The organism is Mesorhizobium sp. C089B, assembly GCF_030323125.1.
Classification (GTDB): Bacteria; Pseudomonadota; Alphaproteobacteria; order Rhizobiales; family Rhizobiaceae; genus Mesorhizobium.
The window spans coordinates 5,197,675-5,428,360 of record NZ_CP100469.1 but is presented as its reverse complement, the minus strand read 5'-3'; the positions used below and the strand labels follow the sequence as shown (position 1 = coordinate 5,428,360).

The window sequence follows — 230,686 nt, the reverse complement described above, 5'->3', positions numbered from 1 at the left end:
GCGCGTCGACGAGAACCTCGGAAAACGACTTCCATATATCGGCAAGCGCGGAGGGATTTTGATCCATCAGCTCAATGTTCATTTTGAGCATCAGAACGGAGATGCGCGCTTCAACGCGGTTGTTCGGACGATCCCGATTTGCCGACATTTCTTCAAGCGCTGCGACGAGAGTGCTCGTTCTCTCGTCGAATTTGACCTCTTCCCGCGTCAGGTGGCCGTTAATGACGGCACTCGTGAACGCTTGCATTAGATTGCAGGGGAATTCGAGATTCTTTGCAGAGTCGGATTTCAGCGCAAGGGCCGCAAAGTCGTCATAGGAGTCGTTGGCAAGCGAGAGATCGTCAAACCACCAGATAGCAGTCCAAAGGTATTCATACCGAGCTTCGAGCTGCTGTCTGAAGGTGCCCCCGTCTTTTGCAAACCGGATGGCACGGAGAAACTGTCCGTCTATCTCTGTCCGCGGTTGCTCCAGTCCGCGTGACAGTTTCGCGGCGATCAGTGCCTCCGATGCCCGCTGAATTTCCAGCCCAGCAAAAGCCTCGGGGTCTGAAAGCGCGGCTTCGGAATCCGCGAGCTGTTGAGTTCTCGAGTAGTCCGTCGGACCTAGCCGCAGCCTGTCTGTGTTTTCCTGTCCGACCCCAAGATAATTGTACGCGATGTCTTTTCGGTCACCGTCAATAATCTCCTTGGTGATCCAAGACCTATCGTGGATTGTGACTGGGATTCCATGCGCCGCTAGCAATTCGTCTTCCAGCTGCGCGCGCGCCTTCGACCGAGCTGGTCGGCTGGTAACACAGACGATGCGATCGTACTTTCGGCCAGTGCCGATTATGCCCTGCACATCTTTGCGCACCTTTTCGGCCCACGTCTTCTTGGCACTGAACGCAAACGCCCAGCGCTCGCGCGCGGCCCTTAAATCACCGATGTAGGTCTGACTGATCTGGTCACTGACCGGATAGGTCTCGCTATCGACCTTGCTGTCTCCGCCACCTTCTGGACCTGTCTGTGGCCGCAGGTTTGGACAGATAACACGCTCGCATAGCTTGCGGCAGAAGAGTTCAAAGTCCTGAGTCTGATTGCGATCTGTGATCGTATCGAGTTGGAAGCTAAGCGTCGGGCCATCAAGCACATATGACGAGCGGTCGCTGGTGTCCGAGTAATATTCCGGTCGGAGTTGCCGCATGAATTGCGAGGGAGTTATGCCCAATCGCAGTTCATCAGCGGCATTCTCAGTCGGGTTCAGCTTCCTTCCCATTCCCATTCCCATTCCCATTTAGATATATCGGAAGTGCCTCGATTAACATCTTTCGCGGTCGAAGATCGCCGCTTTCGATGTGGAAAATTCTTACAGTGAGCGGGTCAAGATGATGGCGCGACCGCATTTGTTGCCGAAAGCGCTTGGAGCGACTCCCGCCGGGACTCTGTATGGGACGATGGTTTGCGGGGGAATGCCGATGTAGGCATTGTCGGGATAGCCGTCCCGAAAGCCGACATTCGGCTTCCGGCCCCCAATTGCTAGTCAGCAATGCGCCCACTTTCGGACGTTCAATGGCCAGACGCCATGTCCTAAATGCTGCCATAGCGCTCGGCGCGGTCAATGGCTGAGATGGGGTGGAAGCGGACTGGCAGGTTTCGGGCGGATAAGTCGAGAAAGCTGGCTTTTACGCACTTGGCCAGCTTCGGCTGCAACGAGCGCATTTTTGACGGTCTAGTGTATGCCTACGCACGAGTGCGAAAAGGAGGCGCTACCCTAGCGTGCCCTTCCAAAAATCGCAGAACTAACATTGTGGAACTAAGCTGTTGATATCGTTAGTATAATGGTACTTTTGTTAAATCACATGCCTCTCGGAAGATATCGGTATACGACACCCGACACACACCGAGCGCATAAGCCGAAACACACCCCTGCAGGCCCTTGAACCAAGCCCGCGTTAGCGATCGAAAAACGGATCCAAGATGTATCCCATCCGGCGCCTGATCTCGAGGCAGTCCTCACAGAGGGAGAGCGAGGGTACGCCCGGGTTCACATCGGCCTCGTTGGCGATACGGTAGGCATGGGCGGGCTGGTCGCCGCACGTTGAGCAAACATATGGAGAGTCCTCCTGTTGAACCGCATATTTTGAGAGGGCGTTCAGGTTCGCATCAACCACCTCCACAACCCTGAACCACTCAGGGCTGTGGGGCGCGATCTGCTCCATGTCTTGGGCAAGATCGTCAGGATGGTGCGCCCGAAGCCAGGAATATGCGACCTCCCTCCGCGATTGGTGGTTGCGGGTTAGCGTTTCATACAGCGCGATCTCAAGTTCGAGCGACGGCCGTGGGAAATCTTTGAAGACGCGTTTCAAAGTGGCCAGGTTTTGAGCATATCTGATGCCCCCGGTGTAAGCCTCCCGAACCGTACTGATACAATAGTGCCTGACGCTTTCTCCGCGCTGCTGCGCCATCAACGTATGGTCATAACGCGATGGGTGGAGGTCAATGTCTACCTGCCAGAGGTCAAGGAGCCCACTGTCATGGAGTGCCTCGACGACATACGGGTCGGCGTCGGGATGCCTGGCCCGAAACTTCAGTAGGTCGTCATGATTCTCAACGTCCGGGGCGAATTCCCGAATTCTCTTGAAGAGCGTTTTATAAGCTTCCTTCGACTTTTCAATCGCGTTGTCACTGGTGCTCCACCATTCAAACTCTTCCTTGCTCACGGTTTCCGTCTGCACGGGAAGCTCCTGGAGCAGCGGGCTGTTGCGCAAAACCTCGGGCGAGCAGTAATCCGGGTCGGGCACTAGTTCGAAGCCCGCTTTTCCATAAGCCTGGGCTACCAGTCGGGAACAGAACTGCTGGCGTGATCGTGGCTTACGAACTGCAATGACTGATCGGGCTGCTTCCGGCAACGAATACCGAGTGCCCACTTGAGACCGTGCATATTCGGTAATTGCGGCGAGTTTCTCGGGACTGACACCTTCCCTCAGGCGGAAATGGAAGACGCTTTCGTCGTCTTCGAAAAACAGCCTCTGAATGTTGTGTGCGAGAACCCCCTCCATGGTGGAGTCGATGAAGGAGCTGTGCTGAACGCAGATCATCGCGTGAGAAACCTCACCCCAGGTGACACCGCGCACTATTTTGCCGCTTACGCCACGGCGCGCAGAAAACAGAATGTCTCCCGGCCGGATGCTATCGCCAATCAAACGCTTCATGGCCCGCTGTATACCGCATCGGCGCGAAGAGACGCCAGCGCCAAGCGCCCGATTGTCTGGCAGATGACCGCTTTCTGGACATCGTTTAGCTCAACCCGCTCCGCGGTGCGCTGCGGCCCAAGTATGTCCAAAATGCGTGTCAGGGTTTCAGAGGTCCAGCAAACCCTACGCTTCTTCGCCGTGCATCAGCGGCGTCTGCTATTTGCTGGTCCACTCATAAGCAGACCGGCTTGCGAGCCCAACTCTACCCGTTGGCGCAGCCAAACGAATGGCAAGTTTCGGGCGGCGACAGAAGTAAATCGAACGGCGACCATGGGGTCGTTTGCTGAACGTCGGCTTTTCGCGGACTTCCACAGAAGCCTGCCATTCTGCTGTCGGCCCAAAATGGGACTGTGACGGCTTAGCGATGCGCGTCGGTCTGTGAGCGTCCCAACAAGCATCGATGTGTCAGTCATCTGCCTGTCGCATTCGGCGTCGTTTCTCATTCAGCCGTTTCTCCGGCGGCCATGCGGTGATGACGTGCTTGCCGTCCCACAGGACATAAATCCTTTCGCCGAGACGATCGATCCTCACGGAGTAGATAGCCGTCTTTTTCGATCGCGTTTCGATCAGCTTGGCGTAGCCGCTCTTGATGTCGTGGACCATGCCGGAGAATTCACCAGGCCCAAGCACAATCCTGTAGCGAATGAGTAGCTGTCGATGAAAATGCCAGTCTTTTTCCGGGATGGAAGCGCCGGTCCATCGTGGATTGAAGTAAGGCCTGCTCATCGGCGGTTGATCGATATCAAGAAATGCCGGAGTCGCTGAACTCGATCCAACGTTGGGGCTGGGTCGGTATCGCCACTCGCGAGCCTGATGAATTCAATCCATGCGAATTCATTGGGCGTGATAGCTGCCGCGGTGCGCCGCCGACACGATACCAGCGACACTTCGTCATGAGCGCCCGTCACTTGCCGAAGATCCCGCGCAACGCAGCTCGAGCCCTCAATGTGAGGCTCGGATCCGAGTAGTTGGAAGCCTTTCGGATCTCCTCCAGCCAAGCCGTCTCGTTTCCAGTTACAAGGGTCCCGAAAATCTTCCGGATGGCCAACTCTGTCGTCTCGCCGCCAAGCTGCTCGACGGCCATCATGAACAGGAGAGCTGGATCGACCTCCAGCGCATTTGCTAGCGCCGGGACGCGATCGAGCGGCAGCTTGCTATTACCTTTCTTGATGTTGGTCAGCATGTTGTGTTGCGCAAAACCGGCCTCGCTTGAGATAGCCGCCTGTGTTTTTCGTGGCTTTAGTTCCAGAATTCGTCGCTCTACAAATTTAGCCAGACGGGTCTCGGAGTAAGGCCTGATCGTTGCTCTCTTCACCATCGATTCCTCTATAAATTTCAGTGCCAGCACATGCTGATACTGAATTTATAGCTATCGATCTGCGGGTTAATGCTAATTTGGCTAGGCAAAGGGCTAGACATTTGATTTCGCCTCGCGGACAGCCCGGGTTGCTGCTCGATCTCATTGCCCTGAGGGCAACGCGGCTGTCGAAGCTCTTGGACCTCGCACTAGGAGGACAACGCGCTGTCCTAAATCGTCTCAATTTGGTTTTACACAGTCCTTGAATCTATTGCGTAATTAGCAATCGAAAAGGCCTCAGTTTTACACCTAAGCCATTGAAGCAAGAGAAACACACCCAGCTTCCCAAGCTGAACGCGAGGGTTCGATTCCCTCTACCCGCTCCAGTTCCTATCCCACTTCCCGCAAGATAAAATCGTGCAGCATCTTGGCTGCCGGCGACAGCACGCGGTTCTTCACCGTGATCAGGCTGTAGGGGCGGACCTCGATGTCGAACTCGGTCTGGACGACATCGATGGCGCCGGCGAGACCGTCGGGGTTCTGGATGAATTTTGCCACCTGGATCGACACCGGGGCGATGGCGTCGGACTGCGCCACCATGACCAGTGTGAGCAGCAGCGACGAGGTGTTGAGGATGCGGTCCGGCAGGGCGATGTTGCGGTTCAGGAAATTGCTCTCCATCGCCTGGCGCAGCGGCGACCCGCCCGACTGGAACACCCAGTCAAAGGCGGCGGTGTCCTCCAGCCTCACCGCCTTCCCATTGTTTAGAGGATGGCCGTTGCTCAGCGGGTGGCCTCGGCGCACGATCAGGCAGGCCTTCTCGACGCCGATGACGCGCGATTCGAACAGGCGCGGATTGAGGTCTTCGGGGACACGGGCGATGATGAAATCATGGCGCGTGGCGATCAGTTCGCGCGCCAGCACATTCGACGTCTCGACCTGCATGGTAATCTCGATGCGCGGATAGAGGCGGCGTATCTCGCGGATCGCCGGGACCGCCAGTTCGATCGCCGGCGCCGTCACCGCGCCAAGGAACACCGAGCCGCCCTTGCCGGCCTTGAGCTCCGATATTTCGCGGTCGGCCTCGCGCATTTCGAGCAGGATCGAGCGCGCGCGCCGGGCCAGCGCCTTGCCGTAAGGGGTGAGCGTGATGCCGCGCGGCAGCCTTTCGCAGAGCTTCACCTCGAGCACCGCTTCCATCTCGGAAATCATGCGCGAGGCCGCCGGCTGCGAGATGTTCATCACCTGGGCGGCAGCACTCACCCGACCGTGATCGTCGAGTGCTGCGATCATGCGCATGTGACGCAGGCTCAAGCCGCTACGCAGAAGTGTCTCGCCATCGCCCGGCAATTCATCGTAACCGCTTGAAATTCCCTGAGGACCTCGTAAAGCCGCCATGCCTTTTCCCGCTTCCGCCACTGTTCCAGCCCGGTTTAGTCATATACCGGTTTTGGTATAGCAACCACCGAAGATCGCATTTGACAGTTATGGCAAAGGGTCACACTTTCGCGCGTCCTCAAGACTTGACGGTCGATGACGAGCAAAATCGTATCGATTTAAATCTGAGGGCCGATTGGGAGGATACCGGAGATCGATTATGACGGCGGCGGCGCTTTGGCGCATCCGCCCGACTGCGCGGCCCGCGAAGCCCCGAGGTGTCGCGTCCATCAACCAGGGAGAGTTTTACGTGAAAATCATCAAGACACTGGCCGCCGTCGCGGCCCTTGGCATCGCTGCCATGACCTACTCGGCGCATGCAGCCGACAAGGGTCTTGTCGGCGTGCTGATGCCGACCAAGACCTCGCAGCGCTGGATCAATGACGGCGATGCCGTCAAGTCCCAGCTCGAAGCTCTCGGCTACACGGTCGACCTGCAGTACGCTCAGGACGACATCCCCAACCAGCTCAGCCAGCTGGAAAACGAAATCACCAAGGGCCCGAAGGCGCTGATCATCGCTTCGATCGACGGCACGACCCTGTCGGACGCGCTGCAGAAGGCCGCTGACGCCGGCGTCGTCGTCGTCGCCTATGACCGCCTGATCAAGAAGACCGCCAATGTCGATTACTACACCACCTTCGACAATTTCGGCGTCGGCGTGATCCAGGCGAACTCGCTGGTCAAGGGCCTCAAGGAGCGCTTCCCGAACACCAAGCCGTGGAACGTCGAACTGTTCGGCGGCTCGCCGGACGACAACAACGCCTTCTTCTTCTACAACGGCGCAATCTCGGTGCTGCAGCCGCTGATCGATGACGGCTCGATCAAGATCAAGTCCGGCCAGACCGGCATGGACAAGGTCGGCACGCTGCGCTGGCTCGCCGCCACCGCCCAGGCGCGCATGGACAACCTGCTGTCGGCCAACTACTCGGACGGCAGCCGCGTCGATGGCGTTCTTTCGCCCTATGACGGCCTGTCGCGCGGCATCACCGCTTCGCTGCGCGCCGTGGGTTACGGCACCGACGCCCAGCCGTGGCCGATCGTGACCGGCCAGGACGCCGAGACTGCTTCGGTCAAGCTGATCATCACGGGCGAGCAATACTCGACCGTGTTCAAGGACACCCGCGAACTGGCCAAGGCCACCGTCGAACTCGTCGACAAGGTGCTCTCGGGCGGCAAGCCGGACGGCCTCGATGAAAAGACCTACAACAACGACGTCAAGGTCGTCCCCTCGATCCTTTTGACGCCGCATGAGGTCGACAAGTCGAACTACCAGGCACTGGTCGTCGACTCCGGCTACATCAAGGCCGACGAACTGAAGTAATCCGTTTATAAAGACAGGGGTCCTGCGCGACGCAGGACCCCTGTCCGTTCACAAGCGACCCCGGTATTGTTTCTACCGGACTTAGTTTGCGTGCATGTCGTTGTCTCAAACCGCAAGCACTTTGGAGCGACATGCAACAGGAGGAGCTTGCCCTGATGACGACGATTTTGGAGATGCGCGACATCACCAAGACCTTCCCCGGCGTGAAGGCGCTGTCGAACGTCAACCTCAGCGTCGAAGAAGGCGAGATCCACGCCGTGGTTGGCGAGAACGGCGCCGGCAAGTCGACGCTGATGAAGGTCCTGTCGGGCGTCTATCCCGCCGGCACATATGACGGCCAGATCATTTTTCAGGGTCAGGAATGCCAGTTCAAAGGTATCCATGACAGCGAACACAAGGGCATCGTCATCATCCACCAGGAGCTAGCGCTGGTGCCGATGCTGTCGATCACCGAAATATCTTCCTCGGCAACGAAAACGCCCGATACGGCGTCATCGACTGGGATGCCAACGAGGCGCGCACCGCTGCCCTGTTGAAGAAGGTGGGCCTCAAGGAGGACCCCAAGACACTGATCACCAATATCGGCGTCGGCAAGCAGCAGCTGGTCGAGATCGCCAAGGCGCTGAGCAAGGACGTCAAGCTTTTGATCCTCGACGAGCCGACCGCGTCGCTCAGCGAGAAAGACAGCCAGGCGCTGCTCGATCTTCTGCTCGAATTCAAGCGGCAAGGCATGACCTCGATCCTGATCTCGCACAAGCTCAACGAGATCAACCGGGTCGCCGACAAGGTAACCGTCATCCGTGACGGGCGCACCATCGAGACGCTGGCCAAGAAGGATATCTCCGAAGACCGCATCATCACCTCGATGGTCGGCCGTTCGCTAGACGACCGCTATCCGCCGCGCGAGCCCAAGATCGGCGAAGTCGTGTTCGAGGTGAAGAACTGGTCGGTCTATCACCCGCTCCATGCCGAGCGGCAGGTGATCAAGGGCATCGACATCAATGTGCGCAAGGGCGAGGTGGTCGGCATCGCCGGGCTGATGGGCGCCGGCCGCACCGAATTCGCCATGAGCCTGTTCGGCCGCTCCTATGGCCGCCGCATCACCGGCGAAGTGCTGCTCAAGGGCAAGCCGGTCGATGTCTCGTCGGTAAGCAAGGCGGTCCAACACGGCATCGCCTATGTCACCGAGGACCGTAAGACCTACGGCCTGAATCTCATCGACCATATCAAGCATAACATTACGCTGGCCAATCTCGACGGCGTGTCGCGCCACAGCGTGATCGACGACATGCGCGAACTTGCGGTCGCCAACGACTATCGCAAGAAGACCAATATCCGAGCGTCCAGCGTCTATCAGATGACCGGCAATCTTTCCGGCGGCAACCAGCAGAAGGTGGTGCTGTCGAAATGGTTGTTTGCCGACCCTGACGTGCTGATCCTCGACGAGCCGACACGCGGCATCGATGTCGGCGCCAAGTATGAAATCTACACGATCATCGCGCGCCTTGCCTCGGAGGGTAAGGCGATCGTGGTCATCTCGTCGGAAATGCCGGAATTGCTGGGGATTACCGACCGCATCTACGTCATGAACGAAGGGCGCATGGTGGGCGAAATGCCGGCGGCGGAAGCAAGCCAGGAAAAGATAATGCGCGCCATCGTCCGGGGAGAAGGAAAAGCAGCATGAGCACCGAAAGCGCCCCCGCCCGCAGGGCAACGTCGCCGACGAACAGCGCCCGCGCATCGCCGTCTCGGCGCTGGCGACGAATTTACGCGAATACGGACTGATCATAGCCCTGATCGTCATCATGCTGTTCTTCCAGTTCACCACGTCGGGGACGTTGTTCAAGCCGGTCAACCTCAGCAATCTGGTGCAGCAGAACTCCTTCATCATCGTGATGGCGCTGGGAATGCTGCTGGTGATCGTATCGGGCTATATCGACCTCAGCGTCGGATCGGTCGCCGGTTTCATTGGCGCGCTGGCGGCAAACATGATGGTCATCTGGCAACTCGGACCGCTGAGCAATCCGCTGGTGGTTTCGATCGTCTGCCTGGTCGCGGGTGGCCTGATCGGCGCCGCGCAAGGGTATTGGATCGCCTATCACCGGATACCGAGCTTCATTGTCACGCTGGCCGGCATGCTGATCTTCCGCGGCATTTGCCAGGCGTTGCTTGGCGGCGGCTCGTCGGTGGGTCCGCTTCCCGACGACTTCAAGATGCTCAGCTCCGGCTTCATCCCGGATGTGATCGGCCCACTGACGCTCGTCCCGCCGGTCGTGAACGCAGCCGGCAAGACCATCATGGGCAGCGGCGTGACCCTGCACATGACGACGGTCGTGCTGGGGCTGATCGCCGTGCTCGCCTATGCCTATTTCGGGGTCCGCACCCGGCGCAAACGAGAACGCCATGGTTATGAGGCCGAGCCCTTCACCCTGTTCGTCGTCAAGACGCTGGTCGCCAGCGCGCTGGCGCTGTTCCTGGTCTATGAGTTTGCCAGCTACCGCGGCCTGCCCGTGGTGCTGCTGGTCATGGGCGTGCTGATCACGCTGTTCGTCTTCGTCACCAAGCGCATGACCATCGGGAGGCGCATCTACGCCATGGGCGGCAATCCCAAGGCGGCGCAGCTGTCGGGCATCAACACCGAGCGGCTGACGCTGATGGTGTTCATCAATATGGGCGTGCTGTCGGCGCTTGGCGGCCTGATCATCGCGGCTCGTCTCGGCCAGGCGGTGCCGGCGGCGGGTCTCGGCTCGGAGCTCGATGTCATCGCCGCAGTGTTCATCGGCGGCGCCTCGGCGATGGGCGGCGTCGGCCAGGTTATCGGGGCGGTCGTCGGCGGCTTCATCATGGGCGTGATGAACAACGGCATGTCGATCATGGGCGTCAATGTCGACTGGCAGCAGGTGGTCAAAGGCCTGGTGCTGCTCGGCGCCGTGATCTTCGACGTCTACAACAAGAACAAGGCCTGACAAGCTTCAGCGAGGCAAGCAGGAGGCATACGGTCGCGGCGCAGCCGGCAAGTTGTCGGCATAAGAAGTCCCCCGAGGGATGGAGCTCGCGAGCGCAATCCGGACGAAGAGTTCAACCCGTGGCGCGGCGAGGTCCGAGCCGCGCAGGTCAAGGTTTGCCAAGGGGCAACCCGGCCAAGGCACATGAGAGAGGATTTCATCATGCTAATCTCCCAGATCCTCGACGACGCCGAGACCATCCGCGTCGTCGCCCGCAATGGCGGCGGCAAGACCAGGATCATCAACGGCGCCCGCAGCGTCTATTCGCTGGCCATGGAAGCCGCGCGCACCGGAACGGGCCTCGCCGCGCTGATCGAGCGCAAGGGGTTCGGTGAAGCGATAGACCTCGACGCCGTCTACAAGAAGGGCCGGCTGGTGTCGCCGATCAACCATCCCGATCCTGCGCATCTGCATCTGACCGGCACCGGCCTGACCCATCTCGGCTCGGCGGCGACGCGCGATTCCATGCACAAGAAGCTCAGCGATGGCGGCGAGGAGCAGCTTACCGATTCCATGAAGATGTTCCGCATGGGGCTCGAAGGCGGCAAGCCGGCCAAGGGCCAGACCGGCGTGCAGCCGGAATGGTTCTACAAGGGCAACGGCACCATGGCGGTGGCGCCGGGCGCCGCACTGATGTCGCCGGCCTTTGCGCAGGACGCCGGCGAGGAGCCGGAAATCGCCGGCATCTATGTCATCGGCGACGACGGCGCGCCGTTCCGCGTCGGCTTCACGCTGTCGAACGAGTTTTCCGATCATGTTACCGAGCGGGTGAACTATCTGTTCCTGGCACATTCCAAACTGCGCAACGCCTCGTTCGGGCCGGAAATCCTGATCGGCGACCTGCCGGCCGACGTCAGGGGCTCATCGCGAATCTATCGCGACAGCAATTTGCTGTGGGAAAAGCCGTTCCTGTCGGGCGAAGCGAACATGTCGCACACAATCGCCAATCTCGAACATCATCACTTCAAATATTCGGCCTTCCGCCAGCCGGGCGACGTGCATGTGCACATGTTCGGCACGGCGACGCTGTCCTTTGCCGACGGCATCAAGACTCAGGCTGGCGACGTGTTCGAGATCGAGGCCGGGGATTTCGGCCTGCCGCTGCGCAACCCGCTGGAGATTGAGCAGCCGGTTAAGGTGGCGGTGAAGGCGCTTTGAGAGCGTAATCTCCCTCCTTGAGGGGAGATGTCGCCGAAGGCGACAGAGGGGGTCGTTGCGCGTGGAGCGCTAAAGTCTTCCGCGGCTGAAAGGCGCTGGCATTCTATGCGCAGCGACCCCTCTGGCCTGCCGGCCATCTCCCCCTCAAGGGGGGAGATTTGGCAGTTCCAACCTCAATAGATATCGAAATCGAAATACTTGGCCTGGATCTTCTTGTAAGTGCCGTCGGCGACGATGGCGTCTATCGCCGCGTTGAGCTTGTCGCGAAGTGCCGTGTCCTCCAGGCGGACAGCGATGCCGGCTTGCGTCTCGGTGCCCTTGACGTCACCGACAAGCTTGCAGCAGCCGTCGCTCGCCTTCTTCAGCCAGTCCATCAGCACGAATTTGTCGGAGATGACGGCGTCGAGACGGCCGTTCTGCAAGTCGGTGATCGCCTCTTCCTGGGTGGGGTAGAGTTTCGCCTCGGCGCCGGCCTTGCCATAGGCGTCCTGCGCATAGTCGGCCTGGGTGGTCGAGGCCTGCGCGCCCACCGTCTTGCCGGCAAGGGCTGCCGGTTCGGTGGAAGTGAGGTCGCTGTCCTTGGGCGCCACCAGCGCCAGCGGCGTCGTGTAGTATTTGTTGGTGAAGGCGACCTGTTTCTTGCGCTCCTCGGTGATGCTCATCGAGGCGATGATGGCGTCGAACTTTTTCGCCTGCAGCGCCGGGATGATGCCGTCCCAGTCCTGGGTGACGATCTCGCACTCGACCTTCATCTGCGCACACAGCGCATTGGCAATGTCGATGTCGAAGCCCTCGATCTTGCCGTCCGCGGTGATGGTGTTGAAGGGCGGATAAGCGCCCTCGGTGCCGATCTTCAATTTCTCCTGCGCCTCAGCCAGCGAGCCGGCCGATATCACCAGCATGGCAGCGCCCGCTGCCGATATGATCCATCTTGAAATCTGCATTTTGGTTCCCCTTGCGCGCCGTTCTCTTGCCGGCCACCGAAAGGCAGCCAAGCATGGTGAGGCAGCGCAGGCAAGTATTTTGCCTGATGGTGATCGAAGGTTCAGCCGGCGGGGCGGAAATGCTTGGAGAGCTTGAGGCCTTGCGCCTGGTAATTCGAGCCGAGATCGGTGCCGTAAAGCGCCTGCGGCCGCTTCAGCATGTGTTCGTAGACCAGCCGGCCGACGATCTGGCCGTGGTCGAGGATGAACGGCACTTCGTGGCTGCGCACTTCGAGCACCGCCCGGCTGCCGGTGCCGCCTGAGGCCGAATGGCCGAAGCCCGGATCGAAGAAGCCGGCATAGTGAACACGGAATTCGCCAACCAGCGGATCGAAGGGCGTCATCTCGGCGGCGTAGAGCGGCGGCACGTGCACGGCTTCGCGGCTGACCAGGATGTAGAACTCGTCCGGGTCGAGCACCAGTTCGCCGGCGCCGCTCTTATAGAGCGGCTCCCAGAAATCGACGGCATCCTGGGCGGCGCGCTTGTCGACATCGACCAAGCCGGTGTGATGCTTGCCGCGATAGCCGACCAGGCCGTTCTGGTCGCCGTCAAGATCGATCGACAGCGCAATGCCGCCGCCGGAAATGTTGGGCGGCTCGGTCGCCACCAGCATCTCGGCGCGGTGCAATTCGTTCAGCTCTGCCTCCGATAACAGCGCGTTGCCGGTGCGAAAGCGGATCTGCGACAGTCGCGATCCGGCGCGCACGACGATCGGGAAGGTGCGAGGACTGACTTCAAGATAAAGCGGCCCGTGATAGCCGGCGGCGATCTTGTCGAACTCATGGCCGCGATCGGTCATCACCCGGGTGAAGATGTCGAGCCGGCCTGTCGAGCTCTTCGGGTTGGCCGAGGCCGACACGTTTGCGGGCAGCGCCAGGCTTTCGAGCAGCGGCACGATGTAGACGCAGCCGGTTTCCAGGACCGCGCCCTCGGCGAGACTGAACTCATGCAATTTCAGCCGGTGAAGCTTGTCGGCCACCAGATGATCGGGACCCGGCAGGAAGGAGGCGCGCACGCGAAAAGCCTTGTCGCCGAGCCTGAGATCGAGGCTCGCCGGCTGCACCTGGTCGACATCAAGCGCGCGCGGCGACTTCAGCGCGCCGGACTGAAACAGCGCGGAAATGTCCTGATCGGGAAGAATGCCTGTCTGCCGCAAAAGGCTGGCTCCGCTCCAAGGTCGGTCTCTTTGTGGCAGGTTCTTGCCGCAAAACCGCTGGATATTATTGCGGAACCTGCCTGGTACAAACCTCTTAATGAAGCCGGCAATTGACGCAAGCGCAGGTGAGGTCTAAAGGGTCGTTATCCCGTGGTGATTTGGCCGGTCGGCTTGCAGCCACGTTAAACAAGTCGCTAAAGGACCGTCGGGCCGCAAGGCCATATGGACCGGTTGCGACTTTCGCGGCCGGTTTTTTTGTGTCTGGAACAAAAGCGATGAGCACCAAGAAGCGTAACTGGAAGCCTCAGACCGCACTCGTGCACGGGGGAACACTGCGTTCCCAGTTCGGCGAGACGTCGGAAGCGATGTATCTCACCCAGGGCTATGTCTATGAAACGGCGCAGGCCGCGGAAGCCCGTTTCAAGGGCGAGGAGCCGGGCTTCATCTATTCGCGCTATGCCAACCCTACCGTCGACATGTTCGAAAAGCGCATGTGCGCGCTGGAGGGTGCCGAAGATGCGCGCGCCACGGCGTCCGGCATGGCGGCGGTGACGGCAGCGCTCCTGTGCAGCGCCAAGGCCGGCGACCATATCGTTGCGGCGCGCGCGCTGTTCGGCTCCTGCCGCTGGGTGGTGGAGACGCTGGCGCCGAAATACGGCATCGAGGCAACGCTGGTCGACGGCACCGACATCGCCAACTGGGAAAAGGCGGTGCGGCCGAACACGAAACTGTTCTTCTTGGAAAGCCCGACCAATCCGACGCTGGAAGTGGTCGACATCGCAGCGGTGGCGGCGCTCGCCACCTCGATCGGCGCCAGGCTGATCGTCGACAATGTCTTCGCCACGCCCTTGCAGCAGAAGCCCTTGCAGCTCGGCGCCCATATCGTCGTCTACTCCGCGACCAAGCACATTGACGGCCAGGGACGCTGTCTCGGCGGCATCATCCTGTCGGACAAGAAATGGATCGACGAGAATTTGCACGACTATTTCCGCCACACCGGCCCGAGCCTGTCGCCGTTCAACGCCTGGACGCTGCTCAAGGGCCTGGAGACGCTGCCGGTTCGGGTGCGCCAGCAGACTGAAAGCGCGGCCAAGATCGCGGATTTCCTGGCAGGACGGCCGGAAATCGCCCGCGTCATCTATCCCGGCCGCGCCGACCACCCGCAGGCCGACATCGTCAAGAAGCAGATGACAGGCGGATCGACGCTGATCTGCCTCGACATCAAGGGCGGCAAGCAGGCGGCCTTCGCCTTGCAGAACGCGCTCGACATCGTGCTGATCTCCAACAATCTCGGCGACGCCAAGAGCCTGATCACCCATCCGGCGACCACCACGCACAAGAACCTCAGCGACGAAGCTCGCGCCGAGCTTGGCATCGGGCCGGGAACGCTCAGGCTGTCGGTCGGTCTTGAGGATACGGACGATCTGCTGGAGGACGTTGCGCAGGCGCTGAAGGCAGCCGGATAGGCCGCGAGGCGTCACGCTCCCGACGAAACCTCTTCCAGTTCGGCCGTCTTGGTGCCGATGGTCATGATGTTGCCGCGCCAGTCGACGGCGCCGCTCAGCCAGCCGCGCGCCCAGATGGCGGGAAGCATCATGTCGCGCACCATCATCGCCGGGACCATGCGCAGCGACAGGTGCCAGCCCTTGGCCGCGGCCAGCGCGCATTCGGGAATGTAGGCCGCCGTCAGCACGGCCAACACCGTGGCCGGCAGGCTGATGCCGGCACTTGCGGCCGCCACCAGCGCCAACGCCAGCGGCACGGCGACGCCGGTCAGGATCTCGGGTGCGAAAAACAGCGGGAAAGTGACGCGGCGCAACCGCGCCCAGCGCGCCTGGCGCGACCAGATGTCGGCAAGTCGGCGCTGCCCCAGTGGTTGCTCGAAAGGCGAGGCAACGAGATTGACGTGCAGGCCCAGTCCGTTGACCAGCTTGGTTGCAGCAGCATCCTCGGCGATCTCGGCGGCCAGCGCGCGGATACCGCCACTGGTATCGAGCATCGGCTTGTTCCACAGCATGCTCTTGCCTTGGGCAAAGCCGAGACCGAGCGCCTCGCCGGCATATTGCCAGCGCGCCTGCAGCGTGTTGAGGAACGCGCATTCGACCTCGGCCCAGAAGCCATCCGGCCGCGAGCCGATCGGCGTCGAGCAGATAAGCCCGGTATTGGTCCGCCAGGCCGCCATCAGGTGCTGGACGTAATCCCTAGGCATCAGCACGTTGGAATCCGCCAGAATAACCCAATGATAGCGCGCCGCTTCCCAGCCCTTGACGCAGTTGTTGAGCTTCGGGTTGCTGCTGACGCGGTCGTCGCCGATCAGCAGCCGGGTCGGCACGTTGGGAAACAGGACGATCGCCCTGTTTATCAGTTCGACGACCGGGTCGTCGGCGTGAGCGACGCAGAAGATCAGTTCGTAGATCGGCCAGTCAAGCGAGAAAGCTCGCTGCAGCGTCTCTTGTGTGAACGGCTCCACGCCGCGCGACGGCACGACGATCGAGACCGGCGGCTGCTCGTTGGACGGCGGAGGGATGAGACGGCGCGCTTTCAGCTTCGACGATGCAAGCAGGATGCTGGCGAGATTGGAAAGAAGCAAAGCGGAGGAAGCGAAGGCGGCTGTGAGAGCTGGTTCCATCGAGATCTGGTCACTCCGGAAAGGCCGCTCGCGGCTGCTTTGTCAGTCGACAGATGGGCCTTGAGTCGCCGGCAAGGTTTGCGCACACCAACATTGTCATGTGTCACTTAAATGACATTGTTTGTCGGCACCTGCGCTTTGAGGCTGGCAGGACATGCCGCTCTGCGCGTATCAAACCGCATGGCGCGACAAATGTTCCCTGCCGCGCAACCGGAGCAGCCCATGTACCGCGCCGTCACGCGCAACATCGAAGTGCAGGTCAGACCGTTCTACCTGGAGGACCGCTCGGACCCGGCGGAGAACCGTTATGTCTGGGGCTACCAGGTGACGATCGACAACCAGTCGGACGATTTCGTGCAGCTTATGGCGCGTTACTGGCACATCACCGACGGCAGCGGCCGGGTCGAGGAAGTGCGCGGCGCCGGCGTGGTCGGCGACCAGCCTGAGCTCAATCCCGGCGACAGCTATCAATACACGTCAGGCTGCCCGCTCTCAACGCCCTCCGGCTTCATGGTCGGCCACTACACCATGCGCAACAAAAAGGGCGAGACGTTCGACGTCGCTATTCCCGCGTTTTCGCTGGATCTGCCGGGGACCCGACGGACGGTGAATTAGGGGTTTTCTCCCCGTCACTATACGGGGAGAAATGCCCGGCAGGGCAATGAGGGGCAGCGCCAGAGTCATGAGGTTATCTTCCACGCACATGACCTAGGCTATGCGCGGCCATTCACCAAAGTTCGCGCTGCCCTCATCCGCCCTTCGGGCACCTTCTCCCCGTGAACGGGGAGAAGGAAGAGATGCTACTGAGTTGCAAACTCCGCCGGGTCGAAGTCGTACTGCTTCGAGCAGAACTCGCAGGCGACGTGGATGCCGCCATCTTCGGTGCTGTCCTTGATCTCCTGCGCGGAAAACCCCTCGAGGATGCCGCGTATCTTGTCCCTTGAGCAGGAACATTGGTCGGCGACCGGCACGCCGCCGAAGACGCGCACGCCATGTTCGTGGAACAGCCTGTAGAGCAGCCGCTCGGCGCCGATGGTCGGGTCGATCAGCTCGGTCGGCTCGATGGTGCCGAGCAGCGCCACCAGCTCGCGCCACGAATTGTCGGCCGGCTCCTGCGTCACGTCACGCGGATCGCCGTCGCCGCCCGAAATGTCGGGCACGCGCATGCGCTCGGGTGACTGCGGCAGGAACTGCGCCAGGATGCCGCCGGCGCGCCACTGCTCACGAGCGCCGCCGGGACCTGGCGTCAGAAGCTTGGCCACCGACAGCCTGAGGTCGGTCGGGATCTGCTCCGACTGGCGGAAATAGGTGCGCGCGGCGTCCTCCAGCGTCTCGCCGTCGAGCTGGACGATGCCCTGATAGCGCTGCGTGTGCGCGCCCTGGTCGATGGTCAGCGCCAAAACGCCGCTGCCCAGCAGCGTCTGCTGCGAGGTCTGGCCTGCGGCCACCAGGGCCTCCAGCCGGTCGGCGTCGAAACGCGCATAGGCGCGCAATGCCGAAGGCGTGGAGAAATCCGCGACCAGCATGTCGACCGGGCCGTCGGTGCGGGTCTGCAGGATGAACTTGCCTTCGAATTTGAGCGAGGTGCCGAGCAGCACCGTCAGCACACAGGCTTCCGCGAGCAGGCGGGCGACCGGCTCGGGATAGTCGTGACGGTTGAGGATGGCGTCGAGCATCGGCCCGAGTTGCACGGTGCGGCCGCGCACGTCGAGCGGGCCGACCTCGAAGGGTACGACATGATCGTCGCCGGCATAGCCGAACTCGCCGAGTTTGGGGTGATGTTCAGTCACTTGATGCGTTTCCAACATGACAAAGCTCCAGGGCGCGGCCATGCGGCCCGGAGGGGTGCATGCGTCCAAACGCGCTTGATTTGCGTGATGGGGCGCAAATAGGCATCGCGCCGCCCCGGATCAAGCGCTTGGAGATCAAGCGCCTGGAGATCAAGCGCCCAGACACCAGGCCAAAACCGCCTTCTGGGCGTGGAGCCGGTTCTCGGCTTCGTCGAAGACAACCGAATGCGGACCGTCGATGACCTCGTCGGTGACTTCCTCGCCGCGATGCGCCGGCAGGCAGTGCATGAACAGGGCGTCGGGCTTGGCCCTGGCCATCAGCGCCGCATTGACCTGATAGGGCGAGAAGACATTGTGGCCGCGGGCGCGGTGTTCCTGGCCCATCGACACCCAGCAGTCGGTGACGATGCAGTCGGCTTGGTCGACGGCTTCCTCGGGCGAGCGGGTGAAGTGCAGCTTGCCGCCATTGCTCTTCGACCAGTCGATATGCTTTTGCGCCGGCTCGCTGCCTTCCGGCACTGCGACGTTCAGGTTGAAGCGGAACCGCGCCGAAGCTTCGAGCAGCGAATGCAGCACGTTGTTGCCGTCGCCGGTCCAGGCGATGGTCTTGCCGGCAACCGGACCGCGATGCTCCTCGAAGGTCATGATGTCGGCCATCAGCTGACAGGGATGGGTGTCGTCGGTCAGCCCGTTGATGACCGGAATCGTGGCATTCTCGGTCAGCTCGAGCAGCCGCTCATGCGACGTGGTGCGGATCATGATGGCGTCGACATAGCGCGACAGCACCTTGGCGGTGTCGGCAATGGTCTCGGAACGGCCGAGCTGCATTTCGGTGCCGGTCAGCATGATGGTCTCGCCGCCGAGCTGTCGCATGCCGACGTCGAAGGACACGCGCGTGCGCGTCGACGGCTTGTCGAAGATCATGGCCAGCACCTTGCCTTCGAGCGGTTTGGTCCGTTCGCCGGCCTTGAGGCGCGCCTTGCGCACAACCGCATCGTCCAGCATCAGGCGCAGATCGCCTTCGGAAACGGCGGAAAGATCGGTGAAATGGCGAAGGCTCATCGGGAATGGTTCTCGGGATTACTTCGCGGCGGCCGCGGCGATGGCGTCGGTCAGGCCCTTGGCGCCGGCGCGGATGCGATCGAGCGCTTCGCCGATCTCGGCGTCGGTGACGGTCAGCGGCGGCAGCAGACGAATGACGTTGTCGCCTGCCGGCACCGCCAGCAGATGCTGGTCGCGCAGCGCCATGTTGACCTTGGTGTTGGGCATGGCGCATTTCAGGCCAAGCATCAGGCCGCTGCCCCTGATACCTTCGATGACATCGGGAAATTCGTCGGCGACCGCCGCCAGGCCCTGCTTCATCAGCAATGCCTTGCGCTGGACGTCTTCGAGGAAGCCGTCTTCCAGCACGACGTCGAGCACAGCGTTGCCGACCGCCATGGCCAGCGGATTGCCGCCGAAAGTGGTGCCATGCACGCCTGCCGTCATGCCGACGACAGCGTCGTCGGTGGCGAGGCACGCGCCCATCGGGAAGCCGCCGCCAATGCCCTTGGCAATCGCCATGATGTCGGGCGTCACGCCGGTCCATTCATGCGCGAACAGCTTTCCGGTGCGACCGATACCGCACTGGACCTCATCGAAGATCAGCAGCAGGCCATGCTGGTCGCAGAGCTGCCGCAGCCGCTTCAAGGATTGCGTCGGCACCGGGCGGATGCCGCCCTCGCCCTGTACCGGTTCGATCAGGATCGCGGCGGTCTCTGGTGTGATCGCCTTCTCGGCGGCGTCGATGTCGTCAAAGCCGACCTGGTCGAAGCCTTCGACCTTGGGGCCGAAGCCTTCGAGATATTTGTACTGGCCGCCGGCGGCGATGGTCGCCAGCGTGCGGCCGTGGAAGGCGCCTTCGAAGGTAATGACCCGGAAGCGCTCGGGATGGCCCTTGACGAACTGATAGCGCCGCGCCGTCTTGATCGCGCATTCGAGCGCCTCGGCGCCGGAATTGGTGAAGAACACCTTGTCGGCGAAGGTGGCGTCAGCCAGCCGCTCGCCGAGCCGGGCCTGCCCCGGGATCTCGTAGAGATTGGAGACGTGCCAGAGCTTGGCCGCCTGTTCGGTAAGCGCCGAGACCAGATGCGGATGGCTGTGGCCCAGCGAATTGACCGCGATGCCGCCAGCGAAATCGAGATATCGCTCGCCCTTGTCGGTAACCAGCCAGGTGCCTTCGCCATGATCGAAGGCCAAAGGGGCGCGGGCAAAGGTCTCGTAAAGCGCCGAACCGCTCATTATATGCGTCTCCGGTACCGGAAAAATCAAAAAAGCCGCCAAAGCGGCGGCCTTTGCGGCTTATCGTGTTTTTCGGCCATGAAGTCAACGAAAACGTCGTGCAGAGGCGCGTGGCCAGCTCCCGACGAGACGCCGGCTCATAAGCGACCGGGCAAGTTGGGGAAAACCTAAAAAACCGATTCGTGTTGCACCTGGGACTCTTGTCACCGAGTCAACACATGAGGTAATTGTAGTCGGGAAATAACTAGATTTCGTGCGGCGGACCTAATCACCTAATATATGTGGTGTCTGCCCCGGCAAAGATTGCCGGGTCGGGAACGGATTCCGGCTGCCGCACACATAGCAGGAGCGCGGTCTCATGAACTGGACTGACGAGCGGGTCGAACTTCTCAGGAAACTGTGGTCGGAGGGCTTGAGCGCAAGCCAGATCGCCGCACAACTCGGCGGGGTCAGCCGCAACGCGGTCATCGGCAAGGTGCACCGGCTGAAGCTGTCGGGCCGCGGACGCTCGACCGCGACGCCGGCGCGTCAGAAGAAGACAACGCAGGGATCTTCGATCCAGAAATCGGTGCCGCGCGCCGCAACCGCGCAGCGCCATGTCACGACTTCGATCGGGGCGAACGCGCTGCAGGCGCAGTTCGACGCCGAGCCAGTGGCGCGCCACTACATCCGCCCGGTCGAAAACGTCGTCGTGCCGATCTCGCGGCATCTGCAGCTCACCGATCTCACCGAGCGCACCTGCAAATGGCCGAATGGCGATCCGCTGTCGGAAGACTTCAACTTCTGCGGCAACGAGGCGGCTGAAACCGGACCTTACTGCAAGTACCACGCAAGGGTGGCGTTCCAGCCGGCTTCAGAGCGGCGCAGGAGCCGGTAGTTAGGGATTGGGGACTGGGCAGTAGGGAATGGGGTAGCGCTCGTGAGGCGCTACCTTATTCTGCCTACTGCCTACTGCCTACTGCCTACCATCACAGCCACCCACTCTTCCGAAATCGCCAATACAAAAACGAGCAGATCAGCGCGATCGAGACCAATACGACGGGATAGCCGTATTGCATCTTCAGTTCCGGCATGTCGTCGAAATTCATGCCGTAAATGCCGGCGAGCGCCGTCGGCACCGCCAGGATCGCCGCCCATGAGGCCAGCTTCTTGGTGTTCGCGGTTTCCTGGCTCTGGCCGACCAGCAGGCTGGCTTCGAAAGCGAAGGCCAGAACCTCGCGCAGGCTGTCGATCTTTTCCTGCACGGTGCGGATATGGTCGGTGACATCGCGAAACAGCGGATGCATTGCGGTATGGATCTGCGGCAGTTCGGCGCTGGTCAGCCGGCGGCAGACCTCGACCAGCGGCAGCGCCGCATTGCGCAGGCGCAACAGATCGCGGCGCAGCATATAGAGCCGCTCGATGTCGGGACCGGTCATCGGCTTCAGCAGCACCCTGTCCTCGATCGCCTCGACCTCGTCCTCGATCTGCTCTAGCACCGGCATGTAGTTGTCGACGATGAAGTCGAGGATGGCGTAGAGGACGAAATCCTCGCCCTTGGCCAGTGAGTGCGGACAGCTTTCCCAGTGCTGGCGCACGGCGGCGTATGAGGTCGAGGGACCATGCCTGACGCTGACGATATAGCCTGAGCCGACGAACAGATGCGTCTCGCCGAAGGTGACGCGTCCGTCGATCAGCTGTGCAGTGCGGGCAACGATGAACAGCGCATCGCCATATTGCTCGATCTTCGGCCGCTGGTGCGGATGTTCGGCGTCTTCAATCGCCAGCTCATGCAAATGGAATTGCGCCTTGACGCGCAGCAGAAGCTCGCGGTCGGGTTCGAGCAGCCCGATCCAGACGACATGGCCCGACTTCTTGGCCCATTCGCCGGCTTCTTCGATCGGAATGTCGGCGATGCGCTTGCCGGCGGTGTAGACGCTCGACGCGATGATGCCGGACGATGCCGGCGCCGGCTTGAACTCTCGGACATATTCCATCGCAGCCTCCTGAGCGCCTGGCCTTGGCCAGGAACCGAGACGCTAACATCCAGGTAGTTTAGCGCAATATGATTAAGCGTTCGAGGGGAGCGCGATCACTTCACCGGCAGCGCCGGAAGGGCAACCTTGTCGGTCTTGTCGCCCTTTGGACGCTCGGCCGGCAACTGCTCGCCGGTGACGATGTAGTAGATCGTCTCGGCAATGTTGGTGGCGTGGTCGCCGATGCGCTCGATGTTCTTGGCGCAAAACAGCAGATGCGTGCACGGCGTGATGTTGCGCGGATCTTCCATCATGTAGGTCAAAAGCTCGCGAAACAGCGAGGTGTACATGGCGTCGATCTGGTCGTCGCGGTCGCGAACGAAGCCTATTTTCTCGACCGAGCGCGAGGCATAGACGTCGAGCACTTCCTTGAGCTGGGTCAAAGCGAGTTCGGCAAGCGCCTCGAGGCCGCGAAACAGGCTGGTCGGCTGGCGGCCGTCAATGACGCTGACCACACGCTTGGCGACGTTCTTGGCGAGGTCACCGACCCGTTCGAGGTCGGCCGAAATGCGGATGGCGCCGACGATCTCGCGCAGATCCGTCGCCATGGGCTGGCGCTTGGCGATGATGACGATGGCTTTGTCGTCGATTTCGCGCTGGCCATCGTCAAGCACGATGTCGTCACGAATGACCTTCTGGGCGAGGCCGGGATCGGCATTGACCAGCGCCTGGATCGCCTGCTCGACCATGCGCTCGGCATGGCCGCCCATCGCAGCGATGCGCTTCGCCAGGTATTTCAGCTCTTCGTCATAGGCGCTGACAATGTGTACGGACTGCATGGGCGAAATGCCTTCCTTAAATCTTTGGCCTTTGAGTCGTTTCCTCGACCCCTGTGCTGATACGCTAGCCGGATGACAGAAAGAAGAAACAGGCAGTTAGCAGATAGTACCGCCTCAGCCTGCCGGCAAATGGACCGTGAACGCCGCGCCCTTGCCAACCTCCGACTTGATCGAAAGCCGGGCGTTGTGGCGCGTCAGAATATGCTTGACGATGGACAGGCCAAGACCGGTGCCTTTCTGCGTGCGGCTGCTCTCCACGTCGACGCGATAGAAGCGCTCGGTAATGCGCGGTATGTGCTCTTCCGGGATGCCCGGGCCATAGTCCCTGATGGTGACATCGATGCCCGGTTCCGGGCCGGCCTCGCCCCGCGCGATCGACACTGTGACGCGTCCGCCAGGCTGGCCGTATTTGCAGGCGTTTTCCAAGAGATTCTCGAACACCTGGAACAGCTCGTCGCGGTCTCCGGGCACGTCGAGCGGCCCCTCGGCGTAGTCGCGTTCGATGACGACGCCGTTCTCGCTGGCGAGCGGGCCCAGTGAATCGATGACGCTGTCGATGGACTGGCGCAGATCGACCTCGGTTCCCGGCCTCAGGTAAGGCTTCATTTCAAGCCTCGACAGCGACAGGAGATCGTCGATGAGGCGCGCCATGCGGCCGGTCTGGTTCTGCATGATCTGCAGGAACTGCTCGCGCGCCGCCGGATCGTTGCGGGCCGGGCCGCGCAAAGTCTCGATGAAGCCCGAGATCGAAGCAAGCGGGGTGCGCAACTCGTGGCTGGCATTGGCTATGAAGTCAGCGCGCATGCGGTCGATGCGGCGCGTCTCACTCTGGTCCTTGAATACCAGCACATAGAGGTCGGTGGCGTGGCCGACCGAGGACGCGCTGACCCGGTAGGCCCGTTCCACCGGCAGCTTCTCGGTGTAGTCGACGGCATCCGAGGCGACGGTTCCCGACAGCACGCGGTCCAGCAATGCCTGCATTTCCGGCGCGCGGAATTTTAGCGGCAGCGACAGGCCGGGCGCGATACCGACAAAGGCGGCAAAGGCGGCGGCATTGGCGTGGACGATGGTGGCGGTGCGGTCGAAGATGATCAGCGGATCGGCAACGGCAGCCGCAAGATATTCGCCGGAAAGCCGCTGCAGCCCGCTCGCCTCGACCGTGGTAATGGTCTTCTCAGCAGACCGGCTGGCGCCACCGGTTGGCAGAAGCGCGGCAGCCAGCAGCACCGTCAACGCAGCCAGGACGACATAGGCAGAGATATCGGCAAAAACATAAACGGCCAGGATAGCGATCGCACCGGCGGCCAGCAGCCATCGGCTGTTCCACAGCCGGCCGGCGACGGCCTGCCCCGTGGTTGTCCGCTCTGCCCCGGTGTCAGCCATCGTGCTTTCCGTGCTTCTGCGCCGGTCCCTCCGAAACTTCCGCTGGACCGAGTTTGAGGCCCCCCATAGCATGAGTCCGCAAGCTGGAAAGGTTCGTCTCGATGAAAAAAGCCAAGGAAAGTCCCGCCGCAGAGCCGGCAAAGGGGCCGCTGAAGATCAAGGTGGACGGCAAGGAGCGGGAGTTCGACATCGAAAACCCTGAGCTTCCCAGCTGGATCGAGGACCACAAACTGACCGCAGGCGACTACCCCTACGACAAGAAAATGAAGAGCGAGGAGTATGACGAGACGCTGGAGCGGCTGCAGATCGAACTGGTCAAGGCGCAGGCCTGGCTCCGGGCGACCGGCAGCAGAGTGATGTCGCTGTTCGAGGGGCGCGATGCCGCCGGCAAGGGCGGCACCATCTCGGTGCTGCGCCAGTATCTCAATCCTCGAACCGCGCGCAATGTGGCGCTGACCAAGCCGACCCCAACCGAAGTCGGGCAATGGTACTACCAGCGCTACGTCGCCCATTTCCCGACATCGGGCGATTTCGTCACCTTCGACCGGTCCTGGTACAACCGCGGCGGCGTCGAGCCGGTGATGGGCTTCTGCACACCGGAACAGCATGCAAAATTCCTCGACGAGACGCCGCATTTCGAGCGGATGATCTCCAACGACGGCATCTATTTCTTCAAATTCTGGCTCAACATCGGCCGCGAAACCCAGCTCGAACGGTTTCACGACCGCCGCTGGTCTCCGCTGAAGAACTGGAAGTTCTCGCCGATCGATATTGCCGGCATTACCAAATGGGACGACTACACCAAGGCGCGCGACCAGATGGTCGAGTGCACGCACAAGCAGTTCGCGCCCTGGATCATCGTGCGGGCCAATGACAAGCGGCGCTCGCGGCTGGCCGTCATGCGGCGCATCCTGTTGTCGCTGCCCTATGATGGGCGCGATCTCGACGCCATCGGCAAGGAAGACAAAAAGATCGTCGGCGAAGGGCCGTCGTTTCTCGAGAAGTAGAGACTGGCCTCGATAGGCAGAGGCTGAAATTACAGAGCCCACCCCCACACGGAGGTGGGCTCTGTGGCCATTGTCTAAAGCGCATCGCATTTGAACGGATTCACGCGACGCGCTTTAGGTCTTTGTTTCATGCATGTCGTTCTCTCAAAACCGGGGCCACTTTGAGCGACATGCATTAAAGCGCGTCGGGTGAAGACAGTCTCACGACGCCTGCCGCATGCCGAGCATGTGGGGGGTGCCCCTGGCCAACACCGGGGCGTGATGGTTGCGGCGCGAACGCACGACATCCAGCGTATGCTCGTTGAAGGTCAGCAGTGTGGCGACGACCTGCTGGTTGCCATAGGTGCGCTGGTAACCGAGCGGCGTCGCCAGGAAGTGCAACTGCAGCGTCCGCAGCACCCACACCGGCTCGACCTCGATAATGACCTGATCGACATTGCGAGCAAGGCCCCATTCGACGAAGCCGGCGATCAGTTCGGTGCCGACCGTAGACACGCCGCGCTTGCCATCGCGAAAGCCTGGCGCCACCGCGTAACGGGTTAGCTCCCAGACATTCGGTCCCGAAGGGCGCTTTCCCTCGCAGAGTTCCGGCATCACATCGCTAAGGAGATGCGGCCGTGTGGTCGGCAGCATCCGATGATAGCCTGCAAGCTCGCCATTGCGTATGACAAGGTGGTGTTCGGCCTCATCATGGTCGAATTGATCGATTTCGAGGCCGTCAGGGCGATCGAGATCGGTCCACCGCATCTCATCGACGAAGACCTTGTAACGCAGGCGATGGACGGCCTCCCATAGGTCGGGACGTTCCATCAGTTGTTGAGTGGTAAGGGAAAATAGCATTAGCCGTCTCCTGGGCTTAAGAGGAAGATACGACCGGGCTTTCCCGAAAAAATTGCGCGAAGGTGTTGGCAAGGATTTCCAGGCTGCCACAGCCGACATGGCTAATATAGCTGCGCCTAAACGCCTCCGCGATGGCGTGCACCCTGTTGGCGACGCCGAGTCTGCTTTTGGCGTTAAGAAAGCATTAGCCGTCTCAAGAGGACGACAGGGGCCGGTCTTTTCTGAAGATATGACGCCGACAATGCGGCCATAAATTTCGGGCCGCCAGAACCGGCCTAGCTGATATAGCCGTGCCTGACTGCTTCGGCTACTGCCTGCACACGGTTGGCGGCGCCTAGTTTGCTCTTGGCGTTGAGAAGGTGTTTCTCAGAGGTATGCTCCGAGATGCCGAGGATCTGCGAAATCTCCCACTCGGATTTTCCGACCGCCGCCCATTGCAGGCATTCGCGCTCGCGCGGCGTCAATTCAATGTGATCGATAGATTTGCCGGCCGTCGTTTGAAGCTGCATGGCGCGGCCGATGGCATAGGTGGAGGCCAGCGAGACCATTGCGAATTCGGCTTCGGACAGTTCGACCGCCTCACCGCCCAGCGAGACCAGCGCGATCTGGCCTTCGAGCGTGATCAGCGGGAAGGCGAGGCCGTCACGCAGCTTGAACTGGCGGGCGTCGCGCATTACCTCGGCGCTGCTCTTGTCGGCGGGCATGCTTTGAACGGCATCGCGCCATTGGAATGGCGCCCGAAACTGCTTCAAATGGCTGACGACCGGATCGTGGTCGACGTAGTTGCGCGATAAGTAACGCTCCAGCCATTCGCTAGGCCAATCGCAGAGCAGCACATGGTCCTTCGTCTGGCTGCTTGGTGTACCGGGCTGCGGCACCGTTGCGGCTATCAGGGCCGTCAATCCGAAATTCGAGGTGACACTAAGTAGCTGCTCGCACACCGCAGCCGACGTGTCGGCACGCTGCACCCGGTCAATATATTCAAGTGTCCGGTCAAAATAACCCATCGCAACATCTACCCCATGTTGCCTACCGCTCTTGAGACCGATGCTACGTGCCTGCCCCGCACTTAGCCATCAACCCCGGATTGCAAAGCCACATCCTTAGCTTTTCTAACGCCAGCGACCGCCAACCCCGGGCCGACTCTGTGCGGCTATTTGCAACCTCGCCAAAGCATAACCCGAAATTTGCCCTTTGAAATCAAAAACAATTGTGCCTGCGCCGTTTTCGTATCACAAGCCAACGGCCAAGACGGGCGGAGTTTTTTGTGACATCACGCTGGATAACCATCGCCTTGCTGTCGATGCTGATCGGAGTGCAGCCGTTTGCCGGCGCTGTGCGGGCAGCGGAACCGCAGGTGCCGGTGCTTTGGGATGCCAAGGAGCGGCTGCCGAAGCCGGACCTTGCGGCGCTGCCGAGGCTCAGGTTCCTCACCACAACCGATTTCCCGCCCTTCAATTTTCTCGACGGCACGGGCCGACTGTCCGGCTTCCACATCGACCTGGCGCGGGCGATTTGCGCCGAACTCGACATCGCCGACAAATGCCAGATCCAGGCGCTGCCCTGGGCCGAACTCGACGACGCGTTGCAGAAGGGCGAAGGCGAGGCGATCATCGCCGGCATCGCCGCAACGCCGGAGACGCGGGCGAAGTACAGCTTTTCGCGCTCCTATCTACAGTTTCCGGCGCGCTTCATCATGCCGAAGACCAAGGCCTTCGCCGAGCCGATCCTCGACAAATTGCGCTCGAAGCGGGTCGGCGTGCTGGCCGGCTCGGCGCATGAAAAGATGCTGCGCGATTATTTCGGCACCGTGCAGATCATCCGCTTTCAACGGCCGGAAGACCTCTACAGCGACTTGAAGAGCGCCAAGATCGATGCCGCCTTCGGCGACGGCATGCGCTTTTCCTTCTGGCTGGGCGGCACGGACGCCGCCGGTTGCTGCCGCTTCGCCGGTGGACCCTACCTGGCGCCGGAATATCTGGGGTCCGGCATGACCATTGCCACCCGGGCCAGCGACCCAGCGCTGGCCGCAGCCATGGACTACGCGCTGCAGGAGATATCGGTGAAAGGCACCTTCGCCGAATTCTACCTGCGCTATTTCCCGGTCAGTTTCTTCTGATCCGGTTCCCGGTCAGCTTTTTCTGATCCGGTCCCGGTCAGCTTCCTTTAGGGGCTGGATCAGGTCAGCGTGCGCAGGCGGGCCTTCGCCCCGCGCGCGATGGCTGCGGCGGTCAGCGTGTCGAGATCGAGCTCACGCCGGATCAACTGCAGCACCCGCAATTCCTCCATGCGCATTTCTAGATCGACGGCGGCAACCTCGAAGGCCGCGGCATAGGCGGTGTCGTGCAGCCGTTCGGGCAAAGTCTCGGCGACACGCTCGAGCACGCCTTCCAACCCATCCTTTTCATGCAGCATCTTCTGGCAGTCCTGCGCAATGGCGATCAGCCTGTCCTGCTTGAAATCCTCGAACACCGGCCAGCTGCGGACGACGTCGCCGATGCGCGCCAGTTCGATATCGGTCATGTCGCGATCGGAAGCCGAGGTGATGACCATCAGGTAGATCAGGGCTTCATGGGTGGACGGCAACGGCATTCAAAACTCCTTGATAGTGAGGGTCGAAGGTAGGGACGCCACGGCGCCGTCGCAACGAAAACGCCTGATATCGTTGACGCTCCGCCCTGTCGCGCCTAGAGACCCGGTTGAAAAATCTTACCAGCCGCGAAAGCCGGCCATGACTGGAACTTTGACATGACGGGATCAAACATCGCCGATCTCAACCCCGAAATGCTTGCGGCAGCCGCCGAAAGCAAGGCCTGGCCGTTCGAGGAAGCCAAAAAGATCATCGAGCGCTACAAGGGCGGCGACTTCCCGGAGATCGTCCTGTTCGAGACCGGCTACGGCCCGTCGGGCCTGCCGCATATCGGCACGTTCGGCGAGGTCGCGCGCACCTCGATGGTGCGCCATGCCTTTCACGTGCTGACCGGGAACAAGGTCAAGACCAAGCTGCTCTGCTTCTCCGACGATATGGACGGCATGCGCAAAATCCCCGACAATGTGCCGGATCGCGCAGCGCTCGAGCCCTATCTGCATATGCCCCTGTCGGCGGTGCCCAATCCGTTCGGCGGCGACTATCCGAGCTTTGGCGACCACAACAACGCGATGCTGTGCCGCTTCCTCGACACGTTCGGCTTCGACTACGAATTCGCCAGCGCCACGCAGTACTACAAGGCCGGCCGCTTCGATGCGATGCTGGTGCGCGCCGCCGAGCGCTATGAGCAGATCATGGCGGTGATGCTGCCGACGCTGGGGCCGGAGCGGCAGGCAACCTACAGCCCGTTCCTGCCGATCTCGCCGAAGAGCGGGCGCGTGCTCTACGTGCCGATGAAGCATGTCGACGCCAAGGCCGGCAACATCACCTTCGACGATGAGGGCACCGAGACCACGCTTTCGGTGACCGGCGGGAAGGTCAAGCTGCAGTGGAAGCCGGATTTCGGCATGCGCTGGGCAGCGCTCGGCGTCGATTTCGAAATGTTCGGCAAGGACCACCAGACGAACGCGGTGATCTACGACCGCATCTGCAACATTCTCGGCGGGCGCGCGCCCGAGCATTTCGTCTACGAACTGTTCCTGGACGAGAACGGCCAGAAGATCTCGAAGTCGAAGGGCAACGGGCTGACCATCGACGAATGGCTGCGCTACGCGCCGACCGAAAGCCTCGGCCTCTATATGTATCAGCGGCCAAGGCAGGCGAAAAAGCTCTATTTCGACGTCATCCCACGCGCCGTCGACGAGTACTACACCTTCCTCAACGCCTATCCGCGCCAGGACTGGAAGGAGCGGCTGGGCAATCCGGTCTGGCACATGCATGACGGCAAGCCGCCTTCCATCGACATGCCGGTGCCGTTCTCGCTGCTGCTCAACCTGGTCAGCGCCTCCAACGCGCAAAACAAGGATGTGCTGTGGGGCTTCATCTCGCGCCATGCATCTGGCGTGACGCCAGCGACGCATCCCGAACTCGACCAGCTGGTCGGTTTCGCCATCCGCTACTTCGACGATTTCGTGAAGCCGACGAAGACCTTCCGGCCGGCCGACGATGTCGAACGCGTGGCGCTGGAAGCGCTTGGCAACGCGCTTGCTGGCCTGCCGGCCGGCGCCGACGGCGAAGCGATCCAGAACGCTTCGCTCAACGTGGCGCGCAAGATCGAACGCTATCAGGACCATTCGAAGAAGAGCCCGGACGGCGGCCCTGGTGTCTCGGGCGCTTTCTTCCAGATGATCTACCAGGTGCTGATCGGCCAGGAACGCGGACCGCGCTTCGGTTCGTTCGCAGCCCTCTACGGCATCGCCGAAACCCGCGCGCTCATTGAGCGGGCGCTGGCTGGTCAGCTGGCGGCGTAATTTCCGTCCCGGCCGGCGGCATCTCGGCAACCGGGACATCGAGGATCGGTTGCGACGCTGTCGGGGCGGCAACCGGCATCGGCGCCGGTGGCAGGCCGCCAAGATCGGGAGCTGCGCCGAAGACGCCCTTCTTGGCGGCGCGCGCCTTGTCGCCCGCTTCGACATAGGGGCCGCCTGCCGTGGCGCGCGCCCAGCCGTTTTCGACCAGCCACTGGCCGACATCCAGCTTGCCGATGCGGCATTCGGCGGCGATCAGCGCACGGTCGGCCTCCGGCGGCACCTTGCAGGCAACGGCCCGGCCGCGCAGGAAAGACCGGAACGCGGTGCGCGCCCTGATACCGCAAGCCCAGGACTTGCCGCCCTCGGTGCAGGTCTCGTCTTGCCTGACGATGTCGATGCCGGAGACCGTCACGGAATAACCATTGGCTTCGACCAGGCCGGCGGCGGCCGCGACCGGCTGGAACAGTTTTGTTCCTCCCCAGTCGTCGACCGCTCTGCGCCCACGCGGCTTGGGCGGCCCGGCCAGCGCCAGGTCGCTCAGCGGCGCGCGTGGCTCAACCCGTTCAAGTTCTTCTACCAGCAGCGGCGGCGGAGCGATGGCCTCGGGATCGATCGCCCTCGAATGCACCTGAGACGAGTGCATCGGAGGCTTGACGGGCTGGACCTCGGGGATCGCCGACGTCGCCGGCTCCTCGGGCACGGCCTCGGTGTCCGGGTCGATCTGGTCGACAGTAATGGCGGGGCCGTCGCGATGCAGCGCGCGACCGCCGGCGACGACAATGGCGACCATCACCGGGATCGCCAGGAGGGCTATGAGGATTTGAAGCAGACGCACCGCGAGACCTACTGGCTTGCCCAGACGATCCGCGCCACCCATTCGACATCGCGCATCGCGATGTCGCGGTCCGGATGGTCGGGGTTGAGCGAAATCAGCACGATCGATTTCGTCGTCTGGCGGTCGAGCACCTTGGCCATGACTTCGCCGGCATTGGTCTTGACGACGACGCGGTCGCCCTTGCGGGTAGCGGCGCCCGGCTCGACGATCAGCACATCGCCATTGCGGTACAGCGGCAGCATGGAATCGCCCTGCACCTTCAACGCATAAGAGGTTTCGGTCGCCCGTGCCGGAAGCTCGACAAGGTCCCAGCCCTGGCCTGAGGGATAGCCGGCATCATCGAAGAAGCCGCCGGCGCCGGCCTGGGCAAAGCCGAGCAGCGGCACCGCCGAACGCTGCGCGGCTACCGAGCCCGAAGCGGCCTTGGCACGGCCTTCGACCAGCCCGGTGAATTCGTCGAGCGAGGCGCCGGTCGCCTCGATGATCTTCGCCAGCGATTCGGTCGACGGCCAGCGCGGCCGTCCATCCGAGGACAGCCGCTTCGATTTGTTGAAAGCGGTGGAGTCCAGACCGGCTCGCCGGGCCAGGCCGGAGGCCGACAACGAATAGCGCTCAGCGAGAGCGTCGATGGCTGCCCAAACTCGGTCATGCGAGAGCAATTCGCTCTCCTCAAAACAGGAAAAATACCTTTTCCTTCTAACGCGCGGTCATCCGATTGTCCACCGGCGCGCGGCCCGATCCCCTAAAAAGCTGTGTGCGGCGAAGTCGTCATGGATGCCTCAAACTGCCTTGGCAAGGCTGCGCAATCCCTGGTCGGAGCTCATGAAACCCCGCTCGGCCTAGGTCGGCGGTCGCGGTTGAACGGAGCGGGCAAGCGTACTGTTGGACGCGCCAAGGACGCTGTAGCATTTTGATTTGGCGCATGACCCCGAAAATCGATTCCGATTTTCGGGGTCATGCGCGAGGTCGGCGAGCATCATGTAGCGGGCGTTGTTGAGATGGAGGTTGAAGTCTATCTCGGTCGGCAGGCAGCGAAAAGCCAGTCGGCTTTCGCTACCGACCGCATAAGGCCACGGCGCCTTGCCGTGGCCATCATGCGCGCAAGGCGCCCCCAGACGTACATGGGGCGCTAGCTCAAGCGGCCTTCTGCACCTCGCCTTTCGCATAGGGATCGAAGCGCTGGTAGAAGGTCTCGCCCTTCTCGGCCAGGTCGAGCAGCAGCTTGGGCGCCTTGAACTCGGCGCCGTATTTCTTCTGCAGGCCTTTGGCTATTCTGACGAACTCCCTGGCGCCGATGCCGTCAATATAGGACAGCGCGCCGCCGGTGAATGGCGCGAAACCAAAGGCGAGGATCGACCCGAGATCGGCCTCACGCGGATCGGTGACGATGCCTTCCTCCATCACCCGGGCCGCTTCCAGCGCAATGGTTACCAGCAGGCGCTGCTGCAGTTCCTCATAGTCGACCTTCTCGGCCTCCAGCTGCGGATAGAGATCCTTCAGGCCCGGCCACAGCTTCTTCTTGGCAGGCTTGGCGGGATAGTCGTAAAAACCCTTGCCGTTCTTGCGGCCGAAGCGGCCATGGGTGTCGACCAGCGTGTTGATCAACGCCATCTGCCTGGGGTCGACGGCCTTGTCGCCGAGGTCCCTGATGGTCTGCTTCATGATCTTCTGGGCAAGGTCGATCGCCGTCTCGTCGGTCAGCGCCAGCGGGCCGACCGGCATGCCGGCGGCCTTGGCGGCATTCTCGATCATCGGCGCCGGAACGCCTTCGATCAGCATCTTGTAGGCTTCCGACATGTAGCGCAGCACGCAGCGGTTGACGTAGAAGCCGCGCGTGTCGTTGACGACGATCGGCGTCTTCTTGATAGCGCGCACGAAATCGATCGCGGTGGCCAGCGCCTTGTCGCCGGTCTTCTTGCCCAAAATGATCTCGACCAGCATCATCTTGTCGACCGGCGAGAAGAAGTGGATGCCGACGAAATTCTTCGGCCGCGCCGAATTCTTGGCCAGCGCGGTGATCGGGATGGTCGAAGTGTTGGAGGCGAAGACCGCTGACGATTTCAGCACGGCTTCGGCCTGCTCGGTGGCAGCCTTCTTGACGGCCGAATCCTCGAACACCGCCTCGACCACCAGATCGCAGCCGGCGAGATCGGCATAGTCGGCCGTCGGCGTGATCAGCGACAGAAGTCTGTCCTTCTCCTCGGGCTTGGCGCGGCCCTTCTTCACCTGATCGGAGATCAGGCTGTCGGAATGCGCCTTGCCCTTTTCGGCCGACGCCATGTCGCGGTCGAGCAGGACGACCGGGATGCCGGCCTTGGCGGTGACAAAGGCGATGCCGGCACCCATGAAGCCGGCGCCGAGAATACCGATCTTCTTGAACTTGGTCTCCGGCACGCCGGCCGGACGGCGGGCGCCCTTGTTGAGCTCCTGCAGCGAGACGAACAGCGAGCGGATCATCGCTGCTGCTTCCTTCGACTGCATGATTTCGGTGAAATAGCGCTGTTCGATGCGCAGACCGGTGTCGAACGGCACCAGCAGGCCTTCATAGACGCATTTCAGGATCGCCGCGGCGGCCGGATAATTGCCGTAGGTCTCGCGGCGCAGGATGGCGATGGCCGGCGGCCACAGATTGAAGCCGGCGGGCGAATAGATCAGGCCGCCGGGCAGCTTGAAGCCCTTCTCGTCCCAGGGCTGGACGGCTTTCAGGCCGTTCCTGATCATCGCTTTGGCGGTCTCGATCAGCTTGCCGGGTTCGGCGACCTCGTGGATCAGCCCCATCGCCTTGGCTTTCTGCGGCGACAGCGTCTGGCCGGTGGTCAGCATTTGCAGCGCCTGCTGCTGGTCGGTCAGGCGCGGCACGCGTTGGGTGCCACCGGCGCCGGGGAAGATGCCGACCTTGACTTCCGGCAAGGCCATCTTGACCTTTTCGGAGTCAGCGGCAACGCGGCCATGACAGGCCAGCGACAGCTCGAACGCGCCGCCCATGCAGGTACCGTTGATCGCCGAGACCCAGGGCTTGCCCGACGTTTCGAGCTTGCGCCACAGGCCCCCCATGCGGCCGGCATTGTCGAACAGAAGCTGTGCCGCCTTCTCCGGGTCCTTGGTCTTCTCCTTGGCAAATACGGCCAGCATCTTCTGCAGCATGGTCAGGTCGGCGCCGCCGGAGAAGCTGTCCTTTCCCGAGGTGATCACCGCGCCCTTGATGGCGGCGTCGGCCACCACCTGGTCGATGATCTTGTCGAGCTCGTTCATTACCTCTTCGGTGAAGACGTTCATCGAGCGGTCCGGCATGTTCCAGGTGACCAGCGCGATGCCGTCTGCGTCGGTGTCGACCGTGAAGTTTGTATAAGTCATGTCTCTCTCCTTCCGGCCGAAAATCAGACGCGTTCGATAATCGTTGCGGTGCCCATGCCGGCGCCGATGCAGAGCGTCACCAGAGCGGTGTTCAAATCGCGGCGCTCGAGCTCGTCCAGCACCGTGCCCAGGATCATCGCGCCGGTGGCACCGAGCGGATGGCCCATGGCGATGGCGCCGCCATTGACGTTGATCTTGTCGTGCGGGATTTCGAATGCCTGCATGTAGCGCAGCACCACCGAGGCGAAGGCCTCGTTAAGCTCGAACAGGTCGATATCCGACAGCTTCATCTTGGCGCGCTTCAGAAGCTTCTCGGTGACGTCGACCGGACCGGTAAGCATCAGCACCGGCTCGGAGCCGATGTTGGCAAAGGCGCGGATACGCGCGCGTGGCTTCAAGCCCATCGTTTTGCCGGCCTTCTTGGAGCCGAGCAGCACTGCAGCGGCACCGTCGACGATGCCCGACGAATTGCCGGCATGGTGGACGTGATTGACCTCTTCCACCTCAGGGTGCTTCTGCACGGCGACCGCGTCGAAGCCGCCCATTTCACCAGGCATGACGAAGGACGGGTTGAGCGAGGCCAGCGACTGCATGTCGGTCGACGGCCGCATATGCTCGTCATGATCGAGGATGGTGAGGCCGTTCTGGTCCTTGATCGGTATGACGGAGTTCTTGAAACGGCCATCGGCCCAGGCCTTGCCGGCGCGCTTCTGGCTCTCGACCGCATAGGCATCGACGTCGTCGCGCGAAAAACCATACTTGGTGGCGATCAAATCGGCCGATATGCCTTGCGGCACGAACCAGCCGGGCAGGCCGACGGACGGGTCCATGAACCAGGCGCCGCCCGAGGCGCCCATGCCGACGCGCGACATCGATTCCACGCCGCCTGCAATGACGATCTCGTCGGCGCCTTGAGCGATCTTGGCGGCGCCGAAATTGATGGCGTCGAGGCCTGAGGCGCAGAAGCGCGAGATCTGCATGCCCGGCGCCTTGTTGTCGTAGCCGGCCTCGAAGGCGGCGGCACGCGGAATGACGGAGCCGGCTTCGCCGACCGGATCGACGCAGCCGAAGATGATGTCGTCGACGTTTGCAGTGTCGAGGCCGTTGCGGTCGCGCAACGCTTCAAGCGTCCTGGCCGCAAGCCGCACCGCCGGCACCTCGTGCAGCGAGCCATCCTTCTTGCCCTTGCCGCGCGGTGTGCGCACGGCGTCATAGACATAAGCTTCGGCCATTTGCTTGCTCCTTGCTTTGCCGACGTCGCTCTCAGAGAGAGCGGCCGATCAGCAATTTCATGATCTCGTTGGTGCCGCCGTAGATGCGCTGGACGCGGGCGTCGCGGAACATGCGGGCGATCGGATATTCATTCATGTAGCCATAGCCGCCATGCAATTGAAGGCATTCGTCGACGACTTTTCCCTGCAGGTCCGAGAGCCAGTATTTCGCCATCGACGCCGTCACCGGATCGAGGCCGTCATTGATGTGGCGGGTGACGCAATCATTGTAGAAGACCCGGCCGATGGTCGCCTCGGTCTTCAGTTCGGCGAGCTTGAACTGGGTGTTCTGGAACTCGATGATCGCCTTGCCGAAGGCCTTGCGATCCTTGACGTAGTCGATGGTCAGCGCAAGCGCGCGTTCGATCATGGCGATGGCGCCGGTGCCGATCTGCAGGCGCTCCTGTGGCAATTGCTGCATCAGTTGGATGAAGCCCTGTCCCTCTTCGTGGCCAAGCAGGTTCGAGGTCGGCACGCGCAGATCATTGAAGAACAGCTCCGACGTGTCGTTGGCCTTCAGGCCGATCTTGTCGAGGTTGCGGCCGCGTTCGAAGCCTTCGGCCTCGTCGGTCTCGACGACGATCAGCGAGGTGCCCTTGGCGCCTTTGGCCGGATCGGTCTTGGTGACGACGATGATGAAATTGGCCAGTTGGCCATTGGTGATGAAGGTTTTCGAGCCGTTGATCTTGTACTGGTTGCCGTCCTTCTCGGCGCGCGTCTTGACGCCTTGCAGGTCGGAGCCGGCGCCCGGCTCGGTCATGGCGATGGCGCCGATCAGTTCGCCGGTTGCCAGCTTCGGCAGCCATTTCTTCTTCTGCTCCTCGGAGCCGTAATGAAGGATGTAAGGGGCAACGATCGCATTGTGCAGGCCGATGCCGAAACCGTCGACGCCGACATGGCCGATCGCCTCGATGATGGCGCTCTCATGCGCGAAGGTGCCGCCGGAGCCGCCATATTCCTCCGGCATCGAGGCGCAGAGCAGGCCGGCGGAACCTGCCTTGCGCCAGCTCTCGCGGTCGACCATCTCGTTCTTCTCGAACTCGTCGTAGCGCGGCGCGATCTCTTCCGACATGAAGCGATGCGCCATGTCGTAGAGCATGCCGACTTCGTCCGCCGCCCAGGCGGGCTTCGGCAAGGAGAGCACTTCGGCTGGATTTGTCATGCCGTTTCTCCCGCGCCAACGTCCCCCTCCCCCTCGAGGGGAGGGTGGCCGCGAAGCGGTCGGGTGGGGTCGCCGATGACGTGCTCGACCTTATCTTCGGAATTGACGCGGGTTTGGGGCATTGCGATCATCTCCTACCAAAGCGCCAACCAGCCGGCGCACTGCACGCAAGGACCCCTCCCGGCCCTTCGGGCCACCCTCCCCTCAAGGGGGAGGGGGACGCCAGCCATTTCTAGAACGCTTCCGCAGGCAGCGCCATTAGCGTGTCCGCACCACTGGAAATGCGGGCGAGATGTGCCGATGTCTCGGGCATGATCCGCTCCATGAAGAAGCGCGCCGTCACCACCTTGTTGTCGTAGAAAGCCCCATTTTCGTGGACAGATTGGGAGCCATTGGCGCCGGTCTTGCCGAGCGCGGCCTTGGCCATCTGCGCCCACATGTAGCCGAGCGCCACAAGGCCAAAGAGATGCATGTAGTCGGTGGATGCGGCGCCGGCATTGTCGGGCTTGGCCATGCCGTTCTGCACCAGCCACATCGTCGCCGCCTGCAGATCGTTGAGGCCCTTCTTCAACGCCTTGGTGAACGGCGCCAGCTTCTCGTCGGCACGGTTCTCCTCGCAGAACTCGCCGACGTCCTTGAAGAAAGCCTGCACTGCGCGGCCGCCATTCAGGCCAAGCTTGCGGCCGACGAGGTCGAGCGCCTGGATGCCGTTGGCGCCTTCATAGATCATGGCAATGCGGGCATCGCGCACGAACTGGCTCATGCCGTGTTCTTCGATGTAGCCGTGGCCGCCGAACACCTGCTGCGCCATGACGGCATGGTCGAAGCCCTTGTCGGTGAGCACGCCCTTGATCACCGGCGTCAGCAGGCCCGTATAGTCGTCGGCCGCCTGGCGATCCTTGTCGTCGGCGGAGCGGTGGGCGATGTCGGACTTGATCGCCGTCCACAGCGCCAGCGCGCGGCCGGCCTCGTTGAAGGCCTTCATGGTCATCAGCGAGCGGCGGATGTCGGGATGCACGATGATCGGATCGGCTTGTCTGTCCGGCGCCTTGGCGCCAGACAGCGAGCGGCCCTGCAGCCGGTCCTTGGCGTAGGAGACCGCGTTCTGGTAGGCGATCTCGGACAGCGACAGGCCCTGCAGGCCGACGCCGAGCCGGGCTTCGTTCATCATCGTGAACATCGCCTTCAGGCCGCCATTGGCCTCGCCGAGCAGCGTGCCTTCGGCCTCGTCATAATTCATGACGCAAGTCGAATTGCCGTGGATGCCCATCTTCTCCTCGATCGACCCGCAGGAGAGCGTGTTCTTCTCGCCCGGATTGCCCGAGGCATCGAGCTTCAGCTTTGGCACGATGAACAGCGAGATGCCCTTCACGCCTGCCGGCGCGCCTTCGATGCGGGCCAACACGAGATGAACGATGTTTTCCGACATGTCGTGCTCGCCGGCCGAGATGAAGATCTTCTGGCCGGATACCTTGTAGGTGCCGTTGCCGTTCGGCACCGCCTTGGTGCGCAGCAGGCCGAGATCGGTGCCGCAATGCGGCTCGGTCAGGTTCATGGTACCGGTCCAGGACCCCTCGACCAGCTTCGGCAGCCATGTCGCCTTCTGCTCGTCGGTGCCGTGTGTGATGATCGCCGCGATCGCGCCTTGCGTCAGGCCGGGATACATCATCAGCGCCATGTTGGCCGAAACCATGTATTCGGCAACCGCGGTGTGCACGGCATAGGGCAGCCCCTGGCCGCCGAACTCGATGGGCGCCGCCAGTCCCATCCAGCCGCCTTCGCGATACTGGTCGTAGGCTTCCTTGAAGCCCTTCGGCGTCGTCACCGAGCCGTCCTCATGGCGCACGCAGCCTTCCATGTCACCGACGCGGTTCAGAGGATGCATAACGTTTTCGGCGAGCTTGGCGCCTTCGGCGAGGATCGCCTCGACAACGTCGGGCGTCGCGTCGGCAAATCCGGGAAGGTTGGAGTAGCGCTGATAACCCAGCACCTCGTTGAGCACGAACAGCGTGTCCTGGACCGGCGCCCTGTAGATCGGCATGTGTTTCCTCCACCATGCGGGTCTTGGCCGCGAGATCGGGCCCCGAAACATGAGGTTGGGGGCGGCATGCGGGCCAATCTTGAAAGCGGGATAGCAAAAATTGACGTTTGCGTAAACGTCAATTTTGTCGCCGCGACAAAATTTACCTATGCCAGCCTGTCGGCACGAGCGGTGCATGGCTTTGCGCAAAGCGAGGGGGGTCAAACAAAAAGAGCCGCGTGGGCGGCCGCGCGGCTCTTCCGTTCAAAGCTTTCGCCGGGAGCTGCGGAGCGAAATCAGCTGGCGGCGCTGGCCGGGGCCGAACGCTCGGACAGCATCTGGCGCACGGCCGACATCGAGCCGCTCAACTCGTTGATGGCGTCGTCGATCAGCGCGCGCTGCTTCTGCAGGCGGGCAAGCTGCTTCTCCGACTTGTCGAGAGCCAGCCGCAGCTGCTTGGTGTTGGATCCCGTCGGATCGTAGAGATCCATCATCTGCTTGACGTCGCGTAGCGAGAACCCGACCTTGCGGCCGAGCAGGATCAGCTTCAGCCGCGCCTTGTCGCGACGCGTGTATAGCCGCGTCGCCCCATCGCGCTTTGGATTGAGCAGGCCCTTGTCTTCATAGAAACGCAGCGTGCGCAGCGTCACGCCGTATTTCTTGGCCATCTCGCCGATGCGCACGAGCTCCTCACTGGCTTCGGCAGACATATTGTTGGTGTTGGCCGCGGCTTCGCCGGGCGAAACAAGTTTCATAGTCACTGGCTTTCCCCTGTCGTGGCATCGCGGTCTTGGACCTTGCAACGCCTGAGTGGAAGCGGGGGCATGCTTCCAGTCGTGGTTTCAACTAATTCATCGCAAAAGGCACGAACGGCGCCCCTCTTACGTTTACGTCAATTCTATATCGATAGCCGCCGCATGACGCAAGGGCGTTCTGGGATTGCGAAACCTTATGCCGCACCCCCGGCGCCGGGTCCGAACGGGCACCGCCTGTATTTCAGCAATGCCGTAACTTCTTAAGGTTGGTTAACACCTTGTTTACCACGATGGGTGAAATGTGCGGATGTCGGTCACCCGTGTTTATCCTGTAGCGAATTTTTCACGGTTTTTCGGAGAGCGGGCCTGGCCCGGGAAGCTCGTCTTCCGCCGCAGCAGTGCCGCGCGGCCGCCTTCGTTCCCGACAAGGACTTGGGAAACTGGCAGCAAGCCAGCCATTCTGAAAAACGGACGCATCGATGAACAGCAAGCGGTCCTATCTCGATACACTCAACGCCGGCAGGCCGCGCAGGCCGAACACCACACTTGATGAATTGAACCGCTCGCTGGAAACGCTGGAGCAGCGGCTGGAGCGCAAGCGCGAGGACGCCGCCGAGCGCTTCGATCCGCGCCGGCCCGCTCCAGAGCCGCGCTACGCAAGCGCCCAGCCCTACGCCCCGCCGCGCTGGTACGAGGACCCGCAGCCCACGCCGCGGCCGAAAGGCGCCGGGCCGGCCGGCTTCGACCAGAACTATCAGGCGATCGCGCGCGACATCGACCGCGTGCGCGGCCAGGAAGACAGCGTCGCTGTGGTCGGCAAGATCGCCGGCGAATTGCGTGGCCTGCGCGAGGAACTGCGCCATCAGATGACGGCCGGCCTGCAGCGCGAATTCGCCGCGTTGCGCAAGGACATCGAACGGGCCTTCCAGGCGAGCAACCAATCGGGTGGTCAGGCAGGCGGCTTGCCCGGCAAGGGCAGCGCCGAACTCGGCGTCGAATTCGAGCGGCTGTCCGGCGCCATCCAGACGCTGGCCGAGAAGAGCGACGACCGAAGCGTCAACATGCTGCGGCTCGAGCTCGAGCAGGTAAAGACGGCGCTCGACACATTGGCGCGCGAGGAAAGCGTGCTGAAGGTCGACCGCCGCTGGGACGATTTCGACCGCCGCTGGAGCGCGTTCGAGGACCGTGTCGACGCCGACCAACGCAACCGCGCCGACGGCCCCGGATTTTCGGCCCTGACCGACCGGCTCGAACAGATCAGCAATGCGGTCCACAATCTGCCGGAATCGCTGTCGCTGCGCTCGATGGAAGAAAAGGTCCGCACGCTTGCCGGCGCCGTCGATCATTTCGTCAGCCAGCAGAGCAACCGCGGCGGCGACACGCTTGGCCTGATCGACGAACGGCTCGATGAGATTTCGCGCGCCATCGTCGCCTCGACCGTCGCCGCACAGGCCAATTCCTTCGACCCCGAACCCTTTGAACGCATCGAGAAGCGGATCGCCTCGCTGGCGCAGCAGATCGAGGAAGTCGTGCAGGTTCGTCCGAGCGGCGAGGTTCTCGACCGTCTCAGCACGCTGTCGAACAGGGTCGACGAGCTTGCCGGCCGCGCCAATCTGCCGGAACAGGCGATGGAGCGCCTCGGCAAGCAGATCGCGATGATCGCCGACAAGATCGATCGCGCCCCGGCCATGCCCGACGCCGACTATATCTTCCAGGGTCTGGAACAGCGCTTCGACGTGCTGTCGGGCATGATGGAACGTCGGCAGGGCGACGCCATCGAACAGGGCAACATGCTGTTTCGCGATCTCGAGCGGCGGCTGGACGAGGTTGCCGACCGGCTGGACCAGCGCCAGCCGCAGGCTGACAGCGCCGGCATCATGGACGCCATCGACGCACGCTTCACCGCGCTCGCCCAACGCATGGAGACGCGCGTTCCCGATCCTGCCAACGAGGCGGCGATCCGCGGCCTGGAAAGCCGGCTCGAAGACATTTCAAGCCGGCTGGAATCGTCGGCCGCGCAGGTCGCCGGCATCGATCCGGCACTGATCCGCAGCCTTGAGGCGCAGGTCTCCAGCCTATCGGCGCATCTGTCGAAGCCCGGCACGCCGCTGCCGGAATTCGAGGACATCAGCCCGCGCCTCAACGAAATCGAGAAGTCGCTGGCCGGAACCCGCGAATCCATCATGGGCGCGGCACGCGAAGCAGCCGAGAGCGCCGTGCGCTCGCTGGCAGATTCCAACGCCAACACCGCGGCCGTTACCGGCCTTGCCCAGGATCTGAAGACGCTGGAAGCGCTGACGCGCCGTTCGGACGAGCGCAATTCACGGACATTCGAGGCGATCCACGACACGCTGCTCAAGATCGTCGATCGTCTGGGCTCGCTGGAGACCAGCGAACCGGCCGAGGCGGTGAGCGAGCTTCTGGATGCCCAGGCCGAGCCGGCGCGGCGGGCCCGCGCTGCACGCGCCTCCAAGATTTCGGTGCAGGACGCGCCGTCGATGGATATCGACCAGCCGCTGCCGCTGACCGGAGACATGGCCGACCTGGACGGCCGCGCCGCCGCCATCATGCGCAGCGAGCCGGATATGCGCAGCGACCCGGGTACGCGTAGCGACCTGGGTACGCGTAGCGACCCGGTCATGGGCAGCGAACCAGTGCGGCGCTCGCCAGCCGAGGCTGCCGCGGCCGCTGCCCAGGCAGCGCTCGGTTCCGACAGGATTGCCGAGAAAGGCGAAGGCACGGCCAAGAAGTCGCTGTTCGGTGGATTGGCGCGCGCCTTCAGGGGCAAGAAGCCGGCTGACATGCCGCCGCTTGCCGGCTCGGGGCCTAATGTCGACATGCCGAGCGTCGATCTCGACGAGCCGCTCGATCCGAAGCTCGCCAACCGACCGTTGGAGCCGGGCTCCGGCGCGCCCGACCTCAACGCCATCATGAAGCGCGTGCGCGACGAGCGCGGCCCGCCGGTGCGCCAAAACTCCGGCGATGCGTCGAAATCCGACTTCATTGCCGCGGCCAGGCGCGCGGCGCAGGCCGCGGCCGCCGAGGCCGACGCGTTGAAACGCCAGTCTACCATGAAGGGCCCGGTCAAGGCGCTTCGTATCGGCGACCTGCTCAAGGCGCGGCGCAAGCCGATCCTGATGGGAGCGGTCGCGATCATGCTGGCGCTTGCCGGCCTCCAGTTGGGCAAGGCCTTCTTCGCCGACCCGGTCGAGGTCGCAAGCAACGATACAGCGCCGATCGTCGCCTCGCAGCCGGTCGAGACTGCCTCGGTCAACGCTGCCAGCCAACCCAAGGCAGATGCGCAGGTGACCATGCAGGACGCGCCGGCCCGGATCGTCAGGCAGGCGGAGCCCTCAGAGCCAGCAGGCGGCAACGATGCGCCAATGAATGCGGCCTCGGTCGCCGGGCCCGAAGTGCCGGCGGTGGAGCCCGCGCCAGCGCCGATGGCTCTGGCCGATCCGGCCCCCGCGCCAAATGCAATGCTGCCGACCACCGCCACTGCGGGACCGGCGGCTGCCGACGCGCAGCCTGCGGCCGCCGTCATGGCGCCCTCGGCCTCGGATACGACGGCCTCGGATACTACCGGCGCCGTTCCGCCGGCTGATGCCGCGGTACCAGCTGTCGTGGCCAAGATAGACGTTCCGGCCGATGCAGGCCCGCAAGCCTTGCGCGACGCGGCTGCCGGCGGTGACGCCAAGGCGCTGTTCGAGCTCGGTTCGCGCTATGCTGAATCGCGCGGCGTCAAGGAAGACATGGCGGCAGCGGCCAAATGGTACGAAAAGTCGGCCGAGCTCGGCTTCGCACCGGCGGAATACCGCATCGGCAATTTCTACGAGAAGGGCATCGGCGTCACGCGCGACGTCAAGAAGGCAAAGACCTTCTACCAGCTCGCCGCCGCGCAGGGTAATGCCAGCGCCATGCACAACCTGGCCGTTCTGTTTGCCATGGCCGCCGACGGCGTGACCGACAATGAATCGGCCGCGCACTGGTTTCAGGCGGCGGCCGATGTCGGCGTCAAGGACAGCCAGTTCAATCTCGGCATCCTGGCGGCAAAGGGCGTCGGCATGAAGCAGAGCCTGGAGGAATCCTACAAATGGTTCGCGCTCGTCGCCAAGACCGGCGACAAGGATGCGGCTGCCAAGCGCGACGAAGTCGCCACTGCGCTGCGCCCCGAACAGCTGGAGCGGGCCCGCGCCGCCACGGAACTGTGGAAGCCGAAGCCGCTCGACCCGGCGTCCAACTCGGCCGATATTCCTGAATCCTGGCAGGAAGGCACGCCGCAGACCACCGCCAGCGTCGACATGAAGAAGGCGGTCAAGAACATCCAGCTCATCCTCAACAAGAACGGCTACGATGCCGGCGGCGCCGATGGCGTGATGGGCGGCAAGACCAAGACCGCAATCATGGCTTTCCAGACCGACAACAAGATGCAGGCGACCGGCGAAATCGACGAAAAGCTGGTGAAGGCGCTGCTGGCGCACAAATAACGGCAGATGCGTCGCTAACGCGACGCCCTTGCCATACATTTGCCTGTTAACTGCTTGAGATGTTTTTTGTTTCGGTAGGGCGGCGGGGTTTGATCCCACTGCCCCGGCGGTGCAAGAAAGAATTGGCTTTTCGGTGCGACAATGCCCTGGAATGGCTGCAATCGCCGACAGGCAAACTGATCGAGACTGACGGGTGGGCATCTATCTCCCGATCGCGGAAATTTCCGTCAACGTCTTCGTGCTGCTGGCAATGGGCGCGGCGGTGGGTTTCCTGTCGGGCATGTTCGGGGTCGGTGGCGGCTTTCTGATCACGCCGCTCTTGATCTTCTACAACATCCCGCCGGCAATCGCCGTTGCCACTGGCGCCAACCAGGTTATCGCCTCCTCCTTCTCCGGCGCGCTGTCGCACATGAAGCGCGGCACGCTCGACTTCAAGCTCGGCGGGGTGCTGCTGGCCGGCGGCATCGTCGGCTCGACCGGTGGTATCTTTGTCTTTGCCTTCCTGCGCCGGCTCGGCCAACTCGATTTGTTCATTTCGCTGCTCTACGTCGTGCTGCTCGGCACCGTCGGCGGGCTGATGCTGGTCGAGAGCGTCAATGCGCTGCGCGCCACGCGCAGCGGTGCGGCGCCGGTCTTGAAGAAATCCGGCCAGCACAACTGGATCCACCGGCTGCCGCTGAAGATGCGCTTCAGGGCCTCGAAGCTGTTCGTCAGCGTCATTCCGGTGCTGGGGCTCGGCGCCGGCATCGGCTTCCTGTCGTCGATCATGGGTGTCGGCGGCGGCTTCATCATGGTGCCGGCGCTGATCTATCTCTTGAAGGTGCCGACCAACGTCGTCATCGGCACCTCGCTGTTCCAGATCATTTTCACCTCGGCCTACACCACGCTTGTCCACGCCACCACCAACCAGACGGTCGACGTCATGCTTGCCTTCCTGCTGATGGCGGGCGGCGTTGCCGGCGCGCAATATGGCGCCAAGGCAGGACAGAAGCTGCGCGGCGAACAGCTCAGGGCACTGCTGGCGCTGCTGGTGCTGGCGGTTGCCATCCGGCTTGCCATCGATCTCTTCGTCACGCCGCCAAACCTCTATTCGCTGACCGCCGCGGGCCTGAACTGATGCTGCGGTGGGGGATTTTTTCGGCCGCCGTTTTGCTTTTCGCCCTCGCTCTGCCGGCGGCAGCGCAATCGCCGAACCCCTTGCCGGAAGGCATCCAGATCGGTCTCTCCACCGACGCGGTGTCGATCACCGCCGGCTTTTCCGGCGCCGACCTGACCATTTTCGGTTCGCTGGAAAACCCCGACCCGCTGGTAGCGCGGCAGGGGCGCTATGACGTCATCGTCGTGCTCGAAGGGCCGCCGCGGCCGGTTGTGGTGCGCCGCAAGGACCGGGTGCTCGGCGTCTGGGTCAACCTGGAATCCGAGACCTTCGAGAACGTGCCGGTCTCCTACTCCGTCGCCACGACACGGCCGCTGCAGGACATCACCGAACCCAACAGCTACAAGCAGCTGTCGCTCGGCGCCTCCAACCTTTACATGCAACCGGCCGACGTAACCGACAGTCCGGCGACGATCGAGGAATTCACCGTGGCGCTGCGCGAGCGCAAGGCGGCGACCGGCCTCTATAGCGAGAATGTCGGCGGCGTGCAGTTCCTGTCGCAGAACCTGTTTCGCGCCACGGTGCGGCTGGCGCCCAACGTCCCGGTTGGAACGCATAAAGCCCGCGCGTTCCTGTTCAAGAGCGGTCTGTTCCTCAAGGAAAGCTCGGCCCAGCTCGAAATCCGCAAATCGGGCTTCGAACAGTCGATCTTCCGCGTCGCGCATGATTACTCGTTTCTCTACGGCGTCTTCTCCGTGTCGCTGGCCATGATCACCGGCTGGCTGGGCAGGCTGATTTTCCGCAGGGATTGACGCGCAGGACCCATTTCCGGGGAAAAGGGGTTCCCCTTTTCTCAGTCTTGCGATAGACCGCCGCCTCCCAACCCTCGGGTTACACGCACAATCATTCGGCAGAACGGTCCGGCCTCTGGACGGCGCGCGTCTTGCGACGCCTGCCACAGCGACGACCCAATGACAGGAGGCTGCAATGCATCAGGCATTTGGCGGCATCGATTTCGGTACGTCCAATTCGACGGTGGGCGTGATCCGCAACGGCCAGGCACAGCTGGTGGCGCTGGAGGGGGACCAGCCGACATTGCCGAGTGCCGTGTTCTTCAACTTCGAGGACGGCCACACCTATTTCGGCCGCCGCGCCATTGCCGACTACACCGATTCCATCGAAGGCCGGCTGATGCGATCGCTGAAGAGCGTGCTCGGCAGTTCGCTGGCGCATGAGAAGACGCGGATCAAGGCCCGGCAGATCGGTTTCATCGACATTGTCGGCATGTTCGTCGGCCATTTGAAGAAACGGCTTGAGGAAGATGCCGGCGCTCCGGTGGAGAACGTTGTGCTCGGCCGGCCGGTGCAATTTGTCGACGACGATGTGGAAGCCGATGCCAAGGCGCAAAGCGAGCTTGAAAAAGCGGCGCGCGCGCAAGGCTTCAAGCACATCGCCTTCCAGTTCGAACCGATTGCGGCAGCGCTCGACTATGAGCAGGACGTGAAGCGCGAGGAACTGGCGTTGATCGTCGACATGGGCGGCGGCACGTCCGACTTCTCGATCGTGCGGGTTTCGCCGCAACGCGCCCGCTCACGCGACCGCAAGGACGATATCCTGGCCAACCGCGGCATCCATATCGGCGGCACCGATTTCGACCGGCTGCTCAGCATTGCCCATGTCATGCCCAAGCTCGGCTACCTGACGCCCACAAAAGACGGCAAGCGCAACCTGCCGGCGAGCTATTTCATTGATCTCGCGACGTGGCAGCGCATCAACCTCGTCTATACTGCCAAGGCGATGACGCATCTGAGGCAAATCCGCTTCGAGGCCGTCCGCGCCGACCTTGTCGACCGCTTCATCCATATTGTCGAGCACCGTTACGGCCATGCGCTGGCCGGCCTCGTCGAACGAGCCAAGATCGCGCTGACGGATCAGGCTTCGGCCGATGTAACGGTGGCGCTGCCCGGCGCGCATTTCGCCGCCGAGATCTCGCGGACCGGCCTGGAAGAGACCATCGCCGCCGACATCGAGCGGGTATCCGCTACGGTGCGGCAGACGATTGCCGATGCTGGCATAACGGCGTCTGCGATCACCGCCGTATTCCTCACCGGCGGTTCGACCGCGATCCCGCTGGCACGGCGTGAAATCCTGTCGCTGGTGCCGCAAGCCGCCGTTATCGAGGGCGACATGTTTGGTTCGGTCGGCCTTGGCCTGGCGCTGGATGCGCAGCGGAAGTTCGCCTGATCGCTTACGCCGGATTGCTGACGCCCTCAGCGCCGAGATGCGCCTTGAGCGCCATCTGGGCCAGGCTTGCCTGGCGGTCACGATGGGTGATCATGGCGAAGTCGCGCTTCGGCAGTTCGAGCGGCACCGACCGGAGACTGCCCTCGGCGACGGCGCGTCCGACGACGAGGTCCGAGATGATGGTGGCGCCGGCGCCGGCCTCGACCGCCTGGCGAACCGCCTCGTTGCTCGGCAGCACCAGAAATATCTGCAGGTCGCCAAGCGATATCCCCTCGCGGCGGGCCAGATCCTCCAGCACCTCGCGCGTGCCCGAACCACCCTCACGGATGATCCAGCGCAGCCCTCTGATATCCGGGCGGCCCGGCGCGATCTCGGCGATTTCGGGATGCGAGGCGGCGACGACCAGCATCAACCTGTCGACGTCGACCTTGGTGCGGCGGAGGATGTCTGACTCGGTGCGCCCCTCGACCAGGCCGAGATCGGCGGTGCCGTCGAGCACATTGGCCTCGACCTGCCTGGTGTTGCCGATGCTGACGCTTAAGCGCACCGCCGGGTAGGCTTCATGGAAAGAGGCCAGCCTGCGCGGCAGCCAGTAGCTGGCGATGGTCAGGCTGGCGGCGATCGACAGGCTGCCGGCGACCGTCTGCGAGACATGCTCCAGCACATTTCGGGCGGCGGCGGCGCGTTCCAGCACCGCCTTGGCCTCGGGCAGGAAACGGTGGCCGGTCTGAGCCAGCTCGATGTTGCGGCCGACACGGTTGAACAGATGAACGCCATGCTGCTCTTCGAGCGCGCGGATGGCCGCCGACGCCGCCGACTGGGAGATGCCCAAAAGCTCCGCCGCCTTGGTCATATGGCCGCGTTCGGCAACGGCAACGAAAATGCGCAACTGGTCCAGCGTCATGTGTGCATTAAGAACCAATTCCGATCGAATTTACAAGAACAACTGATTAGACGGATCGATAGCTTTATTCTACTTTTTCAGTCGAAGTTAGAAAAAATTCGCCAACAAGTCGCGGCCAACAAAATGATCGGGCGGTTCAGATCCCTGTTTGCGCATTGGACCCGTGGCCTCAGGCGGCGGCTGGCCGGCGATCGATATCATCCTGAAGAACACTATATGCGTGGCCCCGGACCGAAGACGCGGGCCAAATTCGCAGGTAGCAAAAGCACGCCGGCATCATGAACCCAGCTGCGCCGCGCGGAGCCAATTCCGCACCGTCGCAACGGCCGCTTGGCGATACACGCGCGCCTGATGAAGGCGACGGCGTCGACACCTCGCCCGCTATCTCCGACAGCATCGCCAAGACCACCTGTTATATGTGCGCCTGCCGGTGCGGCATCGACGTCCACATCAAGGACGGCAAGGTGCGCTACATCAACGGCAACAAGGACCATCCGGTTAACCGCGGCGTAATCTGCGGCAAGGGCAGCTCCGGCATCATGCAGCACTACAGCCCGGCGCGGCTGAAGAAGCCGCTGTTGCGCAGCGGCCTGCGCGGCTCGGGCGAGTTCCGCGAGATCGAGTGGGAGGAAGCGTTTTCGATTGCGACCGGGCGGCTATCGAATATCCGCCGGGCCGATCCGAAAAAGCTCGCCTTCTTCACCGGGCGCGACCAGTCGCAGTCGCTGACCGGCTGGTGGGCGAGCCAGTTCGGCACGCCGAACTTCGCCGCCCATGGCGGCTTCTGCTCGGTCAACATGGCGGCCGGCGGGCTCTACACGATCGGCGGCTCGTTCTGGGAGTTCGGCGAGCCGGACTGGGACAATACGAAATACTTCATGCTGTTCGGCGTCGCCGAGGACCATGATTCCAACCCGATCAAGATCGGGTTGGGTAAACTCAAGGCGCGCGGCGCCAAGGTGGTGTCGATCAACCCCTGTCGCACCGGCTACAACGCCATTGCCGACGACTGGATCGGGATCCGGCCCGGCACCGACGGCCTCTTCGTCTTCGCCCTAATCCATGAACTGCTGAAGGCAGGCCGCGTCGATCTCGATTATTTGCTGCGCTACACCAACGCCCATGTGCTGGTCGTCCAGGAGCCGGGTGCGGCGGACGACGGGCTGTTCCTGCGCGACAGCGACAACAATCTTCTCGCCTGGGACAGAGTGGCGAAGACAACCGTCAACGCAGCCGATGCGGATGCGAAACCGGCGCTGACCGGCAGCTTCACGTTCGCCGGCCGCCGTTGCGTGCCGGTGTTCCTGCTTATCGCCGACCGCTACATGGACGACAGCTACGCACCCGATGCGGTCGCGGCACGATGCGGCATTCCGGCCGACACCATCCGCCGGATCGCTGCCGAACTCGCCCACGTCGCCTTCGAACAGACGATCGAACTGCCGGTTGCGTGGACCGACTGGGCCGGACGGCGGCACGAGACGATCAAGGGACGGCCGGTGTCGATGCATGCCATGCGCGGCATCTCGGCCCACTCCAACGGCTTTCACTCCTGCCGTGCCATCCACCTGCTGCAGGTGCTGCTCGGCACGGTGGACGTGCCCGGCGGCTTCCGTTTCAAGCCCCCCTACCCGCGCTCGGCGCCGCCGGGACCGAAGCCGGCCGGCAAGGTGGTCAGGCCGATGACGCCGCTCGACGGCATGCCGCTCGGCTTCGTCTGCGGGCCGGACGATCTCCTGGTCGACGAGGCCGGCACGCCTTTGCGCATCGACAAGGCTTATTCCTGGGATGCGCCGCTCGCCGCGCATGGGCTGATGCATACGGTCATCCGCAATGCGTGGGCCGGTGACCCGTACCCAATCGACACGCTGATGATGTACATGTCGAACATGGCGTGGAATTCCTCGATGAACACCGTCGAGACCATTGCCATGCTCACCGACCATGACGAAGCGGGTAACTACAAGATCCCCTTCATCATCTATTCCGACGCCTATTATTCCGAGACGGTGCCGTTCGCCGACCTGGTGCTGCCCGACACCACCTATCTCGAACGTCACGACTGCATCAGCCTGCTCGACCGGCCGATCAGCCATGCCGACGGGCCGGGCGACGCGATCCGCCATCCGGTGGTCGAACCGGACCGAGATGTCAGGCCGTTCCAATCGGTGCTGATCGAACTTGGCGCTCGGCTTGGCCTGCCCGGCTTCGTCGAGGACGATGGCTCGGCCAGATATGCCGACTATGCCGACTACATCGTCAATCACGAACGCACGCCGGGCATCGGCCCGCTGGCCGGCTGGCGCGGCAAGGACGGCACTTCCGTCGGCAAGGGCGAAGTCAATCCCGACCAGTTGCAGCGCTACATCGGCAATGGCGGCTTCTGGCACCAGGATTTTGCTGAGGACCAGCGCTATTACAAGATGGCCAACCGCTCCTATCTCGACTTCGCAGAGCAGATGGGGTTCATCCCCAAGGCCGAGCCGATCGTGTTCCAGCTCTATTGCGAACCGATGCAGCGCTTTCGCCTCGCCGCGCGCGGTCATGGTCGCGTCCAGCCGCCCGAGAGCGAACGCCGGCGCATCGAGACCTATATGGATCCGCTGCCGTTCTGGTTTACCCCGTTCGAAGAGGCCGCCGTCGATCCGCATAAATACCCGCTGCATGCGCTGACGCAGCGGCCTATGCACATGTATCATTCCTGGGGCTCGCAGAATGCGTGGCTGCGGCAAATCACCAGTCAGAACCGCCTGTTCGTGCACCACAAGACCGCGGCAGATCTCAGTCTTGTCGACGACGACTGGGTGTGGATCGAAAGCATCAACGGTAGGGTTAAGGGGCAGATCAAGCTGGTCGACGGCGTCAATGCGGATACGGTCTGGACCTGGAACGCCATCGGCAAAAGGCGCGGCGCCTGGGGTCTGAAGGACAACGCTGCCGAGACCAACCGCGGCTTCCTGCTCAACCACATTATCGGCGACCAGACATCGGCTGACGCGAAAGGCAAACGCTATTCGAATTCCGATCCGGTGACCGGCCAGGCGGCGTGGTTCGACCTCAGGGTACGCATTGTCAAATGCTCTGATGAGGAAGCCGGCTTCACCGAACCGCAATTCGAGCGTTTCAGCCAGCCGCCAAATGTCGAGCCTTCGCCCGACATCCTTCGCTTCGGCGCCGAGTTCCGCGTCCATAGGGAAGCCGTGGAATGACCTGCCTTCCCGCCCATACAGACAAGAAGCTTGGCCTAGTCATCGACCTCGACACCTGCGTCGGCTGCCAGGCCTGCGTCACCGCCTGCAAGGAGTGGAACACCGGCGGCCACATGGCGCCACTGACCGACATCGACCCCTATGGCGGCCGTGTCGACGGCGTCTGGTTCAACCGCGTGCACAGCTACGAGCACACGACCGAGGCGGGCGGGCGCACGGTCAACTTTCCGCGCTCCTGCCTGCATTGCGAGACGCCTGCCTGCGTCACTGTCTGCCCGACCGGCGCGTCCTACAAGCGGGCGTCGGACGGCATCGTGCTGATCGACGAAAGCAAATGCATCGGCTGCAAACTGTGCAGTTGGGCCTGCCCCTATGGCGCGCGCGAATTCGATACCGACGTCGGCGTGATGAAGAAATGCACGCTGTGCGTCGACCGTATCTACAACGACAATCTGGCCGAGGAAGACCGCGTGCCGGCCTGCGTTGCCGCCTGCCCGACCAGCGCCCGGCATTTCGGCGACCTCGGCGATCCCACCTCGGCGGTATCGCAACTGGTGGCGGAGCGTGGCGGCGTCGACCTGATGCCGGAGATGGGTTACAAGCCGACCAACAAGTACCTGCCGCCGCGCGCCCGGCGTGCCGCATCGGTGCCGGCGGCAAGGCTCGACCCGGTCAGGGCCGAAGGCGGTTTCCTCGGCTGGGTCGACCGCATGCTTTCGAACTGATATCCATGCATCCTGCCGCCTCGGTCGTTTTCTTCACCACTGCTACAGGAGCGGGCTACGGACTGCTGGCGCTGCTTGGCGTGCTGGGCGGGCTGGGCTTCATCCCGGCCGATTTCTGGCTTGGCCTTATCGGAATGGGGCTGGCGCTTGGGCTGATTGCTGCCGGCCTTTTGTCTTCGACCGTCCATCTCGGCCGCCCCGAACGCGCATGGCGCGCCTTCTCGCAATGGCGCAGTTCGTGGCTGTCGCGCGAAGGCGCGGCTTCGGTGGCAACCTTCATTCCGGCCGGGTTGTTCGGCATCGGCTGGGTGTTCTTCGGCCACACCGGAGGCTGGATGGCCATCGCCGGGTTTCTCGCAACTATCGGCGCAATCGTCACCGTCTGCACCACCGGCATGATCTATGCCTCGCTGAAGCCGATCGCGCAGTGGCATAGCCCGTATACGCTGCCGGGCTATCTCATCTTTTCGGCGATGACCGGCAGCGTGCTGTTGAACGCGCTGCTGCAGGCTTTCGCCATCAGCCCGACCGCCGTTGCGGTAGCCGCCCTGCTGCTGACCTTGCTCGGCTGGGGCTGGAAGCTGGCGACGTGGCGATACAATGACGCGCTGGAGATCGCGACCACCGCCAACACGGCGACAGGGCTCACTGGCGGCACAGTGCGCTCGCTGGAATGGCCGCACACCGAGGAGAACTACCTGCTCAAGGAAATGGGTTTTCGGATCGCGCGCAAACATGGCGCAAAGCTGCGGCTGATCACGCAGTTGCTGGCTTTCGCCTTGCCTGCCCTGCTGCTGCTTTCTGTCTTATTCGCTTTGCCCTGGCCATTCGCAGCGGTGCTGTCGGTGCTTGCGGCAATCGTCCAGTTCGCCGGCATGCTGGTCGAGCGCTGGCTGTTCTTCGCCGAGGCCAAGCACACCGTCACCCTCTATTACGGCCGGTAGAGCGTCCCGCCGTCAGGCGGCCCGTGCTCGTGGCGCCGCCGGCAAATCCTTAAGCAGGATTTCGATCGCGGCATCGATTACAGCTGTCCTGCGGTCGTGCGCGTAAAGGCCGTATTGGACCGTGAGCGGCTCGGGCAGGCCGGCTGACGTCTTCAGCACCCGCATCGAAGCGGTACGCACGGATTCGGGCGGAAGCAGTCCAACGCCCAGTCCGTTCTCGATCACGGCCTGAAGGCCGGTGACGCTCTGGCACGACAGGACGATCCGGTGCTCCCGACCGGCGGCGACCAGCGCCTCGATCATCCGCCTGCGCCAAGGGCAGGTTGCGCCGAAGGCGGCGAGATCGAGTGGCCGGTCATGGTCCAGCACATAGTCCTGGGCGCAGACCCACTGCAGTTCGACGTTCCATGTCGTCACGGCATCGGCCGCGACGACGGATGTCGGGGCAATCATGACATCCAGCGCATCCTCGCTCCACAGCCGTCCCAGCGCGACGCTGTGCTCGACCATCGCGTCGAGGCTGATGTCGGGATAGGTGCGATGCAGCCGCCCAAGCGCGGCCGAAAGCGCGGCCGTGGTGACCTCTTCGGCAAGACCAATACGCACGCCGCCGCCAATGCTAGCCTGCTGCAGACGCGCCACCGCTTCATCGCCGAGAGCGAGGATGCGGGTCGCGTATCCCAGAAAGAGCTCGCCTTCCGCAGTCGGCACAACGCCGCGGCCGGTGCGCTGGAACAGATGCCGCTGGAGCAGGCCCTCGAGCCGACGCATCTGCATGCTCATCGCCGATTGGGTCTTGCCGGTCTGCGCGGCGACCCTGCTCAGGCTACCTTGCCGGCAGACCGCGACATAGGTGCGGAGAAGGTCGAGGCCGATCTGTTCAGATATCATTTTGTTTGAACTCTGATGTCATAGGTATCAGTCTACAATGATATCTCGCCACGCGCTATCTCACACTCAAGAGAACAGCGCAGGGGAGAAAACCATGAAAGCGATCCGTGTCCGCCGCCATGGCGGGCCAGATGTGCTCGCCTACGAAGATGTCGACATCGGCCAGCCCGGACCGGGCGAGGTGCGCGTGCGCAACCGGGCGGTCGGTCTCAACTTCGTCGACATCTATTTTCGCACCGGCGAATACGCGCCGCCCGCTCTGCCATTCATTCCCGGCAATGAAGGCGCCGGCGAAATCGTCGCCGTCGGTGAAGGCGTCAGCGGCTTCGCGCCTGGCGACCGAGTCGCCTATGTCGAGACCCTCGGCGCCTATGCCGAAGAACGCATCGTGCCGGCGCATTTCGTCGTGCATCTGCCCGACGCCATCGATTTCGAGACGGGCGCGGCCATGATGCTGAAGGGGCTGACGGCGCAATATCTGCTGCGTCGAACGTTTCGCGTCGAGGCGGGCCATACAATTCTGGTGCATGCCGCAGCGGGCGGCGTTGGCCTCATCCTGACGCAATGGGCAAAGCATCTCGGCGCCATCGTCATCGCCACGGTCGGTTCACCCGAAAAGGCCGAACTTGCGCGCGCCAATGGCTGCGACCATGTCATCGACTACAGCAAAGAGAATTTCGCCGCACGGGTGAAAGAGGTCACCAACGGCGAGGGCTGCCACGCCGTCTATGACGGCGTCGGCAACGCGACCTTCCCGGCCTCGCTCGACTGCCTGCGGCCGTTCGGCACCTTCGTCAGCTACGGCACAGCGTCGGGGTCGATCCCGCCATTCGACATCATGCTTTTGATGCAAAAGGGTTCGCTGTTCGCCACCTGGCAGTTGCTGTTCCATCATCTCGCCAGGCGTGAGGACGTCGTCGCCATGAGCGAGGATCTGTTCAGCGTCGTCCTCAGCGGCGCAGTGAAAATCCCGGTGCACACAAGCATGCCGCTTGCCGAAGTGGCGGAGGCGCACCGCCGGCTCGAAGCACGGCAGACGACAGGCGCAACCGTGCTTATACCGTAGAAACTCAGCCCGGCCGCAGCATCGAACCGGAAATGGCGAAGATGCGCGCGGCGCCCATCATATAAGCTATCAACGTCTCGCGGCGGAACAGGCCGGCATAGGCGCGGTCGAGCACGTTGAGCGAGCCGGTATAAGCGCCGAAGGCCGGCATGATCATGCGGCCGCCATCGCCGGCAAAGCAGCGCCGCCGCACCGAGCGGCCCTGCTGGACGATGCGGGCGCAAGGGTGAAGATGGCCGGCAACTTCGCCCTCGATTCTTATCTTCGACGGCTCGTGGCGGAACAGCAGCGAGCCGATGGCGAGTTCGCGCACCGTCTCGCCGGGCAAATCCGCCGGCGCTTCCGGGTCATGGTTGCCGGCGACCCAGAACCAGTCGCGGCCGGCCATCAATACTTCCAGCCGATCGCGGAAGGTTTGATGCATGCGCTCGGCGCCGCCGCCGTCGTGGAAGGAGTCGCCCAGGCTGATGACGATGGCCGGCTGGTAGTCCGCGATTACCGCCTGCAGCCGGAGCAGAGTGGCGTCGGTATCGTAGGGCGGGATCAGTGCGCCGCGCCTGGCGAAGGACGAGCCCTTTTCCAGATGCAGGTCGGAGACCGCGAGCAGCCTCAGATCGGGGAAATAGAGCACGCCGCGCGAATCACAGACCGCGCGCTCGCCCGCGATGCCGACAAAGTCGGCCTCGGCGATCAGCGATGCCCGCGCCAGCGAAAAATTCATTCCTCAACCATCCTAGGACCCATGGCTTCCTCGACCAAAGTCGCGGCATCCATCAGCAGCGTTTCGTCGGCCTCGCCGTTCACCGGCATCTTGCCGATTTCGAGCATGATCGGCACGGCCAGCGGCGATATCTGTTCGAGTGCCTTATGCACGATTCGACCCTGGATACGCGAGAGCATGTCGGCAAGTCTGCTGACATCGAGCAGACCGGTCGCCGCGTCGGCGCGCGTCGCCTGCAGCAGGATGTGGTCGGGTTCATGGCTGCGCAGCACGTCATAGATCAGATCGGTCGAGACGGTGACCTGACGGCCGCTTTTCTCCTGTCCCGGGTGGCGCTTCTCGATCAGGCCTGAAATCAGCGCGCAGTTGCGGAAGGTGCGCTTGAGCAGCCAGCTGTCGGCCAGCCAAGCCTCGAGGTCGTCGCCCAGCATGTCCTGGTCGAACAGCGCGCCAAGCGAAGGTTTCCGCGATTTGAACATCGCGCCCATATCGCCCAGCGACCATATGGCCAGGGCATAGTCGGTGGCGACGAAGCCGAGCGGCCTGGCGCCGGCCCTGTCGAGCCGGCGGGTGAGCAGCATGCCGAGCGTCTGGTGGGCCAGCCTGCCCTCGAATGGATAGGCGACGAGATAGTGACGGTTGCCGCGCGGAAAGGTCTCGATCAAGAGGTCGTCGCGTTTGGGCAATACCGATTTGTCGGCCTGGTAACGCAGCCAATCCGACACCTGCTCGGGCAGCTTCTTCCAGCGCTGCGGGTCGTCCAGCATGGCGCGCACCTGCTCGGCGAGGTAGGTCGAAAGCGGAAATTTGCCGCCGCCATAATAAGGCACCTTGGCGTCGCTTCCCGGCGCATTCGAGACGAAGCATTCGTTCTCGCGGATGCCTTCGAAGCGCAGGACTTTGCCGGCAAACATGAAGGTGTCGCCATGCGTCAGCGTTTCGAGGAAGGCCTCCTCGATCTTGCCCAGAACCCGGCCGCCGTGCGAAGCCGAGCCTTTGCTGCCGGCCTTGACGTAACGCACATTGAGCGCCGGCACCTCGATGATGGTGCCGACGTTCAGCCGATATTGCTGCGCGACGCGGGGATTGGAGACCCGCCACATGCCGTCCTTGTTGAGGCGGATGCGGGCGTAGCGCTCGTAGTTCTTCAGTGCGTAGCCGCCGGTGGCGACGAAATCAATGACGCGGTCGAATGTCGGCCGGTCGAGGCTGGCATAGGGCGCTGCTGTCAGCACTTCCTCGTAGAGATCGTCGGCGCGAAACGGCGCTCCGCAGGCGCAGCCCAGCACATGCTGGGCCAGCACATCGAGCCCGCCATTGACCAGCGGCGGCGTATCCTGGGCGCCCAGATAGTTGGCGTCCAGCGCTGCCCGGCACTCCAGCACCTCGAAACGATTGGCCGGGATCAGGATCGCCTTCGACGGTTCGTCCATGCGGTGATTGGCGCGGCCGATGCGCTGCGCCAGCCGGCTCGCGCCCTTGGGCGCGCCGACATGGACGACCAGATCGACATCGCCCCAATCGATGCCAAGGTCGAGCGTCGAGGTGGCGACGATGGCACGGAGCGCGTTTTCCCCCATCGCCTTCTCGACGCGTCGGCGCTGGGCGACATCGAGCGAGCCGTGATGCAGCGCGATCGGCAAGGTATCCTCGTTGACCCGCCACAATTCCTGAAACAGCAGCTCGGCCTGGCTGCGGGTGTTGACGAACAGCAGGGTGGTCTTGTGGCGCTTGATCTCGCGGTAGATTTCCGGCGTCGCATAGCGCGCCGAATGGCCGGCCCATGGCACGCGCTCTTCCGAATCGAGGATCGAGATTTCGGGCTTCGCGCCGCCGGTTACGACGATGAGCTCAGACATATCGGGACTTGCCAGGCCTTTGGGCGGATTCTGGCTCACCAGCCAGCGCCGCAACTCGTCGGGCTCGGCCACCGTTGCCGACAGACCGATCGTCTGCAGGCCGGGCACGATGCTGCGCAGCCGCGCCAGCCCGAGCGCCAGCAGATGGCCGCGTTTCGATGTCACCAGCGAATGCAACTCGTCGAGCACGACATAGCGCAGATCCTCGAAGAAGCGCCCGGCATCGCCGGCCGCGATCAGCAGCGCCAATTGCTCGGGCGTGGTCAAAAGGATGTCGGGCGGCGCCAGTTTCTGGCGCTGCCGCTTGTGCGAAGGGGTGTCGCCGGTGCGCGTCTCGATGGTGACGGGCAGGCCGATCTCCTCCACCGGCTTGCCGAGGTTGCGCTCGATGTCGACGGCCAGCGCCTTCAGCGGCGAGATGTAGAGCGTATGGATGCCGCGCCGTGCCATACCGGCTTTGCGTCTGGGGCGGTTGGCCAGTTCGGTCAACGATGGCAAGAAGCCGGCCAGTGTCTTGCCGGCGCCGGTCGGTGCGATCAAGAGCACCGATTGCCCGGCTTGAGCCTTCGCCAGCAGCTCGATCTGGTGAGCGCGCGGCGACCAGCCTTTTTCGCCAAACCATCTGATGAATGGCTCGGGCAGAAGGACGGCGGCATTTTGTTTGGCAAGGCGCGGCTGCTCGGTCACGCGAAAGAGGTAGCGCGACGGCGCGCGATCGCCAAGGAAAATCGGAACAAAAGGTGATCGGGTGAGTTATCCTCACCCCGTACGGGAGAGGATGCCGGCAGGCACGTGAGGCGCAGCGCGAGCTTTCAATCGCTGGCGCCGCCCCTCATCCGCCGTTCGGGCACCTTCTCCCCGTGAACGGGAGCGAAGGAAGAGGCGCTACGGCCGCCGAAAGCCCGTCGGCCCGCCATAGAGATACCCAATCCGGCCGATCGCCTCCTTCAGCCCTTCGCGCGAGACCAGCATGGTGTGGCCGTTGGCGTGGATCATGGTCTCGGCGTCGGTCATGATCGCGACATGGCCCTTCCAGAACACCAGGTCGCCGCGTTTCAGTCCGGCATAATCGAATCCCGGATCGAGCGGCTCGCCGAGGCCTGCCGCCTGCATGTCGGAATCGCGCAGCACATTGCGGCCGGCCATGCGCATCGCCAGTTGCACGAGGCCCGAACAGTCAATGCCGAAGCCGGAGGTGCCGCCCCAGAGATAGGGCGTGCCGAGAAACATCTCGGCCACTGAGACATAGTCGGCGGCGATATCACTGATCGGGCGAACATGGCCGGCAATCAGCGCCTCGCCGGAAGGCAACAGCGCATAATGCGTGCCGCGCGTTTCGGCAGCACCGGTTACCGTCACCGTCGAACCCATCGAAAATTGGCCGCTGATCGGGAAGCGCAGATCCGGGCCGGGATAGAGGAAGGTGCGCGGCGCCGCGATAATATGAGTGGGCGCATGCTCGCGGGGACCCAGCATGGTGGCGCCGACATAGCCGACATAGCCGTCGCGTTCGGCCTGGACCCAGGCCCATCCCTCGGCTTCCTCGAAGACAAGCACATCGTCGCCGAGCAGTACCTGCGTGTTGACGCCGGCATCCGGGCGCGGTGCCTTGCGCACGTCAGCCACGGAGGCTGTGATCCGGGCCGGACGGCCGGTGACGAAGCGATCGGCCGACACCTCCCCTTTCAGCCTGGCATCGGCGAGGTCGGAACGGAAGGCGTGGAGGCGGGCGTCCCTGGCAGTCAAATCGGTACTCGTCTAGTTCATGGATTGATCAGATGGGCAGTTCATGAGCCCTGGCAACGATACCATCCCCGAAGCGCTCGACAAAGAGCGCGCCTTCGACCGTGCGCCGGATCAGCACATTGCGCTTGTCGAGCTCGTCGCGATGGCGCGACACCAGTTTCAGCGCACCCATAGTGTCGAGGGCGCGGGTGATGACCGGCTTGGTGACATTGAGGCGGGCTGCCAGACCGCGCACCGTGTGCGGCGGCGGGTCGAGATAGATGGTGAACAGGATCGCCGTCTGGCGCATGGTGAGATCTGGCGCGCCGGCGCGCACCTGCGACAGCATCACCTGCTGCCACAGCCGCATCGCCTGGCTCGGACGCATCGAAATCGACATCGCCCGAGCATGACGGCAAATTGTTTCGGTTCCGTTTCAGTATTGGTGGCCGTCTCAAGGCGTCAGGCATAGCGCCTCGAAATGACCCGCTCCAGTGCACGGATGCCTTGCGCCTCGCCGCCGGCGGGTCCGTAGGGGCGATCGGACGGGTTCCAGGCGAAGATGTCGAAGTGCGCCCAGCCCGTTGTCCGTTCGACAAAGCGCTTGAGGAAAAGCGCCGCGGTGACCGAACCGGCGAAGCCGTCGGTGGTGACGTTGTTGATGTCGGCGATCTTCGACGCCAGCCTGGCGTCATAGGGCCGCCACAACGGCATGCGCCACAACGGATCCTCGACGGCCATGGAGGCCGCAGCCAGTTCGGACGCCAGCGCTTCGTCGCCAGTGTAGAAAGGCGGCAGATCGGGCCCGAGCGCGACACGCGCTGCCCCGGTCAGCGTCGCCATGTCGATCAGCAGTTCCGGCTCCTCGTCATCGGCCAGCGCCAGCGCGTCGGCCAGCACCAACCGCCCTTCGGCGTCGGTGTTGCCGATCTCGACGGTAATGCCCTTGCGGCTGGTCAGTACATCTCCAGGCCGGAAAGCGTTGCCGGCAATCGAATTCTCGACCGCCGGGATCAGGACGCGCAGCCGCACCTTCAGCCCGGCAGCCATGATCATCGAGGCCAGGCCCAGCACATTGGCGGCGCCGCCCATATCCTTCTTCATCAAGAGCATGCCCGAGGACGGCTTGATGTCGAGGCCGCCAGTGTCGAAACAGACACCCTTGCCGACCAGCGTCACCTTCGGCGCGCCTTCCGGTCCCCAAACCATATCGATCAGGCGCGGCACTCCGACCGAGGCCCGGCCGACCGCATGGATCATCGGGAAATTCTGCTTCAGGAGATCATCCCCCTTGATCACCGATACCTCGGCCTCGTGAGTGGCCGCCAGGGTCCGCACGGCCTTCTCCAACTCGTCCGGTCCCATGTCGCTGGTCGGCGTGTTGACGAGGTCGCGCGCCAGGAAGACGCCGTCGGCGATGCGCCGGACACGTCCTGCATCTACGCCGAGCGGCAGCGCAAAACGCAGCGTCTTGCCTGATTTCTTTCCGTAGCGAGTGAAGACGTAACCGCCGAGCACCAAGCCTATGGCCGCGAGTTCCGGCTCGGCTGGAGCGGCGGCAAAATGCCAGTCGCCTTCCGGCAAGGCTCTCGCCAGCATGCCGACGGCCAGCGCGCCCTCGCCATCACCGACGCCGAACAAGGCGCCGGCAAGGGACCCGTTGTCGCCGGGGACGGCGAGCGTCCTACCGGCTTCGCCGGAAAAGCCGTTGGCGGCCGCCCATGCGGTCATGGAAGGCGAAAGCCCCAAGGCCTCCAGTCCATCGCTCGCGACCAGGTGGACCGGCAGGGCAGTGTCTAGTGTCTCGATGAGTTCGACGGGCATTCGATGGTCTCCGGGAGGCTTGCAGGTCGTCCTCAGTCAAGTGACAGGGACGTCGGATGATTTCAACATCTATGCACAGGGGCCGGCATGGGACTGCCAGGCCAAAGGCTTCCGGCGGGCCGTTCACGGATCCGACGGCTCACTTTTTAACTGTCCGTTAGGGTTAACAGAATATTTCTGCGGGGATGAAGATGGCTACGTGAATGGCCACGCGCAGGAATGGAGAGCCCCGTGCCGATGCCCACCAACCGCAGGATGAACGTCACGGGCAAACGGTTGGTCACCACGGCACTGCTGATGGCGCTGGCGGCCGGTGTTGCCGGGTGCGGAACCAGCAAGCTCACGACCGGCTCGATCGGGCGCACCAGCGGCAAACCGCTGGAAACCATGTCGGCCAGCGAGTTGCACGGGGCGACCGGGCGGCTGGGCGAATCCTACGCAAAGAACCCCAACGACAAGCGGCTGGCGACAAATTTTGCGGCGGCGCTCCAGATGGACGGCGATGCCGACCAGTCGCTTGCCGTGATGCGCAAGCTGGCGATCGCCTACCCCAAGGACCGCGACGTGCTTGCCGCCTACGGCAAGGCGCTGGCCGCCAACGGCCAGTTCGAGCCGGCGCTCGACGCCGTGCGCCGGGCGCAGACACCGGAATATCCGGACTGGCGGCTGATGTCGGCCGAGGCCGCCATTCTCGACCAGCTTGGCCAGAAGGATGAAGCGCGCCAGAACTACCGCAAGGCGCTGGACCTCAAGCCGAACGAACCCTCGATCCTTTCCAATCTCGGCATGTCCTATGTGCTGGAAGGCGATCTGCGCACCGCCGAGACCTATATGCGCTCGGCAGCCCAGCAACCGAATGCCGACAGCCGGGTGCGCCAGAACCTTGCGCTGGTCGTGGGACTGCAGGGCCGCTTCGACGAGGCCGAGAAGATCGCCTCGCAGGAGCTTTCGCCCGAACAGGCGCAAGCCAATGTAGCCTATCTTCGCCAGATGCTTGCCCAGCAGAACGCCTGGAGCCAACTCAAGGATCAGGACAAGGCAAAGCCGGCGACCAACTGAGCGCCGCATGGGCGCCGGCTCCGCACAGCGCAAATCCGTCCACGCATCAACGCTGAAAACCAAGAGCCGCACTGCATTGGCAGTGCGGCTCTTTTGTACGGCTGCAACGAGGCCTACTGGCTTGAGGAATTGTGCTGGTCGCCGAAGATGCCGCGCTGACTGACCTGAATGCCGGCTGGGCCCAGAATGATGGCGAACAAAACCGGCAGGAAGAACAGGATCATCGGCACGGTAAGCTTCGGCGGCAGGGCGGCGGCCTTCTTCTCGGCGGCATTCATGCGCATGTCGCGGCTTTCCGAGGCCAGCACGCGCAATGCGTGCGCCACGGGGGTGCCGTAGCGTTCGGCCTGGACCAGCGCCTGGGACACTGACTTCACCGATTCCAGGCCGGTACGAGCCGAGAGGTTTTCATAAGCCTGCCTGCGCTCCTGCAGATAAGAGAGTTCGGCGTTGGTCAGCACGAATTCCTCCGCCAGCGCCACGGACTGCGAACCGATCTCCTCGGAGACCTTGCGCAAGGCAGCCTCGACCGACATGCCCGATTCGACGCAGATCAGCATCAGGTCCAGCGCATCCGGCCACGCCGCCTGGATCGACTGCTTGCGCTTGGCGGCACGATTGTTGACGTAAAGGATCGGCGCGTAGAAACCCGCGTAGGCGACAAGGATGCAGACGAACAGTTTCACGAAGGCCGGCCGGTCCGGCAGTCCGCCGAGCACGAACAGATAGATCGCTGCCAGCGCGAAACCGACAAAAGGCAGGATCAGGCGGAAGAACAGGAAGCGCGTCAGCGGGTTCTGGCCACGAAAGCCCGCCACCTTGAGCTTCTGCAACGTGCCTTCATCGGCCAACGCACGCCGCAGGTCCAGCCTGTCGACGATGTTGCGCATGCCGATCGACTGCTCTTCGCGCAGCCCCTTGCGGCGACGATCGGCTTCATTGGCAAGCCGCGCGCGCTGCTTGGCGCGCAATTCGTCACGCTCCAGCGCCACCGATCTCATGCGCGTCTTGAGCTGATTGCCACCAAGGGCCGGCAGCACCGTGAAGACGGTCGCGAACACCGCAATGCCAACCAGCAACGCTATCAGGAAGGCAGGATCGGTCAGCGATTTTACGACTTGGTCGGTCATTCGTTTTCAGTCTTTTCGTTTCGAGCTTTCCAAGGTCGGCCTAAACTTCAAAGTTCATCATCTTGCGCATCACCAGAATGCCGATGGACATCCAGACGCCGGAACAGCCGAGGATCAGATTGCCGGTGCTGGTGGTGAACAGCGGCATGATGTAGTTCGGGCTCGACAGATAGACGAGAAGGGCGACGACAAAAGGCAGCGCGCCGATGATGACGGCCGACGCCTTGGCTTCCATGGAAAGCGCCTGGACCTTGGCCTTCATCTTCTTGCGATCGCGAAGCACGCGCGACAGGTTGCCAAGCGCCTCGGAGAGATTACCGCCGGCCTGTGACTGGATCTGGATAACGATGCCGAAGAAGCTTGCCTCGCTGCACGGCATGGTTTCAGCCATGCGCAAGGTGGCATCGGGGATGGACATGCCAATCTGCTGTGAATCGACGATCCGGCGGAACTCGGTCTTGACCGGCTCCGGCGATTCACTGGCGATCAGGCGAATGGCGTCGTTGAGCGGCAGGCCGGATTTGACGGCGCGCACGATGATGTCGAGGGCGTTGGGAAATTCGTTGAGGAACGCCTTGACCCGGCGCGCGCGGCGAAACGAGACGAACCAGCGCGGCAGGCCGAGCGCCCCCGCCAGCAGCGCGCCCGGCAGGACCAGAAGCGGCGCGCCGGCGAGATAGGCAAGCACCGTCAGCGCGATGCCGCAAATGACGGAGTAGATATAGAAACGCTCGATCGAGACCTGCATGCCGGCCTGACGAATCTGGGCCTTTAACGGCGGCTTCTTGACGGCGAGTTCGTTGGTTTTCTGCTTTTCGTCGAGCTGTTTCAGCGTGTCCTGGACAGATTTACGCCGCTTGACCGCCTCCGCGACACGGTCGCGCGAAGCCTTGACGACCGAACGATCGGTCTCGGCGGCCTTGATCGTCTCGAGCCGCTTGCCGGCCTGCTTCTCGTTGCTCATCTTGGTGAACAGGAAGGCATAGGCGACCGCACCGGCGCTGAAGCCGGCGAGCACGATGAACGCCAGTACGGTGGTGTCAATTCCGAACATCGACCTCGGTCCCCAGCGCATATCGCCGTTTCAAGGAAACGGCGATATGCGCTATCGCTTTGTTTTGACGCAATTCCCAAGGGAAAGCGCTACGCGCTTTTCCCGGGAAAGCCGCTTCACACTTTTCCTGGAATTGCTTCCAACCTCGATATGCGTCAGTCAGCGCGTTTCTCCATCGATTCCAGCGCATTGGCGAGGCGCTGTTCCTCGCCATAGTAGCGGGCGCGATCCCAGAAATGCGGACGGCCGATGCCGGTCGACACGTGCTCGCCAAGCAGCCTTCCATTCGAGTCCTCGCCCTTGATGTTGTAGAGCACGATATCCTGCGTGATGATGACGTCGCCTTCCATGCCGATCACCTCGGTGATGTGGGTGATGCGGCGCGAGCCGTCGCGAAGGCGTGCTGCCTGGATGATGACATCGATGGAGCCGACGACGATTTCACGCACGGTCTTCTGCGGCAGCGAATAGCCGCCCATGGCGATCATCGATTCGATACGGTTCAGGCATTCGCGCGGGCTGTTGGAGTGGATCGTTCCCATCGACCCATCATGGCCGGTGTTCATCGCCTGCAGCAGGTCGAAAACCTCCGGTCCGCGCACTTCGCCGACGATGATGCGTTCGGGCCGCATGCGCAGGCAGTTCTTGACCAGGTCGCGCATTGTCACCTCGCCTTCGCCCTCGAGATTGGGCGGGCGGGTTTCGAGACGCACCACGTGCGGCTGCTGCAGTTGCAGTTCGGCCGAGTCTTCGCAGGTGATGACGCGTTCTTCGCGGTCGATATAGTTGGTCAGGCAGTTGAGCAGCGTCGTCTTGCCGGAGCCGGTACCGCCGGAGATGACGATGTTGCAGCGGACGCGGCCGATGATCTTGAGGATCTCGGCGCCCTGCGGCGAGATGGCGCCGAACTTGACCAGCTGATCGAGCGTCAGCTTGTCCTTCTTGAACTTGCGGATGGTGAGCGCGGTGCCGTCGATGGAGAGCGGCGGGGCGATGACGTTGACGCGGGAGCCGTCGGGTAGGCGGGCGTCGCAGATCGGACTCGATTCGTCGACGCGGCGGCCAACCTGGCTGACGATGCGCTGGCAGATGTTGAGCAGCTGCTGATTGTCGCGGAAGCGGATGCCGGTCTGTTCGACCTTGCCATTGACTTCGATGTAGACGTTCTTGGAGCCGTTGACCATGATGTCGGCGATATCGTCGCGGGCGAGCAGCGGCTCCAGCGGGCCGTAGCCCAGCACATCGTTGCAGATGTCCTCGAGCAACTCTTCCTGCTCGGCGATCGACATTGCGAAATTTTTGATGGCGATGATGTCGTTGACGATGTCGCGGATTTCCTCGCGCGCGCTCTCGGGATCGAGCTTGGCGAGTTGCGACAGGTCAATGGTGTCGATGAGCGCGGAGAAGACCTGGCTCTTGGTGTCGTAGTAGGTTTCACTTTTTTCGCGCTGGATCTTTTTTGGCGGCTCCGGCGCCATCGATGGCGCCTCAACGGCACGGCGAGTTGGCGGGGTTCCCGGCGCTCCAGGCGGCGCTGCCGCGGGCCGGGCAAGTACCGCCATGTCCGCAGGCGTTGCAGTGGCCGGCGCCGCTGGCGCCGGTGCTGGCTGACGGAACTCCGGGGTGAACCGGCCGCCGTCGTCGGAGCCTCTTTTACCAAACATGATCGACTACCAATTCCGTCCAGAACATGATGCCGAAGCGGTTTTCGGACGACATCATGCTCTACTTCTTGATTTGGAGGGGAGCGTCATTTCTTGTTACGCGAGAGCTTGCCGAGCAGGCCGCCAAGGCCTGCCTTCTTCCTGGCCTTGATTTCGCTGCGACCGGTCAGGACATGCGCGATTTCGTTGATCATGCCGACGACCGGGCTCCTGGCATCCATCTCGCCCAGCATGCGGCCGTTGTTGGCGGCATTTCCAAACAACAACGGGTCGAAGGCGATGACCGACATCGGCGTGAGGCTGAGCGGTTCGGCGAAGTCGGAAGCGGATATCTCGGGTCGCTTCGGTACGCCGGCCTGGTTGATGATCAGTTTCGGCGGCGGATCGTTCGGGCGAAGCCGCGTCAGCATATCGACCAGATTCTTGGTGTTGCGCAGATTGGCCAGTTCCGGCGTCGCCGTGATGACGATCTCGTCAGCCTTGATCAGTGTGTTCTTGGTCCAGCCAGTCCAGACATGAGGAACGTCGAGCACCAGCAGCGGCACACTGCGCTGCGCGGTGTCGATGAGTTGCGTGAAGGCATCGGGATCGAAATCATAGACACGTTCGAGGGTGGAGGGCGCGGCGAGCAGCGACAGATGTTCGGCGCACTGGGCAAGCAGCCGGTCGAGATAGACCTCGTCAACTCGTTCGGGCGAAAACACGGCTTCGGCGATGCCTTGCGCAGGGTCCTGGTCGAAATTTATGTTGGCCGTCCCGAAAGCCAGGTCGAGATCGGCGACGACCACTTCCGACTTGAACAGCGATGACATCGCCCACGCTACATTGTGGGCGATGGTCGAGGAGCCGACGCCGCCCTTGGCGCCGATGAAGGCGATCGAGCGGCCGATCGGCTCGGCTTCCGGATCGACGAAGATCGATGAAACCACGGAGACGATATCGGCCATCGACACCGGCGCGATGACATATTCGGAAATACCGAAGCGAATGAGTTCGCGGTAGAGACCGACATCGTTGTAGTGGCCGATCACCACGACTTTGGAGGAGGGATCGCAATATTCTGAAAGCTGGGCAAGCTGCTCCAGCAATTGCTTCGGTTCGCTGCGCGATTCCAGCAGGATGAGGTTCGGCGTCGGCGCCGATTGATAGAATTCGATCGCCGTGGCGATGCCGCCCATATGCACTTTCAGATGCGCCTTAGCCATGCGGCGATCCTCGCCTGCCCGCTCCACCGGATGCGCGACACCTTCCGTCTCGCAAAATGCCTGAATAGAAATACGCGGCACCGGCCGCAGCGCCTGCATCGCTGCAACGTCCGATTGCGAGCTGTCGCCGCCGTCTCCGGGCGTGTCGTAGGCAAGATTGCTCATCGTCATGCTCTTTTCCGTGACTTCTCTTTCCGGTCTCTACGCGGGACCGGCGCTCCTAATACGTCACTTCCGAACTGCCGAGGAACTCGTCCGAAATACCTCTGCCGCGATAGACGTCGATCACCGCGCCGCGGTTCTCGGCGTCGATATCGGACGACTTTCTTGGCCCGAGCAGATCGGCCGGATTGGCGAGTTGCGCAGCGAGGTTGTTTTGAGAGGAGCAGCCGTAATCGGCGTAGTGCTTGTTTTCGGAGGTTGCGAGGATGTCTTCGGGCCAGCGCCCGCATTTGTCGGTCTGGGCTCTCACCGAAATATAGGAAACGCGGATAGGCGCCGAGGCTTCCGGGGAAACCGACTGGTAGGAGGTCACCACGATCCGGTTTCGCTTGATGCCGCCGGCAACCGCCAGCCTGGCGAAATCGCGCGCCGCGGCAGTCGCCGCCACCTGATTGGCCGAGCCGATCGGGATTGCGATCGTCAGCGCCGGGGCAGCGCTCCTGTCGTAGCCGTCAAGGAAGCCCAGAAGCGTGTCGCGCTGCGAGCCGGTCATGCCGCGATCGCCGGCGCCGACCGGGAGGTCCAGCTTCTGGTTCTTCTCGGCAATCACGATCGGATGCGTGGTGCGATAATCATCGGGAATCGCCCCAACCGTGATGCTGTCGCGCTTGGCGCAACCGGCGAGCGAGGCGGCGATCGCGATCGCCAGGATCGGCATTGCCGATCGGCTGATCCGGGCACGGCCGGACCGCACTGTCGCGGCGACCGCCACTGCCTTCGATGCTGACTGAGACATGTCCGCTCCCCGCTTACTTGTAGATGAAGCCGACAACGCCGTGGTAGCGGCCGTTGGGCTTGTCTGTCTGCATGGTGCCGTAGACGCGGTTGACGCGGCCAAGGAACATGGCCGGGCCATCGCCGGCGGCGTTGAAATTGTCATCCGGCTTGGCCAGGTCGTTGCGCGCCACCGGCCGCGCCAGATAAGGCGTGATGATGATGACCAACTCGCTTTCGTTGCGGACGAAATCGCGGCTGCGGAACAGCGTGCCGAGCACCGGGATCTTGGTCAGTCCGGGCAAGCCGTTTACCGCCTGCCTGACGTCGTCGCGGACGAGGCCGGCTATCATCATCGATCCACCCGAAGGCAGTTCCACGGTCGTGTCGGCCAAACGTTTGCGCAGCGATATGACGTTGGTGTCTCCGAAAGAGACCGCGCCTTCGGTGGTCGGTTCGGAAACCGACGTCCTGACCTTCAGGCTGATGCGACCGGGCGACAGCACCACAGGCTGAAATTCCAGGCCGATGCCGTATTCGATTTTCTGAGCCGTCCAAACCCTGTCGGCATTCTGATTGGCATCCGACTTGGCATTTGTAACGGCGCTGACCATATTGTACTCGCCGCCGACCTTGAAGGTCGCCTTCTCACCGGAGACGGCCGTCAAAGTAGGCTCGGCCAGCGTTTTCATGACGCCGGACTGCTCCATCGCAGTGATGTAGCCCTGCAGAGCAGAGGTGGCGAAATTGACCCCCGAACTCGACAACGGCTTGCCTAGGCCGGGGAAGGTGTCACTGGTCGCATTGAAGCTGATGCCGTTGGAGCTGCCTTTGCCAACCATGTTGACGCCGAGCTGCTTCATCACCGAGCGGCTGACTTCGGCCACGGTCACCTTCAGCGTCACCTGGTCGTCGCCGATGATCTGCAGCAGGTTGACGATCTTCGAGACCCGGCGTTCGGCATCCGGATTGTTGATGTCGACGCCGCCATTGGCATTGCCGCCTGCCGCGGTCTGCGAATACTGACCGGTCGTCGCTTCACCGCCGGACACGAAGATGGTTGCCAGATCGACGGCGCGCTTGGCATCGAGCGGCGTGTCCACCGTCCCGGTCAGGACGACGTTGTCGTTCAGCAACTCGACCTTGATCTCGGCATTCGGAAGGAAGCGCTTGAGATAATCTTCCAATCCGGCGACGTCGCGTTCGACGGCCAGATCCAGGCTGGCGATCTGCTCGCCATTGGGACCGAAGACGAAGATGTTGGTTTCGCCCACCGACTTGCCGAACAGATAGATCCGCCTTGCGGTGCGGGTCACCGCATCGGCGACCGCGGGGTTGGCGACCAGGATGTCGTAGGCGTCGCTCGGCAGATCGATGACCACCGATTTGTTGAGGCCAAGCTTGACACGTTGCGTGGCCGACGAGGCCGTGACCCCGACGCTCTTTCCGGCGGCCTTGGCGTCGACAAGGCCACTTGCATGGGCTCCGAGAAAAAGCAGGCCGATGGCCGCAGCCGTGGTGACCGGCAGTCTAGCGACTAACCTCATTTCCTTGCCCCTACTTCGGAAACTTCGCCCGATTTGATCAACCGCACCGTTCCGCGCCGCCCATTGCCGGAAACGAGGTAGTCGGCTTCATCGGTACCCTTTTCCTTGTTGTCGGTGATCGAGCGCAGCGCCAGCGTCAGGCGATCGGCCATCTGCTGGGCGACGGTGATGATCTCGGCCTGCTGCGGCGTCAGCTCCAGCGTCGCCGTCTGTCCGACCCTGGTCTTCTTGCCTTCCTCGTCCTCCTGGATGGTCTGATCGATCGCCAGGACGCGGATGTTCTTGAGGATGGTCTCGGTGGTGAATCCGCTACCGGCGTTGCCGGTGTCGGATCTGCGGGTCATGATGACGTCGACAAAATCGTTAGGCAGGATAAAGCCGCCTGCCGACGTGTCGGCCGAGATCGCGGTGGCGACGGCACGCATGCCGGTGGGCAGGATCGAAGACATGAAGCTCTGCCCCTCGCCGATCAGCTTGGAGCGCCGCAGCGGCTCACCGGTGTACATCGCCATGCGGGCGACGGAGCCCTTCAGCTTCTCCCGCGCTTCGGGTTCGGCGGCACGGGTGATGAAATTCGCATTGATGCCATCGGACGGCCAGGACTCCCAGCTGAGATTGTTCTCAAGCGGGCTTCCCATCGGCACGTCGCCGGAAAGCACGAGCACATCCTGCAAGGCGATGGCCGGTGCCTGCGGGGCATCGACGACGACCTGCTGGGGCGGGACCGCCACCATATTCTTGGCAACATAACCTGCACCACCCGCCGCAGCCACCGCCACGCCCAGAATGATCAGTCGGGATGCTGGCATCTGTCCGAACCCTCGCCTTTAGGCAACCACCTAGCCAGGCCGGACTTTGCAGCGGCAATCGTCAAAACAAGGTTAATACAATGCTTACGATCGTGATTAATTCAAGGTTTACATAATTACACGACCATGCTCCGACAAATGAAAAAGGCGGCCAAGCCGCCTCTTTTCAGGATCGATGCCGGAAGGGCAGAGGAGGTTCGCTACATCAGGTCGCCAACCTTGCCAATGCCCATTCCATCAAGGGCGAATCCGGATAGGTCAGCAGCCCGCCAATGCCGAGTGCGATGCCATAGGGAACGCCATTCATCTCGTCGGCGAAATGGCGCAGGACCGGATTGTGACTGGTGTAGGTCGCCAGCGGCGATTTCCGATAGAGGAGAATGGCGAGCGTCAGCAGGCCACCGATGAACGTCGAAGCCACGAGGTAATTGACAAGGTGAATGTTGAGTCCCATCCAGATGGACGTGGCTGCCAAAAGCTTGGCATCGCCGCCGCCCATGCCGCCGAGCGCAAACAGACCGAAAGTCACGGCCAGCACCAGGCCGCCGGCGGCGAAATGCCAGCCATAAGTTGCCCAGTCCATACCCGTCAGTGGCGCAACCACGGCAAAGACGGCCACAAGCAGCACCGGCACCCGATTGGAGATTGTCATCGACAGCGCGTCGGAGATCGCCGCAAAAAGCATGCAAAACGGAAAGACAACGAAGATCAGTGCGTTGAGCATCGGTCTCTCATGGAAAGGCAACGATGGCTGCAGGTTAGGCGGCTTGGGTTAAGGATTGGTGAGTTCTGCTCATCCGGGTCAAATCCGGGAAATGTCAGCGCGCTAAGCGGCGCAGCAAGACCAAAGCCAAACGATCTTCAAAAGACAAAAGGGCCGCCAGCGAGGCGGCCCTTCCAGTCTACCGGTCGAAACAGGATGCTAGATCATTACTTACAAGCAGCGTTCGTCGGATCGTTCACGCAATCCGCGATGGTCGTGAACTTGGCGTTCAGGGCATTGCCGAGCTGACCAGCGCCAACCATGATGGCAAGCGCGATGAGAGCGGCGATCAGACCGTATTCGATAGCGGTCGCGCCGGATTCGTCCTTCGCGAAACGTGCGATGAGATTAGACATTCGAGAGCTCCTACTCCACGTGTTACAGCACTTCCGTCAACTTCTGTGGTGGTTGATCGGATGCTGCCAATCTACGGAGAAGCTCTTTCAATCGGCTTAATAAACAGCCTTACCGATTCCTTTCCCGCTTCGAACAGCTTGCGTGGTTAACCGTAAACTAAACGCTGGACAGTAGCTCGCCTGCCCGTGAAGAGCTGTAATTTCACGGCTATCGGCAGGATGCATTGTTATATTAGCTGGCAGCAGGATTGGTGCGAATACCCCGGCGCAGGTCAAGGGTTTAACCGTTGGTTCACCAATCTCCTTCATGTTTCTTTGAACAAGTTTTGCCGCTGTGGAGCGCCTTGATGACTGCCATGAAATCGTCATTCCTGCTTGTCGCGCTTCTCGCCGTCCCGGCTTTTGTGCTGCCGGCCAAGGCCGGAGCCGGCATCGAAGTGACGATGAATCAGGCCAAGATCGTCAAACTGACACGCCCCGCCGACACCATAGTCGTCGGCAATCCGGCGATTGCCGACGCCTCCGTCCAGGATGCATCGACGATCGTACTGACCGGCAAGGGGTTCGGCGTCACCAATCTGGTTGTCCTCGACCACGATGGCAGCCCGATCGTCGACGAGCAGGTGACCGTGGTGCGCCAGGACGCGTCGTCCGTGCGTATCTACAGGCGCGCCTCGGTACAGACCATGTCCTGCACGCCCTATTGCGAAAGCTCGTACAAGAGCGACTCGGAAAAGTCGTCCGAAGCCGAGATGAGCGCTGGGCAGTAAGCGCCTCAGTTGGCTCGATTGTCTCGAGAAAGCCGCGTCGGTTAGCGGCCGGTTAATGTCGCCTGGTCGAATTTAACGGTCATTCAAACCGGAGCTAAATGGGTTCTTGATAGTGGTGCTGACGGTACCGCATCAGGATCGGCAGGAACGGGATATGGGCGACGTTTTGGACGAGGATTCAGAACGCGAGATCTGCAAGGCCAAGGCAGGGCGCGTGACGTTTGCCCGTCGTTTCCTGCGTGATCGGCGCGGCAGCACGGCGATAGAATTCGCGATGCTTGCGTTACCGTTTGCGGCTCTCGTCTTCGCCATCCTCGAGAGCTGCGTTTCATTTGCCGGACAGGAGGTGATGGCCAACATCACCGATGATATCGCCCGTCAGTTGCGTACTGGCCAGTTGAGGCAAGCCGATGTGACGGAAGAGAAGCTGAAGGGCTTGGTCTGCGCCAGACTCGAGATCATTGTCGCGAAGGGTTGCCCCGGTTTGCTGGTGGATCTGCGCCCGTTCAAGACCTTTGCCGGGGCAGCCAGTGCGGGTTTCACGATTTCCGGCTCGACCATCACGCTGACGGGCAAGGATCCGGATACAGGCAAGGACCCGGCTTTCGGGACCCCTACAATAGGTCCGGCAGAATCAAAGAACATGCTGCGGGTCTTTTACCCCTGGCCGGTCATGACCGATTTCATGGCTCAATACATGTCGAATATGGATGGCGGCAAGACTCTGCATTACGCGACGACAACGTGGCAAAACGAGCCATTCGACAACTGAGTTTGCACGTGTAAGCAAAAGGAAAAGTGCATGTTTCGTGCGGGGGCACATCCGGGGATGTCGGTTGTCTGGAAGAGAGCGGCGCGGTTTTTTTCCGATCGGCGCGGCATAGCGGCCGTCGAGTTTGCCCTCATCGTGCCTGTCTTGCTGATCATGTATTTCATTACCATGGAGGCCTCGCAAGCCATCGAGGCCAGCAAGAAGGTCAGCCGCATCAGCTCCATGGTTGCCGACCTCGTCACGCAGCAAACGTCGGTGGTCAACGCAGATCTCACCGACATCATGAAGATCGGCAACTCCAGCCTTCAGCCTTACAACCGCTCGGTCGCCAATATCTCCATTACGGCAATCGACATCAGAACCGACCCGAACAATCCGATACCGCAAGCAAAGGTGGCGTGGTCCTGGAGCGTGCTGGATGGGAAGACTGGCCGCGACTCCAACCCGACAACTTCCACCACCGTTCCGGCGACGCTCAATGTTGCGGGGACTTTCCTCATTCGTGTCAAAACCACTCTAGCATACCAACCGATCATCTCCTGGTCGGAAGGCTCCGAAAAGCCGCTCGGATTTATCTCGGCCTTCAACAAAGGCAAGATAACGATGAGCGAAACCTACTATCTCAGGCCGCGCCGGGCCACGTCGATCCCCTGCAGCGATTGCTGAAGCAGTTCTACCCATTCAACCCGGGTTCATTGCGCGCTGCTGTCGGTGCTGGCTGACACCAGGCGCACGATGGAAGCGGCCATCGCATAGTCACTCGCAGCGGCGAGCGTGAACCCTCCCGAATGTCTCGATTCCACGAAATCGTAGACTTCCGGCGACTGCGATCTGAGATTGGTGAGGAAGACGGTCAGTCGGCGTTTGGCTTCGGGGTCGAGATCGCTGCGTACGGCGTGAGGGCCGTACCTGAGCACGCCGGAAGTCCAGATGATCTGGAGCGCGGCTTCTGGAATCCCCGCCGCCTCCAGCCGCGCCGCCGTGCCGTCCGGATCAGCCGGCTGATCGCCAGCAATCGCCGTCCGGTTTTCCGCCGTGGCCCGCTCCCAGCCGAATACGGCATCGGCCTGGCCATCGGCCAGCATCGCTTCTGCGGCGGCAGCCGAGCCGGCATGAACGAGGAATGGCGCATCCTGGCTGATCTTGATGCCGTCGGCCGCCAGCCCGGCGAGCGGTAGAAGCGAACCGCCGACATTGCCGGACGGCGCCATGGCGATGCGGTGCGTTTCCAGGGCCGCGAGATCGGAAAGCCTGCCGTCGCGCGTCAAAAGCACGGAGCGGATGCCCGTGGCACCGTCGGCATCGACCGGCGCCACAAGAGGTTCGACGCAGCCGCAGCGCTCCGAGGCGGTGGCGTAGGCGGTCGCCGAATAGACCGCGTATTGAATCCGGCCATTGGCCTGCGCCTCTATCAGCGCCGCATAGTCATGCGCGACGACGAATTCCACCTTCATGCCGAGCGCCCTGCCGTAGGCGTCAGTCAGCATGGCCAGACCCGGAACCGTGTTGCCGGCGCCCGGCTCGGCAACGATGCCGATCCGAAACGCGCCGATCTGGTCGCGCCAGTCGGCGTGCGCGGCGAGCTGCGAGGCCAGCAGTGCTACGGTGGTCGCCAGTGCACTCCAACCGAGGTCAGCCCGTCTCATCGATCCATGCCCCGCACACCGTTCCTTGAAGCGCATTGCATGTCTCAAGGATGCGTACACCACGCCTGCCCGACTTCGCGACCATCGCGTCAGGCCGTTGCCGCCTGGTTTACGATTTGCCAATGCCGCGACGGGACCTTATGTCTGGTCAACCAGACTGGCAATGACGGCACCTATGTCACGCGCTTTCCTCTTCGTTCTCGATTCTTTCGGCATTGGCGGCGCCGCCGATGCCGAACGCTATGGCGACGCCGGCTCGAACACGTTCGGACATATCGCGCTGGCCTGCGCGGAAGCCCGCGCCGATCGCGAGGGCCTGCGCGAGGGACCGCTGAAGGTGCCCACCATGGTTTCGCTCGGTCTCGGCCGCGCAGCAGAAACCGCAACCGGCTTCCAATTCGACAGCAAAGCCGCCGTTTCAGCCTCCGCTTTCCACGGCGCCGCGCAGGAGATTTCGAGCGGCAAGGATACGCCGTCGGGTCACTGGGAAATCGCCGGGCTGCCCGTGCGGTTCGACTGGGGCTATTTCCCCGATAAGGTGCCCGCCTTCCCTGCCGAACTGACCGAAGCGATGATCCGCGAGGGTAAGGTGCCGGGCATTCTCGGCAACTGCCATGCGCCCGGCACGGAGATCATCGAGCGCTTCGGCGAGGAGCATATCCGCACCGGCCAGCCGATCTGCTACACCTCGGTCGATTCCGTCCTGCAGATAGCAGCGCACGAAGTTCATTTCGGCCTTGAGCGGCTCTACGAGTTCTGCAAGACGGTACGCCGGCTGGTCGATCCGCTGAAGATCGGACGGGTGATCGCACGGCCTTTCCTGGGCGAAACATCAGCCACCTTCGAGCGCACCTACAACCGCCATGACTACGCCGTGCCGCCGCCTGAGCCGACGCTGCTCGACCGCTTGACCGGGCGCGGCAGCCGGGTGATCGCGGTCGGCAAGATCGGCGACATCTTCGCCCACCGCGGTATCTCGGAAGTACGCAAGGCGCCCGGCAACATGGCAATGTTCGACAAGGCGCTGGGCGCGATGGACGATGCCGGCGACGGCGACCTGGTGTTCGCCAATTTCGTCGACTTCGACACCGAGTTCGGCCATCGCCGCGACGTCGCCGGCTATGCTGCGGCGCTCGAAGCCTTCGACCGCCGGCTGCCCGAGGCACTGGCAAAGCTGAAGCCGGGCGATCTGCTCATCCTCACCGCCGACCATGGCAACGATCCGACATGGCGTGGCACCGACCACACGCGCGAACGCGTCCCGGTCATCGGCACCGCACCGGGTCTCACGGGCGGCGACATCGGGCTCAGGACCACCTTCGCCGATATCGGCGAGACGGTCGCCGAACACCTCAAGCTGGCGCGCGGCCGCCACGGCGCTTCCTTCCATGCGGCGATAGGCGGCCATGCCTGAACTGCCCGAGGTCGAAACCGTCCGGCGCGGCCTGCAGCCGGTTCTGGAATGCGCGCGGATCGTGCGCGTCGAGGCGCGCCGGCCCGATCTCAGATTTCCGTTTCCGGCGAGATTTGCGCAGCGGCTGACCGGCAAGACCGTCATCGCGCTTGGCCGCCGCGCCAAATATCTCACCATACACCTGGACGATGGCCCGGTGCTGATCTGCCATCTCGGCATGTCGGGCTCGTTCCGCATCGAGGCCGCTGATGACAAAGAGACGCCCGGCACGTTCCATCAAGAGCGCTCGAAGAATGCCAAGCACGACCATGTGGTGTTCCATGTCGTGTCGCCTGTCGGCGTCCAGTCTCGCGTGGTCTTCAACGACCCGCGTCGCTTCGGCTTCATGCTGTTTGCGGAAGGCCTGGCCGACGCGCATCCGATGCTGGCGGGACTGGGCGTCGAGCCGACCGGCAATGCGCTGGAAGGCGCCCTGCTCGCCTCTCTGCTGAAGGGCCGCAGATCGCCGTTGAAGGCGGCGCTGCTCGACCAGAAGCTGATTGCCGGGCTCGGCAATATCTATGTGTCGGAAGCGCTGTGGCGCGCCGGCCTTTCGCCATTGCGCGAGGCAGGCACCATCGCCGGGACCAGCAAGAAGGCCAAGGAACAGAGCGAACGACTGGCCGAGGCAATCCGTTCGGTGATCGCCGATGCGATCGCCGCCGGCGGGTCTTCGCTGCGCGACTATGTGCACACAGACGGGTCGCTGGGCTATTTCCAGCATTCCTTCGCGGTCTACGATCGCGAAGGCGAGCCCTGTCCGACGCCCGGCTGTCCCGGCCACATCGAGCGCATCGTGCAAAGCGGCCGCTCGACCTTTTATTGCCGGACCTGCCAGCGGTAAGCTAGACGGTCCTTCAGTGCCGCAACCAGGAGGCCAGCCCATGAGCTATGAAACCATCATCGTCGAGACGCGCGGCAAGGTCGGCCTGATCACGTTGAACCGGCCTAAGGCGCTCAACGCGCTGAACGCGCAGGTGCTGGCGGATTTGCTGACGGCGGCAAAGGGGTTCGACGCCGATCCCGGCATCGGCGCCATGGTCATCACCGGTTCCGAGAAGGCTTTTGCGGCGGGCGCCGACATCAAGGAAATGCAGGCCGTCACCTACGCGGAGGCCTATGTGCAGGATTTCTTCGTCGGCTGGGAAGAGTTTACCCGTGCGCGCAAGCCGATGATCGCCGCTGTCGCGGGCTATGCGCTGGGCGGCGGCTGCGAACTGGCGATGATGTGCGATTTCATCATTGCCGCCGACACGGCCAAGTTCGGCCAACCCGAAATCACGCTTGGCGTCATTCCCGGCATGGGCGGCTCGCAACGGCTGACCCGCTTTGTCGGCAAGTCGAAGGCCATGGACATGTGCCTGACCGGTCGGATGATGGATGCCGCCGAAGCCGAGCGCAGCGGCCTGGCCTCGCGCGTCGTGCCGGCCGGCGAGTTGATCGAGGAGGCGATGAAGGCCGCGGCCAGGATATCAGAGTTTTCACTGCCATCGGTGATGATGGCCAAGGAGGCAGTCAACCGCGCCTACGAGACGACGCTGGCGGAGGGACTGCGCTTCGAACGCCGGCTGTTCCACTCGCTGTTTGCGCTCGACGACCAGAAGGAAGGGATGGCAGCCTTTGCCGAGAAGCGGAAGCCGAATTTCACCAATCGCTAGAGTGGCGGCGGCGAGGACCAAAAAGAAGCCAAAGCGGCGTTGACGCGCCGGAAAAGCTGAACTATAAGCCGCTCCAACCGAGGCGGCCGTTGGCTGCCCGTTTGTTTTTTGCGCCCTGCGGCATCCCGCATGCGCCCACCAGATCAGAAGAGAGGCATCATGGCCAATACCTCCTCGGCCAAAAAGGCAACGCGCAAGATCGCCCGCCGCGCAGCGATCAACAAGAACCGCCGCTCGCGCGTGCGTACATATGTCCGCCAGGTCGAAGAGGCACTGGCTGCCGGCGACAAGGCAGCCGCGCTGGAAGCCTTCAAGACCGCAGAGCCGGAATTGATGCGCGCCGCGACCAAGGGCGTGATCCATAAGAATACGGCATCGCGCAAGGTGTCGCGTCTGGCTCACCGCCTCAAGGTGCTGTCGGCCTGATTGACCGTTCCTGAACTGTCGTTCTTTCAAACCCGGCCAATCGCGCCGGGTTTTTTCGTTTGCCGGCAAGCACTTAAAAAGAACGGCCGCAAAGCACGCCCGAGCCGCATTCCAGAGTCTGGAATGCTTTGCCGGCACATACACTCCCACTGATATTCCAATCCGCCGAAACGGCCCACGCCAATAAATTTGGCTGTCACAAATTGCTGATATTTTTCAACGACTTGCTGGAAGTGATCCACAGCTTGTTCACATCGCCTGTGGGCGATAGGCAGCAAGTTGGTGTCAAGCGAATTATTTCAGAAAATTTCAAACCGCACAGCCATTTTCATATTCGCGGCAAAAGGGTTTGAATCCCAATGGCTTTGTCAAAATATGCGCTTCCAGCACGGAGCCCGAACCGTTGTTCACTAACCAGATTCCTTAAAAATCCGTTAGAGGTGGCCTTGCCCTATCCACAGCGATTTCGGTAATGTCGATCTATCGAAAGGGACGGGCCATTAGCCCTTAACCCAGCCTGAATCGGCCAGCTAACAGTGGCAGAATTCATGACGTGGATCAATTCCGCGAACGGGTATGGCTTGCCTTTTCGATACGATAGGGGACTGGCGTAATTGTACATGGCAGCTTGATGGCGCACCGGCGTTTTCGCCGGGTAGCACCGCTTTGCCCGAACATGTCAGACGGACTGGCCTTAAGCAGCCGGGACCGATCCCATTCTGACGAGGCAACGTCATCCGCCGGCGGCGGCGGTGGTGTTGTAGCGAAGATACGGTCGCCGGAAACATGGGTGCAGGAGGCGCACTCCCGGCGGAAAAAAGGTACAAAGGAAAAGGGACGCACAATCATGCAGAGCGGCATCGAGCGGGAGCTTACGGGCGACCTGCCATTTCCCGGAACATTGGTCGGAGCGCACGATATGGCGGCTTCCAACGACGCGGAACAGAAGTTCGACCGGGTCAAGGCCCAATTGAAGGCGCGCCTGGGAACCGAGGTCTATTCGAGCTGGTTCGGCCGTATGAAGGTGGCTGAGGCTTCCCGGGGCATTGTACGCATCTCGGTGCCCACGGCCTTCCTGCGCTCGTGGATCAATGGCCATTATCTCGATCTCATCGCCGATCTGTGGAAGCACGAGGATCCCGAAATCCTCAAGATTGAGATGGTCGTGCGCACCGCGACCCGTCCGGCCCGCAATGGCGTCGAACCCGAGGTCGTGCCGGCGCGCAAGATGACCAAGCATACGCAGACCGCATTGGCGGCCGGCACGGTCGGCCCCGGCAGGATGGAGCGGGCGCCCGCCCCTCGTCCCGGCACGCCGATCGAGAGCGAATTCCGGCACAATGTGCTGGGGTCGCCGCTCGACCCGCGCTACACGTTCGGCTCCTTCATCGAAGGCCCGTCGAACCGGGTGGCTTTCGCCGCAGCCAAAGCCGTGGCGGAATCGCAGTCGAGCGCGGTGCGCTTCAACCCGCTGTTCCTTCATGCAACCGTCGGGCTCGGCAAGACGCACCTTTTGCAGGCGATTGCGGCCGAATCCCTGAAACAGAACCCGAAATCGCGCGTCGTCTATCTGACGGCCGAATATTTCATGTGGCGCTTCGCCACCGCGATCCGCGACAACAATGCGCTGACGCTGAAGGAACAGCTGCGCGACATCGACCTCTTGATCATCGACGACATGCAGTTCCTGCAGGGCAAGTCGATCCAGCACGAATTCTGCCATCTCATCAACATGCTGCTCGACAGCGCCAAGCAAGTGGTGGTTGCCGCCGACAGGCCGCCGTCGGAACTGGAATCGCTGGAACCGCGGGTGCGCTCGCGCCTCAATGGCGGTGTCGCGCTGGAAATGTCGGCGCCGGACTTCGCCATGCGCATCGGCATGCTCAAACTTCGGCTTGCCACCGCCAAGGTTGACGATGCATCGCTCAATATTTCGGAGGAGATCCTCAACCATGTCGCCCGCACGGTGACCGGCAGCGGTCGTGAGCTGGAGGGCGCGTTCAACCAACTGCTGTTTCGTCAGTCGTTCGAGCCGGCGATCACCATCGACCGCATCGACGAGATCCTGGGGCACATCTATCGCTCTGGCGAGCCGAAGCGGGTGCGCATCGAGGACATCCAGCGCATCGTGGCGCGCCACTACAATGTGTCGAAGACCGAGTTGCTGTCCAACCGGCGCACGCGCACCATCGTGAAGCCCAGGCAGGTCGCCATGTACCTGTCGAAGGTATTGACGCCGCGCTCGCTGCCGGAGATCGGCCGGCGGTTCGGCGGGCGCGACCACACCACGGTGCTGCATGCGGTGCGCAAGATCGAGGACCTTTCCGGCGTCGACAACACGCTGGCGCAGGAACTGGAACTGTTGCGCAGGCTGATCAACGACCAAGCCTGATCGGCGCGGCAAACGGAGCGCGCCGGGTTAGAGTATTCGGTCGTCGCGCTTTAAATTTTCTTGTTTTGATGCATGTCGTTGTCCCAAAACCGCTGCGCAGTTTTCGGCGACATGCATCGGTTGCCGGCCAACGTCCGCTTTATCCCCAGAAAGCCCGCTTAACCGGCGCGAACCGGTGGCCCGGACTTGCGTTTGCTGGCTTTTTCCTGTCAGTTTGCATAGATTCTGAGCCTGTTCAGACCTTTCGCGGGGCGCCGCCCACTGGTGACCCGTCCATTCATTCAAGCGAGCCTGTTTCGTCATGCGTGTTATCCTGGAACGGTCCAATCTCCTGAAGTCGCTCAACCACGTTCATCGCGTGGTCGAGCGGCGCAATACCATACCGATCCTGTCGAACGTGCTGCTCAGCGCCGAGGGCGCCAGCCTTGAAATGAAAGCCACCGACCTCGACCTCGAAGTGACCGAAGCGACGCCGGCAAAGGTCGAGCGCGGCGGGGCGACGACGGTTCCGGCGCACCTCCTCTACGACATCGTGCGCAAGCTGGCCGACGGCGCCGAAGTGATGCTGAAGACCGATGAGGACGGCAACGCCATGACGGTGACGTCGGGCCGCTCGAGCTTTCGCCTGCAGTGCCTGCCGCAGTCCGATTTCCCGGAGCTTTCGGCGGGGTCCTTCTCACACATCTTCCGGCTCGATTCCGTCGCCCTGAGAGGCCTGATCGAAAAGACCCAGTTCGCCATCTCCACCGAAGAGACGCGCTACTATCTCAACGGCATCTACCTGCACACGCATGAAACTGGCGGCAAGCTGAAGCTGCGTTCGGTGGCGACCGACGGTCACCGCCTGGCGCGCGCCGAGATCGACGCTCCGGCCGGGTCCGAAGGCATGCCGGGCATCATCATTCCGCGCAAGACGGTCAGCGAATTGCAGAAGCTGGTCGACGATCCCGATGTCGCGGTGACCACCGAATTGTCCGACACCAAGATCCGCTTCACCATCGGCAGCGTGGTTCTGACCTCGAAGCTGATCGACGGCACTTTCCCGGACTACCAGCGCGTCATTCCGACCGGCAACGACAAGAAGCTGATCATCGACCGCCAGAGCTTCGCCGCCGCCGTCGATCGCGTCTCGACCATTTCCTCCGAGCGCGGCCGCGCGGTGAAGCTTTCGATCACCGAAGGCCAGGTGACGCTTGCCGTCAACAATCCGGATTCGGGCAGCGCCACCGAGGAACTGGCGGCCGACTATTCGTCCGACCCGATCGAGATTGGCTTCAACGCCAAATATCTGCTCGACGTCGCTGCTCAACTCACCGGCACGGAAGCCAAGTTCATGCTGGCCGATGCCGGCTCGCCGACGCTGATCCACGACATGGCCGATGAGACCGCGCTCTACGTGCTGATGCCGATGCGGGTGTAGCCGCACTGCGGCACACTGCAGCATAGTGATTGCGGCGACTTCTATAGGCGGATAGCGGTTGCCGGAACAAAATCACATAAGTAAGCTCACACTTACGAATTTCCGCAATTATGCGGCGTTGTCGATCGGCTTTTCACCCGGCGCGGTGGTGTTTTCCGGCGACAATGGCGCCGGCAAGACCAATCTCCTGGAAGCCATCTCGCTGCTGACGCCTGGCCGCGGCCTGCGCCGGGCGCCCTATGTCGACGTGGCCCGCGAAGGCGGCGATGGCGGCTTTGCGCTGCACGCAAGGCTCGACGGGCCGGAGGGGCAGGTCGAGATCGGCACCGGCATCACCGGGGGTGAAGCGGCCGGCGAGGGCGGTCGCAAGGTGCGCATCAATGGCGCGCCGGCACGGTCGGCCGACGCCATGCTGGAATGGCTGCGCGTGGTCTGGCTGACGCCGGCCATGGACGGCCTGTTCCCGGGGCCTGCCGCGGACCGGCGGCGCTTTGTCGACAGGCTGGTGCTTGCGATCGATCCCGGCCACGGCCAGCGCGCGCTCGACTATGAGAAGGCGATGCGCGGACGTAACCGATTGCTTACGGAAGGTTCGCGAGACGGCGCATGGTTCGACGCCATCGAGATGCAAATGGTCGAAACCGGCGTGGCGATTGCCGCGGCGCGCGCCGAGCTGGTGCGCCTGCTGGCCGCCATGATCGACAGGTTGCCGTCCAGCGGGCCGTTTCCGCAAGCCGACATCAGCCTCTTCGGCGACCTTGAAAGCCATGTCGCCTCAGCACCCGCTGTGGATGTCGAGCAACGCTATCGCGACGCCCTTGCCGACGGCCGCGAGCGCGACCGCGCCGCCGGACGCACGCTCGACGGCCCGCACCGTTCGGATCTGCTGGTGCGCCACCGCCCCAAGGCGATGCCGGCCGAACTCTGCTCGACCGGAGAGCAGAAGGCGCTGCTGGTCGGCATCGTGTTGTCGCACGCAAGGCTGACCGGCGAGATGTCGGCGATGACGCCGATCCTGTTGCTCGACGAGATTGCCGCGCATCTCGATGCCGGCCGGCGCGCCGCGCTGTTCTCGATCCTGGAGGAGCTGAACTGCCAGGCCTTCATGACCGGAACCGACGCCGCGCTGTTTTCCAGCCTGAGGGGACGCGCGCAGTTCCTCACCGTCGACCACGGCACGGTTGGGCCAACCGAAGAGACCTGACAAGGTTTTTGCTCCGCTATATGGTCGGGCAATGACCCCTGCCGCCCTCACCGACGAAGAACTCGAACGCTATGCCCGCCACATCGTGCTGCCCGAGATCGGCGGCGCCGGCCAGCAGCGGCTGAAGCGCGCACGGGTGCTGGTGATCGGCGCCGGCGGCCTCGGCGCACCGGTGCTGGAATATCTCGCTGCCGCGGGCGTCGGCACACTTGGCATCGTTGATGACGACATTGTCTCGCTGTCCAATCTGCAGCGGCAAGTGATCCACGCCACCGATACTGTCGGCGCGGCGAAGACCGAGAGCGCCAAAGCAGCGATCGCCCGGATCAATCCCCATGTCGCGGTGGAATTGCACGATTTCAGGCTGACGGCCGACAATGCTGCCGTTCTCGTCGCGCGCTACGACGTGGTCGTCGACGGCTCCGACAATTTCGAGACGCGCTATGTGGTGGCGGATGCCTGCGCGGCGGAAAAGCGGCCGCTCGTGCATGCCGCCGTCGGCCGCTTCGACGGCTCGGTGACGGTGTTGATGCCGTTCGGGACCGGCGCCGACGGCAGACCGAACCCTGGATATCGCGACCTCTTTCCTGAAGCGCCGCCGGAAGGACTGGTGCCGTCCTGCGCGGTGGCCGGGGTCGTCGGTGCGCTGACCGGCGTCATCGGCACCTTGCAGGCAATGGAAGCCATCAAGCTGATCACCGGTATCGGCGAACCACTGGTCGGCCGGCTGCTGCTCTACGATGCACTGTCGGCGCGCTTCGACACGATCCGTTACAAGAGAAACTGAGCTTATGGATCAGTCCACCAGCGTCCTTGTTACGCAGCTTGCCTCCGATTTCGAGCGCTGGGACGAACTGCTCAGCCTGATCATGCGCGCCTTTGCACCGATGGACGGCGTCATCGACCCGCCCTCCTCGGCACATCTGCTGAACGCCGGAAACCTCAGGGACAAGGCTGGCCGAGAGACCGTGTTGCTGGCCCTGCAGGATGACAGGATCGCCGGCTGCGTTTTCGCGCTGGAGAGAGCCGATGATTTCTACATCGGCAAGCTCGCCGTCGAACCTGAGCTTCAAGGGCAAGGCATCGGCAGGCGGCTGATGCAGGCTGTCGAATTTCTCGCCCGCAGCCGGAACAAACCGGCCATCGAACTGCAGACGCGAATCGAACTGACCGTAAATCATGCAACCTTTGCCGGTCTCGGCTTTCGCGAGACTGAACGCACCGCGCATGACGGCTATGACCGGCCGACCTCGATCACCTTGCGCAAGGAGTTGGCGTGAGCCTTGCACTCAGCTCACAGGAGCAGACAGTCGCCTCCGGCCATGACGGGGCGGCGATGGCGATGCGCATCGTTGCCGAAAGCGCTGCGCTGCTCGGCGCGCCGCGACTTATCCCGATCGCCTCGACGCATATAGACGGCGCGCTCTATCACGGCGATTCCGGCACGCTGTTTGCCGAAAGGCTGGTCGATAGCGGCGCCAGGGTCGCGGTGCGCTCGACGCTCAATGTCGGCGCGCTCGACCTGATGGGCTGCTCGCGCGTGCGCCTCGAAGAGCCGGCGCGCGGCATGGCGCGACGAATGATGGAGGCCTACCGCAAACTGGGCTGCGAGCAGAGCTGGACCTGCGCGCCCTATCAGGCCGGCCACAGGCCGGCGCTTGGCAGCGATGTCGCCTGGGGTGAATCCAACGCGGTGGTGTTCTGCAATTCGGTTCTGGGGGCACGCACCAACCGCTATGGCGACTTCCTCGACATCGCCTGCGCCATATCGGGCCGCGCGCCGGATTACGGCCTGCATCGCCCCGAGAACCGGCAGGCACGGCTGTTGTTCGATGTGTCCGGCCTATCCGCCTCGTTCCTTGGCTCCGAGATCGCCTGGCCGGTGCTGGGCAACCTCTACGGCCGTGAGGTCGGCAATGCGATCGGCGTCGTCACCGGCATATTCAGCCATCCCGGCGAGGATGCGCTGAAGGCCTTCGGCGCGGCTGCGGCATCGTCGGGCGCCGTCGGCCTGTTCCACATTGCCGGCGTGACGCCCGAGGCGCCCGACGCCGAGACCATCCTGGTGGGCGGCAGGCCGGAAACGATGATCCGCGTAACGCCGGAGATGGCCATGAAGGCCCGCGCCGGCCTGTCCACCGCAGCCACGCAGACCGCCATCGATGCCGTGGCGATCGGCAGTCCGCACCTGTCCTTGGCCGAATTCGATGCACTTGAGCGGCTGATTGGCAGGCGGCGGCTCAGCGTGCCGATTTACGCCTGCACCGGCCGCCACGTGCTCACCAGGCTGGGGCAGAACGGCAAGCGCAAGATGCTCGAAGCCAGCGGCGTCATCATCGTCGCCGACACCTGCGTGGTGGTGACGCCGATCCTGCCGGATCTGGCCGGCGGCGTGCTGATGACCAATTCGGGAAAATTCGCGCACTACGCGCCGGGCAATACCGGTTACGCCGTGCTTTACGGCTCGCTGGCCGACTGCGTGGAAAGCGCGGTTGCCGGTAAGCCCAGGTTTACGGACATCGCCGCATGAATGCTGCAGCCGACATACTGGTGCCGGGCAGCGGAGGCGAAGGGCTGGCCTTGGTGCTGACCGCGCCAATCAGCTTCTGGGGTGGCGTCGATCCGAAGAGCGGCCGCATCGCCGATGTCCGTCACCCGCATCATGGCGAGACCATTTCCGGGCGTGTGCTGTTCCTGCCCGGCACGATCGGCTCGTCCTCAGCGTCAGCCGTGCTGATGGAACTCGTCCACAATGGCCATGCGCCGACGGCACTCGTGCTGCACGAGCCGGACGCGATCCTGCTGCTTGGCTTGATCGTGGCCAGGGAAATGGGCTGGCCGACGCCGGTAGCGCTCAGGCTCGAGCGCGACGCTTTTGAGGCCTATTGCGGCAAGCGTGTGAGTGTCGCGGCGGATGGCGCCCTCACAACCGCATCCTGAACGCGGCCCGCTTCAAGTCCGTAGCGGCAGCACGCGGTCCGGCGGCCGGTGGCCGTCGAAGAAGGCGCGGATGTTGATGATCACCTTCTCGCCCATGTCGATGCGGCCCTCGATCGTCGCCGAGCCCATATGCGGCAAAAGCACGACCTTGTTCTTGGCGGCAAGCTTCAGCAGTTTCGAGTTCAGCGCCGGTTCGTGCTCGTAGACGTCGAGCCCGGCCCCGGCGATCTTGCCGTCCTGGATAAGCTTGACCAGCGCTTCCTCGTCGATAATGTCGCCGCGCGCGGTGTTGACCACATAGGCGGTGGGCTGAAGCAGAGCCAGGCGCCGCGCCGAAAGCAGATGAAAGGTCGCCGGCGTCGACGGGCAATTGACCGAGATGATGTCCATGCGGGCAAGCATCTGGTCGAGGCTTTCCCAATAGGTCGCCTCCAGCCCTTCCTCGACCGCCGGCAGCACGCGATGGCGGTTATGGTAGTGGATCGACAGGCCGAAAGCCTTTGCGCGCCTCGCAACCGCAGTGCCGATGCGGCCCATGCCGACGATACCGAGGCGCTTGCCCCAGATGCGCCGGCCGAGCATCCAGGTCGGCGACCAACCGGCCCATTTCTTGTCGCTGGTCAGCACATTGGCGCCTTCGACCAGCCGCCGCGGGCCGGCCAGCATCAGCGCCATGGTCATGTCGGCCGTATCTTCGGTCAGCACGTTCGGCGTGTTGGTGACGGTGATGCCTGTCCTGGCCGCCGCCGCCACGTCGATCTTGTCGACGCCATTGCCGAAATTGGCGATCAGCTTGAGATTGTCGCCGGCCTGGGCAATCAGCGCCGCATCGATCTGGTCGGTGATGGTCGGCACCAGCACATCGGCTTCCTTGATCGCCGCGACCAGCTCCGGCTGCGTCATCGGGCGGTCCTCGACATTCAGCCTGGCGTCGAAGAGTTCGCGCATGCGGGTCTCGACCGGATCGGGCAGCTTGCGCGTGATGACGACGAGAGGCCGTTTTTTGCCTGCCATTGTTTCCTCGAACCCGATCTCGTTGAGACCTCTTTAACCAAGACAGGCGAAACTGAATACCGGTCGCGGTGCCTGCCACTCCTGTAACAAGCGGTGCCGCCGAAGACAAAGAAAAAGGGGCGCCCGGGCCAAAGGGCACGCGCCGAAAGGAATGAAAGTGTCTGGTTTCGCGTCGCTTCGCCTGATCCTCAGCGCAGCGCTTCTCGGCGCTCTCCTGCATTCCCCGCAAGCCGCGGCGCAAGGTGCCGCCGCACCTGTGCAGACGGTCACGCTCGGGCCGAGCGGCCTGCCGCTGCCGCGTTTCGTCAGCCTGAAATCGGCTCGCGTCAACTCGCGCGTTGGCCCCGGCGCCAACTATTCCGTCGACTGGATGTACACAAAGGCCGGCCTGCCGATGGAAATCATCCAGGAATTCGATACCTGGCGGCGGGTGCGCGATGCCGATGGCTCGGAGGGTTGGATCAACCAGTCGCTGCTGTCGGGCCGCCGGACCGCGATCGTCGCCCCTTGGCAACGCACCAAAGGTGGCCGAATCAATCTGCTCGACGATGCCGATAAGGACGCCAGCGTCATCGCCATCATCGAGCCGGGCGTTACGGGCACGATCAAAACCTGCGATGGCCAGTGGTGCGAAATGACCTTCGACGGCCACACCGGCTGGATCGCCCAGTCGCAGGTGTGGGGCGCCTATCCCGGCGAGCACGTCAAGAATTGAGATTCTGGAGGCCTAACGGCCGATACGGCCGAGATGGGTGTCCTGAAAACCGGTCGACAGTTTGAGACCGTAGCCGAGCGCGCGGTCGACGGCGATGTGGATGATCCAGATCAGACCAATCGCGGTCGCCGTCGAATTGGCCAGAACATATCCGGTGAGGGCCAGCAACAGCGGGACGAACAGGATGTGCAACGCGTTGTAAGCGACAGCGCCGATCCGTGCCCCGGCGAGATAGCCCAGCATCGACAGGTCGGGCGCCAGAATAAGCAGGGCGAACAGCCACCAGGAAACGCCTGACGCGGCATAGGCGACTATAGCCACGAGCGCGACCGCAACCCATTCGAGCCGGATTGCAAAATCGACAGGCTTCATGGGGTGGGGCTTAAACGTTGCGCTTCGGGCGCAGCCTCACCACGATGTCGACATTGGCGATCTCCATGCCTGCGGGTGGCTCCGGCAGGTTGGAGACGGTCACCGGACCGCTTTCTATATCGAAGATCCTGTTTTCGCCTTCGATGTAAAAATGATGGTGATCGGAGGTGTTGGTGTCGAAATAGGTCTTGGACCCCTCGACCGCCAGGATGCGCAGCAGGCCGGCCTGGGTGAACTGGTGAAGCGCGTTGTAGACGGTGGCGAGCGAGACCGGCACGCCGGCGGCGACCGCCTCTTCATGCAGTTCCTCGGCCGAAAGGTGGCGGTCGCCCTTGGCAAACAGCAGATCGGCCAGCGCAATGCGTTGGCGTGTCGGCCTGAGGCCGGCTTCGCGAACCCGCTTGTCCACAGCGACATTTTCCTTCCGGCAGCCCAGATCCATCTATCCGTCCAAGCCCACAGTTCTGCCTCAAGACACGCCCAGAGTGGCGAAAAAACGTCATCAACCGAAACTGGATACCTCCCGACATATATTCTGTTGGCGGAATACGATCAATAGAGCGACGTGCGTCCAGTTGGACGCACTAAGTGCGCTCTATCGCTTTTTTGGCGTCGCATCGTGCTTTCCGGAATCGAAATCGATTTCGGGCCGATGCGAGAGCGCGCATTGACCCGGGCAGACGGGCGGGTTAAGCGCAAACGCCGGTTTCCGGCCCGAAAGGGATTGTGTTAGGAAACCAACGACAAGGGCGCCCCACCGCCCGGGACATTATGGGGACGAGACATATGGCGGGTTCGAAATCCAGCTACGGTTATGAGGAATTGCTTGCCTGCGCCCGCGGCGAGCTGTTCGGGCCCGGCAACGCCCAGCTACCCTACCCGCCCATGCTGATGTTCGACCGCATCACCGAGATCAGCGAGACCGGCGGCGCCCACGACAAGGGCTTCATCCGCGCCGAATTCGACATCAAGCCGGACCTGTGGTTCTTCGCCTGCCATTTCATCGGCAATCCGATCATGCCTGGGTGCCTGGGCCTCGATGCCATGTGGCAATTGACGGGGTTCTACCTCGGCTGGCTCGGCGAGCCGGGCAAGGGCATGGCGCTGTCGACCGGCGAGGTCAAGTTCAAGGGCATGGTGACGCCTTCGGTCAAGAAGGTGGAATACGGCATCGATTTCAAGCGCGTCATGCGTGGACGCCTGGTGCTCGGTATCGCCGATGGCTGGCTTAAGGCCGACGGCGAACCCATATACGCTGCGACAGACCTCAAGGTGGGGCTGTCCAAGCAATCGGCCGCCTGACCGGCGCCACTGCAGCAGGGCGTTCCCGGACGCGCAACGACGCTGCGGCATTTTGATTTTGCGTATGATCGCCGGCGAAAACCTACTAGGGTTTCGGGATCATCCGCTGGAAGGAGTTGCGAATGAGAAGGGTCGTCGTCACAGGCCTCGGCATCGTATCGTCGATCGGCAACAACGCCAACGAGGTGCAATCCTCGCTCCACGATGCCAAATCAGGCATCAGCTTCTCCGATTCCTTCGCCGAACACGGCTTCCGCTGCCAGGTCTGGGGCGCGCCGACGCTCGACCCGACCCCTATGATCGACCGGCGTGCCATGCGCTTCCTCAGCCAGGGCGCGGCCTGGAACCATGTCGCGATGGATCAGGCGATCGCCGACGCCGGGCTTGGCGAAAGCGACATCACCAATGAGCGCACCGGCATCGTCATGGGCTCGGGCGGCCCCTCGACCCGCACCATCGTCGAGGCGGCCGAGACCACGCTCAAGAACAACAGCCCCAAGCGCATCGGTCCGTTCGCGGTGCCGAAGGCGATGTCGTCGACCGCGTCGGCGACGCTCGCCACCTGGTTCAAGATCCACGGCGTCAACTATTCGATCTCGTCGGCCTGCTCGACCTCGGCGCATTGCATCGGCAACGCCTACGAACTGATCCAGTGGGGCAAGCAGGATGTGATGTTTGCCGGCGGCCATGAAGACCTCGACTGGACGATGTCGGACCTGTTCGATGCCATGGGCGCGATGTCGTCGAAGTATAACGATCGTGCGCCGACAGCTTCCCGCGCGTATGACGCCAATCGCGATGGCTTCGTCATCGCGGGCGGCGCGGGCGTCCTCATCCTGGAGGAGCTCGAACACGCCAAGGCGCGCGGCGCCAAGATCTACGCTGAGATCGTCGGCTATGGCGCGACGTCGGACGGTTACGACATGGTGGCGCCGTCGGGCGAAGGCGCGGTGCGCTGCATGCGCCAGGCTCTGGCGACGGTGTCCACGCCGGTCGACTACATCAACACCCACGGCACCTCGACGCCGGTCGGCGATTCCCGGGAAATGGGCGCCATCCGAGAGGTGTTCGGCGAGAAGATGCCGTTCATCACCTCGACCAAGTCGCTGACCGGCCATTCGCTGGGTGCCGCCGGCGTACAGGAATCGATCTACTCGATCCTGATGATGCAAGGCGGCTTCATCGGCGAGAGCGCCCATATCGAAAACCTCGATCCCGAATTCGAGGGCATGCCGATCGTGCGCAAGCGCATCGACGACGCCAGGATCGACACGGTTTTGTCCAACTCGTTCGGCTTCGGTGGCACCAACGCAACGCTGATTTTCCAGCGCTATTCCGCATAAGGCCAGCGTTTTTTTGTAGGGGGATTGCCGGCCATGGACGGACTGATGAAGGGCAAGCGCGGGCTTGTCATGGGCGTTGCCAACGATCATTCGATCGCCTGGGGCATCGCCAGGAAATTGTCCGAACACGGGGCGGAGCTTGCCTTCACCTATCAGGGCGACGCCTTCGGGCGCCGCGTCAAGCCGCTTGCCGAGAAGCTTGGCGCGTCTCTGGTGGTGCCCTGTGACGTCGAGGACAGCGCATCGGTCGCCGCCACCTTCGAGACGCTCGGCAAGGAATGGGGCGGGCTCGACTTCGTCGTCCACGCCATCGGCTTTTCCGACAAGAACGAGCTCAAAGGGCTCTACGCCGACACCAGCCGCGACAATTTCGTCCGCACCATGGTCATCTCCTGCTACTCCTTCACCGAGGTCGCCCGCCATGCCGCCCCGCTGATGAGCGAAGGCGGCGCGATGATCACGCTGACCTATGCCGGCTCTGTCCGCGTCATGCCGAACTACAACGTCATGGGCGTCGCCAAGGCCGGGCTGGAAGCCAGCGTGCGCTATCTCGCCAACGATTATGGCCCGCGCGGCATCCGGGTGAACGGCATATCGGCGGGACCGGTGCGTACTTTGGCCGGCGCCGGAATCTCGGACGCCCGCCACATGTACTCCTACCAGCAGCGCAACTCGCCGCTGCGCCGCACGGTGACCATCGACGAGGTCGGCGGCTCGGCGCTCTATCTTTTGTCCGACCTCTCGTCAGGCGTCACCGGCGAAATCCATTATGTGGATTCCGGCTATCACATCGTGTCGATGCCAACCCTGGATGAGTTGAAGCAGACCGACAGCGTACGCGATTAACTCACCAGTAAAATTAGATGCATCGGCGGAAACTCATTTTAAGGAGATATCCGCTAGAAGTCTTATGGGCTTGGGCTCTGCGCGTTCTTGCTGGGCGCAAAGGATGCTTTAGCCTTTATGAATTTGCGCTTGATATTTCCCGAAAGTCGAGTTGATTTCGGGATCATGCGACAGGGACTGAGCAATGCCTGCTGTCAGCAACCCGAAGCGAACACCTGTGTTCCGGCTGCTCACCGTCGCCAGTTCGGGCCTTGGCAGTTTCATCCTTGGGCTTTGGGGCCTCCGGCATGGTTTCGGGGACGGCTTTGCCGGCATGCAGGCGGAAACCATGATCGGCATCGCGTCGGCGCTATGCGCGCTGGCCGCCGCCGGTGCTGCCTTGTCCTTCTTCGCCGGCGTCGATGAATCGGTGGACTACGTTTTCAACGAAACCCATTTTGACAAGCTGACCGGGCTTTTTGCGCGGCCGGCGATGGTCGGCAGGATTGCCGACGCGGCGTCCGCGACGATCAGGACCGGTGAGCCGGTGTTCCTCATCGACATCGACATCGACCGCTTCAAGCAGATCAACGACGCCATCGGCTACAGCCATGGCGACGAACTGATCCGCGGCTTCACCAAGCGGTTGAAGGCCTGCATGCCCGAAGGCGCGGTGATGGGGCGCATCGGCGCCGGCGAGTTCGCTATCCTTGTCTGGGAACACCAACTCCAAAGGTCCATGGAAAGCACCGTCGAAACCATGATCGAGGAGATGCTGAAGCCGTACCAGCTCGATTCCCACCTGCAGTCGGTCGGCCTGTCGGTCGGCATCGTGGCGATGCCAAAGGATGGCGTCGATCCGGTCCTCATCCTGCGCCGCTCCAACCTGGCGCTGCAGAATGCCCGCGCCGGCGGCGTGGGCAACTGGTCGGTCTTCCATTCCGACATGGGCCAGGTCGCCGACTACCGCCACTGGATCGAATCCGAACTGCACATCGCCTTCGTCCGTGGCGATTTCGACCTTCACTACCAGCCGCAGCTCGACCTGCCGACCGGCCGTATCGTCGGCTACGAGGCGCTGATCCGCTGGAAGCACCCGGAACGCGGCATGATCCCGCCGATGGAATTCATTCCGATCGCCGAAGAGACCGGCATGATCCACCCGATCGGCAATTGGGTGCTGAACAAGGCCTGCAGCGATGCCCGTCATTTGCCCGAGGACTGCTTCGTTGCCGTCAACATCTCGCCGGTCCAGTTCATGACCAAGGATTTCGTCGGCATCGTGCGCGATACGATGGCCAGCACCGGCATCAAGCCGTCGCGGCTGGAGCTCGAAGTGACCGAGACGGCGATGATGCAGGACCGCGACCGCGCCGCCACCATCCTGCAGCAGCTTGCCGACATGGGCATTTCGGTGGCCGTCGACGATTTCGGCACCGGCTATTCCAATCTCAGCTACCTGATCGACTTCGCCTTCGGCAAGCTGAAGATCGACCGCTCCTTCGTCAGCCGCATCGACACCGATTCGAATTCGGGCGCCGTCGTCTCTACCATCGTCGGCCTGTCGCGGGCGCTCGGCGTCGGCATCATCGCCGAAGGCGTCGAGACCGAGAACCAGGCGACGCTTTTGCGAGCAGCTGGTTGCGAGATGGTGCAGGGCTATCTGTTCGGCAGGCCGGCGCCGCTCAAGATCAAGCCTGGCGATATCAGACCGACCATTCCCGTCCACGAGCCGGCGCGCATCGTCAGCATGCATTGAGGCGACCGGCACCGTCCTATCGGCGCGCGGAGAAAACCTTGAACATGCCGTCGCGGGCGAGCTCGGCATGGCTGGAGAAGACGGCCTTCAGAACCGGTTCGTAAGGCAGCTGACGGTTCGCCACCATGAACAGCCGCCCGCCCGGCTTCAGCGCCTTGCCCGCCGCCTGGATCATGCCGGCGCCGATTTCCGGCTCGGCCGCCCGGCTGCGATGGAAGGGCGGGTTCATGACGATGGCATCATAGCGCCGCTCGACCGGCTCGCTCAGCAGATCGGTCCAAAAGAAGCCGGGCTCGAAGCCTGTCTGGCCGATATTGCCCTTGGCCGCCTCAAGCGCGTCGAAATCCGCTTCGTAAAGGTCGAGCCCCGTTATACCGGATGAACGTGCCGCGACCTCGGCGGCGACATAACCCCAGCCGGCGCAGAAATCAGCAATGTTGCCGCGCAGGTCTTTGGGCAGGTTGTCGACCAGAAGTTTCGAGCCGGCGTCGATCCGGTCGAAGGAGAACATGCCCGGCGCAGTGCGGAAGCGGTCCTCTACGACCAAGGCAGGATTGGCGACGCGCAGTTTTTCCGCGGGCGCCAGATCGACCGGACGGCGAAGCCAGAAGGCGATGCCGTGATATTTCGGCAGATGCCCTTCGATGGGGACAAGCTCGTCGATGCGCTTGCGCAGGCTGGCGATGCCTTCGTCCTTACCGCCGGCGACAATGATCAGACCGCCCGGCGTGACGCGTTCGATCGCCTCGGCAATACGCATCTCGTTTAGCCCACGATGGCGGCCGGCAAGCACGAGCGCTGCATCGAATGCATCGCCTTCCGAGCGGGGCGTTACCTTGTGACCGGCACGCTCCAGCGCTCGGAGATGCGGCCGGAAACCCTGTGCAAGATGGAGCTCTGCCTCGAAGCCTTCCGGCAAGCGGAAGCCGGGCTCCGCACCCAGGAACAACACACGCTCGCCCTTTTGCGGCAGAGGGAGCCCCTCGGCCTCGAAGGGATGGAACAGTGTCTTCAGCGGCTCAGCGGCCATTCTTCGATTCTCATGTCGTAGACGGGTATTAAACGAAAACGGGCGCGACATAAGCCGCGCCCGTTCAACTCTATTGTCAGACCACTCAGGCGGCGTTTTCTTCGCCTTCGGCCTTCTTGTCGCGGGCGATTTCCTTGCCGGTGGCCTGGTCGACGACCTTCATCGACAGGCGGACCTTGCCGCGCTCGTCGAAGCCCATCAGCTTGACCCAGACCTTGTCGCCTTCCTTGACGACGTCCGAGGTCTTGGCGACCCGGTCGTTGGCAAGCTGCGAGATGTGGACGAGGCCGTCACGCGGACCGAAGAAGTTGACGAAAGCGCCGAAGTCGGCGGTCTTGACGACCGTGCCTTCGTAGATTTCGCCGACTTCCGGCTCGGCGACGATGGTATGGATCCACTTCTTGGCCGCCTCGATCTCCTTGGCGTTCGACGAAGCGATCTTGACCGTGCCGTCGTCCTCGATGTTGATCTTTGCGCCGGTCTTCTCGACGATCTCACGGATAACCTTGCCGCCGGAGCCGATCACGTCGCGGATCTTGTCGGTCGGGATGTGCATAACCTCGATGCGCGGTGCGAACTCACCGAGTTCGGGGCGGGCGCCGGTCAGAGCATGCGCCATCTCGCTGAGGATATGCTGGCGGCCGTCCTTGGCCTGGTCCAGCGCGATCTTCATGATCTCCTCGGTGATGCCCTCGATCTTGATGTCCATCTGCAGCGAGGTGATGCCGCCTTCGGTACCGGCAACCTTGAAGTCCATGTCGCCGAGGTGATCTTCGTCACCCAGGATGTCGGACAGAACCGCGAAGCGCTCGCCTTCCTTGATCAGGCCCATCGCGATACCAGCAACCGGCTTGGCCAGCGGAACGCCGGCATCCATCAGCGCCAGCGATGTGCCGCAGACGGTGGCCATCGACGACGAACCGTTGGACTCGGTGATCTCCGAGACGACGCGCAGCGTGTAGGGGAACTGGTCCGCGCTCGGCAGCATCGGACGGATGGCGCGCCAGGCGAGCTTGCCGTGGCCGATTTCGCGGCGGCCCGGCGAACCCATGCGGCCGGTCTCGCCGACGGAGTAGGGAGGGAAGTTGTAGTGAAGGAGGAACTTCTCCTTGTACATACCGGTCAGCGAATCGACATACTGCTCGTCCTCGCCGGTGCCCAGCGTGGCAACGACCAGCGCCTGGGTCTCGCCGCGGGTGAACAGCGCCGAACCGTGCGTGCGCGGCAGGACGCCGACTTCCGAGACGATCTTGCGGACAGTCTTGAGGTCACGGCCATCGATGCGCGAACCGGTGTCGAGGATGTTCCAGCGCACGACCTTGGCCTGGAGTTCCTTGAACACCGAACCGATCTGCTCGGAGGTGTACTTGGCGTCTTCGCCTTCAGCCGGGGCAAACGCAGCCTTGACCTTCGCCTTGACGGCGTCGACGGCGGCGTAACGCTTCTGCTTGTCGACGTTCTTGTAGGCATTGCTGAGCTCGTCGCCGACGATCTTCAGCATTTCGGCTTCGAGCGCGGAGTAGTCCGGTGCCGTGAAATCGCGCGGCTCCTTGGCGGCAACTTCGGCCAGCTTGATGATGGCGTCGATCACCGGCTGGAAGCCCCTGTGGCCGAACATGACGGCGCCGAGCATCAGCTCTTCGCCGAGTTCCTTGGCTTCGGACTCGACCATCAGCACGGCGTCGGCGGTGCCGGCGACAATGAGGTCCAGCCTGGATTCCTGCATCTCGTCGACATGCGGGTTCAGCACGTATTCGCCGTTGATGTAGCCGACGCGCGCACCACCGATCGGGCCCATGAAAGGAACGCCCGACAGCGTCAAAGCGGCCGAGGTGGCGACGATCGACAGGATGTCGGGATCGTTCTCGAGGTCATGCTGGACCACGGTGACGACGATCTGGGTGTCGTTCTTGTAGCCGTCGGCGAAGAGCGGGCGGATCGGGCGGTCGATCAGGCGGGAAACCAGCGTTTCCTTTTCGCTCGGACGTCCCTCGCGCTTGAAGTAGCCGCCGGGGATCTTGCCGGCGGCGTAGGTCTTTTCCTGGTAGTTGACGGTCAGCGGGAAGAAATCGAGGCCTGGCTTCGGCTCCTTCATCGAAACGACGGTGGCGAGAACCTTGGTTTCGCCGTAGGTCGCAAGCACCGCGCCGTCAGCCTGACGTGCGATCTTGCCGGTTTCCAGGATGAGCGGACGGCCGCCCCATTCGATTTCCACTTTGTGGTAGTTGAACATATCTTGTCCTTAATAAGCGGAAAGGGCCGCGCCGTTTCACGGTGCGCGGATGCCCTTTCCCTGGCTTCCTTTCTCGGGCAGCCACGGGCAAGACAACGGGAAGCTCGGGTAGATTTCGGCGCTGGTTAGCGCACGAGCGTCCTGCAATCCTGCCCCATGACCGTCCATGGGCGGTTTCGAGTGGCCTCTGCACGCTCGAAACCGGGTCTGGCCAATCGGTGCGACTGGCAGAATGCGCGACCGGCGGGCTCTCCTTCGAAAGCCCGCCGGTCAATTCGTCAACGGCGCAGACCGAGCTTCTCGATCAACGTCTGATAGCGCGCGTCATCCTTGCGCTTGAGATAATCAAGCAGGCTGCGGCGCTGGGAGACGAGAGCGAGCAGACCACGGCGGGAATGGTTATCCTTCTTGTGGTCCTTGAAGTGGTCGGTCAGGTTCTTGATGCGCTCGGAAAGGATGGCCACCTGGACTTCCGGAGACCCGGTATCGCCCTTCGCGGTTGCGAATTCACCCATCAATTCCTGTTTGCGCTCGGCAGTAATCGACATCGTGTTTTTCCTTATCTGTTTGAGGAAACGGGTCGCCCTCAGCCGGGATGTCGTCCAGCAGGGGCCGGTGCAAGCAAAGCGACATGGCGCGATGCTGCGGCGCATATAGGGCAATTCCCCGGAAACACCAGCCCATTCATAAAGCCGGCTTGTCGCAGCCCTTTGCTCGGGTATCCAGGATTCCCTTGACACCGAAACCTTACAGCCACTTCTTGCTTTTGAAGAAGACGATCAGCCCGACAGCAACGGCCAGCATGAACAGCAGCGAAGCCGGGTAGCCATAGTAGGCTTTCAGTTCCGGCATGTTCCACGGCGAGATCTCGGGATCGAAATTCATCCCCCAGATACCGACCAGGAAGGTTAGCGGCATGAAGATCACCGAGACGATGGTGAGATAAGAGATGACGTCGTTGGTACGCGCCTGGCTCAGCGACAAATGCATTTCGATCAAGCCGGTCAGCATATCACGCTGGTTCTCGACCAGCTCGATCAGCCGCAATGCGTGGTCGAGCGTGTCGTTGAAGAAGATTTTCGTCTCCGGCTTCACATAGGGCACGTCGTTGCGGATCAGCGTCGCCAGCGCGTCGCGCATCGGCCACAGCACGCCCTTGAGCACATTGGCGTCGCGCCGCAATTCGTGCAGCTGGCGCATCTGATGCTTGTGAGGCGTGTTGAGCATCTCGTCCTCGATGCCATCGACCTCCTCGCTAGCGGCCTCAATCGGCGGGAAATAGCTGTCGACGATGGAATCGATGAGCGCATAGGCCAGATAGTCGGCGCCGCGCATCCGCAAGCGGTTGGGCAACGCTGCGGCGATGCGCTTGCGCACGGGGTCGAACGGATCGCCTTCGCGCTCCTGGAAGGTGACGACGAATTTCTTGCCGAAGAACACCGCGATCTGCTCATAGCGATGCACCTTGACGTCGTCGATCATGCGCATGACGACGAAGGCGTGGTCCTCGAAGAAGTCGACCTTCGGCCGCTGGCCGGTGTTGACGACATCTTCCAGAGCCAGTGGATGCAGGTTGAAGATCCGGCCGATCTCCTCGATCAGCTGGATGTTGGCGAGACCGGTGCAGTCCAGCCAGACGACCGGCCAATTGTCGCAATGGGTGTTGAGATCGTCGATGCTGGCATCGTTGATGGTCTTGAATTTTTCAGGCGAAATCAGCGTCAGCCGCAGCTCGGACCGTCGCGCCGCCGGATCGGCGATCAGCGTGCCGGGCGAGGCGCCAACCGGCGGCCGCCGCGTTGTCACCGGCGCCCGCTTCTTCACCGCCTCAGCCTTTGCCATGTGCCCCTCGGATGTGACGTCGACGTAAGACTAGACGAGAGTGGTCAGCCGACAAAGACCCGCTTCGGCTTGAACATGCCTTGCTCGATGGCGCCGATGGCGACAAGCTTGCCGCGCGCGGTGGCGCAGGCTTCCTCGGCTTCCACGGGCGCGTCGCGGCCGCGGATGATGACGGGATTGCCAAGGCGGATCTTGGTCGCCGCTTCGTCGCTGATGGCGATCTGGGGCAGGCAGTCGAGCGCGGCGGCCGTGTCGACAAGCAGCGCATCGATGGCGCCAAAGTCGATCGGCGCGTCGGAAACATCGGCGTCGCCCTCTTTGTCAGCTTCGCGCTGTTCGCCGAAACGGGCGGCTTCCAGTTCGGCGACGGTGACGAAATCCTCCTGGGTGAACGGCTCGACCTCGACCCGGCGTAGTTCAGCGATGTGGCCGAAGCAGCCGAGGTCGCGGCCCATGTCGCGGGCCAGCGAGCGCACATAGGTGCCTTTGCCGCATTCGACCTCGAACGAAGTGTGGTCGGCAGCGTGCTCGACGATGTCCAGACGGCCGATCTCGATCTCGCGCGCGGGGATGTCGACTGTCTCGCCCCACGGGCGAGATCGTAGGCGCGTTCGCCTGATATCTTGATGGCCGAGAATTGCGGCGGTGTCTGCATGATGACGCCGGTGTAGTTCGGCAGCAGCGCCCTGACATCGTTTTCCGCCGGACGGCGGTCGGAACTTTGCGTCACCGGGCCTTCGAGATCGTCGGTCGAACGCTCCTCGCCCCAGGCGACGGTGAACCGGTAGATTTTGGCGCCGTCCTGCACATAAGGCACGGTCTTGGTTGCCTCGCCGAGCGCGATCGGCAGCATGCCAGAGGCCAGCGGGTCGAGCGTGCCGGCATGGCCGGCCTTTTCTGCCTGGAAAAGCCATTTGATCTTGGAGACGGCTTCGGTCGAACCCATGCCAACCGGCTTGTCCAGCACCACCCAGCCGGAGATCGGCCGTCCCTTCTTCTTGCCGCGGCGCCCCACTATTTCTCGTCCTTGTCGTTGTCTTCGCCATCGGCACCCAAGTCTCGCGCGACTTCGGGCGATTTCAGCAAATCGTTGATCCTGGCGAAATTGTCGAAGGACGTATCGAGCTTGAAGCGGAACTCCGGCATGAACTTCATCTGGCGGAGCGCGCCGGAGACGCGGCCACGGACGAACTTCGCATGCTTGTTGAGCGCGTCGATGACCGCACCCGTGTCCTTGGCGCCGAGCGGCGAAACGAAGGCAGTGGCGACCCTCAGATCAGTCGACATGCGCACTTCCGAGACCGAAACCACGGTGTTCTCGATCAGCGGGTCGATAATCTCGCCGCGCTGCAAGGTTTCCGACAGCGCATGGCGCACCTGTTCGGCGACGCGAAGCATGCGCTGGGATGGGCTGGAGGCGGTTGGACGGGGCATTTTTCTCAATCCGGAAAGCGTGAGGCGCGGGATGGGACGGTGCCGCCATGTCTCATATTTGTTCTATGCATGTCGTTTATCCCGCACTTTTGGGCGACAGGCATTAAAGTTAGGGCGGCGGTCTTTCGACCACCGCCCGGTCGTATCGACAGTATACGAACTCAGAGCGTCCGGGTCACCATCTCGACGCGGAAGCACTCGATGATGTCGCCAACGCGCATGTCCTCGTAGTTCTGGAAGGCCATGCCGCACTCCTGGCCGCCCGGAACTTCCGCGACTTCGTCCTTGAAGCGCTTGAGGGTCTTCAGCGTGCCTTCATGGATGACGACGTTGTCGCGGATCAGGCGCACGCCCGCTCCACGCTCGACCTTGCCTTCGGTGACACGGCAGCCGGCGATCTTGCCGACCTTGGTGATGTCAAAGATCTCGAGGATCTCGGCATTACCGATGAAGGTCTCGCGGCGTTCCGGCGACAGCAGGCCGGAAAGTGCTGCCTTCACATCGTCGACGAGGTTGTAGATGATCGAGTAGTAGCGGATTTCGATGCCCGCGGCCGCCGCGGCCGCACGTGCCTGCACGTTGGCACGGACGTTGAAGCCGATGATCGCGGCCCCCGAGGTCTCCGCCAGCGACACGTCGCTTTCGGTGATGGCGCCGGCGCCGGCATGAACGATGCGCGCACGCACCTCGTCGGTGCCAAGCTTGTCGAGAGCGGCGTTGATCGCCTCGATCGAACCCTGCACGTCGCCCTTGATGACCAGCGGGAATTCCTTCAACCCGCTCGTCTGCAGCTGCGACATCATCTGTTCGAGCGAGCCGCGCTGGCCGGCATGGCGAGCCACTGCCTTCTCGCGCGCCAGACGCTGGCGATATTCGGTGATCTCACGGGCGCGGGCCTCGTTGTTGACGACAGCGAAGCGGTCGCCGGCTTGCGGCGTGCCCTGCAGGCCAAGCACCTCGACCGGCATTGCCGGCGGAGCCTCCTTGATCTGCTCGCCACGGTCATTGACCAGCGCGCGCACCCGGCCCCATTCGTTGCCGGCGACGAGGATGTCGCCCGGCATCAAAGTGCCGGTCTGCACCAGTACGGTGGCGACGGGGCCACGGCCCTTGTCGAGCTGGGCTTCGATGACCACGCCTTCGGCGGTACGGTCCGGATTGGCCTTGAGGTCGAGGATTTCGGCCTGCAGCAGGATCGCTTCCAACAGCTTGTCGAGGTTGGTGCCCTTGGTCGCCGACACTTCGACGTCCAGCACTTCACCGCCCATCGATTCGACGAACACCTCATGGCGCAGCAGTTCCGACCGAACCTTCTGCGGATCGGCATCATGCTTGTCGATCTTGTTGATCGCCACGATGATCGGAACGCCGGCCGCCTTGGCATGGCTGATCGATTCGATGGTCTGCGGCATGACGCTGTCGTCGGCCGCCACCACCAGGATGGCGATGTCGGTCGCCTGAGCGCCGCGGGCGCGCATCGCCGTGAAGGCGGCGTGACCGGGCGTGTCGATGAAGGTGATCTTCTGACCGTTCTTCTCGACCTGGTAGGCGCCGATATGCTGGGTGATGCCGCCGGCTTCGCCGGAGACGACATTGGCATTGCGGATGGCGTCGAGCAGCGAGGTCTTGCCGTGGTCGACATGGCCCATGATGGTCACGACAGGCGGCCGCGACACCAGGTCCTCGGCATTGTCGGCAATGTTGAACAGGCCTTCCTCGATGTCGGACTCGGCGACGCGGCGGACCGTGTGGCCGAATTCTGTGGCGACCAGCTCGGCCGTGTCGGCGTCGATGATGTCGCCCGGCTTCAGGATCTGGCCCTGCTTCATGAAGTACTTGACCACATCGACAGCGCGCTCGGACATGCGCTGCGCCAGTTCCTGGATGGTGATGGTTTCAGGCAGGATCACTTCGCGCATAACCTTCTCGCGCGGCTCATTATGCATCGCGCGCTTGAATTTTTCCTGGCGGCGACGCATCGACGACAGCGAGCGGGCGCGCGCGTCCTCGTCGGAAAGAGCCGTGTTGAGGGTCAGCTTGCCGCGACGACGGTCTTCCTCGGCCTTGGTCGGCTTGGCCGGGCGCGCCACTTCGGGCGTAACCGGACGGCGTACCGGGGCGCCGGCGGCGGTGCGCTTCGGCTTGACCTCTTCCTCATCGTCCGACGCCACAAGCTCGGCAGCCTGCGGCGCGCGGCGGCGCGCTTCTTCCTCGGCGCGGCGGCGGGACTCGGCCTCGGTCTGCAGGCGGGCTTCTTCCTCGGCCTGACGGCGCGCGGATTCCTCGCGCTCGCGCTTGCGGCGTTCCTCATCCTCGTTGCGGCGCTTGGCCTCTTCGATGGCGCGTTGGCGGTCCTCGACGTCGCGAACCTTGGAGCCTTCGAGCGCCCTGCGGCGCGCTTCCATCTCATTGCGCGACAGTTCGTTCAGCACCATGCCGCCGCGTTCGGCCGGGGGCGGCGGAGGCGGCGCCTTGGGCGCTTCCTGCACGACGGGGGCTGCCACTACCGCGGGCTTGGGCGTAAATACGGGTGCAGCCACCGGCTCCGGCTTGTCGCCGGGCATGGAGAATTTGCGCTTCTTGATCTCGACCTGGACCTGCTTGGTGCGGCCATGCGAGAAATTCTGTCGCACGACGCTCTGCTCGGTACCGGGGCGCTTCAGCGTCAAGGTCTTCTTCGGTGTAACACTCAACGTCTTATCGTCGCCCGATTTCGTATCGCTCATTCCATATCCTCTGCAGCATCATCTTCGTCAGCAACGGCCGCAAGCATTGCCAGATCGTCGGGGGTTCCGCCCCGATATCGGTCGAGCGCAACCATGCGCCTCTCAACCGCCTTGCCCGCGTCTCCCGCGAGAACGGCAGCATGTATCACATTTGTACCCCCCAATGCCAAGCTCAACTCGGCCTCGGAGAAAAGTTTGTAGGCAAGGACTGCAGGCCCGCCGAGGTGGACAGTTGCCCGCCGCGCCTGACTGATCTTGCGCACGCCATCGTCGGATGCCTCGGTCGCGTGGAGCACGAAAAGCGCCAACCCCGAGCGCACCGCGCTCTCGACCTTGGTTGCGCCGAGTGCGATCGAGCCAGCCTTGCGGGCAAGGCCAAGCATACCCAAAGCGGATCGTGCAAGCAGTCCGTCGACCATGCCGCCGAGATCGGGCGGCACGACGACCTGCGCCTTGAAGGCGCGGGCAAACAGGTTCTTCGCCGCCGCCTTGTCGATATGTAGGCGGTCGGCGCTCACCCAACAACCACGGCCGGGCAGATTTCTCTTCAGGTCAGGAACGACGGCCGAATCCGGGCCGACGACGAAACGGATCAGCTCATCCGGCTCGGCTTGCTTGCGCGTGACGATGCAGGTGCGATCGTTCATCTCGTCCTGGGGCGGGTTGTGTGCGATGCGGTTTCACCTCACGCACCAACGGCTTCGTCAGCCGGGACCTGTTCGGCTGCAAGCTCGTCTTCGGTGATCCAGCCGGCCTTGAGGCGGGCTGCCAGAACCATCTGCTCGGCGTCGGCGCGCGACACGCCGTGATTGGCGAGCACACCCGGGAATACCTTGGTCTCGCCGTCCTTGCGTTCCTTCCAGCCGGTCAGGTCGTCGGCGGCATAGCCGGCGAAATCCTCGATCGTCTTCACGCCATCCTCGCCGAGCGTCACCATCATGGCGGTGGTGACGCCAGGGATCTCGCGCAGTTCGTCGGTGACGCCCAGCGCCTTGCGCTTGTCGTCATGCTCGGCTTCGATCTTCTCCAGATATTCGCGGGCGCGGGTCTGGATCTCCGAAGCGGTGTCTTCGTCGAAACCGTCGATCGAGGCGATCTCGCCCGAATCGACGTAGGCAACTTCCTCGACGCTGGTGAAGCCTTCGGAGGCCAACACCTGGCCGACCATCTCGTCGACATCAAGGGCTTCCATGAACAGCGACGAGCGTTCGACGAATTCCTTCTGGCGGCGCTCAGACTCCTCGGCCTCGGTCAGGATGTCGATGTCCCAGCCGGTGAGCTGCGAGGCAAGACGCACGTTCTGGCCGCGACGGCCGATGGCCAGCGACAGCTGGTCGTCGGGAACCACCACTTCGATGCGCTCGGCATCCTCGTCGAGCACCACCTTGGCGACTTCCGCCGGCTGCAGCGCGTTGACGATGAAGGAGGCGGCCGAAGGCGACCACGGAATGATGTCGATCTTTTCGCCCTGCAATTCGCCGACCACGGCCTGGACGCGGCTGCCGCGCATACCGACGCAGGCGCCGACCGGATCGATCGACGAGTCACGCGAAATGACGGCGATCTTAGCGCGCGAGCCTGGGTCGCGGGCGACCGACTTGATCTCGATGATGCCGTCATAGATTTCCGGCACTTCCATGGTGAAGAGCTTGGCCATGAACTGCGGATGGGTGCGCGACAGGAATATCTGCGGGCCGCGCTGTTCGCGGCGCACGTCGTAGACATAGGCGCGGACGCGGTCGCCGTACTTGTAGTTTTCACGCGGGATCAGCTCGTCGCGGCGGATAATCGCCTCGCCACGGCCGAGATCGACGATGACGTTGCCATATTCGACGCGCTTGACGGTGCCGTTGACGATCTCGCCGATGCGGTCCTTGTATTCGTCATACTGGCGGTCGCGCTCGGCCTCGCGCACTTTCTGCACGATGACCTGCTTGGCTGACTGGGCGGCGATGCGGCCGAAATCCATTGGCGGCAGCTGTTCGGCGATGAAGTCGCCAAGCTGGGCGTCCGGATTGCGCTCGCGGGCCGAGGAAATGGCGATCTGGGTGGCGTAGTCGTCGACCTTCTCGACCACTTCCATCAGCCGCTGCAGCTTCATCTCGCCGGTGTTGGCGTTGATGTCGGCGCGGATGTTGGTTTCCTGGCCGTAGCGCGAGCGCGCGGCCTTCTGGATCGCATCAGCCATGGCGGCAATGACGATCGACTTGTCGATCGACTTTTCACGCGCCACCGCGTCGGCGATCTGCAGCAGTTCAAGTCTGTTGGCGCTTACAACCATCTTATTTCTCCCGAGCTTGTTGCCGAGCTTTTAGGCCCGGCCGCTCATCATAGTTCCTGTTCGATTTCGTCTTCCGCGCCGCCTTCAGCACCTTCGGGTGCGTCATCAGGTTCGCCGCGGCGTTTCTTGGCTTCCTTGCGTTCCCGGTTGTCCTTCGAAAGGGCATCGCGAATAAGGTCGTCGGTGAGGATCAGCCGCACATCGGCGATCGCGTCATAAGGAATGCGAACCGTCGGCTCTTCGCCGTAGGCGGCCTTGTCGCGCTCGAGCAGCATGTCGTCTTCGCCGGCTTCGGCGATCTTGCCCTTGAAGCGCTTGCGGTCGGCGACCGGCACCGAGGTTTCCATCTTCACAAGATGGCCGGTCCAGGTGACGAAATCCGACTTGCGTACCAGCGGCCGGTCGATGCCCGGCGACGACACTTCGAGATGATAGGCCTTCTCGATCGGGTCATCGACGTCGAGCGCCGGCGACACAGCGCGGCTGACCTCTTCGCAATCCTCGACGGTCATGGTGCCGTCTTCGCGTTCGGCCATGATCTGCAGCGTCAGGCCGTTCTGGCCCGACAGATGCACCCGCACGAGACGGAAGCCAATGCCTCGCAACACCGGCTGAACGACCAGCGCGATGCGCGCATCGATACCGCTTTCGCGGATGATGCGGTCGTCGGCTTCGCTTGCCGTTGCAGTCATGCGGTTCCTGTCGTTCTCTGGATCAGGATGATCGTCGTCCCGAACCATCTCTTTGCTGATGGCTGACCGGCAGGTAATAAAAAGAGCGGGACCGGGTGGACCCACTCTTCGTCATACCGACCAAGAATTTGAGGCTGATATAAACGACCCCGGCCAGTGTTTCAAGTCTGTTAACGGGCCGGGCAGAGTGCAGCCGGCGACGGCTGGCAGGATTGCGCGGGGCGCATGCCGGCTATGCGGTAACGGCCCTGTGATCTCGGATGTCACATCGCTATCTATGGTGCACTGCACAAATCAAAGATGAGCGCGCGGTGGCGCGCGAAAGGTCAAGACAATGAGCAACCGTACCGTGTTTTCCGCCATAGGCGGGGCCTTTGCCCTGTTCGGCAGCGCCGTTGCCGCCTCGCGGGCCGTCGAAGCCGGCCGCAAGCCGCGCGCCAACGATCTGCGCCGGCTCGGCATGGACCCGACCGCTTTCGGCAAGATCGGCCGTTTCTGAAGCCAGACCGGCTGTTGATGCGGGACACTTTCCCGCATCGAACTATTTTCTGATGAAGGTGAGATAGGCCGGCCGTCGACCCTCGCGAATGGCTTTTGCTTCGTAGCGTGTGCCCGGCCAGCTCTCATAGGGCCGGTGCCAGTCGGCTGCGTCCTCCGCTTGCCATAGGAGCGCACCATGCGCCCGGCAGTGCAACAAGGTCCAGTTCACATAGGTGTCGATGTCGGAGGCGAAGCGGAAGCTTCCGCCCGGCTTCAGCACGCGCGCGAACCGATCGAGGTTGAGCGGGCTGACAAAGCGCCGCTTCCAATGCTTTTTCTTCGGCCAGGGATCGGGGTAGAGCAGATCGATGCCGTCGAGCGACGCCTGCGGCAGCCAGTCGAGCAGGCGCGTGGCGTCGTCGTCATAAACGCGAAGATTGGCAAGCGGCTTTTCCCGCACCGCCATCATCAGCTTGGCCATGCCGTTGACGAACGGCTCGACACCGATGAACCCGGTCGCCGGTGCCTCCGTGGCACGGTGCAGCAGATGCTCACCGCCGCCGAAGCCGATTTCCAGCCGAACCGTTGAAACATCCGCTGAGAATAGCGCGCGCAATTCTGCCGGTGCCTGGACGGAGAGGTCGAGGCCATAGGCCCCAAGACCGCTTTCCAGCGCCGCCGCCTGCTGCGGGCGAATGGTCTTGCCGTGCCGGCGGCCGAAGAACCCTTCGGTCGCGCGGCTCCGCCTGTCCTGTGGATCCATGGCCTGGTCGCGCGCCGCGCTTAGATTGAGATGAGATTTGGGATTGAGATGAGATTTGGCTGAAATCTCATCTCAATCTAATCCTTTGTTGGAGCACGATCTTTTCCAAAAAACCGGTACCCACTTTTTGGAATCATGCCTAAGCAGCGATCGCGTCCTTGAGCGCCTTGGCCAGATCGGTCTTTTCCCAGGAGAAGGACCCGTCTCGGCCGGCCTTGCGGCCGAAATGGCCGTAGGACGAGGTCTTTGCGTAGATCGGCTTGTTGAGGTCGAGATGCCTGCGGATGCCGGATGGCGACAAATCCATCACCGTGCGCAGCGCTTCCTCGAGCTTGGCCTCGTCGACCTTGCCGGTGCCGTGCAGGTCGACATAGACCGACAGCGGCTGGGCAACGCCGATGGCGTAGGACAGCTGGATGGTGCAGCGGTCGGCGAGCTTGGCCGCCACTACATTTTTGGCGAGATAGCGCGCCGCATAGGCGGCGGAGCGGTCGACCTTGGTGGTGTCCTTGCCGGAGAAGGCGCCGCCGCCGTGCGGGGCAGCACCACCGTAGGTGTCGACGATGATCTTGCGGCCGGTCAGGCCGGCGTCGCCGTCCGGTCCACCGATGACGAACTTGCCCGTCGGGTTGATGTACCACATGCAATCGTCGGCGATCTTGAGGTCGCCGAGCGCCTCACGGATGTAAGGCTCAACGACCTTGCGGACCTTCTTGGAATCCCAGGTCGCGTCGAGATGCTGCGTCGACAGCACGATCTGCGTCGCTTCGGCGGCTTTGCCATCGACATAGCGAACGGTGACCTGGCTCTTGGCGTCGGGTCCGAGCTTGCCGGCTTCGCCGTTGTTTTCGTGACGGGCAGCGGCGAGCAGTTCGAGAATCTTGTGGCTGTAATAGATCGGCGCCGGCATCAGGTCCGGGGTCTCGCGGCAGGCATAGCCGAACATGATGCCCTGGTCGCCGGCACCCTCTTCGCCCTGGCGGTCGGCGGCGTTGTCGACTCCCTGGCCGATGTCGGGCGACTGGCCGTGCAGCAGAACCTCGATCTTTGCCGTCTTCCAGTGGAAGCCGGCCTGCTCGTAGCCGATTTCGCGGATCGCCTTGCGGGCGACCGACTTGAACTTGGCCGGGTTGACGACCGAATGCCCGGCGGCGTCCTTGAGGATGTTGCCGGCTTTGTCCCGCTTCAGCAGAGTATCGGGAACCCTTACTTCGCCGGCGATGACGACGCGGTTGGTGGTTGCGAGCGTCTCGCAGGCGACGCGGACTTTCCACGGGTCCATGCCGGTCTTCTTGGCCTCGCGATAGACCAGATCGACGATCTCGTCCGAGATGCGGTCACAGACTTTATCGGGATGACCCTCGGCCACGGATTCCGAGGTGAAGAAGTAGTTCTGCCGCGTCACGGGTGTCCCCTCTTGAAAAAACGATCGGCAGGGCTGCCGATTTTGGCGCGCCACGTGTTAACGGTGCCGGGCGCCGCTCGTCAAGCGGTGCCGCGGTTCTGGCATGAGTGCCGCAGCAATATATCTTGTACCACCGGCGGCTTGGCGCCGCCGGCAGTCGAGCCTCTGGGCTACTCGGGCCCGGGGGATTACTGGGGCCAATGGGTCAATCGACCCACCGAATCACTCGGCATCTTCGGCAGAAAGGGACTTCACAAGGTCGATAATCCGGCGGCGCACCTTCACATCCGCGATCTTGACGAACGCGCGGTTGAGCTGAAGCCCTTCCGGACTGCCGCAGAATTCGACGGCGAAAGCCATCGAAGTGTCCTCGGCAAATCCTCTATTACCCACCGGCTCCTGCCCTGGCGCATCCTCGAAAAAGAAGGCGACAGGCACGCTGAGTATCGAGGCTATTGCCTGCAGACGGCTGGCGCCGACGCGGTTCGTTCCTTTTTCATATTTTTGGATCTGCTGAAACGTAATACCGAGATTTTCACCAAGCTTTTCCTGGCTCATTCCAAGCATATTGCGCCGAAGGCGGACGCGACTTCCGACATGGATGTCGATCGGATTCGGTTTCTTCTTGTTTTCTTCTGTCATTTTTTCCTCGCCGAATTTTTCCGGCCTTTTCTATTTTTCTCGCCCAAACGAAGCCGGAGCCAACTGCCCCAACAGAAACACCAACCGACTTCGAGAAAATTAGGCGGTAACAGTATGAGTTTCTAATGTGTCGACTGTCAATTCACCCGTAGCCGTTGCCTTACGTTCAAGCTGAGGGCGATTGCGGCAAACACCAACATGATCAGCATTCCGTTAATGCGCCGCCCCGCGGCGGAGATGAAGGCTTGGCCGGAGATCGGCACCCGCACGTCGATGGCGCCACGTGCATCGACCGCCAATGCGTCGACGATGCGTCCCCGCGTATCGACAACGGCGGAAATGCCGTTGTTGGCGGCGCGCAACAGCGGCAATCCGTTTTCCACCGCGCGAATCTGAGCCTGCCTGAAATGCTGGTACGGCCCAGGCGTGTCGCCGAACCATGCGTCGTTGGTGACGTTCACAATAAGCTGGGATGACGTTGCGTCAACAGCCACAAGATCAGGAAAGATCACCTCGTAGCAAATAAACGGCAAGGCGCTGATGCCGCCGGGCAAAGCGATCGGATGGCGCTCGTTGCCGGCGGCGAAATTCATCGGCCCGGCGACGAGCTGTCCGATGCCGAAGCGGCTGAGCAGACCGGAAAACGGCAGATACTCGCCGAACGGGACCAGATGGACCTTGTCGACGGCATCAGCGATTTCGCCCTTGTCATCGATCGCCACCACCGAATTGTAGTAGCGGCTGTCGGCATCCGCCCCGGATCCGCGCTCCTCGCGCACGACGCCGGCAATCAGCATCTGACCAGGCTGCAGCATGTCGCCGACCGCGGTCAGCGCGTCCGGACGCTCGGTGAACAGGAAGGGTACCGAGGTCTCCGGCCACAGGATCAACTGCGGTTTGTTATGGCCGGGATCGGGCGCTGCGGCCGACAGGCCCATCATCGTGGCGAAGATGCGGTCGCGCACCGAGGCGTCCCATTTTTCGCTGAGGTCGACATCCGGTTGCACGATACGGACATCGAGAGTGCGGGTTGTCGGCTTGTCGGGGGTCGCGAGCCTGAAATAGCCGAAGCCAGCATGGGCGGCGACGAGAATGGCAAGCAGGACCACACCGAGACGGACATGCCGGCGTGCTGCAAGCAAGGCCGGCATGGCGAAGACAAAGACCGCCAGCGCGTTCATGCCGACCATGCCGGTCACCGACACGCTTTGCATCAACAGCGGCACGGGCATCGCCGCATAGCCGACGGCATTCCAGGGAAAGCCGGTGAACAGGAAGCCGCGCAGCCATTCCGTCAGGCCAAAAGCAAAGGCAAGGGCGGCAACGCGGCCAATATCGTTGGTCCATAACAGCCGCGCGACGACGGCGGCGAAGCCGTAGAAAAATGCCAGCGCCAAAGGAATGCCGACGACCGCGAAGGGTAAGGCCCAGGCGAAACTGTCGGCCTCGACCAGAAGCGCCTCGCCGATCCACCACAGGCCGGCGAGGAAATAGCCGAAACCGAACCACCAGCCGATGGCAAAAGTCGGCCGCAGGCGCCTGAGCCAGCCGTCGGAAGCCTCGCCGGTGGCGCCGTCGAGCAGCCAGACCAGCAGTGGAAACGAGACGAAACAGACGGCGAAGAAATCGTAAGGCGCCTGGGCGAGCACCGCCAGCGCCCCGGCAAGAAACGCCACCAGCGCGCGTCGCCAGCCCCAAAGCAGAATTATCCGGCCGGCAAGGCGCTCCATACAGACTTCCCAAGTCGCGCGAATCAGGAGCCAAGATTTATCAGATTTATTGAAACGCGAACCGGCCGATCGCTGCGCTATCGGTGCCATCCCTCGATGGTGAGCCCGCTCAGGTGCGGCCTCCTCGCGCGGCACGGTGCGCACGGTCTGGGTGAAGGTCCAGACATGGCCTTCGGGGTCGCGCGCCCGATACTGCCGTTCGCCGTAGAAATGGGCGGCAGGCTCCTCGACGATTTGGGCTCCAGCCGCCATTGCCCGCTCACAATGCACGTCCAGGCCGTCTTTCAGATGCACACAGACCGACTGAGTGTTCTTGCCGCCGACGCTTACCGGACTGGCAATATGATCGGCCCATTCGGAATCGACGATGATGTAGCCGTCGCCAAAACGCATTTCGGCATGGACCAGCCGTCCGTCGGCGTCGCTGACCACCATGCTCGGCTCGAAGCCGAAGGCCGTTTCGAGCCATTTCAATGCGGCTCGCGGGTCCTTGTAGAACACACCCGAGCCAAAGGTTGAGTGCTTGAAGGGATCGTCGATCGTCATCGGCCGGGCGACGTTCTGTCCTAGGCCTGCTCGGTGCGGGGGGCGGTCACGCGGCGGCGACGCTCGCCCTTCTGGTTCTGGACGATGCGCACCCGCTTGACGCGGCGCGGATCGGCGTCGAGCACGTGGAATTCGAAGCCGGGGATGGCTTGCACAACCTCACCACGCGCGGGCACGCGGCCCAGCGTGTTGAAGATCATGCCGCCGATCGTGTCGACATATTCACCATGCTCACCGGCGGTAAAGTCCTCGCCGATCATCTTGGCGACCTCGTCGATCTCGGCCTTGCCGTCGACGACGAACACGCCCTCGCCGGTCTGGGTGATCAGCGGCTCGTCCTCGTCATGCTCGTCCTCGATATCGCCGACGACCATCTCGACGATGTCTTCCAGCGAGGCGAGACCATCGGTGCCGCCATATTCGTCGATGACCAGCGCCATCTGGGTTCGCGTCGTCTGCATATGGCCCATCAGGTCGGAGGCAAGCATCGAGGGCGGCACGAAAAGCACCGGGCGGATCAGATTGAGGTCGCCGATGGTGCGGCCGAGATCGACCTGGGCGAGGTCGAGAAGCGTCGTTGCCGGCGTCTTCCTGGATGTTCTGCCCTTCTTGACCCGGGCGACCTTGGTGATGTGGGCCAGCACGTCGCGGATGTGAACCATGCCGCGCGGATCGTCGAGCGTCTCGGAATAGACCGGCATGCGGGAATGGCCGGACTGCTCGAACAGACCGAGCAGATCGCCCAACGTCGTGGTGATCTCGACGGCCTCAATATCGGCGCGCGGCACCATGACGTCCTCGACGCGTACCTCGCGCAGGCGCAATATGTTGTTGAGCATGGCGCGTTCGCCGGGCGAGAAAGACCCGGCATCGCTGGTCGTTTCGGCAAGCGCGCCGGCGATTTCCTCGCGCAGGCTGGTGCCGTTCCGCTGCCTGAAAAGGCCCAAGACGCGGTCGAACAGGGACGGACCGGCAGGCGATGGCTCGCTGGCAATGCCACCAGAAGCGGGGCTGCCGGAACTGGGACTCGGACTCGATCCCTCTTCCGTCGTATCGGAAGGCTTTGTCGCACTGCCAGCCTCGGGGCGGGCGGCAGTTTCTGGTTTGTCGTTCATCGTCGTCCGGTCAATTGGTCTTTTGTCATTACGTGTAGGGATCGGGAATGGCAAGCCTTGCGAGCGCTGAGCGCTCGATGGCTTCCATCTCATCGGCCTCTGCATCGGTCTCGTGATCGTAGCCCAGCAAATGCAGCAGGCCGTGGATGACGAGATGGGTGATATGGTTCTCGAAGGGCTTGTCTTCCAGGGCTGCTTCGCGCGCCACCGTCTCGGCGGCCAGCACGATGTCACCCAGCATGGGCGGCAGCTTGCCACCCCTGGGGAACGGAAAAACAGGGAAAGACAAGACGTTGGTCGCCTTGTCCTTGCCGCGCCAGCCGGCATTGAGGGTACGGATATGGGCATCGTCGGAAAAGACGATGCTGAGTTCGGAAGGACCGGCAGCAGCGGTTTCGGCAAAGGCAGCCGACACGGCGCGATCGACCAGACGCGTCAGCGCCGCCTCATCGGGCCAGTCGCCGGCCTCGACCGACATATCGATCTCGACGGGAACCGAACTATCCCCGCCGCCAGGTCTTATGTCTTCAGGCATGAGCCCGCATCGTCACATCAGCTCTCGGCGCCGAGGCCGCGCGCCAGCTTGGCGTCGCGGTCATAGGCCCTGACGATTTCGGCCACCAGCGGGTGGCGCACAACGTCGACATCGTTGAAGCGCACGGTTACCGCGCCCGCCACGCCGTCAAGGACACGCAAGGCTTCGACGAGGCCCGACTTGGTGCTTGGAGGCAGATCGATCTGCGTCGGATCGCCGGTGACGATCATGCGCGAATTCTCGCCGAGGCGGGTCAAAAACATCTTCATCTGCATCGGCGTGGTGTTCTGCGCCTCGTCGAGGATGACGGCGGCATGCGCCAGCGTGCGGCCGCGCATGAAGGCCAGCGGCGCGATCTCGATGACCTCGGCGGCAATGGCGCGCTCGACCTTGTCGGCCGGCATCATGTCGTAAAGCGCGTCATAGAGCGGCCGCAGATACGGATCGACCTTTTCCTTCATATCGCCGGGCAGAAAACCCAGCCGCTCGCCGGCCTCGACCGCCGGCCGTGACAGGATGATGCGCTCGACCATGCCGCGTTCGAGCAGCATCGCCGCATGCGCCACCGCCAGATAGGTCTTGCCGGTGCCGGCGGGGCCAATGCCGAAGACAAGTTCCGAACGCTCCAGCGCCCGCATATAGGCGTCCTGGTTGAGCGAACGGGCATAGATCGTCTTCTTGCGGGTGGAGATCTGGGCGGCCGAAACCTTGCCCTTGCGTTCCAGCGTCGGCAGCGTCAGCTGGTCGTCGGCGGCAATGGCCATGCGCACGGCGCCATCGACGTCGGACTGGCCAATGTCGGTGCCCTTCTGGAGAATGCCGTAGAGATTGTCGAGTGCGCGGCGCGCCTGTTCGGCCGCCGAGGCCGAGCCCTTGATGGTCAACTGGTTGCCGCGCGAGCGGATGTCGACGCCGAGCTTCTGCTCGAGCCGGGCCAGGTTCTCGTCGAACTGGCCGTACAGGGCGCTGGCAAGCTTGTTGTTGTCGAAAGTCAGAACGATGTGCGCCATGTCAGAGGCCCCGGATGTCTGGTTCTGGGGCAGAGTCTTCACTTCAGCAGCGCTCAACCGTCTCTCCTCATCTGCCGAGGCCATCAAGCCAACTCGGCGAACAGGCTATTGTAGCCCGTCTTCGTGATTCGCACCCGGATAATGTCACCGATTTCGCCGGCCTTTTCATCAACAATAACCGGCTGCAGCCAAGGCGAGCGGCCGACCTTCTGGCCGGCCTGACGGCCGGGCTTCTCGATCAGCGTGTCGATGGTGCTGCCGACCAGGCCCAGGCCGAAATCCTGCTGCTGCTTGAGCAACAATGCCTGCAGCTGTTGCAAGCGTTCATCCTTGACCGCTTCCGGCACGTGATCGGGCATATCGGCGCCCGGCGTGCCGGGACGCGGCGAATATTTGAACGAGAAGGCCGAGGCGTAGTTCACCTGGCGCACCAGACCCATCGTCGCCTCGAAATCGGCCTCGGTTTCGCCGGGGAAGCCGACGATGAAGTCACCGGACAGCGCGATGTCGCCGCGTGCAGCGCGGATGCGCTCGAGCAGCGCCAGATAGTCCTTGGCCGTGTGCCTGCGGTTCATCGCCTTGAGGATGCGGTCTGACCCGGATTGCACCGGCAGGTGCAGATAAGGCATCAAAGCCGGGAGGTCACGATGGGCAGCGATCAATTCGTCGTCCATGTCGCGCGGATGGCTGGTGGTGTAGCGCAGCCGCGCCAAGCCGGGAATCTCGGCTAGCCGGAACAGCAGGCGACCAAGCCCCCATTCCATGCCATCCTCACCCTTGCCGTGCCATGCATTGACGTTCTGCCCCAGCAGCGTCACCTCGCGCACACCGGCATCGGCCAGCCGCTCGGCTTCGGCGACGATCTGCGCCACCGGCCGCGACACTTCCGAGCCCCTGGTATAGGGCACGACGCAGAAGGTGCAGAATTTGTCGCAGCCTTCCTGCACCGTGAGGAAGGCGGTGACGCCGCGCTTGATCATTTCGGCACGCTTCGGCTGCGGCAGATGCTCGAACTTGTCCTCGATGGCGTATTCGGTCTCGACGATCTTCTCGCCGCCACGCACCCGGGCCAGCACATCGGGCAGCCGGTGATAGGTCTGCGGGCCGATGACCAGATCGACAGCAGGCGAACGGCGGATGATTTCCGCGCCTTCGGCCTGCGCGACGCAACCGGCGACGCCGATCAGCATTTCGCGCCCAACTGCTGCGCGTTCAGCCTTCATGTCGCGGATGCGGCCGAGCTCAGAATAGACCTTTTCCGCCGCCTTCTCCCTGATATGGCAGGTGTTGAGCAGCACCAGGTCGGCGTCGGCGATGACATCGGTCGCGGTGTAGCCGTCGGCTGCCAGCGCATCGGTCATGCGCTGTGAGTCATAGACATTCATCTGGCAGCCATAGGTCTTGACGAAGACCTTTTTGGCCGAGGCGGACGCCACAGCAGCGCTTTGCAAGGCGCTGTCGGTTTCGTTCCGCTCTATCGTGTTCAAATCCATCCGGCGGCTTCTAACGCCTTTCCGTGACAAAAAACAGACGATTCTAGGTTGCGCTACCGACTCTGGCGCGGGTCGGCGAGCGCGGCCTGCATCATGGCGCGCACCTGGCTTTCCATCAGCCTCGACGTTTCCTTGCGGTTCGAGCCCTTGGAAAAGGCGATGGGCTCGCCGAAATGCACCTCGACGTCAATGGCGCCTTCGGCCATCAGCACCTTGAGATGCGGCATCAGGTCCTGATCGCCGATCCAGGCAGCGAGCGGCCGGTGGCGACGGCCGAGAGGCACGCCGTGCACCCGCGTGTAGGCAATCGCCAGCGGCTGGATGAAGACCTGCTCGGCCGCGCCTTCCGAAATCGCCATCGAGGCGGCGCCGAACAAGGTGCTCTTGAACGGCAGGATGGTGTTGCCGTCGCCGGTAGAGCCCTCGGCAAACAGCACCATGGCGTCGCCCTTGGCCATGCGGCTGGCGATCTCGCTGGCCTGGTCGCCAGCTGTCCGCTTGCGCTCGCGTTCGATGAAGACCGTACGCTGCAGTTTCGACAGCCAGCCGATCAGCGGCCATCCCTCCATGTCCGCCCGAGCGATGAAGGTCACATCGGCAAAGGAGCCCAGCACCATGATGTCGGTCCAGGAGATATGGTTCGAGGCGACCAGCAGCGGGCGCTGGCTGGACAGCGCACCTTTGACATGGATGCGCAGGCCGAGCGTCCGGACGATGAGGCTGTGCCAGGCCTTCAGAATGACCGTCTCGCGCCAGATTCCGGTCTTCATCGACAGCAGCTGCAAAGGCACAAGGACCAGCGAACCGATGACAACGAGGCTCAGCGCCAGGAAGATCCTGATTTTTCCGATCATGCAGCTTGGCCCTGCCCCAAAACTTTGGCTAGCGAAGATCGCGGCGCATGACAAGCGCGCCGGTAGGACCATGTTCGGTCGAGCGGTAATAATTGGCGCGGTGGCCGACCTGGCGGAAACCCAGCCGCCGGTAGAGGGCGATGGCAGCGACATTGGTCTCGTCGACCTCAAGGAACAGCGCCTCGGCCCGCTGCGCATGCAATTCGCGCAGTACCGCGTCCATCAACTGCCAGCCGAGCCCCTGGCGGCGATGCGAGCGCGCCACCGCCACGGTCAGAATCTCGCCCTCGCCGGCTGCAAGCCTGGCCAGCACGAAGCCGACCGGCGGCTTGGCGCCCTGGCCGATTTCGCGCGCGGCATAGCCGAACACGGTTTCCTGTTCGAGCAACGCGGCGAACTCGCCATCGGTCCAGGGCCGGACGAAATCCTCGCGGTGCAGCACCGACGCTGCCGGGCTGTCGGCGATGGTCAGCGGCTCGAGCGCATAGTCCCTGCGGCGCGGCTGGAGGAAAGGGATGCGCATCACTTTTCCTGCCTCAACAGGATGAACCCGGCCTGCGCCTTGGCATCGGCGCCGCGCAGATAGAGTGGCTTCGGCTTGTCGCCCTCACCTTTTGCAGCGGCGAGCCGGGCGTAGACGGCAATGTCGGCGGTGGCAGCCGTCGGGCCGATATCGAAATCGCGACCGGCCGCGGCTGCGATCTGCACGGCGGCCGTGCCGGCAAGCACCGGACGATTGTCCGCCGCCATTCCCGCGGCTTGGGCAAGTGTGGTCACAGCCGGACCATAGCGCAAAATCGCTTCCGCATCGTAAAACGCCGCATGGATCTCCTCGCGGCCTGCATCGAGAGCCGCCAGGATCGGGCGGCCGGGAAATGCCGCCCTCGCCTCGGCCGCCAGCGCCTCCAGTGTCGTTACCCCGATCGCCGGGATCTTCAGCGCCAGCGCCAGGCCGCGCGCCGCCGAGACGCCCACCCGCAGGCCGGTGAAGGAACCCGGACCGATGGAGACCGCAACGGCGCCAAGGCCGGCATAATCGGTGCCGTCCGCTTTCAACGCTTCGTCAATGACAGCCATCAGGTGTTCGGCGTGGCCTTTGCCGAGATCGAGTACCGAGCGGCCGAGCTCTCTGTCGCCCGATGCGTCATAGACGCAAGCGGCGCAGAGATTGGCGGCACAGTCGATGGCGAGCAGTTTCATGGGCGACCGGTTCGAAAAACAGTCTCCCTCTGCCCGCCACGGCGCGCCGCCGCAAGAGCCAGCGCGTAAATTGTTAAGCGGCTTCGCTTCGGTGCAGGCCGGACGGCTTACGCCGCCGGCGCGATGCGCAGCATGTGGTTGTCCCAGACATAGTCGGGCTCGGAGCGCGTCGCGCCGCTGCCTTCGATGATTTCGCCGGCACCCGTGGTTGCCATGAAGCCCGGGCCGTCGGGCGCCAGGCCGCAGACCTCGACCAGCGCCTTGGTGGCGACGATCTTGCCGCTGGCGGCGTCGATGACGGCCAGCGAATTGCCTTCCGGCGAAGACACCGCGACCGTGCCGGCAATCGGGTTGGCGGCGACCGAGCCGATGTAATTCCGGAAGCCGGATAGCACGTCCTGCGGCATGTCGAGCAGCTGCAGCCCCTTGCCGCGCGTGGCGCGGCCGACCAGCGGTGGCCGCTCGGTGCCCGGCCCGCGGTACTGGCAGCCGAACCAGATGGTGCCTGTGGGGTCGGCATCCATGTGGCGAATCGACAGCTGGTGCAGAGCCGGCGGCAGTTCGTGCTTTTCGATGAGATCGCCGGTTGTGCGATCGACCAGCACATAGGACGGCTTCATGGTGGCGATGTTGAGCTCGGCGCGGCCATAGTCGGGATGGGTCTCGATGCCGCCATTGGCGATGGCGATCGTCCGGCCGTCTCCGAGCAGCAATAGCTCATGCGGCCCCATGCCATAGGTCGGAAACTCGCCGATGCGGCTGAACTTGGCCCGTGCGTCGTAGATCCCGACGACGCCGGCGGCATTGTCGAAATTGTTTTCGGTGACGTAAAGCAGCGCGCCGTCGGTGGAAAACACACCGTGGCCGAAGAAATGCCGACCGGTGATGCTGGCGATGGTCAGCGGCGGCTCGCGGCCGGCATGGTCGAAGACCACGGCGAAGGTGCCGGGTTGCCGGGCGAAGACCACGGAGCGCTTCGAGACCGGATCGAAGGTGACGTCGTGGCCACGGTCGGGCAGGTCGATCGCATGCAATACTTTTCCGGCTTCCGACAACACAGCGGCGCCAAAGCTGCCGTCGCGCTTGACGAAGGCGGTGGCAAAGACGGCATCGGCGGCAAGCGTGTCCGCCCAGGCCCGCGGCGCCATTGACGCGACGAAGCCGGCGCCGGCAGCTCTGAGAAAATCGCGGCGGTCCATCAGCGGCGTGCGTGTCGCAACCATTGGTCAGTCCCCGTCCAGTGACGAAAAGCCGGCGGTCAGGCCGAACTCGGCGGTTAGCCGGGTGCCGATCAAGCCCGACAGGCTGGAGGTGATCAGCGCGAAATGTTCGAGTTTTCCGCGCTCCGCGGGATCGGCGAGCGTCTTGTCGATCCGACCCTGGATGGATTTGGCAGTGGCAACGCCATTGATGAGCTGGATATGGATGGATTCCGCCATCCATCTGCTATCCTCGGGCAGCGCGTCGCCGAGCTTCGAGGCCTGGAACAGCGCATCAATGCCGGAGAGGTTGCCGGCTAATGAAAGGCCGGTGTTTTGCGAGCGCCAGTAGATCGCTTGCCTCGGCTTGTCACCCTGCGGTTTGGCGCCGAGAAAACCTTTGAGGCGCACGTCGCGCACCATTTCGAGTTCATTGATGAACACGCCGACCAATTCGGTCACCGCTTCAGTGCCGTCGCGGTAAAGCGCATTGTCGGGTCCGGGATTGGCCCACAGGCCTGCAAAACCGTCCGGTTTTTTCCAGGCGGCGTCGACATCGGCCGCCATGGTCTCGATATTCTTGGCGATCGCCGCGCCATAGGCGCAGCGATAGGGCTCGTCCTTGCCGACGAGCGTCTCGGCGCCGTCGCCGTAAAGCACGAACTCAAGCGCCCCTAATCCCTGCATCGCGACACTCTTGCCCGCCAGCTGCGCCGGATCGGTGGCGGTCGGATCCTTGCCGGCCAGCGCCGCCTGCACCTGCTTCAGGCCGATGCTCTTTCGGTCCGGCCAGTAGAGCATGCGCTCCAGCCGGTTGTTCTCCTTGATTGGCCCGAAGCCGATGATTTCAGCCGACGACCAGGCTGCGACCGTGGCCGAGAATCCGGCATGCGCGGCATCGAGGTTACCCTGCGACGGCGCCTGGCAGAGCGCGTCCATGGCCTTCGCCAAGGTGCCGGCATGGCCATGCAGGCTGGCATAGGCGGGGCGGACAAAGCCGTCGATCGCTCTTTGGATCACGTCGGAGGCTTTCACCGAGGCCGATGCCGGGGACGCACCGAACAGAGCCAATGGGAGGAGTAGAACAGGCAAAACCCGCTTGAGCATCAGAATGACTCCAGGAATTTGATGAGAGCATCGCGGTCGGCCGTATTGGCGGCGGCGAAGCGATCGCGCGCTTTCTGCCCCTCGCCACCATGCCACAGGATCGCTTCGGCAAGCGTGCGCGCACGCCCGTCATGCAGGAAGAAAGCGTTGCCGTTGACGGTCTTTGTCAGGCCGATGCCCCATAGCGGCGGGGTGCGCCATTCACTGCCCGTGGCATCGCCCACCGCCTGGCCGTCGGCAAGGCCAGGCCCCATGTCGTGCAGCAGAAAGTCGGAATAGGGCCAGATCAGTTGGAACGCCTGCGCCTTGTTCCCGCGCATGGTGACGAATTTCGGCGTATGACAGGCAATGCAGCCCATCTCGTAGAACAGCTTCTTGCCGGCGAGCACGGCGGGTGCGCCGACATCGCGCCGCGCCGGCACCGCAAGGTTCTGCGAATAGAAGGTGACGAGGTCCATCACCGGTGGTGGCGCCTCGACCGGGCCGAGCCGCTTCTGCACGCCATTGGGCATGGCCAAACAGGCCTCTTCGGCTGCGGTGCAATCGCCCCAGTGACTGGGCTCTTCCGGCGTCGAAATGCCGATGTCGCCGGCAAAGGCGTCCGCCGCCTGCTGGCGGATCGACGCGGTCTGGGCCTTCCAACCGAAGCGGCCAAGCGTCAGTTGCCCACTGCTGAGGTCACGCACCATGTTGGGCTTGCCGGAAATGCCGTCGCGGTCGTCGGGATCGGCATGGGCAAGGAGGTCGGCCGGCGCGATCTGCTCGATCAGGCCAAGGCCGATCATTGGCGGCGTCAGGCGCGGCGACAGCGTGGTGCGCGGGTCAAGCGGGCCGTAGCCAAGCCCGTCGACCGAATAGCTCGGCTTGCGCAGCCAAACCAGGCTGCCGTCGCCGAGCGTGACCTTTTCCTCGCGATAGTCGACATACATGCGGCCTTCGCCCTTGAGGCCGGGCACCGCCAGTCCCTGCAACTGCGCGCCGTAGACCGGATCGGGGAAGTTCAGCACCTTGTGCGCGGCGATCTCGGTCTTTTCCTCGGCCGTGCTCGCATCGCGCGCTAGCCGCAGGAACATCGACGTGGTGCGGCTGTCGGCGGCCGGCGGGCGGCCGCGGCCATCCTTCAAATGGCAATTCTGGCAGGCGCGCTCGTTGAACAGGGGTCCGAGACCGTCCGAGGCCTGGGTCGAGGATGGCGACGACACCCAGTTCTTGCGGAAAAGCGCATTGCCGAGCTTGAAATTGCCCTGTTCCTCGAAGGTAATGTTTTCAGAGGGTTGCGAGAAGGCGTCGCGGTCGACCTGCTTGCGCGACGTGCCGGCGCCGCCTTGCATCGTTTCGAAGGATTCGGGCTTGGAGAAATCCTGGGTTGGCCTGGTAACTGCAAGGACGCGGGCCTGGTCCTTCGGCGTCAGGTCGGTGCGGCTCGTGGCGAGGCCGACCGGTTCCGACGATCCGGCCAGGGCCGGGGCCAAAATTGCCGCCAGGGTTACAACCGAAAGCCCGCGAAAGGCCTGATATCGCGGGTTTTTGAGGAGCAGCGGGCCGGCGGCCCGCCGCAAGCGGCGCAGAATATCTATGGGGCGCCGCATTCCTGCATGGTCCTATTCCGCCTCCTCCGCCGATGCGGCGTTGAGCTGGCCGTATTTTTCCTCGCCGATCGAGGCAAGGAGGTCGAGCTGCGTCTCGAGGAAGTCGATGTGACCTTCCTCATCCGCCAGCAATTCCTCGAACAGCTTCATCGTCACGTAGTCGCCGGCTTCGTTGCAGATCTCGCGCGAACGCTTGTAGGCGGTGCGTGCGTCATATTCGCCGGCGAGATCGGATTCGAGCACTTCCTTGACGTTCTGGCCGATGCGCAACGGCGCCACGGACTGCAAATTGGGATGCCCTTCGAGGAAGATGATACGGGCCACCAGCCGGTCGGCATGGTGCATCTCCTCGATCGATTCGGCGCGTTCCTTCTTTGCCAGCTTGGCATATCCCCAATCTTCGAGCAGGCGGAAATGCACCCAGTATTGATTGACGGCGCCAAGCTCCAGGAACAGAGCCTCGTTAAGCCGCTCGATGATCTGCGGTTCGCCTTTCATGGATTCTGCTCCCATATTGGACGCGCAGGCCTCTGACGCGATCCAGGTGTGAAACGATGTCCACGCCGCTCGCCTCCGAACGGGTGTGGTAATTTTCGGTGACCCGAATGATCGTTTCGACCACATTTGGGAAGCAGCCGCAACAGCGACCGCGCTTTTGCATCGTGTGATAGACCTTCGCCGGCACGATCAGTTGCCAGGGGTCCTGATCCAGCAGATCGACGATCGTCTGCTCAATCTCCTTTTCGGTGATGATGTTGCAATGGCAGATCAGCATGGATTGGCTCTGGCTGACGGCGCCCCTCCGCGCCGTTTGGCTGGTAGTTGGTTGGGGTGCTACTTGAACACCTTGTCCGGTGCGTCGAGGCTGTCGGACCCCTCGAAGGCTATGTTGTTCAGGTTCAGCGCGCCGACGGCGCGTTCGATCGACTTGGTCTGGTCGACCAGCGCGTCGATTGCCGCCTGCACGGTAGCATTGCCTTCGGTGTTGCCCTCGGCGATCTGCTGGTCGTAGGCCTCGCCGGCCACTTCCCGCGCCTTGATCGCCTCCATCTTGGCGACCGAGACATCGAGCTTGTCGGACAGTTCCTTGTCGATCGCCGGATCGGCCGCCTTGACCATATCGTGCACCGACGGGCCTGAAACGACGGTGCCGTCGATGCGCGTGTAGCTGGCGAGATAGGCGGCGCGGATGCCGATGGCGTCATAGAGATGCGAGTTGTAGGTATTATCCGAGAAGCAGTCGTGCTCCTCTTCGGGATCGTGCAGCAGCAGGCCGAGTTTCATGCGCTCCCCGGCCAGTTCGCCGTAGGACAGCGAGCCCATGCCGTTGAAGATCACCGAGATAGCGGTGTTCGGCTGGCCATCGACGAGGTTCTTGCGGGCGGCGCCGTCTTCCTTCCAGTTGCCGACCATCTCCTGCAGGTCGGAGACCAGAAGATCGCTGGCCGACTTCAGATACTCGGCCCGGCGATCGCAATTGCCGCCGGTGCAGTTCTTGAGGTCGTAGTCGGTGTACGGACGCTCGCCGGCGCCCGGGCCGGTGCCGTGCAAATCCTGGCCCCAGAGCAGGAATTCGATGGCGTGATAACCGGTGGCGACATTGGCCTCGATGCCGCCGGCCTCCTGCAGCGTGCCGGCGAGGAACTCCGGCGAAAGCTTCGAGGCGTCGACCTTCTTGCCGTCGATCTCGATGTCCTTGTTAGCGATGACATTGGCGGTGTAGAGCGCGTTGGCGTCGGACTCGGTGCCGTAGCTCTTGGCGACGTAGTCGATCAGGCCTTCGTCGAGCGGCCAGGAGTTCACCTTGCCTTCCCAGTCGTCGACGATCTTGTTGCCGAAGCGGTAGACCTCGGTCTGCTGGTAGGGCACGCGCGACGCCTTCCAGGCATCGCGGGCGGCATTCAGCGTGTCCGCCGACGGGTTGGCAAGCAGCGCGTCGACAGCCTTGTCGAGCGCCTGCGCCGTGGTCAGCGAATCCTCGTACTTGGCCAGCGCGATGTCGGAATAGGTCTTGATGACCGCCTTGGCATCGATCTCCGCCGCCTTGGCCGGCAGGATGAAAACCGCCGCCGTCAACATAGCCGTGGCACCGATCGCAGCCAGTCTGCCGCCATATCGCGCTGTCATCATCAGTCTCCAGTTCAAAGGGGATTCGGTAAAAGGCGCGCGTGCCAAACGGTGCCGGGACATAGGCATGCCGTAGGACACCACAGATGCCGCGCCGCTCTGCGGCTCACGGGAGAAAGACACCAAATGCCTCCAATCGAACGGGTTCAAGGCCCAAACATCAAAGGGATGCGCTGACGCGCGAGCCTCCATAAAACGATGGCGAGGCCGGAAGTCAACTGGTGAACCCTAGAAAATTCAATTGAAACAACAGTTTAGAATTATTCTAAACTAGCACTATCAACTTTAAATCGTAGCCAGCAGCCAAGGTGAGAGACGCCGCGATTGACAAGCGACCGTTCCGGGTGCGACCCGGACCGGGGCTCTTGCGACGGCGGCAGACAATCGCCATCTGGCGGAACGGCTCACAATCAAAGCATGATGTCGTCCGAAAACCGCTTCACACTTTTCGGCATCATGCTCCAGATTTGAAACAGGAATTCGGGTTGCGATGAAGAACGGGGTCGTCATTGTCGGTGCGGGTCATGCGGGCGTGCAAGCGGCCGCCAGCCTGCGCGAGGAAGGCTATGACGGGCCTGTCATACTGATCGGCGACGAAACCGATCTGCCCTATCACAAGCCGCCGCTGTCGAAGACCTTCATCAAGGACGCCGATGCCAAGCCGCAACCCTTGCGCGGCGAGGCCTTTTACACCGGCAGCGCCATCGACTTCAGGCCGGGCGTCCGAATCGACAGCATCGATACGGCAGGCCGCAAGCTGGACATAGCGGGCGGCGGCGTGCTGCCGTTCGACCGGCTCATCCTGGCCACCGGTTCGCGGCCGCGGCTTCTGCCGCTGCCGGGCGCCGACCTCTCGGGCGTGCTGTCGCTGCGCTCGATCGCCGATGCGCGGCTGATCCGCGCGCTCAGCGCCCAAAGCGAAGACGTGGTCATCCTCGGCGGCGGCTTCATCGGGCTGGAGATCGCGGCAACGCTGAGGGCCGCCGGCCGCAACGTCACCCTGGTCGAGGCTGTCGACCGGCTGCTTGGCCGCGCCGTGGCGCCGGTGGTGGCGAGCCATGTCCGCCAACGGCTGGAGGCGATCGGCGTGCGTATCCTCACCGGCACCACCATTGCCAGGCTGGAAGGGGAAAACCGCCATGTCTGCGCTGCCATCACCTCCACCGGCGAAAGGCTGCCCGCGCGCATGGTCATCGTCGGCATCGGCGCCGTGCCGAATGTCGAACTTGCGCAGGCTGCCGGACTGACTGTCGCCAATGGCATCCGCGTCGACCAACAGATGCGCACCTCAGTGCCTGATATTCTGGCCATCGGCGACGCCGCTTCCTACCGCCACTGGTCGACCGGCGGCGACGTGCGGCTGGAATCGGTGCAGAACGCCACCGACCAGGCGCGGCTTGCCGCACGCACGATCACCGGCCATACGGACGCCTATGCGGCGGTGCCGTGGTTCTGGTCTGACATCGGCGACATGAAACTGCAGATGGTCGGGCTGACCTCGGGCGGCGACAGCCATGTCGTGCTGGGCGACCTCGCTGAGAACAAGTTCTCGATCTACCACTATGCTGGAAGCCGGCTGCTCGGCATCGAATCCGTCAACAGGCCGGGCGACCATATGCTGGGCCGCAAGATGCTCGGGGCCGGGTTTTCGCCGATGGCGCAGACTGTTGCGGAAGGGCCTGATGGGCTGAAGGCGGCGCTGGCCGCGTTCCAGCAGGATGAGCCGGCACGGGCTGCGGGCTAGACACACTTACCCTCCCCCTTGTGGGGAGGGTCGCTGCGAAGCAGCGGGGTGGGGGTCGGCGCGAGGCCCCCCACCCGGACCTGCGGTCCGACCTCCCCACCAGGGGGAGGTAGGGTTTGCGCTAGACAGCGCAGACTTCGCGGATCGAGCTTTCCAGAATGTCGAGCGCCTCGTTCATGACATTGTCCTGGATGGTGATCGGAGCCAGGAAACGGATGACGTTGCCGTAGACGCCGCAGGTCAGCAGGATCAGCCCCTTGTCGAGCGCCTTCAGCCGGATCGCATTGGCGATCTCGGCCGACGGCAGGCCCTTCTTGACGTCGTTGAACTCGACCGCGTTCATGAAGCCGAGACCCCTGATGTCGACAATCTCGGGCACATCGTCGCGGATCGACTGCAGCCGCTGTTTCAGCCGGGCGCCCAGCGTATTGGCGCGGTCGCACAGCTTTTCGTCCTCGATTACGTCGAGCACGGCGTGTGCTGCGGCGACACCGATCGGGCTGCCGCCATAGGTGCCGCCGAGCCCGCCAGGACCGGGCGCATCCATGATCTCGGCGCGGCCGGTGACCGCCGCCAGCGGGAAGCCGCCGGCCAGGCTTTTCGCCATGGTGGTAATGTCGGCCGCGACCTCATGATGGTCCATGGCGAACATCTTGCCGGTGCGGGCAAAGCCGGTCTGCACCTCATCGGCGATCAGCAGCATGCCGTGCTGGTCGCAGAGCTTGCGCAGCGCCGTCAGGAATTCGCGCGGCGCGTCGTAGAAGCCGCCCTCGCCCTGGACCGGCTCGATGATGATGGCGGCAACGCGAGCCGGGTCGACATCGGCCTTGAACAGTTTGTCGAGTGCGGCCAGCGAATCGGTTGTAGACACGCCGTGCAGCGGCACCGGAAACGGCGCGTGGTAGACGTCGCCCGGCATGGCGCCGAAGCCGACCTTGTAGGGCACGACCTTGCCGGTCAGCGCCATGCCCATGAAGGTGCGGCCGTGGAAGCCGCCGGCAAAGGCGATGACGGCTTGGCGGCCAGTGGCGTTGCGGGCGATCTTGATGGCGTTCTCGACGGCTTCAGCGCCCGTGGTGACGAAGATGGTCTTCTTCTCGAACTTGCCGGGCAGCATGCCGTTCAGCCGTTCGGCCAGCCGCACATAGCTCTCATAGGGCACGACCTGGTGGCAGGTATGGGTGAAGCGGTCGAGCTGTGCCTTGACCGCCTCGATCACCCTGGGATGGCGGTGGCCGGTGTTGACGACGGCGATGCCCGAGGAGAAATCGATGTATCGGCGGCCTTCTACATCCCAGATCTCCGAATTCTCGGCGCGGTCGGCATAGATCTGCGTTGTCATGCCGACGCCGCGCGAGATCGACTGGTTCTTGCGCTCGGAAATGGCTGCGTTCTTCATTTCGTCCCTCATCGGGCCGACGCCCGTTCTCGTTAGATGAATGCCAAGGCCTCTTCTGACCTTATTTCACGTTTTCCTCAAGTTGGCACCGCCGCCGGGCGATTGGGCCTGTCGTCGATGCGGGCCACTTCGACAGACCGGTCTTAACCAGCCGACCGATACACGTACGGGGCAGTCCGTGACGGCTCACCCGTCACCGGGAACGGCGAAGCGATCCCGCTCGCGGCAGTGGCGACTTCCGCTACGACCTCGAACAGCCGACGGTGTGGCGGCGCAACCGCATCCCGACGATCACCGTTCGCGCAGGCCTCGTTGGCGACGTGCTGCCGGCCACCGTCGTCAACGAATTGAAGCCGTCGGTCGACGCCTTCATCGCCAAACTGCCGCCCGCTATTCCGTTGCAACCGCCGCTCGGTCGAAGAAAGCGCAAAAAGCCGCAGCGGTGGTGCCGCTGATGCTGTTCGTGATGGCGACCATCCTGATGATCCAGTTGCAAACTTTTCAGCGCCTGTTCCTGGTGGTGGCGGTGGCGCCGCTCGGCCTGATCGGCGTGGTCGCGGCCCTGGTGCCGAGCGGCGCACCGCTCGGCTTCGTCGCCATTCTGGGCGTCCTGGCGCTGATCGGCATCCTGATCCGCAACTAGATGATCCTGATCGTGCAGATCGAGGATCTGGTGGCCGAGGGCCAAGACCGCTGGGAAGCCGTGATCGAAGCGACCGAGCACCGCATGCGGCCGATCGCGCTGACGGCCGCGGCCGCCAGCCTGGCGCTGATCCCGATCGCGCGCGAAGTGTTCTGGGGCCCGATGGCCTACGCCATGATGGGCGGCATCATCGCCGGCACGGCGATCACGCTGCTGTTCCTGCCGGCGCTTTATGTGACGTGGTTCAGGATCAAGGAGCCTAAGCAGGGGGACGAACCATCTGTTCCGGAGAACGGCGAACTGGCGCAAGACCCCGCTTAAGGCTTTGCCGGATCATTCGTTATCGTTAGAGGGTTCGGGGCGCGATTTCGCTCGCTGCCATGGCGATGATTTTGACGTCCGCCAAGCATGCCAGCCTTTTGGCAAGTCGGCCAATGCCAGGATGCTTTCATCCTGCTGCACCACCTCTTGCAGGCCAACGAGCATTATCTCGCGTTCATCCCAATCTCGAGAGTCGCTGCTATAGAATTGCCAACTGCCCCCTTCATCGTTGTAGTTCTCGTCATCGTCAGCTTCATGCACAACGTATGCGATCCAGTCGCCCCGTTTGAATATGCTCTTGTCCGATAGCACCGCGACATTGGGCGGATCTGCAAACTTCCATTCTTCCATGGAATTCCCCAAGCGATTATTCTGCGGAAGAAACTAGTTCACGCCGTCCGAACAAACCCCTCGCTCGCCCTAAGCAAATTGCGTGTGTAATCCTTCTCCACGCGGTGCCCGATCAGCTGGCCCGCCGTCAGGTTCTCCACCGCTTCGCCGTTCTGCATCACCATTAGGCGCTCGCACATATGGGTGATGATGGCGAGGTCGTGGCTGACCATCAGGAAGGTCAGCTTGCGCCGACGGCGAACCTCTTCCAGCAGGTTGAGCACTTCCGCCTGCACCGAAGCGTCGAGCGCCGAGGTTGGTTCGTCGAGCAGCAGGATCGACGGTTCGAGGATGAGCGCCCGCGCGATCGCCACGCGCTGACGCTGACCGCCGGAGAGCTGGTGCGCGTAGCGGAAACGGAAACCGTTGCCTAATCCGACCTCGTCGAGGGCGCGCTGGATGCGTTGCTCGCCATCGGCAAAGCCGTGAATGGCGAGCGGCTCCTGCAGCAGGCGGTCGACGGTCTGACGCGGGTGCAGCGAACCATAGGGGTCCTGGAAGACCATCTGCACTTCGCGATAAAAAGCCTTGTCGCGGCGCGCTCCCAGCGTCTTGCCATTGACCGTGATAGTACCGGATGCGACAGGCACCAGGCCGGCAATGGCTTTGAGCAGCGTCGACTTGCCGGAACCGCTCTCGCCGACCAGGCCGAAGGATTCGCCGGACTTCACCTCGAGGTTCGCCCCTTTCAGCGCGCGAAAACGGTCGAACACCACCTCCAGCCCTTCAATCGAAATGGCTGGCGTCATGCCGCCCACTCCGGCTTGCGGTCGAGCACCGGCAGCGGGTGGCGTTCGTAACCGATCCTGGGCATGCAGTTGAGCAGGCCGCGCGTGTAGGGATGCTGGGCGTCGCGCAGCTCCGACGCCTTGAGCTGCTCGACCACCTTGCCGGCATACATGACGATGACGCGGTCGCAGAAGGAGGCGACCAGCCGCAGATCGTGCGAGATGAAGATCAGACCCATGCCGCGCTCACTGACCAAGCGGTCGAGGATGCCGAGCACATCGAGCTGAACGGTGACGTCGAGCGCCGAGGTCGGCTCGTCGGCGATCATCAGTTCCGGTCCGGCGATCAGCATCATTGCGATCATGGCGCGCTGGCCCATCCCGCCGGACACCTCGTGCGGATGCAGGTCGAAGACACGCGAGGGATCGCGGATCTGCACAGCTTCCAGCATGGCCAGCGCCCGCTCGCGCGCTTCGGCCTTGGAGACCTTTTCATGCGTGCGCAGCGTCTCGACGATCTGGCGGCCGATGCTCATCACCGGGTCGAGCGAATATTTCGGATCCTGCAGGATCATGGCGATGCGTTTGCCGCGCAGCGCCCGGCGCTGGCGGGCGGGTATGTCCAAAAGATCGATGCCGTCCAAGGCGAGCTTCTTGGCCGAAACCAGAGCCTGCGGCGGCGTCAGCCCCATGATGGCGCGGCCGGTCTGCGACTTGCCGGAGCCGCTTTCGCCGACAATGCCCAGCCGCTCTCGGCCGAGCGAGAAGGTGACGCCGCGCACCGCCTGGATGAGGCCGGTCCGAGTCGGGAAGGTGACGCGCAGGTCGTCGACATCGAGAAGTGCACCGCTCATTGGTCACCACTCATTGGTCGCCACTCCGGGGATCGAGCGCATCGCGCAGGCCGTCGCCCAGCAGGTTGAAGCCGAGACTGACGATCAGGATGGCGAAGCCGGGCGCGCCGGCCACCCACCATTGGTCGAGCACGAAGCGACGGCCGGACGCGATCATGGTGCCCCATTCCGGCAGCGGCGGCTGCGCGCCGAGGCCAAGGAAACCGAGGCCGGCGGCGGTGAGGATGATGCCGGCCATATCGAGCGTCACCCGGATGATCAGCGAAGAGATGCAGAGCGGCATGATGTGGCGCAGCACGATGCGGAACGGCGAGGCGCCCATCAATTGCACCGCCTTGATGTAATCGGAATTGCGCACGGTCATCGTCTCGGCCCGCGCAATTCGCGCGTAAGGCGGCCACGAGGTGATGGCGATGGCCAACACCGCGTTTTCGATCCCGGGGCCAAGGGCGGCGACAAAGGCCAGTGCCAGGATCAGCTTGGGGAAGGCGAGGAAGATGTCGGTAATGCGCATCAGAATGGCATCGGTCCAGCCGCCGGCATAGCCGGCGACGGTGCCGACCAAAAGGCCGATGGGGGCTGCGATGACAGCGACAAGAATGACGACATAGAGGGTCCAGCGTGAGCCAAAAAGAATGCGCGAATAGATATCGCGGCCGAGATCGTCGGTGCCGAACCAATGCGCCGCACTCGGCGCCAAAAGCCGGGCATTCTTGAGATCGCCGATGGTCGGCAAATAGGGCGCCAGCACATCGGCAAAGGCTGCGACCAGCAGCAGCGCGATGATGATGAGCAGGCCGAGAAACGCCAGCCGGTTGGCGGAAAAGCGCCGCCAAGCGACGTAGGCGCGGCCGAGCCGTGCCTGCATGCGCGAGGCCGGCCGATCGCTGAGCAGCCAATCGCGGCGCGTTTGGATTGCTTCGGCGCTCATCCTGTCTTCGTCCTCGGATCGAGCACCTTGTAGAGAACATCGGACAGGAGATTGATGCCGATGAACACCGAACCGATGACGATGGTGCCGCCGAGCACGGCGTTCATGTCGGCGTTCTGCAGCGAATTGGTGATGTAGAGGCCGATGCCGGGCCAGGAGAACACCGTCTCGGTCAGCACCGAACCTTCGAGCAGCCCGGCATAGGACAGCGCGATCACCGTGACCATCGGCACCGCGGCGTTGCGCAGCGCATGGCCCCAGATGATTCGCGTTTCAGACAGGCCCTTGGCGCGCGCGGCGACGATGTATTCCTGCGACAGCTCGTTCAGCATGAAGGAGCGCGTCATCCGGCTGATATAGGCGAGCGAGAAATAGCCCAGCAGCCCTGCCGGCAGGATGATGTGGCGGTAAGCGTCGTAGAAGACATCCCACTGGCCCTGCAGCGCGGCGTCGAGCAGGTAGAAGCCGGTGATCGGTGTGAATGTGTACTCGTAGACGATGTCGAGGCGGCCGGGAAAAGCCACCCATTGGAGCTTGGCGTAGAACAGGACAAGCCCCAAAAGCCCGATCCAGAAGATAGGCACGGAATAGCCGATCAGGCCGACAATGCGAACGATCTGGTCGATGAGACTGCCGCGTTTTACCGCTGCCAGCACGCCGAGCGGCACGCCGATCAACGAGCCTATCAAAGTGCCCAAAGTCGCCAGTTCGATCGTTGCCGGAAAGGCACGGCGGATGTCGGTCATCACAGGATTGGTGGTCAGCACAGAGGTGCCGAAATCACCGTTCAGCGCATGCTTGAGATAGATATAGAATTGCTCGATCAACGGCAGGTCGAGCCCCATCTCGCGGCGGGTGCGCTCGACGACATTGGCCGGTGCGCGGTCGCCGAGCACCGCCAGCACCGGATCGATCGGGATGACGCGGCCGATGAAAAAGGTCACCGCGAGCAGGCCGAGATAGGTGGTGACGGCGATGACCAGGAAGCGGCCGATCGCCAACAAGATAGCGACGGCGCGGGCGCTTCCCTGCCCCGCCGTCGCCTGGTTTTCAATCGCGCTCATCAGGGCGCGTCCGCCGGCGCTATTCCTTGGAGACCGGGCCGACGAAGTTGGTGTCGAAGCTCGGACCGAGCGCAAAGCCTTTCAGGTTTTTGCGCAGGCCTGCCACTTCCAATTGCTGGTGGATGATTACGAAGGGGCTGGTGTCGAGGATCGTCTTTTCAAGGCTCTTGTACATATCGGCGCGCTTGCCGGCATCCTTCTCCAGCAAGGCTGCTTCGGTCTGCTTTGTCAGGTCCGGGATGTCCCAGGCATTGCGCCAGGCCAGCGTCTTGGTCTTGCCTTCATCCGAATTGTCCGGGTTTGAGGCAAAGGTCTGGGCGTTGGAGTTCGGATCGAAATAGTCCTGGCCCCACTGGCCGATATAGATGTCATGATTACGGGCGCGGTATTTGGTCAGCGTCTGCTTGCCGTCGCCCGGGATAATTTCCAGCTTGATGCCGGCCTGGCCAAGCGTCTGCTGGATCGATTCCGCCATGCCCGTTGTCGGCTGTCCCGTGCGTACATCCATGGTTACGCTGAAGCCGTCGGCCAGGCCGGCCTTGGTCAGCAGTTCCTTGGCCTTGGCGACGTCGAACTTGAACGGATTTTCGTCCAGTTCGCCCAGCACGCCCTTGGGCAGGAAGGTCTGGTGAATCTCGCCAATGCCCTTGAGGATGGTCGTGCTCAGCGCATCGTAGTCGACCAGATATTTGAACGCCTGGCGAACCTCGGGCTTGGCGAGGTTCGGATTCTTCTGGTTGAGGCTGATATAATAGACCGTGCCCTTCGGCGCGCTGGTCGTGGTGAGATCGGCATTCTTGGCGATGGCGTCGAGATCGTTCGGCTCGAGGTTGCGGGCAACGTCGATGTCGCCTGCTTCGAGCGCCAGGCGCTGTGCCGAGCTTTCCTTCATGTTGCGGTAGATGACGCGGGCGAGCTTGGCCTTCTCGCCATTGTAATTGTCGTTGCGCTCGAGCACGACGACCTCATTGGCCCGCCATTCGCGCAGCTTGTAGGCGCCGGAGCCGGCATAACCGGTCTTCAGGAAGGCGTTGCCGAAATCGTTGTCCCATTTGTAGTCGGCACTCGGCGTCACCGCGGCGACATGTTCCTTGACCAGCTTTGCGTCGACGACCGAAGCGACCGTTGCCGACAGGCAGTTTAACACGAAGCTCGGCGCATAGGCCTTGTCGACGGTGAACTGGAAGGTGGTGTCGTCGACGGCCTTGGCCTTGTCGGCGACGTTGTCGCCGCTGATGCCGAACTGGTTGATGATGAATGCTGGCGGCTTGTCCAGCTTGATGGCGCGCTCGAAGGAATAGGCGACATCGCCGGCTGTCAGTGGATTGCCCGAAGCGAACTTTAGGCCGGGCTTGAGCTTGAACGTATAGACCAGGCCGTCGTCGGAGACGGTCCAGCTCTCGGCAAGGTCGCCCTTGACCTTGGAGGTGTCGCTGAGGTCGAGGCGGACCAGCAGATCATAGGTGTTGCCGGTGACTTCGGCGGTCGACAGTTCGAACGCCTCGCCCGGATCCATGGAGATGATGTCGTCGATGGCAAAACCTTCGACCAGCGTGTCGGCGGGGGTCACGGCAAAGGCCGGCGCGACGCCAATGAGCAGAGCGGACATGGCAGCACCTGCGAGCCAGACGCGCGAACGTAGAGCAAACTTTTCCATCATCATGATGATTGTTCCCTGTTTTGTTGATTGTTGACCCCGAGTTCCCGGCTCAGGGCTGCAGTAATCTTTTTCGCGGCCGGAGGACGACCGTTAGACCCCATACCGTGTTGATTTTTTTCCAGTTGGTCAACACCCTATCCGGCAGCCCTCCAACCGGCAACGGGCATTTTTGCGAGCCGGCATACTGGACCGGAATATGCTGTGCGCGTCGAAGCATGGGCGAGCCAATTGCAGCCGCCGATGGGGAAAAATCTGCTCTTTTCGGTGTTACTTGATGGCAGCAACCAGATCGGCGTCGGGGAAGCAGGTGGCGGGGCGGCCGTTCTTTTCCTGCCAGGAGCCGATCGAGCGGCGGGTCTTGAAGCCGGGCAGACCATCGGCGCTGCCGACATCGTAGCCCTTGGCCTCCAGCGCCCGTTGCAGCGCGGCGATGTCGGAACGATGCAGGCCGCCGACCGCACCCCAGCTGCGGACAAAATCAGCATCGCCATGGGCGATGCGGTCAGCGCCATGGCCGATGAACAGGGCGTAGAGGTCGCTGGTGTTGTATTGCTTCAGCACGTAAAAATTCGGCGTGGCGATGAAGGCCGGACCGCTGCGTCCGGCCGGCATCAACAGGAACCCTTCCGCCTTCAGTTCGTTGGCCGGAAAGGCTTTGCCGCCGACGCGGCTGATTCCCATCGCCGCCCAGGTTGAGATCTTCTTGCCCTGGTCGGGACCTTCGAGCGAGCAGGAAACGCTTTCCGGAACCGTCACCTCGAAACCCCAGCCACGCCCCTTCACCCAGCCATAGTGGACGAGAAAGTTGGCGATCGAGGCCAGCACGTCCGGCGTCGAATTCCAGATGTCCGGGTGCCCATCACCGTCGTAGTCGACGGCGTGCTTCAGGAACGAGGTCGGCATGAATTGCGGCTGGCCGAGCGCGCCGGCCCAGGACGATTTCATGGCGCCGACCGGCGCCAACCCATGCTCGACGATCTCGAGCGCCGCCAGCACCTCGGTGCGGAAGAAGTCCTTCTTGGTCGACATGAATGCCTTGGTGCCGAGCACCTCGAAGGCGTCGTAGGGCATTTTCGCCGCGCCGAAGCCGGTCTCGCGGCCCCAGATCGCCAACAGTATCTCGCCCGGGACACCGTAGCGCTTTTCGATCGCAGCCAGCGTCTTGGCGTTGGCCGCCTCGCGCGTGCGCGCACCTGACGTGACGGCGCGCACCGTCTTTTCGGCGAAATAGGCGCCGGGCGAACCGAACTCGGCCTGATGCTGTTTTTGCGGGGTTTTGGGTTTCTCGCCGGGCAGGACGAGGTCGGGCAATTTGAGGTTCGGCTTCACGCCGTCGAAAGCGGCGTCGAAAGTGGATTTGGAGATGCCTTTGGTCTGGGCTTGCGGCCAGAGATCGGTTTGCAGCCAGGCGCGGAACTGGTCATCGATTTTGGCAGCGGAGGCGGGGGCTACAAAAAGCAGGGCAACAAGGGATGCGAGGAGCGCAACGAGCGCCAATCCGAAAGATCCGCGTTCTGTCGCGCCCCCCTCTGTCCTGCCGGACATCTCCCCCTCAAGGGGGGAGATTGGCTGTCGCTTCGGTTTTCGCCAACCACCAGCGTTGAAAGAAGAATGCCGCCCGAGAAGCTGCTGATCTCCCCCCTTGAGGGGGAGATGTCCGGCAGGACAGAGGGGGCCCCGAAGGAATGCTGTCATCTCCGGAGCATCCCCGCCAATTGCGTCAAAACGCCGTCCGCGATCGCAACGCGGCTGCCAGCGTACCCTCATCCAGATAATCAAGCTCGCCGCCAACCGGCACGCCATGGGCAAGTCGTGTCACCTTGACCTCGAAGCCCGACAACTGGTCGGTGAGATAATGCGCCGTCGTCTGGCCCTCGACGGTGGCGTTGACGGCGAGGATCACCTCCTTCACCTCGCCGCCGGCGACGCGGTCGACCAGCGAGCGGACATTGAGCTGGTCGGGGCCGATGCCGTCGAGCGGCGACAGCGTGCCGCCGAGCACATGGTAGCGCACATTCATGGCCGCCGCCCGCTCCAGCGCCCAGAGGTCGGAGACATCCTCGACGACGATCAGCGTCGAGGCATCGCGGCGCGGATCGGTGCAGATCATGCAAGGGTCGGAGGTATCGACATTGCCGCAGGTCGTGCAGATGCGCACCTTGTCGGCGGCTTCAGCCATGGCGGCGGCGAGCGGCGACAAAAGCTGCTCCTTCTTCTTGATGAGGTGCAGTGCCGCACGCCTGGCCGAACGCGGCCCTAGCCCCGGGACCTTGGCCAGGAGCTGGATCAGGCGTTCGATCTCGGGACCGGCGATTCGCTTCGACATCGCACTGATCTAGGATTTTTCCGCGCGCTTTGAAACATGCGCATACGCACCGAGCCCGCCATGCTGCCATGGCGGGCTCGGAAACTGTTTTAGGCGTCAGTAGGCTGAGAGCGGCCGGGTTTGATCGACGATCATTGCGCCGATAGCGTCGGTGTTCTCAGGCGTCGACTGGAAGCCCATCGACGCTTCCTGCGTTGCCGATGGAACCGAGGTGATGTAGCGGGCGTTCAGCGTGCCGCCGAAACGCGAGGCATCGGGCTCGGCCATCGGCTCCTGCATCGCCACCTCCGTCTGCTTGGCGGCGACGCGGGCGCTCTTGGCGGGCGCCGCGGAAGCCGTCACATAGGTCTGCTCGGCCGGGGCACGTGTCGCCTTGGCTGCGCGAACCGCCGCGGCCTGCTTGGCCGGATCTGGACGGACAATGGTCTTCACCACCGGCTCGGCGTAGGCAACCTGCAACGGCGCTTCAGGCACAGGCGCGCGCGGCTGCGCCGAGGCAACCATGGTCGTGGATTCATCCGGCAGCGGCTGCCAGTTGCGACCGCGCTTCTCGTAGAAGGCGTTGCCGCCGGCAACCATGGTGTAATGCATGTTCTTGTAGGGGAACCTCAGTCCGGCGGTGTGGAAGTACATCGTGTTCTTCAGCTTGGCCTTGCGCTCGCCCTTGAGCACCGCATCGGCGGCCTCCTCGACATCGGGCATCGCTTTCGAATTCATCGCCCGCGTCATCACGCCGGGCGCGAACTGGCCCGGTTCGCCAACCACTTGGCAAATGGTGCTGCCATGATTGCCGGAGCGCAGCCGGTTCATCACCACCGTGCCGACGGCGATCATGCCGTCACGGCTCGAGCGGTTGGACTCGAAGAACATCGCCCGCTCCAGGCATTCCTTCTCCTTCGGCGTGTTGCGGTAGGCGCGCGTCGAAAGGAAGCTGGGCGTGATGGCGTCGGTCAGGCTGGCGACCGACAGGCCATGCGAAGACGTGGTCTGGCTGCAACCGGCCAGGAACACAGGAGAGAAGATAATGCCGAGCAGAAGCGGCGTCTTCCATCGCGTAGCGATCAACAAAAATGCCTCATTGTCCAGATGCCAGCTCGCCCCGAGATGTGGCAAGAATGAGACTCTTAAAGGCAAAAAGATGGCTAAAGGATTAGCTTTCGTGCAGCATAGGTAAAACTTTATAAATGCCCGGATATGTCCGTGAGCAAAGCCCGAGAAAGTCTTAACAACAGCCTCCGCAGCCGATTTCCCTTCATAATCAATTAACTGGTTGGGCCGGCTCAGAACGGCAATTTCATTCCGGGCGGGATCGGCAAGCCTGCCGTCAGCGCCTTGGTCTTCTCCTGCATAATCTGCTCGACCTTATTTTTGGCGTCATTGTGAGCGGCCAGCAGCAGGTCTTCGAGAATCTCGACCTCGTCCTCCTTGAACAGCGACGGATCGATCTTCAGCGACTTCATTTCGAACTTGCCGGTCAGCGTGACATTGACCAGCCCGCCGCCCGCCTGCCCGCTTGCTTCAATCGTCGCGATCTCGTCCTGCATGGCCTGGAACTTGGCCTGCATTTCCTTCGCCTTGCCCATCAGGCCGAGAAGATCTTTCATGGTCGGGTCCTTTGCGGATTCGTGGCTATGGTCAGGTTTCGTCGTCGTCGGATGGCGGCTCGACCGGCGCTTCGGCCTTGTCGGTGTCGACTTCCGGCGCGTCGGGAATGCGCACGTCGATAATCTTGGCGCCGGGAAAGCGCGCCAGGATGGCGGCCACAGCCGGATCGCTTTTCGCGTCGGAGAAAGCAGTCTCGCGCCTGGTCGATTCCATCTCGGCCAGCGTTTGGCCGCCCTCTTCCTTCGACAGCGACACCAGCCAGTTGCGGCCGGTCCAGGCGCGCAGCTTCGTCGTCAAGTCGTTGAGCAGCATCTTGGGCGCATCGGCGGTCAGGCCGACGTCGATACGGCCGGGCTCGATGCGCACCAGGCGAATACAGCTCTTGACCAGCACCTTGAAGGCGATGTCACGCTGCGCGTCGGCAAGAGCGACAATATCGGCCAGCGATTTCAGCGGCGGCGATTGCGGCTCGACGACCGGCTGCGGAGGCGCGACAAAGGCGACCGGGGGCGCGTCGACCAATCGCATGGTTTGCGCACCGGCTGGCCCGGACGGCATCCGGGTCTGCGCTACCGCGCTGGCGCCGCCGCCATTGCCGGCATTTACCGGCGCACCATTCGGGCGTGACACACCACCGGACGCCGGAGCGCCGCTCTCTAGAGATTTCAGCGCCTCGTCCAGCGTCGGCAGGTCGGCGGCATGCGCCAGGCGGATCAGCACCATCTCGCCGGCGCTGACCGGGCGGTTGGACGACTGCACCTCGGGAATGCCTTTCAAGAGCATCTGCCAGGTCCGCGACAGAACCTTGACCGACAGCGTGCTGGCGAAGTCGGCGCCGCGGCGGCGCTCATCCTCGGACAGGGAAGCGTCGTCGGCAGCCGTCGGCACGAAGCGCAGCCGGGTGACGAGGTGGTTGAATTCGGCCAGATCGGTCAGCACGGCAGCCGGATCGGCGCCGGTGTCGTACTGGTTGCGGAATTCGGCAAGGGCGGCCGCCACATCGCCCTTCATGACATGTTCGAACAGGTCGACGATGCGGGCGCGGTCGGCGAGACCCAGCATGGCGCGCACCGCTTCGGCGCTGACGGCGCCGCCGCCATGGGCGATCGCCTGGTCGAGGATGGAGAGCGAATCGCGGGCCGAGCCTTCGGCGGCGCGCGCGATCATCGCCAGCGCGTCGTCGTCGACCGATATGCCTTCCTTGCCGGCAATCGAGGAGAGGTGCGCGACCAGTGCGCCAGCATCGATGCGTCTCAGGTCGAAACGCTGGCAGCGCGACAGCACGGTGATCGGCACTTTGCGGATTTCGGTGGTGGCAAAGATGAATTTGACGTGCGGCGGCGGCTCTTCCAGCGTCTTCAACAGGCCGTTGAAGGCCTGGGTGGAGAGCATGTGCACTTCGTCGATGATGTAGACTTTGTAGCGCGCCGACACCGGGGCATAGCGCACGCGCTCGATAATGTCCCTGATGTCGTCGATGCCGGTATGCGACGCGGCGTCCATCTCGATGACGTCGACATGGCGGCCTTCCATGATCGCCTGGCAGTGCTCGCCCAGGAGGGCGAGGTCGACCGAGGGATGGTCGACCGTCGGCGTCTTGTAGTTGAGCGCCCGCGCCAGGATGCGCGCCGTCGTGGTCTTACCGACGCCGCGCACGCCGGTCAGCATCCAGGCCTGGGCGATGCGGCCTGTGGAGAAAGCGTTGGTCAAAGTGCGGACCATCGGCTCCTGGCCGATCAGTTCGGAGAAATTCGACGGACGATATTTGCGCGCCAGCACGCGATAGGCGACGGCCTTTTGCTTCTCCAGGTTTTCGGGGTCCGAATTTCCGGCTTCGCTCATTCGCCCGTAAAGCTCCAAAAGGCCGCGTCTCAGCGTAGCCGATTCCTGCTAGATCGTTTCACCGTTTTCTGAAACGGCAAACCGCTCTACCCTTTGCTTTAACGCAATTCCGGACGGGAAACCGCTCACACTTTCCCTGGAATTGCTCCAATAGTCTCGCCCGCGCTGCAATGCGTCGTCAATGTCGCGAGAGGGGCCGATGAGGTGGGAGGCTGGAACAATGACCCGTTCCGGGCTCGTTAGGGCTGCTTCCTTCCGGACCTGACCCGGTTGGCGAGTGGATCGTCCACCACCAACCTCCCGCGTTCCATATCGGCAATTCAGCGATCAAATGCAAGGGTGCATTGAGAATCGGATGCCCGTGAACTCCGCCGCTCAATGAATCGCTTGCAGCCCCCGTGCAGCCGCTCTAGCGTGATGAGTTTGGGAATAATGCGAGAAGCGCAAGGGAAACGCCAATGCTACCGGGCCTCAAGGCCGGATTCACGCTCGACTCCAGGCTGGAGGCGGATAGCGAGCAGCTGATGTGGCTCGGCCTGTGCGAGCTCAGGGTGATGAACGATAGCCGCTGGCCATGGCTGGTCCTGGTGCCGCAGCGGCCGGGGGCCGAAGAAATCCACGACATGACGCCGCTCGACCAGGCGATGTTGACCTTCGAAACCAACATGGTGGCGCAGGCGCTGAAAAGAACCACGAGCTGCACCAAGATCAACACCGGCGCGCTCGGCAACATCGTTCGGCAATTGCATGTCCACGTCATCGCCCGCTCGGAAGGCGATCCGGGCTGGCCGGGGCCGGTGTGGGGGCACGGCATGCGCGAGCCCTATGAGCGTTCAGGCATCCGCCAGTTTGCGCAACAGATCAAGGCGGCGCTATAAGCCGCCTGTGTCCATCCCTAGACGTTCGAGCTTCCATGACCCTTCGCCTTTTTGACGCGCCCTTGCGCGAACCGAGCCAGTTCGTCGGCTTCGCCGGAAACACGATTGATCGGCAATCCGAGAACCGCGCCGACGATTCCGTCGAAAGGGCGTTGGCCGATCCCTCGGCACGTCTTCTGCCGATGCATGGCGGACGGCTGTATCTGAAATTGCACGATGGCAGCTTCGACCCTTGGTTCGATCTGGCTGAGAGCCAGAAGCTGCAGCCATCACTCGCACAAGGCGTGCTGCTTGGCTTTGCCGAGAGCGGCCCGGTACTTGCCGTGCCGGTCGGCCTCGATCCCGAACAGCTGCCGGAGACCATGAAGGCGATCGATTATCGCTCGGTCTATATGCAGGGGCTGATCGACGAGGCGGCAGCGGGCGCGCTGGCGCAAGGCGCCGCCCTGCTTGCCTGGCATGCCACCCATCGCTTCTGCAGCAAATGCGGCCATGAATCGCAAATGCGGGCCGGCGGCTACAAGCGCCATTGCCCAAATTGCGGCACCGAGCACTTTCCACGCACCGATCCGGTGGCGATTATGCTGACGGCGACGCGGGAAAAATGCCTGCTCGGCCGCGGCCGGCATTTCGGGCCCGGCATGTACTCGGCGCTTGCCGGCTTCATCGAGCCGGGCGAGACGATCGAGGCGGCGGTGCGCCGCGAAACGCTGGAGGAAGCCGGCATCCGGCTCGGCCGCGTTGTCTACCATGCCAGCCAACCCTGGCCGTTCCCCTATTCGCTGATGATCGGCTGTTTCGGCGAACCGCTCAGTGACGACATCCAGGCCGATCTCAACGAGTTGGAAGATTGCCGCTGGTTTTTTCGCGACGAGGTGCGTTCCATGCTGGAGAGGACGCACAAGGACAATCTGGTCACGCCGCCGAAAGGCGCGATCGCGCATCATCTGATCCGCGCCTGGGTCGACAGCGAATAAGACTTGTTATTTTACGCAATTCCGGACGGAAAACCGCTTCACACTTTTCCTGGATTGCTTAACGGGAGCAAAAAATGATCCGTCACACCGTGGTTTTCACCCTGAAGCACCCGCAGTACTCGCTGGAGGAAAAGCGGTTCCTCTCCGATGCCAAGCGCATTCTCAGCGCAATCAAGGGCGTCACCCATTTCGAGCCGCTGCGGCAAGTCAGCCCGAAGAACGACTATCACTTCGGCTTCTCGATGGAGTTCGTCGATCAGGCCGCCTACACCAGATATAACGAGCATCCCGACCACGTTGCCTTCGTGCGCGACCGCTGGATCCCGGAAGTCGAAACCTTCATGGAAATCGACTATGTGCCGCTGACCCTGCTGGTTTAGGGGAACCTTAGTCCGCGACCTTCCACTGCTCGCGCGACTCGCTGGCGGGATAGACACCCAGAATGCGCACTTCGCGCGAGAAGAAGCGCAGTTCGTCCAGCGCCAGCTTGACCAGTGGATCGTCGGGATGGCCCTCGATATCGGCGTAGAACAGCGTCGCGGTGAAGGCGCCCAACTGATAGCTCTCCAGCTTCGTCATGTTGACGCCGTTGGTGGCGAAACCGCCCATTGCCTTGTAGAGCGCAGCCGGCACGTTGCGGACACGGAACATGAAGGTCGTCATCATCTTGGTGTCGGCCGAGGGCCGTTCGGCCAATCGCTTGTCCTTGGTCAGCACGACAAAGCGGGTGACATTCGAATCCGTGTCCTCGACGTTCTTCTCGATGATGTCGAGGCCGTAGAGTTCTGCGGCTAGCGCCGGGGCGAGCGAGGCCATGGTGCGGTCCTTGAGCTCCGAGACCAGCTTCGCAGAGCCCGCCGTGTCGCCGGCGATCACCGGCTTCCAACCGTTCTTGCGGATGTATTTGCGGCACTGTCCCAGCGCATGGATATGGCTGTGCACGGTCTTGATCTCTTCGCGTTTGACGCCTGGCAGCACCATCAGCTGGAAGTGGATCGGCAGAAAATACTCGCCGACGATGTGGAGTTTCGATTCCGGCAAGAGATGATGAATGTCGGCGACGCGGCCGGCGATGGTGTTTTCGATCGGGATCATGGCGAGGTCGGCCTTGTTGGTCTCGACCGCGTTGAAGGCATCCTCGAAGGTGGGGCACGGCAACGGCTCCATCGAAGGGAACATGTTGCGGCTGGCGGTGTCGGAATTGGCGCCCGGTTCGCCTTGGAAGGCTATTCTGTTGGTCTTGTCAGGCATGCCGATATCTCAGGTTGAAGGTCTCAGGAAAGAATTTGTCGGGCGCGTTCGAGGTCTTCCGGCGTGTCGACGCCCAGCGGCAGCGATTGCACGATCTCGGCATCGATGCGCATACCGGCCTCCACCGCCCGCAACTGCTCCAGCCGCTCGCGCCGTTCGAGCGGCGAAGGTTTTAGCGCGACGAAGCGTTCGAGGGCTGAGCGCCGATAGGCGTAGAGGCCGACATGGTGATAGAGCGGCCCCTCGCCCCAGGGCGCGGTGGCGCGGGTGAAATAGAGCGCCTTCAGCCGCGTCGCCGACAACGGCGAACCGACGATCTTGACGACGTTGGGGTTGGCCTTTTCCTCGTCGCGGACGATCTCGACGCCGAGCGTGGCGATGTCGACCGCAGCGTCCTCGAACGGTTTCAGCGCCGCACCGATGATCTTGGGATCGATGGTCGGCAGGTCGCCCTGCACATTGACGATGGTTTCGACCTTGCGATCGGGGTCGAGGGCGGTCAGCGCCTCGAAGATACGGTCGGAACCGGATTCGTGGTCGGTGCGCGTCATCACCGCCTCGAAACCGTGCGCGCGCACCGCTTCGGCCACGTTGCGCGTGTCGGTTGCCACCACTACCCGGCCAAGCCCAGCCTCAGCGGCGCGGCGGGCGACATGGACGATCATCGGCGCGCCGGCTATGTCGGCCAGCGGCTTGCCCGGCAGGCGCGTCGAGGCCATGCGGGCCGGGATCAGGATGAGCGTGGACATCGAGGTTGCAAGGCGTTCGAAAGAGGATGGGGAAAGTGGCAAAAGGTCTCACTGGAAGCGCCCTTATAGGTGTTGCAACGCCCAAGCAAAAGACCTAGTTTCCGCCCGATTTGACCGGCTCGACGGGGTGGGTCACGATACCGACGGACGGAGTGGACGGAGAGGTCCGCCGGAAAAGGGAGCCCTGGGGCGTATGGATTCCAACGAAGTCAACAAACTGCTCGCCGGGTTGCTTGGAACCTGTTTCGTCGTCTTCTCGGTCGGTTTGGTGTCCGACGCCCTGTTTGCCTCGCCGGCGCCGGAAAAACCCGGCTTTGCCATCGAGGCGACGGAGCCTGCCGAAGGCGGCGCCGCCGGACCCGCAGCAGAGGCGAAGCCGATCGCCGACCTTTTGGCCACCGCCAATGTCGAGCAAGGTGCGGCCGTCTTTAAGAAATGCCAGGCCTGCCATTCCGGCGAAAAAGGCGGCCCCAACAAGGTCGGCCCGGATCTCTGGGACATCGTCGACCGCCCCGTCGCCGAGCATGAGGGCTTTGCCTATTCGGCCGGCATGAAGGAGTTTTCCAAGGGCGGCGCCGAGAAGTGGACCTATGACAATCTCAACCACTTCATCACCTCGCCGAAGAAATTCGTGAAGGGCACGGCGATGGGCTTTGCCGGCCTGCCGAAGGACGAGGACCGCGCCAACGTCATTGCCTATCTGCGCACGCTGTCGGATAGCCCGAAGCCGCTGCCGACGCCAGGTGCCGCCGCCGATGCAACGGCGCCGGCCAAGCCGGCCGAGGGTGCCGCTCCGGCCAAGCCGGCTGAAGGTGCAGCTCCAGCCCCTGCGACGCCGGCACCGGCGCCCGCCAAATAACCGAATTGTCATCTCCATGACCTCAAAAAAGCCGGGTTCAGCCCGGCTTTTTGTTAGGAAAATCGCATATGCGGCGACAAAGCCGCCGCATGGCGGTTTTCACCGGCGTCAAATCATTTAGGATTGCCGGGCATCGCGACGAGGAGAACGCATGACGGTTGGCCGAACGCTTCTGAGGTCCTTTCTGGTTGTGGGCGCCCTCGCAGGCGGCCTGCAGGCATCCTTCCCCCAGGAATGGCACACCACCTCTTCGCTGATCGGCCCCTCCAAATATGGCGAGAACTTCCAGCGCTACGATTATGTGAATCCGGATGCACCGAAGGGCGGTACCTACAATTCGGTCGTTTCCGGCACGTTCGACAGCTTCAATCCCTATATCGTTCAGGGATCGCCGGCGGCCGGCCTGCAGCCATTTGGCGGCGGCCTGCTCTACGACACGCTGATGGACCAGGCGACTGACGAAGGTAGCGTCAGCCACCCGCTCGTCGCCGATGCCTACAAGTACCCGACCGACTATTCCTCGGCCACCTACCGGCTCGACCCGCGGGCGAAATGGCATGACGGACAGCCGATCACAGTCGACGACGTGATCTGGTCGTTCCAGGTGCTGAAGGCCAACAGCCCGATGTACAGCCGCTATTTCGAAAACGTCACCGACGCCGTCGCTGTCTCGGACCGTGAGGTCGAGTTCCACTTCGACCAGAAGGGCAATCGCGAACTGCCCAAGATCCTCGGCGACCTTGTCGTGCTGCCCAAGCATTGGTGGGAAGGCACCGACGCCAATGGCAAGAAGCGCGACATCACCAAGGGGACGCTGGAGCCGCCGCTGGGCTCGGCTGCATACAAGATCGCCAGCTTCAAGGCGGGGTCGGAAATCGTCTGGCAGCGCGTCCCCGACTATTGGGGCGCCAAGCTGGCTGTGAAGATCGGTCGGGAGAATTTCGACACGCAGCACTTCACCTACATTCTTGACGACAACGCCTCCTGGGAGGCGTTCAAGAAAGGTGGCCTCGACGATATCAAGCCGGAAAACAGCTCGAAGCGCTGGGCGACATTTTATGATTTCGCGGCGATCAAGGCCGGCGATGTGATCAAGCAGGAGTTCAAGACCACCTCGCCCGAGCCGATGCAGGCTTTCATGCTCAACCAGAGACACAAGCTCTTTGCCGATCGTCTGGTCAGGGCCGCGCTCACCTATCCCTTCGATTTTGAATCGATGAACCGCACGCTGTTCTTCGGTTTCAACACCCGCACCCACAGTTATTTCCAGGGCACGGAACTGGCCTCGAGCGGCCTGCCGCAAGGCAAGGAGCTGGAGATCCTGGAGAAGTACCGCGACAAGCTGCCGCCGGAAGTATTCACGCAGGAATTCAAGCTGCCGGTCTACGATTCGCCGCAGGCGGAGCGCAAATATCTGAAGCAGGCGGTCGACCTGTTCGCCCAGGCCGGCTGGGTGATCAAGGGCGGCAAGATGGTCAACGCCAAGACCGGCGAGCCATTCAAGTTTGAAATCCTAGGCTCGAATGAAACCGACCAGGTCATTTCCAGCCCCTGGATCGCCAATCTGCGCAAGATCGGCGTCGATGCGACACTGCGCATCGTCGACCCGAGCCAGTACACCAACCGCGTCAGAAATTTCGATTACGACGTCATCACAGGACAGCTCCAACAGTCGGAATCGCCCGGCAACGAGCAGCGCGATTTTTGGAGCTCCAAGTCCGCCGACACACCGGCATCGCGCAATTATTCCGGCATCAAGAACCCGGTCGTTGACGCCCTTGTCGACCGCATCATTTTTGCCACGGATCGCGATGACCTCGTCGCCACCACCCATGCGCTCGATCGCGTGCTGCTGTGGAATTACTATGTGGTGCCGCAATACTATCGCGCCGTTGTGTGGCTGGCTTACTGGAACAAGTTCGGCATCCCGGAAAAGCAGCCCGGCTACCGTGGCGCCGATATCGATTCCTGGTGGATCGATGCGGACAAGGAAAAGGCCCTGGCCGCCAAGTACAAGGGCAGCAATTGATGGCGGGGCTCCCTCGCCGCGATTTCCTGGCCCTCAGTGGCGCCGCGGCCGTTGCTGCGCTGCTGCCGGGCAAGGCTTTCGCCGCCAGCCCAACCGGCGTGAAACTGCATGGACTGTCGGCTTTCGGCGACCTCAAATACAAGCCGGACTTCACTCATTTCGACTATGTCAATGTCGATGCGCCGCAAGGTGGCGTCTTCAACTTCCTGCCGCGCAACTGGCTTGCCAACCAGACGCCGCTGACCTTCAACACGCTGAATTCGTTCGTCCCCAAAGGAGATTCGCCCCAGCGCACGGAGATGTGCTTCGATTCACTGATGGTGAGAGCGTACGACGAACCTGACGCCGTTTACGGGCTGATCGCTGACGGCGTGACGATTTCCGACGACCGCAACGACTTCACCTTCTCGCTGCGCCCGCAGGCCCGCTTCCATGACAGCACGCCATTGACGGCCGAGGATGGCGCCTTCACCTTCAAGCTGCTCAAGGACAAGGGGCACCCGTACTATTCCCTGCCGCTAACGCATCTGGATGACGCGATTGCCGTGGATGCCCACACGCTGCAGCTTAGGTTTTCCGGCAAGCAGACAAGCCGCACCATCCTCAACGTCGTCGAGTTCCCGGTCCTGTCGAAGGCGTTCTACACGGCCAACCCGTTCGATTCCTCGCAGATGAACCCGCCGTTGGGGTCAGCCGCCTACAAGGTCGGTCGCTGGTCGGCCGGGGCCTGGATCGAATATGAGCGTGTGGCTGATTATTGGGGCAACGACCTGCCGGTCAATCGCGGCCAGAACAATTTTCAGCGGATCCGCGTTGAGTTCTATCAGGACCGTAGCGTTGCCTTCGAAGCGTTCAAGAAGGGAGAAATCCTCTACAGGGAGGAATTCACCTCGCGCGTCTGGGCGACCGGCTACGACTTCCCAGCCTTCACTGCCGGCAAGGTAGTGAAGCACGAATTCCCGGCCGAAACGGTGCCTTCGATGCAGGGCACCGCCGTCAACCAGCGGCGCGAGCAGTTTCGCGACTCGCGCGTGCGGCAGGCGATCGGGCTCTGCTTCGACTTCGAATGGACGCGGCGCAATTTCTTCTACGGTTCCTATGAGCGCTCGCAATCCTGCTTCGAGAAATCCGAATTTCGCGCCGAGGGCAGACCGTCGCCACAAGAATTGGCTCTTCTTGAGCCGCTGCGTGAGCAGATTCCCGCCGAGGCTTTTGGCGAAGCCGTGATCCAGGACGCGTCGAACGGCTCCGGCCGCGACCGGCAGTTGCTTGGCAAGGCGGCCAAGCTTCTGGCCGAGGCCGGCTGGAAACGGTCCGGCAATTTCGTCGTGAACGACAAGGGTGGTCGGTTGTCCGCAGAGTTTCTTGTCGACGACGAAGTCTTCGAACAGGTCTACTCGCCCTGGGTCGAAAACATGAAGGCGGTCGGCATCGATGCCTCGATCCGGCTGGTGGATGCCGCGCAATATCAGCTGCGGCAGAATTCGTTCGACTACGACCTCGTCTCGGTCGCGGCCTCGTTTCCGGCGACGCCAACCCGTGACGACCTCGAAACCATTTTCCATTCGCGAGCAGCTACCGTATCGGGCTCTCGCAATCTGCCGGGAACGTCGAGCCCGGCCATCGACGCCCTGGTTGACGCCGCAGGTGCCGCCGAGGGTCGCGAAAGCCTGACAATTGCCATGCGCGCGCTCGACCGGGTCTTGCGTGCACGGAGGGATTGGATTCCAAGTTGGTTCCTGGCGAATCATCGAAGCGCCTATTGGGACATGTTCGGTTTTCCCGAGCGGAAACCCGATTTCGACTTCCCGGTCGAAGCGCTGTGGTGGGTCGACAAGGGCAAGGCGGCAAAAATTGGCAAAGGGTAGGCTGTTGCGCGGCACTTTACCCTCCCCCTCGTGGGGAGGGTCGGTGAGCACTTCGTGCGCAGCGCGAATGGCGAACCGGGGTGGGTGTGACGGCGTACGCCGGATCGAGACTACCCCCACCCCGCTCCGCTTCGCGGATCGACCCTCCCCACAAGGGGAGGGTGAAAGCTGATGGGCGCCTACATACTGCGCCGTATCCTGCTGATGATACCGACCCTGTTCGGCATCATGGCTGTTGCTTTCGTCGTCACTCAATTCGCACCGGGTGGACCGGTCGAGCAGGTCATCGCCAGCCTGACCAACCAGGGCGGCAGCGACCGCCTCGGCAGCGGCGGCGGCGATGCAGGAGGCGGCGGCAATTTCGATGTGGCCGGCGATGTCGGTTCGAAGTACCGCGGCGCGCAAGGGCTCGATCCTGAATTCATCAAGAAGCTGGAAAAGCAATTCGGCTTCGACAAACCACCGCTCGAACGCTTCGGCATGATGCTATGGAACTATGCCCGCTTCGATTTCGGCGACAGCTATTTCCGTGACATCTCGGTTCTCGATCTGATCCTGGAGAAGATGCCGGTGTCGATCTCGCTTGGGCTGTGGATCACGCTGTTGTCCTATCTGATCTCGATCCCCCTTGGCATCCGCAAAGCGGTCAAGGACGGCTCCGCCTTCGACGTCTGGACCAGCGGCGTGATCATCGTCGGCTATGCCATACCGGCCTTCCTGTTCGGCATATTGCTGATGGTGCTGTTCGCGGGCGGTTCCTTCTGGGACTGGTTCCCACTGCGCGGCATCGTCTCCGACAATTGGGACCAATTGTCGTGGCCCGACAAGATCGTCGATTATTTCTGGCACATGACCTTGCCGCTGACGGCGCTGGTGCTGTCGGCCTTCGCGACGACGACGCTGCTGACCAAGAACTCCTTCCTGGAAGAGATACGCAAACAGTATGTGGTGACGGCCCGTGCCAAGGGCCTGTCGGAGCGGCGGGTGCTTTACGGACATGTGTTCCGCAACGCAATGCTGATCGTCATTGCCGGCTTTCCAGCGGCCTTCATCTCGGCCTTTTTCACCGGCTCGCTTTTGATCGAGAACATCTTTTCCCTCGACGGTCTCGGGCTGCTCGGTTTCAGGTCCGTGTTGGCGCGCGACTATCCGGTCGTGTTCGCCAACCTCTATATATTTTCGCTGCTTGGCCTGTTCGTGACGCTGTTGTCCGACCTGATCTACACATGGGTCGATCCGCGCATCGATTTCGAGCGGAGAGACGTCTGATGACGCAGGCTGCAGCCGAGATCACACCGATAAGGATCGCCCGCCCCTGGCTGTCGCCGCTCAACAAGCGGCGCTGGCAGAACTTCAAGGCCAACAGGCGCGGCTACTGGTCGTTGTGGATATTCCTCGCTCTGTTCGTGCTGTCGCTGTTTGCCGAACTGATCGCCAACGACAGACCGATCGTCGCCTACTACAAAGGCGAGATCCTGTTCCCGGTGGCGGTCGCCTACCCCGAGGAAAAATTCGGCGGCTTCTACGCCGTCACCGACTATCGCGACCCGGTCATCCGCGACGAGATCAACGCCAATGGCTGGATGATCTGGCCGCCAATCCGCTATTCCTACCGCACCGTCAACAATGCGATCCCCGACGCCGCTCCCGCAAAACCGTCATGGGAGTATGACGCGCAGAGGCGATGCAGCCAATATCCGCAAGGCGCTGCCGATCCTGACTGCATTGTCGGCAACTGGAACTGGCTGGGTACCGACGACCAGGCGCGCGACGTGCTGGCGCGCATCATCTACGGGTTTAGGATTTCCGTGCTGTTCGGGTTGATCCTGACTGCGGGTTCGTCGGTTATCGGCGTCGCCGCCGGCGCGCTGCAAGGGTATTTCGGCGGCTGGACCGACCTTCTCTTTCAACGCTTCATAGAAATCTGGTCGGCGATACCGCTGCTGTATCTGCTGCTGATCGTCGCCGCCATCCTGCCGCCGGGCTTCTTCATCTTGCTTGGGCTGATGCTGCTGTTCTCCTGGACGTCGCTTGTCAGCGTGGTGCGCGCCGAATTCCTGCGTGCACGCAACTTCGAATATGTCAACGCGGCCCGCGCGCTTGGTGTGTCCAACCGCACCATCGTGCTGCGCCATCTTCTGCCTAATGCCATGGTGGCGACGCTGACCTTCATGCCTTTCCTGGTCAGCGCCTCGATCTCGACACTGACCTCGCTCGACTATCTCGGCTTCGGCCTGCCGCCCGGCACCGCGTCGCTCGGCGAACTGCTAAAACAGGCGCAGAGTAACCTCAATGCCCCCTGGCTCGGTATATCGGGCTTCATCGTCATCTCGCTGATGCTGTCGCTGTTGGTGTTCATCGGTGAAGCAACGCGCGATGCTTTCGACCCGCGCAAGGCGTTCCGATGAGCAGCGAACTCCTGCTCTCCGTCCGCGATCTCAGCGTTGCCTTCACCCAAGGCGGCAACCAGTCGACCGCCGTCGACCACATCTCCTTCGATCTCGCCAAGGGCGAGACGGTGGCGCTTGTGGGCGAATCCGGTTCCGGCAAATCGGTCTCGGCGCTGTCGGTGCTGAAGCTTCTGCCCTACCCGACGGCCAGCCATCCCTCGGGCAAGATCCTGTTCCAGGGCGCCGACCTTTTGGCGATGAACGAAAAGCAGTTGCGCAGCGTGCGCGGCAACAAGATCACCATGATCTTCCAGGAGCCGATGACCTCGCTCAATCCGCTGCACACGATCGAGCAGCAGATCGTCGAGATCCTGGCGCTGCATCAGGGCATGGGCGACCGCCAGGCCAAGGCGCGCACGCTGGCGCTGCTCAACGAGGTCGGCATTCGCGAACCGGAAAAGCGGCTCGACGCCTATCCGCACCAATTGTCCGGCGGCCAACGCCAGCGCGTCATGATCGCCATGGCGCTGGCCAACGAGCCTGAACTGCTGATCGCCGACGAGCCGACGACGGCGCTCGACGTCACCGTGCAGGCGCAGATCCTCGAATTGCTGGCGGGGCTGAAGAGCCGCAAGGGCATGTCAATGCTGTTCATCACCCATGATCTCGGCATTGTCAAAAAGATCGCCGACCGCGTCTGCGTGATGACCAAAGGCAAGATCGTCGAGACCGGGCCGACCAGGGACATCTTCGCCAACCCGCAGCACGCTTATACCAAGCACCTCCTGGCCGCCGAGCCGAAGGGCAAGCCGCCGGCCGCCAACGATGCCGCCAAGCCGGTGATGACAGGCAAGAACATCAAGGTTTGGTTCCCGATCAAGAAGGGTTTCTTTCGCACCACCGTCGACAATGTGAAGGCAGTTGACGGCATCGACGTCACCGTGCGCGCCGGCCAGACCCTCGGCGTCGTCGGCGAATCCGGCTCCGGCAAGACGACGCTCGGGCTGGCGCTGGCGCGGATGATCTCATCGACCGGCACCATCCAGTTCAATGGCAGCGACATCAACCAGCTTTCCTTCAACGCCATGCGGCCGCTGCGCCGCGAGTTGCAGATCGTTTTCCAGGACCCGTTCGGCTCGCTCAGCCCGCGCATGTCGGTCTCGGAGATCATCGAGGAAGGCTTGAAGATCCACGAGCCGAAGCTGTCGCCCGATCAACGCGACGACAAGGTCGTCGCCGTGCTGAAGGAGGTCGGGCTCGATCCGGCGACCAGGAACCGCTATCCGCATGAATTCTCCGGCGGCCAGCGCCAGCGCGTCGCCATTGCGCGCGCCATGGTGCTCAATCCACGCTTCGTCATGCTGGACGAACCGACCTCGGCGCTCGACATGAGCGTGCAGGCGCAAGTGGTCGACCTCTTACGCAATCTGCAGGCCAGGCACGACCTTGCCTATCTGTTCATCAGCCACGATCTGAAAGTCATTCGCGCCCTTGCCAATGACGTCATCGTCATGCGCAATGGCAAGATCGTCGAAGCCGGCCCTTCCGAACAGATTTTCGAGCGGCCGCAGACCGACTATACGAAGGCGCTGATCTCGGCCGCGTTCAAGATCGAGACGGCGCCGGTCGGTATCGTCAGCGAATAACAGGGAATACAATCCGCAAATGGAAAAAGGCAAAATCCTGCTTGCCGTCACCGGCTTTCATCCGCAGCGCTGGCGCGAGCTGCTGTCGGCCGAGCGCGAAGTGGTGCTGGAGCCGGACGGCGCTTCGGATCCGTCGATCACCTATGCGGTGGTGTGGAAGCAGAAGCCGAACCTCTTGAAATCGCTGCCCAATCTACGCGCAATCTTCTCGATCGGCGCCGGCGTCGACCATATCTTCGCCGATCCCGGCCTGCCCGATGTGCCGATCGTCAAAGTGGTAGCCGACAACCTCACCCAGTACATGACCGAATATGTCGTCTGGCGCGTGCTCGACCATCACCGCCAGGGCATGCTCTATCGTGCGCAGCAGCCGAAGAAGACCTGGCACGAACCGCCGCAGCGGCCGGCCGGTGACATCTCGGTCGGCATTATGGGGCTCGGCAATCTCGGCCGCGCGGCGGCATCGGTGCTGTTGTCGCTCGGCTTTGCCGTCAATGGCTGGTCGCGGAGCGACAAGGCCATGAAAGGCGTTGCGACCTATGCCGGAGAGGCCGGGCTGATCCCCTTCCTCAACGCCACCGACATACTGGTGGTGCTGCTGCCGCTGACGCCGGATACGCACGGCATCATCAATTACGGCGTGCTGAAGGAATTGCGCAAGCGCAACGGCCTCGGCGGCTCGGTGCTGATCAATGCCGGGCGCGGCCGGCTGCAGAAGGACGCCGACATATTGCGCGCGCTGGGCGACGGCACGCTGAAGGAGGCGAGCCTCGACGTGTTCGAGGTCGAGCCGCTGCCGAAGACCAGTCCGCTATGGAGTCACCCGAAAGTGTTCGTGACGCCGCACGCGGCGGCGACCTCCGACCCTGTCCACCTGGCGCCGAGCATGTTGCGGCAGATGGATGCCTTCGAGCGCGGCGAAAAGCTTGATAACGTGGTCGACCGCAAGGCGGGGTACTGAGGAAGTCCAGGTTCAGCTCGGCAGACTGAACTTCTTCTGCTTGTTGGGCGTGCCGCAGTCGCGGCGGACGATCGAGCGGTTCATGGCATCGATCTGGCCGCTTGCCAGGTCGGTGTCGCGCTTGCTTTTGGAGCGCATATCCGGCGTGAACGGGCCGAAGCCCATCGCCGGATTGGAGAAGCTCGGCTTGGCGTCCGTCGACAGATGGTATTGCTGCGCCAGTTCGTTGCGCTGCGCCAGCAACTGGTCGCAAGGCACATTGTCATACTGCAGCGACGATTGTACGTCCTGGTCCTGCCGCTCCGACATCGAGCTGCTGCAGCCGGCCATCGCTAGGCAGGACGCCAAGACCATCATGTTCCAGCGCATGTGTTCCTCCTCAATGCCTGCCGAGGGCTTTTCTCGGCTTGTATCCTACCTGATGCCGCGCCAGCCGCAAAAATCTTATTCACGTTTTCGAACAAGACGAGACATCAACCCTTGGACGAGGGCACCGCCAGCGCGGCAAGCCCGCCGACCGGCTGGCGGCGATCCCAGCGGATGACGGTCGGCTGCATCGACAGCACCGACAGGCCGTTTGCCGCAAGCACCCGCTCGACATAGGCTTGAGAATGGGCGTAGCGACGAGACGGCTGCAGCGCAAAACCGGCGTCGCCGCCCGCCCCGCCCTTGGCTGGCGTTTCGACGGAAAAGGCAAACAGGCCATTGGTGGCCAGAATGCCGGCGACGGTCTTCACCACGCGATCGAGCGCGCCGACATAGATGAACACGTCGGCCGCCGCCACCAGATCGGCTTTCGGCCCGGCATAGGCAAAATGCTGCAGATCGGCCTTGGCGAGCAGGTCGTAGACGCCCTTGGCGCGGGCCTTTTTCAGCATGGCGGCGGAGATATCGTAGCCCTCCAGCCGTTCGGCGACCGGCCGCAGTTTCTCGCCCATCAGACCGGTGCCGCAACCGAGATCGAGCGCCAGCGAAAAGCGGCCCGGTCTTGCCGCGCGAATGGCGCGATCGAGAAACTCCGGCAGCCGGTAGCCGAGCTTGTCGACCAGCGAGTCCTCGAAAGTCTCGGCATAGTGGTCGAACAGCGTCTCGACGAAGGCGCTGGGTGGCGCTGCGGCAGCCGGCGCCTTGCCGATCAGCTGCAGCTTCAGCGCAGCACCCAGGCGATCCGCCGGGTCCAGTTTCAGCACAGCCGCCCAGGCCTGCGTCGCCAGGTCGAGCAGCCCCGTTGCCTCCTGCATCTCGCCCAGGCGGAACCAGCCCGCCGCCCATTGCGGCGCCAGTTCCAGCGCGCCGAGCAGCAGCTCCGCCGCTGCCGCGTGCTCGCCCGAGCCGAAAAGCATCTCGGCATAGTCGGCGCGACGGTCGGCGGTCAGGTCGCCGGACGAGATTTTCAGCGGTTGCATGGCGATGGCCCCGCCGGCTGATGCGGCCGGTGGCTGGCTGTAGGCCGAGTCAGCAGTCTCTTGCAACAGGCTTCCCGCGCTGGAATTAGCCACTATCTTCAGTGGATGCGCGCCAGCGACCTGCTCCATCCCCGGCCTGAAGGCCTTTATTGCCCATGCGGCGATTTCTTCATCGACCCGGTGCGGCCAGTCAACCGGGCGTTGATCACGCATGGCCATTCCGACCATGCCCGATCCGGCCATCGTTCGGTGCTGGCTACGCAGCAGACACTCGACATTATGGGGTTGCGTTATGGCGAGGATTTTGCCGGGACAACGCAAGCGGCCGTGCTTGGCGAAGCGATGGCGCTGAACGATGTCAGCGTCACCTTCCATCCGGCCGGCCATGTGCTGGGCTCGGCGCAGATCGCGGTCGAGCACAAGGGCAGGCGCATCGTCGCCTCCGGCGACTACAAGCGCCAGAAGGACGCGACCTGCGCACCGTTCGAACCGGTCCAATGCGACGTCTTCATCACCGAGGCGACCTTCGGCCTGCCGGTGTTTCACCATCCGCCCGACACGGAGGAGATCGCCCGGCTGCTCAAATCGGCGGCGCAGTTTCCCGAGCGATCGCATCTGGTCGGCGCCTATGCGCTGGGCAAGGCACAGCGGGTGATGCGGCTGCTGCGCGATGCCGGTTATGACAGGCCGATCTATATCCACGGCGCGCTGGCCAAGCTCAGCGAATATTACCAGAGCCAGGGCATCGACCTCGGCACGCTGGAGCCGGCAACCGTCGACAGCGGCGGCAAGCAGGATTTCACTGGGGCCATCGTTGTCGGCCCTCCATCGGCCTTCGCCGACCGCTGGGCGCGGCGCTTTCCCGACCCGATCTCATGCTTCGCCTCGGGCTGGATGCGCATCCGCCAGCGCGCCAAGCAAGGCGGCGTCGAACTGCCGCTGATCATTTCCGACCATGCCGACTGGGATGAACTGACCGCTACCGTCAAGGAGACGGGCGCCGGCGAAATCTGGGTGACGCACGGCCGCGAGGAAGCGCTGGTGCGCTGGTGCGAGCTGGAAGGCATCGCCGCCAGGCCACTGCACCTGGTGGGATATGAGGACGAGGGCGATTGATGGTGATTTTTGATCCAGAAATCGCCGGCGCGGCGATCCTTCCCACCCCCCTCTGGCCTGCCGGCCATCTCCCCCGCAAGGGGGGAGATCAGATGTCACCTCCGCTTTCGCCAATCGCCAACCTCGCAAGATGGGCGGCAAGATCAAGGCTGCCAATCTCCCCCCTTGCGGGGGAGATGTCCAGCAGGACAGAGGAGGGTGTGCCAGAACGCAAACCTCTGCCGTCAACGCGGTCCTTGCATCCATGAACCGCTTTGCCGAACTCCTCGACCGCTTGGTGCTGACGCCGTCGCGCAATGGCAAGCTGACGCTGCTCGTCGACTATTTCCGCAGCGTCGAGGACCCCGACCGCGGGCTGGCGCTGGCGGCGATCACCGGCGACCTCAACATTGCGGCGGTCAAGCCGGCGATGCTGCGCACGCTGGTCACCGAGCGCATGGATCCGGTGCTGTTCGGCTATTCCTACGACTATGTCGGCGACCTCGCAGAAACCGTGTCGCTGGTCTGGCCGCAAACGCCGGGACATATCCCCAACCGGGAGCCGACGCTTGGCGACGTCGTGGCGACGCTGCAGGCGGCGAGCCGCTCCGACGGACCCAAGGTGCTGGCCGGGCTGCTCGACAGCGCCGGCATTTCGGCGCGCTTTGCCATCATCAAGCTGGTCACCGGCGGCTTGCGCATCGGCGTTTCGGCGCGGCTGGCCAAACAGGCGCTGGCCGATTTCGGCAAGGTCGATATCGCCGAGATCGAGGAGCTGTGGCACGGGCTGACACCGCCCTATATCTCGCTGTTCGCGTGGCTGGAAGGCAAGGCCGAGAAGCCGAAGCGGACCGCACTTGCCCTGTTCAGTCCGGTGATGCTGTCGAACCCGGTCGGCGACGGCGACCTCGAAAAGCTCGATCCGGCCGACTATGCCGCGGAATGGAAATGGGACGGCATCCGCGTTCAGGCGGTGTGCGAGGGCGGCGTGCGCCGGCTCTATTCGCGCACCGGCGACGATGTGTCCGGCGCATTTCCCGATCTCGCCCAGGCAATGGATTTTTCCGCCGCGCTCGATGGTGAATTGCTGGTCGGCGAGCCGGTGGCGACCGGCACCTTTTCGGACCTGCAACAGCGGCTCAATCGCAAGAGCGTGGCCCCGAAGATACAGCAGCAATACCCGGCGTTCATGCGCTGCTACGATGCGCTGCAGATCAACGGCGAAGATTTGCGCGCGCTACCTTTCCGCGAGCGGCGGGCCCGTCTTGAGGCCTTCATCACAACGCTGGACCCGCACCGTTTCGATCTGTCGCCATTCGTCGAATTCCCGGATTGGCAAACGCTGGAGGAACTGCGCCGCGCGCCGCCGCACCCGATCATCGAAGGCGTGATGCTGAAGCGCTGGGATTCGCCCTATCTCGCGGGACGGCCGAAAGGCCCGTGGTTCAAGTGGAAGCGCGATCCGCACACGGTCGATGCTGTGCTGATGTATGCGCAGCGCGGCCATGGCAAGCGGTCAAGCTTTTATTCCGACTATACGTTCGGCGTCTGGTCGGGGCCGGAAGGCGCAGAGGAACTGGTGCCGGTCGGCAAGGCCTATTTCGGCTTCACCGACGAGGAGCTGAAGCAGATCGACAAATTTGTCCGCGACAACACGGTCGAGCGTTTCGGCCCGGTGCGCTCGGTGCGCGCCGACCGCAGCCAAGGCCTGGTGCTGGAGGTGGCGTTCGAAGGTCTCAACCGTTCGACTCGCCACAAATCCGGCGTTGCGATGCGATTTCCCCGCATCTCACGGCTGCGCTGGGACAAGCCGACCGCCGAAGCCGACCGCATCGAGACGCTGCAGGCGCTGCTGGATCGCTAGGCAGCGCTCACGGTTCGATCGAGACGCGGATCTCGTAGATGTCGACCGCCTTGCCCTGCTTGTCGAAGTCGGAGTTGATGGCGATGCTGCCGGCGGCGCCCGGGGGCTTGTCGGGGAATTTCACGTCGAACAGATATTCGTTACGCTGCTGGCCGACCGCATAGCGCTTGCGGCCGCAATCGCCGAGATCGCCGAAATTGCAGTCGACGGAGATCTGCGTGTTCTTGCCGTCCTCGGCGCGGGCGACGATGTCGAACACGGCATGTTTGCCGGCAAGCTTCTCCAGCACGCCCTGCCCGACATCGAAGCTGATGGCCGAGCCGGAAGCACCGGAGCGGATGCGCAGGAAGGAGCCGGTGTCGTCCTGCACGACATCGGCCTTGGCGTCGGACGGGGTCGCCACATGCGTTGGATCGGTGGGTGTAAACACGTTGATCCAGTCGCGCGTCTGTTCGGCGACACCAGGCTGCTGCGGCGCGCCAGGCTGCTGCGGCTCAGTTGTACCGGCAGGCGGCGTGAAGTCGTCATCGTCGACGGTCGGCGGCGCTTCGGGCGGCGCCGTGTCGAGCTGCGCCGGCGTCTTGAACACCCCGGTCTGCACGGCGAAATAGAGGCCGATGCCGGCGGCGGCGAGCAACGTCACGCCAAAGAAGATCGCCGTCAGCGGCAGGCGGCGGCCCCTTATCCGCCTTTCATCGCGGTCAGGCGCCACTTCCGCCGCGGCCTCGGCCGGCGCGGAATCGGCCATATCGATCGCCGGGGCGCCGGGCAGCGTGGCGTCAGGCATGATGTCGGGGACGACCGGCAGCACGCGCGAACGCGGCGCGTCGGATGCCTCCGGCTGAACCGGTCCATCAACGACGATCGCCGGCGACGGTCCGGCCGCGACACCTGTCGGGGCATCGACCGCGGGCGCTTCGGCGGCGCCCTGTACGGCGTCTTGCGGCTGCGCAACGCGTTGCGTCAGCGCGGTATCTTGTGTCTGCGCAGCGCTCTGCGTCTGCGCAGCGCTCTGCGTCGGCGCGGCGCTCTGCGTCGGCGCGGCGACATCGGGGACCGCGGGCAGGAATTCGGATTCGATCTCGGCGATCTTTTCCTGGACCGCCTTGCGGCGCTTGATGGCGGCTTCCACCGTCACGCCGGGATTGGCCTGGAGCACGCGGTCGAGCGCCGCGAAAGCCGACCGATAGACCCTCTCGCGAAATGCCCGGTCCTCGGCGTTGCCTTTCTCGAAGGCGTTGCGGATCGCTTTTTCGATCGCGTCCAAGCGAATTCCCCTGTCCGTTCGCTTACATTGCCATGATCGTTAGCCGCAGGCGACCAATCAATCAACGGGCGAGCGCCCGCATTCTGCCTTACAGGCCTGTTCAACGCCCATTTCGATGCTTTCTAGCAATAAAATCAGTCCGTTTGCCGCCTTGCCGGGCAATTTGCGCGCAGTCCGGCGCGACGTCTCCGCGTAATCGAAAAAGCAAACGAGGCGATGGCTTATTCCGCGCCAATGGAAAATGACGGGACGAATTGCCGGATGCCGGCTCGAAATCGCGGTTGCCCATCTTGAATTAGCGGCCGGTTGAGTCTATCACCCAGCCGATCCTGGAACCTCGCGCTTCCCGGGCCGCTTTAGCTCAGTTGGTAGAGCACATCATTCGTAATGATGGGGTCAGGTGTTCGAGTCACCTAAGCGGCACCAGTTCTCCATCCGACGCAAGCGTGACGGCAGGTGCAAGGCTAATGCACGTCACTCCCTACGCCAACACCGGCACTTCCTGTCTGCCTCGTCGACATGCGCCATATGGCCGCCGCCACAGGATTGCGTCGTCAGACGCTTGACCATCGACTATGCTGCATCGCGCAAGATCGACAGCCTAGAGAACCCGACAATACAAGCATAATTTATAAGATACAAAACCACTATCTTAGAATAATCTTCGCCGATTTTGACCTATATCAGACACTCCGGATTATTGTTGTGTAATTAAACCGTGCCTTTTCTGACATGGTACTACTGCTCATACTGCATTGCGGACGTGAAAAACCCTCAGCGACGCAACGCACTCGCAAATCATACCCATTTTTAGCACTAACTCACACGAATATTACAGCTCGATAGATATTTTGTGTTGCACTGCACCATTGCCCGGTTGCACCATTTCTTGGGGGATTTGGTACTGGGAAGTGCGCCGTGGAGGATTCCGCCAAGTTGATCAGCTTGAATTTTTCGCTGGCCAGCACCGATTTCGAGGCTGCCCCGCGCACAAGGCGCGGGTTTGATGTTGTCGGCGCACTCTCGACGCTGGCAGGCCTCGACCTGAGGCCCGGAATGCAGGGCCGCTGGCTTCATCGGAGATTTCAGACCGGCGGAAATGCCTGATGGCGGTCGCGCGTGACAATCAGTTGGACGCTGTGCGCGCCATCGCTGTCACGATGGTTCTCTATTCCCATTTCCTTGCACCCAACGGGTCCTCCTTTTGGGGCCACATCGGGGTGCGGCTTTTTTTTGTGCTGAGCGGCTTCCTGATCACACGACTGCTGCTCGAAGCGCGCGCCGCGGCCGAATTCAAAGCCGGCCCTGCATTGAGTTCCTTCTACATCAGGCGCGCGCTGCGCATATTCCCGCCCTATTTCGCCGTGCTTGGGTTCGTCTGGCTGACCGATCTGGAGCAGTCCAGTGGATCGCTCGTCTGGCATGCGCTTTACCTGTCGAATTTTTGGTACGCGCTGCGCAACGAATGGACGCCCTGGCTACTCTGCCATTTCTGGAGCCTGAGCATCGAGGAGCAGTTCTATATCGCCTGGCCGCTGGTCGTGCTTCTCGCACCCCGCCGGCGGGTGGAAGCGATCACTATCGGCGTCATCCTGTTGTCGCTGGCCTATCGCTTCTACTGGCCGATCACCGCCACCCCGGCGCTAGCGCGCGACCTGCTGCCGCCAGCATCGATGGACGCGCTGGCGTTTGGTGCTTTGCTTGCCTGCCGGCGGACCAGAGGCGCCGGCCTGCCGCAATGGATGCGGCTAGGCTGGCCAGCCCTTGCGGCTGTCTTCCTGGCGATTGAGTGGCTTATCCCTGCGCCGGCCGATCCTATGCTGGAATGGGCCCGCTGGGCGTTGCTGCAGATCCTGCCCCTAGTGCCGCTGGTGGCCGTTGTGGCCGCCTGTTCAGCCGGCCTTGGCGGCGTCCTCGGCAGGGTTTTCGAACTGCCACCGCTGCTGTCACTGGGCCGCATCAGCTACGGCGTCTATCTTTACCATCCGATCCTTCTGTCGCTCGCCGTCAAGTCACAGCCCTGGATCCCGCTCAACGTCTCGGAGCAGGGGCCAGGGCGTTTCCTGGTCGCGAGCGCCGCCACGATCGCCGTCGCTTCGATCTCGTGGACGGCTTTCGAAAAGCCGCTCAACGGCCTAAAGCGCCGCTTCCCCTATGTAGCGCGCCGCCGCTCCCAGGCACGCGCTGGCGATCCCGGCTGGCTCGGCAGGGCGGCGGACGCCTATTCCGGCGGATCCCCCGATGGCCGCGCCGCACTCGAACTCCGGCGAACGGATGCGCAGAGATGACCACCGCGCCGCTCGTCTCCGTCCTGCTGCCGGTCTACAATGCCGGGCCTTATCTCACCGCTGCGCTGGAGAGCATTCTGCGGCAAGACTACGATCGCCTGGAGGTCATCGCTATCGATGACGGATCGACTGACAACTCGCTCGAGATTCTCGAACGATACCGCCGGGCAGACAATCGCGTTTCTGTCATCTCGCGTGAGAACCGCGGCCTCGTCGCCACCCTCAATGAAGGGCTACGGCTGGCCCAGGGCGAGCTTGTTGCGCGAATGGATGCGGACGATGTCGCCTATCCCCGGCGCCTCTCGCGCCAGGTCGCACTGTTCGAGCGGCGGCCCGATCTCGGCTTCTGCGGCGCCTGCGTCGATACCTTGCTTCACGGCCGTATCGCCAAAGGCAGGCTAGACCCGGTGTTCCGGCTCGGCCGGCTCGACATATTGTCTATGTTCTTTACGATATTCTTACATCCGACGGTGATCTATAACAGGAAGGTTATTGGGAACAACGATCTCTATTACGATCCAAAATATAGGCATGCCGAGGATTTTGATCTCTTCAGACGGCTTGCCGGCCGTTTCCCGGCGACCATATTGCCCGATAGCCTGCTCGTCTATCGCATCCATGCGGGAAGCGTGACCATGCGGCATGCCAAGGAAATGCGCAGGACGCATTTGCGGATCGTGGCCGAAAATCTCGAGCGTGAGGGGCTTGCGGAAACCACAGCGGATCTGCGCGACATCGGCGAGGCCGTCTCTTTCGACACGGTTTCGCGCGCAGCCGATTTCATCCGTGCGCTTGAAGAGCGGATTTCCGAGCTGCCGACCGACACACGGCCAAGCTTCGAGGCAGGCGCGCTGAACCTGTTCTATTTCCTCTACCAACTCGTCGGCGACGAAGGAGAACCGCCGCTGACCCACGAATTGCTCACGCGGACGGCGAGATGGAATTTCATCCGGCGCCGCGAACAATATGCGCTGCGTCCCGGCGTCTGGGCGCCTTGGCTCAGCCTGCTCTCGATAAGGGCCGGAAAGCGGGCGGACGCGGTGGCCTACTTCTTCAAAACCACGCCGGCCGAAGCGGTGCTTGCGCGTTATCAGCGGGGACTGGTATGACCGACAGGCCCCACCCGCTCCTGCGCGATCACCAGTTTGCGAGTGCGCCTGTCCCGACATCTCCCCGATCGGAGCGGCCGTCGCTCGAGGTCAGTTTCATCGTCTGCACGCGCGACCGCGCCGCTGTGCTGGAGGCTTGCATAGCCTCGATCCAGGCGGCATGCCGGGTGCACGCCACCTTCGCGGCAGAGTTGGTGGTGGTCGATAATGGTTCACGGGACGGCACGTCAAAGCGGCTGGCCGCTATCGCCGAAACTTCCGACATCCCAGTCACAGCCGTCTCGGAGACTCGCCCCGGACTAGCCGCTGCCCGCAATGCCGGATTGGCGCGAGCGCGAGGCCGCGTGCTGGTCTTCGTCGACGACGACTGCAAGCTCGACCGCGACTATCTCCGCGACCTGGAGCGGCACTACCGGAGTGGCGAGAAGTGGCTGATCCGCGGCGGCCGGGTCGAGCTCGGTGATGCCCGGGACCTGCCCTTCACCATAAAGCTCTGCGAGGCAAGCGAGCGGCTGACCCCGGCGGTCCACCCCGGCGGCTTCGTGCTCGGCTGCAACATGACCATGCACCGCGACGTCGCGGCCCGCATCGGGTCGTTCGACGAACGCTTCGGCGCTGGCGGCCCGCTACGCTCGGCTGAAGATACTGATTATCTCGTGCGGGCGATGCTGCTCGGCATGCCGGTCGAGTATGTGCCCGACATGACGGTCTTGCATCATCACGGCCGGCGAGACCGCAAATCGATCGACAGGCTGCACCGCGACTATAGCCTCGGTAATGGTGCGCTGTGCCTGAAACATGTCCGCCACGCCCCTTGGCTGCTTCGCCATGTCTATTGGTCCGCGCGGGCCGCGTTCAGGGAACTGGCGGGCCGTCCTCGCTTTGACCGCGACCTCGATCTGTCGCACTGGCCTATTGTCGTTATGAATCTGGCAGGTGCCGCCAGATTTGCGCTGCTCGTCATGATGGGATGGCCAAAACGGCTGCCGCTGCGCCACGACCGAGAAGCCAGCGAAGCCAATGCGGAGGCCAGAGCGCGATAATGTCACTGATTCCGTCAGCCCTGCCAATGCTGCGCCGCGCGCTTGGTGGCAGGCTGTTGCGGCTCGTTCCCGTCGTGGTGGGGCTCGGGCTTGCGGGCGCCGCGCTGGAAGGCCTCGGCATCGGTCTCATCATTCCGCTGCTTGGCATCATTATGGGACGTGGCGAAACATCAGGCATGGCCGGTTTCTCCGCCCTCCTCCAGCAGGTTGGAGCGGACCTCGGCGAGCGCCAGCGGCTGATCGCCATTTCGGCCGCGATCCTCGGTTCGATCGTACTGAAAAATGTCTTTGCCTTCGCCAACACGCTGCTGACCAGCTACATCTACGGCAAGGCAGGTTATTCGATCCGTAGCGCACTGTCGGAGCAGTTGCTCAGGGTCGGCTACCCCTTTTTCCTGCAGCAAAGCCCCGGGCGGCTGCTCAACATCATCTCCAACGAATCCTGGCGAGCATCCGACGCTATCCAGGCCCTGCTCGGCGCGATCGTCAGTGCCTCGGCCGCCGTCATCCTGCTCGCCTTCCTCCTGCTCCTCTCTTGGCAGATGACGCTGCTGGTGACGCTAGGGCTGGCGCTCGTCCAACTGGCGCACGGGGTTTTGTCGTCCAATCTGAAGGCGCCGAGCCGCAGCGTCGTCTCGCGCAACAGCGCACTGGCGTCGCAGATGCTGCATCTGGTGCATGCCGGGCGCCTAATTCGCATCTTCGGGCAGGAGAACCGCGAAAAGGCGGTCTTCGCCAAAGCGTCCGACGGGGTGCGGCGGGCGGCTTTCGTGCTTTCAATCCGCCAGGGCGTCTTGCCGCCACTGACCGAGGTGTTGCACGCGATGCTGTTCCTGGCGGTGGTGATCGGAGCCTGGCTGGCGAATGTAAGCTTCCCGCTGACCGTCGCCTTCCTCATCCTGCTCTACCGACTGCAGCCGCATATGCGCGCCTTGCAGATGTCCTGGAGTCAGTTGCAAGGCATGAGCGGCTCGCTGGAGGAGGTACAATGGCTGCTCGATCCTTCCGACAAGCCCGAGGCGCCGCAGGGCAGCCTGCCGTTCGACGGCTTGCGCCAAGGGATCAGCTTTGATGACGTGAGCTTCGCCTATTCCGGTCCCCTGTCAGACCCCGACGCGCGCGAGGCGGTGCTGCATAAGGCGGTGTTCGACATCCGCAGCGGCCGCTCGACGGCGCTGATCGGCCGCTCGGGCGCCGGCAAGACGACGATCGTCAATCTCCTGTGCCGCTTCGTCAAACCCGACAGCGGCAGGATCCTCGTCGATGGGGCACCGCTCGATGAAGTGGACCCAAGCCAGTGGCGGCGGAACATTGCCCTGGCCAGTCAGGAGCTGGAACTGGTCGACGGCACCATTTTTGAAAACATTATCTACGGCTACGACACGGCGTCGGCCAGCGACGCCATGCGCGCCGCAAGGCTGGCCGAGGCACATCAATTCATCGAGCACCTGCCGCAGGGCTACGCGACACTGGTCGGATACCGGGGCATCAACCTGTCAGCCGGACAAAGGCAAAGGATCGCCCTGGCGCGGGCGCTGGTGCGCGATCCCGATATTCTCATCCTCGACGAAGCCACCAGTGCGGTGGATGGGTTGTCAGAAGCCGCTATTGTCGAGACGCTGAAATCGCGGGCCGGCCGCCGCACCACCATTGTCATCAGTCATCATTACAGCACCATATCGTTCTGCGACGACGTGGTGATCTTGAGCCGCGGTCGGGTGAAAAAACAGGCCCCCTTCGCAACCCTGGCAATGCTCAGCATGGACGAGCTTTACCAGCACGGAGCGGGTGAGTGATGGGGCGCACCCCGACCTGCGACGCGGCTTGCGCCCGGCAGCTCGCAGATTGCGATCAATCCTGCCGGCAAACCACCGCCGCGACGCATTTCCGATTGTTCAAAAACAATTCTCGGTGGGAGGTCAGGCGGCCTTCTTCTTCGCCAGCCGCGCCTTGATCGAGGCGACGTCGGCGCGCGGCGTCGCGGCGAACAGCGTCCTGGTGTAGTTGTGCTTGGGGTCGGCGAAGACCTCCTCGCGCGAGCCGTATTCGACGGCTTCGCCGAAATACATCACCATCACATCGTCGGCGATGTAGCGCACGACCGACAGATCGTGGCTGATGAAGACATAGGTCAGCTGGAATTCGTCCTGCAGGTCGGCGAGCAGGTTGAGCACCTGCGCCTGCACCGAAAGATCGAGCGCGGAGACCGGTTCGTCAAGCACCAGCAGGCTCGGGTTCAGCATCAGCGCGCGGGCAATGGCGATGCGCTGGCGCTGGCCGCCCGAGAACATGTGAGGATAGCGATTGTAGTGCTCGGTTCCGAGGCCGACTTTCTTCAGCATCCTCATGGCGAGGTCGCGCCGCTCTTCGGCCGGCTTGTCGGTGTTGATGAGCAGCGGCTCGCCCAGCACATCTCCGATCTTTTGGCGCGGATTGAGCGATCCGTAAGGGTTCTGGAAGACGATCTGCACCTTGCGGCGCATCTCCCTGGTCAGGCCGTTCCTTGCGATGTCGACCTTGTTGCCGTCGATGAACAGCTCGCCCGACGTTGCCGGATCGATCAGCGTGATGATGCGCGCCAGCGTTGACTTGCCGCAGCCCGATTCACCGACGATGGCCAGCGTCTTGCCCTTGTCGACGCTGAACGAGACGCCCTTGACCGCATGCACGGTGCGCGCGCCGCGAAACAGGCCGCCGCCGACGTGATAGTCGCGCACGATGTCCTTGCCTTCGACGACCTTGATGCCCATCAGACGCTCCCGGCAGCCGGTTCGAACAGCATGTCCGAGACGGTCGGCAGCCGGTCGCCGACGGCATTTTCCGGCAGTGCCGACAAAAGCGCGCGGGTGTAATTGCTCTTCGGCGATTCAAACAGCGACAGCACGTCGGCCTCTTCCATCTTGCGCCCCTTGTACTGGACGATGACGCGGTCGGCGGTCTCGGCCACGACGCCCATATTGTGGGTAATCATGATCAGGCCCATGCCGTATTTGACCTGCAGCGAGACCAGCAGGTCGAGGATCTGCTTCTGGATGGTGACGTCGAGCGCGGTCGTCGGCTCGTCGGCGATCAGAAGCTTCGGATTGCAGGCGATGGCGATGGCGATCATCACGCGCTGGCACTGGCCGCCTGACATCTGGTGCGGAAACGAGTTCAGCCGTTCGGCCGGCTCGGCAATGCCGACCTGCGTCAGCAATTCGATGGCGCGCTCGCGACGCTGGGCCTTGTCCATGCCCATATGGAAGCGCAGCACCTCCTCGATCTGGAAGCCGACGGTGAAGCACGGATTGAGACTGGCCATCGGCTCCTGGAAGATCATCGACATGTCCTTGCCGACGATCTTGCGCCGGTCGGCCGGGCTCATCTTCAGGAGATCGCGGCCGTTGAAGCTCATCTCGTCGGCAGTGACCGTCGCCGTCCACGGCAACAGCCCCATCACAGCCAACATCGACACCGACTTGCCGGAGCCGGATTCGCCGACGATGGCCAGCACTTCACGTTCGTTCACATGGAGCGAGACGCCATCGACCGCGCGGAACGGGCCGGATGCGGTCTGGAACTCAACGACGAGATTGCGGATGTCGAGCAGCGCCATTACGACCTCCTCAGCTTCGGATCGAGCGCATCGCGCAGACCGTCGCCGATCAGGTTGATGGCAAGCACGGTGATGAGGATGGCCAGACCGGGGAAGGTCACCACCCACCAGGCGCGCAGGATGAATTCACGCGCCGAGGCGAGCATGGTTCCCCATTCCGGTGTCGGCGGCTGGGCGCCAAGGCCGAGAAAGCCGAGAGCGGCCGCCTCCAGGATGGCGTTGGAGAAGGACAGCGTGCCCTGGACGATCAGCGGCGCCAGGCAATTGGGCAGGATGGTGCGCAGCATAAGCCTTATATGGCCGGCGCCGGCGACCTTGGCGGCGACCACATATTCGCGGCTCTTTTCGGCCATGACGGCAGCGCGCACCAGACGGGCAAAGTGGGGTTGCAGGACAAGCGCGATGGCCAGCATGGCGTTGAACAGGCCGGGGCCGAGGATGGTGACCAGAACCAGCGCCAAGAGCAGCGACGGGAAGGACAGGATCAGATCCATGACCCGCATGATCGCCACGTCGACCCAGCCCCGGAAATAGCCGGCCAAAAGGCCGAGCGTGATGCCGCCGACAAGCGCCAGCGTGACCACGACGGCGCCGATGAGCAGCGAGAAACGCGCGCCATAGAGCAGGCGCGAGAGCATGTCGCGGCCGACCGCGTCGGTGCCAAGCAGATATTCCATGCTGCCGCCCGCCTGCCAGGCCGGCGGACGCAGGAAAGCGGTCTTGTCCTGGATGTCGGGCGCATAGGGCGCCAGCAGCGGTGCAAAGAGCGCGGCCAGCACCAAAAGGATGAAGACGAACAGGCCGATGACGGCGCCGCGGTTTACCGAGAAATAGTGCCAGAAGGTCCTGAAGCCGGTCAGACGGTCAGGGTTGCCGGCGGCCATCGGGGCGATTTCGGTCGACTGGCTCATCACGCCGCCCTGATGCGCGGGTTGATGACGGCATAAAGCACGTCGACGATCAGGTTCACCGCCATGACGATAAGGGCGATCAGCAGCAAGCCTGACTGCACGACGACATAGTCGCGCTTGGATATGGATTCGACCATCCACTTGCCGATGCCCGGCCAGGCGAAGATGGTTTCTGTGAGAATGGCGCCGGCGAGCAGGGTACTGACCTGCAGGCCGATGGTGGTGACCACCGGGATCAGCGCATTGCGCAGCGCATGCACGCCGATGACGCGGGACGACGACAGGCCCTTGGCGCGGGCGGTCCGCACATAGTCTTCGCCCAGCACTTCGAGCATGGCCGAGCGCGTCTGGCGCGCGATCACCGCCAGCGGGATGGTGCCGAGCACAATTGTCGGCAGCACCAGGTGACTCAATGCCGAGCGGAAAGCATCCCACTTGCCGTAGAGCAGGCTGTCGAGGGTCAAGAAGCCGGTGATCGGCTTGATAAAGAACTGAAGGCCGATGCGGCCTGAAACCGGGGTCCAGCCGAGATAGCCGGAGAAAAAGATGATCAGCAGCAGACCCCACCAGAAAATCGGCATGGAATAGCCGACAAGGGCGGTGCCCATCAGCCCCTGGTCGAACCAGGAGCCGCGTTTGACCGCAGCAATGATGCCGGCCGGTATGGCCAGCACCATGGCGAAGATCATGGCGAAGACGGAGAGCTCGATGGTTGCCGGGAACAGCGTCATGAAATCTTCGATGACCGGCCGCTTGGACGAAATCGACACGCCGAAATTGCCGGTCGCGGCATCGCGGACATAATGCGCGTATTGCTGCCAGATCGGCAAATTGTAGCCGAACTGTTCCTTCAGTTCCGCGTAACGCTCGGGCGACACGCCATGCTCGCCGGCCATGGCAAGAATGGGATCGCCGGGCAGCAGCCTGACGAAAGCGAAGGCGCAGATGGTGATGCCGATCAGCGTCGGCAGCACCAAGACGATTTTGTTTAGGAGATATCGGAGCATCTTGAAAAGCGGGCGGCGCCTGATTGCGCGCCGCCCGCCTAACAGTTCTATTCGGCCTTGTCGACGCCGTCGAAGCGATGAATGCCGAGCGGGTCCATCATGAAGCCGCTGACATTCTTGCGCACGACTGCGTAGACTTGGCTGTGTGCCATGAGGAAGGCCGGAGCCTGCTTCTGGAAGACAACCTGCGCCTCTTCATAGAGCTTGGTGCGTTCGGCCTGGTCGCTGGTCTTCTTGGCCTTCTGGATCAGATCCTCGAAGTCCTTGTCGCACCAGCTGGAGTAGTTCGACACGCCGATGGCCGAGCAGGCGAACAGCGTGGCGAAGAAATTGTCCGGATCGCCATTGTCACCGGTCCAGCCGATCTGGAAGGCGCCCGGGCGTTCCTTCTTCTTGCCTTCTTCGCGGTACTTCGTCCACTCGTAGCTGACGATCTCCGCCTTGACGCCGACCTTGGCCCAGTCAGCCTGGATCAGTTCGGCGGCGCGCTGGAAGTTCGGGTTGTAGGGACGGACGCGGTCGGAGGCCCAAAGCTGGATCTCCTTCAATCCGGCATCGGCCAGCACCTTCTTGGCGGCTTCCGGATCATAGGCGTCGGACTTCACGTCCTTGTTCCACGACCACATGGTCGGCGGGATCAGGTTTACGGCCGGCGTGGCGCCGGCGTCCTGGAACAGCGACTTGATGAGCGATTCCCGATCGATCGCCTGGTTGAGCGCATGGCGCACTTCAGGCTTGTCGAGCGGCGGGATGGTGGTGTTGTAGCTCATATAGCCGATGTTGAGGCCAGCCTGATCCATCAGGGTCACGTCGGCGTTGGCCTTGATCGTGCCGATGTCGGCAGGATTCGGATAGGGCGCGATATCGCATTCGCCGGCGAGCACCTTCTGGATGCGGGCGGTGGCGTCAGGCGTGATCGCGAAGACGAGATCGTCGATCTTTTCCTTGCCCTTGAAGTAGTCCGGGTTGGCCGCATAGCGGATGACCGAATCCAGCTGGTAGTCGACGAACTGGAACGGACCTGTACCGACCGGCTTGGTCGAGAAGTCGGCCATCTTGCCGTCTTTTTCCAGCTGGTCGGCATATTCCTTCGACACGATCGAGGCGAAGTCCATGCCGACATTGGCCAGCATCGGCGCGTTCGGCTCGGTCAGCGTCAGCTTCACGGTCAGGTCATCGACCTTTTCCCACTTGGCGACGTATTTCGGCATGTCCATGCCGGTGTAGTAGTCCCAGGTCAGGTTCGGCAGGTACTTCTCGCCGTTCCAGGGGTTTTCCTTGTTGAACTGGCGATCGAACGAAAAGACGACGTCGTCGGCATTGAAATCACGCGTCGGCTTGAAGAAATCCGTCGTCTGGAACTTCACGCCCGGATGCAGGTGGAAAGTATAGACCAGGCCGTCGTCCGAAATCTCCCATTTGTCGGCGAGACCGGGCACAACTTCGGTGCCGCCATGCTTGAACTCGACCAGGCGCGAATAGACGGTGCGCGACGAGGCGTCGAAGTCGTTGCCGCCCGTCGTGGTACCCGGGTCGAAGTTGGCCGGTGAGGCCTCCGAGCAATAGACCAGCGTCTTGGCATTGGCCACACCGCCGAGGACGCTTGCAGCCAGCAACGCGGCTGCAAAAGTCAGTTTCTTTTTCATTGAGCACTCCCTGATGTTCTTCCAAGCCCCTCTATAGGCTCGCGAAGCGCGCATATAAGCACCGTTTTTCCGGCTTTGGAACACCCTGTTTGCCTACCCCACCGTAAGCAGAAAATATTTCTCGGTCTTTGACGAACTGCAGAAACAAATAGCAAAATCTGCTAATCACGGGATTGTTAACGACCGCATTTTTTCATTGACCGCAGCAATCGTAAGCCAAAAATCCACAAGCCTGGGTTTCGCCACCGAGATGACCGGACGGCATTGCCTGAGCTGGCATCGCGGGAAGGATTTCGACGGCAAATCTTTGCCGTCCTGCCGCTGGGGCAAGACTTGCACGGCCGCCGATAGTCGCAATAGATAGATGACACGCTGGATTTCCGGGAATCCGCGACATCGCTGCAGCGGAGGACGCCTCACCACATCGAGGCGGCGCAGCAGGAGCAGGCAACAGAACGACCGAGGGAGGCTAGAGGTGGCGAAAGCAACAAAGACAACGGCCCCGGCGAAAGCAAAAGCGGCGAAAGCTTCAAAACCGGCCGCCGCTGCCGCCAAGTCGAAAGCGCCACCGGCCAAAGCCACTCCCGCCGTCAAGCCAACGGCAACCTCGACGCCGGTGAAGGCAAGCGCCAACCCGGCAGCGAAACCTGCGGTCAAGCGCGCGGCGAAGACAACACCCGCTGCAAAGCCCGCCCAGCCGCCAGCCGCGAAGACAGCCGCGGCGAAGCCCGCCTCGAAGCCGTCGCCGGGCGCGGCCAAAAAACTGCCGAATACGCTGACGGCGCTTGCCGCGGGCTTGCCGGAAAAGCCATGGCTAAAGAGCTATTCGAAAGTCGTGCCGGCGGAGATCGGCGCCCTGCCCTACAGTTCGATCGGCGACTTCCTCGTCGGCGCCTGCAAGCAGTTTTCCGGCCAGCCGGCATACGTCTGCATGGGCAAGTCGATCTCCTATGCCGAACTCGAGCGGCAATCGGCCGCCTTCGGCGCTTATCTGCAATCGAAGGGCCTGCAGAAAGGCGCACGCGTGGCGCTGATGATGCCGAATGTGCTGCAATATCCGGTGGCGATGATGGCCGTGCTTCGCGCCGGCTATGTCGTGGTGAACATCAATCCGCTCTACACGCCGCGCGAGCTCGAACATCAGCTCAAGGATTCCGGCGCGCAGGCGATCGTCATTCTGGAGAATTTCGCCAGCACCCTGGACGCGGTGATTGCCAGGACGGCGGTCAAGCATGTGGTGGTCGCGGCGATGGGCGACATGCTCGGCGGCCTCAAGGGCACGATCGTCAACCTGGTCGTGCGCCGGGTGAAAAAGATGGTGCCGGCCTGGTCGCTGCCCGGCCATGTCAAGTTCAATGCGGCGGTGAAGGCCGGCGCCGGCATCGCCTTCAAGCCGGCCAAGATGGAAGCCAGCGACGTCGCCTTCCTGCAATATACAGGCGGCACCACGGGGATTTCCAAAGGTGCTGTGCTGCTGCACTCCAATGTGCTGTCCAATGTCGCGCAGAACACGCTGTGGCTGCAGGACGCCTATGCGATCAAGCCGAAACCGGCGCATCTCAATTTCATTTGCGCACTGCCGCTCTACCATATCTTCGCGCTGACGGTGAACGCGCTGATGGGCATGCAGCAGGGCGCCCAGAACGTGCTCGTTCCCAACCCGCGCGACATTCCCGGCTTCGTCAAGGAGCTGCAGAAATACCCGATGCACATTTTCCCCGGCCTCAACACGCTGTTCAACGCGCTGCTCAACAACGAGGATTTCCGCAAGCTCGACTTCAAGCCGCTGATCATGACGCTGGGTGGTGGCATGGCGGTGCAGAAGGGGGTTGCCGAGCGCTGGAAGGCGCTGACCGGCAATTCGATCACCGAGGGCTACGGGCTGTCGGAGACCTCGCCGGTGGCGACCGCCAACAAGTTCAGCGACAGCAATTTCACCGGCACGATCGGCCTGCCGCTGCCGTCGACCGAGATCGTCATCCGCGACGATGACGGCAACAACCTGCCGCTCGGCGAGGTCGGCGAGATCTGCATTCGCGGGCCGCAGGTCATGGCCGGTTACTGGAACCGGCCGGACGAGACCGCCAAGGTGATGACCAAGGACGGGTTTTTCAAATCCGGCGACATGGGCTTCATGGACGAGCGCGGCTACACCAAGATCGTCGACCGCAAGAAGGACATGATCCTGGTCTCCGGCTTCAACGTCTACCCCAACGAACTCGAGGAAGTCGTCGCCCAGCATCCGGGCGTGCTCGAAGTGGCGGCGGTCGGCGTGCCGGACGAGCATTCGGGCGAAGTGCCGAAGCTGTTCATCGTCAAGAAGGATCCGGCGCTGACCGTTGAGGCAATCACTGCGTATTGTCGCGAGAACCTGACCGGCTACAAGCGGCCGAAATACATCGAGTTCAGGACCGAGCTGCCGAAGACGCCGGTGGGCAAGATTTTGCGCCGGGCGCTGCGGGAATAATTTGAACGGCGAGCCTGGCGACGGCGGGATGGCGGACGATAGTCGGCGTCCCGATGCAGTAGTGTTCATCAAGGCGAACCTGCGGCTTGCGCCCGTTCCCGCCCTTCGTGAAATCCAGCTCTATACGGCTCATTCCGGCAGCGGCCTGAGGCGGCTTGTCGAGTGGCGAGCTCATGGACCGGAAGACGGCAGCCAGACCGAGGAGCACGAAGCTGAGCCGCAGCCGCCCTACTGGGCCTATGCCTGGGCCGGCGGCGCCGTGCTGGCGCGCTATATACTCGACCATCCGCAAATCGTGGCCGGTCACCGCGTGCTCGACCTCGGCGCCGGCTCGGGCCTCGTCGGCATCGCCGCCGCCAAGGCCGGCGCCAGCGCGGTGATCGCCGCCGAGAGCGATCGCAACGGCGTCGCCGCGATCGGCCTCAACGCGTTGGCCAACGGCGTCGAGATCACCATTGTCGACCAGGATATCACCACGGGCCCGCCGCCAGCGGTCGATCTCGTGCTTGCCGGCGACGTGTTCTACGGCCGCGAGGTTGCTCTGCGGGTGATCCCGTTCCTCGACCGCTGCCTGGCAGCCGGCATCGAGGTGCTGGTCGGCGATCCCCGCCGCGCCGATCTGCCGCTGTCGCGGCTACGATTGCTCGCCGAATATCAGGTGCCGGATTTCGGCGACGCAAAGGGTGATGTGACCAAGCCGAGCGGTGTGTTTTGGTTCGAGCCGGAAGATTGCTAGCGCGACGCGGCAAAGCCCAGTCGCTCTGAATGGCCGGATTCTACTCATTGTGGACAAACCTCAAGGGGCAGAAAATAGATTGGATTAGCCGTTGATAGGAGAAGTCGAATGGCGTGGATTAAAGTTGTTCAACGTATCGGCTTCATAGTTTGCCCAAAGTGCGAAAATCGCGGCTTCGAGCTTCAGCCTGGCGAAGACATCGATAACGCAAGCGCCAAGATCAGGTGCGGCAGATGCGGGTACGTTTGCTCTGCTAATGAGTAGCCCACTATGTCCGAAAACAAACCAGAAGCTCCATAGTTTCATGGCTGCTTCCCCCAACTCGGCCATTGGCGGGGAAATCCCGAGCCGAATTGAGTTTGCCCCAGGCCCCCGTCAGACCGTCTCCTTGACCCGCGCCGACAGAAAGTCCGGCAAGTCGGCAACCGAATCCAGAACGACATCGGCGATCGACGCCAGCGATTCCCGCGTGCCGGTGCCGGAGAGCACGCCGACCGCCAGGCCGCAGCCGCCGGCACGCGCCATCTCCAGGTCGTGGCGGTTGTCGCCGACCATGGCGATCTCGGACGCCTTCAACCCGGTCAGGTCGCAAAAGGCGACGATCGTGTCCGGCGCCGGTTTCGGATTGGCGACCGCGTCATAGCCATAGGCGGCGGTGAACAGCTGCGCGACGCCGAGCGTGACCATGGTCTTTTCGGCACCGGCAGTCGAATCATTGGTGGCGACGCCGAGCCGGTAGGATCGCTTGTGCAGAGCCGTCAGCGCCGCGACGATGCCGGGCAAGGCCACCGCCATCGATGAGCCTTGCACCGAGGTGATCTCGTTGAAACGGGCGACGGCCAGCATCTGGTCCTCGTCGGACAGGCGCGGGAACCATAGTTCGACGACATCCATGTTGGTGCCCGAGGCGAAGATGGAATCCGGCTTGAAACGCTTGGCGACAAAATCGAAGCCCGCCGCTGAAAGCAGCCTGTCGGCTTTCCAGCGATCGCCCTCGGCAGCATCCATGGCCATGAAATCGGCGATGCCGAGCCAGGTCGCGTTGAAATCGACAAGCGTGCCGTCCTTGTCGAACAATATGCCCTTGATGTCGGCCGGATTTTTCATTGCGCCCCCCGCAGTTGCTGGATGCGCGCCACCAGCCCGGCCGTCGATGCGTCGCGCTTGGCGGCGCTCTCCTTGCCTTCCACGACTGGCAACAGGCCGGTCGCCAGCTCCTTGCCGAGCTCGACGCCCCATTGGTCGAAGGAATTGATGTTGAACAGAGTGCCTTCGACGAAGACGCGGTGCTCGTAAAGCGCGATCAGCCGGCCGAAGGTGCGCGGGTCGAGCTTGCGGTAGAGGATCGTCACCGAGGGGCGGTTGCCGGAGAAGACGCGGTGCGGGGCTATTCTGTCGACATCGGCCGGCTTCATGCCCTTGGCCAGCATCTGCGCGCGAGCCTCGTCCAGCGTGCGGCCCTTCATCAACGCTTCCGATTGGGCCAGGCAATTGGCAAGCAGTAGATCGTGCTGGTGCTTCAGATCCGGCTCATGGCCGACGGCAGCGGCAAGGAACTCGACCGGGATGGAATCGGTGCCCTGGTGCAGCAGCTGGAAGAAGGCGTGCTGGCCATTGGTGCCGGGCTCGCCCCAGACCAGCGGTCCGGTCGGCGTCGTCACCGGCGTGCCGTCGAGGGTGACGCCCTTGCCGTTCGATTCCATGTCGAGCTGCTGCAGATAGGCCGGCAGCCTGGAAAGGCGCTGGTCATAAGGGATGACCGCACGCGCCGGATAACCGCAGATCACGCGATGCCACCAGCCGACCAGCCCCAGCAGCGCCGGCAGGTTCTTCTGCAGGGGTGCGGTGCGGAAGTGCTCGTCCATCTCATGCGCGCCATCGAGGAAGGCGCGGAAGTTGCGCGGGCCGATGGCGATCATCACCGGCAGGCCGATGGCGCCCCACAGCGAATAGCGGCCGCCGACCCAGTCCCAGAAGCCGAACACGCGATCCGCTTCGATGCCGAACTTGGAAACCAGGTCGAGCGCGGTCGAGACGGCGGCGAAATGCTTGCCGACAGCTTCCTTGCCGAGCGCCTTCTGCACCCATTCGCGCGCCGTCTCGGCATTGGTCATCGTCTCGACCGTGGTGAAGGTCTTCGAGGCGATGATGAACAGGGTGGTTTCGGCCGACAGGCCCTTCAGCGTGTCGTGGATATGGGCGCCGTCGATGTTGGAGACGTAGTGCGCGCGCGGGCCGTCGTGATAGGGCGCCAGCGCCAGCGTCGCCATGGCCGGGCCGAGATCGGAGCCGCCAATGCCGATGTTGACAATGTCGGTGATTTTCTTGCCGGTGGCGCCGGCGGCCTTGCCGGAGCGAATGGCGTCGGCGAAAGCGCCCATGGCGTCGAGCACGGACAGCACATCCGCCTTGACGTCCTGGCCATCGACGGTGACGCCCTTGCCCGAGAGGTTGCGCAGCGCCGTGTGCAGCACGGCGCGGTCTTCGGTGATGTTGATTTTCTTGCCGGAAAACATTGCGGCGCGGCGACCTTCGAGATCGGCGGCGGCGGCGAGCTTCTCGAGCAGTTCCATCGTGCCCTGGTCGACCGCGCATTTCGACCAGTCGAGCAAAAGGTCGCCGTCGCTGGCCGAGAACGTCTCGAAGCGCTTGGGGTCGGCGGCAAAAGCCTCGCGCATCGTACCCGATGCCGCCGCGCGCGCAGCACGCAAGGCGACAAGCTGTTTGTCGAAGGAGGAATGATCCACTTTCGGCTCCTGATCGTTTTTCACGACATCTTATCAGACCGGATGTTTCCGGCGCGTGTCGTCGCGCTGATCTTATTGAGCCGAATTCCGCATGTTTCAATGCGTGGGGATGACGCAGTGCAGCATAGTGCGATGTGATGGAGCTATGACGCTGCGCGCCGCGCTGGATGATTTGATGGGAGTAGCGACGACGCTGCGCGTCGCGCTGGGGATAATGAGGCGCGACGACGCTTCGCATCGCGCGGGCGTCCGCGCTGCGGGATGACGCAAGCGTCACCCGGGGATGCGACGACGCTGCGCGTCGCGCATAGATCACTGGCATAAATCCCAGCGATCAGAAAAATTGATTGGCGCAACCCCTTGTGCCACGGTTACCTTCCGCTGGTCCAGCCAAGCAAAAAAGACTGGCCATCGAGGAACACCTTCCATGCCACAGCGTAACGACACGGCCATATGGTCCGGCCTGTTCCGGATTTCGGCGGAATCGGGCCAGACCCTGCAGGCGCAGATCCGTCAGGCGATCGTCGCCGCCATTCTCGACCGGCAGATCGCCGCTTCGATGCCGCTTCCGTCCTGCCGCATCCTGGCTGAAAAACTCGGCGTCGCACGCGGCACTGTGGTGCTGGCGTTCCAGCAATTGGTCGACCAAGGTTTCCTGGTGGCGCGCGAACGGCGCGGCCATTTCGTCAATCCGGATGTGCTGGCCACCCCCGCCAAGCCGCACCAGAAGGCGCCGGACCAGCAAAACGAGATCGACTGGAAGGCACGAAGGCAGATCGCCGCCAGCGACATGCCGCCACCGGCCAAGCACGACAACTGGATCAAGTCCTCCTACCCCTTCGTCTACGGCCAGTTCGACCCGGCGCTGTTCCCGACAGCCGAGTGGCGTGAGTGCAACCGCATGGCGCTGGCCGTGCTCGAAATCCGCAACTGGGCCTCCGACATGGTCGATCGCGACGATCCGCTCTTGATCGAGCAGATCCAGGCGCGGCTGTTGCCGCGGCGCGGCATCTTCGCCAATCCGGACGAGATCATCGTTACGCTGGGCGCCCAGAACGCGCTCTATATGCTGGCGACACTGCTGATGACAAAGGGCTCCAAGGTCGCGATGGAAGACCCGGGATACCCCGACGCGCGCTCGATCTTCCGCCTGGCAGGCGCCGAAATCCAGCCGGTTCCGGTCGATCAGTCCGGCATCGTCACCTCGTCCATCCCCAACGATTCCGGCTTTGTCTTCGTCACCCCCAGCCACCATTGCCCGACCATGGTGCCGCTGTCGGCAGAGCGGCGGCAGGACCTTCTGGCGCGCGCCAACCGCCACAACCAGATCATCATCGAGGACGGCTATGACAGCCAGCTTCTCGACGAGGCGCCGCAGCAGGCGCTGAAGAGCCTCGATCGCTCGGGTCGCGTCGTCTATGTCGGCTCGATGTCGAAGACGCTGGCTCCGGGCCTGCGGCTTGGCTACATCGTCGCTTCGGCTGGACTAATCTCCGAGCTTAGGGCGCTGCGCCGCTTCATGCTCAGGCACCCGCCGGCCAACAACCAGCGCGCGGTAGCGCTGTTCCTGTCGCTCGGCCATCACGAGGCGCTGGTGCGGCGGCTGTCGTCGGCCTTCGACGAGCGGCGCAAGCGTCTGGTCCATGCGATTTCCGCATTCCTGCCGGAATGGCGCTCGACCGATTCGGCCGGCGGCACATCGCTCTGGCTGGAAGGCCCGCGCGGCACCGATTCACGTGGACTGGCCGAGGCCGCGGCCTCGCGCAGCGTCATCATCGAGCCGGGCGACCGCTTCTTCGATCGCACCGAAAAGCCGTCGCGTTTCATGCGCTTGGGCATTTCCTCGATCGCACTGCAGCACATCGAGCCGGGTATTCGCGAGCTCGCGACCGCCGCCGGACGCAGGCCCGCTGCAGCCTGATTTGCCTGTGCCGGGGCTTTGAACAGCCCCGGCCCTAGGCATGATCACCAACATTCTGCACTAGCTCTCTGGCATACTCGGCTGCGTTGACTGGCCCATAGGCTGGGCCAATGGCAACGGCATAGTCGGCTGACAGAGGGACGAAGCAAGCCGACGGTGGACCAATCATCGCGTCGTGTTTCGCAAGCTAAAGGTGGAGTGCCCCCCCATGTCAGTGGCTGTTGAGAAGCAGGATGCGGCTCCTAAAGATGCATCAGCCGACCAGCGTTCGCGCCGATCCGGCGGGCGCGAAGCGCGCCGCGCCATGCGGGCCGCACCGCTTGCCGACGATATCCGGCCGGTGCGCGCCGGCCTCGAAGGCGGCAGCTACGGGCCGCTCAACCAGAACGACCAGGAACGCATCCATGAAGCGGTGCTGACGCTACTGGAGACCGTCGGCTTCGCCAATGCCATTCCCTCCTGCATCGAGGCTCTGACCGGGGTCGGCGCCGTCTATGGCGATGACGGCCGCGTCCGTTTCCCACGTGGGCTTGTGATGGACACGATCAGACGAGCCGCGCGAAATTTTACGCTGCACGGCCAAGACCCCAGGCATGACATGCTGATCCAGGGCAAGCGCGTGCATTACGGCACGGCGGGTGCGGCGGTGCATCTGGTCGATGTCGAAAAGCGCGAATACCGAGAGTCGCTGGTGCAGGACATTTACGACGCCGCCCGCCTCGTCGAAGGGCTCGACAACATCCATTTCTTCCAGCGGCCCATGGTGCCGCGCGACATTCCCGATCCGCTCGAAATGGACTTCAACACGCTCTACGCCTGCGTGATGGGGACGTCGAAGCATGTCGGCACCTCGTTTACGGTGCGCGAGAACGTGCAGCCGGCGCTGGAAATGCTTTATGCGATCGCCGGCGGCGAGGAGAATTTCCGCGCCCGGCCGTTCGTGTCGAACTCCAATTGCTTCGTCGTGCCGCCGATGAAGTTTGCCGAGGACGCCTGCGGCGTGCTCGAAGCCTGTGTCGAAGGCGGCATCCCGATCCTGCTGCTATCGGCCGGCCAGGCCGGCGCCACCGCTCCGGCGGCAATTGCCGGCGCTGTGGTGCAAGCGGTGGCCGAAGTGCTTGTCGGCCTCATCTACGTCAACGCCATTAAGCCCGGGCACCCGGCGATCTTCGGCACATGGCCGTTCGTCTCCGACCTCAGGACCGGTGCGATGTCGGGCGGCTCGGCCGAGCAGGCAGTGCTGACTTCGGCCTGTGCGCAGATGGCGCAGTTCTACGATCTGCCGGGCGGTTCGGCCGCCGGCATGACGGATTCGAAACTGCCCGACATCCAGTCCGGCTATGAAAAGGGGATCACCGATGTGATGGCCGGCCTTGCCGGCCTCAATCTGGTCTATGAATCGGCGGGCATGCACGCCTCGCTGCTCGGCTTTTGCCTGGAGAGCCTGATCATAGACAATGACATGCTGGGCCACTGCCTGCGCTGCGTGCGGGGCATCGAAGTGACCGACGAAGCGCTGTCGATCGACACCATCACCGAAGTCTGCATGAATGGCCCAGGCCACTATCTCGGCAACGAGCAGACGCTGCGCCTGATGCAGACCGAGTATTTTTATCCGGCCGTCGGCGACCGCTTTTCGCCCAAGGAATGGAACGAGAAGGGCCGGCCCGACATCTTGCAGCGGGCGATCATCGAAAAGAAGCGCGTGCTTGCCGAGCGCTTCCCGCGCCATGTGCCGAAGCTGCTCGACGACAAATTGCGCGCCCGCTTCGGCGAGATGATCAAGCTGCCACGCAGCGGCATGGGCGGGTAAGCTTCCCCTTACGTAGGTCAGTCCGCACTTAACCCAAAGCGCTCGACCACTTCGGCGCTGATCAGCTTGCCATGCAGCGCCATCAACACGATCTGGGCATCCAGGCTGTCGCCGGTTTCAAGCGCAGCCTCGATGCGGCGTTCAGCGTCCAGCCGCCGCTCCGGCCCATTGGCCTGCTCGAAGGTTTGTGGGCCCGCGATGCAATAGCCAAACAGCTGCGCCACGGACCGGTAGGCGTCCGGCGGCGGCTCGTCCGGCCAATAATCCTTCATCAAATTGACGATGGTGAGCTTTACCCCCTCAGGGACAAGCGCCGGATGCAGATCGGCGCCGCGCAGCGCGGTGTCGAGTTCCCGCAAATCGCCGGAGCGGCCGAACATGCCGAGGAAACCGAGGGAAGAGCGCCGCTTCGTCATTGATGGGTGTTATCCCTCGTGCAGGACCTATCGAGACGACGTATCTGTAGACTTGGCCCAATCGATACAAGAGCGTTGCCATGAGAAAAGGCGGCCTGCCCGATGGCAAGCCGCCTTCGATTTCACCAAACTTGCAACGCTCAGTGGTTGTCCCTCGGCACGCCGCTGGTATGGGCGACGTCCTGGTATTTCACCGCCGGCTTCAGCACCATGCCCTCCGAGAACTGGTCGACCATGGAGCGCTGGATCTCCTGCCATGGCGTCTGATGCTTGGGATAATGATAGCCGCCATCGACCTGCAGTTCGGCACGGCGGCGCGTGATTTCCTCGTCGGTGACGAGGATGTTGGCAGTGCCTTTCCGTAAATCGATGCGCACACGGTCGCCGGTCTTGAGCAGCGCCAGGCCGCCGCCAATGGCGGCTTCCGGCGAAGCGTTGAGGATAGAGGGCGAGCCCGATGTGCCCGACTGGCGGCCATCGCCGATGCAGGCCAGCGCGTGAATGCCCTTCTTGATGAGATAGGCGGGCGGCTGCATGTTGACCACCTCGGCGCCGCCGGGATAGCCGATCGGGCCGGCCCCGCGCATGAACAGGATGGTGTGCTCGTCGATGCCTTGCGCCGGATCGTCGATGCGGGCGTGGTAGTCCTCCGGACCGTCAAAGACCATGGCGTTGCCTTCGAAGGCTTCCGGGTCGTTCGGGTTGGAGAGATAGCGCTCGCGGAATTCCGGCGAGATGCCGCTCATCTTCATGATTGCGGAATCGAACAGATTGCCGCTGAGATTGATGAAGCCGGCATTGGCCTTCAGCGGCTCGGCGACGGTGCGGATGACGTCGGTGTTCTCGTTGGCGACACCCTTGCAATTGTCACCGATAGTCTTGCCATTGACGGTCATCGCTTCGGGATAAGGCAGCAGCTTGGCCTTCATCAACTCGGCCACCACAGCCGGCACGCCGCCGGCATGGTGATAGTCTTCGCCGAGATATTCGCCCGATGGCTGCAGATTGACGATGAGCGGCACATGGAGGCCGACCGTCTGCCAGTCGTCATTGGTGAGCGGCACGCCGAGATGACGGGCAATCGCGTTGAGGTGGATCGGGGCATTGGTCGAGCCGCCAATCGCCGAATTGACGACAATGGCGTTCTCGAAGGCCTTGCGCGTCATGATGTCGGACGGCTTCAGATCCTCATGCACCATCTCGACGATGCGCTTGCCGGTCTCATAGGAGATCTGGCCGCGCTCGCGGTAGGGTGCGGGAATGGCGGCCGAACCCGGCAATTGCATGCCGAGCGCCTCTGCCAGCGAGTTCATCGTGGTGGCGGTGCCCATGGTGTTGCAATAGCCGGTCGACGGCGCCGATGAGGCGACGATGTCCATGAACTCGTCATAGTCAATCTCGCCGGCGGAGAGCCGCTGGCGCGATTCCCAGACGATGGTGCCGGATCCCGTGCGCTTGCCTTTGTGCCAGCCATTGAGCATCGGTCCGACCGAAAGTGCTATGGCCGGAATATTGACGGTGGCCGCCGCCATCAGCAGCGCCGGCGTGGTTTTGTCGCAGCCGATGGTCAGTACGACGCCGTCGAGCGGATAGCCGTAAAGCACTTCGACCAGGCCGAGATAGGCAAGGTTGCGGTCCAGTGCCGCGGTCGGGCGCTTGCCGGTCTCCTGGATCGGATGGCACGGGAATTCGAAGGGGATGCCGCCCATCGAGACGATGCCTTCGCGCACGCGCTTGGCGAGTTCGATATGATGGCGGTTGCATGGCGACAGATCCGAGCCGGTCTGGGCGATGCCGATCAGCGGCTTGCCCGACATCAGCTCGGCCCGCGTCAGGCCGTAGTTCAGGTAGCGCTCGAGGTAGAGCGCGGTCATGCCTGGATTGTCGGGATTGTCGAACCACTCCTGCGAGCGAAACTTCTTCTTTCCGGTGGGGGCGCCTGCCATCATGGTCTCCGTATTTGTAAGACAAATCGATATGGCAACGCGCGGAAGCAGGCAAGAGGGCGCACCGTCGCAACCGGACTTTGGTGCGATAGACACAGACCAGACCGTGCGTTAGGCCTTCGAAGTCTGTCCGGGAGGTGTCGATGGCTTTGGTGATCGAAGGCGAGGAACGCATTGCCGCCCCCCTGCAGAAAGTGTGGGACGCGCTGAACGATCCGAAGGTTTTGCAGGCGACCATTCCCGGCTGCCAGCACCTGGAGATGAAATCGCCGACCGAAATGGCGGCGACGGTGGTGTTGAAGATCGGACCGATCAAGGCGACATTCAACGGCGAGGTGACGTTGAAGAACCTGAAGCCGCCGCACTCCTACACCATCCAGGGCGAGGGCAAGGGCGGTATTGCCGGCTTCGCCAAGGGTGGCGCCGACGTGACGCTGACGGCGGACGGGCCGGATGCGACGGTCCTCAAATACGCGGCCAAGGCCGAAGTCGGCGGCAAGATCGCCCAACTCGGCAGCCGGCTGATCGAATCGACTTCGAAGAAGCTGGCCGGGCAGTTTTTTTCAAGCTTTGGCGAGAAGGTGGGCTCCCCTCCCCCTTGAGGGGAGGGTGCCTCGTGAAGCGAGGCGGGTGGGGTCGCCTCAACTGCCTCAACGTGAGTTGAGCTGCCTCGACTTGTAAAGAAATAGCGTCGAGCGTGTCACCGCGGACCCCACCCGGCCCTTCGGGCCACTCTCCCCTCAAGGGGAAGGGATATCCGAGCTACTCGAACACGATGTTCGGCACCGCCGCTTCGGCCGCGCCGCGTTCTTCGTTGACCCGGTCCCAGACCTTCGAAGCAATGCCGCGATAGATCTTCGCCTCGGCGCTGTCTGGCTTCGACGCCACCACCGGAGCACCTTCATCAGAACTTTCGCGAATGCCCATTTCCAGCGGCACTTCGCCGAGGAAGGTCACGCCGAGTCGCTCGGCCTCGCGCCGCGCCCCGCCATGGCCAAAGATGTCGTAGCGCTTGCCGGTATCGGGGGCTATGAAATAGCTCATGTTCTCCACGATGCCGAGCAGCGGCACGTCGACCTTCTTGAACATATTCAATCCTTTGCGGGCGTCGATCAGCGCCAGGTCCTGCGGCGTCGAGACGATGACGGCGCCGGCCAGCGGCACCTGCTGGGCCATGGTCAGCTGCGCGTCGCCGGTGCCGGGCGGCATGTCGACGACGAGCACGTCGAGGCGGCCCCATTCGACCTCGCGCAGCATCTGCGTCAGCGCCGACATCACCATCGGACCGCGCCAGATCATCGGCGTCTCCTCGTCGACGAGGAAGCCCATCGACATCACCTTAAGGCCGTAATTCTCCATCGGTTTCAGGATCTTGCCGTCGACGGTCTGCGGCCGGCCATGGATGTTGAGCAGCCTGGGCATGGACGGGCCATAAATATCGGCATCGAGCACGCCGACACGCAAACCGTTGGCGGCGAGGCCAAGCGCGATGTTGACAGCGGTGGTCGACTTGCCGACGCCGCCCTTGCCGGACGCCACCGCGATGATCGCCTCGATGCCGGGCACGCCGCGCTTGCCCGAGCTTTGCGAGGCCGGGGCGTGCGGGGCTGGGGAGTGTGGAGCTGGGCGCGGCGCGGCGGGCGCGGCCGTCGGTGCCGGCCTGGGCGCGGGGTGCGATGCAACCGGAGCCTCCATGCCGCCGCCCTTCTTCTCCGCCGTCAGCGCGACGACGGCGCCGGCGACACCAGGGATCGCCTTGACGACACGCTCGGCTGCGGCGCGCAGCGGCTCCATCTCCTGTGCGCGGGCGGCGGGAACGGTGATCGAGAAAAACACTTTCGAATCGGCGATGAAAATCTCCGAAACCATGCCGAGGTCGACGATGTTGCCGGTGAAGTCCGGCCCGTTGACCGTCTTCAGACGCTCGGTGACGATTTCCTTGGTGACGGACATGCATTATTCCCTAAGGCGTTTGGCTGCGGCTCAGATAGTGCAGATTGGCAGCGACTCCAAGCACCACGGTGTCCACCTCACCTTGCCAGGCCAACCGCAAGGTAGGTGAGCGCCGAAATTGCAGCCGTGGCCGGCAAGGTGACGATCCAGGCGATGACGATGTTGCCGGCAATGCCCCAGCGCACGGCCGAGACGCGGCGGGCGGCGCCGACACCGATGATGGCCCCGGTGATCGTATGGGTGGTCGACACGGGAACGCCGAGCCAAGTGGCGGCAAACAGGGTGATGGCGCCGCCGGTCTCGGCGCAGAAGCCCTGCATCGGATTCAGCCGGGTGATCTTCGAGCCCATCGTGTGAACGATGCGCCAGCCGCCGAACAAAGTGCCGAGCGCCAGTGCTGTCTGACAGGTGAGGACGACCCACAGCGGCACGTAGAACGTCCCGCCGAGCATACCTTGCGAATAGAGCAGCACGGCGATGATGCCCATGGTTTTCTGGGCGTCGTTGCCGCCGTGCCCTAGCGAATAAAGCGAGGCCGAAAAGAACTGCATGACGCGGAAGGTGCTGTCGACGGCGAACGGTGTCTGGCGCACGAACAGCCAGGAAACGGCCAGGATCAGGACCAGCGCCAGAACAAACCCTGTCGCCGGCGACACGACGATTGCGGCGACCGTCTTGCCAAGCCCGGTCCAGACGATGGCGCCGGGCCCAGCCTTTGCAACGCCGGCGCCGACGAGCCCGCCGATCAGGGCATGCGAACTGCTGGACGGGATGCCGGCAATCCAGGTGACGATGTTCCAGACGATGGCGCCAACGAGCGCCGAGAAGATCACCGCCGGCGTGACGATGCTGACGTCGACGATACCTTTTCCCACAGTTTCAGCCACGTGAAGGCCGAAGAACATGAAGGCGATGAAATTGAAGAAAGCCGCCCACAGGACCGCATATTGCGGTCTCAGCACGCGGGTGGAGACGATGGTGGCGATGGAGTTCGCTGCATCGTGCAGGCCGTTGAGGAAATCGAAAAACAGCGCGACGGCGACAAGGCCGATCAGCACGGGAAAGGCGATGGTGGCTTCCATTGCCTAAACGTTCTCGATGACGATGCCGCTGATCTCGTTGGCGACGTCCTCAAAGCGGTCGACCACCTTCTCCAGCTGGCCGTAGATCTCCGAGCCGATCAGGTAGGCCATCGGATCGCTGCGGCCATGCCGCTTGAACAGGTCCTTCAATCCCTGCTCATGCAGATCGTCGGCGCGGCTTTCAACGCGCATCACCTCTTCGGCGATGGCGTTGAGGCGTACCGTGTGCGTGCCGACCTTGCTGAGCAGCGGGATCGCTTCGGCAACCAGCCTGGAGGCGGCAACGATGACGCCACCCATCTCCTGCATCAGCGGGTCGAATTCCTTCTTTTCGAACAGCTTCACCGTCTTGACGGTCTTGTGCATCATGTCGATGGCGTCATCCATCGACTGGATGAGGTCCTTGATGTCGCCGCGATCGAAAGGCGTGATGAAGGAACGCCGCACCGCCAGCAGGACTTCGGCCGTGATATGATCGGCCTCGTCCTCGAGATCGATGATCTTCTGGCACCAGCGATCGATGTCCTTGCCCTGCAGAAGCTGCTCCAGCGCCTCGGCGCCGCCGACCACGGTGCGGGAATGCCGTTCAAAGAGGTCGAAGAAGCGATCTTCGCGCGGCAAAAGCTTGCGGAACCAGCCCAGCATGTCCGATCTCCTCGTATTCCATCCAACCACATAGCGCCGTGTTCGGCCGGGGGAAACAGCCAGCCGGCCCAAAGATGTGGATGCATGGCCAATTGCGGGTAGAGCTTGCGGCGAAAGGCAATTTCCCCGACCTTGCGCGCAACGAACGGACGGATGGTATGATCGACAAGCTCGAATTCTTCATCGCGCTGGCCAAGGAGGAGCATTTCGGCCGGGCGGCGGAAGCGTGCGGCGTCACGCAGCCGACCTTGTCGGCCGGGATCAAGCAGCTGGAGGGCCAGCTCGGCGTCATGCTGGTCAATCGCGGTTCGCGCTTTCAGGGGCTGACGCCGGAAGGCAAGCAGGTGCTGGTGTGGGCGCGTCGCATCGTCGGCGATTCCAGGACCATGCGCGAAGAGATGCGGGCGGCGCGACATGGCCTGTCCGGGCGTATCCGTATTGCCGCCATCCCAACCGCCCTCGCCATGGTGGCGCGGCTTACGACGCCATTTCGCGAGAAGCATCCGGGCGTCACCTTCTCTATCCTGTCGCGCACCTCGATCGAGGTGTTGTCGCTGCTCGGCAATTTCGACGTCGATGCCGGCATCACCTATCTCGACAACGAGCCTCTCGGACGGGTGACCAGCGTGCCGCTCTATGACGAGCGCTACCAGCTGATCACGGCGGTCGGAAATCCCTATTCGGATCGCGACAAAGTGACATGGGCCGAAATCAGCCAGCTGCCGCTCTGCTTGTTGACGCCGGACATGCAGAACCGCCGCATCATCGACCAGCATCTGGCCGAGGCCGGCGTGCAGGTGCGGCCGACACTGGAATCCAACTCGATGATCGTGCTGTTCTCCCACATACGGACAGGCAAATGGTCGTCGATCATGCCGCTCAACCTGGCGGAAACATTCGGTTTTTCCGAGCCGATCCGGGCCATTCCGATCGTCGAACCGGATGCCAGCCACACGGTCGGGCTGGTCGCCGCGCCGCGCGAACCGCACACGCCGCTGGTGCAGGCGCTGCTGGACGAGGCGATGGCGCTAGCAGACGATTTCCGCGCCAATCGCTGAGCTAGTCATAACTGGTCAATCGGCGCGATAGAAATTTTCTATCGTGCAACGAAACCGCTTTATTGATTTCAGAGGTTTTCTCTGATTTCTTAAGCACTTAGCGATTAAGCGGCGTAGGCATGTCGTTGTTCCAAAACCGCTTCATGCTTTTGGACGATTATATGCATCGATCGCTACGATAGGGAGGGCGCTGCGTGACGATGCAGCCTGCAAGTACCGAGATACAGTCGCGCACGGCGGCGATCATCCAGGAGTTGAAGGGCCTCGAAGGCCCCCTGCTGCCGATCCTGCACGAGATCCAGGAAGAATTTGGCCACGTGCCGCAGGACGCCGTGCCCGTCATCGCCGATGGGCTGAACCTGTCGAGGGCCGAAGTGCATGGCGTCGTGACCTTCTATCATGATTTCCGTGCCCGGCCGGCTGGCCGGCATGTGCTCAAGCTCTGCCAGGCGGAAGCCTGCCAGTCGATGGGTTCGGATGCGATCGCCGCAAAGGTCAAGCAGTTGTTGGGCATCGATTTCCATGAGACCACCCGCGACGGATCGGTTACACTTGAGCCTGTCTATTGCCTCGGGCTGTGCGCCTGTTCACCGTCGGCGATGCTGGATGGTGAGGTGATCGGGCGGCTCGATGACGAGAAGATCGAAGAGATCGTCGCGGAGGTACGCTCATGATCCCGCGCATCTACATTCCAGGTGACTCCGGCGCGCTGGCGCTCGGCGCCGAAAAGGTCGCCAAGGCTGTTCGTGCGGAACTGGCTGAACGGGGCGTCGAGGCCAAGATCGTCCGCAACGGCTCGCGCGGCGCCTATTTCCTCGAACCGATGGTCGAGGTCGCGACCGAAAAGGGGCGCGTCGCTTACGGGCCGGTCAAGCCCTCAGACGTCAAGAGCCTGTTCGACAGCGGCTTTCTCACCGGCGGGCATCACAAGCGCTGGCTGGGCGCGCCCGACAAAATCCCGTTCCTGGCCAAGCAGACGCGCCTGACCTTTGCGCGTTGCGGCATCAACGACCCGCTATCGCTCGATGCCTACAAGTCACTGGGCGGGCTCAAGGGCCTGCAGAACGCGGTGGCCATGGCGCCGCTCGACATCGTCAAACAGGTCACGGAATCGGGCTTGCGCGGCCGAGGCGGCGCCGGCTTCCCGACCGGCATCAAGTGGAAGACGGTGCTCGATACGACATCTGACCGCAAATACATCGTCTGCAATGCCGACGAGGGCGACAGCGCCACCTTTGCCGACCGCATGATTATGGAGGGCGACCCCTTCGTGCTCATCGAAGGCATGACGATTGCCGGCATCGCCACCGGCGCGACCAAGGGGTTCGTCTATATCCGCTCGGAATATCCGCATGCGGTGGCTGTCATGAACAAGGCTGTCGAGGTCGCCCGCAAGGCAGGCGTGCTCGGCGTCAGCGTGCTGGGTTCGCCCAACGCCTTCGACATGGAAATCCGCGTCGGCGCCGGCGCCTATGTCTGCGGCGAGGAAACGTCGCTGCTGAACAGCCTTGAAGGCAAGCGCGGCGTGGTGCGAGCCAAGCCACCGCTGCCGGCAATCCAGGGTCTGTTCGGCAAGCCGACGGTGATCAACAACGTCATCAGCCTAGCCTCCGTGCCCATCATCATGGACAAGGGTGCTGCCTTCTACAAGGATTTCGGCATGGGCCGCTCGCGCGGCACGATCCCGATACAGATCGCCGGCAACGTCAAGTTCGGCGGCCTGTTCGAGGCGGCGTTCGGCATGACGCTGGGCGAGATCGTCGACGATATCGGCGGCGGTACGGCCACAGGTCGCCCGGTGAAGGCGGTGCAGGTCGGCGGCCCGCTCGGCGCCTATTTCCCGCGCGGCCTGTTCGACACGCCGTTCGACTACGAAGAGTTCGCGAAGCGCGACGGGCTGATCGGCCATGCCGGCATCACCGTGTTCGACGACACGGCCGACATGCTGAAGCAGGCGCGCTTTGCCATGGAGTTCTGCGCCATCGAAAGCTGCGGCAAGTGCACGCCCTGCCGCATCGGCTCGATACGCGGGGTGGAGACCATCGACCGGCTTGCCGCCGGCATCGAGCCGGAGAAGAACCTGGCACTGGTCACCGATCTCTGCAACACGATGAAGTTCGGATCGCTCTGCGCGCTGGGCGGCTTCACGCCCTATCCGGTGATGAGCTCGATCACCCATTTCCCCGAAGATTTCAAGCCCGCGCCGGCGCGCGTGGCTGCTGAATAGGAGCTGGCAGATGAATATCAAGGCCGACTTCCCGACACTCATCGAAGAACTCGATTACGGAACCCCGGAATCGAAGGCGCAAAAGCAGGTTACGCTGATCGTCGACGGCCGCAGCATCAGCGTGCCGGAGGGTACGTCGATCATGCGCGCGGCGATGGAAGGCGGGGTCGAGATCCCAAAACTCTGCGCCACGGACATGCTGGACTCGTTCGGCTCCTGCCGCGTCTGCCTGGTCGAGATCGACGGGCGCGGCGGCACGCCGGCATCCTGCACGACCCCCGTCGGCGAAGGCATGGTGGTGCGCACGCAATCCGAGCGGCTCGACGCCATCCGCCGCGGTGTCATGGAGCTTTACGTCTCCGACCACCCGACCGGCTGGAACGAGAAGGCCGGCACCGGCGCCAGCGAGTTCGACGTTGTGGCGAAATCGGTCGGCCTGACCGAGAACCGCTTCGGCATTGAGGGCCGCAACCACGTCAAGCAGGAAAACGGCGTCGCGCCCGGCCATGGCTCGCTGGCGGTCGACTACATCGCCCGCGACGAGTCCAACCCCTATTTCACCTATGATCCGGCGCAATGTATCGTCTGCTCGCGCTGCGTGCGGGCCTGCGAGGAGGTGCAGGGCACCTTCGCGCTGACGATCGAGGGCCGCGGTTTCGAATCGCGCATGGTCGCCGGCATGCACGAGGATTTCATCGCCTCCGAATGCGTGTCCTGCGGCGCCTGCGTGCAGGCCTGTCCGACCGATGCGCTGCGTGAAAAGACCGTGCTTGAGAAAGGCATGCCCGAGCGTTCCGCTGTCACCACCTGCGCCTATTGCGGCGTCGGCTGCTCGTTCAAGGCCGAAGTGAAGGACGACGAAGTCATTCGCATGATGCCCTACAAAGACGGCAAGGCGAACCACGGCCACTCCTGCGTGAAGGGCCGTTTCGCCTATGGCTATGCCACCCACAAGGACCGCATCCTGTCGCCTATGATCCGGGAAAAGGTCAGCGATCCCTGGCGCGAGGTGAGTTGGGAAGAGGCCATCGCCCATACGGCCAAGGAATTCCGCCGTATCCAGTATCAATACGGCCGCACCTCGATCGGCGGTATCACGTCCTCGCGCTGCACGAATGAAGAGACCTATCTCGTCCAGAAGCTGGTGCGCCAAGGCTTCCGCAACAACAATGTCGACACTTGCGCGCGCGTCTGCCACTCGCCGACCGGCTACGGCCTCGGCCAGACCTATGGCACCTCGGCCGGCACGCAGGATTTCGATTCCGTCGATTTCACCGATGTCGCCGTCATCATCGGCGCCAATCCGGCTTCCGCGCACCCGGTGTTCGCCTCGCGGCTGAAAAAGCGGCTGCGCCAGGGCGCCAAGCTGATCGTGCTCGATCCGCGCCGCACCGAAATGGTCAAGTCGGCGCATATCGAGGCCGACTATCACCTGCCGCTGAAGCCCGGCACCAACGTGGCGGTGCTGACGGCGCTGGCGCATGTCATCGTTACCGAAGGGCTTTTCGACGAAGCCTTCATCCGCGATCGCTGCGACTGGGCGGAGTTCCAGGATTGGGCTTCTTTCGTCGCCTTGCCGGAAAACAGCCCCGAAATCGTGGGCAAGCTGTCCGGCGTCGATCCCGAACTGATCCGAGGTGCTGCACGGCTCTATGCCAAGGGCGGCAATGGCGCGATTTATTACGGCCTCGGCGTGACCGAACACAGCCAGGGTTCGACCACGGTTATGGCTATCGCCAACCTTGCCATGGCGACCGGCAATATCGGCCGCCCGGGCGTCGGGGTGAATCCGCTGCGCGGCCAGAACAACGTGCAGGGTTCCTGCGACATGGGCTCGTTCCCGCATGAACTGCCGGGCTACCGCCACATCTCCGGCGAGGCGGTGCGCGACATCTATGAGACGTTGTGGGGGGTGAAGCTCGACGACGAACCGGGCCTGCGCATCCCCAACATGCTGGATGCCGCCGTCGACGGATCCTTCAAGGGCATCTACATCCAGGGCGAGGACATCCTGCAATCCGACCCTGATACCAAGCATGTCGCGGCCGGCCTGGCGGCGATGGAATGCGTCGTCGTGCACGACCTGTTCCTCAACGAGACAGCTAACTACGCGCATGTCTTCCTGCCGGGCTCGACCTTCCTGGAAAAGGACGGCACCTTCACCAATGCCGAGCGCCGCATCAACATGGTGCGCAAGGTGCTGGAGCCGAAGGCGCGCTATGCCGACTGGGAAGCGACACAGGAGCTTGCCCGCGCGATCGGGCTGGATTGGAACTACCAGCATCCCTCCGAAATCATGGACGAGATCGCCAAAACGACGCCAAGCTTCGCCGGCGTCTCTTTCGATCTGCTCGACCGTGTCGGATCGGTGCAATGGCCCTGCAACGAGAAGGCGCCGCTCGGCACGCCGATCATGCATATCGACGGCTTCGTGCGCGGCAAGGGCAAGTTCATCCGCACAGAATATGTGGCGACCGACGAGCGGACCGGGCCGCGTTTCCCGTTGCTGCTGACCACCGGTCGCATCCTCAGCCAGTACAATGTCGGTGCACAGACAAGGCGCACCGAAAACGTCATGTGGCACTCGGAGGACCGGCTGGAGATCCATCCGCACGATGCCGAGAACCGCGGCCTGCGCGATGGCGACTGGGTGCGGCTGACCAGCCGTTCGGGTGAGACGACGCTGCGTGCGCTGATCACCGACCGGGTGTCGCCAGGTGTGGTCTACACAACGTTCCACCATCCCGACACGCAGGCCAACGTCATCACCACCGACTTCTCGGACTGGGCGACCAACTGCCCGGAGTACAAGGTGACCGCGGTGCAGGTCGGCGCCTCCAACGGGCCTTCGGACTGGCAGCGCGATTATAACGAGCAGGCCGAGCAGAGCCGCCGCATCGCAAAGCTGGAAGCGGCGGAGTAGTCTTGCCACGGCGTTCGACAATAAGAGCTTCAATCTTGACGGTTGGTCGACCCCTACTCCGTCAGGAAGGACGCGAGCTTATGCCGCCTGGCGCCTTTCTTCTCCCTCCGGAGGGGGGAGAGGTGGCGCCGCGAAGCGGCGACGGAGTGGGGGAAGCCGGCCCCGCAACACGCAGCCGTCGAAAGTCGCGCACAACCCAAAGAGCAGGCAAACCGGCCTATCTGGCGAGCAGTCGACCCCCACTCCGTCAAGCTTCGCTTGACACCTCTCCCCCGGTCGACGGGGGAGAGGAAAGGCGCGAGCCTCCACAGCTACTGCTAAGGACGAACAGGGCAGAGGGGCGCGCCTCGTGACCCGCAAACGCCAAGCCACCACCCAAATCTCTCGCCTTGCCCACCGCGCCAGCGGCACGACATCGGCCAACCGCATGGTGCCGGAGGAGACGCCGGTGGCGTTCTCCTTTGCCGGCACCACCCATGCGGTGATGATGGCGAGCCCGGCCGATTTCGAGGATTTCGCGCTCGGCTTCTCGCTGACCGAAGGCATCATCGCGTTGCCTGACGAGATAGAGGCGATCGAGGTCGAGGACCATGGCGCCGGGATCGATATCCAGATCCGGTTGAAGGACCAGGCCAATACGCGCTTCGAGGCGCGACGCAGGCGATTGGCCGGTCCGGTCGGCTGTGGGCTATGCGGCATCGAATCGATCGAGGAAGCGATGCGCTCGGTCGACAAGGTTGGTGCGTCCAAGCTTACGCTTGAAGCCGACGATATCACCCGTTCGGTAAAGCTTTTGTCCAAGGTGCAGCCTCTGCATTCAGAAACCGGCGCCGTGCATGCAGCGGGCTTCTACATTCCCGGCAAAGGCATCGTCATGGCGCGCGAGGATGTCGGCCGGCACAATGCGCTGGACAAACTGGCCGGCGCGCTGGCCAAGGCCGGCATTGACGGTGCATCGGGCGCGGTGGTGGTGACATCACGCGTCTCGGTGGAGATGGTGCAGAAAACGGCGGCGATCGGCTCCGCCTTCATCATCGCCGTGTCGGCGCCGACAGCGCTCGCCATCCGCACCGCTGATGAGGCCGGCATGACACTGGTAGCGCTGGTGCGCGGCGATGATTTCGATGTTTTCACCCACCCGGAACGGGTGGTCTTGGGAGTTGCCCAGCATGTCGCATGACGAAGAACACATCACGAGCACCGGGGAAAAGCTGGTGCGCATGGCCAACCAGATCGCCGCCTTCTTCCATTCAAGGCCCCGCGAGGAAGGTGTGGCGGGCGTGGCCGAGCACATCAACAAGTTCTGGGAGCCCAGGATGCGCCGGCAGTTCTTCGAGATGCTGGACAGCGGCGGCGAAGGTTTTGACGAACTCGTCGTCGTGGCCTCGGCCAGGATCAAGCGGCCGAAGACCGAGGAGCAGGCCGATGTGAGCATCGGCTACGTCCAACCCACGGGTGCAGAGAGCGCCGCTCCCCAGAAATAGCCTCCCCCAGAAATGGCGGGCGAACACGGCTCGCCGCGGGCTATATTCCTGTCTTCTAAAGTTTGGCTGCCGCATCCGCCGGGCGTCTGCTATGGTCGGCGATCAGAAATCGTCTGGCCGGGCGGGATAGCAACGTGAGGCCGATCGAGACGCGATATGCCCTCAGCGGCGACGTGCGGATCGCCTATCAGGTGGTCGGCCAGGGATCGTTCGACCTGGTTTTCGTGCCCGGCTTCATCTCCAATCTCGACCTGCATTGGGAAGACGAGGGCTACGCCAGGCTCTTGAAACGGCTCTCGGCGTTCTCGCGGCTTATCCTGTTCGACAAGCGCGGCACCGGCCTGTCCGACCGCGTCGACCCACGCCACCTGCCCAGCCTCGAAACCCGCATGGACGATGTGCGCGCGGTGATGGATGCCACCGGCAGCGGCCGCGCGGCCTTGCTCGGCGCTTCGGAAGGCGCGCCGATGGCAATGTTGTTTGCCGCCACCTATCCGGAACGGACACGAGCGCTGGCGCTCTATGGCGGTTATGCGCATTTCCACAAATGGGTGATGTCGCCGGAGCGCCTCGAGGCCTTCATCGCGACGGCCGGCACGGAATGGGGCACGGGCGCCACACTGCCCAACTTCGCTCCCGGCCGGGTAGATGATGCGCATTTCACCCAGTGGTGGGCCCGCTTCGAGCGGCTGTCGGCCAGTCCGACGGCAGCGGCAGCCCTTGCCCGGATGAATGCCGGAATCGATGTGCGCGGCGTGCTTTCGGCGATCGGCGCACCGACACTGCTCATTCATCGCCGCAACGACGCGCGGGTCGACCCGGACGCCAGCCGCTTCCTGGCGAAAGAGATCGCCAATGCGCGATTGGTCGAGGTCCCCGGGCGCGACCACCCGATCTGGACCGGCGATGTCGACCGGGTGGCCGACCTGATCGAGGAATTCCTGACCGGCGAGCGTGCCGTGGCCGAAGCGGAGCGCGTGCTTGCCGCTCTTCTGGCGACACGCATCTACGACACGGCGCGGGTTGGCGACCGCATGTGGAGCGAACGTAGCGAGCGCTTCCAGGAGAGCTGGCAGCAGCTGGTCGGCCGTCATGGCGGACGCGTCGCCGGCATCCATGGCGAATTGATGATCTCGCGCTTCGACGGGCCGGCGCGGGCCATACGCTGCGCGGCGGCACTGCGCGATGCGGCGCAACATATGGGCATTGCAAGCGCCCAGGGCGCCCATGTCGGTGAGGTCGAAATGCGCGGGCCGCCGGTGGGGCTGATGGCACGGGTGACGATGCAGATCGCCGCCCATGCCGGGCGCGGCGATATTCTGGCGTCGCGGCTGGCCGCCGGTCTGGCGGCGGGGTCCGGCCTGCATTTCATCGATGCCGGGCGTGTCACGGTGGATGAGCTGGACGAGCCGCTGGCGCTGGTCCAGGCAACGTCGGAACAGCACCTGGAGCCGGCCTGCCGCCCCAAGGCGAAACCCGCCGAGCCGGCTCAACTGACGGCGCGCGAAAGCGAGGTGGTGATCCTGATCGCCGACGGCAAGAGCAATGCCGCGATCGCCGCCGAGCTGAGGCTCAGCGAGCATACGGTCAAGCGTCATGTCGCCAACATATTGCTGAAGCTCGATTTGCCGTCACGGGCGGCGGCAGCGGCATTTTCCGCCAGGCAGGCTGGCCCGGACGGGCCATAGGGACCATGGCGCTTTCGGGCGAAGCGGCCAGGTGGGGTCGAGGCGTACCAATTCTCTCCATGCAGGCCAGGCGGATGTCGCCGGGAAAGGCACTGCGGATGGAGGATGCAATGCTGAAGTCAAACAGGTCGATCAAATCGCTGGTGATAGCGGCAGGCGTTGGCGCGTTGTTCACGATCGCTCCCGCCAGAGCCGAGGATGCCTCGGCGGCCGCCGCCTACAAGGACATCGAGGCGACGCTCGGCTCAGTGCCGGACATGTTCAAGACGCTGCCCGATGTCGCGGTTGCCGGCGCCTGGGCCGAGATCAAGGGTGTGCAGCTCAACCCCAAGACCGCGCTCGACGGCAAGACCAAGGAACTGCTGGGGCTGGCCGTCGCCTCGCAGATCCCCTGCCAGTACTGCATCTATTTCCACACCGAGGCCGCCAAGCTCAATGGCGCGACCGATGAGGAGATCAAGGAGGCGATCGCGATGGCGGCCATCGTGCGCCACTGGTCGACGATGCTCAACGGCAGCCAGGTCGATTTCGCGACCTTCAAACAACAGACCGACGGCGTGTTCGCAGCCGTCAAAGCCAAGTCGCAGTGAAAGAAAATGCCGGGCGGTGCGCCGGGCATTGCTTGTGATCATTCAACCGCCCGATCAACGGGCCATGGAGGAGAAGATGCTGACCAAGACGCAGAGCGTGGACGGCGCGGCGATCAAGAAAGCGATCGAAGGACGGGACGGCAGGATGCTCGCTAGCTTCTATGCCGACGACGCACTGGTGCGGGTGATCGACCGCAACAATCCGCCGAGCAAGCCGCGCGAGATCCGCGGCCGGGCGGCGATCAGCACCTTCTGGGACGACATCTGCAGCCGGGCGATGACCCACAAGGTCGACACCACCATCGCCGATGGCGACAATCTCGCCTTCACCCAGGCCTGCGCCTATCCGGACGGAACGAAAGTGTTCTGCGCGGCGATGCTGGAGCTGAAGAATGGGCGGATTGCACGACAGACCGTCGTGCAGGCCTGGGACGAGTAGTTCCACCGCGGAAAGATCAACCGCGGTTTGGGCCGCAAAACTGGAGGAGACAAAAATGTTCAGCGCCAGATGGCAGATCGACGCCAAGTTCGGGCACAAGCAGACCGTGCTCGACCTGTTGAAGAAATGGGAACGCGAGATCGGCTCTCAGGTCGGCATTGCCGATCTCGAGTTCCAGATCATGACCGGTTCGGTCGGAGCTCGGGAAGCGACGGTCGAATCGCATCATCAGGTCGAAAGCCTTGCCCAGCTGGAGGGATTCTTCGCCAGGATCGGCAAGATCGACGCGCACGCCAAATGGGGCAAGGAGATGGAGCCCTACGTCGTTTCAGGCACCAGCCTTTGGAACATCTACCGCATCGTGGAGTAGCCGTGGCAGGTGCAGCAGTTTTCGGCCATCAGTTGCGGCGGCCGAAACTCGTCCGCTGCCCGGAAAACCGCCCTTCCCTGGCCGATCCGGCAGCCGCGACACGTGCCGGCTGATTGGGCAATGTGGCCTGCTTGGCCAGGGCCGCCGCTATCAAGGCGTCGGCCTGGCGCGCGCGCTGGTCCGCGCCGGCATCTCCGGCAGGGTTGCCCGCCACGGCGGAGGTCGACATCCGCCGGCGGGGTTTGAAAGCAAGATAGAGAAGCAACGCGCCGAGCAGTCCAGCCCCAATGACGATCGTCAAACGCGTGCCGGTCATGCCGGTGCGTTCGATCTGGGTGGGGTTGACGGGGTTCTGGACGACGGTGAGCTTGTCGCCGACCTGCGGTTCGCGGGCACCGTTCTTGTTCAGCTCCATCGTGGCCTCGACGGCGTCGGCGCCGGTGCCGACGCGCAAGGTGCCGGTGAATTTCTGGGTCACCTTCCACTCTTTGTCAGCATGAACCGTCTTGAACGCATCCACCAGTTCGCACGGGATCGTGGCGGTGCTGACGGTCTTGTAGACAATCTTGTGGGCGGTCGATTCCATGTCGCATTCGACATTGACCGCGAGGATTTCAGCAGGCGCCTCGGGCCAGCCGCTCTTCTTGATCATGTCCTTGCCGCCGAACACAGCGATCAGCAGACAGAAGCCGCCAATGAGTACCAGCTTGATCTTGGTCGTGTTCATGCGCAAACCCCTCGCCGCGCGGTTTCCCGGCAAGAGGCTGCTCGTTCAGGTTGAATATTCAGTAAATCGTGAACTCCCGCCGTACCGCAAAAGTAACTCTCGCTTAATGTACAGAAAACGGGTTGGCGAACATTTTAGAGATATTGGCAGCCTCTACCCATGCGCGACCATCACATGACGAACGGCGGTATAATCCTCCAGCGCATAGAGAGACATGTCCTTGCCGTAGCCAGACTGCTTCAGCCCGCCATGCGGCATCTCGTTGGTCAGCATGAAATGGGTGTTGATCCAGGTGCAGCCATATTGCAGACGGGCGGTCGTCGCCATGGCGCGCGAGACGTTCTTGGTCCACACCGAGGATGCCAGGCCGTAGTCGCTGTCATTGGCCCAGTTCACGGCTTCATCGACTTCGGAGAAGCGGGTGATGGAGACGACCGGACCGAACACTTCGCGGCGCACGATCTCGTCTTCCTGCAGCGCGCCGGCAACCACCGTCGGCTGGTAATAGAAGCCGGAGCCTTCGCCCGGCTTGCCGCCGGTGGTGATCTCGATGTGCTTCAGTTCCGAAGCGCGCTCGACGAAGCTCGAGACTCGATCGCGCTGGCGGCGCGAGATCAGCGGCCCGATCTCGTTTCCGGTGTCGTCGGGCTGGTTGTATTTGATGGTCGAGACGGCAGATGAGAGATCGGCGACGAGCTTGTCGTAGATCTTCTTGCCGGCATAGATGCGGCAGGCGGCTGTACAATCCTGCCCGGCATTGTAGTAGCCGAAAGCGCGCAGGCCGTTGACCACGGCGCCGAGGTCGGCATCGTCGAAAACGATGACCGGCGCCTTGCCGCCGAGTTCCAGATGCGTGCGCTTGACCGACTTGGCGGCGGCCTGCAGCACCTTCTTGCCCGTGGCGACGTCGCCGGTGATCGAAATCATGTTGACCTTGGCGTGATTGATCAGCGTGTTGCCGACGCTGTCGCCGCGGCCGAGCACGACATTGACGACGCCCTCGGGCAGCACCTCGGCCAGGATCCTGGCCAGCTTCAGCGCCGTCAGCGGCGTCTGCTCCGACGGCTTGAAGACGACGGTGTTGCCGCCGGCAATGGCCGGCGCCAGCTTCCAGGCCATCATCATCAGTGGATAGTTCCACGGCGCGATGGAAGCGACGATGCCGATCGGGTCGCGCCGCACCATCGAGGTGTGGCCGGGAATGTATTCGCCGGCGACCACGCCCGGCATCGAACGCACAGCGCCGGCAAAGAAGCGATAGCAGTCGACGATCGCCGGGATCTCGTCATTGAGCACGGCGTTGATCGGCTTGCCGCAATTCAGCGCCTCGAGCGCCGCGAACTCCCGCGCGTTGGCCTCGATGCGGTCGGCGATCTTGAGGAGATAGCCGGAGCGCTGCGCCGGCGTTGTGCGTGACCACAAGACGAACGCTCGCTCGGCGGCAGTAACAGCCGCCTCGATCTGCGCCTGGCTGGCTTCAGGCAAATTGAGAATGGTCGCCCCGGTCTTTGGATTCAGAATCGGCTCCTCGGTCTCGGTGCCGTTCTCGAAGCTCGAGCCGATCAGCATCTGGGTGTCCATGCAGGTTCTCCTCGGTCAGGAGCGAGTAGCGAATAGCGAGTAGCGAATAGGGCTGGTCGTGCAATCTCCCCTATTCGCTGTTCGCTACTCCCTATTCGCTGTTCTTCATTTGCCCGAACCGGCGATCTGGTCGCCGTCGCGGGTCAGGTAATAGGCGGCAAGGATGGGCAGCAGCGTCACCAGCACCACGACCATGGCGACGACATTGGTGACCGGACGCTGGCGTGGGCGGATCAGCTCTTCCAGCATCCAGATCGGCACGGTCTGCTGCTGGCCGGCGGTGAAGGTGGTGACGATGACCTCGTCGAAGGAGAGCGCGAAGGCGAGCATCCCCCCGGCAAGCAGAGCGGTGGCGATGTTGGGCAGCACGACGTGCCGGAAGGTCTGGAAGCCGTCGGCGCCGAGATCCATCGAGGCCTCGATCATTGAGCCGGAAGCGCGGCGGAAACGGGCGACCGCATTGTTGTAGACGACGACAACGCAGAAGGTGGCGTGGCCGAGCACGATCGTCCAGAACGAGAACGGTATGTCGGCCAGCGAGAAGGCGGAGCGCAATGCGATGCCGGTGATGATGCCGGGCAGTGCGATCGGCAGGATGACGAGCAGCGAGATGGTCTCGCGGCCGAAGAATTTCGTCCGCGACACGGCGGCGGCGCACAGCGTGCCCAGGATCAAGGCAATCGCGGTCGAGATGGCGGCGACGCGGACCGACAGCGACAGCGCCTGCCAGACATCCGGCCGGTTCCAGGTGACGGCGAACCATTGTGTGGTCAGCCCCGGCGGCGGCCAGACGAAGCTCTTCTCTTCCGTGGTGAAGGCGTAGACGAAGATCAACAAGATCGGCAGATGCAGGAACAGCAGGCCGCAGGCGGCAGCGATCTTGAGGCCGAGCGGAGCGGATTGCGAACCGTCAGAGCGCATCGAAGGCCCCCATGCGCTTGGCGCCCCAGAGATAGAAACCCATGATGACGATGGGCACGACGGTGAAGGCTGCGGCGAGCGGGATGTTGCCGGCTGTGCCTTGCTGCGAATAGACGGCCTGCCCGATGAACAGCCGCGATGTGCCGATGATCTGTGGGATGATGTAGTCGCCCAGCGTCAGCGAGAAGGTGAAGATCGAGCCGGCGACGATGCCGGGCAGCGCCAGCGGGAACAGCACGTTGCGGAAGGTCTGGCCCGGCGATGCGCCGAGATCGGAGGACGCCTCGACCAGATTGCCGGGCACGCGCTCCAATGCCGCCTGCACCGGCAGGATCATGAACGGCAGCCAGACATAGACGAAAGCGATGAAGGTGCCGGTGGCGGAGACCGACAGGGAATTGCCGCCGACGACCGGCAGCGACAGCCAGCCATCGAGCACCCAGAGCAGATGCAATTTGGCGAGCAGCCAGGTCAAAATGCCTTCCTTGGCGAGGATCAGCTTCCAGGCGTAGATCTTGACGAGGTAACTCGACCATAGCGGCAGCATGACGCCGAGATAGAACAGCGCCTTCCAGCGGCCGCGGGCATAGCGCGCCGCATAATAGGCGATCGGGAAGGCGATGACGGCCGAGGCCAGCGTGACCAGCACCGCCATCGTCACCGTGCGCAGGATGATGTCGAGATTGGCGGGCTGGAACAGGTCGCCATAGGTCTTCAGCGTGAATTCGTGGTTGATGAGGCCGGAGAACTCGTCGATCGAAAAAAAGCTCTGCGCCAGAAGTGCGAACAACGAGCCGATATAGACAACGCCGAGCCATAGAACCGGCGGCAGCAGCATGAGGAACAGCAGCAGTTGCGGCTTGCGCCAGAAAAGGTCCGACAGTGCGCCGCGCATGCCACCGCTGCCGGGCAGGATGGCGGGGGCGGAGGTTGAGTTGAGCGCGGCGATGGTCATGGGGCGACCGCGTGCTGAAGGAACCCTGAGAAGCCGCGTTCCTTCACACCCCCCTCTGTCCTGCCGGACATCTCCCCCTCAAGGGGGGAGATCAGCAGTTTCGCTGCCTCGCCAAATCCCCAACGTTGAAGATTGGCGAAACCGGGAGGAACAGCCAAATTCCCCCCTTGAGGGGGAGATGTCCGGCAGGACAGAGGGGGGTGCTTGGCGCCAACCTCAATCATGCCGGCTCGTCCATCAAATGCAAATGCTCGCGGTTGAAGGTCAGCACCACCGCTTCGCCTTCCGCCGGCAGTTTCGTGCCGGCCGGCACGATTGCGTGCAGCCTCAGGCCATCAGCGTCCAACGCCAGTTTTGTGGTAGCGCCGAGATAGTTGGTTCCGACCAGGCGCGCGGCAACCCCTTCGCCTTTCGCAATGCTGCCGATGCGGATCGATTCGGGGCGCAGGCTGCCCCAGCGGTCCTGGCCGGAATAACGCTGGACGAAATCCGGCGGCAACACATTGGAGGAGCCGACGAAATCGGCGACGAAGCGTGTCCTGGGCCGCTGGTAGATGTCTTCCGGCGTGCCGATCTGCATGATCTTGCCGTCATTGAAGACGGCAACGCGGTCGGCCATCGACAGCGCTTCGCCCTGATCATGGGTGACGAAGACGAAGGTGATGCCGAGCGCCTTCTGCAGCGACTTCAGCTCTTCCTGCATGTTCTCGCGCAGCTTGAGGTCGAGCGCGCCGAGCGGCTCGTCGAGCAAAAGCACCTTGGGCTGGTTGACCAGCGCACGGGCCAGCGCGACGCGCTGGCGTTGGCCGCCGGAGAGCTGGCCGGGACGGCGGGCGCCATAGCCCGGCAGGCGCACCAGCGACAGCGCTTCTTCCGCCGCCTTCTGTCGTTGCGGCTTGGCGATGCCCTTGACCATCAGCCCGTAGCCGACATTGTCGAGCACGTTCAAATGCGGAAACAGCGCGTAGTCCTGGAACACGGTGTTGACGTTGCGGCGATAGGGCGGCACGCCCTCGGCGCGTTCGCCGAAGATCGAGATCGAGCCCGATGTCGGCTGCTCGAAGCCGGCGATGAGGCGCAGGCAGGTCGTCTTGCCTGACCCCGACGGACCGAGCATGGCGAAGAACTCGCCGGGCACGATGTCGAGATCGACCGCATCGACGGCGCGCACGCTGCCGAAATGGCGAGAGACTTTCTGGAAGGAAACGGCCGATGTCATGGGCTGTCCGTCTGTTGCCGGTTTGTGGTTCGTCGAAATAGCTCTTGCCGCCACCAATCAGGCCAGCGGGCACGGCACTTCACCTCCCCTCGATGGGGGAGGTCGCGGCGAAGCCGCGGGTGGGGGTGACTAGCACCGGACGTCAGCGCTGCCCCCACCCCGACGCTGCGCGTCGACCCTCCCCACAAGGGGGAGGGTTAAGGGAGCTCACCGCCCGCCGATGACGCCGATATAGTCGGACACCCAGCGGTAGTAGGGCACGCAGTGGTCGTTCTGGGTGGCGCACTTCGAGACCGGCGTCTTCCAGAACTTGATCTTGTCGAAGTTCTCGTAGCCGTTGGTCTTGCAGCCTTCCTCGCCGAGCAGCTCGTTGCCCTTGCAGGCAGCGGGCACCACGGGGAGCGAGCCGAACCAGGCCGAGACATCGCCTTGCACCTTGGGCGACAGCGAATGCTCAAGCCACATATAGGCGCAGTTGGGATGCGCGGCGTCGGCCTCCATCATGGTGGTGTCGGCCCAGCCGGTGACGCCTTCTTCCGGCACGGTCGAGGCGACCGGCTTCTTGGCGGCAACCAGCGTGTTGACCTGGTAAGGCCACGAACCGGAAGCGACGACGCCTTCGTTCTGGAAGTCGTCGACCTGGATGGCGGCGTCATGCCAGTAGCGGCCGACCAGCGTCCGCTGAACACGCAGCAGCTCGAGCGCTGCCTTGTACTGGTCTTCGTTCAGTTCGTACGGGTCCTTGATGCCGAGTTCCGGCTTGTGGAACATCAAATAGTTGGCGGCGTCGGCGATGTGGATCGGGCCGTCATAGGCCTGGACGCGGCCCTTGTTGGACTTGCCGTCCGGCAGGTTCATTTCCTCGAAGACGACGTTCCAGCTCTTGGGCGCTTCCTTGAAGACATCGGTGTTGTACATCAGGATGTTCGGGCCCCACTGATAGGGAACGCCGTAATGCACCTTGTCGACGGTGAACCAGGGCGCATCCTTCAGACGGTCGTCTACCGCCTTCCAGCTCGGGATGAGATCGGTGTTGATCGGCTGCACGCGCTTGCCGGCAACGAGGCGCAGCGATGCGTCACCCGAAGCGGTGACCAGATCGAACCCACCCTCATTCATGAGCGAGACCATCTCGTCGGAGGTGTTCGCGGTCTTGACGTTGACCTTGCAGCCGCTCTCCTTCTCGAAGGAGGTCACCCAGTCATAGCCCTTGTCGGTTTCGCCGCGCTCGATGTACCCCGGCCAGGCAACGATGCTGACCTCCCCTTCGCCCTTGCCGAGTTCCTTGACCTGGGCGACGGCCTGACCGGAAAAGGTCAGCGCGACCGTCAAGGCGGTGCACGTCTTCAGGAATGAATTCATCGTCAATCTCCCATTTTGGCGCCTGACTGCGAAGCGAGTCGCCGCCGCGGTCAGCCGCAGGCTGAAAAGCGTCAGTTCATCCGATGGCACGTTGCCGCTCTGATGGCGGCTTTCGTCCCTGACATGAAAAGTGCTCGGAAAATTCCGGTTTCGCAAATTCATTTATCAGAAACGCGATATCGGTTTTTCCGATAGATAACCACGCACCCTATCAACGCTGCTGGCGTACCATACGCTGCGACTGGGCAAGGCCGATGAAGTCGCGCGACGCCTGCGGCAGACCGGAGCCGCGGCGCCAGACCATGCCGACCTGGACGACCGGCAGGGAACCCGAAATGTCGCGCGATTCGATGCGGTCGCCTTCCAGCGACCACGGCCGGTAGACTAGGTCTGGCAGCAACGCCACGCCCGCACCTGTGGCGACGAGGCTGCGAACGGCTTCGACCGAGCGGGTGCGAAAGGCGACATGCGGCCTGGCGCCGATCGCCGCCAGAAGCTTGCCGGTGTTCTCCTCGATCTCGTCGACGGTCAGCATGATCAGCGGCTCGCCGGCAATGTCGCCTATGCCGATAATGTCGGCGCTGGCCAGCTTGTGGCCGAGCGGGACCCACAGCCGGTAGGCCGAGACCTCGAGGATTTCCGACTGCAGCGCGGTGCGGTCGCGCAAATTGGAGGTGACCATGACGGCAATGTCGAGCTTGCCGCCGATCAGCAGATGTTCGAGATAGTCGCCATTGTCCTCGATGGCCGAGACATCGACGCCGGGATAGGCGCGGCGGTAGCGCGCCAGCAGATCGGATAGCACATAGCCCGCGACCAGCGAGGTGACGCCGAGCTGCAGCCGCCCGCCGGCCACCACCTGGTCGTCGGAAAAAGCGCGGCGCGCGTCGGAGACGTCGGCCAGGATCTTGGTCGCATGGCGCAGGAACTGGTGGCCTTTGTGGGTAATGTTGAGACCACGCGGATGGCGCTCGAACAATTCGACGCCGAGATCGCTCTCCAGCTCCTTGATCGCCTCGGTGACCGAGGATTGCGAGATGGATAGGTTTTGTGCGGCGCCCGACACCGTGCCTTGCTCGGCGACGGCAATGAAGAACTGCAGCTGGCGGATGGTGAAAGCCATGGCCGGACTAAACACCGGCGCGCCGGGGAAGGAAAGCCGAAGGCGGAGCTTATACCCATACGGCTTGAGGCGCCTCCTGGTCAGCCGAACCCGAGGCGCCGCCGGCAGGCAGGACCGTAGCGAAGCGCGAGCATAAACGCCGTCTCCAGCGCCAAAACGATGACGATGATGCGAAAGCCGATGGCATAGGAATCCCGGCCGCTGCCGCGCATAAGGTAGCCGGTGACGAGGAAGCCGGTATTCCATAGCGTGGCGCCGAGCAGCGTCGCCGCCGCGAAGGGCAAGAGTGGAAGACGGAGCGCGCCGGCCGCGATCGGCAGATAGTTGCGAACCGTCGGGATGAACTGCGCCAGCAAGGAGACCCGGACATGATGGCGGCGATAGGCCTGACCAAGCTTGCTGTAGGTCGCATAGCGCAAGCAGACATATTTGCCGAAACGCTCGACCAGCCTGTCGGCACGATCCAAGCCAATCCGACGACCCAAACTATACCAGACAAGGCAGCCTGTGATGGCGGACAGCGTCGTTACCAGAAGCAGGATCGCCAGCGCCGGGAGATCGGGGGCTGCCGTCATGCCGAGGAACAGCAGCAGCACATGCGAGGGCGGCAGCGGCAGGATCTTTTCGGTGAAGGCGAGGCAGGCGACGCCGAGCAGGCCGAAGCCCAGGATCGCCGACAGTGGATCAGTCATGCGAAGCGCCAGTCATAGGTTTTGAGGTTCTTGATCCTGGACACCTTATACACCGTCATACACCGTCGCCGGCGGAAAGTTGCGGAATATCCGGCCAAGCCGGGTCCGCTTCCAGGTCGGAGCGCGCAAGCGTCCAGGCCGTAGGAAAGACAAGGCATCGTTTGCAGCATGGTGACCTCATTGCTGATGCGGGCGATTCGCCCGGCCCGCATTTCGACGAGGCGCTGTTTGCGGCTGCCAAGTTGCATGGACATTGCGAAGAGCGGGATGATTGAAAAAGAAATTCTTCCCCCACAATGACATCTTCTGCGGCCGGGCGACGCGGCGCGCCTGATGCACAACATCGCCTTCGTGGTATCGGGTGGCGGCATGGCCGGGATCGCGGCGCGCCAGTCGCTGGTGTTTGGCTAGGCCGCAGCGATGCTGAGGCGCGCTCCAGCCTCGGCAAGTGCCGAGGCAATGTCGCGCGGCGGCGGCTGGTCGGTGGCGAGTTCGGAAAAACCGTCGAAGCCGCAGACCTGGACCAGACCCTGGCGACCGAACTTGGTGTGGTCGGTGATGACCAGCGAGCGCTGGCCGCGCGACAGCACCATGCGGGCGAACTCCGCCTCTTCCAGATCGTAGTCGGCAAGGCCTGCGGCGGCATCGACGGCGCCGATCGAAATCACCGCGTGGCTGACCGAGAAGCGGCTGACGAAATCGATCGCCGAGGCGCCGAAGGCGGCCCCGGAATCGCTGCGCAATTCGCCCCCGGCCATATAGACCTTGTTGCCGTTGACGGTGGCCAGCGTGCGGGCGATATCGGACGAGTTGGTGACGACCGTCAGCCGCCGGTGGCCGAGCAGTTCGCGGGCCAGGAACGAGGTCGTGGTGCCGGTGTCCAGCATGACCGATTCACCGTCGCGAATGGTGGCAGCGACCATGCGGGCGATCAGCCGCTTGGCCTCGGCATTGTCGCGCATGCGCCGCTCGAAGGGCGCTTCGCCGGCCATCGACGGCAGGCCGATGGCGCCATGCATCTTGAGCACCGAGCCATTGCCGGTCAGTGGCTTGACATCCCGGCGCACCGTTTCAAGCGAAACCCCCAGCCGGTCGGCGAGGCTGGCAATGGTGACGGTGCCCTCCTCCTTGAGGAGGCGGAGGATTTCGCCATGCCGTTTCGAATGGATCATCTGGCTTCCTCAATTTGCGGCCTGCCCGGTTTTAGGGCAATGCCGCCTTTTTTAAAGGAATTGCTCGTGGTTTCGGGCAAAACACCCAAAAAAAGTCACAACATTTCATTGACAGTTAGGCAGCACTGGCGTGACATTGACGGCGTGACAGCTTCGGAACTGCCACGGGAGGGTGATGGCAGCAGAGCCGCAATTCACGGACCGGACCGTCTGGCCAGACCGTCTGGGTTTGAACTGGCACAAAAGTTTCTCAAATCCGCGGGGGCGGAGACCGGGTATCAAAACCTGGCCAGAGGGGCTCGTCGGTGCGGCGCGGGATAGGAGTTCCTGCGTCCCGCACCGACGAGATTTTTTGCGTTTCCCAACGCTCGTTGCGCGGCCCATGGCGCCTGGGAAAGCTCCGCAAAAGTCAGGGATGGTCCCGTGACTGCTGAAGACCGCATCCGGGCCTTGCCCTGCTGGAACGGCAACATCGACATTGCGCCGCTGCCGGGCGGCCTCAGCAACGCCAATTATCTGGTCAAGGACGCAGCCGGGCGGCATGTCGTGCGCTTCGGCCAGGACTATCCATTTCACCACGTCTTTCGCGACCGCGAGGTGATGACGGCCCGGGCGGCGCACGCCGCAGGCTTCGCGCCGGCGGTCCGCCATTCCGAACCCGGCATCATGGTCACGGAATTCCTCGGCGCGAAAACCTATGTCGCCGAGGATGTGCGCGCCAATATCGGCCGCGTCGCAGCGCTTATGCGCGGGTTCCATCGCGAGATGCCCAATCACATCTCCGGCGCCGGCTTCATGTTCTGGGTCTTCCATGTCATCCGCGACTATGCGCGAACGCTGAGCGAAGGCGGCAGCCGCAAGCGCGACGAACTGCCCAGGCTGCTGGCTCTGGCCGACGAGTTGGAGCGGGCGCAGAAGCTGCTGCCGATCGTGTTCGGCCACAATGATCTTTTGCCGGCAAATATTCTCGACGATGGCGACAGGTTGTGGCTCATCGATTTCGAATATGCCGGTTTCAACACCGCGATGTTCGATCTTGCCGGCGTCGCCTCCAACGCCGAGATGAGCGACGCAGAGTCCTTCACTTTCCTCACGGCGTATTTCATGCGCGAACCGGATGAGGCGATCCGCCGCTCGCACGCCGCCATGCAATGCGCCTCGCTGCTGCGCGAGGCGATGTGGAGCATGGTTTCCGAACTTTACCTCGACGCGCCCGGCATCGACTACGTCGCCTACACCGCAGAGAACCTGACGCGGCTCGACGGGGCGCTGGACAATTACCGCACGAAGTACGGGACACAGTCATGACATTGCCTACACATGCCGGCATCGTCGTCATCGGCGGCGGCATTATCGGCTGTTCGACGGCCTATCACCTGGCACGCGACCACAAGGCCGATGTCGTGCTGCTGGAACAGGGGAAGCTGACCTCGGGTTCGACCTGGCACGCGGCCGGGCTGGTCGGCCAGCTGCGCTCGTCCGCCTCGATCACCCGCGTGCTCAAATATTCGGTCGAGCTCTACAAGGGACTGGAAGCCGAAACCGGGCTCGCTACCGGCTGGAAGATGACCGGGTGCCTCAGGCTTGCGACCAATGCCGACCGCTGGACCGAATATAAACGGCTGGCGACGACGGCCAGGAGCTTCGGCATGGACATGCAGTTGCTGTCGCCGAGGGAGGTCAAAAAGATGTGGCCGCTGCTGGAGACCGGCGACCTCGTCGGCGCCTCCTGGCTGCCGACCGATGGGCAGGCCAGCCCCTCCGACATCACGCAGTCGCTGGCCAAGGGCGCGCGCATGCATGGCGCCAAGCTGTTCGAGGACGTCCGCGTTACCGGCTTTGACATGACGGACGGGCACATCACCGCGGTGAAGACCAACAAGGGCGACATTGCTTGCGACAAGGTGGTGAACTGCGCCGGGCAATGGTCGCGCCAGGTCGGCGCGATGGCCGGCATTTGCGTGCCGCTGCAACCGGTCAAGCACCAGTACATCATCACCGAGAAGATCGACGGGCTGGCGACCGACGCGCCGACAATCCGCGATCCCGACCGCCGCACCTATTTCAAGGAAGAGGTCGGCGGGCTGGTGATGGGTGGCTATGAGCCGAACCCACAAGCCTGGGCGACCGGCCTGCCGGGCGGCGATGTCCCCGACGACTGGGAGTTCCGGCTGTTCGACGACGACTACGATCATTTCGAGCAGCATATGAGCCAGGCGATCGCGCGCGTGCCGGCGCTGGAGACGGTCGGCGTCAAGCAGATAATCAACGGGCCGGAGAGTTTTACGCCGGACGGCAATTTCATCCTCGGTGTCGCGCCCGAATGCGCCAACATGTTCGTCGGCGCCGGCTTCAACGCCTTCGGCATCGCTTCCGGCGGCGGCGCCGGCTGGGTGCTGGCGCAATGGGTTGTCGATGGTGAAGCGCCGCTCGACCTTTGGGTGGTCGACATCAGGCGCTTTTCCAATTTGCACCGCGACCGGCAATGGGTCAGCGATCGCACGCTGGAAGCCTATGGCAAGCATTACACGATCGGCTTTCCGCATGAGGAGTACGTCTCGGGCCGGCCGCGCATCGTCTCGCCGCTCTACGAGCGGCTGAAAGCGTACCGCGCGGTGTTCGGCTCCAAGCTCGGCTGGGAACGGCCGAACTGGTTCGCGCCCCAGGGCGCCAGACCCGAAGACATTTATTCCATGGGCCGGCAGAACTGGTTTGGCCCGGTCGGCGAGGAGCATCGCCATGTGCGCGAGAAAGTCGGCATCTTCGACCAGTCGTCCTTCGCCAAATACGAAATGACGGGTTCGGATGCGGCTAAGGCGCTGGACTGGATCTGCGCCAACGATGTCGCCAAGCCGGTGGGACGGCTGACCTACACGCAGCTTCTCAACACGCGCGGCGGCATCGAGGCCGATTTGACGGTGGCCAGGCTCGCCGAAGACAAATTCTACATCGTGACCGGCACCGGCTTCCGCACGCATGATCTCTCCTGGATCGGCGACCATGTCGGCAAGGGCCTCGACGTGACGCTGAAAGATGTCACCGAGGATTTCGGCACGCTGTCACTGATGGGACCGCGGGCCCGCGACGTTCTGGCTGCCGTGACCGATGCCGATGTCTCGAACGCCGCCTTCCCGTTCGGCCATATCCGCGAGATCACGACTGCCGGCCATACGGTTCGGGCGCTGCGCGTCACCTATGTCGGCGAGCTTGGTTGGGAATTGCATGTGCCGATCGCCGCCACCGGCGAGATTTTCGACACGCTGATGGCGGCAGGCAAGCCGCACAGCATCCGGCCGATCGGCTACCGGGCGCTGGAATCACTTCGGCTGGAGAAAGGCTACCGCGCCTGGGGCTCCGACATCACCCCCAACGACACGCCTCAGGAGGCCGGCCTCGGCTGGGCGGTGAAGCTGAGGAAGAACACCGATTTCGTCGGCCGGCGGGCGCTCGAAAAAATCGGCGGCGCCGACCTGAAGAAACGCTTTGCCGGCTTCACGGTCGACGATCCCGATATCGTGCTGGTCGGGCGCGAGACGATTTTGCGCAATGGCGAACCGGTCGGCTATCTCACCAGCGGCGGTTATGGCTACACGCTGGCTAAGAACATCGGCTATGGCTATGTCCACAACGCCGATGGCGTCAGCGACGATTTTCTCAGCTCAGGGGACTATGAGCTGGTGGTCGCGATGGAACGGACGCCGGCCAACATTCATCTCGAACCGATGTACGATTCTTCGATGAGCAGGATCAAGGCGTAGACGAAACCTGGATTAGCTCACACGGAGTACAAGGCCGCGGCTGGGCACGGTGTCAGCCTCGCCCGGCATCGAAACATAAGGCGCAGTCTCCTCGGCACGAATGACCCTGACCTCAGCCTCGAGCGCAGCGATGCGTTCGGCGAAGCCGGCGTTCCACAGCGTGTTCTTGACCGTCAGCACGATGACGCCACCGGGACGGCAGACGCGGATCAATTCGTCCAGCCCCTCTGCGCCGACATGGCCGGAGGTGAAAACGCCGGCCGAGACGATGCCGGCATAGGCATTGTCGGCAAAGGGCAGTGGCCCGCCGAGCGCCAGGCAATGCAGCGCCGAATAGACGCCCTTTGCCGCCGCTTTAGACAGCATGCCTTGCGAAATATCGAGCGCTTCGACCTGGGGATAGCCGGTGATGGCCAGCCACTCGCCGATCAGCCCGGTGCCGGCGCCGGCGTCGAGAAGCGGTGCGGCGCCGCGCGGCAGATGGCGGGCCAGCAGGGCCAGGCAGATCGTCGGATGGCGGTAGCCGGCGGCCGACATATCGGCATCGTAGGTCTCCGACCATTTGTCATAGATCGCGGCGACGTCCTCGGGCCGTTGCGCCGCATAGGCGGCGCCAAGCCCGCCATGATCCTTGTTGCCCGCCATGGCTGTTTCTCCGCCAGCTCGCTGCTCACCCTCGATCGGGATGATAGCCAAACGGCTAAAACTGTGGAACCGTTGTCGCAAGAAATAGCACGCCAGGGGCAACAGGCATGGGGACGGACGAGGCACGCGCAACACTTGCAGCGATTCCGGCATTAGCGGGCTACGACGGACCGCTGGAGCGGCTCGGCGGGATGACCAATCTCGTCTTTCGGGCCGGCGATATCTGCCTGCGTATCCCCGGCAAAGGCACGGAGGAGTATATCAACCGCGCCAATGAAGCGGTGGCGGCGCGTGAGGCGGCCAAGGCCGGCGTCAGTCCCGAGGTGCTGCATGTCGACCCTGCGACAGGCGTGATGGCGAGCCGCTTCGTTGCCGGCGCCGTGACGATGTCGCCGGACAAATTCAAGCTGCGCGCCGGCAGCCCGGCCCGCGCCGGCGAAGCCTTCCGCAGGCTGCACGCGTCCGGTGCGGTGTTTCCGTTCCGCTTCGAGCTGTTTGCGATGATCGACGACTATCTCAAGGTCTTGTCGACCAAGGACGTCGCCTTGCCGCCGGGCTACCACGACGTGGTGCGCGAATCCGACACCGTGCGTGCGTCCCTTGCCGCGCATAGACTGCCGCTTGCCGCCTGCCATTGCGATCCGCTGTGCGAGAATTTGCTCGATACGGGCGAGCGGATGTGGATCGTCGACTGGGAATATTCGGGGATGAATGACCCGCTCTGGGATCTCGGCGACCTCTCGGTCGAAGGCCGGTTCGACACCGCGCAGGAGGAAGAGATGATGCGCGCCTATTTCGGCGGCGAGGCAAAACCGGCCGAGCGCGGCCGCCTCGTCACCTACAAGGCGATGTGCGACCTGTTGTGGACGCTCTGGGGCATTATCCAGCTTGCCAACAACAACCCGGTCGAGGATTTCCGCGCCTATGCCGACGGCCGCTTCGCCCGTTGCAAGGCGCTGATGGAAACGCCTGAGTTTTCACGGCATCTGGCGGCGGTGCGCCAAGGTTAGGTCAATTCACGCCTTTCGGCACGTTCTCCGGCGGCACGACTGTTTCGACCACCTTCTGGCGGTGGAAGATGAACAGGCCGGCGAGCACGACGATGGCCGAGCCGATCAGGATGCGCGGTCCCGGCACGTCGCCGAAGAAGGCCAGGCCGAAGATCACCGCCCATAGAAGCAGGCTGTAGTGCAGCGGCGCCAGCGTCGAGGCAGGGGCCAGTTTCAGCGCCCTGGTAATCATCAGATGCGCGCTGCAGGAGACGATGCCGAGCAGGAGCATGGCGCCGAAATCGAGTGCCGAGGGCGTCTGCCAGGCGCCTATGGTCATCACGCCGCCGACCAGCAGCGTGCCGATAGTCTGCCAGGTGACCAGCGTTGTGTCGCTGGTGCCGCGCAGGCGGCGGCTGAGGATGATGGCGAAGGCGAAGGCAATGCTGCCGACCAGTGCGAACAGCGAGGACTGCGAGAACGCCGCCGAAGACGGCTTCAAGATGATCAGCACGCCGCAGAAGCCGACCAGGATGGCGGCCCAGCGGCGCCAGCCGACCTTTTCGCCGAGCAGGAAATGCGACAGCGCCGCCACATAGATCGGCCCGGCCATGTAGAAGCTCATCACGTCGGCAAGCGGCAGATAGACGACGGCGGCATAGAACAGCGCCGTGTCCGCCGTGGTCGCCAGCACGCGCAGAATCTGGAGGACCGGCCGCTCCATCCGGAACAGTCTGCCGGCGCCCTGGTTGGCGATCATCGGGCCGAGCACGATGAAGGCGCCGATCGATCGGATCAGCACCACCTGACCGACCGAGAAGCTGGCGACCAGCCATTTGCCCATCGCGTCGTTCAGCGCGAACATGAAGTCGCCGGCCAGCATCAACAGGATGCCGGCCAGGAGCGCGTTCCTGATGGTGAAGGTGCGGACGAGCGACTGGGCCATGCGGCTCCCTAGCTGCAAGCGGCCGCTTTGACGAGGCAAATCGGTAAGACCAGCGGCGGAAATCGGCTGTTTCTACGCAGTTTTGTGCCGCCGGTTCACCTGTCCGGGACGGCCGGCGATCGACAGCCGTGTCTCCTGTTTCGTGCGCTCGGCCACCACCTTGCCCCTGGCGACGACGCACAGCCGTTCGGCACGTAACCTCAAGGCCTCGATCGGGTTGCCGGCATCGAGAATGACGAAGCTGGCGCGCTTGCCCACGGCAAGGCCGAGATGATCGAGGCCCATGATGGCGGCGTTGACGTTGGTGACCATGTCGAAGCAGCGCGCCATGTCGGCAGGGCTCGACATCTGAGCGACGTGAAGCCCCATGAAGGCGACGTCGAGCATGTCGGCGGTGCCCAGCGAATACCAGGGGTCGAGAACGCAATCCTGGCCCCAACCGACGCGGATGCCGAGCGCCAGCATCTCCTTCACCCGGGTCATCCCGCGGCGTTTGGGAAACGTGTCATGGCGGCCCTGCAGCATGATGTTGATCAACGGATTGGGGATCGCCGACACACCGGCCTCGGCAATCAGCGGCAGGAGCTTGGAGACGTAATAATTGTCCATCGAGTGCATGGAAGTCAGGTGCGAGCCGGCCACCTTGCCCTGAAGGCCAAGGCGGTGGGTCTCATAGGCAAGCTGCTCGATGTGGCGCGACAGCGGATCGTCGGTCTCGTCGCAATGCAGGTCGACCATCAGCCCGCGCTTCGACGCGATTTCGCACAATTCGGTCACCGAGCGCGTGCCGTCGGCCATGGTGCGTTCGAAATGCGGGATGCCGCCGACGATGTCGACGCCCATGTCGAGCGCGCGCAGCGTGTTCTGCCGCGCCGTCGGCGAACGGTAGAAGCCATCCTGCGGGAAAGCGACCAGTTGCAGATCGATATAGGACGCAACAATCTTCTTGACGTCGAGCAGCGCCTCGACCGCCAGCAACCTGTCATCGCAGACATCGACATGGGTACGGATGGCGAGCAGGCCCATCGAGACCGCCCAGTCGCAATAGGCGAGCGCCCGCTCGCGAACCGCGTCATGCGTCAGGAGCGGCTTCAGCTCGCCCCATAGCGAAATGCCTTCCAGCAGCGTACCCGAAGCGTTGATGCGTGGAATGCCGTAGGACAGCGTCGCATCCATATGGAAATGCGGATCGACGAAGGGCGGCGAGATCAGATTGCCACGGGCGTCGATCGCCGTGCCGGCGCTGACATGCAGTTCGGGCTCGATGGCGACGATCGTCTCGCCGATGATGCCGAGGTCGGCGACGGTGCCGTCGGGCAGCGTTCCGCCGCGCACAACAAGGTCGAAATCCATCTGCCGTCATCTCCCTGAAGCGCGAACGCCGTAATCGTGGCGCAAAAGACGCCTTGCCGCAGCTGTTTGCCTTGGCGGCAGCGAAAGGTTCCATCCAGCCACAACTCGCTCTATAAGCCGCCTTTCGCCCCGGTGGCGAATCCGAAATTCGTCAGTCAGGCATGGGATCGGCCATTTGTTTCGCTTCTTCCGTTCGACGGAAAACCAGCGCCTTGTCGCAAGGCTGCTCAGGGAATCCTTTCACCAGCACAAATTCGGCTATGGCGCCGCCATCCTGTCGATGTTGGTGGTGGCTGCCACCACCGGCGCCAGCGCCTGGATCCTGAGCGTAATTACCAATGAGTTCGTGATCTACAAGAGAGTCGAGCGCGTTAACTGGATTGCCTTGGCAGTCGCCGCGATCTTCATCGCCAAGGGTATCGCCAATTTCGTCCAGGCCTATTTTATGAGCCGCGTCGGCAACGCCATCATCGCCGACCGGCAGCGCAAGATTTATGACCGCATCCTGGCGCAGGGCATCGAGTTCTACCACGCGACCTCGTCGTCCGACCTGATCACCCGCATGACCAATAATGCGCAGGCGGCACGCAACGTGCTCGACCAGATAGTCACATCCTATGTGCGTGATCTGGTGACCTTGATTGCCCTGTTGGCGGTCATGGTTTGGAAGCAGCCGGCACTGTCTGTCATCTGCTTCGTCATTGGGCCGGTGGCGATCTACGGTGTCAACCGCATCCTGAAGCGCGTGCGTCAGATCTCCAAACAGGAATTCCGCTCGCTCGGTCAGATCGTGCATGTGATGCAGGAAACGGCAATTGGCGTGCGCGTCGTCAAATCCTTCGGTCTCGAAGGTGCGATGCGCAAGCGCATGTACAAGGCGGTGTCGGATGTGGAGAACCGCGCCAACAACATCGCCACGCTGGAGGCCGCCACCAGCCCGGTGATGGAAACGCTGGCCGGACTTGCGATCGCCGGGGCCGTCTTCATCAGCGGCTTCCTGGTGCTGCAGGGCGGCCAGATGCCGGGAAACATCATGGCCTTCATCGGGGCGCTGCTTTTGGCCTATGAGCCGGCAAAGCGTGTTGCTCGCGTACGAATCGCCCTGGAAAGCGGCATTGTCGGCGTACGGATGATGTTCGAGCTCGCGGACCGGCCGCTGACGCTGGCCGAAAAGCCGGATGCAAAGCCGCTGCGGGCCGGGCCGGGCGAAATCCATTTCGACAATGTCAGCTTCGCCTACCCCGAAAGCTCGCCGGTGTTCGAGGGACTGGACCTGACGCTTGCCGCCGGCAAAATGACGGCGCTCGTCGGGCCCTCGGGCAGCGGCAAGTCGACCATCCTCAACCTGATCATGCGCATGTACGACCCGCAGGTCGGCAAGGTGATGTTCGACGGGCAGGCCATCTCGGATGCCACGCTCGTCTCGGTTCGGGAGAAGATTGCGTATGTCAGCCAGGACACGTTCCTGTTTGCCGGCACGATCATGCACAACATCCGGCTCGGGCGCGAGGGCGCCACGGACGAGGAAGTAATGGCCGCCGCAAGGGCCGCCAATGCACATGACTTCATCAGCGCCCAGGCGAAAGGCTACGACACGGATGTCGGCGAGAATGGCGCGCTGCTGTCAGGCGGCCAGCGCCAGCGCATCTCGATCGCGCGCGCCATGCTGCGCAATGCGGAGATCCTGCTGCTCGACGAGGCGACCAGCGCGCTCGACGCCGAATCCGAGGCGCTTTTCCGCGACGCGCTGCAGCAGCTGACGGTCGGGCGCACCACCATCGTCATTGCCCACCGCCTGTCGACCGTGCACCAGGCCGACACGATCGTGGTGCTGGAGGCCGGCAAGGTGGTGGAAAGCGGCGCGCATCGCACGCTGCTCAACCAGGGCGGGCTGTATCAGAAGCTTTACGAATATCAGCTGATGCCGTGAGCTTTACCCTCCCCCTTGTGGGGAGGGTCGCTGCGCAGCAGCGGGGTGGGGGTCGGCGCCGCACCCCCTCACTGCGGCACGTGCCTCACCGCGCCCTTGTCTGCGCTGGTGGCGAAGGCTGCGTAAGCGCGCAGCGCGGTCGTCACCTTGCGCTTGCGCTTTTCCTCGGGCTTCCAGGCCATGGCGCCCTTTGCCTCCATGGCCGCGCGGCGCGCATCTAGCTCGGCGTCACTGACCGCCAGACGTATGGTGCGGTTGGGGATGTCGATCTCGATCGTGTCGCCCTCTTGCACCAGCCCGATCAATCCGCCTTCGGCCGCCTCCGGTGAGGCATGGCCGATCGACAGGCCTGATGTGCCGCCCGAGAAGCGGCCGTCGGTGACCAGCGCGCAGGCTTTGCCGAGGCCTTTCGACTTCAGATAGCTGGTGGGGTAGAGCATTTCCTGCATGCCGGGGCCGCCACGCGGCCCTTCATAGCGGATGACGACGACATCGCCGGCCTTGATCTCGTTGGACAGGATCGCTTTGACGGAAGCGTCCTGGCTTTCGAACACGCGGGCCGGGCCGGTGAACTTCAGGATCGACTCGTCGACCCCGGCGGTCTTCACGATGCAGCCGTCGAGCGCGAGATTGCCTTTCAGAACCGCAAGCCCGCCGTCTCTGGAGAACGGCGTTTCGGCCGAACGGATGACGCCCTTCTCGCGGTCGAGGTCGAGCTCGTCCCAGCGGCGGTCCTGGCTGAAGGCGACCTGTGTCGGCACGCCACCCGGAGCGGCGAGAAAGAAGTCGCGGACGCTCTGGCTCGAGGTGCGGGAGATGTCCCAATGGTCAAGCGCTTCGCCGAGGCTTGCCGTATGCACCGTGGGCAGGTTGCGGTTGAGCAGCCCGGCATTGTCGAGCTGGCCGAGGATCGCCATGATGCCGCCGGCGCGGTGGACGTCTTCCATATGCACGTCGGACTTGGCCGGTGCGACCTTGCATAGCACCGGAACCCGCCGTGACAGCCGGTCGATGTCTTCCATGGTGAAGTCGACTTCTCCCTCGTGCGCGGCGGCAAGGATATGCAGCACGGTGTTGGTCGAGCCGCCCATGGCGATGTCGAGCGTCATGGCGTTCTCGAAGGCGCCCTTCGACGCGATGCTGCGCGGCAGCGCCGTCTCATCATTCTGCTCATAATAGCGCTGGGCGAGATCGACGATAAGGTGACCCGCCTCGACGAACAGCCGCTTGCGGTCGGCGTGGGTTGCCAGCGTCGAGCCGTTGCCCGGCAGCGAGAGCCCCAGTGCTTCGGTCAGGCAGTTCATCGAATTGGCGGTGAACATGCCCGAGCACGAGCCGCAGGTCGGGCAGGCCGAGCGCTCGATGACCTTGACGTCCTCGTCGGAGATCTTGTCATCGGCGGCGGCAACCATGGCGTCGACCAGGTCGAGCGCTTGTGTCTTGCCGGCGAGCACCACCTTGCCGGCTTCCATCGGCCCCCCGGAGACGAAGACGCTTGGGATATTGAGGCGCAAGGAGGCCATCAGCATGCCGGGCGTGATCTTGTCGCAATTGGAGATGCAGACCATGGCATCGGCGCAATGCGCGTTGACCATATATTCGACCGAGTCCGCGATCAGCTCGCGCGACGGCAGCGAATAGAGCATGCCGTCATGGCCCATGGCGATGCCGTCATCGACGGCGATGGTGTTGAATTCCTTGGCGACGCCGCCGGCCTTCTCGATCTCGCGCGCCACCAGCTGGCCAAGGTCTTTCAGATGGACATGACCCGGCACAAACTGGGTGAAGGAATTGACCACCGCGATGATCGGCTTGCCGAAGTCCGAATCCTTCATGCCGGTGGCGCGCCACAGGCCGCGGGCGCCGGCCATGTTGCGGCCGTGGGTGGTGGTGCGGGAGCGATAGGCAGGCATGAATTTTCCTTGGCTGGCTGGCTGCGCTCAACGCGGAGCGTGGCGGCGCTGGATTTGGATCGCAGGGTTTATAGACCGGCAAGTATGGTCTGGCCACATTTTGCAATGCGCCAGAGTCTCGCTGAAATCAGGGTTTCGAAAAAGATTGCCGGCCAGTGTCGGATCGCTAGCCCGGCATCCGTCCTTGGGACGACGGCAAGGGAATGGCACCATTTCAATAAGTCAGCCGCTTCACCTGTAACCGCAACCAAACACCCGAGGAGCATGACATGCAAAAGATCACCACCTGCCTGTGGTTCGATGGCCAGGCCGAAGAGGCGATGAATTTCTACGTCTCCATCTTCAAGAATTCGAAGGTGCTGAGCGTGCTGCGTTGGCCCGAAGGCCATGCCGATGCCGGCAAGGCGCTGGTGACCACGTTCGAACTCGACGGCGTGCAGTTCCAGGCACTCAACGGCGGACCGCAATTCAAGTTCAACGAGGCGATGTCACAGTCGATCGACTGCAAGACCCAGGAAGAGGTCGATTATTTCTGGGACAAGCTCATCGAAGGCGGCGGCGAACCGTCGCAATGCAGCTGGCTGAAGGACAAGTTCGGCGTCTCCTGGCAAGTCGTGCCGGAGCAACTGCCGCGCCTGCTTCTGGATCCGGACCGGGCCAAGGCCGGGCGGGTGATGTCGGCGATGATGCAGATGAGCAAGATCGATATTGCGAAGATCGAGGAAGCTGCGGAGGGGTGAGAAGGGGTCCGCGTAGCGGACGAAAAGCCAATTGCTTGGCTTTTCGAGCTTCGAACGCCCTGAGCCATGCGAAGGGCCGGCGCGCGTTGGAGCCAATTGACCCTTCAACGTCGGCGCTGCCCCTCATCCGCCCTTCGGGCACCTTCTCCCCGTAAGCGGGCAGAAGGAAAAGGGGCGCCTTAGGCCGCCTTGTCGCGGACCTGGTAGTCCTTGACGGTTGCGAAGCGGATCGCCTTCCAGCGTTCGGCTTCGTAGTTCAGCGAGAAGGCGTGCTGGGCCAGAAACACCGGGTCGTTGTCGAGGTCGCGGGCGATGTCGCCGCGATGCGCCTCAATGAAGCGAAGCGTTTCGGCCTTGTCGTCGGCAGAGATCCAGCGGCAGACCGAGAAGCGCGACATTTCGAATTCGACCGGCAGCGTGTATTCGAAATTCAGCCTTTCCTTCAAGACGTCGAGCTGCAGCGCGCCGACAACGCCGACGATGGCCGGCGAGCCGTCTTCCGGCGAAAACAGCTGCACGACGCCTTCCTCGGCCATCTGGTGCAGCGCTTCCTTGAGTTTTTTCGCCTTCATCGCGTCGCCGAGGCGCACACGGCGCAGGATTTCCGGCGCGAAGTTAGGTACGCCGCGGAACAGTATCTCCTCGCCTTCGGTCAGCGTATCGCCGATACGCAGCGTGCCGTGGTTGGGAATGCCGACGACATCGCCGGCAAACGCTTCGTCGGCGGTGACGCGGGTGCGAGCGAAGAAGAACTGCGGTGCCGACAGGCTCATCGGCTTGCCGGTGCGCACCAGCTTGGCCTTCATGCCGCGCTCGAGCTTGCCCGAACAGACGCGCACGAAGGCGATGCGGTCGCGATGGTTGGGGTCCATATTGGCCTGGATCTTGAACACGAAGGACGTCATCTTCTCCTCCGTCGCCTCGACCTTGCGGGTGTCTGCCTCCTGCGCGCGCGGCGGCGGGCCGAAGGCGCCGAGCGCCTCGATCAGGTCGCGCACGCCGTAATTGCGCAGCGCCGAGCCGAAATAGACCGGCGTCAGATGGCCTTCGCGGAAGGCGTCGATGTCGAGCGGGCGGCAGGCTTCGCGCGCGAGTTCCAGCTCCTCGATGAAGGCTTCGCGCTCGTTTTCCGGCAGCAGGCCGGCGACGCGGTTGGAGTCGGGGCCGTTGACCGGCGTGCGGTCTTTCTCTGCATCGCCCCTGCGCACAGCGTTGAGCGCCAGGTGGTAGGTGCCGGCAAAAGTCTTGCCGCGGCCGATCGGCCAGGTGATGGGGGCAGTGTCCAGCGCCAGCTTCTGCTCGATCTCGTCCAAAATCTCGAAGGGGTCGCGGCTTTCGCGGTCCATCTTGTTGATGAAGGTGATGATGGGGATATCGCGCAGCCGGCAGACCTCGAACAGCTTCAGCGTGCGCGGCTCGATGCCCTTGGCGGCGTCGATGACCATGACGGCCGAGTCCACCGCCGACAGCGTGCGGTAGGTGTCGTCGGCAAAATCCTCGTGGCCGGGCGTATCGAGCAGGTTGAAGACATTGTCCTCGTATTCGAAGGTCATCACCGAGGTGACGACCGAAATGCCGCGCTCGCGCTCGATCTTCATCCAGTCGGACCGCGTCTGGATGCGGTCCTTCTTGGCCTTGACCTCGCCCGCAAGCTGGATGGCGCCGCCGAACAGCAGCAGCTTTTCGGTGAGCGTCGTCTTGCCGGCGTCTGGGTGGGCGATGATCGCGAAAGTGCGGCGGCGCGATACCGCCTGTTCGATGTCTTCAGCCAATTTCTGGAATCCTGTCTGTGGCGCGGGCTTCTAGCAGCGCATTGCTGGCCTGTCGACAGTTTCGGGCCGGCAGGCCGACCACACTTGAGCTTGAATCGTTACGGTGGCATCAGAGGAGCCCATTCTGAGAGGTCCGGTATGAGCAGCGCTAAAGAAGTCATCGTCATTGGCGCCGGCATTATCGGGGCGTCCATCGCCTGGCACCTGACCAAGGCCGGGGCGCGGGTGACTGTGATTTCCGATAGTGGTGCCGGCGGCGTCGCCACGCCAAACTCCTTTGCCTGGATCAACGCCAGCTGGGGCAATCCCGAAATCTATTTCCGGCTGCGCATCCGTGCGATGGCCGAATGGAAGCGGCTGGCAAACGAGCTGCCCGGCCTGCCGCTCGCCTGGTGCGGCGGGCTGTGCTGGGATCTGCCGGCCGACAGGCTCGAAGCCTACGCGGCTGAGCACGCTTGCTGGGGTTACGGCATCGAACGCGTCGACGCCGGGCGGGCAGCGCAAATCGAGCCCAATCTCGTCGAGCCGCCGGAATTCGCTGTCTATGTCGCGGAGGAAGGCGTGGCCGAACCGGTCGCAGCGGCCAAGGCGCTGCTGGCCCACGCAGAACGGCAAGGTGCGCGCGTTCTCTCCAGTTCTGTAACCGCACTTGTCCAGACCGATGGCAGGATTGCCGGTGTCGATACATCGCATGGGCTGATGCCAGCCGAAGAGGTGGTGATCGCAGCCGGTGTCGGGGCGCCCGATATTGCCGCTACCGCCGGCATCAAGCTGCCAATCGAGACGCCGCCCGGTCTGATCGTCCACTCGCAGCCCTACAAGAAGCTCCTCAACGGGCTGGTGCATGCCGAAAAGCTGCATATGCGCCAGACGGCGGAGGGCCGCATCATCGCCGGCTCGGATTTCGCGGGGAGCGATCCCGGTGAGAATCCCGACGCCACGGCGCGCGAGCTGTTTGCAGCAATGAAGGCGGCTTTGCGCGGCGCCGACGAACTGGAATTCGATTTCCACACGGTTGGCTACCGGCCGACGCCGATCGACGGCTTTCCGATCATCGGCCGCGCCGAGGGCACGGAAGGTCTCTATGTCGCCGTCATGCATTCCGGCATAACGCTGGCGCCCGCGGTCGGGCTGTTCGCCACGCGCGAAATTCTCGACGGCGAGCGTGATCCGCTGCTGACGCCTTATGGGTTGGGTCGGTTTGCTCAGTAGCCCGGCGGACGCTTGAAGCCGCCGGTCAGCGCTTCGATCGCCTTGGCGATGCCGAGCAGCCGCGATTCCGACCAGCGCTTGCCGACCAGTTGCAGGCCGATAGGCAGGCCGTCGCGGTCTTGCCCGCAGGGCAGCGAGAGTGCCGGATGGCCGGAATAATTGAAGACCGCGCCATAGGCCGGTAGCATCCAATAGCTTTGCTCCTTGCCGTCGACTTCGATCGGCGTGCCGGGCTCACAATGCGCGAAGGCCGTGGTCATGGCGACCGGGCACAGCAAGGCATCGCAGGTTTCGAAGAACCTGTCCCAGGCCAGGATCGAGCGGTCGCGGCGAGCGAGCGCCTCGAACCAATTGGTGATCGGCGTTGGCTGCTCCGGCGGTTCGGGCTGCGCTGCCTCCAGCATCATGCCGATCAGATCGCCGCCCTGCTCCAGATCGTCATGCAGATCGATCTCAGGCAAGTTCGCTTCTTCCACAATCACCCCTGCTGATTGCAACCGCTTGGCCAGGCTTTCGACCGCGGCAGCGATTTTACCAGCCACCGGAAAGCCGGGGAAGGACGGCGCGACGGCGATGCGCAATGTCTTGAGGTCGAGCCTGGGCATGGCCTCTACGGGCACCGGCGCGAGGTCGGTGTCTGCTCCGTCCGGGCCGGCGATGATTTTGTAGATCAGCGCAAGATCCTCCACGCTGCGCGCCAGCGGGCCGAGGCAGGACATCAGCCGCACGCTACGCGCCGCGCCGTTCGGATCGGGGAAGGCGCCGGCCAGGGACACGCGGTGCTCGGTCGGTTTCAACCCGTAGACGCCGCAAAAAGCCGACGGCAGGCGGATCGAATCCTGCATGTCGGTGCCGACATCGAACGGCGTCATGCCGGTCGCCACCGCTGCCGCTGCGCCACCGCTGGACCCGCCTGACGTGCGCGATCGGTTCCACGGATTGCTGGTGCGACCGAACAGCGGATTGTCCGATTGCCAGTCGCCCAGCATCGTCGCGACATTGGTCTTTCCAATCAGGATGCCGCCTGCGGCTTTCAATCGGGCGACGACCGGGCTGTCTGCCTTTGCCACATAGTCGGCGAATGGTGCGAAACCAACCGTGGTCTTCATGTCGGCCGTTTCGTGCGTATCCTTCAGGGTGAAGGGCACGCCATGCAGCGAGCCGAGCGCATCGCCATGCGCCAATGCCACGTCGGCGTTTTCAGCGCGCTCACGGGCGCCTTCGCGGTCGAGATTGACGATGGCGTTGACGGCCTCGTTGTGTCGGTCGATTTGGACCAGATGGGCGTCCAGAGCTTCGACGGCGGAGATCTTTCGCGCCGCGATTGCGGCGGCGAGATCGATGGTAGAGGAAAAGGCGAGGTCCATGATTGCTCCGGCTGCTGCCAAACGTATCGCGGTTTAAAACCAAGTTCAGCATTCGGAGATCATCGGCGCTTGATCAAAATTGCGCTTGCCGGTCGGTTGAGGTTGGCGCTCTACGGCGCCCCCCTCTGTCCTGCCGGACATCTCCCCCACTTTGGGGGGCGATTGGCAGCTTTGGCTTCGGCGCCCCTTTTCCTGCGTTGAAAATTGGCGAAGGCCGCCGTGACCTCCAATCTCCCCCCTCGTGGGGAGGGCAGGACAGAGGGGGGCGCGAAGAATGCGGCCTAGACTAGGGCCTAGACGACCAGTGCCAGCCTTGCCACAGCCGGCACGAACGGCCGAATGCTCATCCCATCGCCGCTGATCGTGACAAAACTCGCGGGCGGGATGGCCTGCCATTCCCCGCCCTCACGATCGAAAGGCTCCGACACGATGCAACGACCGCCGTTGCGGAGCGACGTGTACAGCGTCGGTGCGTGGGCATCGCTTGCGTAGCGCACGGCATAGAGCGCGCGCCCATCGGAAAGGGCCGCAGTGAGTTTCAAGGCCGGTTCGAGACCGGCGTGGCGTGACGCCTCCAGAACCCGAGCGGTGGCGCGCGATACTGCCCCTTGCGGGTCGCCAGCAAGACCCTCGTCGATCATCAGCAGGAAAAACAATTCGGAATCGGTGGTGCCCTCGCGCTGGTCGAAGACGGCGTCAGAGAGCGAGTTCTCCAGCGCGCGGCGGATCTTTTCGAAGCCGCCGATCTGGCCGTTGTGCATGAACGACCAGCTGCCGGAGATGAAGGGATGGCAGTTCATGCGGCTGGTGGCGCCGCCGGTCGACGCCCTGACATGGGCGAGGAACAGGCCGGATTTGATCTGCCGGCACAGGCTTTTCAGATTGGGATCCGACCAGGCCGGCAGGATGTCGCGGTAGAGGCCGGGCTCGGGCCGGTCGCCATACCAGGCAAGGCCGAAACCGTCGCCATTGGTCGGCGACTTGGCTTCCTGGGCGCAATGGCTCTGGGCGATCAGCGAGTGGCAAGGCGCGGTGACGACGTCTTCGAGGAAGACCGCTTCACCCAGATAGGCCGCCCATCGGCACATCGCTTCTAACCAATCCTAGGCGCGATCCAAGAGAGCCTGGGGCTCCTTGACCGCGTGCGAGCCTCTGTTGTGCGTCCGCTCGTAGAGTTCGCGAACGATTCGGCTTGCCGCAGTTTCGAAGAGAAACGGCAAGAAAGCGTGAACGAGTGCCGCACCAGCGGCCATCAGGAGGCGTGAGCAGAACCAGGCGGCAAAGGCCATATGGCTGAAATAGGTCTCGCCCACCTTGGCCGGGTGAGAGGTGAACAGCTTCGAAAACAGCGTCGTCATGGTGATCCCTCCTGCCGGGATAAGCCCCGATGTTGGGTATCCTGCCACGGGGTAAAGGTTCATCGGTCTCAATTTGTCCTTGTCTAACGCCGTGGTTCGGGACATTCATCCCAACATGGCGCTTGAATTTGATGAAATCGACCGAAGATTGCTGGCCGAGCTGCAACGCGACGGCACACTGTCGGTCGATCAGCTCTCCGAAAAAGTGTCGCTGTCGCGCAACGCCTGCTGGCGCCGGGTCAAGCGGCTGGAAGAGGACGGCGTCATCACCGGACGGGTGGCGCTGGTCGATGCCGACAAGCTCGGGCTCGGGCTCTCGGTGTTCATCCTGATCCGCACCTCCAATCATGACCCGGACTGGCTGCAGAAGTTCCGTGCGGCGGTGACTGGTTTTCCCGAGATCACCGGGGTCTATCGCATGTCCGGCGATCTCGACTACGTGCTGCGCGCCCGCGTCGCTGACATGAAGGCCTATGACCGCCTCTATCAGCGGCTGATCGCCAAGGTGGCGCTGTCGGACGTTTCGGCCTCCTTCGTCATGGAGGAGATCAAGGAGACGACGGTCGTTCCGGTGGAATTGCGCTAGGTCACACTGACGCCCGAAAGAAAGCCGTTGATAGGCCTGCGGACGAGTTGACCGAATCGCCGTTCGCGCCGATAGGATCGATTTTATGCGCGCAGCCCTCCACAATTCCTCCGTCATCGGTCCAACCGTCGGCTTCGTCAGGTTGCCGCATGGCGATGGACTTCCCCTTCCCGCTTACGAAAGCACCGGCGCCGCCGGCATGGATCTGCGCGCCGCGGTGCCGGAAGACCGGCCGCTGCTGATCCTGCCTGGCAAGCGCGCCTTGGTGCCGACCGGTCTGATCCTGGAAATTCCCGAAGGAATGGAAGGCCAGGTGCGGCCGCGCTCCGGCCTTGCCTTCAAGCATGGGCTGACCGTCCTCAATTCACCAGGCACGGTCGACAGCGACTATCGCGGCGAGGTCAAGGTGCTGCTGGTCAACCTCGGCGACGAGGATTTCGCGGTGACGCGCGGCATGCGCATTGCCCAGATCGTCTTTGCCGCGGTGACGCAGGTGACGGTTGAGGAGCGCTCGCTGGCCGGCGCTACGACGCGCGGCGCCGGCGGGTTCGGATCGACCGGCACCGCCTGAATGAGCATACCGAAACTGGTCATCTTCGACTGCGACGGAATCCTGGTCGACACCGAGAACCTTGCCAACCGGCGGCTTGCCGAGTGGTTTGTTGCCGCCGGTTATCCCACCACATTCGAATATTGCCGCAAATATTTTTCCGGCCGCAGCATGGCTTCGGTGCAGAAGGAAATCGAAGAGACGACCACGGTGCGGCTCGGCGCCGATTTCGTCGATCGCTGGAATGCCGGCCTGCCCGATCTGTTTGCGCATGGCGTCGAGGCGATCCCCTATGTGCGCGACTTCATCGAGGCGGTTCGCGCGGCCGGCATTCCCTATTGCGTCGCCACTTCTGCGCGTATCTCGAAGATGCACATCACGCTCGGCCAGACCGGGCTGCTGCCGCTGTTCGAGCATGCCATGTTCTCTTCGACCATGGTCAGCCGCGGCAAGCCGTTCCCGGACCTGTTCCTGCATGCGGCAAAGACCATGGGTTTTGCGCCGGCCGACTGCATCGTCATCGAGGACAGCGTAGCCGGCACGCAGGCCGGCATTGCCGCCGGCATGCGTGTCTATGCCTATCATGGCGATCCCTATTCCGACCGCGATGGCCTGGCCAGCGCCGGCGGCGTCCTGTTCGACGACATGCGCGAACTTGCCGGGCTGGTGCCGATCCACTGAAGCTGTGTTAGGTTCCGCGCGGCCAGCCTGAGGCGCCCATGCCAACGAACCTGCTTCGCTCCATCCTAAAGCGTTTCACCGTTTCATGGAAACGGCGAACCGCTCTATCTTTTTGTTTTGTTGCAATTTCCGGCCGGAAAACCGCACACACTTTTCCTGAAATTGCTCTAGCGCTTGTGCTGCTGCCGTGGCTTTGGACCGCAGCCGGCGCGCAAGCCGTCAGCTTCCCGGAATTCGGCAGCGCCATCCCCGGCCACATGGATGTGACCTATCTGGACCTCGCAAGGATGGCCATTCCCGGCCTCGCAGGTGACAGCAACGGTTTCTACCGGGGTGGATTGCCGATCGAGATGCGCCACATCGAGGGACCGGATGGCGGCGGTTCGCCGCCTGAGGCATCGGGCCTCTCCAACGCCGGCGTGCTCGCCATCAAGGCCGGGGGCAAGGACCGGCTGGCGATGCTCTACGACCTCGGCGACTCTCCAAACAGCGCCGAAGGCTATGCCGTGCTGGCGCTCTACGACATCACAGACAGGCCGAAGCTGCTCGACGTCGTCAATGTCGCGCTCGACCGCGGCACCTATTTCCGTGAACCGGGCAAGCTTTCCGTTGGGCCGAACGACGACATCGTGATCACCATGAGCGCGCATTTCAATTCAAGCCAAAACTACGCGATCACGCCGCTGATCATGGTGCGCGACGACAAATTCCAACTGATCGACATGATCTTCACCTTCGATGAGAACCTGTGCGCCTACAGCCGCAAGCAGGATGTTGCTTTCCAGACGATCGCTGACGGACAGCCTTATGCCGCGGTCAAAGTGACGGTGACCGACGCCACGGTGCTCAACGGCGAGAGCTGCGACGACCAGCCGCCCAAGCCTGAAGCCCACGCAATTTCCGTTATCTATCATTGGGACAAGAAGACGTTGCACTACGTCAAGGATTCCGATGCGCTGGACAAATTGGCAGGAGAGAACGCCAAACGCTTCTGAGCCAACCGCATTCGTTTGCTCGGTGCATTGCTGCACGATAGAATCTGCCGGCATTTCCGCATCTGAAGGGAGCACTCATGGACAAGGGCAAGATCTTTCGCGACCTGCACGCCTCGACCTTCGTCATGCCCAACCCCTGGGATGTCGGCACGACCAAGCTCCTGGCCTCCTTCGGCTTCAAGGCGCTGGCGACGACCAGCGCCGGTTTTGCCTTCTCGCGCGGCCTGCCCGATGGCGCAGTGACCTTCGAGGCGATGATCCACCATTGCCGCGAGCTGACGGCGGCAACCAGCCTGCCGGTCTCGGCCGATCTCGAGAAAGGCAAGGGCGACAGCGCGACGAGTGCCGCCGAGACGGTTTTTGCGGCCGAAGCGGCAGGTCTCGCCGGCTGCTCGATCGAGGACCATACCGGCGATCCGGACAAGCCGATCTATGAGTTTTCGCATGCCGTCGAACGCGTCGCAGCTGCTGCTGAAGCCGCACGGGCGCTCAAGCATGATTTCGTCTTCACCGCGCGGGCCGAGAATTTCCTTTGGGGCAAACCGGACCTCGACGACACGATCAAGCGGCTGCAGGCCTTCGAAAAGGCCGGCGCCGACGTGCTCTATGCGCCGGGCCTCAAAGATGTCGAGACCATCCGGAACGTCTGCTCGGCAGTGAGCAGGCCGGTCAATGTCATGGCACTCCCGGCCTTCACCATCGCCGACCTTGCCATGGCCGGGGTCAAGCGCATCTCGCTTGGACCCTGGCTGACCAATTTCGCCTTCGGCATGCTGGAAACCGCGGCGCGGGAGATCCAGCAGGACGGCACGTTCGGCTTCACCCGGGCCGCCATGCCGTTCGGCAAATTGCAGGCGCTGTTTTCCAAATCCTCAGGCTAGGGTTCCCGGCGCATGACGCTCACCGTCGTCGACATGCATACCGGCGGCGAGCCGCTCAGGATCGTCACCGACGGCTATCCAGACATTCCCAAAGGCACGATCCTGGAAAAGCGCGCCTATGTGCGCGACCACCTCGACCATTTGCGCAAGCTGCTGATCTTCGAGCCGCGCGGCCACTACGACATGTATGGCGCGCTGCTGGTGGAGCCCGACCTGCCCGGCGCCGAGCTGGCCGTGCTGTTTATGCACAACGAGGGCTATTCGACGATGTGCGGCCACGCCATCATTGCGCTTGGCCGCTACGCCGTCGACGAAGGGCTGGTGGTCAAGCAGGAGCCAATCACCACCGTCAACATCGAGGCGCCGTGCGGCATGGTCGTCGCCTCGGTCGAGGTCAGGGACGGCAAAGCGGGATCGGTGTCGTTCGAAAGCGTGCCGGCCTTTCTGTTTGCCCATGACCAACAAATCGAATTGGGGGGATACGGCAAGATTGCGTTCGACATCGCCTATGGCGGCGCCTTCTACGCGCTGGCCGACTGCCATCAATTCGGCCTGGAGTTCGGCCGCAGCCGGGTGCGCGATTTCGTCGACGCGGCAACCGCGCTGACCGAGCGGCTGAAGGCGGCGTTCCCTCTATCGCATCCCGACCATGCCGATCTCGCTTTCCTCTACGGCACCATCCTCACCGATGGACACGATGCGTTCTCCGGCGAGGCAACAAAAAACATCTGCGTCTTTGCCGATGCCGAGGTCGACCGCTCGCCGACCGGCTCCGGCGTCACCGCGCGGCTGGCGGCAATGCATGCCAAGGGTGAGATCAACCCTGGTCAGGAGCGGTCCTTCGAAAGCATCGCCGGCTCGCGCTTTTCCGGAGCGGTGGCGCGCACGACCATGGCCGGCCCGCATGATGCGATCATCGCCCGCGTCGGGGGCCGCGCTTACTATTCGGGCCGGGCGGAATTCACCGTCGAGCCGGATGACGAATTGGGACGCGGTTTTCTTCTGCGTTGATAGGCCTATCGCCCGGCGCTCTCCCGCGCGCCGACCGCCTTGTGCAGATGCACCATCATGGCGGCGGCAAAGAGCGGCGTCAGCAGGTTGAGCAGGGGCACGGCGAGGAAGGCAGCGATGAGCAGCCCGGCCAGAAAGACGGTGCCGGCATATTTCCGGCGCAACGCCCTCGCCTCATCTTCCGGGCGGAAGCGCATGGCGGCGAATTCGAAGAATTCACGTCCGAGCAGATAGCCGTTGACGATGAAGAAGGCGGCGATGTTGACGCCTGGAACCAACAGAAGGAGCAAGGCGACGATGTTGCCCAGGATGACGACGCCGAAGAATTTCACCGACAACACGAGCGAGCGCAGCGCCGGCATGGCGCGTCCGACGGGATCGGCCGGATAGTCGGTGCGCTCGACCACTTCGGCGATGTCGTCGAGAAACAGGCCGGCCACGATTGCCGTCACCGGCGCGATCAGCAGCGCCATCCCGAAGGCAAGCGCGATGGCAGCGATGATGCCGCTCAGCCATCCGGCCCAGGACGGCAGGCCGGGCAGCAAGGAGTGAACCCATGGCAGGGCCAGCCAATCGACAAGCCCGGTCAAGACGAACCACAACGCGACCAGCGCCAGCACGGTCAAGCCCAGCGTCTTCAGGAAAACCGCGCGGAATTCGGGAGAAAACGGCCGGCTGAAGGCGGCGCGGGCAGCGTTGAAGATCACGGCGTTTCACCCCCAGGAACGAACGGATATCTCCGACATAGGCTGAGACCCTGTCAGCCGCAAGCCTGCCGGAGCGGGCGCAATTCCCGGTTGTGTGCGTCAAGTTCTGCAAAATGGGGCGGCCATGATGCTGGTCATGCGGCTTGGCGCAGAGCGAGCTTCTTGTGCTCGCGCAGGTCGTCCATATTGATGTATCGGTTGGCCTCCATCCAGTTTTCATTGGTCTCAACGGCCAACGCCCTGACCAGGCGCAGGCAGCTTTCGGTATTGGGGAAGATGCGCACGACATAGGTGCGCCGGCGGATTTCCTCGTTGAGC

General features: G+C 63.0%; 204 protein-coding genes, 1 tRNA gene, 1 other RNA gene, 6 pseudogenes and 1 riboswitch (2 of these 213 running past the window's edge). Of the genes and pseudogenes, 86 read left to right on the top strand and 126 right to left on the bottom strand.

Annotated features, from left to right (window positions below; translation table 11 throughout):
• The 5 genes from NLY44_RS26665 to NLY44_RS26645 all read right to left on the bottom strand — a co-directional run.
• Positions 1–1,255, bottom strand: the start of a protein-coding gene (locus NLY44_RS26665; RefSeq protein ID WP_050588933.1) for a hypothetical protein. 2,000 nt of this gene lie to the left of the window's left edge; the window shows 1,255 of its 3,255 coding nt (coding positions 1–1,255); the start codon lies at positions 1,253–1,255; its stop codon lies off the left edge, out of view.
• Between the two features lie 676 nt (positions 1,256–1,931).
• Positions 1,932–3,191 (bottom strand): YiiX/YebB-like N1pC/P60 family cysteine hydrolase, encoded by a 1,260-nt coding sequence (locus tag NLY44_RS26660; protein WP_023806270.1) that lies wholly within the window; start codon positions 3,189–3,191, stop codon positions 1,932–1,934.
• 447 nt (positions 3,192–3,638) lie between these two features.
• On the bottom strand, positions 3,639–3,959 hold the full coding sequence (locus NLY44_RS26655) for a hypothetical protein (protein ID WP_286455823.1): 321 nt from the start codon (positions 3,957–3,959) through the stop codon (positions 3,639–3,641).
• Positions 3,960–4,137: 178 nt separating this feature from the next.
• A complete protein-coding gene (locus NLY44_RS26650; protein ID WP_286455822.1) occupies positions 4,138–4,581 on the bottom strand; it encodes an XRE family transcriptional regulator in 444 nt (147 codons plus the stop codon).
• A gap of 339 nt (positions 4,582–4,920) precedes the next feature.
• Complete coding sequence (locus tag NLY44_RS26645; RefSeq protein WP_023681942.1) at positions 4,921–5,928, bottom strand: LysR family transcriptional regulator; 1,008 nt, start codon at positions 5,926–5,928, stop codon at positions 4,921–4,923.
• A gap of 289 nt (positions 5,929–6,217) precedes the next feature.
• Here NLY44_RS26645 and chvE point away from each other — a divergent pair, with 289 nt between their 5' ends.
• From chvE to araD1, 4 genes and pseudogenes are all read left to right on the top strand, one after another.
• Positions 6,218–7,288, top strand: a complete 1,071-nt coding sequence (gene chvE, locus NLY44_RS26640) for a multiple monosaccharide ABC transporter substrate-binding protein (protein WP_023681943.1) — start codon at positions 6,218–6,220, stop codon at positions 7,286–7,288.
• 152 nt (positions 7,289–7,440) lie between these two features.
• Positions 7,441–8,972: pseudogene (mmsA, locus tag NLY44_RS26635) on the top strand (multiple monosaccharide ABC transporter ATP-binding protein).
• A gap of 121 nt (positions 8,973–9,093) precedes the next feature.
• Entirely contained in the window at positions 9,094–10,254 is a 1,161-nt protein-coding gene (gene mmsB / locus NLY44_RS26630; RefSeq protein WP_502882050.1) for a multiple monosaccharide ABC transporter permease, read from the top strand.
• 201 nt (positions 10,255–10,455) lie between these two features.
• On the top strand, positions 10,456–11,451 hold the full coding sequence (gene araD1 / locus NLY44_RS26625; RefSeq protein ID WP_023669636.1) for an AraD1 family protein: 996 nt from the start codon (positions 10,456–10,458) through the stop codon (positions 11,449–11,451).
• A 173-nt stretch (positions 11,452–11,624) separates the two neighbouring features.
• Here araD1 and NLY44_RS26620 read toward each other — a convergent pair whose 3' ends face one another.
• Complete coding sequence (locus tag NLY44_RS26620; RefSeq protein WP_023688688.1) at positions 11,625–12,395, bottom strand: ABC transporter substrate-binding protein; 771 nt, start codon at positions 12,393–12,395, stop codon at positions 11,625–11,627.
• A 101-nt stretch (positions 12,396–12,496) separates the two neighbouring features.
• Entirely contained in the window at positions 12,497–13,591 is a 1,095-nt protein-coding gene (locus NLY44_RS26615) for a 2'-deoxycytidine 5'-triphosphate deaminase (RefSeq protein WP_023688689.1), read from the bottom strand.
• 140 nt (positions 13,592–13,731) lie between these two features.
• A riboswitch (SAM riboswitch) is annotated at positions 13,732–13,809 on the top strand.
• 57 nt (positions 13,810–13,866) lie between these two features.
• On the opposite strand from NLY44_RS26615, the gene NLY44_RS26610 reads away from it, so the two are divergent.
• Positions 13,867–15,057 carry an O-succinylhomoserine sulfhydrylase gene (locus NLY44_RS26610; RefSeq protein ID WP_023688690.1) on the top strand — a complete coding sequence of 397 codons (1,191 nt, stop codon included), beginning with the start codon at positions 13,867–13,869 and terminating at the stop codon, positions 15,055–15,057.
• 11 nt (positions 15,058–15,068) lie between these two features.
• Here the strand turns inward: NLY44_RS26610 and NLY44_RS26605 are convergent, their stop codons facing one another.
• Positions 15,069–16,220 carry a ceramide glucosyltransferase gene (locus tag NLY44_RS26605; RefSeq protein WP_023688691.1) on the bottom strand — a complete coding sequence of 384 codons (1,152 nt, stop codon included), beginning with the start codon at positions 16,218–16,220 and terminating at the stop codon, positions 15,069–15,071.
• A gap of 222 nt (positions 16,221–16,442) precedes the next feature.
• Here NLY44_RS26605 and apaG point away from each other — a divergent pair, with 222 nt between their 5' ends.
• Positions 16,443–16,835, top strand: coding sequence for a Co2+/Mg2+ efflux facilitator ApaG/CorD (gene apaG, locus NLY44_RS26600; protein WP_023669631.1), 393 nt, complete (start codon positions 16,443–16,445; stop codon positions 16,833–16,835).
• Positions 16,836–17,020: 185 nt separating this feature from the next.
• Here apaG and NLY44_RS26595 read toward each other — a convergent pair whose 3' ends face one another.
• The 3 genes from NLY44_RS26595 to NLY44_RS26585 form a co-directional block, all read right to left on the bottom strand.
• Positions 17,021–18,052, bottom strand: coding sequence for an Hsp33 family molecular chaperone (locus NLY44_RS26595; RefSeq protein WP_031195623.1), 1,032 nt, complete (start codon positions 18,050–18,052; stop codon positions 17,021–17,023).
• Between the two features lie 108 nt (positions 18,053–18,160).
• Positions 18,161–19,072, bottom strand: coding sequence for an ornithine carbamoyltransferase (argF, locus tag NLY44_RS26590; protein WP_023669629.1), 912 nt, complete (start codon positions 19,070–19,072; stop codon positions 18,161–18,163).
• A gap of 18 nt (positions 19,073–19,090) precedes the next feature.
• The gene (locus tag NLY44_RS26585; protein ID WP_023681950.1) at positions 19,091–20,290 is read right to left on the bottom strand and encodes an aspartate aminotransferase family protein; all 1,200 of its coding nucleotides are present in this window, start codon (positions 20,288–20,290) and stop codon (positions 19,091–19,093) included.
• 358 nt (positions 20,291–20,648) lie between these two features.
• Between NLY44_RS26585 and NLY44_RS26580 the strand changes: the two genes are divergently transcribed.
• Positions 20,649–21,167, top strand: coding sequence for a GcrA family cell cycle regulator (locus NLY44_RS26580; RefSeq protein ID WP_023692533.1), 519 nt, complete (start codon positions 20,649–20,651; stop codon positions 21,165–21,167).
• 91 nt (positions 21,168–21,258) lie between these two features.
• Here NLY44_RS26580 and NLY44_RS26575 read toward each other — a convergent pair whose 3' ends face one another.
• The 3 genes from NLY44_RS26575 to NLY44_RS26565 form a co-directional block, all read right to left on the bottom strand.
• Positions 21,259–22,266, bottom strand: a complete 1,008-nt coding sequence (locus NLY44_RS26575; protein ID WP_023692534.1) for a magnesium and cobalt transport protein CorA — start codon at positions 22,264–22,266, stop codon at positions 21,259–21,261.
• A 95-nt stretch (positions 22,267–22,361) separates the two neighbouring features.
• Entirely contained in the window at positions 22,362–23,084 is a 723-nt protein-coding gene (gene phoU / locus NLY44_RS26570) for a phosphate signaling complex protein PhoU (protein WP_023692535.1), read from the bottom strand.
• 114 nt (positions 23,085–23,198) lie between these two features.
• Positions 23,199–24,467, bottom strand: coding sequence for an ATP-binding protein (locus NLY44_RS26565; protein ID WP_023806273.1), 1,269 nt, complete (start codon positions 24,465–24,467; stop codon positions 23,199–23,201).
• 101 nt (positions 24,468–24,568) lie between these two features.
• On the opposite strand from NLY44_RS26565, the gene ppk2 reads away from it, so the two are divergent.
• Complete coding sequence (ppk2, locus tag NLY44_RS26560; protein ID WP_023806274.1) at positions 24,569–25,474, top strand: polyphosphate kinase 2; 906 nt, start codon at positions 24,569–24,571, stop codon at positions 25,472–25,474.
• Between the two features lie 201 nt (positions 25,475–25,675).
• On the opposite strand, the gene NLY44_RS26555 is transcribed toward ppk2, so the two are convergent.
• Entirely contained in the window at positions 25,676–26,314 is a 639-nt protein-coding gene (locus tag NLY44_RS26555) for an acyl-homoserine-lactone synthase (protein ID WP_023681954.1), read from the bottom strand.
• A gap of 275 nt (positions 26,315–26,589) precedes the next feature.
• Positions 26,590–27,321 (bottom strand): helix-turn-helix transcriptional regulator, encoded by a 732-nt coding sequence (locus tag NLY44_RS26550; RefSeq protein ID WP_023669621.1) that lies wholly within the window; start codon positions 27,319–27,321, stop codon positions 26,590–26,592.
• A gap of 296 nt (positions 27,322–27,617) precedes the next feature.
• Between NLY44_RS26550 and NLY44_RS26545 the strand changes: the two genes are divergently transcribed.
• On the top strand, positions 27,618–28,433 hold the full coding sequence (locus NLY44_RS26545) for an ABC transporter substrate-binding protein (RefSeq protein ID WP_050586840.1): 816 nt from the start codon (positions 27,618–27,620) through the stop codon (positions 28,431–28,433).
• A 59-nt stretch (positions 28,434–28,492) separates the two neighbouring features.
• On the opposite strand, the gene NLY44_RS26540 is transcribed toward NLY44_RS26545, so the two are convergent.
• Positions 28,493–28,906 carry a tellurite resistance TerB family protein gene (locus NLY44_RS26540; protein ID WP_023688697.1) on the bottom strand — a complete coding sequence of 138 codons (414 nt, stop codon included), beginning with the start codon at positions 28,904–28,906 and terminating at the stop codon, positions 28,493–28,495.
• Positions 28,907–29,062: 156 nt separating this feature from the next.
• On the opposite strand from NLY44_RS26540, the gene NLY44_RS26535 reads away from it, so the two are divergent.
• Positions 29,063–30,712, top strand: a complete 1,650-nt coding sequence (locus tag NLY44_RS26535) for a lysine--tRNA ligase (protein ID WP_023732412.1) — start codon at positions 29,063–29,065, stop codon at positions 30,710–30,712.
• Here NLY44_RS26535 and NLY44_RS26530 read toward each other — a convergent pair.
• From NLY44_RS26530 to NLY44_RS26495, 8 genes and pseudogenes are all read right to left on the bottom strand, one after another.
• The gene (locus NLY44_RS26530; protein WP_023806275.1) at positions 30,675–31,547 is read right to left on the bottom strand and encodes a thermonuclease family protein; all 873 of its coding nucleotides are present in this window, start codon (positions 31,545–31,547) and stop codon (positions 30,675–30,677) included. The genes NLY44_RS26535 and NLY44_RS26530 overlap by 38 nt on opposite strands.
• Positions 31,548–31,555: 8 nt before the next feature.
• Complete coding sequence (locus NLY44_RS26525; RefSeq protein WP_023681959.1) at positions 31,556–32,206, bottom strand: S24 family peptidase; 651 nt, start codon at positions 32,204–32,206, stop codon at positions 31,556–31,558.
• Between the two features lie 303 nt (positions 32,207–32,509).
• Positions 32,510–32,670 (bottom strand): annotated as a pseudogene (locus NLY44_RS33240) (thioesterase family protein); the annotation flags it as partial.
• An 11-nt stretch (positions 32,671–32,681) separates the two neighbouring features.
• The gene (locus NLY44_RS26515; protein WP_023806277.1) at positions 32,682–34,901 is read right to left on the bottom strand and encodes a 3-hydroxyacyl-CoA dehydrogenase NAD-binding domain-containing protein; all 2,220 of its coding nucleotides are present in this window, start codon (positions 34,899–34,901) and stop codon (positions 32,682–32,684) included.
• Positions 34,902–34,924: 23 nt separating this feature from the next.
• Positions 34,925–36,133 (bottom strand): acetyl-CoA C-acetyltransferase, encoded by a 1,209-nt coding sequence (locus NLY44_RS26510; protein ID WP_023669613.1) that lies wholly within the window; start codon positions 36,131–36,133, stop codon positions 34,925–34,927.
• Positions 36,134–36,164: 31 nt separating this feature from the next.
• A complete protein-coding gene (locus NLY44_RS26505; protein ID WP_023806278.1) occupies positions 36,165–37,334 on the bottom strand; it encodes an acyl-CoA dehydrogenase family protein in 1,170 nt (389 codons plus the stop codon).
• 232 nt (positions 37,335–37,566) lie between these two features.
• Positions 37,567–39,375 carry an acyl-CoA dehydrogenase gene (locus NLY44_RS26500; protein WP_023726837.1) on the bottom strand — a complete coding sequence of 603 codons (1,809 nt, stop codon included), beginning with the start codon at positions 39,373–39,375 and terminating at the stop codon, positions 37,567–37,569.
• 275 nt (positions 39,376–39,650) lie between these two features.
• Complete coding sequence (locus tag NLY44_RS26495) at positions 39,651–40,109, bottom strand: MerR family transcriptional regulator (protein WP_023669610.1); 459 nt, start codon at positions 40,107–40,109, stop codon at positions 39,651–39,653.
• Positions 40,110–40,588: 479 nt separating this feature from the next.
• On the opposite strand from NLY44_RS26495, the gene NLY44_RS26490 reads away from it, so the two are divergent.
• The 4 genes from NLY44_RS26490 to NLY44_RS26475 all read left to right on the top strand — a co-directional run bounded on the left by NLY44_RS26490 (position 40,589) and on the right by NLY44_RS26475 (position 47,936).
• Positions 40,589–44,596, top strand: coding sequence for an SEL1-like repeat protein (locus NLY44_RS26490; protein ID WP_023806279.1), 4,008 nt, complete (start codon positions 40,589–40,591; stop codon positions 44,594–44,596).
• 193 nt (positions 44,597–44,789) lie between these two features.
• The gene (locus NLY44_RS26485) at positions 44,790–45,713 is read left to right on the top strand and encodes a sulfite exporter TauE/SafE family protein (RefSeq protein ID WP_023669608.1); all 924 of its coding nucleotides are present in this window, start codon (positions 44,790–44,792) and stop codon (positions 45,711–45,713) included.
• A complete protein-coding gene (locus NLY44_RS26480; RefSeq protein WP_023692548.1) occupies positions 45,713–46,504 on the top strand; it encodes a TIGR02186 family protein in 792 nt (263 codons plus the stop codon). The genes NLY44_RS26485 and NLY44_RS26480 overlap by 1 nt, the downstream gene beginning before the upstream one ends.
• A gap of 175 nt (positions 46,505–46,679) precedes the next feature.
• A complete protein-coding gene (locus tag NLY44_RS26475; protein ID WP_023692549.1) occupies positions 46,680–47,936 on the top strand; it encodes an Hsp70 family protein in 1,257 nt (418 codons plus the stop codon).
• Between the two features lie 4 nt (positions 47,937–47,940).
• On the opposite strand, the gene NLY44_RS26470 is transcribed toward NLY44_RS26475, so the two are convergent.
• Entirely contained in the window at positions 47,941–48,840 is a 900-nt protein-coding gene (locus NLY44_RS26470) for a LysR substrate-binding domain-containing protein (RefSeq protein ID WP_023692550.1), read from the bottom strand.
• A 278-nt stretch (positions 48,841–49,118) separates the two neighbouring features.
• On the opposite strand from NLY44_RS26470, the gene NLY44_RS26465 reads away from it, so the two are divergent.
• The 3 genes from NLY44_RS26465 to NLY44_RS26455 are packed head-to-tail and all read left to right on the top strand — an operon-like array spanning position 49,119 to position 53,718.
• Positions 49,119–52,049, top strand: coding sequence for a molybdopterin oxidoreductase family protein (locus NLY44_RS26465; protein WP_023806280.1), 2,931 nt, complete (start codon positions 49,119–49,121; stop codon positions 52,047–52,049).
• Positions 52,046–52,774 (top strand): 4Fe-4S dicluster domain-containing protein, encoded by a 729-nt coding sequence (locus NLY44_RS26460; RefSeq protein WP_023806281.1) that lies wholly within the window; start codon positions 52,046–52,048, stop codon positions 52,772–52,774. The genes NLY44_RS26465 and NLY44_RS26460 overlap by 4 nt, the downstream gene beginning before the upstream one ends.
• A 5-nt stretch (positions 52,775–52,779) precedes the next feature.
• Positions 52,780–53,718 carry a dimethyl sulfoxide reductase anchor subunit family protein gene (locus NLY44_RS26455; RefSeq protein ID WP_023806282.1) on the top strand — a complete coding sequence of 313 codons (939 nt, stop codon included), beginning with the start codon at positions 52,780–52,782 and terminating at the stop codon, positions 53,716–53,718.
• Positions 53,719–53,730: 12 nt separating this feature from the next.
• Here NLY44_RS26455 and NLY44_RS26450 read toward each other — a convergent pair whose 3' ends face one another.
• A complete protein-coding gene (locus NLY44_RS26450) occupies positions 53,731–54,609 on the bottom strand; it encodes a LysR substrate-binding domain-containing protein (RefSeq protein ID WP_023699491.1) in 879 nt (292 codons plus the stop codon).
• 94 nt (positions 54,610–54,703) lie between these two features.
• Here NLY44_RS26450 and NLY44_RS26445 point away from each other — a divergent pair, with 94 nt between their 5' ends.
• On the top strand, positions 54,704–55,675 hold the full coding sequence (locus tag NLY44_RS26445) for a quinone oxidoreductase family protein (protein ID WP_023806283.1): 972 nt from the start codon (positions 54,704–54,706) through the stop codon (positions 55,673–55,675).
• Positions 55,676–55,679: 4 nt separating this feature from the next.
• Here NLY44_RS26445 and pdeM read toward each other — a convergent pair whose 3' ends face one another.
• Positions 55,680–56,396 carry a ligase-associated DNA damage response endonuclease PdeM gene (gene pdeM, locus NLY44_RS26440; protein WP_023806284.1) on the bottom strand — a complete coding sequence of 239 codons (717 nt, stop codon included), beginning with the start codon at positions 56,394–56,396 and terminating at the stop codon, positions 55,680–55,682.
• Positions 56,393–58,897, bottom strand: coding sequence for a ligase-associated DNA damage response DEXH box helicase (locus NLY44_RS26435; RefSeq protein ID WP_245263856.1), 2,505 nt, complete (start codon positions 58,895–58,897; stop codon positions 56,393–56,395). The genes pdeM and NLY44_RS26435 overlap by 4 nt, the downstream gene beginning before the upstream one ends.
• On the opposite strand from NLY44_RS26435, the gene NLY44_RS26430 reads away from it, so the two are divergent.
• On the top strand, positions 58,805–58,999 hold the full coding sequence (locus tag NLY44_RS26430; protein WP_245260071.1) for a hypothetical protein: 195 nt from the start codon (positions 58,805–58,807) through the stop codon (positions 58,997–58,999). The two genes, NLY44_RS26435 and NLY44_RS26430, sit on opposite strands and share 93 nt — an antisense overlap.
• Before the next feature lie 141 nt (positions 59,000–59,140).
• Here NLY44_RS26430 and NLY44_RS26425 read toward each other — a convergent pair whose 3' ends face one another.
• The 3 genes from NLY44_RS26425 to NLY44_RS26415 all read right to left on the bottom strand — a co-directional run bounded on the left by NLY44_RS26425 (position 59,141) and on the right by NLY44_RS26415 (position 61,804).
• On the bottom strand, positions 59,141–60,001 hold the full coding sequence (locus NLY44_RS26425) for a C40 family peptidase (protein WP_023806286.1): 861 nt from the start codon (positions 59,999–60,001) through the stop codon (positions 59,141–59,143).
• Positions 60,002–60,029: 28 nt separating this feature from the next.
• Positions 60,030–60,380: a MarR family winged helix-turn-helix transcriptional regulator gene (locus NLY44_RS26420; protein WP_023669596.1), complete on the bottom strand. Its 351-nt coding sequence runs from the start codon at positions 60,378–60,380 to the stop codon at positions 60,030–60,032.
• A 62-nt stretch (positions 60,381–60,442) separates the two neighbouring features.
• Positions 60,443–61,804, bottom strand: coding sequence for a leucyl aminopeptidase family protein (locus NLY44_RS26415; RefSeq protein ID WP_023806287.1), 1,362 nt, complete (start codon positions 61,802–61,804; stop codon positions 60,443–60,445).
• Between the two features lie 237 nt (positions 61,805–62,041).
• On the opposite strand from NLY44_RS26415, the gene NLY44_RS26410 reads away from it, so the two are divergent.
• Complete coding sequence (locus NLY44_RS26410) at positions 62,042–62,863, top strand: tetratricopeptide repeat protein (protein ID WP_023669594.1); 822 nt, start codon at positions 62,042–62,044, stop codon at positions 62,861–62,863.
• Positions 62,864–62,976: 113 nt separating this feature from the next.
• Here NLY44_RS26410 and NLY44_RS26405 read toward each other — a convergent pair whose 3' ends face one another.
• The 9 genes from NLY44_RS26405 to NLY44_RS26365 form a co-directional block, all read right to left on the bottom strand.
• Positions 62,977–63,993 carry a type II secretion system F family protein gene (locus tag NLY44_RS26405; protein ID WP_023688716.1) on the bottom strand — a complete coding sequence of 339 codons (1,017 nt, stop codon included), beginning with the start codon at positions 63,991–63,993 and terminating at the stop codon, positions 62,977–62,979.
• Positions 63,994–64,033: 40 nt separating this feature from the next.
• Positions 64,034–65,047, bottom strand: a complete 1,014-nt coding sequence (locus NLY44_RS26400; protein WP_023669592.1) for a type II secretion system F family protein — start codon at positions 65,045–65,047, stop codon at positions 64,034–64,036.
• Positions 65,048–65,202: 155 nt separating this feature from the next.
• Positions 65,203–66,711, bottom strand: a complete 1,509-nt coding sequence (locus NLY44_RS26395) for a TadA family conjugal transfer-associated ATPase (protein WP_023688717.1) — start codon at positions 66,709–66,711, stop codon at positions 65,203–65,205.
• A gap of 86 nt (positions 66,712–66,797) precedes the next feature.
• On the bottom strand, positions 66,798–68,081 hold the full coding sequence (locus NLY44_RS26390; RefSeq protein ID WP_023806288.1) for a CpaE/TadZ family protein: 1,284 nt from the start codon (positions 68,079–68,081) through the stop codon (positions 66,798–66,800).
• Between the two features lie 55 nt (positions 68,082–68,136).
• Positions 68,137–68,874: a CpaD family pilus assembly protein gene (locus tag NLY44_RS26385; protein ID WP_023806289.1), complete on the bottom strand. Its 738-nt coding sequence runs from the start codon at positions 68,872–68,874 to the stop codon at positions 68,137–68,139.
• A gap of 13 nt (positions 68,875–68,887) precedes the next feature.
• On the bottom strand, positions 68,888–70,399 hold the full coding sequence (locus tag NLY44_RS26380; protein ID WP_023732428.1) for a type II and III secretion system protein family protein: 1,512 nt from the start codon (positions 70,397–70,399) through the stop codon (positions 68,888–68,890).
• Positions 70,396–71,208 carry a Flp pilus assembly protein CpaB gene (gene cpaB, locus NLY44_RS26375; RefSeq protein WP_023688721.1) on the bottom strand — a complete coding sequence of 271 codons (813 nt, stop codon included), beginning with the start codon at positions 71,206–71,208 and terminating at the stop codon, positions 70,396–70,398. The genes NLY44_RS26380 and cpaB overlap by 4 nt, the downstream gene beginning before the upstream one ends.
• A gap of 205 nt (positions 71,209–71,413) precedes the next feature.
• A complete protein-coding gene (locus tag NLY44_RS26370; RefSeq protein WP_023688722.1) occupies positions 71,414–71,932 on the bottom strand; it encodes an A24 family peptidase in 519 nt (172 codons plus the stop codon).
• A 206-nt stretch (positions 71,933–72,138) separates the two neighbouring features.
• Positions 72,139–72,327: a Flp family type IVb pilin gene (locus tag NLY44_RS26365; protein ID WP_023692564.1), complete on the bottom strand. Its 189-nt coding sequence runs from the start codon at positions 72,325–72,327 to the stop codon at positions 72,139–72,141.
• 347 nt (positions 72,328–72,674) lie between these two features.
• Between NLY44_RS26365 and NLY44_RS26360 the strand changes: the two genes are divergently transcribed.
• The 3 genes from NLY44_RS26360 to NLY44_RS26350 all read left to right on the top strand — a co-directional run bounded on the left by NLY44_RS26360 (position 72,675) and on the right by NLY44_RS26350 (position 74,535).
• Positions 72,675–73,097: a pilus assembly protein N-terminal domain-containing protein gene (locus tag NLY44_RS26360; RefSeq protein ID WP_023681988.1), complete on the top strand. Its 423-nt coding sequence runs from the start codon at positions 72,675–72,677 to the stop codon at positions 73,095–73,097.
• Positions 73,098–73,251: 154 nt separating this feature from the next.
• Complete coding sequence (locus NLY44_RS26355; protein WP_050587055.1) at positions 73,252–73,869, top strand: TadE/TadG family type IV pilus assembly protein; 618 nt, start codon at positions 73,252–73,254, stop codon at positions 73,867–73,869.
• Between the two features lie 30 nt (positions 73,870–73,899).
• A complete protein-coding gene (locus tag NLY44_RS26350) occupies positions 73,900–74,535 on the top strand; it encodes a TadE/TadG family type IV pilus assembly protein (protein ID WP_023699476.1) in 636 nt (211 codons plus the stop codon).
• Positions 74,536–74,561: 26 nt separating this feature from the next.
• Here NLY44_RS26350 and NLY44_RS26345 read toward each other — a convergent pair whose 3' ends face one another.
• Positions 74,562–75,515, bottom strand: a complete 954-nt coding sequence (locus NLY44_RS26345) for a PhnD/SsuA/transferrin family substrate-binding protein (RefSeq protein WP_023806290.1) — start codon at positions 75,513–75,515, stop codon at positions 74,562–74,564.
• Between the two features lie 175 nt (positions 75,516–75,690).
• On the opposite strand from NLY44_RS26345, the gene NLY44_RS26340 reads away from it, so the two are divergent.
• The 4 genes from NLY44_RS26340 to rpsT all read left to right on the top strand — a co-directional run bounded on the left by NLY44_RS26340 (position 75,691) and on the right by rpsT (position 79,052).
• Positions 75,691–76,929 carry a phosphopentomutase gene (locus tag NLY44_RS26340; protein ID WP_023806291.1) on the top strand — a complete coding sequence of 413 codons (1,239 nt, stop codon included), beginning with the start codon at positions 75,691–75,693 and terminating at the stop codon, positions 76,927–76,929.
• Positions 76,922–77,812, top strand: a complete 891-nt coding sequence (gene mutM / locus NLY44_RS26335) for a bifunctional DNA-formamidopyrimidine glycosylase/DNA-(apurinic or apyrimidinic site) lyase (protein ID WP_023732433.1) — start codon at positions 76,922–76,924, stop codon at positions 77,810–77,812. Before NLY44_RS26340 ends, mutM begins: the two co-directional genes overlap by 8 nt.
• 40 nt (positions 77,813–77,852) lie before the next feature.
• The gene (locus NLY44_RS26330; RefSeq protein WP_023681994.1) at positions 77,853–78,626 is read left to right on the top strand and encodes an enoyl-CoA hydratase; all 774 of its coding nucleotides are present in this window, start codon (positions 77,853–77,855) and stop codon (positions 78,624–78,626) included.
• Positions 78,627–78,785: 159 nt separating this feature from the next.
• Positions 78,786–79,052: a 30S ribosomal protein S20 gene (gene rpsT, locus NLY44_RS26325; protein WP_023681995.1), complete on the top strand. Its 267-nt coding sequence runs from the start codon at positions 78,786–78,788 to the stop codon at positions 79,050–79,052.
• A gap of 26 nt (positions 79,053–79,078) precedes the next feature.
• On the opposite strand, the gene NLY44_RS26320 is transcribed toward rpsT, so the two are convergent.
• Positions 79,079–79,294 carry a hypothetical protein gene (locus tag NLY44_RS26320; RefSeq protein WP_156940638.1) on the bottom strand — a complete coding sequence of 72 codons (216 nt, stop codon included), beginning with the start codon at positions 79,292–79,294 and terminating at the stop codon, positions 79,079–79,081.
• A gap of 605 nt (positions 79,295–79,899) precedes the next feature.
• On the opposite strand from NLY44_RS26320, the gene dnaA reads away from it, so the two are divergent.
• On the top strand, positions 79,900–81,444 hold the full coding sequence (dnaA, locus tag NLY44_RS26315) for a chromosomal replication initiator protein DnaA (protein ID WP_031204276.1): 1,545 nt from the start codon (positions 79,900–79,902) through the stop codon (positions 81,442–81,444).
• A 27-nt stretch (positions 81,445–81,471) separates the two neighbouring features.
• Here dnaA and NLY44_RS26310 read toward each other — a convergent pair whose 3' ends face one another.
• A complete protein-coding gene (locus NLY44_RS26310; protein ID WP_155922476.1) occupies positions 81,472–81,747 on the bottom strand; it encodes a hypothetical protein in 276 nt (91 codons plus the stop codon).
• Between NLY44_RS26310 and dnaN the strand changes: the two genes are divergently transcribed.
• The 6 genes from dnaN to NLY44_RS26280 are packed head-to-tail and all read left to right on the top strand — an operon-like array spanning position 81,746 to position 87,008.
• The gene (gene dnaN / locus NLY44_RS26305) at positions 81,746–82,864 is read left to right on the top strand and encodes a DNA polymerase III subunit beta (RefSeq protein WP_023669575.1); all 1,119 of its coding nucleotides are present in this window, start codon (positions 81,746–81,748) and stop codon (positions 82,862–82,864) included. The genes NLY44_RS26310 and dnaN overlap by 2 nt on opposite strands.
• Before the next feature lie 58 nt (positions 82,865–82,922).
• Positions 82,923–84,068, top strand: a complete 1,146-nt coding sequence (gene recF, locus NLY44_RS26300) for a DNA replication/repair protein RecF (protein WP_023806292.1) — start codon at positions 82,923–82,925, stop codon at positions 84,066–84,068.
• 31 nt (positions 84,069–84,099) lie between these two features.
• Positions 84,100–84,855, top strand: coding sequence for a molybdopterin-synthase adenylyltransferase MoeB (locus tag NLY44_RS26295; protein WP_023740762.1), 756 nt, complete (start codon positions 84,100–84,102; stop codon positions 84,853–84,855).
• Between the two features lie 4 nt (positions 84,856–84,859).
• Positions 84,860–85,348 (top strand): GNAT family N-acetyltransferase, encoded by a 489-nt coding sequence (locus NLY44_RS26290; RefSeq protein ID WP_023699472.1) that lies wholly within the window; start codon positions 84,860–84,862, stop codon positions 85,346–85,348.
• A complete protein-coding gene (locus NLY44_RS26285) occupies positions 85,345–86,598 on the top strand; it encodes an aconitase X (RefSeq protein ID WP_023806293.1) in 1,254 nt (417 codons plus the stop codon). Before NLY44_RS26290 ends, NLY44_RS26285 begins: the two co-directional genes overlap by 4 nt.
• Positions 86,595–87,008, top strand: coding sequence for an aconitase X swivel domain-containing protein (locus NLY44_RS26280; protein ID WP_023806294.1), 414 nt, complete (start codon positions 86,595–86,597; stop codon positions 87,006–87,008). Before NLY44_RS26285 ends, NLY44_RS26280 begins: the two co-directional genes overlap by 4 nt.
• A gap of 12 nt (positions 87,009–87,020) precedes the next feature.
• Here the strand turns inward: NLY44_RS26280 and NLY44_RS26275 are convergent, their stop codons facing one another.
• Complete coding sequence (locus NLY44_RS26275; protein WP_023699469.1) at positions 87,021–88,022, bottom strand: 2-hydroxyacid dehydrogenase; 1,002 nt, start codon at positions 88,020–88,022, stop codon at positions 87,021–87,023.
• Positions 88,023–88,179: 157 nt separating this feature from the next.
• On the opposite strand from NLY44_RS26275, the gene NLY44_RS26270 reads away from it, so the two are divergent.
• A complete protein-coding gene (locus tag NLY44_RS26270; RefSeq protein ID WP_023669569.1) occupies positions 88,180–88,737 on the top strand; it encodes an SH3 domain-containing protein in 558 nt (185 codons plus the stop codon).
• A 12-nt stretch (positions 88,738–88,749) separates the two neighbouring features.
• On the opposite strand, the gene NLY44_RS26265 is transcribed toward NLY44_RS26270, so the two are convergent.
• Complete coding sequence (locus NLY44_RS26265) at positions 88,750–89,109, bottom strand: DUF4260 domain-containing protein (RefSeq protein WP_023699467.1); 360 nt, start codon at positions 89,107–89,109, stop codon at positions 88,750–88,752.
• Positions 89,110–89,119: 10 nt separating this feature from the next.
• Positions 89,120–89,551 carry an iron response transcriptional regulator IrrA gene (gene irrA / locus NLY44_RS26260; RefSeq protein WP_023699466.1) on the bottom strand — a complete coding sequence of 144 codons (432 nt, stop codon included), beginning with the start codon at positions 89,549–89,551 and terminating at the stop codon, positions 89,120–89,122.
• 344 nt (positions 89,552–89,895) lie between these two features.
• Between irrA and fabA the strand changes: the two genes are divergently transcribed.
• The 4 genes from fabA (at position 89,896) to NLY44_RS26240 (ending at position 94,338) form a co-directional block, all read left to right on the top strand.
• The gene (gene fabA, locus NLY44_RS26255) at positions 89,896–90,411 is read left to right on the top strand and encodes a 3-hydroxyacyl-[acyl-carrier-protein] dehydratase FabA (protein ID WP_023669566.1); all 516 of its coding nucleotides are present in this window, start codon (positions 89,896–89,898) and stop codon (positions 90,409–90,411) included.
• A 122-nt stretch (positions 90,412–90,533) separates the two neighbouring features.
• Positions 90,534–91,754: a beta-ketoacyl-ACP synthase I gene (gene fabB, locus NLY44_RS26250; protein ID WP_023699465.1), complete on the top strand. Its 1,221-nt coding sequence runs from the start codon at positions 90,534–90,536 to the stop codon at positions 91,752–91,754.
• A gap of 33 nt (positions 91,755–91,787) precedes the next feature.
• Positions 91,788–92,600, top strand: coding sequence for an enoyl-ACP reductase FabI (gene fabI, locus NLY44_RS26245; protein ID WP_023669564.1), 813 nt, complete (start codon positions 91,788–91,790; stop codon positions 92,598–92,600).
• A gap of 184 nt (positions 92,601–92,784) precedes the next feature.
• Complete coding sequence (locus tag NLY44_RS26240) at positions 92,785–94,338, top strand: putative bifunctional diguanylate cyclase/phosphodiesterase (RefSeq protein ID WP_023669563.1); 1,554 nt, start codon at positions 92,785–92,787, stop codon at positions 94,336–94,338.
• 16 nt (positions 94,339–94,354) lie between these two features.
• On the opposite strand, the gene NLY44_RS26235 is transcribed toward NLY44_RS26240, so the two are convergent.
• The 10 genes and pseudogenes from NLY44_RS26235 to rimP form a co-directional block, all read right to left on the bottom strand.
• Positions 94,355–95,368 (bottom strand): class I SAM-dependent methyltransferase, encoded by a 1,014-nt coding sequence (locus NLY44_RS26235; protein WP_023715304.1) that lies wholly within the window; start codon positions 95,366–95,368, stop codon positions 94,355–94,357.
• Between the two features lie 85 nt (positions 95,369–95,453).
• Entirely contained in the window at positions 95,454–97,601 is a 2,148-nt protein-coding gene (gene pnp / locus NLY44_RS26230; RefSeq protein WP_023682005.1) for a polyribonucleotide nucleotidyltransferase, read from the bottom strand.
• A 278-nt stretch (positions 97,602–97,879) separates the two neighbouring features.
• Complete coding sequence (gene rpsO / locus NLY44_RS26225) at positions 97,880–98,254, bottom strand: 30S ribosomal protein S15 (protein WP_280790898.1); 375 nt, start codon at positions 98,252–98,254, stop codon at positions 97,880–97,882.
• A 94-nt stretch (positions 98,255–98,348) separates the two neighbouring features.
• Complete coding sequence (gene corA, locus NLY44_RS26220; RefSeq protein ID WP_023738181.1) at positions 98,349–99,443, bottom strand: magnesium/cobalt transporter CorA; 1,095 nt, start codon at positions 99,441–99,443, stop codon at positions 98,349–98,351.
• 44 nt (positions 99,444–99,487) lie between these two features.
• Positions 99,488–100,458, bottom strand: a pseudogene (gene truB, locus NLY44_RS26215) (tRNA pseudouridine(55) synthase TruB).
• On the bottom strand, positions 100,458–100,877 hold the full coding sequence (rbfA, locus tag NLY44_RS26210) for a 30S ribosome-binding factor RbfA (protein WP_023669558.1): 420 nt from the start codon (positions 100,875–100,877) through the stop codon (positions 100,458–100,460). The pseudogene truB and the gene rbfA overlap by 1 nt, the downstream one beginning before the upstream one ends.
• A 161-nt stretch (positions 100,878–101,038) precedes the next feature.
• Positions 101,039–103,603: a translation initiation factor IF-2 gene (infB, locus tag NLY44_RS26205; protein WP_023669557.1), complete on the bottom strand. Its 2,565-nt coding sequence runs from the start codon at positions 103,601–103,603 to the stop codon at positions 101,039–101,041.
• A complete protein-coding gene (locus NLY44_RS26200; RefSeq protein WP_023669556.1) occupies positions 103,600–104,250 on the bottom strand; it encodes an RNA-binding protein in 651 nt (216 codons plus the stop codon). The genes infB and NLY44_RS26200 overlap by 4 nt, the downstream gene beginning before the upstream one ends.
• Positions 104,251–104,288: 38 nt before the next feature.
• Positions 104,289–105,884, bottom strand: a complete 1,596-nt coding sequence (gene nusA / locus NLY44_RS26195; protein ID WP_023669555.1) for a transcription termination factor NusA — start codon at positions 105,882–105,884, stop codon at positions 104,289–104,291.
• A gap of 47 nt (positions 105,885–105,931) precedes the next feature.
• Positions 105,932–106,576, bottom strand: a complete 645-nt coding sequence (gene rimP, locus NLY44_RS26190; protein WP_023806296.1) for a ribosome maturation factor RimP — start codon at positions 106,574–106,576, stop codon at positions 105,932–105,934.
• A gap of 334 nt (positions 106,577–106,910) precedes the next feature.
• Here rimP and NLY44_RS26185 point away from each other — a divergent pair, with 334 nt between their 5' ends.
• The gene (locus NLY44_RS26185) at positions 106,911–107,075 is read left to right on the top strand and encodes a hypothetical protein (protein WP_023806297.1); all 165 of its coding nucleotides are present in this window, start codon (positions 106,911–106,913) and stop codon (positions 107,073–107,075) included.
• Between the two features lie 42 nt (positions 107,076–107,117).
• On the opposite strand, the gene trmB is transcribed toward NLY44_RS26185, so the two are convergent.
• The 18 genes and pseudogenes from trmB to NLY44_RS26095 form a co-directional block, all read right to left on the bottom strand.
• Positions 107,118–107,819: a tRNA (guanine(46)-N(7))-methyltransferase TrmB gene (gene trmB, locus NLY44_RS26180; protein WP_023806298.1), complete on the bottom strand. Its 702-nt coding sequence runs from the start codon at positions 107,817–107,819 to the stop codon at positions 107,118–107,120.
• Between the two features lie 139 nt (positions 107,820–107,958).
• The gene (metK, locus tag NLY44_RS26175; RefSeq protein ID WP_023669551.1) at positions 107,959–109,224 is read right to left on the bottom strand and encodes a methionine adenosyltransferase; all 1,266 of its coding nucleotides are present in this window, start codon (positions 109,222–109,224) and stop codon (positions 107,959–107,961) included.
• Between the two features lie 222 nt (positions 109,225–109,446).
• Complete coding sequence (locus NLY44_RS26170; RefSeq protein WP_023669550.1) at positions 109,447–109,866, bottom strand: helix-turn-helix domain-containing protein; 420 nt, start codon at positions 109,864–109,866, stop codon at positions 109,447–109,449.
• Positions 109,867–110,003: 137 nt separating this feature from the next.
• Entirely contained in the window at positions 110,004–111,596 is a 1,593-nt protein-coding gene (gene lnt / locus NLY44_RS26165) for an apolipoprotein N-acyltransferase (protein WP_023669549.1), read from the bottom strand.
• Between the two features lie 165 nt (positions 111,597–111,761).
• Positions 111,762–112,142, bottom strand: a pseudogene (locus tag NLY44_RS26160) (VOC family protein); the annotation flags it as partial.
• Between the two features lie 20 nt (positions 112,143–112,162).
• Positions 112,163–113,257: a hemolysin family protein gene (locus tag NLY44_RS26155; RefSeq protein WP_023669547.1), complete on the bottom strand. Its 1,095-nt coding sequence runs from the start codon at positions 113,255–113,257 to the stop codon at positions 112,163–112,165.
• 28 nt (positions 113,258–113,285) lie between these two features.
• Complete coding sequence (ybeY, locus tag NLY44_RS26150; protein WP_023669546.1) at positions 113,286–113,792, bottom strand: rRNA maturation RNase YbeY; 507 nt, start codon at positions 113,790–113,792, stop codon at positions 113,286–113,288.
• A gap of 17 nt (positions 113,793–113,809) precedes the next feature.
• Positions 113,810–114,802 carry a PhoH family protein gene (locus tag NLY44_RS26145; protein ID WP_027049340.1) on the bottom strand — a complete coding sequence of 331 codons (993 nt, stop codon included), beginning with the start codon at positions 114,800–114,802 and terminating at the stop codon, positions 113,810–113,812.
• 83 nt (positions 114,803–114,885) lie between these two features.
• Positions 114,886–116,295, bottom strand: a complete 1,410-nt coding sequence (miaB, locus tag NLY44_RS26140) for a tRNA (N6-isopentenyl adenosine(37)-C2)-methylthiotransferase MiaB (protein WP_023688746.1) — start codon at positions 116,293–116,295, stop codon at positions 114,886–114,888.
• 53 nt (positions 116,296–116,348) lie between these two features.
• Positions 116,349–117,149, bottom strand: coding sequence for a lyso-ornithine lipid O-acyltransferase (gene olsA / locus NLY44_RS26135; RefSeq protein ID WP_023696735.1), 801 nt, complete (start codon positions 117,147–117,149; stop codon positions 116,349–116,351).
• Between the two features lie 28 nt (positions 117,150–117,177).
• Positions 117,178–117,672 (bottom strand): ribosomal protein S18-alanine N-acetyltransferase, encoded by a 495-nt coding sequence (gene rimI, locus NLY44_RS26130; protein WP_023669542.1) that lies wholly within the window; start codon positions 117,670–117,672, stop codon positions 117,178–117,180.
• Complete coding sequence (gene tsaB, locus NLY44_RS26125) at positions 117,672–118,349, bottom strand: tRNA (adenosine(37)-N6)-threonylcarbamoyltransferase complex dimerization subunit type 1 TsaB (protein WP_023711441.1); 678 nt, start codon at positions 118,347–118,349, stop codon at positions 117,672–117,674. Before tsaB ends, rimI begins: the two co-directional genes overlap by 1 nt.
• 107 nt (positions 118,350–118,456) lie before the next feature.
• Positions 118,457–119,572: a DUF1513 domain-containing protein gene (locus NLY44_RS26120; protein ID WP_023669540.1), complete on the bottom strand. Its 1,116-nt coding sequence runs from the start codon at positions 119,570–119,572 to the stop codon at positions 118,457–118,459.
• Positions 119,573–119,575: 3 nt separating this feature from the next.
• Positions 119,576–120,655, bottom strand: a complete 1,080-nt coding sequence (locus NLY44_RS26115; RefSeq protein ID WP_023682016.1) for an imelysin family protein — start codon at positions 120,653–120,655, stop codon at positions 119,576–119,578.
• Positions 120,655–122,244, bottom strand: a complete 1,590-nt coding sequence (locus tag NLY44_RS26110) for a di-heme oxidoreductase family protein (protein WP_023703488.1) — start codon at positions 122,242–122,244, stop codon at positions 120,655–120,657. The genes NLY44_RS26115 and NLY44_RS26110 overlap by 1 nt, the downstream gene beginning before the upstream one ends.
• A gap of 12 nt (positions 122,245–122,256) precedes the next feature.
• On the bottom strand, positions 122,257–122,742 hold the full coding sequence (bfr, locus tag NLY44_RS26105; RefSeq protein ID WP_023806299.1) for a bacterioferritin: 486 nt from the start codon (positions 122,740–122,742) through the stop codon (positions 122,257–122,259).
• The gene (locus NLY44_RS26100) at positions 122,708–123,019 is read right to left on the bottom strand and encodes a (2Fe-2S)-binding protein (protein WP_023669536.1); all 312 of its coding nucleotides are present in this window, start codon (positions 123,017–123,019) and stop codon (positions 122,708–122,710) included. Before NLY44_RS26100 ends, bfr begins: the two co-directional genes overlap by 35 nt.
• A gap of 59 nt (positions 123,020–123,078) precedes the next feature.
• On the bottom strand, positions 123,079–124,371 hold the full coding sequence (locus NLY44_RS26095; protein WP_023692591.1) for an imelysin family protein: 1,293 nt from the start codon (positions 124,369–124,371) through the stop codon (positions 123,079–123,081).
• Between the two features lie 490 nt (positions 124,372–124,861).
• Here NLY44_RS26095 and NLY44_RS26090 point away from each other — a divergent pair, with 490 nt between their 5' ends.
• The gene (locus NLY44_RS26090; RefSeq protein ID WP_286455705.1) at positions 124,862–126,115 is read left to right on the top strand and encodes an NAD(P)/FAD-dependent oxidoreductase; all 1,254 of its coding nucleotides are present in this window, start codon (positions 124,862–124,864) and stop codon (positions 126,113–126,115) included.
• Positions 126,116–126,236: 121 nt separating this feature from the next.
• Here the strand turns inward: NLY44_RS26090 and NLY44_RS26085 are convergent, their stop codons facing one another.
• On the bottom strand, positions 126,237–127,514 hold the full coding sequence (locus NLY44_RS26085) for a 4-aminobutyrate--2-oxoglutarate transaminase (RefSeq protein ID WP_023806301.1): 1,278 nt from the start codon (positions 127,512–127,514) through the stop codon (positions 126,237–126,239).
• A 195-nt stretch (positions 127,515–127,709) separates the two neighbouring features.
• Between NLY44_RS26085 and NLY44_RS26080 the strand changes: the two are divergent.
• Positions 127,710–128,478, top strand: a pseudogene (locus NLY44_RS26080) (efflux RND transporter permease subunit); the annotation flags it as partial.
• Between the two features lie 12 nt (positions 128,479–128,490).
• Here NLY44_RS26080 and NLY44_RS26075 read toward each other — a convergent pair.
• The 12 genes from NLY44_RS26075 to ffs all read right to left on the bottom strand — a co-directional run bounded on the left by NLY44_RS26075 (position 128,491) and on the right by ffs (position 140,179).
• Complete coding sequence (locus NLY44_RS26075; RefSeq protein WP_023696743.1) at positions 128,491–128,829, bottom strand: DUF2185 domain-containing protein; 339 nt, start codon at positions 128,827–128,829, stop codon at positions 128,491–128,493.
• Positions 128,830–128,867: 38 nt separating this feature from the next.
• Positions 128,868–129,617, bottom strand: coding sequence for an ABC transporter ATP-binding protein (locus NLY44_RS26070; protein ID WP_023669527.1), 750 nt, complete (start codon positions 129,615–129,617; stop codon positions 128,868–128,870).
• Positions 129,614–130,450, bottom strand: a complete 837-nt coding sequence (locus NLY44_RS26065; RefSeq protein WP_023669526.1) for an ABC transporter ATP-binding protein — start codon at positions 130,448–130,450, stop codon at positions 129,614–129,616. Before NLY44_RS26065 ends, NLY44_RS26070 begins: the two co-directional genes overlap by 4 nt.
• A 10-nt stretch (positions 130,451–130,460) precedes the next feature.
• Positions 130,461–131,381 carry an ABC transporter permease gene (locus NLY44_RS26060; RefSeq protein WP_023669525.1) on the bottom strand — a complete coding sequence of 307 codons (921 nt, stop codon included), beginning with the start codon at positions 131,379–131,381 and terminating at the stop codon, positions 130,461–130,463.
• Positions 131,378–132,445 carry an ABC transporter permease gene (locus tag NLY44_RS26055; protein WP_023669524.1) on the bottom strand — a complete coding sequence of 356 codons (1,068 nt, stop codon included), beginning with the start codon at positions 132,443–132,445 and terminating at the stop codon, positions 131,378–131,380. The genes NLY44_RS26060 and NLY44_RS26055 overlap by 4 nt, the downstream gene beginning before the upstream one ends.
• A gap of 19 nt (positions 132,446–132,464) precedes the next feature.
• A complete protein-coding gene (locus tag NLY44_RS26050) occupies positions 132,465–134,108 on the bottom strand; it encodes an ABC transporter substrate-binding protein (protein WP_023708185.1) in 1,644 nt (547 codons plus the stop codon).
• Between the two features lie 264 nt (positions 134,109–134,372).
• Positions 134,373–135,650: a lytic murein transglycosylase gene (locus tag NLY44_RS26045; protein ID WP_023669522.1), complete on the bottom strand. Its 1,278-nt coding sequence runs from the start codon at positions 135,648–135,650 to the stop codon at positions 134,373–134,375.
• A 175-nt stretch (positions 135,651–135,825) separates the two neighbouring features.
• On the bottom strand, positions 135,826–136,431 hold the full coding sequence (gene recR / locus NLY44_RS26040) for a recombination mediator RecR (protein ID WP_023669521.1): 606 nt from the start codon (positions 136,429–136,431) through the stop codon (positions 135,826–135,828).
• Positions 136,432–136,527: 96 nt separating this feature from the next.
• On the bottom strand, positions 136,528–137,496 hold the full coding sequence (locus NLY44_RS26035; protein WP_023669520.1) for a cell wall hydrolase: 969 nt from the start codon (positions 137,494–137,496) through the stop codon (positions 136,528–136,530).
• Positions 137,497–137,711: 215 nt separating this feature from the next.
• On the bottom strand, positions 137,712–138,035 hold the full coding sequence (locus tag NLY44_RS26030; RefSeq protein WP_023669519.1) for a YbaB/EbfC family nucleoid-associated protein: 324 nt from the start codon (positions 138,033–138,035) through the stop codon (positions 137,712–137,714).
• A gap of 31 nt (positions 138,036–138,066) precedes the next feature.
• Positions 138,067–139,878: a DNA polymerase III subunit gamma/tau gene (locus NLY44_RS26025; RefSeq protein WP_023669518.1), complete on the bottom strand. Its 1,812-nt coding sequence runs from the start codon at positions 139,876–139,878 to the stop codon at positions 138,067–138,069.
• 204 nt (positions 139,879–140,082) lie between these two features.
• Positions 140,083–140,179: signal recognition particle sRNA small type (ffs, locus tag NLY44_RS26020), an RNA gene on the bottom strand.
• Between the two features lie 157 nt (positions 140,180–140,336).
• On the opposite strand from ffs, the gene NLY44_RS26015 reads away from it, so the two are divergent.
• The 3 genes from NLY44_RS26015 to NLY44_RS26005 all read left to right on the top strand — a co-directional run bounded on the left by NLY44_RS26015 (position 140,337) and on the right by NLY44_RS26005 (position 142,113).
• Positions 140,337–140,756, top strand: a complete 420-nt coding sequence (locus tag NLY44_RS26015) for an HIT domain-containing protein (protein WP_023669517.1) — start codon at positions 140,337–140,339, stop codon at positions 140,754–140,756.
• 35 nt (positions 140,757–140,791) lie between these two features.
• Entirely contained in the window at positions 140,792–141,733 is a 942-nt protein-coding gene (nudC, locus tag NLY44_RS26010) for an NAD(+) diphosphatase (RefSeq protein ID WP_023751922.1), read from the top strand.
• A gap of 74 nt (positions 141,734–141,807) precedes the next feature.
• Entirely contained in the window at positions 141,808–142,113 is a 306-nt protein-coding gene (locus tag NLY44_RS26005) for a Dabb family protein (protein ID WP_023669515.1), read from the top strand.
• A gap of 7 nt (positions 142,114–142,120) precedes the next feature.
• Here the strand turns inward: NLY44_RS26005 and NLY44_RS26000 are convergent, their stop codons facing one another.
• Both NLY44_RS26000 and NLY44_RS25995 read right to left on the bottom strand, forming a co-directional pair.
• On the bottom strand, positions 142,121–142,984 hold the full coding sequence (locus NLY44_RS26000; RefSeq protein ID WP_023682034.1) for a prephenate dehydratase: 864 nt from the start codon (positions 142,982–142,984) through the stop codon (positions 142,121–142,123).
• 23 nt (positions 142,985–143,007) lie between these two features.
• Positions 143,008–143,733: a 3-deoxy-manno-octulosonate cytidylyltransferase gene (locus tag NLY44_RS25995; RefSeq protein ID WP_023669513.1), complete on the bottom strand. Its 726-nt coding sequence runs from the start codon at positions 143,731–143,733 to the stop codon at positions 143,008–143,010.
• Positions 143,734–143,926: 193 nt separating this feature from the next.
• On the opposite strand from NLY44_RS25995, the gene NLY44_RS25990 reads away from it, so the two are divergent.
• From NLY44_RS25990 to NLY44_RS25960, 7 genes are all read left to right on the top strand, one after another.
• A complete protein-coding gene (locus NLY44_RS25990; RefSeq protein WP_023669512.1) occupies positions 143,927–144,592 on the top strand; it encodes a c-type cytochrome in 666 nt (221 codons plus the stop codon).
• Positions 144,593–144,743: 151 nt separating this feature from the next.
• Positions 144,744–146,621 (top strand): extracellular solute-binding protein, encoded by a 1,878-nt coding sequence (locus NLY44_RS25985; protein ID WP_023669511.1) that lies wholly within the window; start codon positions 144,744–144,746, stop codon positions 146,619–146,621.
• Positions 146,621–148,489 carry an extracellular solute-binding protein gene (locus NLY44_RS25980; protein ID WP_023806304.1) on the top strand — a complete coding sequence of 623 codons (1,869 nt, stop codon included), beginning with the start codon at positions 146,621–146,623 and terminating at the stop codon, positions 148,487–148,489. The genes NLY44_RS25985 and NLY44_RS25980 overlap by 1 nt, the downstream gene beginning before the upstream one ends.
• Before the next feature lie 171 nt (positions 148,490–148,660).
• Positions 148,661–149,758: a microcin C ABC transporter permease YejB gene (locus NLY44_RS25975; protein WP_023669509.1), complete on the top strand. Its 1,098-nt coding sequence runs from the start codon at positions 148,661–148,663 to the stop codon at positions 149,756–149,758.
• A complete protein-coding gene (locus tag NLY44_RS25970) occupies positions 149,758–150,897 on the top strand; it encodes an ABC transporter permease (RefSeq protein WP_023806305.1) in 1,140 nt (379 codons plus the stop codon). Before NLY44_RS25975 ends, NLY44_RS25970 begins: the two co-directional genes overlap by 1 nt.
• Entirely contained in the window at positions 150,894–152,525 is a 1,632-nt protein-coding gene (locus NLY44_RS25965; protein WP_023806306.1) for an ABC transporter ATP-binding protein, read from the top strand. The genes NLY44_RS25970 and NLY44_RS25965 overlap by 4 nt, the downstream gene beginning before the upstream one ends.
• A 19-nt stretch (positions 152,526–152,544) precedes the next feature.
• Positions 152,545–153,486: a 2-hydroxyacid dehydrogenase gene (locus tag NLY44_RS25960; protein ID WP_023682039.1), complete on the top strand. Its 942-nt coding sequence runs from the start codon at positions 152,545–152,547 to the stop codon at positions 153,484–153,486.
• A gap of 12 nt (positions 153,487–153,498) precedes the next feature.
• Here the strand turns inward: NLY44_RS25960 and NLY44_RS25955 are convergent, their stop codons facing one another.
• Together NLY44_RS25955 and NLY44_RS25950 are read right to left on the bottom strand one after the other, a co-directional pair.
• Complete coding sequence (locus tag NLY44_RS25955) at positions 153,499–153,855, bottom strand: hypothetical protein (protein WP_023692609.1); 357 nt, start codon at positions 153,853–153,855, stop codon at positions 153,499–153,501.
• 104 nt (positions 153,856–153,959) lie between these two features.
• Positions 153,960–154,892: a class I SAM-dependent DNA methyltransferase gene (locus NLY44_RS25950; protein WP_023699440.1), complete on the bottom strand. Its 933-nt coding sequence runs from the start codon at positions 154,890–154,892 to the stop codon at positions 153,960–153,962.
• Positions 154,893–154,997: 105 nt separating this feature from the next.
• On the opposite strand from NLY44_RS25950, the gene NLY44_RS25945 reads away from it, so the two are divergent.
• A complete protein-coding gene (locus NLY44_RS25945; protein ID WP_023731394.1) occupies positions 154,998–156,008 on the top strand; it encodes a ligase-associated DNA damage response exonuclease in 1,011 nt (336 codons plus the stop codon).
• A gap of 244 nt (positions 156,009–156,252) precedes the next feature.
• Positions 156,253–157,851 carry a cisplatin damage response ATP-dependent DNA ligase gene (locus NLY44_RS25940; protein ID WP_023806307.1) on the top strand — a complete coding sequence of 533 codons (1,599 nt, stop codon included), beginning with the start codon at positions 156,253–156,255 and terminating at the stop codon, positions 157,849–157,851.
• A 7-nt stretch (positions 157,852–157,858) separates the two neighbouring features.
• Here NLY44_RS25940 and NLY44_RS25935 read toward each other — a convergent pair whose 3' ends face one another.
• Entirely contained in the window at positions 157,859–159,118 is a 1,260-nt protein-coding gene (locus tag NLY44_RS25935; protein ID WP_023806308.1) for a hypothetical protein, read from the bottom strand.
• Between the two features lie 350 nt (positions 159,119–159,468).
• On the opposite strand from NLY44_RS25935, the gene NLY44_RS25930 reads away from it, so the two are divergent.
• The 5 genes from NLY44_RS25930 (at position 159,469) to NLY44_RS25910 (ending at position 165,354) form a co-directional block, all read left to right on the top strand.
• A tRNA-Thr gene (locus NLY44_RS25930) sits at positions 159,469–159,544 on the top strand.
• Between the two features lie 680 nt (positions 159,545–160,224).
• Positions 160,225–161,406: an acyltransferase family protein gene (locus tag NLY44_RS25925; RefSeq protein ID WP_023806310.1), complete on the top strand. Its 1,182-nt coding sequence runs from the start codon at positions 160,225–160,227 to the stop codon at positions 161,404–161,406.
• On the top strand, positions 161,403–162,515 hold the full coding sequence (locus NLY44_RS25920) for a glycosyltransferase family 2 protein (protein WP_023682047.1): 1,113 nt from the start codon (positions 161,403–161,405) through the stop codon (positions 162,513–162,515). Before NLY44_RS25925 ends, NLY44_RS25920 begins: the two co-directional genes overlap by 4 nt.
• Complete coding sequence (locus NLY44_RS25915) at positions 162,512–163,558, top strand: glycosyltransferase family 2 protein (RefSeq protein WP_023682048.1); 1,047 nt, start codon at positions 162,512–162,514, stop codon at positions 163,556–163,558. The genes NLY44_RS25920 and NLY44_RS25915 overlap by 4 nt, the downstream gene beginning before the upstream one ends.
• Entirely contained in the window at positions 163,558–165,354 is a 1,797-nt protein-coding gene (locus NLY44_RS25910) for an ABC transporter ATP-binding protein (protein ID WP_031202782.1), read from the top strand. Before NLY44_RS25915 ends, NLY44_RS25910 begins: the two co-directional genes overlap by 1 nt.
• 123 nt (positions 165,355–165,477) lie before the next feature.
• Here NLY44_RS25910 and NLY44_RS25905 read toward each other — a convergent pair whose 3' ends face one another.
• The 6 genes from NLY44_RS25905 to NLY44_RS25880 form a co-directional block, all read right to left on the bottom strand.
• A complete protein-coding gene (locus tag NLY44_RS25905; protein ID WP_023688780.1) occupies positions 165,478–166,308 on the bottom strand; it encodes a dipeptide ABC transporter ATP-binding protein in 831 nt (276 codons plus the stop codon).
• Positions 166,308–167,153, bottom strand: a complete 846-nt coding sequence (locus tag NLY44_RS25900) for an ABC transporter ATP-binding protein (protein ID WP_023688781.1) — start codon at positions 167,151–167,153, stop codon at positions 166,308–166,310. Before NLY44_RS25900 ends, NLY44_RS25905 begins: the two co-directional genes overlap by 1 nt.
• Positions 167,153–168,037, bottom strand: coding sequence for an ABC transporter permease subunit (locus NLY44_RS25895; protein ID WP_050485757.1), 885 nt, complete (start codon positions 168,035–168,037; stop codon positions 167,153–167,155). The genes NLY44_RS25900 and NLY44_RS25895 overlap by 1 nt, the downstream gene beginning before the upstream one ends.
• 26 nt (positions 168,038–168,063) lie before the next feature.
• The gene (locus NLY44_RS25890; protein WP_023669492.1) at positions 168,064–169,071 is read right to left on the bottom strand and encodes an ABC transporter permease subunit; all 1,008 of its coding nucleotides are present in this window, start codon (positions 169,069–169,071) and stop codon (positions 168,064–168,066) included.
• Positions 169,072–169,118: 47 nt separating this feature from the next.
• Positions 169,119–170,717, bottom strand: a complete 1,599-nt coding sequence (locus tag NLY44_RS25885) for an ABC transporter substrate-binding protein (protein ID WP_023806311.1) — start codon at positions 170,715–170,717, stop codon at positions 169,119–169,121.
• Positions 170,718–170,882: 165 nt separating this feature from the next.
• A complete protein-coding gene (locus tag NLY44_RS25880; protein ID WP_245263855.1) occupies positions 170,883–171,476 on the bottom strand; it encodes a hypothetical protein in 594 nt (197 codons plus the stop codon).
• A 37-nt stretch (positions 171,477–171,513) separates the two neighbouring features.
• Between NLY44_RS25880 and NLY44_RS25875 the strand changes: the two genes are divergently transcribed.
• Together NLY44_RS25875 and NLY44_RS25870 are read left to right on the top strand one after the other, a co-directional pair.
• A complete protein-coding gene (locus NLY44_RS25875) occupies positions 171,514–173,184 on the top strand; it encodes a long-chain fatty acid--CoA ligase (RefSeq protein ID WP_245262667.1) in 1,671 nt (556 codons plus the stop codon).
• Between the two features lie 28 nt (positions 173,185–173,212).
• The gene (locus NLY44_RS25870; RefSeq protein WP_031198174.1) at positions 173,213–173,920 is read left to right on the top strand and encodes a class I SAM-dependent methyltransferase; all 708 of its coding nucleotides are present in this window, start codon (positions 173,213–173,215) and stop codon (positions 173,918–173,920) included.
• 84 nt (positions 173,921–174,004) lie between these two features.
• Here NLY44_RS25870 and NLY44_RS25865 read toward each other — a convergent pair whose 3' ends face one another.
• The 3 genes from NLY44_RS25865 to pgi form a co-directional block, all read right to left on the bottom strand.
• Complete coding sequence (locus tag NLY44_RS25865) at positions 174,005–174,226, bottom strand: hypothetical protein (RefSeq protein WP_155922478.1); 222 nt, start codon at positions 174,224–174,226, stop codon at positions 174,005–174,007.
• Positions 174,227–174,295: 69 nt separating this feature from the next.
• Positions 174,296–175,027, bottom strand: a complete 732-nt coding sequence (locus NLY44_RS25860) for an HAD family hydrolase (RefSeq protein ID WP_023688783.1) — start codon at positions 175,025–175,027, stop codon at positions 174,296–174,298.
• Complete coding sequence (pgi, locus tag NLY44_RS25855) at positions 175,024–176,667, bottom strand: glucose-6-phosphate isomerase (protein ID WP_023688784.1); 1,644 nt, start codon at positions 176,665–176,667, stop codon at positions 175,024–175,026. The genes NLY44_RS25860 and pgi overlap by 4 nt, the downstream gene beginning before the upstream one ends.
• Before the next feature lie 427 nt (positions 176,668–177,094).
• Here pgi and pdxR point away from each other — a divergent pair, with 427 nt between their 5' ends.
• Positions 177,095–178,588, top strand: a complete 1,494-nt coding sequence (gene pdxR / locus NLY44_RS25850) for a MocR-like pyridoxine biosynthesis transcription factor PdxR (RefSeq protein ID WP_023669484.1) — start codon at positions 177,095–177,097, stop codon at positions 178,586–178,588.
• 208 nt (positions 178,589–178,796) lie between these two features.
• Positions 178,797–180,401: a trimethylamine methyltransferase family protein gene (locus NLY44_RS25845; RefSeq protein WP_023755188.1), complete on the top strand. Its 1,605-nt coding sequence runs from the start codon at positions 178,797–178,799 to the stop codon at positions 180,399–180,401.
• Positions 180,402–180,418: 17 nt separating this feature from the next.
• On the opposite strand, the gene NLY44_RS25840 is transcribed toward NLY44_RS25845, so the two are convergent.
• The gene (locus NLY44_RS25840; RefSeq protein ID WP_023755189.1) at positions 180,419–180,817 is read right to left on the bottom strand and encodes a hypothetical protein; all 399 of its coding nucleotides are present in this window, start codon (positions 180,815–180,817) and stop codon (positions 180,419–180,421) included.
• A 140-nt stretch (positions 180,818–180,957) separates the two neighbouring features.
• Complete coding sequence (locus tag NLY44_RS25835; RefSeq protein WP_023806313.1) at positions 180,958–182,763, bottom strand: IlvD/Edd family dehydratase; 1,806 nt, start codon at positions 182,761–182,763, stop codon at positions 180,958–180,960.
• Positions 182,764–182,906: 143 nt separating this feature from the next.
• Here NLY44_RS25835 and NLY44_RS25830 point away from each other — a divergent pair, with 143 nt between their 5' ends.
• Positions 182,907–183,365, top strand: a complete 459-nt coding sequence (locus NLY44_RS25830) for an SRPBCC family protein (RefSeq protein ID WP_023696771.1) — start codon at positions 182,907–182,909, stop codon at positions 183,363–183,365.
• Positions 183,366–183,525: 160 nt separating this feature from the next.
• On the opposite strand, the gene NLY44_RS25825 is transcribed toward NLY44_RS25830, so the two are convergent.
• The 3 genes from NLY44_RS25825 to NLY44_RS25815 form a co-directional block, all read right to left on the bottom strand.
• A complete protein-coding gene (locus NLY44_RS25825) occupies positions 183,526–184,716 on the bottom strand; it encodes an Mrp/NBP35 family ATP-binding protein (protein ID WP_286455680.1) in 1,191 nt (396 codons plus the stop codon).
• Positions 184,717–184,793: 77 nt separating this feature from the next.
• Positions 184,794–185,798 carry an inorganic phosphate transporter gene (locus NLY44_RS25820; protein ID WP_023688789.1) on the bottom strand — a complete coding sequence of 335 codons (1,005 nt, stop codon included), beginning with the start codon at positions 185,796–185,798 and terminating at the stop codon, positions 184,794–184,796.
• A gap of 3 nt (positions 185,799–185,801) precedes the next feature.
• Positions 185,802–186,443: a DUF47 domain-containing protein gene (locus NLY44_RS25815; protein WP_023673429.1), complete on the bottom strand. Its 642-nt coding sequence runs from the start codon at positions 186,441–186,443 to the stop codon at positions 185,802–185,804.
• A 158-nt stretch (positions 186,444–186,601) separates the two neighbouring features.
• Here NLY44_RS25815 and NLY44_RS25810 point away from each other — a divergent pair, with 158 nt between their 5' ends.
• The 10 genes from NLY44_RS25810 (at position 186,602) to NLY44_RS25765 (ending at position 197,222) form a co-directional block, all read left to right on the top strand.
• Positions 186,602–187,501, top strand: a complete 900-nt coding sequence (locus NLY44_RS25810) for a LysR family transcriptional regulator (protein WP_023688790.1) — start codon at positions 186,602–186,604, stop codon at positions 187,499–187,501.
• A 194-nt stretch (positions 187,502–187,695) separates the two neighbouring features.
• Entirely contained in the window at positions 187,696–188,175 is a 480-nt protein-coding gene (locus NLY44_RS25805) for a formate dehydrogenase subunit gamma (protein ID WP_023738147.1), read from the top strand.
• On the top strand, positions 188,172–189,728 hold the full coding sequence (locus NLY44_RS25800) for a formate dehydrogenase beta subunit (RefSeq protein ID WP_023673426.1): 1,557 nt from the start codon (positions 188,172–188,174) through the stop codon (positions 189,726–189,728). The genes NLY44_RS25805 and NLY44_RS25800 overlap by 4 nt, the downstream gene beginning before the upstream one ends.
• Before the next feature lie 10 nt (positions 189,729–189,738).
• Positions 189,739–192,651: a formate dehydrogenase subunit alpha gene (gene fdhF, locus NLY44_RS25795; protein ID WP_023673425.1), complete on the top strand. Its 2,913-nt coding sequence runs from the start codon at positions 189,739–189,741 to the stop codon at positions 192,649–192,651.
• A 349-nt stretch (positions 192,652–193,000) separates the two neighbouring features.
• Positions 193,001–193,831: a formate dehydrogenase accessory sulfurtransferase FdhD gene (gene fdhD, locus NLY44_RS25790; RefSeq protein ID WP_023731373.1), complete on the top strand. Its 831-nt coding sequence runs from the start codon at positions 193,001–193,003 to the stop codon at positions 193,829–193,831.
• Positions 193,821–194,135, top strand: coding sequence for a formate dehydrogenase subunit delta (locus NLY44_RS25785; RefSeq protein WP_023688796.1), 315 nt, complete (start codon positions 193,821–193,823; stop codon positions 194,133–194,135). The genes fdhD and NLY44_RS25785 overlap by 11 nt, the downstream gene beginning before the upstream one ends.
• A 134-nt stretch (positions 194,136–194,269) precedes the next feature.
• Positions 194,270–195,823, top strand: a complete 1,554-nt coding sequence (locus tag NLY44_RS25780; RefSeq protein WP_023806953.1) for an alpha/beta fold hydrolase — start codon at positions 194,270–194,272, stop codon at positions 195,821–195,823.
• Between the two features lie 110 nt (positions 195,824–195,933).
• Positions 195,934–196,413 carry a carboxymuconolactone decarboxylase family protein gene (locus NLY44_RS25775; RefSeq protein WP_023688798.1) on the top strand — a complete coding sequence of 160 codons (480 nt, stop codon included), beginning with the start codon at positions 195,934–195,936 and terminating at the stop codon, positions 196,411–196,413.
• A gap of 76 nt (positions 196,414–196,489) precedes the next feature.
• Complete coding sequence (locus NLY44_RS25770; RefSeq protein ID WP_023688799.1) at positions 196,490–196,852, top strand: nuclear transport factor 2 family protein; 363 nt, start codon at positions 196,490–196,492, stop codon at positions 196,850–196,852.
• Positions 196,853–196,907: 55 nt separating this feature from the next.
• Positions 196,908–197,222, top strand: coding sequence for a hypothetical protein (locus NLY44_RS25765; protein WP_023738143.1), 315 nt, complete (start codon positions 196,908–196,910; stop codon positions 197,220–197,222).
• 28 nt (positions 197,223–197,250) lie between these two features.
• Here NLY44_RS25765 and NLY44_RS25760 read toward each other — a convergent pair whose 3' ends face one another.
• The 9 genes from NLY44_RS25760 to NLY44_RS25720 form a co-directional block, all read right to left on the bottom strand.
• The gene (locus tag NLY44_RS25760) at positions 197,251–197,874 is read right to left on the bottom strand and encodes a hypothetical protein (protein WP_156941086.1); all 624 of its coding nucleotides are present in this window, start codon (positions 197,872–197,874) and stop codon (positions 197,251–197,253) included.
• Positions 197,875–198,102: 228 nt separating this feature from the next.
• Positions 198,103–199,530 carry a gamma-aminobutyraldehyde dehydrogenase gene (locus tag NLY44_RS25755; protein ID WP_023806954.1) on the bottom strand — a complete coding sequence of 476 codons (1,428 nt, stop codon included), beginning with the start codon at positions 199,528–199,530 and terminating at the stop codon, positions 198,103–198,105.
• 105 nt (positions 199,531–199,635) lie between these two features.
• A complete protein-coding gene (locus tag NLY44_RS25750) occupies positions 199,636–200,451 on the bottom strand; it encodes an ABC transporter permease (protein ID WP_023702660.1) in 816 nt (271 codons plus the stop codon).
• A complete protein-coding gene (locus NLY44_RS25745; RefSeq protein ID WP_023702659.1) occupies positions 200,441–201,406 on the bottom strand; it encodes an ABC transporter permease in 966 nt (321 codons plus the stop codon). Before NLY44_RS25745 ends, NLY44_RS25750 begins: the two co-directional genes overlap by 11 nt.
• A gap of 220 nt (positions 201,407–201,626) precedes the next feature.
• Positions 201,627–202,625, bottom strand: a complete 999-nt coding sequence (locus tag NLY44_RS25740) for an ABC transporter ATP-binding protein (protein ID WP_023688801.1) — start codon at positions 202,623–202,625, stop codon at positions 201,627–201,629.
• 207 nt (positions 202,626–202,832) lie between these two features.
• Positions 202,833–203,987 (bottom strand): ABC transporter substrate-binding protein, encoded by a 1,155-nt coding sequence (locus tag NLY44_RS25735; protein ID WP_023688802.1) that lies wholly within the window; start codon positions 203,985–203,987, stop codon positions 202,833–202,835.
• Between the two features lie 211 nt (positions 203,988–204,198).
• On the bottom strand, positions 204,199–205,110 hold the full coding sequence (locus NLY44_RS25730) for a LysR family transcriptional regulator (RefSeq protein WP_023673412.1): 912 nt from the start codon (positions 205,108–205,110) through the stop codon (positions 204,199–204,201).
• An 80-nt stretch (positions 205,111–205,190) separates the two neighbouring features.
• Positions 205,191–205,802, bottom strand: a complete 612-nt coding sequence (locus NLY44_RS25725) for a DedA family protein (RefSeq protein WP_023688803.1) — start codon at positions 205,800–205,802, stop codon at positions 205,191–205,193.
• A gap of 407 nt (positions 205,803–206,209) precedes the next feature.
• Positions 206,210–206,974, bottom strand: coding sequence for a DeoR/GlpR family DNA-binding transcription regulator (locus NLY44_RS25720; protein ID WP_023685103.1), 765 nt, complete (start codon positions 206,972–206,974; stop codon positions 206,210–206,212).
• A gap of 423 nt (positions 206,975–207,397) precedes the next feature.
• On the opposite strand from NLY44_RS25720, the gene NLY44_RS25715 reads away from it, so the two are divergent.
• Together NLY44_RS25715 and NLY44_RS25710 are read left to right on the top strand one after the other, a co-directional pair.
• Positions 207,398–208,282: a phosphotransferase family protein gene (locus NLY44_RS25715; RefSeq protein ID WP_023688805.1), complete on the top strand. Its 885-nt coding sequence runs from the start codon at positions 207,398–207,400 to the stop codon at positions 208,280–208,282.
• The gene (locus NLY44_RS25710; protein WP_023806958.1) at positions 208,279–210,732 is read left to right on the top strand and encodes a GcvT family protein; all 2,454 of its coding nucleotides are present in this window, start codon (positions 208,279–208,281) and stop codon (positions 210,730–210,732) included. Before NLY44_RS25715 ends, NLY44_RS25710 begins: the two co-directional genes overlap by 4 nt.
• Before the next feature lie 12 nt (positions 210,733–210,744).
• Here the strand turns inward: NLY44_RS25710 and NLY44_RS25705 are convergent, their stop codons facing one another.
• Positions 210,745–211,377, bottom strand: coding sequence for a class I SAM-dependent DNA methyltransferase (locus NLY44_RS25705; RefSeq protein WP_023806959.1), 633 nt, complete (start codon positions 211,375–211,377; stop codon positions 210,745–210,747).
• Between the two features lie 107 nt (positions 211,378–211,484).
• Here NLY44_RS25705 and NLY44_RS25700 point away from each other — a divergent pair, with 107 nt between their 5' ends.
• On the top strand, positions 211,485–212,387 hold the full coding sequence (locus tag NLY44_RS25700) for a phosphotransferase family protein (RefSeq protein ID WP_023806960.1): 903 nt from the start codon (positions 211,485–211,487) through the stop codon (positions 212,385–212,387).
• A gap of 1 nt (position 212,388) precedes the next feature.
• On the opposite strand, the gene NLY44_RS25695 is transcribed toward NLY44_RS25700, so the two are convergent.
• Positions 212,389–213,312: a DMT family transporter gene (locus NLY44_RS25695; protein WP_023806961.1), complete on the bottom strand. Its 924-nt coding sequence runs from the start codon at positions 213,310–213,312 to the stop codon at positions 212,389–212,391.
• Between the two features lie 72 nt (positions 213,313–213,384).
• Entirely contained in the window at positions 213,385–214,665 is a 1,281-nt protein-coding gene (locus NLY44_RS25690; RefSeq protein ID WP_023806962.1) for an amidohydrolase family protein, read from the bottom strand.
• A 175-nt stretch (positions 214,666–214,840) separates the two neighbouring features.
• On the opposite strand from NLY44_RS25690, the gene NLY44_RS25685 reads away from it, so the two are divergent.
• Complete coding sequence (locus NLY44_RS25685; protein ID WP_023755676.1) at positions 214,841–216,595, top strand: ABC transporter ATP-binding protein; 1,755 nt, start codon at positions 214,841–214,843, stop codon at positions 216,593–216,595.
• Positions 216,596–216,663: 68 nt separating this feature from the next.
• Here the strand turns inward: NLY44_RS25685 and ilvD are convergent, their stop codons facing one another.
• On the bottom strand, positions 216,664–218,508 hold the full coding sequence (gene ilvD / locus NLY44_RS25680) for a dihydroxy-acid dehydratase (RefSeq protein ID WP_023806963.1): 1,845 nt from the start codon (positions 218,506–218,508) through the stop codon (positions 216,664–216,666).
• Positions 218,509–218,777: 269 nt separating this feature from the next.
• Here ilvD and NLY44_RS25675 point away from each other — a divergent pair, with 269 nt between their 5' ends.
• Positions 218,778–219,248 (top strand): VOC family protein, encoded by a 471-nt coding sequence (locus NLY44_RS25675; protein ID WP_023672886.1) that lies wholly within the window; start codon positions 218,778–218,780, stop codon positions 219,246–219,248.
• Positions 219,249–219,427: 179 nt separating this feature from the next.
• Here NLY44_RS25675 and NLY44_RS25670 read toward each other — a convergent pair whose 3' ends face one another.
• On the bottom strand, positions 219,428–221,020 hold the full coding sequence (locus tag NLY44_RS25670; protein WP_023755673.1) for a peptide chain release factor 3: 1,593 nt from the start codon (positions 221,018–221,020) through the stop codon (positions 219,428–219,430).
• A 138-nt stretch (positions 221,021–221,158) separates the two neighbouring features.
• Between NLY44_RS25670 and NLY44_RS25665 the strand changes: the two genes are divergently transcribed.
• Positions 221,159–222,232 (top strand): NAD(P)/FAD-dependent oxidoreductase, encoded by a 1,074-nt coding sequence (locus tag NLY44_RS25665; RefSeq protein ID WP_023672884.1) that lies wholly within the window; start codon positions 221,159–221,161, stop codon positions 222,230–222,232.
• On the opposite strand, the gene NLY44_RS25660 is transcribed toward NLY44_RS25665, so the two are convergent.
• From NLY44_RS25660 to NLY44_RS25650, 3 genes are all read right to left on the bottom strand, one after another.
• Positions 222,226–223,599, bottom strand: a complete 1,374-nt coding sequence (locus tag NLY44_RS25660) for an amidase (RefSeq protein WP_023806964.1) — start codon at positions 223,597–223,599, stop codon at positions 222,226–222,228. The genes NLY44_RS25665 and NLY44_RS25660 overlap by 7 nt on opposite strands.
• A 293-nt stretch (positions 223,600–223,892) precedes the next feature.
• On the bottom strand, positions 223,893–224,687 hold the full coding sequence (locus NLY44_RS25655; protein WP_023806965.1) for a class II glutamine amidotransferase: 795 nt from the start codon (positions 224,685–224,687) through the stop codon (positions 223,893–223,895).
• A gap of 15 nt (positions 224,688–224,702) precedes the next feature.
• Entirely contained in the window at positions 224,703–224,957 is a 255-nt protein-coding gene (locus tag NLY44_RS25650) for a DUF6356 family protein (protein ID WP_031356289.1), read from the bottom strand.
• Positions 224,958–225,072: 115 nt separating this feature from the next.
• On the opposite strand from NLY44_RS25650, the gene NLY44_RS25645 reads away from it, so the two are divergent.
• The 6 genes from NLY44_RS25645 (at position 225,073) to NLY44_RS25620 (ending at position 229,661) form a co-directional block, all read left to right on the top strand.
• The gene (locus NLY44_RS25645; RefSeq protein WP_023690042.1) at positions 225,073–225,543 is read left to right on the top strand and encodes an Lrp/AsnC family transcriptional regulator; all 471 of its coding nucleotides are present in this window, start codon (positions 225,073–225,075) and stop codon (positions 225,541–225,543) included.
• Positions 225,544–225,628: 85 nt separating this feature from the next.
• Positions 225,629–226,114, top strand: a complete 486-nt coding sequence (dut, locus tag NLY44_RS25640; protein WP_023690041.1) for a dUTP diphosphatase — start codon at positions 225,629–225,631, stop codon at positions 226,112–226,114.
• The gene (locus tag NLY44_RS25635) at positions 226,115–226,774 is read left to right on the top strand and encodes an HAD family hydrolase (RefSeq protein ID WP_023685119.1); all 660 of its coding nucleotides are present in this window, start codon (positions 226,115–226,117) and stop codon (positions 226,772–226,774) included. It abuts the gene before it with no gap.
• Positions 226,775–226,950: 176 nt separating this feature from the next.
• Complete coding sequence (locus NLY44_RS25630) at positions 226,951–227,769, top strand: hypothetical protein (protein WP_023806969.1); 819 nt, start codon at positions 226,951–226,953, stop codon at positions 227,767–227,769.
• Positions 227,770–227,846: 77 nt separating this feature from the next.
• The gene (locus NLY44_RS25625; protein WP_023672876.1) at positions 227,847–228,650 is read left to right on the top strand and encodes an isocitrate lyase/PEP mutase family protein; all 804 of its coding nucleotides are present in this window, start codon (positions 227,847–227,849) and stop codon (positions 228,648–228,650) included.
• 12 nt (positions 228,651–228,662) lie between these two features.
• Positions 228,663–229,661: a proline racemase family protein gene (locus tag NLY44_RS25620; protein ID WP_023692651.1), complete on the top strand. Its 999-nt coding sequence runs from the start codon at positions 228,663–228,665 to the stop codon at positions 229,659–229,661.
• Positions 229,662–229,666: 5 nt separating this feature from the next.
• On the opposite strand, the gene NLY44_RS25615 is transcribed toward NLY44_RS25620, so the two are convergent.
• Positions 229,667–230,368, bottom strand: coding sequence for a sulfate transporter family protein (locus tag NLY44_RS25615; protein WP_023806971.1), 702 nt, complete (start codon positions 230,366–230,368; stop codon positions 229,667–229,669).
• Positions 230,369–230,502: 134 nt separating this feature from the next.
• Positions 230,503–230,686 (bottom strand): annotated as a pseudogene (locus NLY44_RS25610) (IS256 family transposase) (it continues 1,005 nt past the right edge of the window).

Coding starts and splice junctions, on each gene's coding strand:
- NLY44_RS25980 (WP_023806304.1), top strand. CDS start 146,621: ATGGCGGGGCTCCCTCGCCGCGATTTCCTGGCCCTCAGTGGCGCCGCG.
- mmsB (WP_502882050.1), top strand. CDS start 9,094: ATGCTGTTCTTCCAGTTCACCACGTCGGGGACGTTGTTCAAGCCGGTC.
- NLY44_RS25950 (WP_023699440.1), bottom strand. CDS start 154,892: ATGCAACCGCTGAAAATCTCGTCCGGCGACCTGACCGCCGACCGTCGC.
- NLY44_RS25675 (WP_023672886.1), top strand. CDS start 218,778: ATGCAAAAGATCACCACCTGCCTGTGGTTCGATGGCCAGGCCGAAGAG.
- NLY44_RS25995 (WP_023669513.1), bottom strand. CDS start 143,733: ATGTCCACGCTCATCCTGATCCCGGCCCGCATGGCCTCGACGCGCCTG.
- NLY44_RS25835 (WP_023806313.1), bottom strand. CDS start 182,763: ATGGCAGGCGCCCCCACCGGAAAGAAGAAGTTTCGCTCGCAGGAGTGG.
- NLY44_RS26415 (WP_023806287.1), bottom strand. CDS start 61,804: ATGCCCGTCGAACTCATCGAGACACTAGACACTGCCCTGCCGGTCCAC.
- ilvD (WP_023806963.1), bottom strand. CDS start 218,508: ATGCCTGCCTATCGCTCCCGCACCACCACCCACGGCCGCAACATGGCC.
- NLY44_RS25830 (WP_023696771.1), top strand. CDS start 182,907: ATGGCTTTGGTGATCGAAGGCGAGGAACGCATTGCCGCCCCCCTGCAG.
- NLY44_RS26235 (WP_023715304.1), bottom strand. CDS start 95,368: ATGGCCGCTGAGCCGCTGAAGACACTGTTCCATCCCTTCGAGGCCGAG.
- NLY44_RS26660 (WP_023806270.1), bottom strand. CDS start 3,191: ATGAAGCGTTTGATTGGCGATAGCATCCGGCCGGGAGACATTCTGTTT.
- fabB (WP_023699465.1), top strand. CDS start 90,534: ATGAGAAGGGTCGTCGTCACAGGCCTCGGCATCGTATCGTCGATCGGC.
- NLY44_RS25860 (WP_023688783.1), bottom strand. CDS start 175,027: ATGAAAAATCCGGCCGACATCAAGGGCATATTGTTCGACAAGGACGGC.
- NLY44_RS26395 (WP_023688717.1), bottom strand. CDS start 66,711: ATGTTTGGTAAAAGAGGCTCCGACGACGGCGGCCGGTTCACCCCGGAG.
- NLY44_RS26200 (WP_023669556.1), bottom strand. CDS start 104,250: ATGAACGATCGCACCTGCATCGTCACGCGCAAGCAAGCCGAGCCGGAT.
- bfr (WP_023806299.1), bottom strand. CDS start 122,742: ATGAAAGGCGAACCGCAGATCATCGAGCGGCTTAACGAGGCTCTGTTC.
- NLY44_RS26330 (WP_023681994.1), top strand. CDS start 77,853: ATGAGCTATGAAACCATCATCGTCGAGACGCGCGGCAAGGTCGGCCTG.
- NLY44_RS26490 (WP_023806279.1), top strand. CDS start 40,589: ATGAACAGCAAGCGGTCCTATCTCGATACACTCAACGCCGGCAGGCCG.
- NLY44_RS25975 (WP_023669509.1), top strand. CDS start 148,661: ATGGGCGCCTACATACTGCGCCGTATCCTGCTGATGATACCGACCCTG.
- NLY44_RS25620 (WP_023692651.1), top strand. CDS start 228,663: ATGACGCTCACCGTCGTCGACATGCATACCGGCGGCGAGCCGCTCAGG.
- pnp (WP_023682005.1), bottom strand. CDS start 97,601: ATGTTCAACTACCACAAAGTGGAAATCGAATGGGGCGGCCGTCCGCTC.
- ybeY (WP_023669546.1), bottom strand. CDS start 113,792: ATGCCTGAAGACATAAGACCTGGCGGCGGGGATAGTTCGGTTCCCGTC.
- NLY44_RS25735 (WP_023688802.1), bottom strand. CDS start 203,987: ATGAATTCATTCCTGAAGACGTGCACCGCCTTGACGGTCGCGCTGACC.
- NLY44_RS26545 (WP_050586840.1), top strand. CDS start 27,618: ATGCTGATCGGAGTGCAGCCGTTTGCCGGCGCTGTGCGGGCAGCGGAA.
- NLY44_RS26120 (WP_023669540.1), bottom strand. CDS start 119,572: ATGGTTGCGACACGCACGCCGCTGATGGACCGCCGCGATTTTCTCAGA.
- NLY44_RS26460 (WP_023806281.1), top strand. CDS start 52,046: ATGACCTGCCTTCCCGCCCATACAGACAAGAAGCTTGGCCTAGTCATC.
- NLY44_RS26100 (WP_023669536.1), bottom strand. CDS start 123,019: ATGCTGATCTGCCATTGCAACATCATCACCGAAAAGGAGATTGAGCAG.
- NLY44_RS25690 (WP_023806962.1), bottom strand. CDS start 214,665: ATGGATTTCGACCTTGTTGTGCGCGGCGGAACGCTGCCCGACGGCACC.
- rpsT (WP_023681995.1), top strand. CDS start 78,786: ATGGCCAATACCTCCTCGGCCAAAAAGGCAACGCGCAAGATCGCCCGC.
- NLY44_RS26075 (WP_023696743.1), bottom strand. CDS start 128,829: ATGGAAGAATGGAAGTTTGCAGATCCGCCCAATGTCGCGGTGCTATCG.
- NLY44_RS25955 (WP_023692609.1), bottom strand. CDS start 153,855: ATGCGCTGGAACATGATGGTCTTGGCGTCCTGCCTAGCGATGGCCGGC.
- NLY44_RS25655 (WP_023806965.1), bottom strand. CDS start 224,687: ATGTGCCGATGGGCGGCCTATCTGGGTGAAGCGGTCTTCCTCGAAGAC.
- NLY44_RS25705 (WP_023806959.1), bottom strand. CDS start 211,377: ATGGCGGGCAACAAGGATCATGGCGGGCTTGGCGCCGCCTATGCGGCG.
- NLY44_RS26025 (WP_023669518.1), bottom strand. CDS start 139,878: ATGAGCGAAGCCGGAAATTCGGACCCCGAAAACCTGGAGAAGCAAAAG.
- NLY44_RS25925 (WP_023806310.1), top strand. CDS start 160,225: ATGGCGGTCGCGCGTGACAATCAGTTGGACGCTGTGCGCGCCATCGCT.
- NLY44_RS25820 (WP_023688789.1), bottom strand. CDS start 185,798: ATGGAAGCCACCATCGCCTTTCCCGTGCTGATCGGCCTTGTCGCCGTC.
- NLY44_RS25905 (WP_023688780.1), bottom strand. CDS start 166,308: ATGGGCATCAAGGTCGTCGAAGGCAAGGACATCGTGCGCGACTATCAC.
- NLY44_RS26480 (WP_023692548.1), top strand. CDS start 45,713: ATGCTGCGGTGGGGGATTTTTTCGGCCGCCGTTTTGCTTTTCGCCCTC.
- NLY44_RS25965 (WP_023806306.1), top strand. CDS start 150,894: ATGAGCAGCGAACTCCTGCTCTCCGTCCGCGATCTCAGCGTTGCCTTC.
- NLY44_RS26455 (WP_023806282.1), top strand. CDS start 52,780: ATGCATCCTGCCGCCTCGGTCGTTTTCTTCACCACTGCTACAGGAGCG.
- NLY44_RS25725 (WP_023688803.1), bottom strand. CDS start 205,802: ATGACTGATCCACTGTCGGCGATCCTGGGCTTCGGCCTGCTCGGCGTC.
- NLY44_RS26505 (WP_023806278.1), bottom strand. CDS start 37,334: ATGACAAATCCAGCCGAAGTGCTCTCCTTGCCGAAGCCCGCCTGGGCG.
- NLY44_RS26280 (WP_023806294.1), top strand. CDS start 86,595: ATGAATGCTGCAGCCGACATACTGGTGCCGGGCAGCGGAGGCGAAGGG.
- NLY44_RS25895 (WP_050485757.1), bottom strand. CDS start 168,037: ATGGCCGCCGGCAACCCTGACCGTCTGACCGGCTTCAGGACCTTCTGG.
- NLY44_RS26345 (WP_023806290.1), bottom strand. CDS start 75,515: ATGAGACGGGCTGACCTCGGTTGGAGTGCACTGGCGACCACCGTAGCA.
- NLY44_RS25910 (WP_031202782.1), top strand. CDS start 163,558: ATGTCACTGATTCCGTCAGCCCTGCCAATGCTGCGCCGCGCGCTTGGT.
- NLY44_RS25635 (WP_023685119.1), top strand. CDS start 226,115: ATGAGCATACCGAAACTGGTCATCTTCGACTGCGACGGAATCCTGGTC.
- NLY44_RS25985 (WP_023669511.1), top strand. CDS start 144,744: ATGACGGTTGGCCGAACGCTTCTGAGGTCCTTTCTGGTTGTGGGCGCC.
- NLY44_RS25890 (WP_023669492.1), bottom strand. CDS start 169,071: ATGCTCCGATATCTCCTAAACAAAATCGTCTTGGTGCTGCCGACGCTG.
- irrA (WP_023699466.1), bottom strand. CDS start 89,551: ATGGATCTGGGCTGCCGGAAGGAAAATGTCGCTGTGGACAAGCGGGTT.
- NLY44_RS25970 (WP_023806305.1), top strand. CDS start 149,758: ATGACGCAGGCTGCAGCCGAGATCACACCGATAAGGATCGCCCGCCCC.
- lnt (WP_023669549.1), bottom strand. CDS start 111,596: ATGGAGCGCCTTGCCGGCCGGATAATTCTGCTTTGGGGCTGGCGACGC.
- rbfA (WP_023669558.1), bottom strand. CDS start 100,877: ATGCCCCGTCCAACCGCCTCCAGCCCATCCCAGCGCATGCTTCGCGTC.
- NLY44_RS26290 (WP_023699472.1), top strand. CDS start 84,860: ATGGATCAGTCCACCAGCGTCCTTGTTACGCAGCTTGCCTCCGATTTC.
- fabI (WP_023669564.1), top strand. CDS start 91,788: ATGGACGGACTGATGAAGGGCAAGCGCGGGCTTGTCATGGGCGTTGCC.
- NLY44_RS26610 (WP_023688690.1), top strand. CDS start 13,867: ATGAGCACCAAGAAGCGTAACTGGAAGCCTCAGACCGCACTCGTGCAC.
- NLY44_RS26155 (WP_023669547.1), bottom strand. CDS start 113,257: ATGAACGACAAACCAGAAACTGCCGCCCGCCCCGAGGCTGGCAGTGCG.
- NLY44_RS26555 (WP_023681954.1), bottom strand. CDS start 26,314: ATGCTATTTTCCCTTACCACTCAACAACTGATGGAACGTCCCGACCTA.
- NLY44_RS25745 (WP_023702659.1), bottom strand. CDS start 201,406: ATGACCATCGCCGCGCTCAACTCAACCTCCGCCCCCGCCATCCTGCCC.
- NLY44_RS25840 (WP_023755189.1), bottom strand. CDS start 180,817: ATGACGAAGCGGCGCTCTTCCCTCGGTTTCCTCGGCATGTTCGGCCGC.
- NLY44_RS26445 (WP_023806283.1), top strand. CDS start 54,704: ATGAAAGCGATCCGTGTCCGCCGCCATGGCGGGCCAGATGTGCTCGCC.
- recR (WP_023669521.1), bottom strand. CDS start 136,431: ATGTCGAAGCGAATCGCCGGTCCCGAGATCGAACGCCTGATCCAGCTC.
- dut (WP_023690041.1), top strand. CDS start 225,629: ATGCGCGCAGCCCTCCACAATTCCTCCGTCATCGGTCCAACCGTCGGC.
- NLY44_RS26365 (WP_023692564.1), bottom strand. CDS start 72,327: ATGTCTAATCTCATCGCACGTTTCGCGAAGGACGAATCCGGCGCGACC.
- dnaN (WP_023669575.1), top strand. CDS start 81,746: ATGCGTGTTATCCTGGAACGGTCCAATCTCCTGAAGTCGCTCAACCAC.
- NLY44_RS26405 (WP_023688716.1), bottom strand. CDS start 63,993: ATGACCGACCAAGTCGTAAAATCGCTGACCGATCCTGCCTTCCTGATA.
- NLY44_RS26350 (WP_023699476.1), top strand. CDS start 73,900: ATGTTTCGTGCGGGGGCACATCCGGGGATGTCGGTTGTCTGGAAGAGA.
- dnaA (WP_031204276.1), top strand. CDS start 79,900: ATGCAGAGCGGCATCGAGCGGGAGCTTACGGGCGACCTGCCATTTCCC.
- NLY44_RS25885 (WP_023806311.1), bottom strand. CDS start 170,717: ATGAAAAAGAAACTGACTTTTGCAGCCGCGTTGCTGGCTGCAAGCGTC.
- miaB (WP_023688746.1), bottom strand. CDS start 116,295: ATGGATTTGAACACGATAGAGCGGAACGAAACCGACAGCGCCTTGCAA.
- NLY44_RS26410 (WP_023669594.1), top strand. CDS start 62,042: ATGCCCACCAACCGCAGGATGAACGTCACGGGCAAACGGTTGGTCACC.
- NLY44_RS26605 (WP_023688691.1), bottom strand. CDS start 16,220: ATGGAACCAGCTCTCACAGCCGCCTTCGCTTCCTCCGCTTTGCTTCTT.
- NLY44_RS25740 (WP_023688801.1), bottom strand. CDS start 202,625: ATGACATCGGCCGTTTCCTTCCAGAAAGTCTCTCGCCATTTCGGCAGC.
- NLY44_RS26535 (WP_023732412.1), top strand. CDS start 29,063: ATGACGGGATCAAACATCGCCGATCTCAACCCCGAAATGCTTGCGGCA.
- NLY44_RS25810 (WP_023688790.1), top strand. CDS start 186,602: ATGATCGACAAGCTCGAATTCTTCATCGCGCTGGCCAAGGAGGAGCAT.
- NLY44_RS25720 (WP_023685103.1), bottom strand. CDS start 206,974: ATGATCCATTCGAAACGGCATGGCGAAATCCTCCGCCTCCTCAAGGAG.
- NLY44_RS26065 (WP_023669526.1), bottom strand. CDS start 130,450: ATGAGCGGTGCACTTCTCGATGTCGACGACCTGCGCGTCACCTTCCCG.
- NLY44_RS26390 (WP_023806288.1), bottom strand. CDS start 68,081: ATGAGCAATCTTGCCTACGACACGCCCGGAGACGGCGGCGACAGCTCG.
- NLY44_RS25920 (WP_023682047.1), top strand. CDS start 161,403: ATGACCACCGCGCCGCTCGTCTCCGTCCTGCTGCCGGTCTACAATGCC.
- NLY44_RS26495 (WP_023669610.1), bottom strand. CDS start 40,109: ATGAAACTTGTTTCGCCCGGCGAAGCCGCGGCCAACACCAACAATATG.
- NLY44_RS25665 (WP_023672884.1), top strand. CDS start 221,159: ATGAGCAGCGCTAAAGAAGTCATCGTCATTGGCGCCGGCATTATCGGG.
- NLY44_RS26265 (WP_023699467.1), bottom strand. CDS start 89,109: ATGAAGCCTGTCGATTTTGCAATCCGGCTCGAATGGGTTGCGGTCGCG.
- NLY44_RS26240 (WP_023669563.1), top strand. CDS start 92,785: ATGCCTGCTGTCAGCAACCCGAAGCGAACACCTGTGTTCCGGCTGCTC.
- NLY44_RS26030 (WP_023669519.1), bottom strand. CDS start 138,035: ATGAAAGATCTTCTCGGCCTGATGGGCAAGGCGAAGGAAATGCAGGCC.
- NLY44_RS26500 (WP_023726837.1), bottom strand. CDS start 39,375: ATGCCGATCTACAGGGCGCCGGTCCAGGACACGCTGTTCGTGCTCAAC.
- NLY44_RS25825 (WP_286455680.1), bottom strand. CDS start 184,716: ATGTCCGTCACCAAGGAAATCGTCACCGAGCGTCTGAAGACGGTCAAC.
- NLY44_RS25660 (WP_023806964.1), bottom strand. CDS start 223,599: ATGGACCTCGCCTTTTCCTCTACCATCGATCTCGCCGCCGCAATCGCG.
- NLY44_RS26595 (WP_031195623.1), bottom strand. CDS start 18,052: ATGGCCGCGCCCTGGAGCTTTGTCATGTTGGAAACGCATCAAGTGACT.
- NLY44_RS25730 (WP_023673412.1), bottom strand. CDS start 205,110: ATGGCTTTCACCATCCGCCAGCTGCAGTTCTTCATTGCCGTCGCCGAG.
- argF (WP_023669629.1), bottom strand. CDS start 19,072: ATGAGCCTTCGCCATTTCACCGATCTTTCCGCCGTTTCCGAAGGCGAT.
- NLY44_RS26360 (WP_023681988.1), top strand. CDS start 72,675: ATGACTGCCATGAAATCGTCATTCCTGCTTGTCGCGCTTCTCGCCGTC.
- NLY44_RS25625 (WP_023672876.1), top strand. CDS start 227,847: ATGGACAAGGGCAAGATCTTTCGCGACCTGCACGCCTCGACCTTCGTC.
- NLY44_RS26095 (WP_023692591.1), bottom strand. CDS start 124,371: ATGACAGCGCGATATGGCGGCAGACTGGCTGCGATCGGTGCCACGGCT.
- NLY44_RS26620 (WP_023688688.1), bottom strand. CDS start 12,395: ATGCAGATTTCAAGATGGATCATATCGGCAGCGGGCGCTGCCATGCTG.
- NLY44_RS26275 (WP_023699469.1), bottom strand. CDS start 88,022: ATGGCAGGCAAAAAACGGCCTCTCGTCGTCATCACGCGCAAGCTGCCC.
- rimP (WP_023806296.1), bottom strand. CDS start 106,576: ATGACTGCAACGGCAAGCGAAGCCGACGACCGCATCATCCGCGAAAGC.
- pdeM (WP_023806284.1), bottom strand. CDS start 56,396: ATGAATTTTTCGCTGGCGCGGGCATCGCTGATCGCCGAGGCCGACTTT.
- trmB (WP_023806298.1), bottom strand. CDS start 107,819: ATGGATCCACAGGACAGGCGGAGCCGCGCGACCGAAGGGTTCTTCGGC.
- NLY44_RS25775 (WP_023688798.1), top strand. CDS start 195,934: ATGCTGAAGTCAAACAGGTCGATCAAATCGCTGGTGATAGCGGCAGGC.
- NLY44_RS25940 (WP_023806307.1), top strand. CDS start 156,253: ATGAACCGCTTTGCCGAACTCCTCGACCGCTTGGTGCTGACGCCGTCG.
- NLY44_RS26115 (WP_023682016.1), bottom strand. CDS start 120,655: ATGCTCAAGCGGGTTTTGCCTGTTCTACTCCTCCCATTGGCTCTGTTC.
- NLY44_RS25700 (WP_023806960.1), top strand. CDS start 211,485: ATGGGGACGGACGAGGCACGCGCAACACTTGCAGCGATTCCGGCATTA.
- NLY44_RS25845 (WP_023755188.1), top strand. CDS start 178,797: ATGTCAGTGGCTGTTGAGAAGCAGGATGCGGCTCCTAAAGATGCATCA.
- NLY44_RS26510 (WP_023669613.1), bottom strand. CDS start 36,133: ATGGCCGAAGCTTATGTCTATGACGCCGTGCGCACACCGCGCGGCAAG.
- NLY44_RS25800 (WP_023673426.1), top strand. CDS start 188,172: ATGATCCCGCGCATCTACATTCCAGGTGACTCCGGCGCGCTGGCGCTC.
- NLY44_RS26565 (WP_023806273.1), bottom strand. CDS start 24,467: ATGGCTGACACCGGGGCAGAGCGGACAACCACGGGGCAGGCCGTCGCC.
- NLY44_RS26585 (WP_023681950.1), bottom strand. CDS start 20,290: ATGAGCGGTTCGGCGCTTTACGAGACCTTTGCCCGCGCCCCTTTGGCC.
- NLY44_RS25915 (WP_023682048.1), top strand. CDS start 162,512: ATGACCGACAGGCCCCACCCGCTCCTGCGCGATCACCAGTTTGCGAGT.
- NLY44_RS26355 (WP_050587055.1), top strand. CDS start 73,252: ATGGGCGACGTTTTGGACGAGGATTCAGAACGCGAGATCTGCAAGGCC.
- NLY44_RS25865 (WP_155922478.1), bottom strand. CDS start 174,226: ATGAAACTATGGAGCTTCTGGTTTGTTTTCGGACATAGTGGGCTACTC.
- NLY44_RS25900 (WP_023688781.1), bottom strand. CDS start 167,153: ATGGCGCTGCTCGACATCCGCAATCTCGTCGTTGAGTTCCAGACCGCA.
- NLY44_RS26185 (WP_023806297.1), top strand. CDS start 106,911: ATGAGCAACCGTACCGTGTTTTCCGCCATAGGCGGGGCCTTTGCCCTG.
- fdhF (WP_023673425.1), top strand. CDS start 189,739: ATGAATATCAAGGCCGACTTCCCGACACTCATCGAAGAACTCGATTAC.
- NLY44_RS26550 (WP_023669621.1), bottom strand. CDS start 27,321: ATGGGTTATTTTGACCGGACACTTGAATATATTGACCGGGTGCAGCGT.
- NLY44_RS26385 (WP_023806289.1), bottom strand. CDS start 68,874: ATGTCTCAGTCAGCATCGAAGGCAGTGGCGGTCGCCGCGACAGTGCGG.
- NLY44_RS26050 (WP_023708185.1), bottom strand. CDS start 134,108: ATGATGATGGAAAAGTTTGCTCTACGTTCGCGCGTCTGGCTCGCAGGT.
- NLY44_RS26655 (WP_286455823.1), bottom strand. CDS start 3,959: ATGAGCAGGCCTTACTTCAATCCACGATGGACCGGCGCTTCCATCCCG.
- NLY44_RS25960 (WP_023682039.1), top strand. CDS start 152,545: ATGGAAAAAGGCAAAATCCTGCTTGCCGTCACCGGCTTTCATCCGCAG.
- NLY44_RS26145 (WP_027049340.1), bottom strand. CDS start 114,802: ATGGCGCACATCGTTCTGACTTTCGACAACAACAAGCTTGCCAGCGCC.
- NLY44_RS26450 (WP_023699491.1), bottom strand. CDS start 54,609: ATGATATCTGAACAGATCGGCCTCGACCTTCTCCGCACCTATGTCGCG.
- NLY44_RS25765 (WP_023738143.1), top strand. CDS start 196,908: ATGTTCAGCGCCAGATGGCAGATCGACGCCAAGTTCGGGCACAAGCAG.
- NLY44_RS26060 (WP_023669525.1), bottom strand. CDS start 131,381: ATGAGCGCCGAAGCAATCCAAACGCGCCGCGATTGGCTGCTCAGCGAT.
- phoU (WP_023692535.1), bottom strand. CDS start 23,084: ATGCAGTCCGTACACATTGTCAGCGCCTATGACGAAGAGCTGAAATAC.
- NLY44_RS26090 (WP_286455705.1), top strand. CDS start 124,862: ATGAAGAACGGGGTCGTCATTGTCGGTGCGGGTCATGCGGGCGTGCAA.
- NLY44_RS26170 (WP_023669550.1), bottom strand. CDS start 109,866: ATGACAGAAGAAAACAAGAAGAAACCGAATCCGATCGACATCCATGTC.
- NLY44_RS26580 (WP_023692533.1), top strand. CDS start 20,649: ATGAACTGGACTGACGAGCGGGTCGAACTTCTCAGGAAACTGTGGTCG.
- nudC (WP_023751922.1), top strand. CDS start 140,792: ATGACCCTTCGCCTTTTTGACGCGCCCTTGCGCGAACCGAGCCAGTTC.
- rpsO (WP_280790898.1), bottom strand. CDS start 98,254: ATGCGCCGCAGCATCGCGCCATGTCGCTTTGCTTGCACCGGCCCCTGC.
- NLY44_RS26005 (WP_023669515.1), top strand. CDS start 141,808: ATGATCCGTCACACCGTGGTTTTCACCCTGAAGCACCCGCAGTACTCG.
- NLY44_RS26055 (WP_023669524.1), bottom strand. CDS start 132,445: ATGAGCGCGATTGAAAACCAGGCGACGGCGGGGCAGGGAAGCGCCCGC.
- rimI (WP_023669542.1), bottom strand. CDS start 117,672: ATGCGCATCCCTTTCCTCCAGCCGCGCCGCAGGGACTATGCGCTCGAG.
- NLY44_RS26110 (WP_023703488.1), bottom strand. CDS start 122,244: ATGCGGCGCCCCATAGATATTCTGCGCCGCTTGCGGCGGGCCGCCGGC.
- NLY44_RS25870 (WP_031198174.1), top strand. CDS start 173,213: ATGGCGGACGATAGTCGGCGTCCCGATGCAGTAGTGTTCATCAAGGCG.
- NLY44_RS25695 (WP_023806961.1), bottom strand. CDS start 213,312: ATGGCCCAGTCGCTCGTCCGCACCTTCACCATCAGGAACGCGCTCCTG.
- fabA (WP_023669566.1), top strand. CDS start 89,896: ATGGCGGGTTCGAAATCCAGCTACGGTTATGAGGAATTGCTTGCCTGC.
- infB (WP_023669557.1), bottom strand. CDS start 103,603: ATGAGCGATACGAAATCGGGCGACGATAAGACGTTGAGTGTTACACCG.
- NLY44_RS26645 (WP_023681942.1), bottom strand. CDS start 5,928: ATGGCGGCTTTACGAGGTCCTCAGGGAATTTCAAGCGGTTACGATGAA.
- NLY44_RS25755 (WP_023806954.1), bottom strand. CDS start 199,530: ATGGACACCCAGATGCTGATCGGCTCGAGCTTCGAGAACGGCACCGAG.
- NLY44_RS25710 (WP_023806958.1), top strand. CDS start 208,279: ATGACATTGCCTACACATGCCGGCATCGTCGTCATCGGCGGCGGCATT.
- apaG (WP_023669631.1), top strand. CDS start 16,443: ATGTACCGCGCCGTCACGCGCAACATCGAAGTGCAGGTCAGACCGTTC.
- NLY44_RS25945 (WP_023731394.1), top strand. CDS start 154,998: ATGCGCGCCAGCGACCTGCTCCATCCCCGGCCTGAAGGCCTTTATTGC.
- NLY44_RS26310 (WP_155922476.1), bottom strand. CDS start 81,747: ATGACGAAACAGGCTCGCTTGAATGAATGGACGGGTCACCAGTGGGCG.
- nusA (WP_023669555.1), bottom strand. CDS start 105,884: ATGGTTGTAAGCGCCAACAGACTTGAACTGCTGCAGATCGCCGACGCG.
- NLY44_RS26465 (WP_023806280.1), top strand. CDS start 49,119: ATGAACCCAGCTGCGCCGCGCGGAGCCAATTCCGCACCGTCGCAACGG.
- pdxR (WP_023669484.1), top strand. CDS start 177,095: ATGCCACAGCGTAACGACACGGCCATATGGTCCGGCCTGTTCCGGATT.
- NLY44_RS25760 (WP_156941086.1), bottom strand. CDS start 197,874: ATGATCAAGAAGAGCGGCTGGCCCGAGGCGCCTGCTGAAATCCTCGCG.
- NLY44_RS26045 (WP_023669522.1), bottom strand. CDS start 135,650: ATGTCCGGCAGGACAGAGGGGGGCGCGACAGAACGCGGATCTTTCGGA.
- NLY44_RS25990 (WP_023669512.1), top strand. CDS start 143,927: ATGGATTCCAACGAAGTCAACAAACTGCTCGCCGGGTTGCTTGGAACC.
- araD1 (WP_023669636.1), top strand. CDS start 10,456: ATGCTAATCTCCCAGATCCTCGACGACGCCGAGACCATCCGCGTCGTC.
- NLY44_RS25815 (WP_023673429.1), bottom strand. CDS start 186,443: ATGCTGGGCTGGTTCCGCAAGCTTTTGCCGCGCGAAGATCGCTTCTTC.
- NLY44_RS26470 (WP_023692550.1), bottom strand. CDS start 48,840: ATGACGCTGGACCAGTTGCGCATTTTCGTTGCCGTTGCCGAACGCGGC.
- NLY44_RS26515 (WP_023806277.1), bottom strand. CDS start 34,901: ATGACTTATACAAACTTCACGGTCGACACCGACGCAGACGGCATCGCG.
- NLY44_RS26015 (WP_023669517.1), top strand. CDS start 140,337: ATGCTACCGGGCCTCAAGGCCGGATTCACGCTCGACTCCAGGCTGGAG.
- NLY44_RS26370 (WP_023688722.1), bottom strand. CDS start 71,932: ATGCTCAACGCACTGATCTTCGTTGTCTTTCCGTTTTGCATGCTTTTT.
- NLY44_RS26400 (WP_023669592.1), bottom strand. CDS start 65,047: ATGTTCGGAATTGACACCACCGTACTGGCGTTCATCGTGCTCGCCGGC.
- NLY44_RS26420 (WP_023669596.1), bottom strand. CDS start 60,380: ATGTCGATTTCGATGCGTCCGAGCCAGGCGATGCGGCTGTGGCAGCAG.
- ppk2 (WP_023806274.1), top strand. CDS start 24,569: ATGAAAAAAGCCAAGGAAAGTCCCGCCGCAGAGCCGGCAAAGGGGCCG.
- cpaB (WP_023688721.1), bottom strand. CDS start 71,208: ATGCCAGCATCCCGACTGATCATTCTGGGCGTGGCGGTGGCTGCGGCG.
- NLY44_RS26295 (WP_023740762.1), top strand. CDS start 84,100: ATGACCCCTGCCGCCCTCACCGACGAAGAACTCGAACGCTATGCCCGC.
- NLY44_RS25770 (WP_023688799.1), top strand. CDS start 196,490: ATGCTGACCAAGACGCAGAGCGTGGACGGCGCGGCGATCAAGAAAGCG.
- NLY44_RS26540 (WP_023688697.1), bottom strand. CDS start 28,906: ATGCCGTTGCCGTCCACCCATGAAGCCCTGATCTACCTGATGGTCATC.
- NLY44_RS26475 (WP_023692549.1), top strand. CDS start 46,680: ATGCATCAGGCATTTGGCGGCATCGATTTCGGTACGTCCAATTCGACG.
- NLY44_RS25750 (WP_023702660.1), bottom strand. CDS start 200,451: ATGCGCTCTGACGGTTCGCAATCCGCTCCGCTCGGCCTCAAGATCGCT.
- mutM (WP_023732433.1), top strand. CDS start 76,922: ATGCCTGAACTGCCCGAGGTCGAAACCGTCCGGCGCGGCCTGCAGCCG.
- NLY44_RS26085 (WP_023806301.1), bottom strand. CDS start 127,514: ATGAAGAACGCAGCCATTTCCGAGCGCAAGAACCAGTCGATCTCGCGC.
- NLY44_RS25785 (WP_023688796.1), top strand. CDS start 193,821: ATGTCGCATGACGAAGAACACATCACGAGCACCGGGGAAAAGCTGGTG.
- NLY44_RS26000 (WP_023682034.1), bottom strand. CDS start 142,984: ATGCCTGACAAGACCAACAGAATAGCCTTCCAAGGCGAACCGGGCGCC.
- corA (WP_023738181.1), bottom strand. CDS start 99,443: ATGGCAAAGGCTGAGGCGGTGAAGAAGCGGGCGCCGGTGACAACGCGG.
- NLY44_RS26575 (WP_023692534.1), bottom strand. CDS start 22,266: ATGGAATATGTCCGAGAGTTCAAGCCGGCGCCGGCATCGTCCGGCATC.
- NLY44_RS25650 (WP_031356289.1), bottom strand. CDS start 224,957: ATGACGACGCTGTTTTCGAAGCTGTTCACCTCTCACCCGGCCAAGGTG.
- tsaB (WP_023711441.1), bottom strand. CDS start 118,349: ATGAAACTGCTCGCCATCGACTGTGCCGCCAATCTCTGCGCCGCTTGC.
- NLY44_RS26070 (WP_023669527.1), bottom strand. CDS start 129,617: ATGACGCCAGCCATTTCGATTGAAGGGCTGGAGGTGGTGTTCGACCGT.
- NLY44_RS25645 (WP_023690042.1), top strand. CDS start 225,073: ATGGCGCTTGAATTTGATGAAATCGACCGAAGATTGCTGGCCGAGCTG.
- NLY44_RS26340 (WP_023806291.1), top strand. CDS start 75,691: ATGTCACGCGCTTTCCTCTTCGTTCTCGATTCTTTCGGCATTGGCGGC.
- NLY44_RS26380 (WP_023732428.1), bottom strand. CDS start 70,399: ATGAGGTTAGTCGCTAGACTGCCGGTCACCACGGCTGCGGCCATCGGC.
- olsA (WP_023696735.1), bottom strand. CDS start 117,149: ATGATCGGAAAAATCAGGATCTTCCTGGCGCTGAGCCTCGTTGTCATC.